Raw genomic sequence first — 230686 nt, forward strand, 5'->3', positions numbered from 1 at the left:
GGGTTCGTGCAGGTCAACCCGCTGCACGCGGCGGTCCTCGGGGCGCCGACGGACCCTTCCCCGTACCGGCCGTCCTCACGTCGCTTCCCCGATCCCGTCCACCTGCGGATCGAGGACGTCCCGGAGTACGCCCACCTCGCGCCCGAGGCCGCCGACCGGGTCCGTGAGCTCGTCGGGCAGGCCGCGCAGCTGCGGGAGTCCGTGCTGCGCAAGGGCGCGTTGATCGACCGCGACGCCGTGTGGGAGTTGAAGCGGCAGGCGCTTGAACTGGTGCGCGAGGTGCCGCTCGGGCCCGGGCGGAGGGCGGCCTACTGCGACTTCCTGGCCCGCGAGGGCGAGGCTCTCGAGGACCACGCCACATGGTGCGCGCTCGCGGAGAAATACGGGCCGGACTGGAGACGGTGGCCGCAGGGTCTGCGGGATCCCCGCTCGTCGGAAACCGCCCGTGCCCGGGGCGAGCTGATGGACCGCGTCGACTTCCACAGCCGGCTCGCCTGGCTCACGGACGCTCAGCTCGCCACCGCCCAGCGGACCGCGCGCGACGCCGGGATGCCGATCGGGCTCGTCCACGACCTCGCGGTGGGCGTGCATCCCGAGGGCGCGGACGCCTGGGCGCAGCAGGAGTACTTCGCGGCGGGCATGTCCGTGGGCGCGCCCCCGGACGCCTTCAACTCCCTGGGCCAGGACTGGGGGCTGCCCCCGTGGCGCCCCGACCGCCTCGCCGCCTCGGGCTACGCCCCCTACCGCCGTCTCCTGCGCGCCCTGTTCCGGTACGCGGGCGCCCTGCGGATCGACCATGTGATGGGCCTGTTCCGGCTGTGGTGGGTGCCGCAGGGGCAGCCTCCGACGGAGGGCACGTACGTCCGCTACGACGCCGAGGCCATGCTCGCGGTGCTCCTGCTGGAGGCCCACCGGGCCGGCGCCCTCGTCATCGGAGAGGACCTCGGCACGGTCGAGCCCGGCGTCCGCGAGACGCTGCACGAGCGCGGGGTACTGGGCACCTCCGTGCTGTGGTTCGAGCGGGACTGGGAGGGCGGCGGGCGTCCGCTGCCGCCGGGGAGCTGGCGCGCCGACTGCGTGGCCACCGCGACCACCCACGACCTGCCCTCCACCGCGGCCCGGCTCACCGGTGAGCACGTGGAACTCCGCCACCGGTTGGGCCTGCTCAGCCGTCCCCTGGCCCAGGAGCGGGCCGAGGCCGCGGCCGAGGTGGGGGAGTGGCTGACGCTGCTGAGCCGGATGGGGCTGGTGGACGGGGTGGGCGGAGGGGTCTCCGAGGAGGCCGAGATCCAGGCCGTGCACCGCTTCCTGCTGCGCACCCCGGCCCGCATGATCGGCGTCTGGCTCCCCGACACGGTCGGCGACCGCCGCCCGCAGAACCTCCCCGGCACCTGGGACCAGTACCCCAACTGGCGGCTGCCGATCGCGGACGCCGAGTCCCGCCCGGTGACCCTGGAGGAGCTGGCCGCCTCGCCGCGGCTGCACGCTCTGATGGACGTGTTGCGCGAGGGCACGCCCGGCGCGGCGGCCCCCGGGGCGTCATCGCATCCGGGGAACTGATCACCCCTACGCGGCGGCATCGCGCGGGTGGGCCGGCCCCTACGGGGCACCCCGCCCGCGCGGCCGCCACACGCATTCGCTACGTTTGCACCGTGGACAAGAAGAACGCCCTGCGCGCCGGTGCCCTGGCTGCTGGTACGTCGCTGATGATGCTGCTCATGTCGTCTCCCGCGTTCGCCGTGATGCGTGACGACGGTGACGACCCGGGCCCCGGTCTGAGCGTGGTCGAGACGCTCGGCCTGTTCGTCGTGGCGCCGATCGTGCTGTTCCTCGTGATCGCCGGACTGGTGATCGTCGGCGAGAAGTCCATGAAGCAGAAGCAGAGCTGACCGGCCGGCGGCGCCCCACCGCGTCGCCCGTCGCTTCGAGGGAGGCCGCGCACAACGCGTGCGCGGCCTCCCTCGACGTGTGTCCGGCCGCCCCGGGTCCGACGTCCGGTCTCGGCGTCAGGGCCGTTCGGTCCTCGACAGCAACTGACGCAGCAGGCCGGCCAGCTGCTCGGCCTGCCGGTCGTCGAGGACAACAGTGTGAGGGCGCCCGGCGCACCGCCGGACGCCCTCACGTCAGTCCGGACAGGACCTCAGTCGGGCAGGACCGCCTCAGTCCGGGCAGGCCTGCGTCAGTCCGGGCAGGCCTGCGTCAGTCCGGGCAGGACCGCGTCAGTCCCGGGCAGGACCGCGTCAGGCGGACGCCGCGGCCGCGTCCGCGGCCTGGGCCCGCAGCGCCCGCTCCACACCCGCCCGGGCCTCCGACACCAGCCGGCGCAGCGCCGGGCTGGGTTCCGCGGAGGCCAGCCACTCGTCGGTCTTGCGGAGCGTCTCCTCGGAGACCTGGACCGACGGGTAAAGGCCCACCACGATCTGCTGCGCCATCTCGTGCGACCGGGACTCCCAGACGTTCTTGATCGCCGCGAAGTACTTGTCCGTGTACGGCGCCAGCAGCTCGCGCTGGTCGGTCTGGACGAATCCGGCGATCACCGCCTCCTGCACCGCGTTCGGCAGCTTGTCGGACTCCACGACCGACGCCCAGGCCTCCGCCTTCGCCTCCTCGGTCGGCCGAGCCGCACGCGCGGTCGCCGCGTGCCGCTCACCGGCGGCGGTCTTGTCCCGCCCGTACTCGCCGGAGATCTCCGTCTCGTCGAACCGCCCGACCGCGGCGAGCCGCTCGACGAACGCCCAGCGCAGCTCGGTGTCGACGGCCAGCCCCTCGACGGTCTGGGAACCCTCCAGCAGCGCGTCCAGCAGATCCAGCTGCTCCGGCGTGCGAGCGGTCGCCGCGAAGGCGCGCGCCCACGCCAGCTGGTGGTCGGAGCCGGGGGCGGCGGCCCGGAGGTGGGCCAGAGTCGCGTCCGTCCAGCGGGTCAGCAGTGCCTCGCGCGCCGCGGGGTCCGCGTACAGCTCGACGGCCAGCTTCACCTGGCGCTGCAGCGACTGCACCACGCCGATGTCGGACTCCTTGGCGATGCCCGACAGCACCAGCGAGAGGTAGTCGCGGGTCGCCAGCTCCGCGTCCCGCGTCATGTCCCACGCCGAGGCCCAGCACAGGGCACGCGGCAGCGAGGCCTCGAAGTCGCCGAGGTGCTCGGTCACGAAGGCCAGCGACTTCTCGTCGAGACGGACCTTCGCGTACGACAGGTCGTCGTCGTTGAGCAGGATCACGGCCGGGCGGCGCTTGCCGGCCAACTGCGGCACGGCCGTCAGCTCGCCGTCGACGTCCAGCTCGACCCGGTCGTCGCGCACCAGCCTGCCGCTGTCCTCGTCGAGTTCGTACAGGCCGATCGCGATGCGGTGCGGGCGCAGCGTCGGCTCGCCCTTCGCACCGGACGGCAGCGCGGGGGCCTCCTGGCGGACGGCGAAGGAGGTGATGACGCCGTGCTCGTCCGTCTCGATCTCGGGGCGGAGGACGTTGATGCCCGCGGTTTCCAGCCACTGCTTCGACCAGGTCTTCAGATCACGCCCGGAGGTCTCCTCCAGCGCGCCCAGCAGATCGCTCAGCCGGGTGTTGCCGTACGCGTGGTCCTTGAAGTACTGCTGCACGCCCCGGAAGAACTCGTCCCTGCCGACGTACGCGACCAACTGCTTCAGCACGCTGGCGCCCTTGGCGTACGTGATGCCGTCGAAGTTGACCAGGACGTCGTCGAGGTCGCGGATCTCGGCCATGATCGGGTGGGTAGAGGGCAGCTGGTCCTGCCGGTACGCCCATGTCTTCATGGAGTTGGCGAACGTGGTCCACGAGTGCGGCCAGCGGGATCCGGGTGCGTCGGCCTGGCAGGCGATGGACGTGTAGGTGGCGAACGACTCGTTCAGCCACAGGTCGTTCCACCACTCCATGGTCACGAGGTCGCCGAACCACATGTGGGCCAGCTCGTGCAGGATGGTCTCGGCGCGCATCTCGTACGCCGCGTCCGTCACCTTGGACCGGAAGACGTACTGGTCGCGGATGGTGACCGCACCCGCGTTCTCCATCGCGCCCGCGTTGAACTCCGGCACGAAGAGCTGGTCGTACTTCTTGAACGGGTACGCGTAGTCGAACTTCTCCTGGAACCAGTCGAAGCCCTGCCGGGTCACCTCGAAGATCGCGTCCGAGTCGAGGAACTCGGCGAGCGACGGCCGGCAGTAGATGCCGAGCGGGACGCTCTGCCCGTTCTTCTCGTACACGCTGTGGACCGAGTGGTACGGGCCCACGATGAGCGCGGTGATGTACGTGGAGATCCGGGGCGTCGGCTCGAAGACCCAGGTGTCGTCCTTGGGCTCGGGCGTCGGCGAGTTCGAGATGACGGTCCAGCCGGTGGGCGCCTTCACCGTGAACTGGAAGGTGGCCTTGAGGTCGGGCTGTTCGAAGGACGCGAACACCCGCCGCGCGTCCGGAACCTCGAACTGGGTGTAGAGATAAGCCTGTTGGTCCACGGGATCGACGAACCGGTGCAGACCCTCACCGGTGTTGGTGTACGCGCAGTCGGCGACCACCCGCAGCACGTTGGGTCCCTCCAGGATGCCCGGGAGGGCGATCCGGGAGTCCTTGAAGACCTCGTCGGGGTCCAGCGGGTCGCCGTTGAGGATCACCTCGTGGACCGTCGGGGCCACCAGGTCGATGAAGGACTCCACGCCGTTCTTCGCGGAGTCGAACCGCACCGTGGTGACGGACCGGAACGTCCCTCCGCCACTCTCGGCTTCTCCCCCACCCTGCGCGCCGGAGAGGTCGAGATCGATCTCGTACGAGTCAACGGTGAGCAGCTTCGCCCGCTGCTGCGCCTCTTCACGGGTCAGGTTTGTGCCAGGCACGAGGTCACCTCTTCGTTATGTGTGGTCTGCGCCATCCTTCCACGGGAGCCGTCCGCAATGCGATGTCCGTTTCCCGCCGGTGAGCGGCCCGTACGGGCGGGAGCCTGGTGCGCATGACGATGTACACCGCACGGCCCATCGGACCGGCCGCCCTGAAGGAACTCCGCGCCACCGACGATGCGGGCCGCACCCGCGGGCCCTTCCTGGACGAGGAGGGCGGCGCCCCGCTCCGCTGCTGTCTGCGCCGCAGCGAGCCGGGCGAGCACATCGCACTCGTCTCGTACGCGCCGCTGCGCCGCCGAGACGGGCGCCGATCCGGGGGCGTACGACGAGCAGGGCCCGGTCTTCATCCACGCGGACGACTGCGCCGGGCCGGACCTGGACGGGCACCCCTTCCCGGGCGCCCACCGCACGGTGCGCCGCTACTCGGCTCAGGGCCACATCCTGGGCGGCCGCCTGGTGGAGCCTCCGGCCTCCTTCGACGAGGCGTTACCTGGTCGACTACGAACCGGCGCGCGGCAGTGAGGCCAACAAGGTTCGTCCGGCGGTGATCGTCTCCAACGACGGAGCCAACGCAGCCGTGGGGCGAACCGGACGGGGCGTGGTCATGCTGGTGCCGCTGACCACGAACACCTCCCGCGTCCACCCGTTCCAGGTCCTGCTGCCTGCAGGGGAGTGCGGCCTGCCCAAGGACTCCAAGGCGCAGTGCGAGCAAGTGCGCGCACTCGCACCGGACAGACTGCTGCGGCCGATCGGTGCGGTGCCGGGGGCACGCATGTCCGAGATCGACGTGGCGCTGCGGCGACACCTGGCTCTCTGAACGGAGAAGGGCGCGCTCACCGGTCACCGGTGGGCGCGCCCTTCTCCGTGCGTACGGTCAGCCCTTCAGCTCCGCCGCCACCAGCTCGGCGAGCTGCACAGCGTTGAGCGCCGCGCCCTTGCGCAGGTTGTCGCCTGAGACGAAGAGCGCGAGACCGTTCTCCACCGTCTCGTCCGTGCGGATGCGGCCCACGAACGAGGGGTCCTTGCCCGCCGCCTGCAGCGGGGTCGGGATGTCGGAGAGGGCCACACCGGGCGCCCCGGCGAGCAGCTCCGTGGCGCGCTCGACGCTCAGCGGACGTGCGAAGCGGGCGTTGACCTGGAGGGAGTGGCCGGAGAAGACCGGCACGCGGACACAGGTGCCGGAGACCTTCAGCTCGGGGATCTCCAGGATCTTGCGCGACTCGTTGCGGAGCTTCTGCTCCTCGTCGGTCTCGTTCAGCCCGTCGTCCACGATGGAGCCGGCGAGCGGGAGCACGTTGAAGGCGATGGGGCGCTTGTAGACGGCCGGCTCGGGGAAGTCGACGGCCTCGCCGTCGTGCGTGAGCTTGTCCGCGTCCCCGATCACCTTCTGCGCCTGGCCGTGCAGCTCGGCCACGCCCGCGAGACCGGAGCCGGACACCGCCTGGTACGTGGCGACGACCAGCGCCTCCAGGCCGGCTTCCTCGTGCAGCGGCTTCAGCACCGGCATCGCGGCCATCGTCGTGCAGTTCGGGTTGGCGATGATGCCCTTGGGGCGGTTCACGATCGCGTGCGGGTTGACCTCGGACACCACCAGGGGCACCTCCGGGTCCCGCCGCCACGCGGAGGAGTTGTCGATCACGACCGCGCCCTGCGAGGCCACCTTCTCGGCCAGCGCCTTCGAGGTCGCGCCGCCCGCGGAGAAGAGCACGATGTCCAGCCCGGAGTAGTCGGCGGCGGCCGCGTCCTCCACCGTCACCGCGGTGCCCTTGAAGTCGATCGTCGAACCGGCGGAGCGGGCCGAGGCGAACAGACGCAGCGTCTCCACCGGGAAGTCGCGTTCCGCCAGGATCCTGAGCATGACCGTGCCGACCTGACCGGTGGCTCCGACGATTCCTACGTTCACGACGACTCCTCGTTGCGTGGGTTCACGGTTCACGTGTGTTCACAGAACGTGACCAGGGTTCACAGGGCTTCACAGGGCTCAGCCCGTCCATCATGCGTCTGACCGGTGGCTGCCTGTCCAATCCTTTGCGCCCGGTGACCGAGGAGTAAGACGCCGGGACCACGCGCAGCGCCCCGTGGGGGACCGGCGGAGCAGCACCGTGGGAGACTCGCCAAAATTCGTGGGCCCCGGACCGAACGTTTCGCGCGCCCCCGGCGTCGTAGGGGAAACGCGGTGAGGGTGGGGGTTCCCCCTGCCCGAGCGGAGTCGAGAGTTTGGGGGAGGGTTCGGTGCTGCGCAGAAGAACCCGCGTCAAGGAGGCGGAGACGCCCCCGCACGAGGACCTTCTGGACGCGGCCCAGGAACGCCGGGTGCGGGCTGTGCTCGCGCTCGGCGGGGTGCCGCAGTCGGACCTGCCGGACGGGGTGCAGCAGGTCCGACTGCGGCTCCTCGAACGGAGTGCGAACGGGCAGGAGGCCCCCCGGGACGTCTCCGCGTGGGCGGCCGTGGTCGCCTCCAATCTGGCGATGGACTGGCACCGTGCCCGCCGCCGTCAGGAACGCATCGGCGAGCGCCTCGCCTCCCTCAGGCAGCCGGAGCACGCATCGGGCGAGGACCGCGTCCTCTCGCTCGCCGTCGCACAGGGCCTGGACGAGCTCCCGGACGCCCAGCGGCAGCTCCTCGTCCTCCGCTTCTACGCCGACCTCCCGGTCCGCGACATCGCCGGCGAGCTGGGCATCCCGGAGGGCACGGTCAAGAGCAGGCTGCACACGGCGGTACGGGCACTGCGCGCCCGGCTGCGCGAGGACGAGGTGGTGTGAGGTGGCTGAACACGAGGGGCAGCAGGAGTTCGACGCCCTGATGGCCGCGATCACGGACACCCTGCCGGAAGACGCCCGAAAGGACCCCGAGTTCCTGGCGGAGCACCGCGCCGCGACGGCCGACGTGGCACTGCTGCGCGAGCAGCTGAGCCTGATCGGTGACGCACTGGCCGAGCCGCCCGACCGGGCGCCCGCACCCGCTCCCGCACCCCGCCGCTCGGGACTGCGCCGTTCCGGACCGCGTGCGCTGAAGCTCGTCCTCGCGGCGGCCGTGGCAAGCGGCATGATCGGGGGTCTCGGCTGGCTGATCACCCAGGGCGGGGGACCGATGGCCAGCAGCAGCGGCGCGGACAGCGCCGCCGCGAAGAACGAAGGGACCTCGGGGAACGAGGACCACGGCGCGGGGGACGAGAAGCAGAGTTCCGGAGGGGTCGGCCCCGAGCGCTATCTGGCGTGCGCCCGGCTGATCGTCGAGGGCAGGGTCACCGCCGTCGACCCGGTGCCGGGCACCGGCGAGGACAGGATCACCCTGAAGGTGACGCGCTACTACAAGCCCGACAAGGGCAAGGCCGAGATCACCTTCGTGATGGGCCAGGACAGCGATCCCCGGCTGCGCACGGGCGGCCTTGCCCTCGTCGGCTTCTCGGGCCGGGCGGCCTCGCCCGACATCTGGAGCACGAACAAGGGGGACATCGCGAAAGACCGCGCCTGGATCACCGAAGCCCTGCCCGGGTCCCGTTCGCTGACATGTGGCTGACGCTCCCGGCGCGGAGCGAAGAGCGAAGAACCCGGCGCGGAGCGAAGAACGAAGAACCCGGCGCGGAGCGAAGAACGAAGAACCCGGCGCGGAGCGAAGAACGAAGAACAAGGGGCGGGTGCCGCACCGGCACCCGCCCCTCACACCTCAACATCACAGCTCACCGGAACGCTACGGCGTGACCTTCTCGATCAGCACGCTGCCGGTTCCCGCGGCCGTGCCGCGGGCATTGACCAGCTGGACCCGGCCGAAGAACTCCCGGCCCGCGGGGGCCTCGGCCGCCGCGACCACCGAACCGGAGAAGTTCGCCGAGTCGCCCGTGCCGAGCTTCACCGACGTGCCGTCCACCTTGATCTCGCCCAGCGAGGGGGCGAAGTAGACGTCGCGGTAGTCGTACGCGGTCGAGCCGGACGGGACCGCGTAGCCCACGACGACGACGGTGTACGTACCGGCGGCGGGCTTGGCGACGGACACCGACTCCTCCGAGTCGCCGTCGGCGGAGCTGCCCGCCTCGGCGCCCTTCGGGTCGAGGACCACCAGGTCGAGGTCGGCGGCCTGGTCCGAGACGTTGCCGATGGTGACGTCCAGCGACTCGGCGCCCTCGGGCACCTCGACCTCGGTGATCTGCTGGTCACCCGTGGCGATGGTCGGGCGCGCGGTCTTGGAGGTGCCGAGCGCACCGCCGACCAGCTTGCCCTCGACCGGGGCGAGGTTGTTCGTCACCTTCCAGGAGGCAGCGGTCGGGGTGCCGACCTTGGCCTCGGGGATCGTCACGAGCTCCGGGTCGAAGGTCGCGCCGAGGACGGAGGCCGCCAGCTTGTACGGGTTGTCGAGCAGCGGCGACGTACGGCGCGACTCGACCTCGATCTCCCAGACGCCCGGCTGCGGGTTCGCGTACGAACGGACGTCGGGGCGGCAGCCGTTGCCGTCGAGGTAGTTGTTGTAGCAGAACGGGGTGCCGGTGTTCTCGACCGGAACGCCGTACGGGTGGATGGCGATGAAGCGGGTCTGGCTCTTGCCCTTCAGCCCGCCGATCGCGACCTCCAGCGACTTCGCGCCCTCGGGGACGGTCACGAAGTACGACTTGTGGGAGTTGCGCTGCACCTTGCCCGACGCCGAGAAGGTGTGCTTCAGCGGCGCGGCGACCACCACGGTGTTCAGGACCTGCTTGTCGATGCCCTCGGTCCTCGGGTCGTCGACCTCCAGGATCGCGCTGCTGAGACCGGAGTTCTCCGGCTTCGCCGCGATCTTCACCGTCACCGGCTTGTTCAGCGGCAGGGAGACCTCGTCACTGCCGACGATCCGGAACGTGTTGTCCCGGTTGTTCTCCAGGTGCAGCTCGTGGCGGATCGCGCCCTCGCCGCCCGTCGTACGCGTGATGGTGACGTCGTAGGTCTTCTTCTGGCCGGCCTTCAGACCGCCCTCGCGGTCGTAGATGCCGGTGCCGAAGCCCGGCGTCTTCAGCGCGAAGTCGATGGCGGTGTCGACCGGGGCCTTCACCGTGTAGTCGTGGGCCGTGGCGCCCTTCTGGATCGACTTCCACGCGTCGACGATGTTGATGACACCGGCACCCTCCTCGTACGCCTGGACACCACTGATGTGGTCGGCGGTCGAGTTCAGCGCGGTGCGCAGCTTCGCCGGGGTGAGGTCGATCTTCTTCTGCTTGGCGGCGGACAGCAGCAGCGCGGACGCGCCCGCGGCCTGCGGCGACGCCATCGAGGTGCCCTGCAGCATCGAGTAGCCGGCCGGGAGCTGGTAGCCCGCCTCGGCGACCGGGCCGCCGGGCAGCCAGGTCTGCGTGGTGTTGATGGACGCGCCGGGCGCGGTCAGCGTCGGGGTGAAGCCGCCGTCCTCACGCGGGCCGCGCGAGGAGAAGGGCAGCATCGCGTACTTCTTCTCCACCGCCGAGCCGTAGTTGGCCGCCCAGGTCTCCTTGGAGATGGACGCGCCGACGGAGATGACCTTGTCCGCGAGGCCCGGGTCGCCGATGGTGTTGGCGCCGGGGCCGGAGTTGCCGGCCGAGATCACCAACTGGACGCCGTAGGTGTCGATCAGGCGTGTGTAGAGCTCGGCGCGCGCGTTGTTGCCGTCGTTGAGCGCGGGCAGACCGCCGATGGACATGTTGACGATGTCGACGCCGCGGTTGGCGACGAGGTCGATCATGCCCTCGGTGAGCGCCACGTTGGTGCAGCCGGCGCCGAAGATGCAGGCGCGGGAGGAGACGAGCTTGGCGCCCGGGGCGGCGCCGTTCATCTTGCCGCCGAACAGGGAGTTGGCGGCGGTGATGCCCGCCACGTGCGTACCGTGCTCGGACTCGATGATGCCGATGTTGACGAAGTCGGCCTTCTTGCCGACCCAGTCGCCGCCCTTCGGGTCGGTCGGCACGTCCTTGCGGATCTCGATGACGAAGGGCTGCCGCTCGGCGACGTCGGTCGCCGGCTTGTCGGTGCCGAACCAGCCGATCTGGTAGCCGTCCTTGTAGGGCTTCATCGCCGTGTCGTCGGTGAAGTCCTTGTTGTCGTTGAGGTCGACGCGGACGGTGCCGGCCGCGGCGTCGTACAGGACACCCCAGCTGTCGGTCGTGTCGCCGTCACGGTTGACGTCGCCGTTCGCGTCACCGCCGGCGGTCGCGGACTCCTGGAAGACCTGGACCTTGTAGTCGCCCGCGGGGGCCTGCCAGGTGCTGCCCTCCCAGGTGAACACCGGGCCCTTGACGGAGTCCTGCATCAGCCGCCAGGTGTCGTCGCCGTCCACGATCGGGTCGGTGGCGGTCACCCAGTCGACGATCTTGCGCTCACCGGTGGTGGTCTTCTGCAGCGCGGGGTGCCCGAGGTCGACGCCCGAGTCGAGGATGCCGATCGTGATGCCCCGGCCGTCCGCCTTGGGGTTCTTCTTCACGAAGTCGACGGCGCCGGTCTCGAAGGACGGGTTGTATGGGTTCTCGGCGGGCGTGTTCTTGCCGGGCGCCGGGTAATTCCCCGCCGTGGGTTGCTGCTTGGCGCCCTGGGCGGTGTCCGCGGCGGGCGTCGGGTCGTCCAGCTTGATCTCCTGCCGCAGGTCGATGCCGTGCACGGAGGAGAGCTTGGCGGCGGCCGCGATGGCCGAGTCGGCCTTCTTCGTGGGGACCGTGGCGCGGACGTACCCGAGCTTGTCGTAGGTACGGCCCACGGAACCGCCCGTGACCGAGTCCAGTTGCTCGGCGACCTTCTCGGTCTGGCCCGGAGCGGTGGCGATCATCATCGTGACGTTCTTGTCGCCGTCGGCCTTGGCCTCGGCGAGCAGATCGGCGTCGGCCGAACCGAGCTTGTCGGGGGCGGACTTGACCGCGGGGTCCGCGTCCGATGCGGCGGGGCTCGCGGCGAAGGCCATGGGCACGGGCCCGGCCGCGGAGAGCGCGGCCACCAGGCCCGCGGCCGCGACTATTCGTGCCACGCGTCTCGCGCCTGACTGCGGAGCGCGCTGGGGGGTGAGGGTCATCGGCATCCCTTGTGCGTAAAGGAACGAGCGTTGAGCGGCCGGGCCGATCGGCCCTGGCGCGGCGGTCCGGAATGCGTTCCCGGACGATCGCTCAGCTTTACGCAAGGGGCTGATGTTTGGGGAGAGTTGACCGGGGCGGGATGGAGTCATTGGCGTACTTCCGCCATACGCCATCGTGGACTTAAGAGAGCAAGCTCTGACAATTCCGTGAGACCAGCAGGGCTTCCTACGCGCGTAGTACGCCCACGGGTACGAGGACGCGGCAGGCCTGCACGCGACCCGTTTGTCGGCTGCCCGGCGCGCCCCGGGCGCGATAACGTCGCAGCGTGCACAAGGAGTTGAGGGTCGCGGCCTACGCCATCTGTGTCCGGGACGGACAACTGCTTCTCGCTCGCGGCCGGGAGGACGACGGCACCCCCGTCTGGATGCTGCCCGGCGGCGGTATGGACCACGGGGAGGACCCGTACGACACGGTGATCCGCGAGGTCGAGGAGGAGACCGGGTACCTCCTCGAGGTCACCGGGCTGCTCGGCGTGGACTCCGTCCGCCACGAACGCCCGCGCCGCTTCGGCGCGGCCGACCATCACGCCCTGCGGCTCCTCTATGAGGGCCGGATCGCCGGGGGCGAACTCCGCTTCGAGGTCAACGGCTCGACGGACGAGGCGGCGTGGCACCCCCTGGACGCCGTGCCGGCCCTGATCCGGGTACCGCTCGTCGACACGGCGCTGGCGCTGTGGCGGGACCGTCCGGTGGGCGGCCGGTTGGCGGATCCGGCGCCTTGAAGCTCTCTCCCGGATGAATCCGGGAGATTCCTGCCCTTCTTCCACGCCTGGAAGTAGGTTTTCAGCACCGCTTGGGCGGCCTGTGCGGGCAGCACGCCGAGCCAGTCCAGCTCGCTGCGGCCCTGGCGGATGACCGCGTCGGCCGCCGCCAGAGTCCGCTTCGCCTTCGGGAGCATCGTCCACCAGTCGTGCAGCAGGTTCCAGGTGGTGCGCGCCGCATGCCCTTGTGCGTCCAGGACCGCCACCTGGGCAGGGTCGAGCGCCAGCCGGGCACGATGCCCGATCTGCCGCTTCACCAGCCCTTGACGGCTGTCCTGTTGCCCCATGGGCGTCGACGCCGGCATTGGTTTGTGTCACCTCGCTGGGAGCCGAACAGAGATGTCAGAACCGGTCGTCATGTGGTCTGCAACCTCCATGTGTGAACTCCCTCAAGGCGTCTCCTCCCGCCGCCTGCGCCAGGAGTTCGAACCCCACGTGCGCCGCTATCTGTGGGGCGGTCGCTTCTGGTCCGGCTCCTACTTCGCCGCCTCCTGCGGCGGGGCACCCCTCACCGTCGTCAAGCAGTACATCCGGCAGCAGCAACGCCCGACCTGACCATGCTCACCCCGGCTCCGCCGGAATGCCGCCCCGACGTTCCGCGCCGGTTCGTGACAGCACCAGACGCTGCGGCGCTACGCGCTGCTACGACCGGATCGGCTTCACCTCCGGCGTGAACGGCGGAGCGCTGCCGATGAACCTGGTAGATAGCTGCAGTACCCCGCAAAGTGAACATGGAGTGACCGCTTCCCGGCCCCCGGAAGAGGGCTCGTGGACGCGCAGGGTAGCCCAAGATCCACGTACCGTGATCGGCGCTCGCCGTTGCCACCTCGTTAACGCACAGGCCACTCCCACTGCCAAGCATCCAGTACGAGCGGTAAGCGCGGGACCAGCGCGCTCCGCGACCATTCGTACTCGGGGAGAACGCGCCATGCCGCGCCTACGCTCTGTCGCCGCCGCAACGACCGCACTCGACCGCCGTACGCTCCTCGCCGCCACCGGAGCGGTCTCCCTCAGCGCGGGCATCGGCTACGCGCTGGGCACCGGAGGAAGCGGTGAGGACGGCACCACTACGACGGCTTCCACGGCGGCGAGGGAGCAGCCCGTAGCCGTCTCCCGCAAGGCGCCCGCCGCGCCCCTCGCGCCGTACACCCGGGGCACGACGCTCGCCACGGTCGCCGCGCCCCGCTCCGGCAGCGGCTACCGCCGCCTCGGGGACGGCCCCGCCTGGAAGCGCGTCGTACGCTCCGACCTGGCCGCCCCCAAGGCGGGCCGCGCCGAACGCCGCACCGCGCTCGCCGCGTTCGTGCAGTTCACCGACCTCCACGTGGTCGACGTCCAGCACCCGCTGCGCTACGAGTACTTCCGCGCCCAGACCGCCAGCGCCTGGCGTCCGCAGGAGGCGCTCTCCGTGCAGGGTGCCATCTCTCTCGTCGAGAGGGTCAACGCGCTGCGCGGCGCCCCCGCCACCGGCGCGCCCCTGCACTTCGTGATGACCACCGGAGACAACACCGACAACAACGCCAAGACGGAACTGGACTGGTTCCTGAAGGTGATGAGCGGCGGCCGGATCACTCCCAACTCCGGTGACCCACACCGCTACGAGGGCGTCCAGAACAGCGGGCTCAAGCTGTACTGGCAGCCGGACGCCGCCCTGCGCGACAGCGACAAGCTGCACGGCTTCCCGCGCCTCGACGGGTTCCTGCGGGCCGCCATCCGCCAGGTCCGCAGCCCCGGCCTCAACCTGCCGTGGTACTCCACGGTCGGCAACCACGACTTCCTGCCCGGCGGCTGCTACGCCCCCGCCGACCCGTTCTGGGCCGACTTCGCCGTCGGCGGCAAGAAGCTGATGGCGCTCGACGAGGCGGTCGGCAAGAAGATGTGGGACAACGTCAAGAAGGGCGGCGACCCCAAGGGTGCCGACTTCAAGGCGATGCTCAAGTCCCAGGCTCGCAAGATGCGTTCGGTCACCCCGGACGAGGGCCGCGCCCCCTTCACGCCCGCCGAGTACCTCGCCGCGCACCTCGACCCGGCGCACACCGGCCCGGGCCCCATCGGCCACGGCTACTCACAGGCCAACCTCGCCGCGAAGACCCAGTACTACAGCTTCCGCATCGCCGACGACATCATCGGCGTCAGCGTCGACTCCACCGATCCGGGCGGCCACTACGAGGGATCGATCGGCACCGCCCAGCTGAAGTGGCTGGACCGCACGCTGCGCGAGGCCGCACAGGACGGTGCGTACGTCATCGTCTTCAGCCACCACACCAGCAGGAGCATGCGCAACCTGCGCCGGGACCCCTCGCGGCCCGCCGAGAAGCGGCACGGCGGCGACGAGGTGCTGGCCCTGCTGGCGAGCCACCGCAACGTGCTGGCCTGGGTGAACGGCCACAGCCACCGCAACCGGATCACTCCGCACTCGGCGCCGGACGGCCGGTCCTTCTGGGAGATCTCCACCGCCTCCCACGTCGACTTCCCCCAACTGGCCCGTGTCATCGAGGTGGCCGACAACCACGACGGCACGATCTCCGTCTTCACCACCCTCATCGAGTCCGCCGCCCCGCACCGCACGGACTTCGCCGACCTCTCCCAGACCGGCCTGGCCGCGCTCTACCGAGAGATCTCCTTCAACGCCCCCGGCGCCCGCAGCGATCTCTCCGGTACCGCGGGAGACCGCAACACCGAACTCGTCCTCAAGAAGGGCTGAACCAACACTCGTCCCGCAGAAGGGCTGAACCAACCCAACCGGAACGTAGTGACGTTCGACACACGGGACGTTTCGACGGATGGGGGCGACATGTGTCGGATCACTCACCACCCGCGCACGGTTCCCGCAGCGGGTCACGTGTCACCAACTGTCTGACGCACCGTCAGTTGCGTAGTGTGAGACGAACAGAAATCGAAACGCTTACATACCGCTAATTGAAAACAGCTGTCAGGAAATGACCCCCTGAGCCACTCCAGCCTCTAATCTGAGGGCTGACCCTGTCCGGGCGATCCGACCCCCACACCGCGCTCTACCCGGAACCGGGGCAGCACTCCGGACGCCGGCCCGGGCGTCCCGGAGCGCGGTCCGTGTGTTCGGAGACGGGCCGGCATGGGGGAAAGCCGCAGACGGTCGCCCGGACGGACCCCGTCACACTTCGCCCCCCAGGCGGGCCGACTCCCGCCGGCGTACCGAGAACAGGCGGCCGAGGCCATGGAACCACTGCGCCCCGACGATCCCGAGCAACTGGGCCCCTACCGTCTTGTGGCACGGCTCGGCGCAGGCGGCATGGGCCGGGTCTATCTCGCCAGGTCCTCGCACGGGGAGACCGTCGCGGTCAAGGCCATCCGCCCCGAGATGATGGAGGACAAGAACTTCCGCATCCGTTTCCGACGCGAGGCGGAGGCCGCACGGGCGGTCGGCGGGATCTACACGGCGCCCGTGGTGGACGCCGAACCGGACGCCGAGACCCCCTGGCTGGCCACCGCCTACATACCCGGCCCCACGCTGGCCGAGGCGGTGAGCGAACACGGGCCGCTGCCGGTGGAGACGGTGCTCGGGCTGGGTGCCGGCATCGCCGAGGCGCTGATCGCCGTGCACGCCGCCGGGATGGTGCACCGCGACCTCAAACCGACCAACGTACTGCTGGCCTCGGACGGCCCGCGCGTCATCGACTTCGGCATCGTCCGGGCGCTGGACGGCTACGAACTCACCGGTTCCGGAACCCTCTTCGGGTCCCTGGAGTACATGTGCCCCGAGCAGGCCACCGGTGATCCGATGGGTCCGGCGGGGGACATCTTCTGCCTCGGATCGGTGCTCGCGTTCGCCGCGTCCGGACACGCGCCGTTCAGCGGGGCCGCGGCGGCCGCACTGCTCTACCAGGTGGTGCACGGCTCACCCGATCTGACCCGGGTGCCCGAGCCATTGGACAAGATCATCAGCCTCTGTCTAGCCAAGGACCCGAGCCTGCGGATCACTCCCGACCGGCTCTCCGCGGCCTGCGCGCCCGGCGGCGCCGAGCAGATGTTCAAGGACGGCTGGCTGCCCGCGCCGGTGGCCGCCACGATCGCCGGTTACACGGCGGCCGTGATGGACCTCGACATCGCGGCGCGGGAGTGGGACCGGCTCACCTCCTACACCGCCGACCCGCACGATTCGGTGCCGCCCGCCAACTGCCCGCAAGCGGCGGGCTCCGCGACCGGGACGCGGCGGGCGTACGACTCCGCCGCCGCCGGCGTCGGGGTCCTCACCGAAGTGCGGGCACCGGAACCCTGCCAGTTCTCCGAGGCGGCGGAACCGGAACGCCCCACCCCGCCCGCACACCACCGGGCCCGCACGTGGTCCCGTGTCTCCCGGCGCACCGTCCTCGCCGCCTCGGTGGGCACGGCCCTCGTCGGTGGTGCCGGGTTGCTGATCGCCAAGAAGCGGACGGTCGCACACGCCGTGCAGCCGCTCGGCCCCGCTCCGGAGCCGACCTGGATCTATCGCGGAGGTCCGCTGCTGCAGGCCCCGGCCGTCTTCACCAACGGCACGGCCCTGCTCAAGGCCCGCCCGGGGAACATCCTCTGCCTCGACGTGCAGAACGGCTCCCAGCCCAGGTGGGTCTACCAGGGCATCAGCCAATCGCCCACCCCGGCCCTCCTGGTCGATGGCGTCGTGGTCGCGCTCGGCACAGGAGCCACGGTGATCGGGGTCGACGCGGCCACCGGCACGGAGAAGTTCACCCTCGACTTCGGCGCCGACTACCGGTTCGACCAGCTCTTCGGCTCCTACGGCGGCTCCGTCGTCTCCGCCATCGGCGTCCGGCTCCAGCGCCAGTCGGCGGAGCAGGGCGTCGCGACGTCCACGAACACGGTCTTCGGCATCGACATCCAGGCCCGTCGCGCGCTGGTCATACCGATCAGCCCCGAAGACATCGGCATCCCGCTGGAACCGGTCGTCCTCCCGGGCTACTTCGTCTACGCGGACGGGCTGCGCAACGTCACGGTCCGCAGGACCGGGGACAGCGGCAGCGTGCTGTGGCGGCACCCCGTCGGCTACGACCTCCGGCCGGGCCTCGCCGTCCTCGGCCGCACCGTCTTCGCCATCGGATCCGAACTCATCGCGCTGGACCTCGTCACCGGCAAGCTCCGCTGGCGGGTGAAGGCCGATCGCGGCCAGTTCGCCTCGCTGGGCGTCGCCGGGAACACCGTGTACGCCACCGGTACGGACCCCAGTGGCGTGTACGCCTTCAGCGCGGCCAACGGCTCCCGGCGCTGGTTCTGCGAAACCCCCCGCCTCAACGTCGACAACCACATCGCCGTGGGCCGCCGCAAGCTCTACGTTCCGGCCTTTCAGAACAGCAACGGCTTCTACGCGATCGACACCGCCTCGGGGCGGCTCCTGTGGAACTTCACCGACGGCAGGGAGACCGGTATCAACGACTGGCAGCTGTCCTGTGACGGCGAAGGGCACCTGGTGGCCCAGCACTTCGACCGTGCGTACGGTCTGCCGGTCTGAAGAATCGCTTCTCCATCGCCGGATCGGAGCCGGACACGACGGAGTCGCATACGGTCTGCGGTCGGGCATGGGGAGGGGCCAGGGGTCGTGCATGACGAGGTGCCGGGCGTGACGAGGTGCCGGGCGTGACGAGGTGCCGGGCGTGAGGACGGGCTGGGCATGAGGAGGGGCTGGGCAGGCATGAGGAGGGGCCGCCGTGGTCCGGCGGCCCCTCGTCTCCCCTCCTGATGCCCAGTGGTCCCTCGGCGGCCCCTCCTCTTCCCGCTGAGGTCCCCGGCCGACCGACCGGTCAGCGGGGCAGTACCACCACCCGCGCCGCCGGCTCACGGTCGGCGGCGGCCATCAGCGCCGTCCGCACGACGGTCGCCTGCTGCTCCAGCGCATCCCGCAGCTTCTTCGGCGTGACGTGCACGACCGTGATGCCGAGCCGCTCCAGACACTCGCGCTTGCGGGCGTATTCCGACATCTGCGCGTCGTCGTCCGGGCCGTGCGCCTGCTGTGGGCTCCGCGTGTCCAGCTCCAGCGCGACCGCGTGATCGGGCCAGTAGGCGTCCACACCGCCGAGGTGCGGGCCGCCCGGGAGGCGCAGATCCACGTTCCACAGCGGGTCGGGCAGTCCGTGCTCGCGCACCATCCGGTAGAGCCGGTCCTCGGCGATGGCCCGCCCCTCGGCAAGCAGTGAGTCCACGGCGTCCACCACATGCGGTCGGCCCAGCAGCCGGGCCTGGCTCAACTCCCGTACCACCGCGGACGGTTCGCAGTGCCGGCCGCGTACCGCCTCGGTGAGCAGCCGACGCACCACCGTCGCGTCCGCGAGCTCCCGCACGGCGTCCGCGAGCGCCCGCGCCGCGGGCGCCACCGGCAGGCCGATGACCGTCGCGGGCTCCGGCAGCGCGGGGGCGCGCACGATCCGGGCGAAACCGGCCGAGCGCAGCCGCCGGAGCCTGGGGACCAGGACGTCGATGCGGTCGAGCGTCAGCAGCGACGGCGCGGACGGGAAGCGGTACAGGGCGAGCGCGGCCAGGCCGGTGATCATCGCGTCCGGGTATGGCTGCGTGGTGTGCGCCTCACCCGCGGCGGGCTGGGCCGGGACGGAGGCGTCACGAAGCGGGCGCGCCGCGTAGCGCAGGGCCGCGTGCAGCCGCTCCTCGCCGGTGGCTGGGCCCGGGTGCAGCACGAAGACGCCCGGCAGCAGTTGCTGCCAGCCGCCACCCGGCCGGCAGTGTTCGTTGATCTCGGCGGTGGTGACGCCGTGCGCCCGCAACTGGGCCGTGCTCAGCACCCGCTGCCGTACGTCGGACAGCCGGCTGAGGGGGCGGGGGGAGAGCGGGGTGTTGTGGTTCATGACCGGAAATCTCCCGCCCTCCGTGCGCCCTTGAACCGCTGTTACAGTTCCGTCGACAAATGCGGACAAGATCGCCCTAAAGTGCAAGTGTTCGACCGTCGAAAGGGGCTGGTCCGTACGGGGGTTACGGGGTCGATTTTCTGTATTCCGTAACGGTCGTGCGAGGCAAGCCAGGTTGACGCCCGGTTGCCCCCGCCCGGGGGCCGGCCGGGCGTCCCTGTAAGTGACCTACGCCTAGGCCTACGCCTGCTCCGTCGCCGCCGCGTCGCGCTCCTGGGCCCGCAGGGCGCGGGCGAGGTCGTCCCGGGACTCGAGGACCAGCCGGCGCAGCGCCGGAGGCGCGGCCTCGTGCGAGGCGAGCCAGGCGTCCGTCGCCTCCAGCGTCGCTGGGGAGTCCTGGAGGGACGGGAACAGGCCCCGCACCACGTGGATCCCGATCTGGATCGACCGCTCGGCCCACACCCGCTCGATCGCCTCGAAGTACTTGGCGACGTAGGGCGCCCCGAGCTCCCGCTGCGAGGGCTGGGCGAACCCGGCGATCGTGGCCTCCACCAGCGCGTTCGACAGCGTGTCCGACTCGACCACCTGCGCCCACGCCTGCGCCTTGACCGCCGCCGAGGGCCGTGCGGCGAGGCAGCGGACCTGGTGCCGCTTGCCGGAGGCCGTGTCGTCGCGGGCGAGTTCCGCCGCCAGCGCCGCCTCGTCCGCCACGCCGTGCGTGGCCAGCGGCTCCAGGAACGCCCAGCGCAGCTCCTGGTCCACCTCGAGCCCGTCGACCTCCGCGGTGCCGTCCAGCAGTCCCCGCAGCAGCTGGAGATCGGCCGCGGTCGACGCCACCGACGCGAAGAACCGCGCCCAGGTGAGCTGGTGCTGGCTACCGGGCTCCGCCAGCCGCAGCTCCTTCAGCGCGCCCTCGGCGAGCAGCCGGCCGCCCGCCTCCCGCCACTCGGGGGCCGCGTAGAAGGTGAGGGCCGAGTCCGCCCAGGCGTGCAGCATCTGCAGCACCCCCATGTCGGACTCGCGGCCCGCGAACCGCAGCACCAGGTCGACGAAGTCCCGGGCCGGCAGCAGCGCGTCCCGTGTCATGTTCCACAGCGCGGACCAGCACAGCGCCCGCGCCAGCGGGTCGGTGAGGTCACCGAGGTGGGCGTGGAGCGTGGCGAGCGACTCCTCGTCGAAACGGATCTTGCAGTACGTGAGGTCGTCGTCGTTGACCAGGACCAGCTCCGGCGCCTCCTGCCCGGCCAGTTCCCGCACCAGCGTCCGCGGCCCGTCGACGTCGGTCTCGGCGCGCGCGTAGCGTTCCAGGGCCCCGCCCTCGCCCCGCCGGTACAGGCCCACGGCGACGCGGTGCGGCCGCAGCGTGGGGTGCGACTCGCGCGCCTCCTGGAGCACCGCGAGCTCGTCGACGCGTCCTTCGGCGTCCAGCAGTACCTGTGGCGTGAGGGAGTTGACCCCCGCCGTCTGCAGCCAGGCCCGCGACCAGGCGGCCAGATCCCGCCCGCTGGTCTCCTCCAGCACCGACAACAGGTCGCCCAGCTCGGTGTTGCCGTAGGCGTGCCGTTTGAAGTAGCGCCGCGCGCCCTCCAGGAAGGCGTCCCGTCCGACGTACGCCACCAGCTGCTTCAGCACGGAGGCGCCCTTGGCGTAGGTGATCCCGTCGAAGTTGAGCTTCGCGTCCTGCAAGTCGCGGATGTCGGCCGTGATCGGGTGGGTGGACGGCAGCTGGTCGGCGCGGTACGCCCACGCCTTGCGGTTGTTGGCGAAGGTGACCCATCCGCTGGTGAACCGGGTCGCCTCCACCATGGAGAAGGTCCCCATGAAGTCCGCGAACGACTCCTTCAACCACAGGTCGTCCCACCAGCGCATGGTGACCAGGTCGCCGAACCACATGTGCGCCATCTCGTGCAGGATCACATTGGTCCGGCGCTCGTACGACGCCTGCGTCACCCGCCCGCGGAAGATGAACTCCTCGCGGAACGTGACCAGGCCCGGGTTCTCCATCGCACCCAGGTTGTACTCCGGCACGAACGCCTGGTCGTACTTCCCGAACGGGTACGGGTAGTCGAAGTGGTCGTGGAAGAAGTCCAGGCCCTGCTTGGTCACCAGGAATACGTCGTCGGCGTCGAAGTGCTTGGCGAGGCCCTTGCGGCACAGCGCGCCGAGCGGGATCTCCAGCGTGCTGCCGTCCGGCAGGGTGCGGCTGTAGTGGTCCTCGACGTAGTGGTACGGCCCGGCGAGGATCGCGGTGATGTACGTGGAGATGGGCCGGGTGGGGGCGAAGCAGAAGACGGCGTTGCCCTCGCCGGCGCCCCACGGCTCGATCCGGCTCACCGCCTCGTTGCCGAGCACCTTCCAGTGGTCCGGCGCGATGACGGAGAACGTGAAGGGCGCCTTCAGGTCGGGCTGCTCGAAGTTCGCGAAGACCCGGCGCGAGTCGGCGGGCTCGTACTGCGTGTAGAGGTAGACCTCGCCGTCCTCCGGGTCGACGAAGCGGTGCAGCCCCTCACCGGTGCGGGAGTAGGCGCACTGGGCGTCCACCACGAGTTCGTTGTCGGCGGCGAGGTCCTCCAGCACGATCCGCGAACCGTCGAAGACCTCGCCCGGGTCGAGGTCGCGGCCGTTCAGGGAGACCGCGGTGACGCTCGGCGCGATCAGGTCCGCGAAGCTGCTCGCGCCCGGCTCGGCGCAGCGGAACCGGATCGTCGTCACCGACCGGAAGGTGCGCGGCCCGGTGCCCGCGTCGCCCACGGCGGAGCGCACGTCGAGGGACACCTCGTACCCGTCGACGGACAGCAGGGCCGCCCGCTCCTGGGCCTCGTCACGGGACAGATTCTCACCGGGCACGGACGGCACTCCCTCGGGCTCGCTTGTTACCTTCGAACACCGCTGATCCTGCCATGCGGCAGTGGCCCCCGGCACTCGGGAATGGCAGGCATGACCAGTGATGTTGGGCCTGCAGAGACTGACCGTCGTACGAGGAGAACAATGTCCGAGAACATCTCCGGGAACACCTCCGGCAAGACCCCCGTCGACTTCTGGTTCGATCCGCTGTGCCCCTGGGCCTGGATGACCTCCCGCTGGGTGCTGGAGGTGGAGAAGGTCCGGGACATCGAGGTGCGCTGGCACATCATGAGCCTCGCCGTGCTGAACGAGCCGAAGCTGGACGAGCTGCCCGAGGAATACCGCGAGATGCTCGCCGCGCACGCCTGGAAGCCGATCCGGGTGGTGACCGCGGCCTGGCAGAAGCACGGCGACGACATACTGGGCCCGCTCTACACCGCGCTCGGCAACCGCTTCCACAACGAGGGCCAGGGCCCGACCCTGGAGGCGATAGCCGCGGCCCTCGACGAGGTCGGCCTCCCCGCGGACCTCATCGACTATGCCGAGCAGGAGGACTTCGAGTTCGACGCCGAGCTGCGCGCCTCCCACAAGGAGGGCATCGACAAGGTCGGCCAGGACGTCGGCACGCCCGTGATCGCCGTCCCCGGCGCGGACGGCGAGCAGATCGCCTTCTTCGGCCCGGTCGTCACCCCCGCCCCCAAGGGCGAGGAGGCGGCGAAGCTCTGGGACGGAACCCTGCTCGTCGCCTCCGTCCCCGGCTTCTACGAGATCAAGCGCACCCGGACGGCGGGGCCGGACTTCAGCAACCTGTGATCCCCCGCGTGGCGACCGGACCGGGGACGGCCACCGGGCCGCCCCCGCGCCGGCGGGGTCGCTCCGCGGCCGCCGCGCGATTGCCGGCGTTGACCGGGGTGCTCCGGGCCGACCTGGGCCGACCGGGGTGGCCCAGGGCCGACCGGGGTGGCCCAGGGTCGGCCGCGCTGCCCCGCGTCGGCCGCGCCGCCCCCACCGACGGGATCGCCCCCGTCGGCGGGATCGCCCGCGTCGGCCACGCCGTGCCGCCCGCGGCGCCCCCTCACCGTGCGAACAGTGCCGACAGACGTGGCAGTTGGCGTGCCGTCTCCTCTGGGTCGTCCAAGTCCCAGGCCGGGCCGGGGTGGGCGTACTCGACGCGGAAGCCGCCGGAAGGCAGGTGTTCGCCCGTCGCCTTGAGGTGCGCGTCCCAGGCGATGGACAGCGCCACCTCGCCGTCCACCGCCAGCCCGTCGTACACCGAGTCACGGATCACCGTGAGGTCGGCGAGCGCGTCGGGGTCCGCCACGACCCGTTCGAAGGTCTCCCGGCCCTGGGTGATCAGCCAGCCGCGGAAGTACTCGAAGGCGTCGTCCGAGCAGCCGCCGTTGACGATGTGCGCCGCACCCCACAGGGCACTGCGGTAGGACAGGGCCATCAGCTCCCAGAAAGCCTGCTGGGCGGCGACGATCTCCTCGACCGGGCGGACCGCGAGCAGTGCGACCGCCTCCTCGGCGACCGTCTCACTGTCCGACGGGTCGGCGACCCGGCGGCGCGCCCGCTCGATCAGCGCCCAGAAGTCGGTGGTGTCCATGGGAGAAGAGTGTCAGGAGGGACTGGCAACGTCCCTCGATCCAGACAGGTCGACCGGCCGGGTTTCTCAGCCGTTCCAGCCACCACCGGCATGGGCAGACCCCCGCGAGTCACGTCCTCGCGGGGGCCGGCCCTTCTTCCGCCTGCGCCGTGAAGGGTGAGAAGGCGATCACGAGCAGGACGCCTCGGCGACGGCGTGTGCCGAACAGGTGCCGAAAGGAGGGCGCCGTCAGGGTGCGAGCAGCAGCACGTCCGTACGGGACTTCGCGGCCTCGTAACGCCGTGCGACGTCCTGCCAGTTCACGACCTGCCACATCGCGTCGATGAAGTCGACCTTCTGGTTCCGGTACTGGAGGTAGAAGGCGTGCTCCCAGGCGTCGAAGACCAGGATCGGAGTCGCGCCCTGGCCCACGTTGCCCTGGTGGTCGTAGACCTGCTCGACGATCAGCCGGCCGCTCAGCGGCTCGTACGCGAGGACGCCCCAGCCGGAGCCCTGGGTCGTGGCGGCGGCCTTGGACAACTGGGCCTTGAAACCGGCGAAGGACCCGAAGGACTCGGTGATCGCGTCCGCGAGCTCGCCCACCCCGTCCACCGCCAGCGGCTCGCCGCCGCCGTCGCCGGCCATGTTCTGCCAGTAGACCGAGTGCAGGATGTGGCCGGAGAGATGGAAGGCCAGGTTCTTCTCCAGGCCGTTGATCGCGCCCCACGTCTCCTTGTCCCGCGCCTCTGCGAGCTGCTCCAGCGTGTCGTTGGCGCCCTTCACATAGGCCGCGTGGTGCTTGTCGTGGTGCAGCTCGATGATCTCGGGGCTGATGACGGGAGCGAGCGCGGAGTAGTCGTACGGCAGTTCAGGCAACGTGTAGACGGGCATGGCGGTCCCTCCGACCCATTATTGCAAGTGACTTGCAACAACAAGCTAACAGCAACAGACTGGGAATGTGTGCTCAGGCATGCGAAAGGGCCCTCGCACGAAACCGTCCTCCGCGCGAGGGCCCTGCTCCGCCCCGGATCAGGCGACCTCTGCGTACACCTCCGTGTAGTGCGAGGCGTCACCCTCGATCGAGTAGCTCTCCTTGCCCTCGATGCCGACCGGTACGTCACCGGCGACGGTCACCCGGTGCAGCCGGCGCGGCAGGCCGTCGTAGTTGTCGATGGCGTAGTGCTGGGTGATGCGGTTGTCGAAGACGACCAGCTGGTTGGGGGACCAGCGCCGGCGCAGCACGTTCTCCGGCCGGGTCACGTACGCCTGGAGCAGGTCCAGGACCTTGCGCGACTCGCCCACCGAAAGACCCACGATCCGCTGCGCGAACCCGCCGATGAACAGACCGCGTTCGCCGGTCAGCGGGTGGACCCGGACCACCGGGTGGACGGTGCGGTACTTGACGGCAGTGAACTGGGCGCGCTGCGCGGCCTTCTCCTCGTCGACGTCCTCGTCCGGCACCGCGTAGTCGTAGTCGTTGGTGTGCTCGGCCCACAGCGTGTCGGCGAGGGCGCGCAGCGGCTCCGGCAGATTCCGGTACGCGGCGGCCGAATTGGCGATCAGGGTCTCGCCCCCGTACGGCGGGACGGTGATGCTGCGCAGGGTCGTGACCTGCGGCGGGTTGAGGACGAACGTGACGTCGGTGTGCCAGTGGTTGGCCCGGCCGCGCTCGCTGTCGACGGGCAGCACGTTCGGGGTGCCGTCGACGGCGGGCACGGTGGGATGGGCGGTGGTGAGGCCGCCGAAGCGGGCGGCGAAGGCCTGGTGGGTCTCGTCGTCCAGGTTCACGTCGTCGAAGACCAGGGCCTTGTGGACGTTGAGGGCCTCGCGCAGCACGGCGACGGTCTCCTCGTCCAGCGGCCCCGAGACGTCGACGCCCAGCACCTGGGCGCCGATGTTCGCGGTGACCTTGCGGATCTCGATCTCGGGCATGTGCGGCGGTCCTCTCAGTGGGTGGCGAGTGCGGGGGCGGGGGCGAGGTACTGGTTCTCCGGGCGGGGGAGGCCGTAGCGCTCGCGGAGGGTCTGGCGCGGCCCGTACTCCGTGCGGAGCAGACCGCGGGTGCGCAGGATCGGCACCACGTGCTCGACGAACAGCTCAAGCCCGGACGGCAGCACGGCGGGCATGATGTTGAAGCCGTCGGCGGCGCCGAGCGTGAACCACCGCTCGATCTCGTCCGCGACCTGCTCCGGCGTACCGGCGAACGTCAGATGTCCGCGTCCGCCGCCGAGCCTGCCGATGAGCTGCCGGACGGTGAGCCTCTCCTGCCGGGCCAGCTCCACGACCAGCGTGTAGCGGCTCCTGGCGCCCTCGATGGCGCTCTCCGGCGGCAGGTCGGCGGGCAGTCGCCCGTCCAGCTCCAGGGTCCCGGGCCGCAGTTGCAGCAGGCCCTCCAGACGCTCCAGGCCGTGCCCGTACACGATGTGGTTCTCCAGGACCTGCTCGTGGGCGCGCGCCTCGGCCTCGGTGGAACCGATCACCGGGACGATTCCCGGCAGCACCTTGATGAGCCCGGGATCCCGGCCGGCCGCCTTCGTACGGGCCTTGAGGTCGGCGTAGAAGTCCTGCGCGGCCTTCAGCGTCTGCTGCGCGGTGAACACCGCCTCCGCGTACCGGGCGGCGAAGTGCTTGCCGTCCTGGGAGGAGCCCGCCTGCACGAGCAGCGGGTAACCCTGCGGCGCGCGCGGCACGTTGAGCGCGCCCTCGATGCTGAAGTAGGTGCCCTTGTGCCGGGCCGGGTGGAGCTTGGCGTCGTCGCCCCAGACGCCCGCCGCCTTGTCGGCGACGATCAGGTCGTCCTCCCAGCTGTCCCAGAGCTTCTGCGCCACGTCCAGGAACTCCGCGGCGCGCTCGTAGCGGGTGGCGTGCGCAGGCTCCTCGTCGACTCCGAAGTTGCGGGCGGCCTCGGCGCCGGCGGTGGTGACGATGTTCCAGCCCGCCCGGCCACCGCTGATGATGTCCAGCGAGGCGAACCTGCGGGCCAGGTTGTAGGGCGAGTTGTACGACGTCGACGCCGTGGCGATCAGACCGATGTGCTCGGTGAGGGTCGCCAGCGCCGTCAGCAGGGTGAGGGGCTCCAGCGCGCCGGCCGGGCGCTGACCGACGCTGCCCCACAGCTGCGGGCTGTCGGCCAGGAACAGCGAGTCGAAGGTACCGCGCTCGGCGATCCGGGCCAGGTTGACGTAGTGGTCCAGTGCGACGTCCGCGTACGGATCGCTCTCCGGCAGCCGCCACGACGCCTCGTGGTGGCCGGTGTTCATCAGGAACGCGTTGAGGTGCAGTCTGCGGTCGTGCTGGGTCACTTGGAGTCCTTCGTCACGAGGCCGTCCTCCGACGGCACGTCCTCCCGCACACCGAGGGCGGCGAGCAGCCGCTCCCGGTACTCGCCGAGCAGCGGGTCCCGGTAGGAGCGGGGATGGGCACGGCCGATGGTCAGGTCGAGGACGATCCGGCCCTCGTCGAGCACGAGGATCCGGTCGGCGAGCACGATCGCCTCGTCGACGTCGTGCGTGACGAGCAGTACGGACGGCCTGTGGCGCTCCCACAGCCGGCGCAGCAGGGCGTGCATCCTGATCCGGGTGAGTGCGTCCAGGGCGCCGAACGGCTCGTCGGCGAGGAGCAGTTCGGGCTCCCGGACCAGGGAGCGGGCCAGGGCGGCACGCTGCTGCTCGCCGCCGGACAGTTCGCTGGGCCAGGCGCGTTCGCGGCCGGCGAGTCCCACCTCGGCGAGGGCGACCCGGCCGCGCTCGGCGGCCTCCTTGTTGCCCTCCGTGCCGAGCAGCACGTTGTCGAGGACCCGGCGCCAGGGCAGCAGCCGGGAGTCCTGGAAGACCACCGACACCCGCTCCGGAGCGGTCAGTTCACCGCTGCCGACGACCTGGTGGTCCAGGCCCGCGACGGCCCTGAGCAGGGTGGACTTGCCGGAGCCGCTGTGGCCGAGCAGGGCCGTGAACTGTCCGGCGGGGATGTCGAGATCGACCGAGTCGAGGACCGTACGGCCGTCGAAGGAGCGTGTGAGGCTCCGCAGAGAGACGGCGGGACGGGTCAGTTGCTGAGCGAGCGGCGCCATGACAGCACCCTCCGTTCGATGAGACGGACCGCGCTGTCGGAGGCCAGGCCGAAGACGCCGTAGATCAGCAGGCCGACCAGGATGATGTCGGTACGGCCGTAGTTCTGCGCCTGGAACATCATGTAGCCGAGGCCGCTGGTGGCGTTGATCTGCTCGAGGACCACCAGGGAGAGCCAGGAGCCGGTCAGGCCGAGCCGCAGCCCGACGAAGAAGCCGGGCAGCGCGCCGGGGATCACGATCCGCCGGATGAACGTGAGCCGGTTCAGCCCCTGCACCTCGGCGAGTTCGACGAACCGGCTGTCGATGCCGGACAGCGCGGCGTGCGTGTTGAGGTAGATGGGGATGTAGACGACGATGGCGATGATCGCGATCTTGAAGGTCTCGCCGATGCCCAGCCAGAGGATGAACAACGGGATGAGACCCAGGGTCGGGATGGCCCGGTTGAGGTTGACCGTCCCGTCGATCAGCGCCTCTCCGATCCGGCTCAGACCGGAGGTGAGGGCCAGGGCGACACCGGCGGTCAGGCCGATGGCGAAGCCGTAGGCGGCGCGCTCCAGCGAGGTGAGGACGTCGGTGGTGAGCGTCCCGTCCGTCCACAGCTGACCGGCGGTCTCGAGGACCGTCCAGGGCGCGGCGATGGCTCCGGGGTCCAGGAGGTGGGCCGCGGAGGCGGCGGCCCACAGGGCGAGGAAGACTGCGGGCCCGATGAGCCGGGTGGCGGGCAGCCGCTTACCGGGGGCGAGACTCCGGCGGTGCCCGGTCCGCCCGGTCCGCCCGGTCCGCCCGGTCCGCCAGGTCCGCCCGGTCTCCGGGACTTGCTTCGTCTTCGCGTTGCTGACGGCGGGAGCCGCGGTCGAGGTCGTCATGACGTCAGCTCCAGTACGTGGTCTCGGTCGGCGCGGTCAACGCGGTCAACGCGATCAACGTGCTCACTTACGGCGGTCATGGCGATCACGGCGGTCACCGCTTCCTTCGCGGGGTTCACGGCGGTCACTTGCGGTACTCCGCCGGGACGGACTGCGCGGCGATTCCCTCGAAGCGGTGGTCGAAGAGGTCGTCGACCTTGAAGGCCTTCACGAACCCGCCCTCGGCGAGCAGATCCGCGGTCTCCTGCTCCCACTTGATCGCCTCGTCCCAGCTCGGCGGGAACAGCGGCTTGTTGGCGAGCTTTGTGATCGACTCGGCCTGCGCGAGGGTCAGGTTCTGCGTCTTGACGTAGAACTCCTCGTTCCAGACGTCGGGGTTCTCGAACTGCCAGACCAGGCCCCTGGCCCAGAAGGGGATGTACGCGGCGACGGCGGCGGCCTTCGCCTTGTCGTTCAGTACCGAGGTCGGCGCCCACAGCAGGCTGAGCAGGTCGACGACGTCCGTGGTGATGACGCGCGCCCCCTTGGCCCCGTACTGCTGGAGGTAGGCGGGGGACTGGGTGTTGCCGAGCGGGGCGATGTCCACCTGGCCTGCCTGCAGCGCGGTGAGGAACTGGTTGCTGGTCAGCGGGACCAGGTTCACGTCCTCGTACTCGACCCCCGCCTGCTTCAGCGCCCGCAGCAGCACCACGCCCTGCGCCTGGCCCTGCGAGAAGGCCAGCTTCCGGCCCTTGAAGTCCTCGACGGTCCTGATGTCGCTGCCGGGCTTGGTGGCGAAGACGTAGTTGGGCTTGCGGGTGATGTTGATCGCGACGATCTTCGCGTCGAAGCCTTGGAAGTGCGCCTGGATCGGAGGGATGCCGGCGTTGTTGGCGAGGTCCAGGGACTTGGCGCGGAAGGCGTTGATGACGTCCGGGCCGGCGCCGATGTTCGGCCAGTCGGCCACGGTGAAGGGCGGCTCACCCAGCTCGGCGAGCTTGAACTGGAGCTGCTGTGTGCCCTGGAACGAGGCGATCTTCAGGCTCGTGCCGGCCGGGACCTCGGTGGCGAGCGGTTCGGCCGCCGCCGAACCCTTGGAGGCGGCGGAGCTGCTGCCCGCGCAACCGGTCAGCCCCACCGCGGCGGCGGCACCGAGCAGGGAGGACAGGAACAGCCGTCGGTCCACACCGGACGTGGACGTGGCCGGAGACATGGGTGGCATGGCGGACTCCGTGAATTCTTGATGCGGGAATCGGTGCGGGAATACCGGGGTACGCCGGGCACGCGAACGCTTTTCCGGGCAGGGCCGGGCCCGGAAAAGGGCAGGGCGAAGCCAGGAAAGGGCAATGCGCTCGCATGCGGCGGAACGTGCCGGGACGGCACCGAAGGAAAGAGTTTGGAACGATCGTCGACGCGGCGCGAAGTCGGGCCGGAGGCGGCTGCCGAGGCGTGCGGCCGGGCTGCGCGAGGTACGTCTGGGCGCACCTGCGTACCGCCTATGTGACCTGCGTCAACGCGTCAGCGCGTCAGTGACAGAGGGTGCGTCCGACCCGCATCAGGTCGATGACACGGCGCTTGGTCAGCGAAACCTGGCGCGGCCGGATCTTCGAAGAAAGAACCCGCGCGCTACTCATGAAAGAAATACTCTCCATCGCACACAACGTCTGTCAACATTCGGAGTTTCTGAATTAAGTCGACTCCGGTGACACGCTCAGGGGATCCCGGTACAGCACATCGAGGGCCACCGCCCCGCCCGCCACGGCCGGCACCGAATCCGGGAAAGCGGTCGCCACGACCGTCGACGCCCGGTGGGGTCCGGCAGCCTCTTGCACCGCGGCGAGGCAGTCCGCCCGGTGGATGACACCGAGCTCGGTGACCACGACGGTGTCCGGGTTGAGCACGTCGAGCAGCACTCCCGCCGCCAGTCCGACCATCCGGGCCCGCTCCACCAGCAGCCGTACGGCCACCGCGTCGCCGTCTGCCGCGGCAGCGACCACGTCCATAGCGTTCACCGCGTCGACGACACCGGCCTCGCCCGCCCGCCGGCACAGCGTCCGCTCACTCAACTCGGCCTGCAGGCACCCCGTCCGGCCGCAGTCGCACCGCTCCGTGCCGTCCGGCAGGAGCAGATGGGCGATCGTCCCGGCCTGCGAGCGCGGACCGTGGTGCACCTCGTCGTTGGTGGCGAACGCCGCGTCCACCACATGGCCCACGAAGAGGTGCAGCACGCTCCGGCTGTCCCGGGCCCCTCCGAACAGCCGCTCCGCGTTGACCAACGCTCGCGCGTGCCCGTCCACATGGACCGGCAGTCCCGTGCCCGCCTCGACCAGGTCCCGCACGGGTACGTCGCGCCAGCCCAGCGGCGAGTGCTCCACGACCGTCCCGGAATCCCGGTCCACCCAGCCGCCGGTCGCAACGCCGACGCCCAGCGGTGTCCGTCCCGTGGCGCCCAGCAGCGCGAGCAGCCTGTCGGCGGCGCGCGCCAGCACCCGGTCGGCGTCCGCGCCGCCGTACTGCCGATCGTCTTCCCGGTCGGTTTGCCGGTCGTTCTGCCGACCGGTCTGCCGATCGTCACGGTGGTGGTCGAGCCGGTGCTCCGCCACCACCCGCCCGCGCAGGTCGAGCAGCGCGACCGTGGTGTGGGTCACCGCCACGTGCACCCCGCCGACCACGAAGCGCGAGTCGTCCAGGTCGACCGGTACGTGCGGGCGCCCGACCCCGCCCGGCCGACGGGGCACGGAAGCCTCGTGGATCAGGCCGAGTTCGGCGAGCCGGGCGCAGTGGTCGGTCACCGAGGCGGGGGAGAGGCCGGTCAGCCGGGCGACGGTGCTACGGGCGACCGGTCCGTGCTCCAGCACGGACCGCAGTACGGCGCTGGCGCTGGTCCGGCGCCGGTCGCTGTCGACGGCACGCCGGAGACCGGTCGGAGCAGGGGGTGCGGGGGAGGTCCGCCGGAAGAGGGCGGCCGTGGAACGGGACATGTGGCTGGATCTTCCTCGGGAACGGGTCCGACACTGCGCCGTAGGGTGCGGCGAGCCGGATCCGTTCCGCCCCGCGTCACCTCGCGCGGCAGCGACAGATGGCCGTGCCCTGGCGTCGCAGGTCGACGTAGCGACGCGACGCGAAGTTCTCAGCCTGGGCAACCACGGGCCGAAGCTAGCAAACCGGGTGGGCCCTGCCTAGACAGCCCCCGTCCGCGCGAGGGGATGGCTGGTTTTGAGTGACCGGTATCACTCCGAGTCAAGGTGGTTTAAATAGCCCTTTGTTCGGAGTTGACCATGGCTTGACGTATCCCTTTGTCGAGCACAGGTGGTGATCATTCGTATGACTTCGGTTAGCGTCACGGTATCCCGAACCACCGCTCACACCCGCGGAGTCCCCCATGAGCACCGCCGCCGTCACCTCCCGCCCGGGCGAGGTCCTCGCCGATCTGCTGCCCGCTTCCCGTGTCCGCGACATAGCCCTCGTACTGGGCGGAGCCGTGCTCACGGGTGTAGCCGCCCAGATCGCCGTGCCCGTGCCGGGCTCCCCGGTCCCGGTCACCGGTCAGACCTTCGCGGCCCTGCTCGTGGGCACGGCCCTCGGCGCGGGCCGCGGCTTCTTGTCCCTCGCCTTGTACGCCGTCGTCGGCATGCTGGGGGTGCCATGGTTCGCGGAGGGCACCTCCGGTGTCCTCGCGCCCTCCTTCGGCTATGTCATCGGCATGGTGTTCGCCGCCGCCGCGGTGGGCGCCCTGGCCCGCCGCGGCGGCGACCGCACACCGCTGCGCATGGTCGGCACCATGCTGGTCGGCGAGGCGGTCATCTACCTGGTCGGCCTGCCCTACCTGGCCGCCGCCATGGGTTACTTCTCCTTCTCCGAGGTGTTCGCCGCGGGTCTCACCCCCTTCCTGATCGGGGACGCACTCAAGGCCGTCCTGGCGATGGGCCTGCTGCCCGCCGCCTGGAAGCTGGTCGGCCGGGAGTGATTCCTCGACTCTGACCGTTCCGCTCAGCTCTGCCGTTCGGGCCGGCGGCGGGTCCATCGCAGACCCGCCGCACCCGCGGCGATCAGCGCGGCCCCGAGGGCTGCGAGCGGCAGCGCCTCCTCACGGGGGCCGGTCACGGGCAGCTGCTCCTTGCCCGGTGTGCCTCCGCCGGGTGTGCCCCCGCCCGGTGCGTCCCCGCCGGTTCCGTCGTCGCCGGGCGCCTGTGAGGCGGTGTCGCCCTCCGGCGCGACCGGCTTGTTGTCGGTGCCGAGCAGCAGGGGAGTGGCCGGGGCGTTCGGCGACGGATTGGTCGAACCGAACGGAACCGGTCCCTGCTGCCAGAAAGTTTTCTTTCCGGCATCGCTCATGACCGGAAGGCAGATCTTTCCGGTCTTTTTGATATCGAAGGTTGCGGCTACTTCATACGACGTAGACTTCCCCGGCCCGAGATCCCCGACGGAGCAACTGAAACCGCTGTTCGAACCTTCGGGAAGGTTTTCCTTCGCGATCGCCGAGCAGCCCTTGACGTCCATCACTCGCAGCCCGTCGAAGCCGACCACCAAAAGCTTGACGGCGCCGCTGTTCTTCGTCCCTCCGTTCTTCACCGTCGCGGTGAGCGTGGTCTCCCGGGTGCTGTTGTCGACGGTGATGCGCTCGGGCAGCGTGGTCGTCAGCCGAACCCCTGAAGGTGCCTGGTCGACGGCCTTTCCCCCCTTGCTGCTGCCCGGCCCCTGGTCGTCCGCCACGGCTGTGGAAGACAGGATCGAAGACAGGACCAGCGCCGCGGAAAAAGATGCAGCGAGCAGCGATCCCGTGCTGGTCCTGACGTGACAAGAACCCATGTTCGTCCCCCTTGGTTGTTGCCTGAATTCGCAGTACCCGAAGAGGTACCACAAGATTTCCCCGCACTATGCTGGTGCGGGCGCGGAGTGCATCCGTGCGTTATGGATGGGGCGGGCGTTCAGGGGGCGAGGGGATTGCCGGAAAACGCGAACGGTGGTGTTCCGGGAATACGGGTGGCGGGCCGCTATCGACTGGTCGCGATTATCGGGCAGGGGGGAATGGGGCGGGTGTGGCGGGCCGTCGACGAAATGCTCGACCGGCAGGTCGCCGTCAAGGAAATGCGAATCGGCGGACTCGATCCGGAGGACACCCGAACCCGCAGGGAGCGGACACTGCGTGAGGCGCGGGCCACGGCTCGGTTCGAGCACCCCGGTGTCGTACGGGTCTACGACGTGGTGGACGAGGGCGAGCGCCTGTGGATCGTCATGGAACTGGTCGACGGCCGCTCACTCGAACAGATCCTGGCCGAGGACGGACCGCTCGACGTTCCCGAGGCGGCCCGGATCGGGCTGGGGCTGGCCGCGGCGCTGCGCGAGGTGCACGCCCGGAGCGTACTGCACCGTGACATCAAACCGGGCAACGTCCTGGTCCGGCGGAGCGGGGCGAGGGTGGTGCTCACCGACTTCGGAATCGCCGCGATCCAGGACACGAAGGGGCTCACGGCCGCCGGGATGCTGGTCGGTTCGCCCGACTACATGGCTCCCGAGCGCATCACCGGCCGCGCCCAGGGCCCACCGTCCGACGTGTGGTCCCTCGGCGCCACCCTCTGCGCGGCGCTCGGCGGCCACTCCCCCTTCTCCCGTACGACGACCTGGGCGACCCTGCACGCAGTCCTGAACGAGGAACCCCGGCTCCCGCCCGCCGCGGGCGAGTTGCACGGGATCCTGGCGGCCCTGCTGCACAAGGACCCGTCGGCCCGACCGGGGTTGGAGGAGGTGGCGGCGGCACTCGGACCGCTGGCGGCGCCGCCGACGGCAAGCGGCGACCCATTGGGCGACCCGTCGGACGGGGCTGGGGAGGACGAGCACTCGCCGAAGCGGGCTCTGGAGGACGAGCGAGGAGGCTCGGAACCGTCGGGTGCGGGTCCGGAGACGGCGGGTGCGGGTTCGCTTGCGGATGCGGGTTCGGCGGTGGGCGCGGGTTTCCTTGCGGATGCGGGTTCGTCGGAGGGCACGCGTTCGTCGGAGGGCGCGGGGCCGCCGAGTGGGGCGCTCGACGGACCGCGGGTTCAGCCGGCGCATCCGGACACCGGTCCGGTGACCGGTCCGGACACCGGTCCGGACACCGGTCCGGACACCGGTCCGGACACCGGTCCGGACACCGGTCCGGACACCGGCCCGGGCGCCGAGATGGGCGCCGAGATGGGCGCCGAGATGGGCTCCGAGATGGGCTCCGAGACGGAGGGCGAGCACGGTCCGGCACGGGGGCCGGAAACCGGCGGCGACGCGCCCACCACCGTGCTCCGCACGGCGCGGGATCCCGTACCGGCCGACGCCGAGCAGCCGACCAAAGATGAGCAATCGGCCAAACCTGAGCAACCAGCCAAACCAGGACAATCAGTAGCGAAAGCTGAACGGCCGGCGAAAGCTGAACAACCGGCCCACGCCGAAAGCCCGGCGCCACCAACGCGACCGGCACCACCGCCGGAACCGCCACCACCGGCGCGAAGGACCACGGCACCCGGGCTGCACCCGGCCCAGAACCCGCCGGGCGTGCCCGGGTCGCCGCACGCGGAGACCGTGACACAGGGCCGACCCCCCACGACAGGCCCGAACCCACCGGGCGAACCGCCGGAACCCGGCCACCACTCCGGCTCGGGCCTCGGCTCAGGCCACCACCCCGGCTCGGGCCACCGTCCTGACCATGGCCCCACCCCCGATCGCGGCCGCACCCCCGACGCCGACCCCGGCCTCATCCCCGGCCCCCAGCCCACCGCCGACCCCGGCTCCTCGGAGTCGACCGAGCGTCCACCGAACCGGCGCCGCACTTTGCTCGCCGCCGCGGCGGCCCTCGCCGTCGCCGGCCTCGCGGTCACCACCGGCCTCGTCCTCAACGCGACCGGCGAAACCCCGGGCAACAAGGGGGAGGCGTCCCGCAGCGCGAGCCCTTCGTCCACCGTCCGGGGCACCTCACGACCGCCCAGCCTCCCTCCCGGAGCACGCGACGAGGGCAACTTCGCGTGGGCGCCGCCCGCCGACTGGAGGCGCAGCGTGAAGACGGCGGCCGAAGTGCACTACACATCCCCGGACAGCAAGCAGGAGATCGTGGGCAAGGCGTCCATCGCCGAGGGCGACTTACTGAGGACGTGGCAGAAAGTGGAGCGCGACGCCCGCAAGGGTCAGGCCTACCGCAAGATCCGCCTGGAGGAGACCACGTTCCGGGGCTGGCCCGCGGTCGTCTGGGAGTACACGTTCACGCTCCGCGGAGTGTCCTGGCACGCACGGCTCCTCGGCTTCGACGCGGACGGCATGTCCTACCAGATCAACACCTGGTACCAGCCGGACGTCGAGGCGGAGGCCCTGCAGGTCTACGGCGGCGTCAAGTCCGGCTTCACCGTGCTGTAGTTCCCGTGGGCGCGCTCGGATTCTGAACCGGGGCCGGATTCGGATTCGGGGCCGGATTCGGAGTCGGCGCCGTCGGTCGCCAACTCTCCGGAGAAAGCCGGAAGCCCACGAAACACGTCGACATCCTCGCGGTGAGATCACCGCGAGGATGTCGACGGCGCCGAGTGCGTCGTACGCCGGCCTCGGCGTCAGCGCTGCGCAGAGCTCACGCTTTGACGGACTCACCCTCCGGGCCTCCACCGGTCTCCGGGCCTCCACCGGTCTCCGGGCCTCCGCCGGTCTCGGGTCCTACGCCGCTCTCCGGGCCTCCGCCCTCCGCGGCCCGGCCCGTCCTCGCGGTCCCACTGGCCTTGGCGGTCCCACTGGGCTTGGCGGTCGCACCAGCCTCAACCGTCCGGTTCGCCCCGGTCGTTCCGCCCGCCCTCGCTCCAGCCGTCGAGGCCGGAACAGCCGCCGGACCCACCTTCTCCCGTACCACCGCGATCGCCAGCACCACAGCGGCCACCAGCAGCGACAGCAGCACCGTCTTCCGCCCGTCGTGCTCGGTGTCGGTCAGCATGTAGCCGAGCACGAACATGATCAACGCGGCCGTCGCCCAGGTCAGATACGGGTACAGCCACATCCGCACGACCAGCCTCTCGGGCGCCTCACGCTCGATGATCTTCCGCATCCGCAACTGCGAGAAGCAGATCACCAGCCAGACGAACAGGGCCACCGCACCGGAGGAGTTGACCAGGAAGAGGAAGACCGAGTCCGGGAACCGGTAGTTGAAGAAGACGGCCACGAACCCGAAGACGACCGACGCGACGATCGCGGCCAGCGGCACGCCGCGGCGTGTGGTCCGCGCGAAGGACTTGGGCGCGTCGCCCCGCTCACCGAGCGAGAAGGCCATCCGGGAGGCCGTGTAGAGGCCGGAGTTGAGACAGGACAGCACCGACGTCAGCACGATGAAGTTCATGATCTGGCCGGCGTGCGCGATACCGAGGGAGTCGAGCGCGGCGACGTACGACCCCTCGTCGGCGATCGACTTGGAGTTCCACGGCAGCAGCGACACGACCACGAAGATGGAGCCGAGGTAGAAGACGGCGACCCGCCAGATGATGCTGTTGGTCGACTTGGTCACGGCCCGCTGCGGGTCCTCGGACTCGCCGGCCGCGAGTGTGGCGATCTCGCTGCCCATGAAGGAGAAGACGACCAGCAGCACTCCGGTGAGGATCGCGCCGGCCCCGTTCGGCAGGAACCCGCCGTGGTCGGTGAGGTTGCCGAGCCCCGCCGTGTCGCTGTCGACGCCCGGGAGCAGCCCGAAGACGGCGAGCCCGCCGATGACGATGAAGGCGCCGATCGCCACGACCTTGATCCCCGCGAACCAGAACTCGAACTCGCCGTAGGAGCCGACGGAGACGAGGTTCGTGGCCGTCAGCACGACCATCACGATGAGCGCCCAGCCCCACTGGGGGACGGCCGGGACCCAGCCTTCGAGGATCACGGCACCGGCCGTGGCCTCCACGGCAAGTACCACCACCCAGAAGAACCAGTACAGCCAGCCGATGGAGAACCCGGCCCAGCGGCCGAGCGCACGGTCGGCGTGGGCCGAGAACGAGCCGGAGGTCGGGTTGGCGGCGGACATCTCGCCGAGCATCCGCATCACGAGCACGACGAGCGTGCCGACGAGCGCATACGACAGCAGGATGCCCGGGCCCGCGGTGGCGATGCCGGAACTGGACCCGACGAACAGCCCGGCGCCGATGACACCGCCAATGGCGATCATCGACAGGTGACGGTTCTTGAGCCCTGCCTGTAGCCCTTCGCCGTGCTTTGGTTCGCTGGCGATTGGGGGCTTCTTATCTTCCTTCGCAAGGGAATGCTGCGAGGTCATGCACTATTCCTTAGGTCTCGGATCACGAGCCTTCCCATGCAACCCCAGGCTCGTCACGGTCGGAAGGCCCCATTCCGTGAAGGTCTGTTTCGGTCTTTGTGTTCACGGATGTCTCACGGGGCGTGCGGGGCGGGACCCTGACGCGCCTGCCCGCTGAAGGCGTGCCACACTCGGACGCATGCGCGTGTACCTCGGCTCGGACCATGCCGGCTACGAACTCAAGAACCATCTCGTCGAGTGGCTCAAGGCGGCGGGGCACGAGCCCGTCGACTGCGGGCCGCACATCTACGACGCCCAGGACGACTACCCGCCGTTCTGCCTCCGCGCAGCGGAGCGCACGGCCGCGGACGCCGGCTCCCTCGGCATCGTGATCGGCGGCTCGGGCAATGGCGAGCAGATCGCGGCGAACAAGGTGACGGGGGTTCGCGCGGCGCTGGCCTGGAGCGTGGAGACCGCGTCGCTGGGCCGCGAGCACAACAACGCGAACGTCGTCGCCGTCGGTGCGCGCATGCACACTCAGGAGGAGGCGACGAAGTTCGTGGAGACCTTCCTGAACACCCCCTTCTCGGGCGACGCCCGCCACGTCCGCCGCATCGACATGCTGTCGGCCTACGAGACGACGGGCGACCTCCCCCCGATCCCGCCGCACCACCCCCAGGACTGAGCCCTGACCGGCTGAGAGGGCTCCGCGAGGAGGCTTCCGCAAGGGGCTTGCTCAGAGGCCTGCTCAGGGGCTTGCTCAGTGGCCGCTTATGGGCTCTCAGGGGCTGCTCAGAGGCTGCTCAAGGGGCTGCGCGAGGGGGCCTCGCCCGAGGTTGATCGCGCAGTCCCCCGCGCCCCTGTGACGAAGCGGGGTCGACGGGGCAGCCGCCCTTGCACGAAAGAGAGGATCCGTGCCGGAAGGGCACACCATTCACCGTCTGGCGCAGGACTACACGTCCCACTTCGCCGGTGGAACAACACGCGTCACCAGCCCCCAGGGCAAGTTCACCGACGCCGCCGCCCTCCTCGACGGCACCCCCCTCGCCGAGGCGGACGCCCACGGCAAACACCTCTTCCTCGGCTTCCGCGACACCGACTGGATCCACATCCACCTCGGCCTCTTCGGCAAGGTGAACTTCGGCGCCGCCCCACCACCCCCGCCCACCGAAACCGTCCGCCTCCGCCTCGCGAACGACACCGCGTACGTGGACCTCCGCGGACCCACCACCTGCGCCCTGATCACCCCCGCCGAGAAGCAGGCGATCCACGACCGGCTCGGCCCCGACCCGCTGCGCGCCGACGCCGACCCCGCGGCCGCGTACCGGCGCGTCTCCCGCAGCCGCACCACGATCGCCGCACTACTCATGGACCAGAAGATCATCGCGGGCGTCGGCAACGTCTACCGTGCCGAGGTCCTCTTCCGGCACCGCATCGACCCCTACCGCGCCGGCAAGGACATCACCGCGGCCGAGTGGGACGCCGTCTGGACCGACCTCGTCGAGCTGATGCGCGAGGGCGTCCGCAACAACCGCATCGACACCGTCCGCCCCGAACACACCCCGGAGGCGATGGGCCGCCCGCCCCGCAAGGACGACCACGGCGGCGAGGTCTACGTCTACCGCCGCGCCGCGATGCCGTGCCACCTCTGCGGCGGCGAGATCCGCACGGCCGACCTCGCCGCCCGCAACCTCTTCTGGTGCCCCGCCTGCCAGCAGAACTGACCTACCGGGCCGCCCGGTTCCCCACCCGGGCCGACCCGCGCCCAGCACACGCCGAACAACTCACGTGCAGCACACGCGAGCCGACCCCGATCCGCACACTGATCGCGGGTCGGCTCGAACGCCGGGCAATCCGCGCTCAGAACCCGTGCGGCAGCCACGGCGCCACGTCCGAGGCGAACGCCACCGACGCCTCGGCCAGCGCTCCCGGCCGCACCTCCCGCACCCGGCCGGCCCCGGCCAGCGCGGACAGCGAGACGCCGCCGAGATAGGCAACGCCCAACTCCCTCACGGACAGCGCGAGATCGGCCGGGTCCGTGGTCGGGCGGCAGGACGCCCCCTTCGCGTCCCCGGTGAGCCGCCAACGGCCGGTGTTCCAGGGGCAGAAGGCGTCCTCGACCTCGAACACCACGTCCAGCGGCGTCTGGTACGTCCGCGCCTCCAGCGCCGCCCCGACGTCCACCAGCCGCAGGTACAGGGAGTCGCGCAGCCACGGCTCGCACCGCCGGATGTCGGAGACCAGGTGCTGCACGGCGTCGTCCACCGGCCGGTTGCGCGCCTCGACGGTGCTGGTCAGGTCGACGTCGAAGAGGAACCGCCACAAAGCCGCGTACGCCGCCGGATCGAGCGCCTCCAGATCGCGCAGCTCGATGATCCCCTTGGGCCCGGCATCGTTCCACTGCGGCTTGATGAAGTAGCGCGCGTACCCGACCACTTCACCGTCCCGCTCCGCCAGCACGCACTGCATCGGTGAACTGCCCTTGCGGTCGCTCTCCGGGTCCAGCAGCGGCAGCCGTTCCCAACCGGGCTGCCGCACCAGCATCCCGGGCCGGACCGCGGCCACCCGCCCGTACACCGCTTCGCACGCCTCGACCACCGCCTTGTCGGCGGGCCCGGCGAACCGCAGTCGTACGTCGTCGGTGCCGTCCGGCGCCGCGAGCCGCACCCGGGACGTGTCGATCCGCAGCCCCAGTTGTGCGGTGCTGATGCCGTATCCGAACCGGCCGTAGATCCCGGGCTCCGACGCCGTCAGCACGGCCACCGGTTCGCCCCACCGCCGTACGTCGTCCAACTGCCGTCGCATCATCGACGTCAGCACACCGCGCCGACGGTGGGTCGCGGCGACGCTGACCATCGTCACGCCCGCGGTCTGCACCGGGGCACCGCCGGGTACAGTGAGCCGGAAGCTGAACGCTCCCGCGGTGCCCACACAGGTGTCGCCGTCCCAGGCGCCGATCGACCGGTCGAACTCGGTGAGTTCGCGATAGAGCTCCATCTCCTCGGGGGCCTCCGGGACACCGCCGAACGCGAGGATCAGCTTGCCGTACCAGTAGTCCCACTGCTCCGGCCGCAGCACCCGCAAGTCAGTCGTCATACGCCCATGCGTACCAGGGCATAGCGGTATGAGCGAGGGAATTTCCCGGCCGCGGCGGGGCGCCGCAGCCCCGCCGGGTCTGTGAAATGCGTCCTCGGACGGGGGACAAGTGGGACCTCCCGTGCGAAGCACCTGGCCTGATGGATAGGGTCCCGAACTAATGACAGCAGGACGAGAGCGGCGCGCGGAAGCCGAGACGTTCACGGCCCGGTTGAAGAAGCTGGCGCACCGGGCTCGCACCGGCATGCGCAGATCCGCCGTCGACTACTTCCGCGGCGACGGCTCCGACTGGGTCGCGCTCGCCGGTCTGCTGCTGACCATCCCCGTGATCGCCGCGACGACACTGATGAACTCGGTGTGGTGCTCGCCCGCCGCGCTGGTGCTGCCGATCGTCGCGGGCGGACTGTTGCTGCGGCCGTCGAGCCTGCTCGCCCTGTACGCCGCCGCGGCGACCGCGCTGATCGTGGAGTCCGTTCAACTCGGCCCCTACACCGAGGGTCCCTCGCGGGTCACCCCGGGCGTGGTGCTGGTGGTCGCCGCCTGTGGCTTCTTCGGACTGCTGATCGCCCAGTTCCGCAGCCGGGTCGGCGTGCCCTGGCGGCGCGGCGGCACCATGCTCTTCGACCTGCGCGAACGGATCCGTGTGCAGAGCAAGTTGCCGAAGCTGCCGGTGGGCTGGCACCGGGAGATGGCGCTGAGGCCGGCCGGCGGCCAGTCCTTCTCCGGCGACTTCGTCGTCGCGGCCCGGACGAACGGGGGACGAACCCTGGAGGTCGTCCTCACGGACGTGTCCGGCAAGGGCATGGACGCGGGCTCGCGCGCCCTGCTGCTCTCCGGCGCCTTCGGCGGCCTGCTGGGCTCGCTCCCACCGCACGCGTTCCTGCCCGCCGCCAACGGCTACCTCCTGCGCCAGGACTGGGACGAGGGCTTCGCGACCTCCATCCACCTCGTCCTCGACCTGGAATCCGGCGACTACGAACTCTTCTCCGCCGGCCATCCGCCGGGCCTCCAGCTCAGCGCGGGCAGCGGTCGCTGGGAGGAGAAGGGCGCGGAGGGTCCGCTCCTCGGCGTCTACGACGGCGCCCAGTTCGACCCCGTCAAGGGCTCCCTGCGCCCCGGCGACGTCCTGATGCTGTTCACGGACGGTCTGGTGGAGACCAGCGAACGGGACATCGCGGAGGGCATCGACCGCCTCACCGGCGAGGCCGACCGCTATGTGGCGGGCGGCTTCCACGGAGCGGCCTGGCACCTGATCGAGGCGGTGGCCAAGGACGTGAACGACGACCGGGCGCTGCTGCTGATCTGCCGGGAACGCGCCCTGTAGCCGTACCGCCGACGACTGCCGCCCTGCAGCCGACGACTGCCGCCCTGCAGCCGACCGCTCTGCCGCCTGCCGCCTGCCGCCGACCGCTCTGTCCCCTGCCGCCGACCGCTCTGCCGCCCTGCCGAGCGGCCGGTCCCCGGCGCCCGGCCTCGACGGCGAACACCCTGCCCGTCCGGGCGGTGCTGCGCGGGACACTGGGGAGGTGACGACGACACCGCTGCTGACCCTGCCCGAAGTGGAAGCCCTCGCCCGCGAGGCGCACGCAGCCCAGACCGACAAGGCCGGACGGCCCTACACCGAGCACCTCCAGGCCGTCGCGAACGGCGTGCGTGCCAAAGGAGGGGACGACGAGCAGATCGCCGCCGCCTGGCTGCACGACGCCGTGGAGGACGACGCCCTCACCGAGGAATGGCTGCGCTCGGCCGCGCTCACCCGGCGCACGAAGGACATCGTCCTGGCGCTCACCAAGCGAAAGGGTGAGCCTCAGGAGGCCTACGCCCGGCGCATCCTCGACACCCCGGGCGCGCTCCTGGTCAAGGAGTCGGACCTCGCCCACAACGCGAACCCGGCACGGCTCGCGGTCCTGGACGAGCCGACCCGCACACGTCTGACCGAGAAGTACGCCACCATGCGCGCACTTCTCGGTCTCGCCGCACCGTGAACTCGTGGCACCTCGAACCGGAGGATCAGGCCTTGGCCCGCGCCCGGGCGATCTCCGTGGCGTCTCGCTTGAACGCCCACTCCAGCTTCGGCTCCATCGCGAAGCGGAAGGCCCGCCGCACCGGCGGGGTGCACAGCAGGGTGACGACGGCCGCCGCGACCAGTGAGACGAACACCTCACCAAGCGGCGCGCGCAGCCAGTCGTAGTTGTCGTACCAGCCCCAGGAACGGGACGCGCGGACCAGGAAGCCGTGCAGCAGGTAGCCGTACAGCGTGCCCGCTCCCAGCACCGTGAACCACCTGTGACGGCGCGGCACCCAGGACAGGAAGGCGGCCGTCAGCAGCGCCGAGCAGCCGAACAGCGCGAGCGTCATCACGGCGCCGACCCACCACGGCGCGCCCAGCTCCTGAGCGCTGTCACGGTGGTAGAACCACGCCGAACTCATCCGCGGCGCCGCCCAGTACGCCACCACCAGCGCCGCCAGGAAGACCGGCACCGAGAGGACGCGCACCTCGCGGCGGCGCAACATCTGGAAGTGCTCCGGCTTCATGAACAGGCCCAGCACGAAGAACGGCAGGAACTGCAGGACGCGTTGCAGATCGAGGTCGTCGCCGATGTCGGGGGAGACGGAGGCGAGCACGGCGATGGTGAGCGCCAGCGGGACGGGCCAGCGGACCACCTTCCACAGCGGGGTGGTCAGCCGCCACACGAACAGCGCGATCAGGAACCAGGTCAGGTACCAGGGGTCGAGCAGGCTGAGCGGATGGCCCGGGTCGTCGTCGGCCCAGCGCTTGAACAGGCTGTAGGCGGCCTCGAAGACGACGTACGGGACGGCGATCCCGGTGACCAGTCGCCGAAGCCGGTCCGGACGCATGTCGAAACTGCGGGAGAAGTAGCCGGAGATGAGGACGAAGGCCGGCATGTGGAAGCTGTAGACGACCATGTAGAGCGCTTCCGCGGTCCGGCTGTGGTCGGTCAGTGGTTCCCACGCGTGGCCGAGGGCCACCAGCACGATCGTCAGGTACTTGGCGTTGTCGAAGAACGCGTCGCGCTCTCTGGTCGGCCGGGCGTCCGGGACGGGGGAGTCGGCGGGCGTCCGGTGGAGCCGGGGGCTCGGGATGCCCGGTGCCGGCTCGGTGGACGGCGGCGCGGCGGACGGCGTCGCGGACCTGCCAGAGGCAAGGTCGGTGCTCTGACGGCCGTGCGGACTGAGCGAGTTCGTCACAGACCCTCCCACCAGGAACTCGGCGGAACGGCGCGGGACCTCACTGCGCATACGGGGGACGTGGCAGCGTGGAACATCTGAGGCACCCTAGCGGTGTGTGCGGGAATTCGTAAAACCCTCTCGGTGATTTCTTCACCGCTTCCTCGGGTACCCCGCATTTCATGGGAGTTGGCCGAGCAGTTCACGTGTCATCGCTCACTCCCGTATGCCCCTTGTGTCCACACTCATCCCGCTTAAATGGTGCATAACGTCTGCGGGCGACTCTGGTGAAATGTCCGGTTGATTGATGTTTAGTCAGCTGTTCTCGACCCCCCACTATGCCCGTCGCCACAATTCGAATTAACTGCGAACAGGATGTGCAGACGGGGTCGGTGGGCACGGAAACCATCGCCCCGAATTCGCTGTGCGTGGCGACGCTCGAATTCCCTTGCGCAGTCCGGCAGTTCACGTCACCGGAACACCCCGGGCGGAGGGGCCGGCGGGGCGGACCGCCGGTGAATGCTCACGCACCGCATACCAGGGGTCGGTTGGTGGCACGATTGTTCTGGCGGGGGTGTGCGGCATCGCACCTCCGCGCCGGGAGAGCGGACGACCTAGGGTGTGATCAGTTGTGGCCATTTCGCTGTCAGTGGTGCTGCTGTTGGCGATCGTCTTGGTGGTCTTGATCCGAGGGGGGTCGATCAAGGCGGGCCCCGCGATCGTCGCTGTCCTGTTCGGCTTCTTCCTCGCCTCGACCGGCATGGCCGACGACATCCAGCGGTTCCTGAACTCCATCGCGGAGACGATCAACTCGATCCAGTTCTGAGGAAGACCTTCACCGGCCCCGCCAAGGCCTCCTCCTCCGGGCGAACCCGCCCTCGTGCACGGAGCGTAGGTGGTCCTGTACGCCTTGCTCACCGCGTGGTGGGCGGAAGGGGTGGACAGCGGCTGATCGTGCGGGGAGGGGCAGGACGGGGTCCCGGGGCCCGTGGCCGCCGCGAGTGGCTGATGGCGGGGTGATCTCGGACACCGTGCGCCCTCACGAAGCGCGCGCCGCTCCGGCTCAGCCGATGTAGGGCTCCGGCCGCTCCGCCAAGCCGTGATCGATCCGCATCCGCATGGACGGATGGATGCTCAGCCAGTCGAGCCTGCTCGGCGCCGCGAACGCGACTTCCGTGCTCTCGCCGCTCGTCCTCGGTCCGCCCCCGGTGACGCGCGCCCGGAAGCAGATCGAGAACTGCTGACGTACCTCGCCGTCGTCGTACGCCATGACATGCGCGGGGTTCGTGTAGATACCGACCAGGCCCGTCACCTCGACGTCGAACCCGGTCTCCTCCTTCGTCTCCCGGACGGCCGCCTCGGGAGCCGACTCGCCGACATCGACCCCGCCGCCGGGCAGAGCCCACAGGCCGTTGTCCGTCCTGTGGATCAACAGGACTTCCCCGGCCTCGTTCAGCGCCACGGCGGTGACCGACGGCACGATGCTGTTCGCCTTGGGTGCGTTCGGATCGTTGAAGTAGTCGACACGGGCCACGCGTCCAGCGTCGCACGGCGGGCTGGCGCTCGACGGGGCTGTTGCGCCGGCCCACCCCATGGAGCCCCGGAAAACGATCAGGGCCAGGCGGAGGAGTGATCCTCTGACCTGGCCCTGAGCCGTATGGAGCGGGCGACGGGAATCGAACCCGCGTAGCTAGTTTGGAAGACTAGGGCTCTACCATTGAGCTACGCCCGCACAGCTAGCGCCGCGTGGCACTGATGGTCGGTGACCGCGGCACAGGAGGCATCGTAGCGGGTCGCGGGCTCTCCACGCACACCACCGGCCCGCCCGCCGTGCCGCTCATGAAATGCGGCAACCGTACTGCCTGTGGGCATGTACCCTACGTGTCGCACCGAAACGGGGTGTGGCGCAGCTTGGTAGCGCGTCCGCTTTGGGAGCGGAAGGCCGTGGGTTCAAATCCCGCCACCCCGACCACCGCCGGCCGTGTCGCCGGTTCGTAGATCACCTTGGGAGCGCGTACCGCCGCCGGTTACTATGCAAGCTGCGCGCCCGTGTGTCTGCACTGTTACGTCTCTCAAGGGCGTCTCAAGGGCGCGAATCCGCTGCAGCGCTGCGTGAACCGGTCCCGGTCCCGTAGAAGGTGTCAGCAGAACCCCCAAGAAGTCAGCCACAAGGAGACCGAACCGTGAAGAGCGCCGTGGAGACCCTGAACCCGACTCGGGTTCGGCTCACTGTCGAGGTGCCCTTCGAGGAGCTCAAGGCCAGCCTCGACGCGGCGTACAAGAAGATCAACCAGCAGGTCACGGTGAAGGGCTTCCGCAAGGGCAAGATCCCGGCCCGCATCATCGACCAGCGGTTCGGCCGCGGTGCGGTCCTCGAGGAGGCCGTCAACGACGCGCTGCCGAAGTTCTACACCGACGCCGTGAACGAGGCCGAGCTGAACGTTCTCGGCCAGCCCGACGTCGACATCACCGAGCTGAAGGACAACGAGCTGCTGTCCTTCACCGCCGAGGTCGACGTCCGCCCGACCATCGAGATTCCGGACTACTCCGGCATCGAGGTCGAGGTCGACGCGGTCGAGGTCGCCGACGAGGACGTCGAGAAGGCCGTTTCCGACCTGCGTGAGCGCTTCGCCTCCACCTCTCCGGTGGAGCGCGCCGCCGAGGACGGCGACGTCGTGACGATCGACCTGGAGGCCAAGGTCGACGGCGAGGTCCTGGAGGACGGGGTCGCGAACGGCGTCTCCTACACCATCGGCTCCGGTGAGCTGCTGGACGGCATCGACGACGCCGTGAAGGGCCTGGAGGCCGGTGGCGAGGCCACCTTCACCTCCGAGCTGAAGGGCGGCTCGGCGGCCGGCAAGGAGGCCGAGGTCACCGTCAAGGTCACCCAGGTGGCCGCACGCGAGCTGCCCGAGCTCGACGACGACTTCGCCCAGCTCGCCTCCGAGTTCGACACCCTCGAGGAGCTGAAGGCGGACAGCCGCAAGCGCCTGGAGAACATGAAGCAGTACGACCAGGCCACGCAGGCTCAGGAGCGCGTCCTGGAGAAGCTGCTGGAGCTGGTCGAGGTGCCCGTTCCCGAGAAGCTGCTCGAGGACGAGATCAACACCCGCAAGCACAACCTCGAGCACCACCAGCTCGGCCAGATGGGTCTGACCCTCGACAAGTACCTGGAGCTCCAGGGCAAGACCGCCGAGGAGTTCGAGACCGAGACGCGCGAAGCCGCGATCAAGGGCATCAAGACGCAGTTCGTCCTGGACGAGCTCGTCAACAAGGAGAAGCTGAACGTCAACCAGGAGGAGCTCACCGAGCACCTCATGCGGCGCGCGGCCGGCTCCGGCATGTCCCCCGACCAGTTCGCCCAGGCGGTCGTCGAGGGCGGCCAGGTTCCGATGCTGGTCGGCGAGGTGGCCCGCGGCAAGGCCCTCGCGGTCGTCGTCGAGGCCGCGACGATCAAGGACACGAACGGCGAGGTCGTCGACCTCGACGACGAGGAGGACGAGGAGGAGGCCACGGAGGCCGCCACCGAGGCCCCCGAGGCTGAGGCCGAGTCCGAGACCACGGAGGAGAAGCCGGAGGCGTAACACCCTCCGCCACGATCCACCGCGGGCCCCGGGACGCACTGCGCCCCGGGGCCCGCCCCGTTTCCCCAGGCTCGGCCGCCCGCTCGTTCGCTGGTCGCCCTCTCGTGCCTGATCTGCGGCCCCGCGTTCCCTGGGGCTGCTGCCCCCTTGGCTCCCAGGGGCTGTCGCCCGCTCGTGCCTGATCTGCGGCCCCGCGTTCCGTGGGGCTGCTGCCCCCTTGGCTCCCAGGGGCTGTCGCCCGCTCGTTGCCTGGGTCTGCGGCTCCCTGCGTTCCCTGGGTCTGCGGCTCCCTGCGTTCCCTGGGGCTGCTGCCCCCTTGGCTCCCAGGGGCTGTCGCCCGCTCGTTGCCTGGGTCTGCCGCCCCCGCGTTCCCTGGGCCTGCCGCCCTCTGGGTTCCCTGGTTCTACGGCCCCTCCGTTCCCAGGGTCGGCCGGGCCCTCTCGTTCCCTGGGACTGCGGCCCCTGGCCCCCGCCCGAGGGGCCCCACGCCCCGTGGACCCCGCGCTGCCTCCAGGGCCGCCCGGCCTGTGCCGGGTCCTGTGCGGGTGGCCGGTGGCTGACCGCGCCCGCGGTGGAGCCGCACCCGACCTATGCAGCTCGCGCCCCGGATTCCGGCGGGGCCCCGCGCTCCTGCGCGTACCGTCCGGCGCCCCGCGCCCCACTCCAGGCCGGCCATGTCCAGCTCGGCCGGTGCCTGAGGGCTGGGCCGCAAGGCCGATCAGCCCACCACGCACGGAAACCCACACACCGGATCGGCCCCTCACCCCCCGAATCGGCCCCTCTCCCGGATCGGCCCCTCCCAGCCCGGATCGGCCCCTCCGCCGGTGTTCGAGGCCGAGGCCGTTTCACGCCGACGAACCCCGCGACGAAACGCACCAGACCCGGCGCAGGCAGCGCCGTCACGCGCCATACGGACGGCCAAGCCCAGCGGAGTGACATGCGCTCACAGCGAACAGTCCCGGAACCGGGATGGCACTGTCGGGCCTGCGCGTTAGGGTCCATGAATACGAGGGCAGGGGAGTCCCCGGACGCGAACGCCGCCGGGAGGCGGTACGGCACCCGGGGGATCCTAGGCCTGAAGCAGAACACGTGAGACGGCCCGGCGCCGTCGTAAGACGAGCAGGTGGATACGTGACGAATCTGATGCCCTCCGCCGCCGGCGAGCCTTCCATCGGTGGCGGCCTCGGCGACCAGGTCTACAACCGGCTGCTCAACGAGCGGATCATCTTCCTCGGCCAGCCGGTCGACGACGACATCGCCAACAAGATCACCGCACAGCTGCTGCTCCTTGCCTCCGACCCGGACAAGGACATCTACCTGTACATCAACAGCCCCGGCGGTTCGATCACGGCAGGCATGGCGATCTACGACACCATGCAGTACATCAAGAACGACGTGGTGACCATCGCCATGGGCATGGCGGCCTCCATGGGCCAGTTCCTGCTCAGCGCCGGCACCCCCGGCAAGCGCTTCGCGCTGCCCAACGCCGAGATCCTGATCCACCAGCCCTCCGCGGGCCTCGCGGGCTCCGCCTCGGACATCAAGATCCACGCCGAGCGGCTGCTGCACACCAAGAAGCGCATGGCCGAGCTCACCGCCTTCCACACAGGCCAGTCGGTCGAGCAGATCACCCGCGACTCGGACCGCGACCGCTGGTTCGACCCGATCGAGGCCAAGGAGTACGGCCTGATCGACGACATCATGCCCACCGCTGCCGGCATGCCGGGCGGCGGCGGCACCGGGGCGGCGTAACCGGCGCACGCACGCCGGTGCGCGTCCCCCGCGGGTCCGCGGGCCGGCACGGCCCGGACCGGCCCGCAGGCCCGCGTACGCCGCCGTGAGCCGCGTACGCGACGCGCAGCCCCACCACCCCCCAGCCGACCGCCAAAGCCCTTCCCAGGCTCTCAGGAGACACCAGTGAACGACTTCCCCGGCAGTGGCCTCTACGGCCGCGTGCAGGCCGCTCGAGCGACGGCCGACCGTATGCAGGCCGAGTACACCGGCGCCCGCGCCGAGTCCCGCTACGTCATCCCGCGCTTCGTCGAGCGCACCTCCCAGGGCGTGCGCGAATACGACCCGTACGCGAAGCTGTTCGAGGAGCGCGTCATCTTCCTCGGCGTCCAGATCGACGACGCCTCCGCCAACGACGTCATGGCGCAGCTGCTGTGCCTGGAGTCGATGGACCCCGACCGGGACATCTCGGTCTACATCAACAGCCCCGGCGGCTCCTTCACGGCGCTGACGGCCATCTACGACACGATGCAGTTCGTGAAGCCCGACATCCAGACGGTCTGCATGGGCCAGGCGGCGTCCGCCGCCGCCGTCCTGCTGGCCGCCGGCACGCCCGGCAAGCGCATGGCGCTGCCGAACGCCCGTGTGCTGATCCACCAGCCGTACAGCGAGACCGGTCGCGGCCAGGTCTCCGACCTGGAGATCGCCGCCAACGAAATCCTCCGGATGCGCTCGCAGCTGGAGGAGATGCTGGCCAAGCACTCCACCACGCCGATCGAGAAGATCCGCGAGGACATCGAGCGCGACAAGATCCTCACGGCCGAGGACGCGCTCTCGTACGGCCTGATCGACCAGATCATTTCCACCCGCAAGATGAACAACTCGGCTGTCCGCTGACGCGAGCCTGTTATCGTTCGCCGCCCTTGGTGCGGGTCACGTCAAAGTGAACCGCGCCAAGGGGGGCCCGAACAGGGGCCCCGGCAAGGTACCGTCGGACATAAGGCACCAGGAGCCGCTGGATCTACGGCGTCTCCCAGGCGAAGGGGAAGCACACCGTGGCACGCATCGGTGACGGCGGCGATCTGCTCAAGTGCTCGTTCTGTGGCAAGAGCCAGAAGCAGGTCAAGAAGCTCATCGCAGGCCCCGGTGTGTACATCTGCGACGAGTGCATCGATCTCTGCAACGAGATCATCGAGGAGGAACTCGCCGAGACGAGCGAGGTGCGCTGGGAGGAACTGCCCAAGCCCCGCGAGATCTACGAGTTCCTCGAGGGCTACGTGGTGGGCCAGGAGGCCGCCAAGAAGGCTCTCTCGGTCGCGGTGTACAACCACTACAAACGGGTCCAGGCCGGTGAGAACGGCGGGGCCCAAGGCCGCGACGACGCCATCGAGTTGTCGAAATCGAACATCCTGCTGCTGGGCCCCACCGGTTCCGGCAAGACGCTGCTCGCGCAGACCCTCGCCCGCATGCTCAACGTCCCGTTCGCCATCGCCGACGCGACGGCGCTGACGGAGGCGGGCTACGTGGGCGAGGACGTGGAGAACATCCTCCTCAAGCTCATCCAGGCCGCGGACTACGACGTCAAGAAGGCCGAAACCGGGATCATCTACATCGATGAGATCGACAAGGTCGCGCGGAAGAGTGAAAACCCCTCCATCACACGCGATGTGAGCGGCGAGGGCGTCCAGCAGGCCCTGCTGAAGATCCTGGAGGGCACCACCGCCTCCGTTCCTCCGCAGGGCGGGCGAAAGCACCCGCACCAGGAGTTCATCCAGATCGACACGACGAACGTCCTGTTCATCGTGGGCGGCGCGTTCGCCGGTCTGGAGAAGATCATCGAGGCGCGGGCCGGCGCGAAGGGTATCGGCTTCGGCGCCACGATCCGCTCCAAGCGCGAAATCGAGTCGAAGGACCAGTTCGAGGACGTCATGCCGGAGGACCTGGTGAAGTTCGGGATGATCCCCGAGTTCATCGGCCGCCTCCCGGTCATCACCTCCGTCCACAACCTCGACCGCGAGGCGCTCCTGCAGATCCTGATGGAGCCGCGCAACGCGCTGGTGAAGCAGTACCAGCGCCTGTTCGAACTCGACGGCGTGGAGCTGGACTTCGAGCGTGAGGCCCTGGAAGCCATCGCCGACCAGGCGATCCTCCGCCAGACCGGCGCGCGCGGCCTGCGCGCCATCATGGAAGAGGTCCTCATGTCCGTGATGTACGAGGTCCCGTCCCGCAAGGACGTGGCCCGTGTCGTCATCACGGCCGACGTCGTCCACTCGAACGTGAACCCGACGCTGATCCCGCGGGACGCGCGGGGACGCGGCTCGGGCGAGCAGAAGACCGCGTAAGCGGAGCGACGCACGGAAGGGGCCCCGGTCGACGGACCGGGGCCCCTTCCGTGCGTCCGACGGCCTGGGGTCAGGCCTTGACGCGCACTTCCTTGCGGAGCTTGGCCGCGGTTTCGGCCGCCTCCTCCAGGGAGCCGGACTTGCCGCTCATGATGTCCGCGAAGTCCAGCGGCATCACCATGGCGACGGTGCTGTGGTCACCCCAGACGCAGAACGGGATCGACATCTCCTTGGGGCCGGCACCCGACTCGCCCATGTCGCCCTTGAGCTCCTGGCACTTGAGGACCGCACCGTCGAGGCCGCTCGGGCTGAAGGCCTTCGGGCTGCCGACGAGCTTTCCTTCGTCCTTGCTGCCCTCCTCCTCGCTCTTCTTCTTCATGTAGGCGAACATGCTGTCGACGACCGCCTCCGGGTCGTCGATCGTGCCGTAGACGCCCCCGAACGTCAGCTGCTTCATCGCGAGCGGGTTGCTCTCGTCGCCCGACTCGTAGGTGGCGTCGACGTCCTTGGGGTTCTTCACGCCCCAGGACTCGGCGTCCTTCAGATCCGACTTGGTCATGCCGCCGCTGCCGGACTCCTTGCCCTTCTTGTACTCACCGCCGAGCACCGACGCGGGAGCCGTCAGCTTGTGCGGCCCGTCGTCGGGGATGTCGGAACCGCTGCCGCCCCCGCCGCCTATGACGAAGTACGCCCCCACGGCAATCGCCGCCACGACCGCCACCGCACCGATGATCAGGCCCGTCTTCTTGCCGCCGCCCCCCGGGGCCGGCGGCTGCGGGACGGTGCCGTACGGGGGCTGCTGGCCGTACGGGGGCTGCTGACCGTAGGGCGGCTGCTGGCCGTACGGGTTGTCCTGGGCCGGAACGCCCTGGGGAGCCTGCTGGGGGTACCCGTAGCCGGGCTGCGGCGGAGCCTGCTGCGGATAGCCGTAGCCGGGCTGGGGGGCCTGGGGGGCGTTCTGCGGCGGCTGGCCGTAGGGGCCAGGCTGGCCGTAAGGCCCGGGCTGCTGGGGCTGCCCGCCATAGGGGCCTGGCTGGTTGTAGCTCATCTCTGGGTCTCCCCCCGGTGCTTATGTGTTCCGAACATCCTGACGGAACGGATCGCACCCTGTGACACGGGAAGCCCGACCGTTACCGAAGAATCGGGTTTCGGGACGACCCCGTGACACCCCTAAACTGAGCGGGTGACCGAGAACGCTCAGCAGCAGCCAACAGCGCCCATCACCGAACTGCCGACCCAGTACGCGCCGGCCGAGGTAGAGGGGAAGCTGTACGAGCGCTGGGTAGAACGGGGCTACTTCGAGGCGGACGCGAAGAGCGACAAGCCCGCGTACACCATCGTCATCCCGCCGCCCAACGTCACCGGAAGCCTGCACCTCGGGCATGCCTTCGAGCACACCCTCATCGACGCCCTGACCCGCCGCAAGCGCATGCAGGGCCACGAGACGCTGTGGCAGCCCGGCATGGACCACGCCGGCATCGCCACGCAGAACGTCGTCGAGCGGGAGCTCGCGAAGGAGGGCAAGTCCCGCCACGACCTCGGCCGTGAGGCGTTCGTCGAGCGCGTCTGGCAGTGGAAGGCCGAGTCCGGCGGACAGATCTCCGGCCAGATGCGCCGCCTGGGAGACGGCGTCGCCTGGTCGCGCGAGCGCTTCACCATGGACGAGGGCCTCTCGAAGGCCGTCCAGACCATCTTCAAGCGCCTCTACGACGACGAACTGATCTACCGTGCCGAGCGCATCATCAACTGGTGCCCGCGCTGTCTGACCGCGATCTCCGACATCGAGGTCGAGTACCAGGACGACGACGGCGAGCTCGTCTCCATGAAGTACGGCGACGGAGACGACACCATCGTCGTCGCCACGACCCGTGCCGAGACGATGCTCGGTGACACCGCGGTCGCCGTCCACCCGGACGACGAGCGCTACCGGCACCTGATCGGCAAGCTGATCAACCTCCCGCTCACCGACCGCTCCATCCCCGTCGTCGCCGACACCCACGTCGATCCCGAGTTCGGCACGGGTGCCGTCAAGGTCACCCCCGCCCACGACCCGAACGACTTCGAGATCGGCCAGCGCCACAACCTGCCGTCCCTCACCGTCATGGACGAGCACGCCGTCATCACCGCCCACGGCCCCTTCCAGGGCCTGGACCGCCTCGAGGCACGCTCCGCCATCGTCGCCGCGCTGCGCGCCGAGGGCCGGATCGTCGCGGAGAAGCGGCCCTACGTCCACTCCGTCGGCCACTGCTCGCGCTGCAAGACCACCATCGAGCCGCGCCTGTCCATGCAGTGGTGGGTCAAGGTCGGCCCGCTGGCCAAGGCCGCCGGCGACGCGGTCCGCGACGGCCGCGTCACCATCCACCCGCAGGAGATGGAGAAGCGGTACTTCGACTGGGTCGACAACCTCCACGACTGGTGCATCTCACGGCAGTTGTGGTGGGGCCACCGCATCCCCGTCTGGTACGGCCCGAACGGCGAGACCGTCTGCGTCGGTCCCGACGAGGAACCGCCCACCGGCGAGGGCTGGCGTCAGGACACCGACGTCCTCGACACCTGGTTCTCCTCCGGCCTGTGGCCCTTCTCCACCCTGGGCTGGCCCGAACAGACCGAGAGCCTCGCGAAGTTCTACCCGAACTCCGTCCTGGTCACCGGCTACGACATCCTCTTCTTCTGGGTCGCCCGGATGATGATGTTCGGCCTGTACGCGATGGACGGCACCCCGCCGTTCCACACCATCGCCCTGCACGGCATGGTCCGCGACCAGTTCGGCAAGAAGATGTCGAAGTCCTTCGGCAACGCGGTCAACCCGCTGGACTGGATGGACAAGTACGGCTCCGACGCGCTCAGGTTCACCCTGGCCCGCGGCGCCAACCCGGGCGTCGACGTCCCGATCGGCGAGGACTGGGTCCAGGGCTCCCGGAACTTCGCCAACAAGATCTGGAACGCGACGCGCTTCGCCCTCATGAACGGCGCGACGGTCGAGGGACCGCTCCCGGACGCCTCCCGGATGTCCGCCACCGACCGCTGGATCCTCTCCCGTCTGAACTCGGTCGTCGCCGAAGTCGACGCGTTCTACGACGACTACCAGTTCGCGAAGCTGTCCGACGCCCTCTTCCACTTCGCGTGGGACGAGGTCTTCGACTGGTACGTCGAGCTGTCCAAGACGACGTTCCAGGCGGGTGGCGAGGCCGCCGAGGTCAGCAAGCGGGTCCTGGGCGAGGTCCTGGACGTCACGCTGAAGCTGCTGCACCCGGTGGTCCCGTTCGTCACGGAGACGCTGTGGACCACCCTGACCGGCGGCGAGTCGGTCGTGATCGCCGACTGGCCGCAGGACAGCGGCTTCCGTGACTCCGACGCCGAACGGGAGATCGAGACCCTGCAGCAGGTCATCACGGAGGTCCGGCGCTTCCGCTCCGACCAGGGGCTCCAGCCCGGCCAGCGGGTCCCGGCCCGGCTGAACCTGGACGGCACGGCGCTCGCCACCCACGAGCCGGCCATCCGCCAGCTCCTGCGCCTGCAGCCGGAGGGCGACGCCTTCACGGCGACGGCGACCCTCCCGGTCGCGGGCGCCGAGGTCGCGCTCGACCTGTCCGGCGCGATCGACGTCGAGGCGGAGCGCAAGCGGCTCGCCAAGGACCTCGCGAGCGCGGAGAAGGAGAAGGCACAGGCCACGGCCAAGCTCGGCAACGAGGCGTTCCTCGCCAAGGCGCCGGACCAGGTCGTGGAGAAGATCCGCACCCGCCTCGCCAAGGCGGAGGAGGACATCACCCGCATCCAGTCCCAACTGGCCCGCCTGCCGGAGGCGTAGCCGCCTCTCGTGCTTGCGTCACGACGTCGGGGCGGGGGGGGGGGGGGGGGGGGGCCCCCCCCCCAAACCCCCCCCCCCCCCCCCCCCCGCCCCACTTCGTAGACTGTCCCCGTGAGTGAGCTCCCCCCGGACGACAGCGACCGCTTCGACGAGATCGTCGACGCCGAGACGGACCGCGACCCCGATCTCGCCGTGATCGAGGCAGGCAGCCGTACCCTGCGCACCCAGGGCGGACCGCCCCAGACGGACGTCCCCGCGCGCCCCACCGACCCCGAGGTCGACAAGGCCCTACGGGAGGTCGAGGCGGAGCTCGCCACCCGCTGGGGCGAGACCAAACTCGAGCCCTCCGTGACCCGGATCGCCGCGCTCATGGACGTGCTCGGCGAACCGCAGCGCGCATACCCCTCGATCCACATCACGGGCACCAACGGCAAGACCTCCACCGCCCGCATGATCGAGGCCCTCCTCGGAGCCTTCGAACTGCGCACCGGCCGCTACACCAGCCCCCACGTCCAGTCGATCACCGAGCGGATCAGCCTGGACGGCGCCTCGATCTCCGCCGAGCGTTTCGTCGAGACGTACAACGACATCAAGCCCTACATCGAACTCGTCGACTCCCAGCAGGAGTTCCGGCTCTCCTTCTTCGAGGTCCTCACCGCGATGGCGTACGCGGCGTTCGCGGACGCGCCGGTCGACGTGGCCGTCGTCGAGGTGGGCATGGGCGGCAGCTGGGACGCCACCAACGTGATCGACGGCGACGTCGCCGTCGTCACCCCCATAGACCTCGACCACACCGACCGCCTCGGTACCACCCCCGGCGAGATCGCGGTGGAGAAGGCCGGCATCGTCAAGCAGGACGCCACCGTGATCATGGCCCAGCAGCCGGTCGACGCGGCCCAGGTACTGCTGAAGAAGGCCGTCGAGGTGGACGCGACCGTGGCCCGCGAGGGCCTGGAGTTCGGCGTCGTCTCCCGCCAGGTCGCCGTGGGCGGGCAGCTGCTCACGCTGCGCGGGCTCGGCGGCGAGTACGCGGAGGTCTTCCTGCCGCTGCACGGCGCCTACCAGGCGCACAACGCCGCCGTGGCACTCGCCGCGGTCGAGGCGTTCTTCGGTGTCGGCTCCCAGCGCCCCCAGCCGCTCGACTTCGACACCGTCCGCAAGGCCTTCGCCTCCGTGGCCTCCCCGGGCCGCCTGGAGGTGGTGCGCCGCTCGCCGACCGTGGTGCTGGACGCCGCCCACAACCCGGCCGGCGCCCGCGCCACGGCGGAAGCCGTCAGCGAGGCGTTCGACTTCAGCCGGCTCATCGGTGTGGTCGGCGCGAGCGGTGACAAGAACGCGCGCGGGCTGCTGGAGGCGTTCGAGCCGATCTTCGCCGAGGTCGTGATCACCCAGAACTCCTCGCACCGCGCGATGGACGCGGACGAACTGGCCGGGATCGCGGTGGAGGTGTTCGGCGAGGATCGCGTCCAGGTCGAACCGCGCCTCGACGACGCGCTGGAGGCCGCCATCACGCTCGCCGAGGAAGAGGGCGAGTACGCGGGTGGCGGCGTGCTGGTCACCGGTTCCGTCATCACCGTCGGCGAGGCCCGACTGCTCTTGGGGAGGGGCTGAGTTCCGTTGCGTACCCTCTGTGCTTCGACCCTGATCGGCGAGTTCTTCGTGATCGGCTTCGCGGGGCTCGTCGCGATGAAGGACTCCGACCTCTCCATGACCACGGTCTGGACGGTCTGCGGTGTCGCGATGGGGCTGAGCGTCCTGCTCTGCGGGATGATCACCCGCCCCGGCGGGGTCCATCTCGGATGGGCCCTGCAGATCGCGTTGATCGGATCCGGGTTCGTCGTTCCGGCGATGTTCTTCCTGGGGCTGGTCTTCGCCGCCCTGTGGTGGGCGTCGGTGCACTACGGGCGGAAGATCGACGAGGCCAAGGCGCGGTTCGCCGGAGAGGCGGAGAAGGCCAGTCCCTCCGGCGCCTGAGCCGGCCCCTGAGCCGGCCCGGCGGGGCCCGGGCTGGAAGTACCGCTTCCCTGACATTGAGTGACGCGCACCAGGCCACGCCCTGTAGCCTCGGTGCTCTCCGCACACCTGAATCACATGTAATCCGTAAGGAGCCACGCTCGTGACCCAGCGCACCCTCGTCCTTCTCAAGCCCGACGCCGTCCGTCGCGGCCTGACCGGCGAGATCATCAGCCGCATCGAGCGCAAGGCCGGCTGGCAGATCACCGCGCTGGAGCTGCGCACGCTGGACCAGGACACCCTGGAGCAGCACTACGGCGAGCACAAGGGCAAGCCGTTCTACGAGCCGCTGGTCGCGTTCATGGCCTCCGGCCCGGTCGTCGCCCTGATTGTCGAGGGCGAGCGGGTCATCGAGGGCGTGCGCGCGCTCGCCGGCCCGACCGACCCGATCGCCGCCGCGCCCGGCTCCATCCGTGGCGACTACGGCGTGATCGTCCGCGAGAACCTGATCCACGCCTCGGACTCCGAGGAGTCCGCCGAACGCGAGGTCAAGATCTTCTTCCCGGCTCGCGCCTGAGCGGTGAGCCGGCGGCGGGCGGGCGTTGCGCCCGCCGCCGGCTCCCGTGCCGCACGCAGGTCTTGCGTGCCCGAGCGGGGTGTGGGGGTGGAAGCCATCGGTGGCCAGGTGGCCCCCACCCGAACGGCCCACCACAGCCCCACGGAAAATCCAGCAAAAATTCACCCTGACCGGATGTCAGGAGAGTGGCGGCCGACCAGCGGCAGCCGTAGATTTCCGGCCGTCCGCTGGCATATGCGTGCCGATCGGGGGAACGGATGCCCCCGTTGGCCCGTCTCCAGAAGCGAGACCGCGCATCATCTGCTGACAATGGCGAAGACCCTCGCGCGGTGTTCCGCGGTGGCGAGACTACGATGGACGCCATCACGTCACCGCGCCCACCTCGCCGTCCTGAAAAGCCGTCAACGCTCCACTTTGGGAAGGCCAGACGAATCCTGATGGGGAACTCAATGTCGTTCATCGGCCGTGACATGGCTGTCGACCTCGGGACCGCCAACACGCTGGTGTACGTCAGGGGTCGCGGGATCGTACTCAACGAACCGTCCGTGGTCGCGATCAACACCAACACCGGTGGCATCCTCGCGGTCGGCGCCGAAGCGAAGAAGATGATCGGGCGCACGCCCGGCAACATCGTGGCCGTACGTCCGCTCAAGGACGGCGTCATCGCCGACTTCGAGATCACCGAGCGGATGCTCCGCTACTTCATCCTGAAGATCCACAAGCGGAGGTATCTCGCCCGTCCTCGCGTGGTCGTCTGCGTTCCCTCCGGGATCACCGGTGTTGAGCGGCGCGCCGTCATCGAAGCGTCCTCCCAGGCCGGCGCACGTCAGGTGCACATCATCGAGGAGCCGATGGCGGCGGCCATCGGCTCCGGACTGCCGGTGCACGAGGCCACCGGCAACATGGTGGTGGACATCGGCGGCGGCACCACGGAGGTCGCGGTCATCTCGCTCGGCGGCATCGTCACCGCCCAGTCCATCCGGGTGGCGGGCGACGAGCTGGACAACGCGATCATCCAGCACATCAAGAAGGAGTACAGCCTCCTCCTCGGTGAACGGACGGCCGAGCAGATCAAGATCACGATCGGTTCGGCGTACGACCTCGACACTGACGAGCACACCGAAATCCGTGGCCGTGACCTCGTTTCCGGGCTGCCGAAGACCGTTGTCGTCTCGGCGTCCGAAGTCCGCAAGGCCATCGAGGAACCGGTCAACGCCATCGTCGACGCCGTGAAGACCACGCTCGACAAGTGCCCGCCGGAGCTGTCCGGCGACATCATGGACCGCGGCATCGTCCTCACCGGCGGCGGCGCTCTGTTGAGGGGACTCGACGAGCGGCTGCGCCGGGAGACCGGGATGCCGATCCATATCGCCGAGGACCCGCTGGACAGCGTGGCGCTCGGATCCGGCAAGTGCGTCGAGGAGTTCGAGGCGCTCCAGCAGGTGCTGGACGCCCAGCCACGCAGATGACGTACGGCCGCGAGCGCGCGTACGCCGGCCGGAGGTGCCCCGCGGGTTCCGGTGCGTACCCGTGAAGTCGGCGCGTCGGCTCGAGCGGTGCGACGGACCGGGCCCCACGCATCGGGCCGGCCCGTCCGGCCCGCGCACCCGGGTCGACACGCGCGCTGCATCCGCCGTACGGGGTAGCCGCAGCTGCCATCCCGTGCGGCGGATCGTTGAAACACAGGCATAAGCTCCCGAAGGGGCGCGGGGCTCCCCAGGCTTCCAGGGCTCCCCCAAGGGCTATAGGAATTCCGACGAGGAAGGCACGGCCGCCGCACGTGAGGGACACACGAGAGAGTCGGCTGCTCCTGGTGCTGCTGATCGCCATCGCGTTCGCATTGATCACGGTGGACATCCGCGGCGGGGAGGACTCACCCGTCGACGGTGCCCGGCATGCCGCCGCCGCCGTCTTCGGCCCGGTCGAGAACGGTGTCGCGGCCGCGGTCGACCCGATCGGCAACGCCGTCGCCGCCATCCGCGACTCCGACGAGCGCCACGACCGCGTCGCCCGGCTGGAGCGCGAGAACGCGGCGCTGAAGGCGAAGCTGGGCAGCGACGACCGCAACCGCAGCCGGGCCACGCAGCTCGACAAGATCCTCAAGGTGGCGGGCGAGGGCCAGTACGGCATCAAGGGAGCCGAGGTCATCGCGATAGGAGCGGCGCAGGGCTTCTCCTGGACCATCACCATCGACGTCGGCGCCAACGACGGCATCAAGCGCGACATGACCGTCCTCAACGGAGACGGTCTGGTCGGACGGGTCACCACCGTCGGACCGAACACGGCCACCGTGCTCCTCGCCAACGACCCCGACTTCACCGTGGGCACCCGCATGGAGTCCACCGACGAACTCGGCTTCGCCTCCGGGCAGGGCGACCGACCGCTCCGCGTCGAACTCCTCAACGGAAAGGCCAAGGTGAAGAAGGGCGACCGCCTGGTCACCTTCGGCTCGCAGGCCGACAAGCCGTTCGTCCCGGGCGTACCGGTCGGCGATGTGGTGCGGGTCGACCCCTCGGGTGGCGACCTGACCCGCACGCTCTATGTGAAGCCGTATGTGAGCTTCACCAGGCTGGACATCGTCGGCGTGGTCGTCGAGGCCCCGGCCAGGGACCCGCGCGACACGGTCCTCCCAGACAAGCCCAAGCCGACCCCCACGCCCACCGTGACGGTGACGGTGACGCCGTCGGCCGGTGGGGTCGCCGACGGCTCGCAGCAGGAGCAGCAGGGACAGCAGGACCAGCAAGGGAACGGGCAGCAGGAGCAACTGGCGGACCAGCAACTGGAACAGCGGCAGCAGCAACAACAAGATCAGCAGCAGGACCTGCAGCAATACCAGCAGCAAGAACAGTAGGAGCTGAACTTTCATGCGCTTCAACCGGTTGCTGCTCTCCACCACCCTCGTGGTCGTCGCCCTGGTGATCCAGGTGAGCATCCTCGCCCGGCTCCAACTCCCGGGCGCCGTACCCGACCTGCTGCTCCTCACGGTGCTCGGCCTGGCCCTGGTCTACGGACACGTCGGCGGCGCCCTCATCGGCTTCGGCGCCGGACTCCTCGCCGACCTGGCCCCACCCGCCGACCACGCCGCCGGCCGCTACGCCCTCGTGCTGTGCGTCATCGGCTATCTCGCCGGCCTCGTCAAGCCCGACAACGGCCAACTCAGGTCCGCGACCGGCCCGATGGCCGTCGTGGTGGCCGCCGCAGTCGGCACCACCCTCCTGTACGCGGGCGTCGGGGCGCTCGTCGGTGACACCGCCGCACGTCATGTGGGCCTCGGCAGCCTGCTGTTCACGGCCGCGCTCTACGATCTGCTGCTCGCGCCCTTCGTGGTCCCCGGGATCATGGCGCTGGCCCGGCGCGCCGAGAACGATCCGCTCGCCGAGACCAACTCCGCCACCAAGGTCACCGATGTCTCCTCGGGCTGGCTGTCCTCCGGCACCGGTCTGAGCATCGGCCGCCAGCGCGGCGGAGGCCTGCGGATGAAGGCGGCGAGAGCGCGCGTGGCCCGCGCCGGGCGCATCAAGGGGGTCAAGCGGCTGTGAGACAGCGGGCGACACACACGACCCGGCACACCATCCGATACACCACCCGATCGAGGGACATCGGGCGGGAACGGCGGAGACGGGGCCGGACGTACACAAGTCGTACACACAGAAGGATCGGTGGCGAGCCGTGCACCCGCAGGGAACGAGCGACGAAGGACTGACAGGGGGGCCATGACCAACATCCCGGAGACCGGCCGGACCCCCCGGGTCCAGATCCGGCTCGTCATCATCCAGATCCTCGTCCTCTCCCTCTTCGGCACCCTCGGCGGCCGGCTCTGGTACCTCCAGATCCGCAACGGCGAGGAGTACGCCAAGGAGGCCTCCGGCAACCACGTCCAGCAGGTCGTCCAGCCCGCCGTCCGAGGCTCCATCCTCGACGCGCGCGGAGTGCCGCTCGCCGACAACGAGACCCGGCTGGTGGTCTCCGCCTCGCGCACCGAGCTGATGAAGATGAAGGACGACGGCAAGGCGGTCCTCACCAAACTCGCCGGTGTACTCGGCATGAAGCCCAGGGACGTGATGGAGAAGGTCCGGCTGTGCGACGCCGAGACGCCCCAGCCGTGCTGGAACGGCTCCCCGTACCAGCCCATCCCCATCACCGACGAGGCAACCGCCAAGCAGGCCCTGCAGATCCGCGAGCGCTCCGAGGACTTCCCCGGCATCACCGCCGAACCCCAGGCCGTCCGCCGCTACGCGAGCCCCGGCGATGCCAACACCGCGCAGGTCCTCGGCTATCTCTCCCCGGTCACCGACGATGAGATCAACAAGGCCAAGGACACCGACTCGCCCTACCTGCGCTCCGACCAGGTCGGCCGCTCCGGCCTTGAACGCGAGTACGACAAGCAACTGCGCGGCAAGGCGGGCGTCACCCGTTACGAGGTCGACAACCTCGGCCGCGTCATCGGCCAGGCCAAGAGCGACGAGGCCCAGCCCGGCGCCAACGTCGTCACCAGCATCGACGCCCGCGTCCAGCGGGTCGCCGAGTACGAGCTCAACGACGCCATGAAGAAGGCCCGTGATGTGTTCGACAAGAACACCGGCCGCAACTACAAGGCGGACTCCGGCGCCGTCATCGTGATGGAGGCCAAGACCGGCCGGGTCGTCGCCATGGCGTCCAACCCGACGTACGACCCGAACGCCTGGGTCGGCGGCATCTCCGCCAAGGATTACAAGAAGCTCACCGGCAAGAACTCCAACTACCCGCTGCTCAACCGCGCCATCCAGGGTCAGGCAGCTCCCGGCTCGATCTTCAAGGTGGTCCCGACGGCGGCCGCGGTCAACGCCGGCTACGCCTTCGACGGGCGCTACGACTGCTCCAGCTCGTACGCGATCGGCGGCCAGGTCTTCAAGAACTTCGAATCCAAGGGCTACGGCCCCATCAGCCTCGGCCAGGCTCTCGAGGTCTCCTGCGACACCGTCTTCTACCGCCTCGCCCACGAGGAATGGCTGAAGGACGGCGGCAACAAACCCAGGAAGAAACCCAAGGACTGGTTCTACAAGACCGCCCACCAGTTCGGTCTCGGCGCGCTGACCGGCATCGACCTGCCGAACGAGGTCAGCGGCCGCGTCCCCGACCGCCAGTGGAAGCAGGCGTACTGGAAGGCCAACAAGGACGCCTGGTGCAAGTACGGCGACAAGGACGGCTCGTACGCCGAGCGGATCGCCTACGAGAACTGCCTCGAAGGCAACCGGATGCGCGCCGGTGACTCCGTCAACTACTCCATCGGACAGGGCGACACCCTCGTCACCCCGATCCAGATGGCGACGATCTACGCGGCCATCTCCAACGGCGGCACCCTCTACGACCCTACGGTCGGCAAGGCGATCATCAGCGCCGACGGCAGGAGCGTCAGCGAGATCAAGCCGAAGGCACACGGCAAGCTGCCGATGACGAAGAAGACGCGCGACGAGATAGACCAAGCCCTCGCGGGTGTCGTGACCGGCGGCGGTACGGCTGCCTGGCGGTTCGGCGGCTGGCCGCAGGACAAGATCCCGATGCACGCCAAGACGGGTACGGCGGAGGTCTACGGCAAGCAGACCACCTCCTGGTTCGCCACATACACCAAGGAGTACTCGGTCGTCATGACGATCTCCCAGGGTGGTACGGGTTCCGGCGCCTCGGGACCGGCTGTGCGCAACATCTACGAGGCGCTGTACGGCCTGAACGACCAGGGCGAACAGGACCTCAAGAAGGCACTGCTGCCCACCCCGCAGAAGTCCCTGCCGAAGATCCAGCCCGACGGCTCGATCGACGCCCCGAAGACCGAGAAGTACGACCCGAAGGCACAGCAGGCCACCGAGGAGGACCAGACGGCGCCCGCCGGACAACTGCCCACCGGCACAGCGCCCTCGCGGTCACCGGAGAACCGCAACACCCGCAGGCGCTCGCCCGGCGGCCGCGCCACCCGGAAGCGATCACCCGGCGGCCGCGTCCACAGGAGGACCACCAGGCAGCGGAGGATGCCGACATGACCGGCGCCAACAGCTTCTCCGTCTCCGGCTATGGCCCCGAACGCGCCGGCTGGTCGCGGGTGTTCGCCCGCGACTCGCTGGCCCGCCGGCTCGACTGGCCGATACTGCTGTCCGCGCTCGCCCTGTCCTTCATCGGCGCCGCCCTCGTCTACTCGGCGACCCGCAACCGCACCGAACTCAACCAGGGCGACCCGTACTACTTCCTGCTCCGGCACCTCCTGAACACCGGCATCGGGTTCGCCCTCATGGTCGGCACGGTCTGGCTCGGCCACCGCACCCTGCGCACGGCCGTGCCGATCCTGTACGGGATCTCCGTCTTCCTGATCCTCCTGGTGCTCACCCCGCTGGGCGCCACCATCAACGGCGCGCACGCCTGGATCGTGCTCGGCGGCGGCTTCTCCCTCCAGCCCTCCGAGTTCGTCAAAGTCACGATCATCCTGGGCATGGCCATGCTGCTCGCCGCCCGGGTCGACGCGGGCGACAAGCCCTACCCCGACCACCGCACGGTCCTGCAGTCCCTCGGCCTGGCCGCCGTCCCGATAGTGATCGTGCTGCTCATGCCCGACCTCGGCTCGGTCATGGTCATGGTCGTCATCGTGCTCGGCGTACTGCTCGCCTCCGGCGCGTCGAACCGCTGGGTCTTCGGACTGATCGGCACGGGCGCGATGGGCGCGATCGCGGTCTGGCAGCTGGGACTCCTCGACGAGTACCAGATCAACCGCTTCGCCGCCTTCGCCAACCCCGACCTCGACCCGGCCGGCGTCGGCTACAACACCAACCAGGCCCGGATCGCCATCGGCTCCGGCGGCCTGACCGGCACCGGACTGTTCAAGGGCTCGCAGACCACCGGACAGTTCGTGCCGGAACAGCAGACGGACTTCGTCTTCACCGTCGCGGGGGAGGAACTGGGGTTCGTCGGCGCCGGACTGATCCTGGTCCTCCTTGGGATCGTGCTCTGGCGGGCCTGCCGGATAGCGCGTGAGACCACCGAGCTGTACGGGACGATCGTCGCGGCCGGGATCATCGCCTGGTTCGCGTTCCAGTCCTTCGAGAACATCGGGATGACCCTGGGGATCATGCCGGTGGCGGGCCTGCCACTGCCCTTCGTCAGCTACGGAGGCTCGTCGATGTTCGCGGTCTGGGTCGCCGTGGGCCTGCTGCAGTCGATCAGGGTGCAGCGGCCGATGTCGGCATAGGCGGCGGATGCGCGTACTCGATCCACCGCCCACCCACGCCGGCACAGGCGAAGTCCCATGTCGGCGTGGGTGCCTTCGTCGGCGCGGAGTCTTCGGGGACTGCCCACGGCCGGGATTCCCGACTAGATTCAGTCCATGGCGGACACCAAGCGTGAAATCGAGCGGAAGTACGAAGGTCCCGTGGCCGGTGACGCAGCGGTGCTGCCGGACCTGACCCGCGTACCCGGCGTCGCAGAAGTCGTCGACAAAGGCGTCGCGGATCTCGACGCCGTCTACTACGACACGGTCGACGAACGCCTGGCGGCAGCGAAACTCACCCTGCGCCGGCGCACCGGTGGCGACGACGCGGGCTGGCACCTCAAGCTCCCGGTCTCCGACGGCGTACGCGACGAGATCCACGCCCCGCTCTCCGGCACCGTCCCGCGCACCCTGTCCGGCCTCGTCCGCTCCCGGATCAGGGACGCCGAACTCGTCCCCGTCGTAAGGCTGTTGTCGGCACGCGACGTCCGCCATCTCGTCGACGCCGACGGCGCGCTGCTCGCCGAGGTGAGCATAGACACCGTGCGCGCCGAGCGGCTCAGCGGCGGCAAGGGCACAGCCGAGTGGACCGAGATCGAGGTCGAACTGGCCGACGACGGCGACCCCGAGTTCCTCGACAAGGTCGACAAGAAACTCCGCAAAGCGGGCGTCCGCCGCTCGTCGTCACCGTCCAAACTGGCCCGCGCGCTGAGCGAGACGGCGCCCGGGAAGCCGCGCAAACGTAAGGACGTGCCGTCCGCCCCGCAGCCGGTGCCCGGCAGCGCCGGTGATTACGTCCTCTCCTATGTCCGCGCCCAGTACGACGCGATCATCGAGCTCGACCCCGCCGTCCGCCGCGACGTCTTCGACTCCGTGCACAGCATGCGCGTCGCCACCCGGCGCATGCGCAGCGTCTTCCGTACGTACCGCAAGGTCCTCGACCCCGCCGTCACCCGGCCGCTCGGCGACGAGCTGAAATGGCTGGCCGGGGAACTGGGAGTCGACCGCGACCAGGAGGTGCTCACCGACCACCTCACCGCCGCGCTCGCCGAACTGCCCCGCACCCTCATCGCCGGACCGGTCCGCGGACGGCTGCGGACCTGGACACAGGCCCGGCGCGGCGGCTCCCGGCGCCGGCTGATCTCGGTCCTCGACGGCAAGCGCTATCTGGCGTTGCTCGGCTCGCTCGACGCGCTGCTCGCCGAGCCACCGCTGCTGCCCGGCGCGGCGGGAAAGCCGGAGAAGGTGATCGGCAAGGCCGTGCGCGAGGACTTCGGTGCGCTGTCCGCCCTGGTCGAGCAAGCCCTTCAGGCGCCGCCCGGCACCGACCGCGACACAGCGCTGCACGAGGCCCGCAAGAAGGCCAAGCGCGCCCGGTACGCGGGCGAGTCCGCCACCCCCGCGCTCGGCGAGCGCGCGGAGACGCTGGCCAAGGCGATGAAGTCCCTGCAGAACCTGCTCGGCGGGCACCAGGACAGCGTGATGATCCGCGAGGCCCTGCACGACCTCGCCGAGCAGGCCCACGCGGCGGGCGAGAACGGGTTCACCTACGGGCTGCTGTACGGGCGCGAGGAACAGCGGGCGGCGGCGGTGGAGGCCGCGCTGCCGGAGGCGTGGGAGGGGATCCGCGCGCGGGTGGCCGTCTGAGTGGGGGTGGCGGTCTGAGTGGGGGTGGCGGGCTTAGTGGGGTGGCCGTCTGGGCGGAGCGGTCTTAGTGGGGGCGTCTGGGCGGGGCGGCGGTCTTGGTCGGGTGGCCGTCCGAGCGGAGCGGTCTGAGCGGGATGGTCTGAGAGGGGTCGTCTGGGCGCGGTGGCCGTCCGACGGGGCCGTCTGGGCGGGGGGTGGCCGTCGGAGGGTGATGGCTCACTGGGCGGGGCCGTCCGAGCGGGCCGTCTGCGCGGGGGTGGCCGTTCGAGGGGGCCGTGTGGGCGGGGGCGGCGCGCGTCGGAGGGGGATGGCTCACTGAGGGGGCGGCCGTCCGAGTGGGGATGGACGTGAGAGGCGGCGTGGGCCGGCCGTGCCAGGGGGGTCTCCGGCCGCGTTAGGCTAGATGGTCACCCCTGTCAGGCTCACGAAGGTTCGCGAGATGTCTGCCGAAGCCGCTGCGGCCGCTGTGTCAGTGTTCCCGCAGCTCGAAGCTCTGCTCCCGCATGTGCAGAAGCCGATCCAGTACGTCGGCGGAGAGCTCAACTCCACGGTCAAGCCCTGGGAGTCCTGCGACGTCCGCTGGGCGCTCATGTACCCCGACGCGTACGAGGTCGGGCTGCCCAACCAGGGTGTCATGATCCTCTACGAGGTCCTCAACGAGCAGGAGGGCGTCCTCGCCGAGCGCACCTACAGTGTGTGGCCGGACCTGGAGGAGCTGATGCGGGAGCACGGCGTCCCGCAGTTCACGGTGGACAGCCACAGGCCGGTTCGCGCTTTCGACGTCCTGGGCCTGAGCTTCTCCACGGAACTGGGCTACACCAACATGCTCACGGCCCTGGACCTGGCCGGGATCCCCCTGGAGTCCAAGGACCGGACGGAGGACGACCCGATCGTCCTGGCCGGCGGCCACGCGGCCTTCAATCCCGAGCCGATCGCGGACTTCATCGACGCGGCGGTGATCGGGGACGGCGAGCAGGCCGTGCTCGACATGACGAAGATCATCCGTGCCTGGAAGGCGGAGGGCCGCCCCGGCGGCCGTGAGGAGGTCCTCCTCCGCCTGGCGAAGACCGGCGGGGTGTACATTCCGGCGTTCTACGACGTCGAGTACCTCCCCGACGGTCGCATCGGCCGCGTCGTCCCCAACCGCTCCGGCGTCCCGTGGCGCGTGTCGAAGCACACGGTGATGGACCTGGACGAGTGGCCGTACCCCAAGCAGCCCCTCGTCCCGCTCGCCGAGACCGTCCACGAGCGCATGTCGGTCGAGATCTTCCGCGGCTGCACGCGCGGCTGCCGCTTCTGCCAGGCCGGCATGATCACCCGCCCGGTCCGGGAGCGCTCGATCACGGGCATCGGCGACATGGTCGACAAGGGCCTGAAAGCGACGGGCTTCGAGGAGGTGGGCCTGCTCTCCCTGTCCTCCGCGGACCACTCGGAGATCGGCGACATCGCCAAGGGCCTGGCGGACCGCTACGAGGAAGACAAGATCGGTCTCTCCCTCCCCTCCACCCGGGTCGACGCCTTCAACATCGACCTGGCGAACGAGCTGACGCGCAACGGCCGCCGCTCGGGCCTGACGTTCGCTCCGGAGGGCGGCTCGGAACGCATCCGCAAGGTCATCAACAAGATGGTCTCGGAGGAGGACCTGATCCGGACCGTCGCCACGGCCTACGGCAACGGCTGGCGCCAGGTGAAGCTGTACTTCATGTGTGGCCTGCCGACGGAGACGGACGACGACGTCCTGCAGATCGCCGACATGGCGACCCGAGTGATCCAGAAGGGCCGCGAGGTCTCCGGCTCCAACGACATCCGCTGCACGGTCTCGATCGGCGGCTTCGTCCCCAAGCCCCACACTCCCTTCCAGTGGGCCCCGCAGCTCTCCGCCGAGGAGACGGACGCCCGCCTCGAGAAACTCCGTGACAAGATCCGCGGCGACAAGAAGTACGGCCGCTCGATCGGCTTCCGCTACCACGACGGCAAGCCCGGCATCGTCGAGGGCCTCCTCTCCCGCGGCGACCGCCGCATCGGCGCCGTGATCCGCGCGGTCTACGAGGACGGCGGCCGCTTCGACGGCTGGCGCGAGCACTTCTCGTACGACCGCTGGATGAGTTGCGCGGACAAGGCACTGGCGGTCTTCGGCGTGGACGTCGACTGGTACACGACCCGCGAGCGGTCGTACGAGGAGGTCCTCCCCTGGGACCACCTCGACTCCGGCCTCGACAAGGACTGGCTCTGGGAGGACTGGCAGGACGCCCTCGACGAGACGGAGGTCGAGGACTGCCGGTGGACACCGTGCTTCGACTGCGGGGTGTGTCCGCAGTTCGATACATGGCCACAAGTGAGCAACAGCGGGAAGAAGCTGCTGCCGCTGACGGTCAAGAAGTCGGCTCCGACGAGCTGAAACGGGCGCGGGGGTGAGCGGTGAGGCGTTGCGGCGCATTTCCGAGGCGCTGACGGAAGCGAGCGAGGAGGAGGCTGCCGCCGTGCTCCGTGAGCTTGGTGCTCGGGCTGGGCGGCAGCGGTCCTTGCGGGATACGCCGAGAACGCCCTTGCCGCCGCCTGGGGACTCGTCGCAAGAAGCTGTTGCCGCTCACGGTGAAGAAGGCCGAGACCAGGGGACACGCACACTGACGTCAGTGAGGCGTTGCGGCGCGTGTAGAGGCCCCTGGGAGCGCGTGTGGAGGCCGCCGGGAGACGGTAGCCGGGAAGAGAAAGAGCTGCGTTCTCCGCCGCCGCTCCTGCGGCGGCGGTCTCCTTCTCGCGGTGTTCAGGTCACCAGCCGGCGGGGCGCAGGTGTGGCAGTGAGGTCGGGTGGCGGAGGTCCAGTTGGGTGGACAGCTCTGCTGCGCTCTCTTCGTGGTGCCGGGCTGTCGGCGGGTCGGCCTCAGCCAGCAACCGTACGAGTACCTGGTGCGCCTGGGCTTCTTCGTGGAGGTGGTGATCTTGTCGGGCAAGAGTGAGGGCGAGCGTGCACTGCTGGACTGCCTCGGTCTCCTGCCCCAACGCGTCGAGGGTCCGGCCGAGTTCGGTTCTGGCATGCGCCTCGAGTCGGCTGTCGTTGTCCAGCATCGTCACTGCGGAGCGTTGCGCCGCCAGCGCCTCGTCCAAGTGACCTGAGTCACGCCGAGCCGCGCCGATGAGCACGAGCGTCTCGGCTTCGCCTTCCTTGTCACCGATCCGCTTCCGAAGGTCGCGGGCTTGCTCGAGGTGGCCGAGGGCCTCTTGGTGGGCGCCGAGGGCGATCAGGCATCGGCCCAGGGCCGTCAGTACATGGTCGTCGGGGCTGAGTTGACCGAGTTCCTCGCAGCAGGTGTAGGCCGCCCGGAGATAGGACAGCGCTGTCTCGTGCTCGCCCTGCAGTCCTCGGACGGTGCCGCGGGTCCAGTAGGTGATGATCTTCGCGTCGATTCCCAGCGGGGACAGGCCGGCGATCTCCGAAAGTACGGCGAATGCCTGCTCCGCGTGGTCGTGCGCTGCCGAGTGGTCGCCTCGCTGCACGTACATCAGGCCCAGCAGGGCGAGCGTGTGCGCACGGAACTCCTTGTTCTCGTGGTTCTCGTGCAGTTTCGCCGAGGCGGTCAGCAGGTCGTAGGCGAGGGTGGTGTGGCCGGCCGACCAGTGGGCCAGTGCCAGCAGCGTGTTGAGCATCGCCTCCCCGCCCTCGGCTGCGTCCTGTGCCGCGGACAGGCCCTGCTCGAGCAGTTCGATCGGATCGCCGACGACGTGTCGGGCCAGAAACTGCCAGAGGGAGATGGCCAACTGCCAGGAGTAGTCGCTGTATCCCTCCGCGGCGGCGCACCGGGTCGCGGCCAGGAGATTGCTTCGTTCGGCCATCAGCCAGGCCTGCGCCGCTTCAGCCTGTGTGCCCCCTTCCGCGAGGCGTGCTGCCGCATCCGCCACGGCCCCCAGGTAGTGGACGAGCATCCGCTCGGTCACCTGCGGGTCGTCGGCCAGGCCGCGGGCGTACTGCCGCAGCAGGTCGTGCTGGCGGTAGCGGCCGACCGCGGGCTCTTCGGCCAGATGAACGTCGATCAGCCTCTGCAGTGCGTCGTCGGCCGCCTGTACCGGGAGGCCCGTCATCGCGGCGATGACGGCGGCGTCCGCGTCCGTGCCGGGATGCCGCCCCATGGCGCAGAACACCTGCTGGTCGGTGGTCGAGAGCTGTTGGTGGGACATGCTGAAGGCCAGGGCCACCTCTTGGCCGGCGAACAGCTTCGGCAGTCGCCGCCGGACACTGGCGAGTTGTGCCGACAGATGCGCGATGGGCCAGGCGGTACGGTGCGCGAGCCGAGCCCCGGCCAGTCGCAGCGCCAGTGGGAGTCCCGCACACAGGCGGACGATGCCGGCCACCGCATCCGGTTCGGCGGCAGCCCGGTCGGCCCCCACGATCCGGGCGAAGAACGCCGTGGCCTCCGCTTCCGGCAGTACGGACAAGGGCAGCGGGCGTGCCCCGGCCAGACCGGACAGCCTGGCCCTGCTGGTCACGATCACGAGGCCGGGGCCGGCGGGCAGCAGTGAGGCCACCTGTGCTTCGTCCACGGCGTTGTCGAGGACGACCAGGAGCGGCATCGCCGCCGTCTTCGCCCGCCACCGCGCCTGTGCGGAGCCGGGCGCAGTGACCCCGAGCTGGCCCAGCAGCATCTCCACGGCTTCGTCGACCGTCAGCGGTGTCTTTCCCGGACTGTGGCCCTGGAGATCGACGAAGAGGGCACCGTCCGGAAACCGATCGGCGAGCAGGTGCCCGGCCTGAACGGCGAGCGACGTCTTACCGACCCCGGCCATCCCGTCGACGGTGTAGAGGGCCGCACCGTCATCTACGGCCGCCACCAGGCGGGCGAGTTCGTCCTCCCGTCCGGTGAAGTCGGGCAGAGCGCGAGGAAGGCAGTTACGCCCTGCCACGGCGGCCGTGCTCGGTTCCGGGGAGCCAGGATCGTCGTCACGAGCCGGACGAGCCGGACGAGCCGGACGAGCCGGACGAGCGGATCGAGTGGCTCCAGCGGATGACAGAGTCCGGTCGGGATGCCGGTCATCCGACGTCCTGGGGCTCGGCGGCGTGGGCGGCCGTGACAGCAGGGAACTCTGTGTCGGTCCGGAGCCGGATGGATCGGCGGTGGCGGTTGAACCGATCGGACTGACAGCTGCGTCCGTGGTGAGGATCTGCTGGTGCAGTTGCCGCAGAGCCGGTCCCGGATCACAGCCGAGCTCATCGCCCAGTCTTCGTCGGATGACGTCGTAACTCCTCAGCGCATCGGCTTGCCGCCCGCACCGGTACAGGGCGAGCATCAAGTGTCCGGCCACCCGTTCGTCCAGCGGATGCGCCTCTGCCCGCGCTGAGCATTCGGCCAGGATCCGGGTGTGCTGTCCCAGCCGCAGCCGCACCTCCACCAGCTCCAGTTGTGCGGCGAGTCGCTCCGCGTCCAGCCGGGAACGCTGGGCGTTGAACCATGGGGTGTCCAGCCCGGCGAAGGCGTCACCGCGCCACAGCCCCAGGGACTCGTGCCACAACGCCTGCGCACGCTCATCCACATCGGCCGCGCGGGCCTGAGCCGTCAGGTGACGGAACCGGTGCAGATCCACCGCCTCCGCATCGACCCTGAGCCGGTAGCCGCCCTGCTCCCGCACGATGTCCGCCCCCGGCTCCGCCAGCGCCTGGCGCAGCCGGGACACATACCCGTACAAGGTTTCCCGGCCGCGCCGCGGAGTCCGCTCGCCCCACACCCGCTCGACCAGCGCATCTGCCGGCACCGCCTGGTCGGCATCCACGAGCAGCGCACCCAGGACCTGCCGCTGCCGCGCATGTCCCACATCCACCAGCGTCGTGCCCTGCCATGCCTTGATGGCGCCGAGAACACCGAACCGCACAGCCTTCTCCAAGTCTTGATCACGCCAACCCTGGGTCTACCCGCCGTTGATGAGCGCCCCCAAGCCCCATTCAAGACTTCTTGAAGGTTTTCCGAAGGCAGCCTCTGCACAGTGGGTCACGTAACAGCCGAGCACGGCAGGTACGGGCTGGTGCCGCGGTCGATTGTTGGGCCGCCGGAGCAGCCCTGGCAACAATGCGCCGGCCGCCGAACTGCTGTTGCGAGCCCGGAGAAGCCCGTCTGCCGACGGGCGGCCGGAGGGCGCCGGGCCGGTTCAGGGGGAGCCGGGACCGGCGTCCGCGAGGGGGACGCCTGTGTGCCGATCCCGAGGAGGAACCACGACGTCTGCGTTGAGAGAGGGGGTTGACGCGAATGGCCATGCCTTGGCGACCGCTGCCGTTGGACGAGCCGGACGGAGCAGCCGGGGCGTGACCGGTCTCTCCCGTCGGCGGAAGCAGTGCTGCACGCGTGCGCAAGGAGCGCAGCCGAGTACGGGTCCAGCAGTGCCCCGAGGGGGGGAGCACTGCTGGCCCGGCCGGCGGACTCCCGGACGGCAGGGGGAAACGCTTCGGGGGAGCCGGGCCGGCATCCGCCGCGGAGTCCAGGAACTCTGCCCGCACACTGCCGGACGGTGGCGGATGCTGCAGCCTGTCGGCAGCGGGCACGAGTTCGGTTCCGGTTTCGTGTCACCTTCTCGGCCGTGAACGGCCGAGTTTGTTGGCTCGGTCGTTCACACCTCGTCGCGCTCCCGACTGCCCCCTACGACAGGACGGTCACGGGTCGCATCTCCCACTCCGGTCAGACCGGGTGTGGGACGGGCATGGTGACGAATGCCCACGCCGAGCGTGCGCGGTCGCGCACGTTGACCCCGGCGACGACGTCGGCCGGACCAGCGAGCCCGCACCGACGACAGCGGAAATGATCCCGGGCGGGCCGGTTGTTCTTCACCGCCCGCACCGCCGGTTGCGCGGACAGCCCGAAGGTGGCTTTCAGATCCGTGTACACCTCCTTCTGCAGGCCGTTGCGGTCCTTGAGACCTTTGGCGAAGGCAACCTGCGAAGCGTAGGTGGCGGCCCGGTTGCAGGTACGCAGGGTCGCCTCGAGTGCCGACGCCTGCTCAGGCGTCGGCAGCAACTTCACCTGCACGACCAGCTTCACGACACCGGACCGTAGTACGACTCCCGCACACACGACTGCCGTTCACCCGACGCTCACCGCAACCGGTGACTCACGGACCGATCGTTCGCATTCCCCGGCTCCGCCGGGCAGCCGTGCGGACGCTCCGCGCCGGACGAAGAGCTGACGCGGCGACGCTCCGCGCCGCGGCCGACAGCAGGCGATTTCTCCCCGGCGTGAACGCCGGGGCATCCTCACCAGAAGCAGGTGAAGCGATCCGGCAGGGCCCGTCACGAGCGGGGGCGACGCTTGCCCTGGAGTGGACTCCAAGTCGTATGGTCGCGGCATTTCCAGCAGGACGACGTCCAAGGAGAGATGCATGCGCCACCGCGTTCTGGGCGGGACAGGCATCGAGGTCAGCCCCTACTGCCTCGGCACCATGATGTTCGGCTCCATCGGCAATGCCGACCACGACGAGTGCGTCCGCATCATCCACGCCGCGCTCGACGAGGGGATCAACTTCATCGACACCGCCGACATGTACTCGGCCGGAGAGTCGGAGACTGTCGTCGGCAAGGCGCTGAAGGATCGCCGCGACGACGTGGTCCTTGCGACGAAGGTCCACTTCCCCATGGGTGAGGGCCCCAACCGGAGCGGGAACTCGCGGCGTTGGGTCGTCCGGGCGGTGGAGGACAGTCTGCGGCGGCTGGGAACGGACTGGATCGACCTGTACCAGGTGCACCGGCCGGACCACACGACCGACATCGAGGAGACGCTGTCCGCGCTGACCGACCTTGTGCGACAGGGCAAGATCAGGGCGTTCGGCTGCTCGACGTTCCCCGCCCACGAGATCGTCGAGGCGCACCACGTGGCCGACCGCCGCGGGCTTCAGCGGTTTCGCACCGAGCAGCCGCCCTACTCGCTGCTGGCCCGAGGTGTGGAGAAGGATGTGCTGCCGGTGACGCAGCGCCTGGGGATGGGGGTTCTGACCTGGAGCCCGCTGGGCTCGGGTTTCCTGACCGGCCGTTACCGGAAGGGCCGGGCTCTCGATCTGAGCAGCGGACGTCCCACCCTGCACCCGCACCGCTTCGACCCGTCGGCGCCGCGCACCGCCGCGAAGCTGGAGGCGGTGGAGCAGCTCGTCGCCGTGGCCGAGGAAGTGGGCTGCTCGTTGCCGGAGTTGGCCATCGCCTTTCCGCTCGCGCATCCAGCCGTCACTTCGGTGATCATCGGCCCGCGCACGATGGAGCAACTGCGGAGCACGCTCAAAGGCACGTCCGTGCTGCTGGACGACGCCGTCCTCGACCGGATCGACGAGATCGTGCCGCCCGGTACCGACGTCTATCCCCCGGACGGCGTGTGGGCTCCGCCCTCGCTCACCACACCGGCGCTCCGGCGACGCACGGCGGAGTCCAGGCCCGCCGCCTGAGATAGGCCCGGTGGCCACGGGTCAGGCCCGGTGGCCACGGGCCACGTCCGGTGGCCACCGGCGATCGGGTACGGGAACCGCGCCCGTCCCGGGCTCCCCGCAACCGCTCCTCACAGGGAAGAGCGGTCCGTCTGCTCGGCGGGTGGCCTGGCTTGTCCTCCGACCGGGCCCGCACCTGCTGGCCGCATGATCACTCGCGTCACCGACTTCGCCCACGGTCCCAGGCACTGTCGCCGTGGACGCGCCGTCTAGGGTGCGGGCATGAGCTCGCGCGATTACCTCTCCGAACTGTTCTCGCTGGACGACCGGGTCGCCGTGGTGACGGGCGGGAGTTCCGGCATCGGCCGAGCCGTCGCCGGGGCTCTGGCGCGAGCGGGGGCGAGCGTGGTGATCGTGGCCCGCAAGGAGGCGGAGCTGGCCGCGACCGTCGACGAGTTCGCGGCGGACGGCTGCCGGGCCGGCTGGGTGAGCGCCGATCTGAGCACCCGCGCCGGGGTGCGCGCGGCGGCGGAGCGGGCGGCCGCGGTGTTCGGCGAGCCCGACATCCTCGTCAACAGCGCCGGGATCAACCTGCGGCCGCCGATGAGCGAGCTGGGAGAGGACGTGTGGGACGCCACCATGGCGGTGAACCTGGAGGCGCCCTACCTGCTGGGCCAGCGGTTCGGCCCCGGCATGGCCGAGCGGGGCTTCGGACGGATCATCCACATCACCTCCCAGCAAGCGCACCGGGCGTTCGTCCACAGCGGCGCCTACGGCGTATCGAAGGGGGCGCTGGAGTCGCTGGCCCGCTCACAGGCCGAGGCGTGGTCGGCGCACGGCGTCACCTGCAACACGCTGGTGCCCGGCTTCGTCATGACCCCGCTGAACGCGCGGTTGTCGTCCGACCCGGAGAAGGTGGCGGCGCTGGCCGCACGCACGATGGTCGGGCGCAACGGCCTGGCCGAGGACTTCGCCGGAGCGGCGGTGTTCCTGGCCGGCCGCGCCTCCGGCTATGTCACCGGACAGGCGATCCACGTCGACGGCGGGTTCTCCGTCCACTGAGCCGACGCCCCAGACGAACGAGGATCAGCACCCGGGATCCCGGGCCATCGCCGATCACCCGTGTTCTCGACGGCGAGCCGGTGCCTGCGCGTGATGGTTCAAACACGTGACGTCCGAGTCGGGCGGCGGGGAGTTCGAGGACGAACCGGGCGGGAACTGCGGTATTGGGTGCCTACGGGCGCATCCGTTGAAGTCGCCCCTGCGTCTACGTCGGTATGGACCTCGAAAAGCGCCCCGTCGACGCGCCGGTGCACCGAGCACCCGCGCAGCCCTCGGGTGAGGGCTGTCTGGTGGTGGCGATCCGGATTCCGGTACGGATCGTCGTCCTGGTGCTCGTCGTTCCCCTGCGGATGGTGTGGGACGCGCTCGTGGTCGGCGGACGGTTTCTGAACGACACCGTGCTGCGGCCCGTCGGGCGCGGCCTGATGTGGGTACTGGCGCCGGTCGGGCGGGCGCTCGTGTGGCTCGCCGAAGGGACCGCGACGGCCGTCGGCCTGGCGCTGCGGGGCGTAGGGGTCGCGCTGCTCTGGCTGGGTCGGCTGCTCTTCGTGTGGCCGTGGGTCGCGCTGTGGCGGTACGTGGTGGTGCCGGCCGGCACGGCTCTCGGGTGGCTGGGGCGGATGCTGGTCGTGGTGCCCGCCGTGTGGCTGTACCGGCGGGTGCTGACACCGGTCGGACACGGGGTCGCGGCCGGTCTCCGTTGGCTGTGCGCGTGGCTCCTCACACCGGCCGGGCACGGGATCACCTGGCTCGTGAGGGGCATCGGGACCGTCGTCACGGCCGTCGGTACGGGGGTGTACCGGGGTCTCGCGTGGCTGGTGCGGTACCTCCTCGTCGTACCGGCGGTGTGGCTGTACACGTGGGTGCTCACACCGGTCGGGCGTGGGATCGCATGGGCCGTGCGGGCCCTCGTGACCGGTCTGCGGGCCGTCGTGACCGGTATCGGCGTGGCGCTGTACTGGATCGCGCGGGTGCTGTTCGTGCTGCCCGCGGTCGCCCTGTGGCGCTGGGTGCTGGTGCCGGTCGGGCGTGTGCTGGTGGTCGTCGGGCGGGAGACCGGCGAAGCGCTCGGGCACGCATGGCGGGTCGCCGGGCACATCTCGCTCGTCGTGGGACGGTTCCTCGGGCGGCTGCTGCGGTGGATCTTCGTGGAGCCGGTGGTCTGGGCGTATCGGACCGTGCTGACGCCGTTGGGGCACGTCGTGCGCGACGCGCTGTGGCGCCCCGCGGCCGGGGCGGCGAGGAGCGTCGGCCGCGTCGTCCGGCAGGCGGTAACGGCGGCCCGGGACGGTGCGCGTCAGGCCCTCACGGCGGCCCGGGACGGGGCCCGGCAGGCCCGCGCCGACTTCCGTCGGATGCTGTTCGGGGCGCCGAAGCGGCCCGAGCCGGTGGCCCTCACCAAGCCCCCGGTCAAGCAGAAGGCATAGGCCCCATCGATGGATCACCGGCCGGTCGCCGCGGCGTCGCGGCGCCCATGGAGATCCATCAGAAGGGCAGGCCCGACGGGAACCGATACGCGGTGCGGCGCGTACTCTAGGTAGCAGTACGACCGCACTCACGAAGGAACAGGACACTGGGCAAGCGACAGCCCGAAGGCCCGCCGCCCGCACCCGCGGTGCAGCGCATCCGACTGCGTTACACCAAGCGCGGCCGCCTCCGGTTCACCAGCCACCGTGACTTCCAGCGCGCCTTCGAGCGTGCGTTGCGCCGTGCCGAGGTACCGATGGCGTACTCGGCGGGGTTCACACCGCACCCGAAGGTGTCGTACGCCAATGCCGCACCCACCGGCACGGGCAGTGAGGCGGAATACCTGGAGATCGCGCTCACCGAGGCGCGCGACCCGGAGAAACTGCGAGCGCTGCTGGACGAGTCGCTGCCCGGCGGGCTCGACATCGTCGACGCGGTCGAGGCCCGGACCTCCGGGCTCGCCGACCGGCTGACGGCGTCGGTGTGGGAACTGCGCCTCGACGGCGTGGACCCCGCGGACGCCCAGCATGCGGTGGACGCCTTCAAGGCGGCGGACACCGTCGAGGTCCAGCGCCGCACGAAGAACGGGATGCGCACCTTCGACGCCCGTACCGCAGTCGTCAGCCTCGACGTGAGCGACGGCGGGGGCGACGGAACGCACAGTCCACAGCCTGATAGGCCGACCGACCAGCCCTGTGCGATACTGCGGCTGGTTGTTCGGCACGTGACGCCTGCCGTACGACCCGACGACGTCCTGTCCGGTCTCCGAGCTGTGGCCGACCTGGCGCCGCCGGTCCCCGCAGCGGTGACCAGGCTGGCGCAGGGGCTCTTCGACGAGGAGTCCGGCACGGTGACCGACCCGCTCGCGCCCGACCGCGAGGCAGTCATGGCCGCCCCGGCCGCTCTTCAAGGGGCCGCTCCGGCTGCCGCCGCGACAGCGCCGGCGTAAGGAAGGTTCCGCGTAGGAAGGTCGCCGTAGCGCCGCCCTTGGACTCGGGAGCCACCTGGGTCGGGCAGCGCACCGACACAGAAGACTTTCGCCAGGCCGTACGTATACCGCGTACGGAACCGGCGAGAACATGACACAGAGAGCTCCCGTGCGGCGCCCGCGCCCCGGACGGCGGCACCGCGCAACGCGCGAGCCGCGGACGTCACCGGCACCGCCGGACCAGGCGCGGCGCCCGGGAGCCTGACGGGAGACCCACCCGCATGCTCGAACCGATCGAACCTGCCGAGTCCGCACCGGGCTCCGAGAACAGCACCCCCAGCGACACCCTGCCGCCGCGCCGCCGCCGTCGCGCCGCGTCGCGGCCCGCGGGGCCGCCCACGTCCGCCACCGACACCGCGGTGGAGACCACCACACCCGCCATAGCGGCCGCGACGACGGAGGACCTCGTGGCGGACCGGCCGACGCCGCCCGCCGAGGCGGAGGTGCCGGAAGGCGCCACCGCGGCCGCCGTCGAGCCCACGCAGCTCGTGCCCGCGGAGCTGGAAGAGGCCGAGACCGAGACAGAGGCCGAAACCGAGACAGAGGCCGAAACCGAGACTGAGGCCGAAACCGAGACTGAGGCCGAAACCGAGACTGAGGCCGAAACCGAGACCGAGGCCGCCGAGGCGGCGCCCGTCGGCGCTTCCGCCGCTCCCCGCCGTGCGCGCCGGCGCGCCTCCGCTCCCGCCGGTGCGCCCAAGGGCGCGGAGGCGGTGGAGACGGTGGTGCCGGTGGAGTCCGCCGGGACGACCGCGTCCGCCGACGAGCCCAACGTCCCGGCGACCGTCTCCGCCGAGCCGGCGGCCGGTAGCACCGAGCCACCCGCTCGTACGCGCCGCCGGGCCACCCGTCGGGTCTCCGCGCCGACGGGTACGCCGAAGAGCGCCGACGAGGCCGCCGAGACGGCGGCGACGGTCGTGACCGCCGAACCTGCCGGGACCGGGGCCGGGACCGGCGAGGCCGTCGAGCCCCAGGCCGCCGCGCCGGTCGCAAGCTCCGGTACCGACGCGTCCGCTGAGACCGCCGCGCCTACTGAGACCGAGGCGCCCACAGAGACCCCCGCGGCAGCTGAGACGCCCGCGACCGCAGAGGCGTCGGCCGACTCCGAGACCGCCGCCCCGCGCCGTACCCGCCGTCGCGCCACCCGCCGGGCCTCCGCGCCCGCCGGTGCACCCGCGACGAGCGAGGACGCGGCAACCGACGGCACGACGAGCGAGGGCGCTGTGACCACCGAGACCACCCCCGCCGACGAGTCCGTGACGGCCGCCGCCGAGGCCCCGGCCGCCGTCGTGCCCGAGCAGCCCGCCGCCGAGGCCGACGACACCACGCCGCGCCGTACGCGTCGCCGTGCCGGCCGCCAGGCCGCCGCGCCCGCCGCCGCACCGGAGACCGCTGCCGAGGCCGGCACCGAGCCCACCGAGGTCGCCGAGCCCGCCGAGGCCCAGGCCGAGGACGCCGAGGACGGCTCGCACCGCCGTACCCGTCGTCGTGCCGCACGTCAGGCCGCCGTCGGGTTCTCCGAGCCCGCCGTGCACAAGACCGTCGTCGAGGAGGCGCCGGCGCGTCCCGCGCGCCCGGCGGTGGCCGTGTTCCAGGCGCCCGTCTTCACCGAGCCGATGTTCCAGACGCCGGAGCGGGCCGCCGCCGCGGCCGCGGCCGAGGCGGCCGAGGAGACCGTCGAGGCGAGCGAGGAGGAGAGCGGCGCACGGCGCCGGCGCCGCAGGCGCGGCGGGGCCGACGAGGACGTGCCGACGACCGAGACTGTCGAGACCACCGAGCAGGCGGCCGAGACCCACGAGGCCCACGAGGCCCACGAGGCCGATGAGGCGGAAGAGCCGGAGGACTCCGCGGAGGAGGCCGGTGAAGCGGGCGACGACAGCGAGGAGACGGGTTCCCGCCGTCGCCGCCGTCGCGGTGGCCGGCGTCGGCGCCGTGGCGAGGCCGCCGACGGTGAGGCGCAGGAGAGCGACGAACTCGCCGCCGAACAGGCCGCCCAGGACGCCGAGGACACCGCCGAGCAGGCGGAGGAGGACGCCGAGGACGAGCACGAGGAGTCGTCCGGCGGAGGCACCAGCAGCAGCCGGCGCCGTCGTCGTCGTCGGCGTCGCGCCGGTGACACGTCCGTCGACACCGAGCCCGGCGAGGGCGACCCGGAGCGCACGATCGTCAAGGTCCGCGAGCCGCGCAAGCCCGCCGAACCGTCCGACGAGGTGCAGTCCATCAAGGGCTCCACGCGTCTGGAGGCCAAGAAGCAGCGCCGCCGCGAGGGCCGTGAGCAGGGCCGCAGGCGCGTCCCGATCATCACCGAGGCCGAGTTCCTGGCCCGCCGCGAGGCCGTCGAGCGCGTGATGGTCGTGCGCCAGAGCGGCGAGCGCACGCAGATCGGCGTCCTCGAGGACAACGTGCTCGTCGAGCACTACGTCAACAAGGAACAGTCGACCTCGTACGTCGGCAACGTCTACCTCGGCAAGGTGCAGAACGTGCTGCCGTCGATGGAGGCCGCCTTCATCGACATCGGCAAGGGCCGCAACGCCGTCCTGTACGCAGGTGAGGTCAACTTCGAGGCGCTCGGCATGGCCAACGGGCCGCGGCGCATCGAGTCCGCCCTCAAGTCCGGCCAGTCGGTCCTCGTGCAGGTCACCAAGGACCCGATCGGCCACAAGGGTGCCCGGCTGACGAGCCAGGTCTCCCTGCCCGGCCGCTACCTCGTCTACGTCCCCGAGGGGTCGATGACGGGCATCAGCCGCAAGCTTCCCGACACCGAGCGGGCGCGTCTGAAGACCATCCTCAAGAAGATCGTTCCCGAGGACGCGGGCGTCATCGTGCGCACCGCCGCCGAGGGCGCGAGCGAGGAGGAGCTGCGTCGCGATGTCGAGCGGCTGCAGGCGCAGTGGGAGGACATCCGGAAGAAGGCGAAGAACGGCAACGCCCCGACGCTGCTGTACGGCGAGCCGGACATGACGGTCCGCGTCGTCCGCGACATCTTCAACGAGGACTTCTCCAAGGTCATCGTGAGCGGCGACGAGGCGTGGGAGACCATCCACGGATACGTCGCCCATGTCGCGCCCGACCTGGCCGAGCGGCTGCAGCGGTGGACCTCCGAGGTCGATGTCTTCGCGACGTACCGCATCGACGAGCAGCTCGCCAAGGCGCTGGACCGCAAGGTGTGGCTGCCGTCCGGTGGCTCGCTGGTGATCGACAAGACCGAGGCCATGGTCGTGATCGATGTCAACACCGGCAAGTTCACCGGGCAGGGCGGCAACCTCGAGGAAACCGTCACCAGGAACAACCTGGAGGCGGCCGAGGAGATCGTCCGCCAGCTGCGGCTGCGCGACCTCGGCGGCATCGTCGTCATCGACTTCATCGACATGGTGCTGGAGTCCAACCGCGACCTCGTGCTGCGCCGGCTGCTGGAGTGCCTGGGCCGCGACCGTACGAAGCACCAGGTGGCGGAGGTGACCTCGCTGGGCCTGGTCCAGATGACCCGCAAGCGGGTCGGCCAGGGCCTGCTGGAGTCCTTCTCCGAGACCTGCGTCCACTGCAACGGCCGTGGCGTCATCGTGCACATGGAGCAGCCGTCCGCCCCCGGTGGCGGCGGCAAGCGCCGCAAGCGCGGCCGGGGCGGCGCCGAGCACGAACACGAGGTCGTCGTGGAGGTCGTGGACACCGAGGAGGTGCCGCAGACCGCCGACGAGACGGAGGCCGAGACCGTGGCCGAGGTGGCCGCCGAGGTCGCCGCGCCGGCGGCGCTCGCCGCGCCGGACTTCGCGCCCGACGAGGAGCTGTACAGCAGCGTCGCCGAGGCGGAGGCCGCCGCGTCCCGCGGTGGGCGTTCGCGTCGCCGGGCGACCCGGCGCGTGTCCGCTCCGGCGGGTGCGCCCCGACCGGAGTCCGCTCCGGCGCAGGCCCGTCCGGAGCCGGTCAGGCCGCGCGAGGAGGCGCACGCCGAGCCGGTCGCCGTCGAGGACCCGGTCGTCGAGCCTCCCGCCACCCCCGTGGCGGAGGACGCTGCGCCCAAGGGCCGTACGCGCCGTCGCGCCACCCGCAAGGTGACGTCCCCGGCCGGTTCGCCGAAGATGGCGGACGAGGACGCGGCGACGATCACCGAGTCGGCCGCACCGGCCGCACCGGCTGCACCGGCCGCGCAGGAGCCGGCCGCCGAGGCCCCGGCAGAGGACGAGGCCCCCGCCGCGTCGGCCGCGCCCGTTCCGGCGGCGGACGAGGCCGTCGAGGCCGCGCCCGCCCGCCCGCGTCGCCGTGCCGTGCGCAAGGCCACCGCGCCCACCTCCTCCGAGGAGACGGCCGTCGTGGTGGTCCCCGCGACGACGGACAATCCGGCGGAACCGGAAGCCGCGGAAGAGCAGGCCGCGGAATCGGCTGGTTCCGAGGCGGCGGTCTCGTCGGCGGAGTCCGCCTCCGCGGAGGAAGCGGGCGAGGAGGCCGCGCCGGCCAAGAAGACGGCCCGCAAGCCGGCGAAGAAGGCGACGGCCAAGAAGGCCGCCACCAAGAAGACGGCGGCGAAGAAGACGGCCGCCAAGAAGACCGCCGCGAAGAAGACGACCGCCAAGAAGACGGCGGCGAAGAAGACGGTGGCGGCCGAGCAGCCGGCGCAGCCGACGGTGTCGGCGTCCGCCGACGAAGGCTGAGCCGCGAGAGGCGATCGCCTCCCCGGTGAACCGGTGCCCCGGTCCGGCGGTTAGTCCGCCGGCCGGGGCACCGGTGTGTCACGGCCATGTGCGCGGATCGGGCGGATGGTGGTCCGCTACCGCGTTGCGCGCGAACGCCCGCATATCGGGAGTATCACAAGAATCGCTCGCCTCTTGGAGCACGAACGCTTGCTTGTGAAACTCAGGCGTCACAGGTTTTCGAGTACCGGGCGGCGTTGGGGAGAGCGCTTGCTGGCGGCAGGGGAGGGGATCGTATGGTGCGCGTGTGCCGAAAAGGCACTGGGCGGCACCGTGCTGTGAAGCCGGTCACGGGCGCGCGCCAGGCAGTCGCGCTGGCGACGGTGCTTTCCGCGGCAGGGGTGCAGCTGGCCGCCTCGGGCGGGGCCGCGGAGGCGGCCGACGCGACCACCTGGACCGAGGGGCCGATCTTCAACGACCCGTTGGGCACCACCGACGCACAACTCGCGATCCGCACGCGGCTGCTCGAACTGACCAACGCCGCACTGCCCGGGTCGACGATCAAGATCGCCGTGTACCACCTGTGGGAGACGACCGTCGTCAACGCCCTCAAGGCCGCCAAGGGCCGCGGCGTCGACGTGCAGGTGCTGCTGGACGAGTCGAGCATCAGCGACCGGCCCGCCAACACCGCCTACGGCAGCCTCGCCGCCGCGCTCGGCACCGACCGTACGCAGCGGTCGTACGTGGTGACCTGCCCGGTGGACAAGTCCTGCCTCGGCGACCCGAAGTACGGGCAGTCGATCATGCACAACAAGTTCTGGCTGTTCTCGGCGGTCCAGGGCGCCACGAACGTGGTGGTGGAGACGACGTCCAACTCGACGCCGTCCGCGCACACCAAGTTCTTCAACGACGCCCTGCTGCTGCCGGACAACCCGACGATGTACCAGGCGTACTCGGCGTACTTCGACAAGCTGGTCGCACAGGACTGGTCGACCTGGAAGTACCGCACGGTCAGCAACGGCCTGTACAAGGCGTACTTCTTCCCGCGGGCCGGCAACACCCGGGACACCGACACCGTCTACTCGGTGCTCAACAACGTCCAGTGCACCTACAAGGACAGCGCGGGAGTCGCCCGCAGGACGTGGGTGCGGGTCGCCGTCTTCAAGATCACTCGCCAGGCCATCGCCGACAAGCTGCTCTCACTGAAGAGGCTCGGCTGCAACGTCAGCATCGTGTACGCGGAGTCGGACAGCGCCAGGAGCACCGGCGGAACCCCGGGAACCTGGGAGAAGCTGCACACCTCCGGCGGCCCGACCGTGCGCTGCTACAACGACGACCGGGACCCGCTCAACCCCGGACAGAAGCTGATCGCGCCCTACATCATCCACTCCAAGTACATCCTCATCGACGGCATGTACGCCGGTGTGCGGAACAAGGTCAGCTTCACCGGCTCCGGCAACTACACGGGGCCCGCGCTGCGCGAGAACGACGAGTCGATCATCAAGATCGACGACGACACGGTCCACAACATGTACAAGGCGCACTTCGACAAGGTGATCGCGGTCGCCTATCCCGGCAGGGCGGACACCACCGACCTGTGCATGGGCGTGAAGCCGCTGCCCGCGGACGGTGAGAAGCCCGCGCCCTGAGCCGGGCGGGACGACGATCTGGCCGGGCCGGCCAGGCTCGGGCCGCGAGCCGACGGTCCGAGCCGGCAGTTCCCGCGGCCGTGCCCGCCCGCGCCGTGACTGTCCCGAGCCCGGCGGGGGCTCGGTTTGACCCCCCACGCCGGGCCCCGTAACCTTGAGCGTCGGCGTGTCCTCAGGCGCGCCACATCCCCGTAAACCTCATCCTCCCGGGCACCTGGTGCACCTGGCCGCCCCGGAGAGGCCGTTCGCGCTGCTGAGCGGCTGGACTGCGGGGGTGCCGGTCCCGAGTGAGAGAGTGAGATCCGCGTGTACGCCATCGTGCGCAGCGGTGGTCGCCAGCACAAGGTTGCTGTCGGCGACATCGTTGAGGTTGACAAGATTTCCACTGCCAAGGTTGGCGACACGGTCGAGCTCTCGACCCTGCTCGTTGTCGACGGCGACGCTGTGACCAGCGACCCGTGGGTGCTGGCCGGCATCAAGGTCCAGGCCGAGGTCGTGGACCACCACAAGGGCCAGAAGATCGACATTCTGCGCTACAAGAACAAGACGGGCTACCGCCGTCGTCAGGGCCACCGCCAGCAGTACACGGCGATCAAGGTCACTGAGATCCCCGCGGCTGCGAAGTAAGGGACTGAGGAGAGATGGCACACAAGAAGGGCGCATCGTCCACCCGTAACGGTCGTGACTCCAACGCTCAGCGCCTCGGCGTGAAGCGCTTCGGCGGTCAGGTCGTGAACGCCGGTGAGATCCTGGTCCGCCAGCGCGGCACCCACTTCCACCCGGGTGCGGGCGTCGGCCGCGGTGGCGACGACACCCTGTTCGCGCTGCAGGCCGGTGCGGTGGAGTTCGGTACCCACCGTGGCCGTAAGGTCGTGAACATCGTCCCGGTCGCCTGACCGGACCCTTTCGCGAGGCGGACCTCACTTTCCCGGACGGGAAGGCGGGTCCGCCTTTCGTTTGTTAGGCAAGAGACACAACCCTCGTACGAAAGTCGTACGCACCGAACGTGCTGGAGGCACCCCACCATGACCACCTTCGTGGACCGCGTCGAGCTCCATGTCGCCGCGGGTAACGGAGGCCACGGCTGTGCCTCCGTCCACCGGGAGAAATTCAAGCCGCTGGGCGGACCCGACGGCGGGAACGGCGGACGCGGTGGCGACGTCACCCTCGTCGTCGACCAGTCGGTGACCACTCTGCTCGACTACCACCACTCCCCCCACCGCAAGGCCACCAACGGAAAGCCCGGCGAAGGCGGCAACCGCTCCGGCAAGGACGGGCAGGACCTCGTGCTGCCGGTTCCGGACGGCACGGTGGTGCTGGACAAGGCGGGCAACGTCCTCGCCGACCTGGTGGGGCACGGTACGACGTACGTGGCCGCGCAGGGCGGTCGCGGCGGGCTCGGCAACGCCGCCCTCGCCTCGGCCCGCCGCAAGGCGCCCGGGTTCGCGCTGCTCGGTGAGCCGGGCGATGTGCAGGACGTCGTACTGGAGCTCAAGACCGTCGCGGACGTGGCGCTCGTCGGTTACCCCAGTGCCGGCAAGTCGTCCCTGATCTCGGTGCTGTCCGCGGCGAAGCCGAAGATCGCCGACTACCCCTTCACCACGCTCGTACCGAACCTGGGCGTGGTGACGGCGGGCGAGACGGTCTACACGATCGCGGACGTCCCCGGGCTGATCCCCGGAGCCAGCCAGGGCAAGGGGCTGGGCCTCGAGTTCCTGCGCCATGTGGAGCGGTGCAGTGTGCTGGTGCACGTCCTGGACACCGCGACGCTGGAGTCCGACCGTGACCCGGTCTCCGACCTCGACGTCATCGAGGAGGAGCTGAAGCAGTACGGCGGCCTGGGGAACCGGCCGCGCGTCGTCGTGCTCAACAAGATCGACGTACCGGACGGGCGGGACCTCGCCGAGATGGTGCGGCCCGACCTCGAGGAGCGCGGGTACCGGGTCTTCGAGGTGTCGGCGGTGGCGCACACCGGGCTGAAGGAACTGTCGTACGCGCTCGCGGAGATGGTGGCGGCCGCGCGGGCCGCGAAGCCCAAGGAGGAGGCGACCCGGATCGTCATCCGTCCGAAGGCGGTCGACGACGCCGGGTTCACCGTGTCGCGCGAGGACGACGGGCTCTTCCGGGTACGTGGTGAGAAGCCGGAGCGCTGGGTCCGGCAGACCGACTTCAACAACGACGAGGCCGTCGGTTATCTCGCCGATCGCCTGGGCCGCCTCGGGGTCGAGGAGGAGTTGATGAAGGCCGGGGCGCGGGCCGGTGACGGCGTGGCCATCGGGCCCGAGGACAACGCGGTCGTCTTCGACTGGGAGCCGTCGGTGATGGCCGGGGCGGAGATGCTGGGGCGGCGCGGTGAGGACCACCGTTTCGAGGCGCCCCGGCCCGCTGCGCAGCGGCGGCGCGACCGGCAGGCGGAACGGGACGAGGCGGAGCGCGAGTTCGACGGCTTCGAGCCGTTCTAGTGCCGCAACAGGCAACGTTAGCCCCGTCGCGACGCCCGGCACTCCCCCAAGCTCTTCGAGCAGGGGGTACCCCCAGAGCACGCACCGGACGCCGCTCCTTACCGGGCAAACGTTGCCTGCCGCGGCACTAGGACCTGCCGTCGGACTCGCATCCGACGCGCATCTGACGAGCGTCTGGACGGCCCAGACCGCACACTCCCGAGCAAGGCCGGCCCACACCCGGCCAAAGCCGAACCGAGGGGCCCGGAAGCGTGTTGCTTCCGGGCCCCTCGGCGTGTCGAATCCGGCTAGGCGTTGACCGAGTCCTCAGGTGCCTCGGACTCCAGCGCCTCCACCGCCCCCCGCGGTGAAGGGATTTCGTCTGCCAGGCGATCCTCCATGCGCACCCGGCGCTCGTCGGCCTTCCTGCACAGCGCGTCGATGGCCGCGTTGAAGCGGGCCAGCGACGGCGGGTCGGAGGGACCCAGCAGATGCTCCTTGAGTTCGGCGCGGGCCGCGGTGAAGGTGTCCTTCTCCGGGTGGCGGACCGACTCCAGCAGGGCCGGAACGCCCTTCGCCTCAGGGGTGAGGATGACTCCGGCCGACACGGTCGGGAAGCCCGCACGGAACGCCTCCTCCGACATGCCGGAGGTGTTGGCGACGGCGTAGGGCTTCTCGCTGGACAGCCAGTCCGACACCACCGAGGAGACGTCACTGACCAGCAGGTCCGCCTCGTTGAAGCAGGCGAAGATGCCCGGCCGCGCGTCGGTGATGATCTGGTGCTCCCACTCCGGGAAGGCGGCCCAGTAAGCCTTTTCCCAGGCGAGCGTGGCCTCGGCGATGGCGGCCTCGCGGTTGCCCTGCGGCTTGCCCTGGAGCAGCATCCGCTCCAGTTCGTCCGCGCTCTCCCGGAAGTGCGTCGAGGTGAGCTTGTCGAGCTCGACGGTGCGGCGGGCGAGCTCGGCGGCGGCCTCGGCGCCCGGCCGGGAGCCCGACCGCTTGGTGTTCGCCTCCCGGATCATCGCCTGGATGCGCTCGTTCGCGGCGCCCGCGCGCGGGTCGACGGACCCGGTCATCGGGTGCGGCTTGTAGAGGAGGCGTACGCCGTCGTCGGCGAGGAGCTCGCGGACGATGTTCTCGCCGGCCAGAACCACGGACGTGTTGCCGGGGTTGCCGTCCCAGCCCTCCCAGGTGGGGGCGTACAGAACCGTGGTGTACGGGCCCGTCGGCGCGCCCGAGTAGGGGCGGATCGGCGCCAGCTGCGGGCGGCCGACCTCCACGATGTCCTTGTCCTCGACGCCGACCTCCGCGAGGGCGTACCGCTCGCGGGCCGCGGGACCGGCCACCCACACCTCGTCGTAGGCCTTGGCGTAGGGGTTGCACGAGGAGAGCTTGTCGCTCTCGCCGTGGTTGATGAAGGCGTGCTTGATGGTGGGGATGCGCAGCACCTGCGAGGTCTTCGCGGCGTTGGCCGGGTGCAGCATCATCTTCAGGGTCGAGTTCTCCAGCGAGAACATCGTGGTGACCTTCGGGAAGCAGATGATCGGCACGTCGGTCGCCTCTATCTTCTGCACCATGAACCGCTCGCGCAGCACGATCAGCGGCTTCGCGTCGATCGCCGACAGTGTGGAGAGCCACATGTTCGCCTGATAGGCGGAGGTCGTGCCGCCGGAGAAGTACATGGCGACCGTCGGCTTGTACGCCGCCAGCCACTTGTCCAGCCACTCCATGACCTTCGCCTCGCTCTTGGCCCGCTTCTTCGGCAGCAGCCAGGTGGCGAGGTAGGCGGTACCGCCGAAGATCATCACGAGGGTGATGCCCAGGCCGATGGCGCCCCAGAGGCCGTCGCCGGTCGCGGCGGTGCCCAGCAGGCCGATCGTGGCGGGGATGGAGAAGGTGAGCAGGCGGTGGCCCTGACGGCGGGCCAGGATGCGCGGCGGGGCGGTGGTCAGCTTGAGCGCGGAGGCGTCGATGTTGCGGGTGACGATCGGCAGCGTGCGCGTGCGGCGGACCAGGACCGCGGCGGCCTGGCAGGCGAAGTGGGCGGCGTAGAAGACGCACAGCGCCACCAGCAGCGGGGCCGTCTCGCTCAGCTCGCCGACGTCGTCGATGCGCAGCAGGCCGACCACGATCAGCATGTCGCGCAGCAACTGCCGGACGGTGACGTCGAAGCGGACCTTGCCCAGCAGGGACAGCAGCCCGGGATCGCGGTACTGGAGGTACACATCGAGGGCGAGACCCCCCGCGCTCGCGACGACGAGGACCGGGGCGTTCGGCAGTAGCGCGGAGACGATCTGGGCTGTGAAGAACGCGAACATCGCGAGCAGCGCGGACAGCTGCACGATGCGGCGAGGGGGAGGGCCGGAGGGCACGGGCTGGGCTCCTGCGAGGGATGCGACGGACAGGGGTGCACAGGCGTACACGAGGTGCACGGAGTCTCTCCGAGAGGTGTCCCGTAGATGTATCGAAGGTGTATCGCGGGCGTTTTCTCAAGGGAAGACCGACCACTGACCGTATGACCTCCGCGCCCCACGGAGCAATCCGCCACAAGAGCAACCGGAGCAAAGGGTGCAAAGTGGTGTGAGGTGCGGGTGACCACCGCCGTCCGCCCCTCGAAACGCGGCGGCGTCCCGCATCCGCCCTCCCGTAGATTGCGTACTCCGGGCCGATCGGAACATTGGGGATACAGGTTGTCCAGGCAAGGCGTGGCTCAGGCTCACCGGATTGTCGTGAAGGTGGGGTCGTCGTCGCTGACCACAGCGTCGGGCGGTCTTGACGCGGACCGGGTGGACGCCCTCGTCGACGTCCTGGCCAAGGGCCGCAGCGGGGGGGAGAAGGAGATCGTCCTCGTCTCCTCCGGCGCCATCGCCGCCGGCCTCGCCCCGCTCGGGCTGCGCCGCCGTCCCAAGGACCTCGCCCGCCAGCAGGCCGCCGCCTCCGTCGGCCAGGGCCTGCTGGTCGCCCGCTACACCGCCTCGTTCGCCCGCTACGGCATCCGTGTCGGCCAGGTCCTGCTGACCGGGGACGACACCAGCCGCCGCGCCCACCACCGCAACGCCTCCCGCACCCTCGACAAGCTCCTCGCGATGGGCGCGCTCCCGGTGGTCAACGAGAACGACACCGTGGCCACGGACGAGATCCGCTTCGGGGACAACGACCGCCTGGCAGCGCTCGTCGCCCACCTCGTACGGGCCGACCTGCTGGTGCTGCTGTCGGACGTGGACGGTGTGTACGACGGTGACCCCAGCAAGCCCGGCACCTCACGGATCGCCGAGGTACGTGACCCGCGGGACCTGGCGCAGGTGGAGATCGGCAGCGCGGGCAAGGCCGGGGTGGGCACCGGCGGCATGGTCACCAAGGTCGAGGCCGCCCGGATCGCCGCCGCGGCCGGTATCCCCGTGGTGCTGACCAGCGCCGTGCACGCCGCGGACGCCCTCGCGGGACGGGACACGGGCACCTACTTCCACCCCACGGGCAAGCGCTCCGCGGACCGGCTGCTGTGGCTCCAGCACGCCTCCGCCCCGCAGGGCTCCATCACCCTCGACGACGGCGCCGTCCGCGCGGTCGTCGAACGGCGCAAGTCGCTGCTGCCGGCGGGCATCGCCGCGGTGGAGGGCGAGTTCACCGCGGGTGACCCGGTCGAACTGCGGGACGGGACGGGCCGGGCGGTCGCGCGCGGGCTGGTGAACTTCGACGCCAAGGAGATCCCGCAGCTGATCGGCCGCTCCACCCGGGAACTGGCACGCGAGCTCGGACCCGCGTACGAACGCGAGGTCGTACACCGGGACGACCTCGTCCTGCTCCAGCACTGACGAGAACCGCGCAAAGAACCACAACCCGGGCCTCCGGTGGGGGACGTTCCGTAAAACCGCCACACGGAGACGCACCACCTGCTCAACTTTGTTGCAGGCAGATTCCGCACCCGCATCGCGTAAGGAGGCCGTCGTGAGACGAGTGCGCCCTGGGGCGGCGTCCCGCGCTGGGACCTCCCCCGGTCCCGGCTCCGCCCGAGCGGGGGGAGCCCCACGACCGACGGGAACCCCGGCCCGTGCGCCGGGCGGGGAACGGGCCCTGACCAGTGTGGCGGCCGGTGACGCGTACGAGGAGCCGGAAGACCTGCCCCGGCTGTGGCACGTCACCCTGAGCGTCTCCGGCGGCGAGGCTCCGCTGAAGGAGGTGCGGCGCGGACTGGAACAGCTGGCCCATGACCACCCCTTTCTGCTGACCAGCCGCTACGCCAACGACCACGCGGAGATCCGCTACTGGGAAGAGGCCCGCGACCTGCACGACGCCGCCGCCGTGGCCCTGCGCCTGTGGGGCGAGCACCGCAGGACCGCGAATCTCCCGCCCTGGGAGATCGTCGGCCTGGAGGTCATCGACCGGGAGACCTACCACCAGCGGGTCGCGGAGGGCTACGGGCCGCTGCCCGCGACCCCCGTGGGCGTCCACCCCTTTTGACCTCGCGCTCAACCTCGTCCCGCCCCTTTTGATCCCGTCTCGTCGTGTCTCGGGTGATGGGACGAGAACTGGACGGTTCCGGTGGGCGCACTACCCTTCCCAGCATGACCACGCTTTCGCCGTACGACTCCATGTCCCCGGTCGCCCAGGCCGCCTACCGCGCGAAGGGTGCCGCCGCAGAGCTCGCCCCGCTGCCGCGGGCGGAGAAGGACGACGCGCTGCGCGCCATCGCCGACGCGTTGGAGGTCCGCACCAGCGAAATCGTCGCGGCCAACGCGAAGGACATCGAGCGCGCCCGGGCGGCCGGCACCAGCGAGGCCATCATCGACCGGCTGACGCTGACCCCGGAACGCGTGCGCGCCATCGCCTCGGACGTGCGGGACGTCGTGGGGCTGCCCGACCCGGTCGGTGAGGTCGTCCGCGGCTCCACCCTCCCCAACGGCCTCGACCTGCGCCAGGTCCGGGTGCCCCTCGGTGTCGTCGGGATCATCTACGAGGCGCGTCCGAACGTCACGGTCGACGCCGCGGCGCTCTGCCTGAAGTCCGGAAACGCCGTGCTGCTGCGCGGCTCGTCCTCCGCCTACGAGTCCAACACCGCCCTCGTTCGCGTGCTGCGCGACGCCGTGGGCGGCTCCGGACTCCCGGCCGACGCCGTCCAACTCGTGCCCGGAGAGGGCAGGGACGCGGTCCGGGAGCTGATGCGCGCCCGCGGCCTGGTCGACGTGCTCATCCCGCGCGGCGGGGCCTCCCTGATCCGCACGGTCGTGGAGGAGTCCACCGTCCCGGTGATCGAGACCGGTACCGGCAACTGCCACGTCTACGTCGACGCGGAAGCCGACCTCGACATGGCCGTCGAGATCCTGATCAACTCCAAGGCCCAGCGGCCCAGCGTGTGCAACGCCGCGGAGACGCTGCTGGTCCACAAGGACATCGCCGACGCTTTCGTCCCGCGCGCCCTGGACGCGCTCGCGGAGGCCGGGGTCACCGTCCACGGTGACGAGCGGATCCTCGCCTACGCGGCGGACTCCAAGGCCACCGTCGTCGAGGCCACCACCGAGGACTGGGACACCGAGTACCTCTCGTACGACATCGCCGCCGCCGTCGTCGACTCGCTCGACCGCGCGGTCTCCCACATCCGCCTGTGGACCTCCGGGCACACCGAGGCCATCGTCACCACCTCGCAGCAGGCCGCCCGCCGCTTCACCCAACTGGTGGACTCCACCACGGTCGCCGTGAACGCCTCCACCCGGTTCACCGACGGCGGCCAGTTCGGCTTCGGCGCCGAGATCGGCATCTCCACCCAGAAACTGCACGCGCGGGGCCCGATGGGACTTCCGGAGTTGACCAGCACCAAGTACATCGTCACGGGGGACGGCCACATCCGCGGCTGAAACCCCGGGCAATACCGGGCAAGGCGGTGCCAAGTCGAGCAAGACCCGACAGTACCTGGCAAGAGGATGCAGGACAGGCGTTCCGGCCCGGGAGACCGCCCGGTTTCCCGGGCCGCTGCTGTGAGCCCGTCTCGTCAATCGGATGAATTTCCTTGCCGTCTGCCCAAAATGACCCCCCAGGTCTACTCTGGATGCGTGCCGGAGGACGTGGGGGGCACGCCGTTCCCTGACGGCTGGGAGCCCGACGACGACCGCGACCGCGGGGGTATGGACGAAGAGTTCGCCTCCGTGGTCTTCGACGAGGCCTTCGTACGGGCCGCCGTGGTGCACGAGCCCACAGCGGTCGAGCGTCTCCTCGCCGCCGCCCAGGCGCGCGCGGAGGCCTCCGAGGCCGAGGCCCGAAGGAGCCACTCCAGAGGCGCGCGTGGCGACGACGACCGCTATGACGACGGCTTCGGCCGGGACCGCCGCACGGGCTTCGATCATGATCCGGACTTCGACGACTTCGACGACCGCGACCTCCTGGAGGACGGCTACAGCGGCTCCTACGGGAAGCAGGCACGCTGGCACCGTACGGTCGCCTGGCTGCTCGCCATCCTGATGGGCGTCGGGATGGTCGCGCTGGCCTTCACCGCCGTCTACAAGGGCGCCTCGTCGGGCCGCCAGGAGCGGGTGCCGCCGCCCGCGTCCACGGAACTGGACCCGGGGGAGGACAAGGCCACCGACACGACCGGGACCGGTACCGGCTCCACCGTCGGCGCGACACCGTCCGCTTCGGCGGACTACTCCCATCCGCCGGTGTCCGCGGTGCCGCGCACACCCTGACGGCCGGGCCGCGCCGGCCTTGATCGTCATGTGCGTCACGGGGCGCGGCCCTTGATCGCGGGGCTGCCTGACGGCGGCGTGTTCCTGGTGCGAACCTGACAGAACTTGTCGAGTTCGTCAGCGTTTACCTGAGGCCGCTGAGACCTACTCTGAAAGTATGGGCGGGCCAGGAGACCCACCTGAGGGGACACCCGAGGGCGCTCCCGGTGGTGGCGAGGACGAGTACCGATCCGTCGTGTTCGACGAGTCGTTCGTCAGGGCTGCCCGGCTCCAGGAATCCTCCGCACGGGAGCGGATGAGCGACCACGCGCCGGCCGTGCGCCGCCGCCCGCCATTGCGCCGGGGGCTCTCCCGGCAGGCCATCATCCTGGTACTGCTGATCGCCGTCGCCTTCGGGACGGCGATCTATATGGGAGTGCGCCACCCGTACCAGAAGCCCGTGGCGCAGCCCACCGAGCCGCTGCGGATGACGGTGATCCCGTTGTCGCCGCAGAGCGACGTGCCGGGCGCCGTCGATCCGGAAAAACTCTTCGAAAGCAGTCCGGCCGCGCAGTTCCGGGTCGGTGCGGACGGCGTCACGCTGCCCGCCTTCCGGCGGACCGCCCACTTCTCCGACAGCCAGGTCGGGACCGCGCTGACCACGGCGAAGGACTACCTGGTCAAGTCGGCACTCGACCCGGACGTGCTCACCGGCGGCGCCGTGCGGTCCGTCCGGGTCCTGCTCAACCCCCGGCAGCTCGACCAGTTCGACCAGAGCTTCGACCATCCGGCCCCGGACGGGCGGCACGCGCCCACCGGGTGGCTGATCCGCTTCGATCCGACCCGGGCCGAGCTCGCCGACCACAAGATCCGGGTGCAGGGCACGCTCGAGGCCACCGAGACCGACTCGGACACCCTCGAGGTCACCGCCGACCACACCCTGGTGTACGCGCTGAAGCCGACCGGCTCGGACGACAGGGCGAAGGCGTCCCTGTTCACCGTCCGGCGCGAGCTGCAATTCCGCTTCGACCGCGACGACCTGCGCATGCACCAGACGCAGCTGATGGCCGCGTCCGTCCAGGCCGGACCGCTCTCCTGCTCGGAGGACGCGGCGAACCATCTGCGTCCGCTGCTGGCGGGGCAGACGGCGAAGTCGGGCGGACCGGCCGGCACCGACCCCTATGCGACGGACGGTGCCACGGCGCTGTGCGGATCGCTGGCGCAGAGCGCGCAGCCGAAGGTGTAGGAAGGTGTAGTGCGCGGCGGCTGACGGGTGTCCGTCCGCCATGCCGGACGGGCTGAAGCCACCCACAGCCCCTCCGGCGATGGAACATCGGGCCGGCCCCGCGTGGGATCAGTCGGCGTCCCGGCCGTCCCGGCCGTCCCGGTTCTCCGGGGGCGTGTCCTGCGGCGGTGCCGTCTTCGTGGAACCCCCGCCGGCGGCGAACCCGCCGAAGCCGCGCCGGACCCGGCTCCCGATGTCCCCCGCGCCGCCGGCGATGTCGCTGACCAGCTTCATCAGCGGATCCTTCGAGTTCTTCACATGGGACGCGTAGTGCGCCGCCGACTCCCGGAAGGAGTCGGTGACCGACGTGTCCGTGTCTTCGTCGCGCCGCGGATAGTGCCCGTCCATGATCCGCTGGAAGTCACGGGACTCCGCCCACTTCTTCAGCTCGGCCGCGCGCACGGTGGTGAACGGGTGCGAGCGGGGGAGGACGTTCAGGATCTTCAGGACGGAGTCACGCAGATCGCCCCCCGCCTCGTACTCCTCGGCCTGCGCCAGGAACGCGTCCACATTCATCTCGTGCAGGTGGTTGCCACCCGCGATCTTCATCAGTCCGCGCATCGAGGCCTTCAGGTCCTGCCCGACCAGCAGCCCCGCACGGTCGGCCGACAGCTCCGACTTGCGGAACCACTCCCGGAGCGCCGTCACGATAGCCATGATCGCGATGGTGCCCAGCGGGATCCAGGCCACCCGCACGGCCAGGCTGGTCAGGAAGAGCAGGATGGTCCGGTAGACGGAGTGGCCGGACAGCGCATGCCCCACCTCATGGCCGATGACCGCGCGCATCTCCTCCTCGTCGAGCAGCTCCACGAGCCCCGTGGTGACGACGATGATCGGCTCGTCCAGGCCGATGCACATGGCGTTGGGCTGTGGGTCCTGGTTGACGTACATCGGCGGGACCTTCTCCAGGTCCAGGATGTAGCAGGCGTCCCGCAGCATGTCGTTCAGGTGGGCGAATTGTTCGTCCGAGACCCGTACGGAGTCGGACAGGAAGAGCAGCCTCAGACTGCGCTCGGGCAGGAGTCCACTCAGTGCCTTGAAGACGGTGTCGAACCCGCTGAGCTTGCGCAGCGCCACCAGCGCCGAGCGGTCCGCCGGGTGCTCGTACGCCCGCGAGGAGATTCCCTCGAAGCGCCTGCGCTGCCTGCTCGGCACGTTCTCGTGCCCGTTGTGGCTGTTGTCGGTCATGTGTCCCCCATGGTCCGAATCTGCCTCTGCGTGCCCCCAAGGCTTGACTCAGCCTAGGCGGAGTTACCGTTTTCGGGGCAGCACTGACAAGGAGTCGTTCGCCATGGAGCAGGTTCCCGACTGGATCACCGAGGCCGCGTCGGCCGCCGAACGCCAGGGGCCGGGCAACCTGCTCCGCGTGGTGCTGATCGTGATGGTGGTGGGGTGCGTGCTGACGGCCTGGTTCCTGTTGCGCGGATACAAACGGGACGACTGACCGGAGCGGCGTGCGGGGAGTCCGCGGAGGCGGCGGGCGCGGAGTTCGCGGAGGTGCGTACGGGGAGTCACCGGAGGTGGCGAGCACGAAGTCCGCGGAGGCGGCGTGCGGGGAGTGCGCGGAGGCGGCGGCCGCGGAGTCCGCGGAGGCGCGTACGGGGAGTCACCGGAGGTGGCGAGCACGAAGTCCGCGGAGGCGGCGTGCGGGGAGTCCGCTGAGGCGGCGGGCGCGGAGTTCGCGGAGGCGCGTACGGGGAGTCACCGGAGGTGGCGAGCACGAAGTCCGCGGAGGCGGCGGGCGCGGAGTTCGCGGTGACCGCGTGCGGGGAGTCCGCGGGACGGCGGTCATGCGGTCCGCGGGCGGTGATGCCGGAGTCGGCGTGATCGCCCCCCGGCCCCCCGCTTACCATGGGGCCGCGTAAATCTTTGTCCCGCCCACACCGGATAGGTCCCGCAGAAGATGAGCCTTCACAGCACCGCTGCGCAATTGGTCACACTCGCCGCCGAGGGCCAGGAACACGGCGGCAACCACGAGAGCCTCAACCCGGCCCTGACGGGCGGGGGTGCGCTGTTCGCTCTTCTGCTGCTCCTGTGGATCACCACACGCTTCAACCGCGACCGGTAAGTCCTTTCTGGGCCCCCTCCCCGGGGTCCGGGCGGCCGGGACGCGTGGACCGGGCCGGTAGGGTCTGCACGCATGGGAGAGCAGGAAATGCCTACCGGTCCGGTGAAAGACCCGAAGAACTCGGGAAAACGTCGGCTCGGCGTCATGGGCGGAACGTTTGACCCGATCCACCACGGTCACCTCGTGGCGGCTCAGGAGGTCGCCGCACAGTTCCACCTCGACGAGGTGGTCTTCGTACCGACCGGACAGCCCTGGCAGAAGAGCGACCGCAAGGTCTCGCTCGCCGAGGACCGCTACCTGATGACGGTCATCGCGACCGCCGAGAACCCGCAGTTCTCGGTGAGCCGTATCGACATCGACCGCGGCGGACCGACGTACACCACGGACACCCTGCGCGAACTGCGCGAACTCAACCCCGACACCGATCTGTTCTTCATCACCGGAGCCGACGCCCTCGCCCAGATCCTGACCTGGCGGGACACCGAGGAGCTGTTCTCCCTCGCGCACTTCATCGGCGTCACCCGGCCCGGACACCCGCTGACCGACCCCGGACTCCCCGAAGGCGGAGTGACACTCGTCCACGTTCCCGCGCTGGCCATCTCGTCCACAGACTGCCGTGCGAGAGTCGCGGCAGGCGACCCCGTCTGGTATTTGGTGCCGGACGGCGTCGTGCGCTACATCGACAAGCGCGAGCTGTACCGCGGCGAGTGAGCCGAGAGGGGCACCGGTGAACGACCGATACGAGGGGTACGGGTCCGGTCACTACGGATCCGGCCAGTACGGGTCCGACCAGTACGGCTCCGACCAGTACGAACTCGTCGGCTACGACGAGTTCGGGCAGCCCGTCTACCGGCAGGCGGCGCCCCGGCAGCCGTCCGGACAACAGGAGTACGGGGCGCACGCCCAGTACGGCCCCCATGAGCCCGGGCGACAGCCCAGCGGACACCAGGGGCCCGCTGGACCCCAGGGGCCCGGCGGACACCAGGGGCCCGCTGGACCCCAGGGGCCCGGCGGACACCAGGGCTACGGATACGGCCACGACCCCTACGGGAACGACGGCCGACCCCCCTACGCCCCCGACCCCCGAGGCGGCCCGCACACCGGTCACCAGGCGCCCGTGCCGCCGTACGACACCGGCCGGCACCAGCACGCGTCGTCGTACGACACGCGTAACCAGCACTCCGCCGCCTCGTACGACACCTACGCGCAGACCGCGTACATCCCGCAGCAGGCGCCACCGGGCGGGCGACCCACGGAGCACCCGGCGGAGCACTCGGCGGCCGGGGTTCCCGGACAGCGGTCCGGCGCCGGACCGCGCGCGGCGGCGACAACGCCGGGATCCCGAGCCACGACGACCGGACCGGGCAGGGAGACGACCGGAGCGGGGGCGGAGCCCGAGGCCCGTGACTACCGCACCGAGCAGTTCGCCTTCGTCGAGGAGCCGGACGGCGACTCCGAGGACGTCATCGACTGGCTGAAGTTCACCGAGAACCGCACCGAACGCCGCGAGGAGGCCAAACGGCGGGCCCGCGGCCGGGTCACGGCGCTGGTCGTGGTGTTCGCGCTGGTCGCCGTGACCGGTGTCGGCTACCTCTGGTACGCGGGCAAGCTGCCCGGCCTGTCCGCCGAGTCCCGGACGACCGCGGGGACCCCGGCCTCGGGCGCCCAGAAGCGTGACGTGATCGTCGTCCATCTGCACAACACCAAGAAGGGCGGCACCTCCACGGTGCTGCTCGTCGACAACTCCACCACCAAGCGGGGCGCCACCGTCCTGCTGCCCAACGCGCTCGCCCTCACCGGTGACGACGGCATCCGGACCACCCTCGCCAAGTCGGTCGACGACGACGGTTCCTCCGGCACCCGCGAGGCACTCGACACCGTCCTCGGCACCGACATCCAGGGCACCTGGCGGCTCGACACCCCCTACCTCAACAACCTCGTGGAACTCGTCGGCAACATCGAGGTCGACACGGACACGAACGTGCCGGACCCGGACGCCAAGAAGAAGGGCGCGGCGCCGCTGGTCAGCAAGGGCGAGAACCAGACGCTCAGCGGCAAGACGGCCGTCGCCTACGCCACCTACCGGGCCCCCGGCGAGTCCGAGAACGCCCAGCTGGAGCGATTCGGGCAGGTCATGCAGGGCGTGCTGCGCAAGATGTCCTCGGACGCGTCCTCGGCGACCGTCACCGTGCAGTCCCTGGCACAGATCATCGAACCGCCGCTGACCGACAAGGACCTCGGCGGCTTCCTCGCCAAGCTGGCGGACCTCGCCAAGGGCGGCTCCTACGAATCCGTGCTCCTGCCCGTCCAGTCCGACGGCACCCTGAGCGGGAAGACCTCCGACGGCGTGGTCAGGAAGATCCTCGGCGGCACCGCGAAGAGCCCCGAGCAGGGCGCGGCCGTACGGGTCGGGGTGCGCAACTCCACGGGCGACAAGAACGCCACGGAGCAGGCCCGGGTCGTGCTGGTCAACGGCGGCTACACCTTCCTCGACGCCGGTACGGGCTCCACGGCCCAGGCCAAGTCGGCGATCACCTACACGGACGACTCCGACAAGCAGAACGCCGTCGAGGTCGCCAAGACCCTGGGCCTGCCCACCAGCGCGGTCGAGAAGTCCGCGCGGGCCTCCAACGCGGACGTGGCCGTGGTCCTCGGCCAGGACTACAAGGCCGAGGGTTCCGGGGGTTCCGGGGGTTCCGGAACCTCCGGGGGGTGACCTGCCGGGCGACCTCGTCCGGTGGCCCGCGCCGCGCCCGGTACCTCCCGGGCGCGGCCGCCGGATCGCCTGGGAGGACGCCGCGGTCCGAAGAGCTCGGCCCGGCCGCGAAAACGCCTCGGGGGCCGTCGGCGGTCCGTGAGACCCTTGATGTGTACTGACCGCCGACCGAAAGCCGCGTAGTGACCGCCACTGACCGCTCTCTCGAGCTCATCAACACCGCTGCCCAGGCGGCAGCCGACAAGCTCGCGCACGACGTCATCGCATACGACGTCAGCGACGTACTGTCGATCACGGACGCCTTCCTGCTGGCCTCCGCACCCAACGACCGCCAGGTCAAGTCGATCGTCGACGAGATCGAGGAGCGGCTGAACAAGGATCTCGGCGCCAAACCGGTGCGGCGCGAGGGCGACCGGGAGGCCCGCTGGGTCCTCCTCGACTACGTCGACATCGTGGTGCACGTCCAGCACAGCGAGGAGCGTGTCTTCTACGCCCTGGAGCGGCTCTGGAAGGACTGCCCCGAACTGGAGCTGCCCGCCGACGCGCAGGCCACCCGTGGCAAGGGCGAGGAGCACGCCAAGCTGCAGGCCGCCGAGGACGCCGCCGAGTTCGGCGGAGAGCTGCGGTGAGCGGCGTCACGGAGGGCGGCGGGCCCGGGCCCTCGGCCGCGACGGGGCCCGGAGCCGGACCCGCGGCCGGCGTCGAGCGCAAGCCCGGCCGGGGACGCCGCCTCATCCTCTGGCGGCACGGCCAGACCGCTTGGAACGTGGAGCGCCGCTTCCAGGGCACCACGGACGTCGAACTCACCGAGACCGGTCGCGGCCAGGCCCGCCGCGCCGCCCGGCTGCTCGCCTCCCTGAAGCCGGACGCGATCCTCGCCTCCGACCTGAGGCGGGCCGCCGACACCGCCGACGAGCTGGCCGCGCTCACCGGTCTCGACGTCACCCACGACGAGGCCCTCCGCGAGACGTACGCGGGCGTCTGGCAGGGGCTGACGCACGAGGAGATCATGGAGCGCCACGGCGCTGAGTACGCCGCGTGGAAGCGCGGCGAACCGGTGCGCCGCGGCGGCGGCGAACTGGAGACCGAGGTCGCCGACCGTGCCGCCCCCGTCGTGCTCCGGCACGCCGAGAAGCTGCCCGTCGACGGCACGCTGGTGGTGGTCAGCCACGGCGGCACCATCCGCACCACCATCGGCCGGCTGCTCGGCCTGGAGGCCCGCAACTGGGAGAGCCTCGGCGGTCTCTCCAACTGCTGCTGGTCGGTCCTGGGCGAGGGCGTACGCGGCTGGCGGCTGCTGGAGCACAACGCCGGCACGCTGCCGGAACCCGTGCTCGGCGACGACGACTGAGCGCCTCCGGGGCCCCGCACCCCGGATTTCACTTTCCGGTGGGGCGCAGGCTAAGGTTCTTCTTGTTCGCCCCGCCGAGCGGGGCGAAACACCATGCGGCTCCGTCGCATGGCACAAGGGGCTATAGCTCAGTTGGTAGAGCGCCTGCATGGCATGCAGGAGGTCAGGAGTTCAATTCTCCTTAGCTCCACTCGGACGAGGGCGGTCGTCCGCGGACAACGCGGAACGGCCGCCCTCGTAGTTTTCTCCGCGGGGATGCGCCTCGTAGTTCTCCGCGGGCATGCACAGTGCGTTGCGGGGAAGGTGTGGGGTTCCACACCACCCACGCCAGTTGCACAAGTCACTTTGTTGTCGCGTGAGTCGGCGGGAAGTGTGTTCGACCGGTCGTACCTGGTCGGGCGGCCGGAGCGCGGGTCAGTGCTGGTCGCGCCCGCAACTCGCCTAGTTTCAGGCCCAGTTCGTGACGACCGCGCTGTGACCCGGCTCATCCTGCTGACAGGTGCCACAAGGTTCGGCACACTTTTCCTCAATAGGGTTGAGGCACTTGGGGTCCCGGCGGCGTATACCTGTGCGGACACGCTTCTCGCCTGCATGGACGCATTCGCTGCCGAGGCGGCGCCGAAGGCCGTGTCCGTACTGGTACGAATGCGTCGCTGACCGTGGTGCACCGGCCGTGGCAGAATCGGACGGCCGGGAAAGGGGTCGCGTCCATTCACGGTGGCCCGACGGGAGGAGAGGCGATGCCGGCGAGCATCCGCGTGGAGGTCGACCACCTCCTCGACGTGGCGGTGATACGTAAGAGGCGCACCCTCCTCGACTGCCCGACCTGCGGCTCGTCCCACGTCGCCCAAGTACTGGGTGACAACGGCGGGATCTCCTACGTGTGCACGGCCTGCGGCCACAGCTGGAGCTGACCCATGGGTGCACACAGGAGGAAGTGCGACTGGTGCGGCAGTGGTACGCCGATCGTCCGCGACATGGAGCCGGTGAACCACGACTACCAGTACTGGTGCGAGGAATGCGCGCGGGCGCTGATCATAAAGGGCGACCCGATCGAGACGTACCGCGAGTTGGAGGGCGAGCCGATCTACGGCCGCCTCCTCGAAGAACACTGCACGCTCAAGCGCTTCTACTCGTTCGTCACAGCCTGATCCCGAGGGCTTCGAGGGCCCTGGAAGCCCGCCACAGCCACGCGAGCGGCCGCCCGGCTCCCCAGGGCGGCGCGCACCCTGGGCGGGCGCCAGGGGGCCGCTGAAAACGATTTGGTGAACCACCCGGTGGACCGTGTAATGTTGGCGTCGCCGCCAGGGAAACCGGCGGAAACGTCAAGCAAGGGGCTATAGCTCAGTTGGTAGAGCGCCTGCATGGCATGCAGGAGGTCAGGAGTTCAATTCTCCTTAGCTCCACTGAAGCGAGGGCGATCGTGTCCGCGGACAGCGCGGAACGGTCGCCCTCGTGGTTTTCTCCGCGGGCCCGCGTCGTGCGTGGCGGGGGCGCGGCATGGTCGCGCAATGAGGAGGGGCCGTCCCCGCTGGGACGGCCCCTCCTCATGTGACGTTCACTGCGCCCTCTGCGCTGTACCTGATGTGTGCAGCCCCGTGGTCCCGCGCTTAGCGTCCCCGTCCGCTGCCCAGGGCGCGGCGGCCACGCCCCTGCGGCAGGACCGGGAGGTTGTTGCTGCGCGACTGGCCGCGCTCCTGCACCTCCTCGATGCGCAGTGCCAGCGCCGGGCAACGGCGCACCGCGCGCAGCGCCTTGGCCTCCGCGAACCGCGGCACCTCGGCCTGGGCGACCGTCGGGAAGCCGTCCGCGCCCAGCTCGAAGACCTCGGGGAGGAGGTCCGCGCAGAGCCCGTGGCCCCGGCACAGCGTCCAGTCCACGAAGATCTTCTGACGGCTGGGGCCCGACTCCTGCTGCGGCTGACCGCCCGGGAGGGCGTTGGGGGCCTCACCCGGCTCGAAGAGCGGCAGCACGCCCTCCACGGGCCGGCCGCAGCCGTTGCCGAGGACGTGCGCGGCCACGTCGTCCGTGAAGGCGGAGATCGTCGACTCGAGGAACATCGCGGAGCCGTCGGGGTGCGAGCACGCACCGCGCCGCTTCACGGCCTTGGAGACCTGCTTGAGTGCCTCCAGGGCGGCCGGGCCGCCGCCGTTGAGGATGTCCTCCATACCGCGCGCCGCGGCCGGCAGGCCGAGGTAGCAGGGCCCGCACTGGCCCGCGCTCTCCGCCGCCAGCCACTGCGCCACCCGCAGCGACTCGCCCAGCGGGCAGGTCTCCTGGCTGATCGGCAGGATCGCGCCGGCGCCGAGCGCGGCGCCGACCGCGGCCATCGAGTCACGGGACACGATCGTCTCGTTGACCGTCGCCGCGTCGATCCACTTTCCGTGGTAGCCGCCGGTGAGCACGCCCCCGGGCATCGGCGGGGCGCCGGCCAGCTGCAGGACGTAGCGCAGGGGCACACCGGTCGGGACCTCGATCACCATGGGGCGCGCGACGGCGCCGGAGACGGTGAGCATCACGGTGCCGGGCTCGTCGTAGAGGCCGGTGTTGCGGTAGCGCTCGGCGCCGATGCGGGCGGCGATCGCCAGCTGGGCGTAGGTCTCGGCGTTCGACAGCAGCGTCGGCGCACCGCCGACACCGCTCTGCGAGGCGCTGGTCTTGCGGCCGGGCGGGATCGGGGGCCCGCCGTCGATGGACCGGATCAGCGACGCCGCCGCCCCGGTCACCATCCGGATCGGGTTGCGCTGCACACGCGCGCGGAGGGTCGAGCCACGGCGGTTGTCCAGGCCGCGCTCCGCGAGGGCGGCCTCCATCGACTTCTGGGTGGACTCACGTGTCACCCCGATCACCAGGGTGCGCGCACCCATCGCCTCCGCGGCGAGCAGGGCGCCGTCCAGGATCAGGTGCGGAGCGCGGTTGATCAGCACCGTGTCCTTGCGGCAGGCCGGTTCGTCCTCGCTTCCGTTGACGACGACGACAGGGCGGATGCCCTGCCGGATGGCCGACTCCGCGACCGAACGGAGCTTCTTGGCGAAGGGGAAGCCCGCACCGCCGCGGCCCTTGAGGGAAATGGCTTCGGCGAGGCCGGCGAGCTGTTCGCCGCCCATGGGTTCGAGCGGCCCGTGCACCTTGAGGTGCATGGGCAGGTCCAGCCGGTCGACCAGGTCGAAGCCCGACGTGAGCTGAGGAAGTCCGACGACGCGGACCTCAGGGACGTCGGGCAGGGCCTCGTTCACTTAAAGCCTCCGGAAGGCGCGTTCCAGGGTTCACCTGTGTTGGGCGCGTCGAAGGCACCCGGCCGTACTTCAGTCGTGGGACCGCTGTCGTACGTGTCGTTCGAGTTGTACGTACCGAAGGCAGCATTCGACTCACCGGTGTCGCGCACATCACTCAGATACGCCGCGGAGCCCTGGGAACCGTAGGCCGGGATGTTGTATCCGGTGTCGTTCATCGGGTCGTAGCTGCTGGGCGGCGCCTCGCCGACCGGGGGCGGGGAGGGGATGGGCCAGTTGCCCGACGTGCTGCCGGGGCCGTCGACGCGTGGCATCGACTGGGTGGGCTGCATGTCGGGCATCTGGAAACCGCCCGTGTCCTGGACGTTCGGCATCTGGAAGCTGCCGGTGTTCGAGCCGGCCGGCATCTGGAAGCCGCCGGTGTCCTGGGGGTTCGGCATCCGGAAACCGCCGGTGTCGGGGCCGCCCTGGTTGCTGTTGGTGGCGCGGTAGGCCGCCGCGAAACCGCCGGTGTCGGTCATCGCCGCACGCTGGGAGTCGAGCAGCGGCGACGAGCCCGACCGCCGGCCGGCGCCGGCCGGCTCCCCGAACGAGTCCCCGCCCCGGGGGCGAGAGCCGAAGCCCGGCAGCGAACCGGTGCCGCCGCCCGCCGCCGCGGCCGCGCGGGCCTCGATCGGCTTCTCGTAGACGGGCCCACGGCCTTCGCTGCCCAGAACCATCTGGATCCGCTGGGCGGCCCGGCGCTTGAACGGGGCGGGGGCGGCGCGCAGCAGCAGCGCCGCGATCACGCCGGCCAGGCAGAGGCCGTACAGGATCGTGAAGATCGGCTTGGCCTCGCGGCCCGCGTACAGGCCGTGGATCAGGGCCGCGCACCAGGCCGGGTAGGCCAGCATGTGCATGGAGCGCCAGCGGTGGGCGACCGTCGCGTCGACGGCGAGGGCACTGCGCAGGGCGCCCGTGATCGCCGTGAAGATCATGAGCAAGCCGGCCACGGTGCCGAAGCCGATGAGCGCGCCCGCGCCCGTGACGCCGAGCCCGAACGGGATGAACACCGCGATCCACCCGACGTGGTCCAGCGCCAGCTTCGTGCTGACGTGCAGCAGCAGGAACGCCACCGAGGAGACCGCGGTCGTCCGGTGGACCGCCTGTGCCACGATCCGCTGACGGGGGTTGAGGAACAGCCGGTCCGTCGCGACCAGGCCCCAGATGACGGAGCAGCTGAGGGACACCAGCGACAGCACTCCGGCGCCGAAGTTCAGAAACTCACGAACCGTGTCGCCTCCGAGGAGCACGATCGCGGGTATGAGCAGCAGGACAGCAGCGGTCGCCAGGCCGTAGGCCGAGCGGCCCGGCTTGGGGAGCGAGCTGTTACTAAGACTTGTCATGGGGGGCGACTCCGAACAGTTCGGGAAAGCGGTCCCGTGCCGCACTCTAGGTCGAGTCCATACCAAGAGGTATGGGGTTTGAGTTATTGCGTCGTTATCAAGGGGCTAAGTGATCCTTATGGTGTCCCTTAGGGGGTGTTACGCGAAGTAACCTTTGGCCTCTGGTCAGCCTCGTGGGGGGTCTGTGAAGCTCCGGAGGGCGTCATGTGAGTGTGGCACGCCGTGCCGGGTGCCTCGGAAAGCCCGTCGCAGGGCGCTCGACGGCTGCGGTACCCTGACGCCATGCGTGCCGTACGCCTTCTGCTTAGCGAGCCGCGCTGATCAGTCCCGGCCACACGATCCGTGGCCGGAATCGGCGCGGCGTCCCCTCCTGTGTGAGGGGATTTTTCATTTCCGAAGCCGCTGGCAGAGACGATCACTGGAGCTTTGAGGATCATGAGCGAGACGAACCCCGCTGCCGCCGCCGCTGTCGCGGCGGAGGCCGCGCCGCACCGCTACACGGCCGCCATGGCGGCCGAGATCGAGGCACGCTGGCAGGACTTCTGGGACGCCGAGGGCACCTACGCTGCGCCCAACCCGACCGGCGACCTGGCCGGTGACCCGGAGGTCGCCGCCCGTCCCAAGAAGTTCATCATGGACATGTTCCCGTACCCCTCGGGTGCGGGCCTGCACGTCGGTCACCCCCTGGGCTACATCGCGACGGACGTGTTCGCCCGGTTCCAGCGCATGACCGGCCACAACGTCCTGCACACCCTGGGCTTCGACGCCTTCGGCCTGCCCGCCGAGCAGTACGCCGTGCAGACCGGCACGCACCCGCGCGTGTCCACCGAGGCCAACATCGTGAACATGACCGCCCAGCTGCGCCGGCTGGGCCTGGGCCACGACAAGCGCCGGTCGTTCGCCACGATCGACCCGGACTACTACAAGTGGACCCAGTGGATCTTCCTGCAAATCTTCAACTCCTGGTACGACGAGGAGGCGGACCGGGCCCGCCCGATCGCCGACCTGGTCGCCAAGTTCGAGGCCGGTGAGCGCGCCGTACCGGGCACGACGCGCGCGTGGCACGAGCTGAGCCCCGCCGAACGTGCCGACGTGCTGGGCGAGTTCCGGCTGGCCTACGCCTCCGACGCGCCGGTCAACTGGTGCCCCGGCCTGGGCACCGTGCTGGCCAACGAGGAGGTCACGGCGGACGGCCGCTCCGAGCGCGGCAACTACCCCGTCTTCAAGGCCAAGCTGCGCCAGTGGAACATGCGCATCACCGCCTACGCGGACCGGCTGCTGCGCGACCTGGAGGAGCTGGACTGGCCCGAGGCGATCAAGCTGCAGCAGCGCAACTGGATCGGCCGCTCCGAGGGCGCCCGCGTCGACTTCCCCATCGACGGCGAGCGCATCACGGTCTTCACCACGCGCCCGGACACTCTGTTCGGCGCGACCTACATGGTGCTGGCGCCCGAGCACCCGCTGGTCGAGAAGTTCACCCCGGCCGCCTGGCCGGAGGGCACCCACGAGGTGTGGACCGGCGGCCACGTCACCCCCGCCGAGGCCGTCTCCGCCTATCGCGCCCAGGCCGCCTCGAAGTCCGACGTCGAGCGGCAGGCCGAGGCCAAGGACAAGACCGGCGTCTTCATCGGCGCGTACGCCACCAACCCGGTCAACGGCGACCAGATCCCGGTCTTCATCGCCGACTACGTACTGATGGGCTACGGCACCGGCGCGATCATGGCCGTCCCGGCGGGCGACCAGCGCGACTTCGAGTTCGCGCGCGCCTTCGAGCTGCCGATCCACTGCATCGTCGAACCGACCGACGGCCGGGGCACCGACACGTCGACGTGGGAGGAAGCCTTCGCGTCGTACGACGCCAAGATCATCAACTCCTCCAACGACGACATCTCGCTGGACGGACTGCCTGTCGCCGAGGCCAAGGCCCGCATCACCGAGTGGCTGGAACGCAAGGGCATCGGTGAGGGCACCGTCAACTTCCGGCTGCGTGACTGGCTGTTCAGCCGTCAGCGCTACTGGGGCGAGCCGTTCCCGATCGTCTACGACGAGGACGGCGTCGCCCACGCGCTGCCCGAGTCGATGCTGCCCCTGGAACTGCCCGAGGTCGAGGACTACTCGCCGCGCACCTTCGACCCGGACGACGCCGACACCGAGCCCGAGACCCCGCTGTCGCGCAACGAGGAGTGGGTCAACGTCACGCTGGACCTGGGTGACGGCCGTGGACCGCGCCCGTACCGGCGCGAGACCAACACCATGCCCAACTGGGCCGGTTCCTGCTGGTACGAGCTGCGCTACCTGGACCCGCACAACGAGCACAAGCTGGTCGACCCGGAGATCGAGCAGTACTGGATGGGCCCGCGCGAGGGGCAGCCGCACGGCGGCGTCGACCTGTACGTGGGCGGCGCCGAGCACGCCGTGCTGCACCTGCTGTACGCGCGCTTCTGGTCCAAGGTCCTGTACGACCTGGGACACGTCTCGTCCACCGAGCCGTTCCACAAGCTGTTCAACCAGGGCATGATCCAGGCCTACGTCTACCGGGACAGCCGGGGCATCGCGGTGCCCGCCGCCGAGGTGGAGGAGCGTGACGGCGCGTACTACTACCAGGGCGAGAAGGTCTCCCGGCTGCTGGGCAAGATGGGCAAGTCCCTGAAGAACGCGGTCACTCCGGACGAGATCTGCGCCGAGTACGGGGCCGACACGCTGCGCCTGTACGAGATGGCGATGGGGCCGCTGGACGTCTCCCGGCCGTGGGACACGCGCGCGGTGGTGGGCCAGTTCCGGCTGCTGCAGCGGCTGTGGCGCAATGTGGTCGACGAGGCGACGGGCGAGGTCACGGTCGTCGACGCGGAGCCGGACGAGGCGACGCTGCGTGCCCTGCACAAGGCCGTCGACGGCGTCCGCCAGGACCTGGAGGGGCTGCGCTTCAACACCGCCATCGCCAAGGTCACCGAACTGAACAACCACCTGACCAAGGCGGGCAACCCCGTGCCGCGGTCGGTCGCGGAGCCGCTGGTGCTGCTGGTCGCGCCGCTGGCACCGCACATCGCCGAGGAACTGTGGCGCAGGCTGGGCCACACCGACTCGGTCGTCCACCAGGACTTCCCGGTCGCCGACCCCGCGTACGTCGTGGACGAGGCCGTGACCTGCGTCGTCCAGATCAAGGGCAAGGTCAAGGCGCGGCTGGAGGTGCCGCCGTCCATCTCGGAGGAGGAGCTGGAGAAGGTGGCACTGGGCGACGAGAAGGTCGTCGCGGCGCTGGACGGCGCGGCGATCCGGAAGGTGATCGTGCGGGCGCCGAAGCTGGTGAACATCGTCACGGCGTAGCCCCGGCGGGTGCGTACGGATGTGCGCACCCCCAGGTTCACGCAGGCTGCCGCGGGAACCCCTACGGGGCGCCTCAGGGTTCGGTACGGGCAGGTTCCGGGTTCCTCTGGAACCCGGAACCTGCCCGCTGCGTTTACCGTGGAAGAGCGGCTGAGGAGCCGTGGTCGGCCCGAGGAGGAGCGTGTGGAAGCCGTAGCCGTAGTCTTCGTCCTGCTCTTCTTGCTCTTCGTGGTCATCGGCGCGTACGCGACGGTCAAGGCGGTGGGCGCGGCCAAGCGCGGCGTCGACCGCACGATCAACCAGGCGCGTCGCACGGTCGAGGACACCACGTTGCGTGCCAAGACCCTCGCCCAGCCCGGCCCCCTGGGCGAGCTCGCCCAGCTCCGGCTGAAGTTGCGCACCTCCATGCGTGCCACCCAGGAAGCCCTGGCCGCGGGTGCCGGCGATGACGAGTCCCTGAAGGAGTCGATCGGCCTCTTCGAGCGTCTCAGCGCGCACGGTCACGAGCTGGACGCGGAGCTGAAGCGCCTGGAGAGCGAACCGAACCGGGCCAGGCTCGCCGAGCGCCTCCCCGGGTTGCGCGAGCGCACCGAGCGGATCACCTCGTCCGCGGACTCGTTGCGCTGGGCCGCCCGCGACCGCGCCCGTCACTTCGCCGACGACGAACTGGACGCCCTGAGCGCACAGATCGACGTGGAGGCCGGGGCGCTGCGTCACTGGACCACCGAACCGATGGCACCGCGTGCCGCGGCCGGAGGGACCCCACCGCACCCGTGGCCCGAGGCGCCCGCCGCCGAAGCGGCGGCCTCCGGGCAGACCTGGCCGGAGACCCCCGAGTCCCGCACGGCCGAGGAGCCCACCCGACCCGCCATCACCCCGCCCGGCCCGCGGCCCACTTACCCCTGGCAGAAGAAGACCCGCCCCGAGAGCACGACTTGATCGCGACCTGAAGCCGACGATCCACCCGCAGGTGGCAGGGGCTGGGCTGCCGTCAGGCCGTTCCGGGCGGTAACCTCCAGCTCATGTCCCGCCATGTCGCGATCGTCACCGATTCAACGGCCTACCTGCCGCCCCGGACGATGGAGCGCCACGGCATCACCTCGGTGCCCCTGACCGTGGTCCTCGGCGACCGGGCGCTCGAAGAGGGCACCGAGATCTCCGCCCGTTCCCTGGCCCAGGCCCTGCAGAAACGGCGACCCGTCACAACTTCCCGGCCCAGCCCGGAACTCTTCGCGGAGACCTACCGCAGGGTCGCCGAGTCGGGCGTCGACAGCATCGTCTCGCTGCATCTGTCGGCCGAGTTCTCCGGGACGTACGACGCGGCGGTGCTGGCGGCGCGTGAAGCATCCGTCCCCGTACGCGTGGTGGACACCGGGATGGTCGCGATGGCGCTCGGGTTCTGTGCGCTCGCCGCGGCCGAGACGGCGGACGCGGGCGGCACGGTGGATGAGGCGGTGACCGCCGCCGAGAAGCGGGCCGCCTGCACCTCCACGTACTTCTACGTCGACACGCTCGACTATCTGCGCCGCGGTGGCCGGATCGGCGCCGCGCAGGCCCTGCTGGGCTCGGCGCTCGCCGTGAAGCCGCTGCTGCAGCTGGACGGCGGCCGTATCGAACTGCTGGAGAAGGTGCGCACGGCGTCCAAGGCCATCGCCCGCCTGGAGGAGATCGTGGCGGAGCGGGCCGGCACGGCGCAGGTCGACATCGCGGTGCACCATCTGGCGGCGCCTGAGCGGGCGGACGCGCTGGCGGAGCGGTTGCGCGAGCGGGTGCCGGGGCTTGCGGAGCTGCATGTGAGCGAGGTCGGAGCCGTGATCGGGGCGCACACCGGTCCGGGACTGCTGGGGGCCGTTGTCTCTCCGCGGTGAACGCCGGTCGCCGGGGCGCAGGCCCGCTTCGGTGAACGCCGGTCGCCGGGGCGCAGGCCCACTTCGGTGAACGCCGGTCGCCGGGGCGCAGGCCCACTTCGGTGAACGCCGGTCGCCGGGGCGCAGGCCCGCTTCGGTGAACGCCGGTCGCCGGGGCGCAGGCCCGCTTCGGTGAACGCCGGTCGCCGGGGCGCAGGCCCGCTTCGGTGAACGCCGGTCGCCGGGGCGCAGGCCCGCCCCGGAGTGAGGTATCTCTCGGTGATCTTTCTCTCACTGCCGGGTTGTGACGGCGACATGGTGGCGGCCGGCTGAGCGCTCACTCGTACGGGTGGCGGAGTTATTCACAACTGGGCGGTTATCCCCGGGAATCAATCAAGATCATCGCGAGATGGCGGTTCTGCCCCATCCTCGGCGCATGGCACTTCGATCACGTTCACGGACAGCGGCGGTGACCAGCGGCCCCGGCCGCGGACCCGCCTCGGACGGCCGCGCCCGCCACCGCCGTCGCCCGGACGCCCGGGCCCGCCGCCAGGCGTCGGCGCAGACACTGCGATCACGGGCGGAGGCGCTCTTTGCGGAACGGGCGGGGGCCCGGGAGGAGTTGGGGCACGGGCCACCGAAAACGCAGGTTGGTGGGGGAGTTGCGGCCCTGCCGGCTTCCGGCGCGTCCTCCTCTCCCTCCGGTGCTCGCCTGGCCGCCCAGGGGACCAGGGCCGGGGCCGCCCCCGCAGAGCCGGCTACGACGACTGCCGCTCCCGGGTTGGGAGTTGACGTGGCACCCGGGGTGGGAGTGAGGGCCGGGGCCGATGCCGGGGACTTGTCATCGTTCGGGGCGGGGGTCGGTGCGGGGACTGGGGCAGGGATCGGTGCCCGTGTGGGGACTGGGGCAGGGTCCCTTGTGGGGAGCGGTGCGGGGATGGGGGCCGGGGCCGGTGCGGCGACCGGTGTGGGGAGCGGTGCGGCCACCGGTGCAGGGGCCGGCGTGGGGAGCATGGCGGGTGGCGGGTCCGAGCTTGGCGTTGGAGGGCCGTTGCGTGGTGCCGGGTCCGAGCTTGCGGGCGCGGGGCCTCTGCGCAGTGCCCAGTCCGAGCTTGGGGGCGGGGGGACTTTACACGGTGCCGGGCTCGGACCCGGGATCCGGATCGGGACCGAGGCCGGTGGGGCGTGGCGTGAGCGGGTCGGGGCGGCTGTTCGGGAGCGGTTGCCCCTGTGGCTGCAGACGCGCTGCGGTCTGGAGCGCAGGAGCGTCGTCGCGCTCGCCGTGGTGCTGGCGGTCGCGGCCGTCATCGCCGTGCAGCACTTCTGGGCCGGGCGGGCGCAGACCGTGCGAGCGCCCGCGGTGGTGCGCGCGGCGGCTCCATACGACCAGACCGGCGCACCGCCCGCCGTCTCGGCGGCGCCGCAGGCCTCCCCGAGCGGCGGACCGCCGATCGTCGTGGACGTCAGCGGCAAGGTGCGCAGCCCCGGCATCCAGCGCCTCCCGGCGGGATCCCGGGTGGCCGACGCGCTGCGGGCGGCCGGCGGGGTGCGCCCGGGTACGGATCTGAAAGGGCTCAACCGCGCCCGCTTCCTGGTGGACGGCGAACAGGTGGTCGTGGGCGCCTCCCAGGTTCCTGCCGGCCCGGCGCTCGCGGGAGCGCCCGCTGTGAACGGGGGCGGCGCGGGCGGGCCCGGTGCGAGCGGACCAGGAGCGGCCACCGGCCCGATCAGCCTCAACACCGCCACCACGGAACAGCTCGACACGCTCCCGGGCGTCGGCCCGGTGCTCGCCCAGCACATCGTCGACTACCGCACCCGGCACGGAGGCTTCCGCACGCTGGCGGAACTCCGCGATGTGAACGGCATCGGCGACCGTCGTTTCGCCGAACTGCGGGAGCTCGTACGGCCATGAGCAGCGGGGGAGTTCGGGGCGCGGGCACCTCGCCGGTGTCCCCGGCGCGGGAGTCCGTAGCGGGGGCCGACTACCGTCGTGCACACCGTCGCGGCGTCGCCGAGGGACCGCGCGGTCGGGACGTGCACGCGGCCTCCGGGAAGCGTCTGGGCGACGCTCACCCCCGGCAGGAGGGGCCGACGGATCTGCGGCTGGTTCCACCGGCCCTGGCGGCCTGGGCGACGGCGGCCCTGTGCCTGGATGCGCCGCCCGGCTGGGTCACCGCGGTGGTGGTGGCCTGCCTGGTGGTGGTCTGCCTGGTGGTGGCGGGCGCCCTGCCCGTAGTGCGGCGGCGCGGCCCCGCGGCGGCCGACCGTGCGGGCCCACGACGCGGCACCACGGCCGGCCGGGCGGACGCCCGGTGCCGGCCCGGGATGTCCCTGGCCGTGCTGTTGTGTGTCGCCGCCGCCGGTGCGTCCGCAGGGCTGCACGGGGCCGATCTGCGGCGCGGCCCGGTTCCGGATCTCGCCCGGGAACACGCCCGGGTGACGGTCGACATGGAGGTCGCCTCCGACCCGCGGCTGACCAGGCGGCATCTGCGGGGGGACACTGCCGCCCCGACCGCCGTCCTGCTCCACACCGAGGTGCGGCGGGTCGCCCGGGCCAACGGGGCGGTGGCGAGGACACGTACGCCGGTGCTGGTGATCGTCGACGCGCGGAAGGGCTCGCCCTGGCTGTCGCTGCTGCCGTCCACGCGGGTGAGGGTGGCCGGTCGGCTGGCGCCCGCGCTGACGGGGGGCGACCGGATCGCCGCGGTGCTGCGGGTCAGGGGTGACGCGGCGGTGGCGCCGCGGGTGGTGGGCGAACCGTCCGGGCCGCAGCGGTTCGCGGGGCGGCTGCGAGCCGGGCTGCGCGAGGCGACCGACGGGTTGCCGGCGGATGCCCGGGCGCTGCTGCCTGGCCTGGTCGTCGGGGACACCTCGCGCATGACGCCGGAGTTGGAAGAGGCGTTCAAGGAGACGGACCTCGCTCACCTCATGGCCGTCAGCGGAAGCAACTTCACGATCCTGCTGGCCCTGCTCATCGGCCCGCCCGCCCTGGCGCAGCGCGTCGAGCGCCGTGGGCTCGCGCCCCGGCTGGGCATCCCGCTCAGGACGACCGCCCTGCTCGGCGGCGCGCTCACGCTCGGCTTCGTGATCGTCTGCCGTCCGGAACCGAGCGTGCTGCGGGCGGCCGCATGCGGAGCCGTCGTACTGCTCGCCATCGCCACCGGCCGCCGTAGATCGCTGATCCCCGCGCTGGCCACGGCCGTCCTGCTGCTCGTGTTGTTCGACCCGTGGCTGGCCCGCAGTTACGGGTTCCTGCTGTCCGTGCTGGCCACGGGCGCGCTGCTCGTCATCGCTCCGCGTTGGAGCGCCGCGCTGCGCAGGCGCCGGGTGCCGCCGCGTCTCGCCGAGGCGCTGGCGGTGTCGGGAGCGGCGCAGGCGGTGTGCGCGCCGGTGGTCGCGGTGCTGTCGGCGCGGGTGAGCCTGGTGGCGGTGCCGTGCAATCTGCTGGCGGAGTTCGCGGTGGCGCCCGCCACGGTGCTGGGTTTCGGCGCGCTGGCGACGGCGCCGCTCGCGCTGCCGGTGGCCGAGGGGCTGGCCTGGTGCGCGGGCTGGCCTGCCGGGTGGATCGCGGACATCGCGCGGACCGGGGCGGCCCTGCCCGGCGGGGGAGTGGACTGGCCCGGCACCTGGGCGGGCGCGCTGCTGCTGGCCCTCGTCACGTCGGTGGTCGTACTGGCCGGCCGGCGGCTGCTCGGGCGCCCTTGGCCGACCGCGGCGTGTGCGCTGCTGTTCGTGCTGGTGGTGGTGCAGCCCCCGCCGCTGGTCCGGGTTATCTCGGGCTGGCCGCCGGCGGGGTGGCGGTTCGCGATGTGCGATGTGGGGCAGGGGGACGCGACGGTGCTCGCCGCGGGCGACGGCAGTGGTGTCGTCGTGGACGCGGGACCGGATCCCGAACTGGTGGACCGCTGCCTGCGTGCGCTGGGCATCACCACCATCCCGCTGGTCCTGCTGACGCACTTCCACGCCGATCATGTGGCGGGTCTGCCGGGTGTGCTGCGGGGGCGTTCGGTGGGGGCGATCGAGACGACGGCCTTCGCGCAGCCCCTGGAGCAGGCGGCGTTCGTGTACAGGGAGGCGGCTATGCGGCGGATTCCGGTGGCGCGGGCCGAGGCGGGACAGCTCCGCCGCACCGGACGGCTGGACTGGCGGGTCCTCTGGCCTCCCTCGGGCTCTCGGCCGCGCTGGAGCGGGGAAGGACCCCCGTCGGGTGCCGCGCCCGTCCCGGAGGGGCCGAACGACGCCAGCGTCACGCTGCTGGTGCGGTCGGCGGGGGTGAGCCTTCTGCTGCTGGGCGACCTCGAACCACCCGCGCAGCAGGCGCTGTTGAGGTCGGCGGAGGGGGCGATGCTGGGGTCGGTGGACGTACTCAAGGTCGCCCATCATGGTTCGGCGTACCAGGATCCGGGGCTGCTGCGGAGGGTTTCACCGAGGGTCGCGCTGATCTCCTGCGGCCGGGACAACCCGTACGGGCATCCAGCGCCCAGCACGGTGGCGGCGCTGCGCGCGGGCGGTGCGACGGTGCTGCGGACGGACCGGGACGGAGCGCTGGCGGTCGCCGGGGAGGGCGAGGGACTACGGGTCGCGGGAGACTGATCGTATGGACTCGGAGCGCAGGGAATCGGATCGCGTGGGATCGGATGGCGTGGGATCGGGTGGCGTGGACTCCGCGCAGGTCGGCGCCTACCTTCGGCGGATCGGGGCCGCGGCGCCCGCCCGGGCTTCCAGCGACGCACTGCGCGCGCTGCACCTGGCCCATCTGCGGTCCGTGCCCTTCGAGAACCTCTCGATCCACCTCGGCGAGGAGATCGTGCTGGCGGAGCAGCGGTTGGTGGACAAGGTGGTGGAAGCCCGCCGGGGCGGCTTCTGCTACGAGCTCAACGGGGCCTTCGGCGCGCTGCTGGCGGCGCTCGGATTCGAGGTGACGCTGCTGCAGGCGCGGGTGTTCGGGGCGGAGGGGCGGTTCGGGATCCCCTACGACCATATGGCGCTGCGGGTGCGGACGGCGGACGGTGCGGACTGGCTGGCGGACGTCGGGTTCGGGGCGCACAGCCACTTCCCCCTGCGCTTCGGCGAGCGGGGCGAACAGGCGGATCCCGGCGGGACCTTCCGGATCATGGAGGCGGCCTCCGGTCACGGCGACCTCGATGTGCTGCGCGACGGGCGGCCGCAGTACCGGCTGGAGGTGCGGCCCCGGGTGCTCGGCGACTTCGCGACCGGCGCCTGGTGGCACAGTACGTCGCCCGCTTCGCACTTCGGGAAGTCGCTGGTGTGCTCGCGGATCACCGAGGACGGGGGGCGGATCACACTGAGCGGGCGGACGTTCACAGTGACGGATTCCGATGGCGTGAAAAAGTCCTCGGAGCTGGGCGAGGACGAGGAGGTGCTGGCGGTGTACCGGGAGCGGTTCGGTATCGTGCTGGACCGAGTCCCCGCTGTACGAAAGGGGCATGACCGACCAGAACGGTGATTCCCGAGGTCGGTGGGGGCTGCTCATGCGTAAAACCAGCACACGTGCTGGATTCCCGCGATGTGGTTGTGTGTTGCCCCGAAAGCCGCAGGAGTGGTCGAATGCATCCTTGTCGCGGATGAATTCAAGTCGTACAGGGGTGTGGCGCACATGTTCGGCCGCTGGCTCGGAAATCGCACGAACCAGGCACAGCGGGCATCCTTGCTCGGAGCGCTGCCGATGCCGGCCAGCGCCGGGGTACTCAGCTGCAGGGTGCTCGACCCGGTCAACGAGCCGGTGAGAGGTGCGGAGTTCGCGATCAGCGACGTCATGGGGCGGACGATCGTCAGTGGGGGCACGGACCCCTACGGTTCCTTCGTCACCACCGTTCCCGCGGGCGAGTACCGGCTCGCGGTGTCGGCCGAGGGGTACGCGCCCTACCGGGCGAACGCCACCGTCGGCGAGAACATGATGGCGTCGCTCGGCGACGTGACCCTCCAGGTCGCCCAGTTGCCGGAGCTGCCGCAGCCGGGCGACTGGGAGATCGAGCCCACGCATTCCTCGATAGCGTTCACCGCGCGGCACATCGGGCTGGCGCGGATCCACGGCCGGTTCAACACCTTCGCGGGGGCGATACGCATAGCCGATCGCATCGAGCACTCCGCGATGCACGTGGTGATCGACGCCTCGTCCATCGACACGAACGTGAAGATGCGCGACGACCATCTGCGGTCCGCCGACTTCCTCGACGTCGACCGCTTTCCCACTCTCGAGTTCTACAGCGACCGGTGCGCGCACAAGGGCGGCAACCGGTGGGCGGTCACCGGGGCACTGTCGCTGCACGGGGTGACGCGGACCGTGACGCTCGACACGACCTACCTCGGTATGGGATTCGGTATGGAGGGCGAGACCCGGGCTGCCTGCCGGGCCACCGCCGAACTGCACCGCGACGACTTCACGGTCAGCTGGCAGACGATGCTGGCCCGCGGTATCGCGGTGGTCGGCCCCACCATCAAGATCGAGCTGGATGTGCAGTTCGTGCCCAAGAACTGAGCGCCCCGGAGCCCGGCCGGGAACCCGTCAGGGTTTCTCCAGCCAGCCCTCGTACTCGGCAGCGAACTCGTCCAGGGCGGAGGGGTCCAGGCGTCGGCCGGGATCTTCGACGATCACCAGCCACTGGGCGTCCTCGGCGTCGTCTTCACCCGCGAGAGCGTCGCGGACGAGCTGAGGTTCCTCGGCGACCTGGAACCGGTCGGAGAGCTGTTCGGAGACCTCTTCCGCGGCGTCGCGGTCCGGGAGTACGAGTATGTGTCGTGCGTCGGTCACCTCGTCATTCTCCGGTACGGCGGGGTGGCCGGACGGCCGGGTCCCCGTTGTCAGTGGTGCGTGGGATGCTTGTCGCGATGGCAAGAAAAGCTGCGAACGACGACCTGCTCGCCCCCGTCACGCTTGCCGTGGGCCAGGAGGACCTCCTGCTCGACCGTGCCGTGCAGGAGGTGGTGGCCGCCGCCCGGGCCGCCGACGCCGATACGGACGTGCGGGACCTCACACCGGATCAGCTGCAGCCCGGCACACTCGCCGAGCTGACGAGCCCGTCGCTGTTCGCCGAGCGCAAGGTCGTCGTGGTGCGCAACGCCCAGGACCTGTCGGCGGACACGATCAAGGATGTGAAGGCGTACTTCAGCGCGCCCGTCGAGGAGATCACGCTCGTACTGCTGCACGCCGGCGGGGCCAAGGGCAAGGGGCTGCTGGACGCGGCGCGCAAGGCCGGGGCGCGGGAGGTCGCGTGCCCCAAGATGACCAAACCCGCGGACCGGCTGGCCTTCGTGCGGGGCGAGTTCCGGGGGCTCGGCAGATCGGCCACGCCCGAGGCCTGCCAGGCGCTGGTGGACGCGATCGGCAGCGAGCTGCGGGAGCTGGCGTCAGCGGTGGCGCAGTTGGTGGCGGACGTCGAGGGGACGATCGACGAGGCGGTCGTCGGGCGCTACTACCGGGGGCGGGCCGAGGCCTCCAGCTTCACGGTCGCGGACCGGGCTGTCGAGGGGCGTGCGGCGGAGGCGCTGGAGGCACTGCGGTGGTCGCTCGCGACGGGAGTCGCGCCGGTGATGATCACCAGTGCGCTGGCGCAGGGGGTGCGGGCGATCGGGAAGCTCTCGTCGGCCCGCGGAGGGCGTCCGGCGGATCTCGCACGGGAGCTGGGGATGCCGCCGTGGAAGATCGACCGGGTGCGGCAGCAGATGCGGGGATGGACGCCGGACGGGGTGGCGCTCGCCCTGCGGGCGGTGGCGGAGGCCGACGCCGGGGTCAAGGGCGGCGGGGACGATCCCGAGTACGCCCTGGAGAAGGCCGTGGTGATCATTGCCCGGGCGGCCCGGTCCCGTCGGGGCTGAACGGGAGCTCGCTCGCGGCCGGTGAATGGGAGCTCGCTCGCGGCCGGGTGACCTGGGGCGGGTCCGGCATGGGGTGCGCTTGCCGTCGCGGAAGGTGCCGCTGCGGTGTTGCCGTCGCGGGAAGGTGCCCGCTGCGGTGCCCACCCGTGCCGCAGTAGCGGCACTTGCCCGCGGCTCGGCGGACAGCAGTGGTCCAAGCCGAAGGCCCCGTCGGCCGCCCTGGGGAAGGGCGGGCGACGAGGCCCACGGTTCAAAGAGGTTGAGCCCGTACCCGCGTGGCGAACGCAGGCCGCGTACGGGCTCGGGGTGCCGGTGGGGAGCGGAGAGAGAGGGCCCGCCCGGGTCCCTCCGGCGGTCAGATCGAGGTGGTGCTTCAGCCCTGGATGGACGCGACCTTGGCAGCCAGCGCCGACTTCTTGTTGGCGGCCTGGTTCTTGTGGATGACGCCCTTCGAGACGGCCTTGTCCAGCTTGCGCGCGGCGTCGCGCGCGGCGGCGGTGGCCTTCTCGACGTCACCCGCGGCAGCGGCCTCACGGGCCTTGCGGATCGCGGTCTTCAGGGAAGACTTGACGGCCTTGTTGCGCAGCCGGGCCTTCTCGTTGGTCTTGATCCGCTTGATCTGGGACTTGATGTTCGCCACGAATGAGCCTTTTCAGGTTCAGGCACGTGAGAACCCGCCTCACGCACCGGTGATTGATCTACAGAGGTGGCCCACCGGTTGACGCCGGCGGAACCGAACGTGCCTCGCGCTGAGAGGGCATGAGACACAGCTGTTCAGGCTACCAGTCAAGCCCCGACCGGCCCAAACCGGTCGCAGCCCGCCGCCCGTGGGACGATGGAGTCTGCGTAACGATCCGACCCGAGACCGCAGACACTGCGGACGCCTCAAGAATCAGGACCCTGCGTGCCCGCGATCCCTAGCCATGTGCCCGAGCCGAGCCGTACCGACCCGGCTCTGATCCGCAACTTCTGCATCATCGCGCACATCGACCACGGCAAGTCCACGCTCGCCGACCGGATGCTCCAGCTGACCGGTGTGGTCGAGCAGCGGCAGATGCGCGCCCAGTACCTCGACCGCATGGACATCGAGCGCGAGCGCGGCATCACGATCAAGTCCCAGGCGGTGCGGCTGCCCTGGGCCCCGACGACCGGGGACAGCCAGGGGCAGACCCATATCCTCAACATGATCGACACCCCCGGGCACGTCGACTTCACCTACGAGGTCTCGCGGTCGCTCGCAGCCTGCGAGGGGACCATCCTCCTCGTCGACGCCGCCCAGGGCATCGAGGCGCAGACCCTCGCCAACCTCTATCTGGCGATGGAGAACGACCTCACGATCATCCCGGTGCTCAACAAGATCGACCTGCCGGCCGCCCAGCCCGAGAAGTTCTCCGAGGAGCTCGCCAATCTGGTGGGCTGCGACCCGGACGACGTGCTGAAGGTCTCCGCGAAGACCGGTCTCGGTGTCGAGGCGCTGCTCGACCGGGTCGTGGCCGAGATCCCGCACCCCGTCGGGGTCCAGGACGCTCCCGCGCGCGCCATGATCTTCGACTCGGTCTATGACTCCTACCGGGGCGTCGTCACCTACGTCCGAGTCATCGACGGACAGCTCAACAAGCGCGAGCGGATCCGGATGATGTCCACCGGCGCCACCCACGAGCTGCTGGAGATCGGCACCAACTCGCCGGAGATGCTCCCGGCCGACGGTCTCGGCGTCGGCGAGGTCGGCTATCTGATCACCGGGGTGAAGGACGTCCGGCAGTCCAAGGTCGGTGACACCATCACCACCCTGAACAAGGGTGCGACCGAGCCGCTCGGAGGCTACAAGGACCCCAAGCCCATGGTCTTCTCCGGTCTGTATCCGCTGGACGGCTCCGACTATCCGGAGCTGCGCGACGCCCTCGACAAGCTCCAGCTCAACGACGCCGCGCTGGTCTACGAGCCGGAGACCTCCGCCGCGCTCGGCTTCGGCTTCCGCGTCGGTTTCCTCGGGCTGCTGCACCTGGACGTCATCCGGGAGCGGCTGGAGCGCGAGTTCGGGCTCGACCTGATCGCCACCGCGCCCAACGTGGTCTACCGCGTGGTCATGGAGGACGGCAGCGAGCACACCGTCACCAACCCGAGCGAGTTCCCGGAGGGGAAGATCGGGGAGGTGTACGAGCCGGTCGTACGCGCCACCATCCTCGCGCCGTCGGAGTTCATCGGCTCGATCATGGAGCTGTGCCAGAACCGGCGCGGTGTGCTGCTCGGCATGGACTACCTCTCCGAGGACCGTGTGGAGATCCGCTACACGCTGCCGCTCGCCGAGATCGTCTTCGACTTCTTCGACCAGCTGAAGTCCAAGACCCGCGGTTACGCCTCCCTCGACTACGAGCCCACCGGGGAGCAGACCTCCAGCCTCGTCAAGGTGGACATCCTGCTGCACGGAGACAAGGTCGACGCCTTCTCCGCGATCACGCACAAGGACCAGGCGTACGCGTACGGGGTGCGGCTCGTCGCCAAGCTGAAGGAGCTGATCCCGCGGCAGGCCTTCGAGGTGCCGGTCCAGGCGGCCATCGGCTCCCGGGTGATCGCCCGCGAGACCATTCGCGCCATCCGCAAGGACGTCCTTGCCAAGTGCTACGGCGGTGACATCTCCCGTAAGCGGAAGCTGCTGGAGAAGCAGAAGGAAGGCAAGAAGCGGATGAAGATGGTGGGCTCTGTGGAGGTTCCGCAGGAAGCCTTCATCGCCGTGCTGTCCAGCGACGACTCGGGCGGGTCGGCGAAGGGGAAGAAGTAGCCGCCGAAGCCTGACGGAAGCGCGCTGCGTCGGACACCGGTCGGGTCCGGCACACCAGGGGCTCGTCGCACACATGTGCGGCGAGCCCCTGCGTGTTGCGTTCTCGCGGTTGCTCTCTTCGGGGTTCTCTCCAGGATGAATCCGGGAGGTCCTATGCCGGAACGCTCCGGGAGTTTGACAGGTCATATGCGCCCGGCGACAACTCTTGCGGCCGCCGGGACAAGTGCGAGACGCGCTCAAGGCGTTGGGGGCCCGGCAAGGCGTCGGGAGCCTGACTGTCACCCTCGAAGGTGCACTGAGCGTACCAATTGTGTTACGGAGTGATACCGCGGTGTCCCGCGCTGCGAGGTTGTTGATGTGATTCACCTCCCCCGTAAACGGGGAGCACTGTGCAAGATCAGAGGTAGAAAGTGAGGGCACGCTTCCCCTTACGCACCGGCCGGTGGCCCTCTACCCTGATCACCACTCGAGGGTTACTCACGAGTTAAACAGTCGCGTCGGAAACAGTCGCAAAGAGCCAGCCGCACACCTGTCGCGGGCCCCGGAGGATGTCGTGAGCGACACACAGACCTTGATCGAGAACCGTCCGCCCTCCGTGGCGGCCCTGTTCCTGGAGCGTGTGGCGGCCACGCCGGATGCGGAGGCCTACCGCTACCCAGTACCTTCCGCCTCGGGCCAGGGGCCGGACGACTGGAAGTCGCTGAGCTGGGCCGAAGCCGCCGACCGGGTCTACACGATCGCGGCCGGGCTCATCGAGCTGGGTGTGGAGCCGGAGCAGCGGGTGGCGCTCGCCTCGTCCACCCGGGTCGAGTGGGTCCTCGCCGACCTGGGCATCCTGTGCGCGGGCGCGGCCACCACCACCGTCTATCCGTCGACCAACGCCGAGGAGTCGGCGTACATCCTCAGCGACTCCGGCAGCAAGGTGCTGATCGCGGAGGACGCGGTCCAGGTCGCGAAGGCGGTCGAGAAGCGGGCCGAGCTGCCGGAGCTCACGCACGTCGTGGTGATCGACCCGGCGGGCGTGGAGACGAACGACTGGGTACTCACCCTCGCCGATCTGGAGCAACGGGGCGCCGCGTACCTGGAGAAGAACCCCGACCTGATCAAGAAGAAGGTCGGTGCGATCACCTCCGACCAGCTCGCCACCCTCATCTACACCTCCGGCACCACCGGCCGCCCCAAAGGTGTGCGTCTGCCGCACGACAACTGGTCGTACATGGCGAAGGCCATCGCCGCGACAGGTCTGATCAGTGCCGAGGACGTGCAGTACCTGTGGCTGCCGCTCGCGCACGTCTTCGGCAAGGTGCTCACCTCCGGCCAGATCGAGGTCGGACACGTCACGGCGGTCGACGGCCGGGTCGACAAGATCATCGAGAATCTGCCCGTGGTGCAGCCGACCTACATGGCGGCCGTCCCGCGCATCTTCGAGAAGGTCTACAACGGTGTCGCGGCCAAGGCGCGGGCCGGGGGCCCGGCCAAGTACAAGATCTTCCAGTGGGCGGCCGCAGTCGCCCGCGAGTACGCCAAGGTCACCCAGGACAACTTCCGCCGCACCGGCACCGCCTCGGCGCCGTTCGGTCTGTCCGCCAAGCACAAGGTCGCCGACGCGCTCGTCTACTCCAAGCTCCGCGAGGCCTTCGGCGGCCGGCTGCGCGCCTGTATCTCCGGGTCGGTCGCGCTGGCCCCCGAGATCGGCTTCTTCTTCTCCGGCGCCGGTATCCACATCCTGGAGGGCTACGGCCTCACGGAGTCCTCGGCCGCCTCCTTCGTGAACCCCGGAGAGGCCTACCGCACGGGCACCGTCGGCAAGCCGCTGCCCGGCTGCGAGGTGCGCATCGCGGACGACGGCGAGATCCTGCTGCGCGGCCCCGGAATCATGGAGGGCTACCACGGGCTGCCGGAGAAGACCGCCGAAGTCCTGGAGCCCGACGGCTGGTTCCACACCGGGGACATCGGCGAGCTGTCCCCCGACGGCTATCTGCGCATCACCGACCGCAAGAAGGACCTGTTCAAGACCTCGGGCGGCAAGTACATCGCACCGACCGAGATCGAGGGCCAGTTCAAGGCCCTGTGCCCGTTCACGTCCAACATCATGGTGATCGGCGCCGACCGGAACTTCTGCAGCGCCCTCATCGCCCTCGACGAGCCGTCCATCATGGGCTGGGCCAAGGACAACGGCCTGGAGGGCAAGTCCTACGCCGAGGTCGTCGCGGCCCCGGCCACGGTCGAACTCATCGACGGCTACGTCAAGCGGCTCAACGAGGGCCTCCAGCGCTGGCAGACCGTCAAGAAGTTCAAGCTCCTGCCCCGCGACCTCGACGTGGAGCACGGCGAACTGACCCCCAGCCTGAAGCTGAAGCGCCCGGTGGTCGCGAAGGAGTACCAGCACCTGATCGACGAGATGTACGACGGGGCGCGGGAGAAGTAGCGCGTACTTGCTGCGCGGCCCCGGAGGGCAGTTGGCACTCCGGGGCCGCCGCATGTCGGAGCTGTCTGCCTGAGTGGCGAAATGGGTCGAAGGGTCGCGAGTGTCAGAGGCGCACCATAGGATGCGCACACTCTTCTTCGTGTATCGGCCCCGCCAGCTCAGCGAGGTGCTCGTGCCTGTCCCTGCCGCGACGCCCGACGATGTCGTTCGCCATGTCTTCCGCTATCTCGCGGAAGTGGGCGAGAGCCGCACCAAACCAGTCAGGACGCACGACGACGCCAGGCACCAGGTGTGGTTCGCCGATCTGCCGGAACGGTTCAGCTGCTTCCTCACCGAAATCGTCCCGGGTGACGTTCCTTTGTGGCTGCACGCCGACCGGCCACTCAGGCACGATCCGCCCGTGCCGCCTTTTCCGCTCGCCCACTGGCTGAGCAGCGCGGAGATCCACGACTCGACGAGCGAGACCGCACCCGGACTTCGGCCCCAGGCGGACCTCCCTGTTGACGAGGTTTCCCCCGACGGCAGTTCGCGCACTTCCAGCGTCACAGTCACTCTCGCCGAATCACCCCAGCACGACCACGTGCGCGACCAGTACCGTCACTGGGCCCGCCAGTGGGAGACATGGGCTACCCGCGACCGGGCCATGAAGCCCGTCGTGCGTGCCTATGACCGGCTCTACCGCATGTGTCTGGACGCCTCAGAACTCGGCGAAAGCTTCGAACTTGTAGTGGGCTTCGGCTACTTGAGCTGGTCGGCGCAGGACGAGGTGGTCCGTCGCCACCTTGTCACCTGCCGCGCAGTCATGGCCATCGACCCCGATACGGGTGCGATCACCGTGGGGCCCGATCCGGAGCACGGCAGCCCAGTCCTGGAGGAGTCCATGCTCGACGCCGGGCAAAAGGCGCGTGCCGACATCCGCGCCCGGGTCCGCGAAGAGCTGGAAGCCGCCGGAGACACCACGAACCCGGCGGACGCCGACCAACTGCACCGGGCCTTGACGACGTGGACTTTCGCGGCCCACCAAGCCGGCCGCTACGACCCGTCGCCGACACGGCAGCGCCCGACGGGGGACCCCGCCGTGCCTGTAGTCGGTTTCGCGCCGGTGCTTCTCCTCAGACAACGCACCCGGCGCAGCATGCTCGAGGCACTGCGCAGCATCGCCCTGAGTATCGAGCAGGGGGCCGAGCCCACCTCCCTGCTGCGGGCCATCGCCGGCGCGGGCGGCGACCGTCCGTTGGGCGAACCGGACAGCTCCGAAGCCTCCGGCCAGTCACCGGAGTTGTACTTCGCCCTGCCTTCCAACGACGAACAGCGCACTATTGCCGAACGGCTGCGCGACCGCGACCTCGTGGTGGTCCAGGGGCCGCCCGGCACCGGCAAGACTCACACCATCGCCAACTTGGTCACCGACCTCCTCGCTCATGGCAACCGCGTCCTGATCACCAGCCACACAGCCCGCGCTCTCAAAGTCCTGAGGGACAAACTCCCGGACACTGTCCGTGAGTTGTGCGTCAGCCGCACCGACGACGGAGCCGGACAGCAGGAACTGGAGCAGTCGGTCAAGGCCATCCTCGACCGCCAAGGCGACTTCTCACCACGTGCCTACCGCAGGCGGATCAAGGAGCACGAAGAACGGCTCAGGTCCGCGCGATCCGCCCAGGCGCTCGCCCTGAAAGACCTGCGCGCGCTGCGCGAACAGGAGAGCTACCACCACCCGGCCGAGATCGGGGACTACGAGGGCACCCTGGTCCGGATCGCCGGTCGTCTCGCCGACGAACGGCCGCGGTTCGACTGGATCGGCGTCGTCCCCGCGAGTGCCCCCACCCTCGATGCCGACGTCCTGCTCCGCCTGCACCGCGCCGCACTGGCCTTCACCGACCGCCACCGAAGCCTTGCCGCCACCGTGAGCGCCGCCCTGCCTGAGCCGGGACAACTGCCGTCCGGTGCCGAATTCGCCGAGGCTGTCGAGACGATCCGTGCCGCGGAGGCCGACCTCGCGGCGCTGAGGGAGGACGGATCCGTCTCACGCATCGACGACGCGGTCTCCGCCCTGACCGTCGCGCAACAGGACAGACTGGCCGCAGCACTCGACCACTTCATGGCCGCCGCGTCGGCCGCCGCCGCACCGGCCGGTTGGGCCGCCGGTCTGCGCCATGACGTGCTCCTCGGTCAGGACCTCGGGGTGCGGAGCCGTCACGAGCGCACCACTGCTGCTCTTGCCGCCATCCAGGAAGCGGTGAGCGCGCTCGGCCTCACGCTCGTCACCGGTGTGGAGTCGTATGACGTGCCCACAGCGCTCGGCCTCGCCACCACGTTGCGTGACGGGCTCGCGGCCGGTGAGAAACTGCGCGGGGCGCTGGGTCTGAAGACCAAGCTGCGCAAGGCCGTCGGAGACTTTCCGGAGACGGTGCGAGTCGACGGGCGCAGTGTGGAGACGGAGACGGCCGCGACCGCAGTTGTTCACCGGGTCACCCTGGAGCGCCACCTCCAGGACGTCGAACGCGCGTGGGGCGACGGCGCCGAGGCATGGCAGGCAACGGACCCCCGCATCGCCCGGCTGCGCCAGGATCTCGCCCTGCTCACCACCCTGATCACCCTCGCCGATCTGCGCCAGGAGGTTGTCCTGGCGGCCGCGGCGGCCCCCGGACTGGCGGGTGTCGACTGGGGGGAGCGCGAAGAGGCGAGCACCGTCCGCCGCGTGCTGCGGGCCCGGACGGCACGCCGAGCCGCCGACCGCCCCCGCGCCTTGATCGACGAAGCCCTCGGCGTGCTACGCGCAGCGGCGCACCGAAGAGGCGCATCGGTGTCCGTGGAGCGGGCCCGCGCCGCGGCCGAGGCACGCGATGCGGATGCGTACGGCGTCGCGGTGGGCGAGGTGGACGACCTGCGTGAGGCGCTGGTGCGCAAGAAGGCGTGCGACGATGCCTACCGCCTGGTTGCGGCCGTACTCCCTGACGTGGCCGACGAGCTGGAGTCCGCACCGCAGGATCCCGTGTGGAAGACGCGCCTGCCGGAGTTCGAGGCCGCCTGGTCGTGGTCCGCATGGAATGCCCGTATGAAGGAGCTGACGGACTCGGAAGCCGAGGCCGGACAGTTGCGACGGCTCGCCGAAGCCGATGCCACGATGCGCATCAGCCTGGAGCGGCTGGCCGCCGACAAGGCATGGTTCAGCTGCCTGTCCCGGCTCACGGACGACCAGGCTGTGGCTCTCACCTCGTACCAGCAGAACGTGCGCAAGCTCGGCAAAGGCACGGGCAAATACGCGGCCACCTATCGAAGACAGGCCCGGGAGAGCCTCCTGGCCAGCCAGGAGGCTGTGCCCGCCTGGATCATGCCACTGCACCAGGTGACCGAGACGGTACCGATGGACCGGGCCGGGCGCTTCGATGTCGTGATCATCGACGAGGCGAGCCAGTCCGGCCCCGAAGCATTGCTGATCGCCTGGCTGGGCGCGAAAGTGATCGTCGTCGGCGACGACCAGCAGGTCAGCCCAGCCCAGGTGGGGGTGGACCACGACGAACAGTTCGCGCTGCAACGGCGACTGCTCGGCGAGTTGCCCGCCGCCCGCCGTAACCTGTTCACGCCGACTGCCAGCCTCTTCGACATCGCGTCCGGTCTCGCGGGTGGTCGTGGCCGGCTGATGCTCCAGGAGCACTTCCGCTGCATGCCGGAGATCATCGGCTTCTCCAACGAGTTGTGCTACGGCGGCCGGCTCCAGCCGCTGCGGCAGTACGGTGCCGACCGGCTGCCGCCGTTGCGATCCGTCCATGTGGCCGACGGCTACGTCGACGGAAGCGGTCAGAAACAGGTCAACCGGCCCGAAGCGGAACGGCTGGTGGATGAGGTCGCCCGATGTATCGCGGACCCCGCTTACGCCGGACGCACCATGGGCGTGATCACGCTGCTCGGCGCGGGCCAGAAGTTGCTGATAGAGGATCTGCTGGCCGACAGGATCCGGCTTGACGAGCGACAGCGGCGACGCCTGCGCGTCGGCAACGCGGAGGAGTTCCAGGGCGACGAACGTGATGTCATCTTCGTCAGCCTCGTCGTATCGCTCACGGGCCCGGACGGGCCGCGCCGCATCGGTCCCTACAGCAGTTCCCTGTACAGACAGCACATCAACGTGGCCGCTTCTCGGGCCCGCGACCAGGTGTGGCTCTTCCACAGCGTGACCCTCACTGAGCTGGGCGAGACCGATCTACGGCGAGCTTATTTGGACTGGTTCTCGCGTCCGGCCGAAGAACGCGTCGGTGGCGAACTGGGCGAAGTCCGGCCCGACGTTCCGCACAAGGACTTCGACAGTCTCTTCGAGCAGCGCGTGTACCTGGCGCTGAGGGCCAGAGGTTACCGGGTGCGACCGCAGTACCGGGCCGGCCGTTACCGCATCGACCTCGTCGTCGAGGGCGGCACGAAGCGTCTGGCCGTGGAGTGCGACGGCGACGCCTTCCACACCGAAGAGAACGCCGACGCCGATGCCGCTCGTCAGCGTGAACTGGAACGAGTCGGGTGGACGTTCGTGAGGATCCGGGGCAGCCGCTTCTTCTTCGACCCGGAGCAGGCGCTTGAGCCGTTGTGGGCGGAGATTGACCGGCTCGGTATCGAAGCGGCGGGGCAGCGGTCGACGGGCTCAGCTACCCAGTGCGGTGATCGACCCACCGCCGATGAGGGTGAGCCGGATGCATCTGCCGCATCCGCAGAAGACGACGCTTCCCATCGAGACTTCGCCGTTGCTGACTCGGACCTCGCCGCGCCGGGCGTCGGACCGCGCAACATGTCGCAGGAGCGAGTGGCGCGGGCCTCCGGGAGCGACAGCGTCTCGGCAGTTGGGCACACCACGGCGCAGACGACTGTGCGAGGCGGGGCGCGGGCCGGACGAGGCAGGCGGTTCGCGTCCGACGCAGGGGCGAACGAGGCGCAGTCGGGGTTCGTGTCCGTGACGTATCTGCACCGTGACGAAGTCAACGCTGCTCAACACGCTTTCAGCATGCGGGGGAGTGTGCCGGGCGCCGCACGATTCCTCAGCGGAGCTGGAGCTCCGGGCTTCCCGGGTGCCGACGTAGTGGACGTATTGCGCGCGGGACAGGCCGTTGTGCGGGTCGCCCACGCGGAGGTGCAGGCCATGATCCGGGCCGCGATCGGGCGTGTGGATGTCCCTGTGCTGGGAGACGGGGGCCAGGTTGGGCTGGCTCGTTATCACGCCTCGGGTTCGTCCGACGCTCCGGACGGCCGTACGACCGAACTGCTGCGTGCGCAGAAGGTGACCGACCAGACGCTGGAGAAAGTTCCTTCTCCCCGGCAAGGTGAGCCGGTTCGGGGCGCCCGAGCGGTCGCTCCTTCCACATCGTCGGCTTCCGCTGGATCCGTACGACTCGGCGGTGTCTCGTCGCCCGTTCGGGTTCGCGTCGACCGGCTCACCGTCGCTGCCCACCGCCGTGTGCAGCGTGAGCTCCAACGCGTGCAGGACGCGTTGGACCAGCCGGTTCCCGAGGTGGTGGCCGTCGATTCGTCCTCCAGACAGGCGCAACTCGCCGACCATGAAAGGCGCCGTGAAGCCCTGCACGACCGGCGGCGTTTTCTGCGTGCGGTGCTCGATCAGGTGATCCCTGATTCGTCCCTGTCAGGTGGAGCGGTGGTGGTGCCAGGCTGTCTCGTCGGCGTCGAGGACCCGGACGAGCCGGGCATCACGACGTACGAGATCGCGATGATCGCTGGTGGCGAGGCGGAACGCTTGAGTCCCAACTCCGCGTTGGGTAAGGCGCTTATGTGGCGTGAGGTCGGGGACGAGGTGAGTTGGCGGACCGAACGCGGCACCGAACTGTGCGTCGTCGTCCGGTACATCGAGGACTGAGCACGGTACACGCAAGAGTTGGGCGGGACAGGGCGGTGTCCCACACCCCGTAGTGAGCCGGGGCGGGGCCTTCAGCGGCTTCGCCCCTGGCGCATCTCCTGCAGTAGGTCCTCCATGTGCCGTACGTGGTGGCGCAGTTCGAGGATGTCGCTGTGGCTGCCGGCGGCCATGTGGGCCTCGATCGCGGTCAGGCGGTCGGCGAGTTCGTCGAACTGTTTCAGTTCGCGGGCCAGCAGGCGCTGAAGTTGCTGGTTCTTGCGGTGCAGGTCGAGGAAGACACTGACCTTGGCGCGCAATATCCACGGGTCGAAGGGCTTGGTCAGATAGTCGGCGGCGCCGGTGGCGTAGCCGCGGAAGGCGTAGCCCGCGTCGGCGTCCGTGCCCGTCAGGAAGATGATGGGGACGTCCCTGGTCTGGTCGAGCCGTTTGATGTTGGCGGCGGTCTCGAAGCCGTCCATGCCCGGCATGCGGATGTCCAGCAGGACGACGGCGAACTTCCGGCGCAGCAGCGCCTTCATCGCCTCCTCGCCCGAACGCGCGCGGACCAGCGGCTCGTTCAGTGACGCGAGGACGGCCTCCAGCGCGGTCAGGTTGTCCTCCATGTCGTCCACCAGGAGGATGCCGGCGTGGTCGTCGGTGAACTCACTGCTCATGGTGACGCCTCATTCGGTCGTGCCTCACTCGGGTCCTTGGCCCCCTCGGGGTCCAGCAGGGCACAGACGACGGTGAGCAACTGGTCGACGTCCACCGGCTTCGGCACGTAGTCGTTGGCGCCCCGCGCTATGGACTTCTCACGGTCGCCGGGCATCGCCTTCGCGGTCAGCGCGACTATGGGCAGCCCCGCCCAACGCGGGGTCCGGCGGATCGCGGCGATGGTCTCGTAACCGTCCATTTCCGGCATCATGATGTCCATCAGGACGAGTTCCACGTCGGGGTTGCACTCCAGGGTCTCGATGCCCTCCCGCCCGTTCTCCGCGTACAGGACGGGCATGCCGACCCGGCCCAGGACATGGGTGAGGGCGAAGACGTTGCGGATGTCGTCGTCGACGATCAGCACCCGGCGGCCGGGCAGGACCTGACCCGCCCGGCCGGACTGCCACGCCTCCAGTTTGGTGGGTGCGGGCCAGCTGTCGTCCGTGTCGTGCGCGGTGACCGGGTCGGCGGCGGACGGCTGCTGCGATATCAGCGCCGGGCGGTCCTCCGCCGCCGGGCCGGCCGCCGTGTGGCCGGGGCTGACGACCGGTACGTACAGGGTGAAGGTGGACCCCTTGCCGGGCACGCTCTCGGCGATGATCCTGCCGCCGAGCAGCCCCGCGATCTCCCGGCTGATGGACAGGCCGAGTCCCGTACCGCCGTACTTGCGGTTGGTGGTGCCGTCGGCCTGCTGGAACGCCTCGAAGATCACCGGGAGTTTCTCCGGCGCTATACCGATACCGGTGTCGGAGACCGCGAACGCGATCACGTCCTCGCCGTCCTCGCGGCCGTAGCCGTGTTCGGGGTCCTGCACCAGGTCCACGGTCAGCTCGACCCGGCCCGTGGCGGTGAACTTGATCGCGTTGGAGAGCAGGTTGCGCAGGATCTGCTGGAGTCGCTGCTCGTCCGAGTACATCTCGCGCGGTACGCCGTCGCCGACCGTCACCTCGAAGGCGAGCCCCCGGTCCAGGGTGATGGGGCGGAAAGTGGCGTGGACGTAGTCGAGCAGCTTGATCAGGGGGAGCCTCTTCGGGCGGACGTCCATCCGGCCTGCCTCGATCTTCGACAGGTCGAGGATGTCGTTGATCAGCTGGAGCAGGTCCGAGCCCGAGCGGTGGATCGTCGTGGCGAACTGGACCTCCTGGTCGGTGAGATGGCCGTCCGGGTTGTCGGAGAGCAGCCGGGCCAGGATGAGGAGGGAGTTCAGCGGGGTGCGCAGTTCGTGCGACATGTTCGCGAGGAACTCCGACTTGTACTGGGAGGAGGTGGCGAGCAGCGCGGCCTTCTCCTCCAGTTCGGCGTTGGAGCGCTGCAACTCCGCCTGCTGGCGCTGGAGTTCGTCCGAGCGTTCCTGGAGCTGGGTGGCCAGGCGCTGGGACTCGCCGAGCAGGGACTCGGTGCGGGAGTTGGCGATGATGGTGTTGATCGCGACGCCGATGGTGTTCACGAACTGGTCGAAGAACGCCAGGTGGACATCGGAGAAGCGGGAGAACGAGGCCAGCTCCACCACACCGAGCAGCTTGTCCTCGAAGAGGATCGGGATGATGACGACACTGGCCGGCGCGGCCTCACCCAGACCCGAGTTGATCTTTATGTAGTCCGGTGGGGCCTCGTCGACGAGGATCCGCTTCTTCTCGCGGGCCGCCTGCGCGACCAGTCCGTGCACCGGAAGCCCGCCGGTCTCCACCGTCGCGCCCTGCGCCGCGCCGTAACCGGCGATGAACGCGAGACCCTTTGTGGGCACGGGTGCCCCGAGTGCCGCGCTGTCCTCGTCCGGGTCGGCCAGGTAGAACGCGCCGTACTGCGCGTTCACCAGCGGCGTCAGCTCCCGCAGGATCAGGTCGGCGACCTCCATCAGATCGCGGTGCCCCTGCATCAGCGCGGCGAGCCGCGCCAGGTTCGACTCCAGCCAGTCCTTCGCCCGGGTGGTCTCCCGGAGGTTGGCCACCATCAGGTTGATGTTGTCCTTCAGCTCCGCGACCTCGCCACGCGCCTCCACCGTGATCGAGCGGGACATGTCGCCCTGTGCCACCGCGGAGGCCACCTCGGCGATCGCGCGGACCTGCGTGGTCAGGTTGAGCGCCAGCTCGTTCACGTTCGTCGTCAGGCGCTTCCAGGTGCCGTAGACGCCCTCCACCCGTGCCTGGCCGCCGAGTTGGCCCTCGGAGCCCACCTCGCGGGCGACCCGGGTGACCTCGGAGGAGAAGGACGAGAGCGTGTCGACCATCGTGTTGATCGTCGTCTTCAGTTCGAGGATCTCGCCGCGGGCGTCCACGTCGATCTTCTTGGACAGGTCGCCCTGCGCGACGGCGGTGGCCACCTGGGCGATGTTCCGCACCTGCGAAGTGAGGTTGTCCGCCATGTAGTTGACGTTGTCGGTGAGGTCCCGCCAGACGCCGGACACGCCGAGCACCTGGGCCCGGCCGCCCAGCCGGCCGTCGGTGCCGACCTCGCGGGCCACCCTCGTGACCTCGTCGGCGAAGGCGCGCAGCTGCTCCACCATCGTGTTGACGGTGTCCTTGAGTTCGAGGATCTCGCCCCGGGCGTCGACCGTGATCTTCTTGGAGAGGTCGCCGTTGGCGACGGCCGTGGTGACCTGCGCGATGTTCCGCACCTGAGACGTCAGGTTCAGCGCCATGAAGTTGACGTTGTCCGTCAGCTCCTTCCAGACGCCCGACACCCCGCGGACCTGCGCCTGACCGCCCAGGTTCCCCTCGGTGCCGACCTCGCGGGCCACCCTGGTCACCTCGTCGGCGAAGGCGGAGAGCTGGTCGACCATCGTGTTGATCGTCGACTTCAGTTCCAGGATCTCTCCCTTCGCCTCGACCGTGATCTTCTTGCCGAGGTCGCCCTGTGCCACCGCCGTCGACACCAGCGCGATGTTGCGGACCTGCGAAGTGAGGTTGTCCGCCATGAAGTTGACGTTGTCGGTGAGGTCCTTCCACACCCCGGACACCCCGCGGACCTGGGCCCGGCCGCCGAGGTTGCCTTCGGTGCCGACCTCGCGGGCCACGCGGGTGACCTCGTCGGCGAAGGCGGAGAGCTGGTCGACCATCGTGTTGATCGTCGACTTCAGCTGGAGGATCTCGCCCTGGGCGTCCACCGTGATCTTCTGGCTCAGATCACCGTTGGCGACCGCCGTGGTGACCTGGGCGATGTTGCGGACCTGCGACGTCAGGTTCGACGCCATGAAATTGACGTTGTCCGTGAGGCCCTTCCACACACCGGAGACCCCGCGGACCTGCGCCCGGCCGCCCAACTGCCCCTCGGTGCCGACCTCGCGGGCCACCCTCGTCACCTCGTCGGCGAAGGCGGAGAGCTGGTCGACCATCGTGTTCACGGTCAGCTTCAGTTCGAGCAGCTCACCGGTCGCCTCGACCGTCACCGTGCGGGTCAGATCGCCGCGCGCCACCGCCGTGGTGACCACTGCGATGTCCCGAACCTGCGCGGTCAGCCGGGACGCCATCGTGTTGACCGCCTCGGTGACGTCCCGCCAACTCCCCGACAAACCCTGCACCTTGGCCCGGCCGCCGAGCCGTCCCTCGGTGCCGACCTCGCGGGCCACCCGGGTCACCTCGCCGGTGAACAGCGACAGCTGGTCGACCATCTTGTTCACGGCCCGGCCCAGCCGGCGCAGATCACCGCGCAACTGCCGGTTGCCGTCGTGGAGATCGACCCGCTGGGTGAGGTCGCCGCCCGCGACGGCGTCCAGCACCCGGGTGGCGTTGGCGGCGGGAGCCACCAGCGCGTCCAGGATCTGGTTCACCTCGTGGACCCGGGAGGCCCAGGCGCCCTGTCCGGGGCTGGCCGAGACCCGTTCGTCCAGCCGCCCGTGGCGCACCAACTCCCGCCGTACGCGCTGCACTTCCGTGTTGAAATGGGTGCTGCGGTCCACGATCTGGTTGAAGACCGCGTTCAGCTCGGCCACCAGGCCGTGACCCGCCTCCGGCACCTTGGCGAAATCGCCGTCCCTGGCGGCTGTCATGGCGGCGAGCAGAGGACGCAGATCTGATGCCCGAATCTGTCCGTCTTCGAGCACTTGCGTAGCACTGTTCTCACTCATGAGGGCCCACTTCGGTAACTCGGCGCTTATGGGCGCGGCCAGTCTGTCACCCTGGCCGTGTCGCCTGAGGCGTCTTTGTCCGAACTGCTCAGGGAGCCGCACAGTGGGGGCCATTCCTATGCAACGGGTCTCCGCGCGGGCGGGCCTGCCCACCACGGTCCGCACCTCGCTGCCGGGCACACCGCTCGCCCCGTCCGCGGCCCGCCGTTTCCTGCGGGCCGCGCTGGCCGACTGGACCGAACTCGGCATCGAGGGCCTCGGTGGCCTCCTCGCCGCCGACGCCGTCGTCGTGGTCAGCGAACTGGTGACCAACGCCGTCGTCCACGCCGGCACGGACATCGAGTTGCAGTGCCGGCTCGACGAGGACGAACTACTGGTCATCGAGGTCTGCGACCACCACCCCTCACGCACCGTGCGGGACGAGGCCGGCCCTTACGACAGCGCCGAGTACGGCCGCGGACTGCGGCTCGTCGCCGCGCTCGCCGACTCATGGGGGATCACCTACCGGCCCGGCAGCAAGACGGTGTGGGCCAGGCTGCCCGTCGGCGGGGCCATCGCCCTCATGGACGACGTCGTGGACAACGTCATGAGCAACGTCATGGACGACGTCGTGGACGAACGGACGGCCTACGCGGCGGTACCGCCGACAGCGGACGCCGATCCGCGGCCAGGCCTGCCCGTCGACCCGCGGACCGGGCCGCCGCCCGCCGATCCGCGGACCGGGTCGCCGCCCGCCGACCTGCGGACCGGGCTGCCGTCCGCCGACCTGCGGACCGGGCTGCCGTCCGCCGACCTGCGGACCGGGCTGCCGCCCACAGACCTGGCGACCGGCCCGTACGCCGGTCCGCATGCTTCCCCGTACGCCGACCCGCATACCGCCCCCTGCGCCGACCCGAATACCGTCCCGCACGCCGGCGCGGGCACCGGCACCGCGCTCGCGGCGGACGGGTCCCTCGCGCCGGCGCCCAGGCGCAGCACGCAGGACCAGGACTGGCACAACCGCGGTGCCCTGTCCTTCCTGGCCGAGGCTTCCGACCTGCTCGCCGGACAGCTCGACGAGGACCTGGTCGCCGCCCTCGCCGGACAGCTGCTGGTGCCCCGGCTCGCCGACTGGTGCGCGGTCTGGCTGGAGGACGAGGTCAGCGGGCGCGCGGGCTGGGGTGCCGCCGACCGGGGCATCGCCGTCGGGCCGCGCCTGGCCCGGGTCTGGCACGGCAGCGAGAACCGCATCGAAGAACTGCGGCGGGCGCTGGAGAAGGACCCGCCCCGGCTGCCCGAGACCGCCCGCTCCGGCGCCGTGCCCGTGCCGTGGCCGGGTACGGCGCCGGGGGCCCGGGACGTGCAGGGTACGGCGCTGGCGTACCGGCTGATCGCCGGCGGCCGGCCGCTGGGCACCCTCGTCATCGGGCGGGCCGGACTGCCGCGCTTCCCGGACGAGGTCACCGGGCTCGTGGAGGACTTCAGCCGCCGGGTGGCGCTGGCCATCGGCGCGGCCCGGCAGTACGCGCGCCAGGCCACCATCAGCCGGGTGCTGCAGCGCGGACTGCTGCCCGGGGCGGTCGCCGAGATACCGGGAGTGCGCAGTGCGCTGGTGTACGAGCCGTGCGACAAGGGCGGACCGAGCGGTGACTTCTACGACCTGTTCCCGGCCGGGCACGGGCGCTGGTGCTTCGCGGTCGGGGACGTCCAGGGCAAGGGGCCCGAGGCGGCGGTCGTGATCGGTCTGGCCCGGCCCTGGCTGCGGCTGCTCGCCCGCGAGGGCTACCACGTGGCCGACGTACTGGACCGGCTGAACCAGCTCCTCCTCGACGATGCCACGGAGGCCTCGGACGCCGCCGCGCGGGCACTGGTCAGGGCGGGGGCGGGCGAGCTGGCCGTGCCCGTGGACGGGCCGCAGACCCGTTTCCTGTCCCTCCTCTACGGCGAGCTCGAACCCTTCGACGGCGGAGTGCGCTGCACCCTCGCCTCGGCCGGTCATCCGCTGCCCCTGCTGATGAGCCCCGACGGCGGCGTACGGGCGGTGGCCCAGCCACAGGTGCTGCTCGGGGTCATGGAGGACCCCGGATACACCTGCGAGACGTTCGAGCTGCGGACCGGCGACAGCCTGCTCTGCGTCACCGACGGGGTGACCGAACGACGCTGCGAGAACCGGCAGTTCGACGACGGGGACGGACTGGCCGCGGCGCTCGCCGGCTGCGCCGGGCTCGACGCGGAACTGATCGCGGAGCGCATCCGGAGACTGGTGCACGAGTTCGGGGAGCAGCCCCCGGAGGACGATCTGGCGCTGCTGGTGCTGCAGGCCGAGTAGGGCCGGGCAGGGCGGAACGAGAGGACCGAGGAGGGCAGAGCCAGGCCGCCGAGCAGGACCCAGTAGGGCTGACCAGGGAGGACAGGACCGACCTGAGGAAGGCCGGGGGCAGGGCCGAGCGGGACCTCTCGTGGGTGCTGGACAATGGAAGGCATGCCTTCCGCACTTCCCGATGGTGAGCCCGTACCCGAGGACGGGGCGCTGCCCGCCCACGCCCTGGCCGATGGGGGTACCTCCCAGGCCCTTAAGGCACTGGGGATGGCCGAGCGACCCCTCGGGTTCTATCTGCACGTCCCGTACTGCGCCACCCGCTGCGGCTACTGCGACTTCAACACCTACACCGCGACCGAGCTGCGCGGCACCGGCGGGGTGCTGGCCTCCCGGGACAACTACGCCGAGACGCTGATCGACGAGATCCGGCTGGCCCGCAAGGTCCTCGGGGACGACCCGCGGCAGGTGCGGACCGTGTTCGTCGGGGGCGGTACGCCGACGCTGCTCGCCGCCGGTGATCTCGTGCGGATGCTGGGCGCGATCCGCGACGAGTTCGGCCTCGCGGACGACGCGGAGGTGACGACGGAGGCGAACCCCGAGTCCGTCGACCCCGCGTATCTGGCGGCGCTGCGGGAGGGCGGCTTCAACCGGGTCTCCTTCGGGATGCAGAGCGCGCGGCAGCACGTGCTGAAGGTCCTCGACCGCACGCACACACCCGGAAGGCCCGAGGCGTGCGTGGCTGAGGCACGGTCGGCGGGGTTCGAGCACGTCAACCTCGATCTGATCTACGGAACGCCGGGGGAGAGCGACGACGACTGGCGGGCCTCCCTGGACGCGGCGCTCGGGGCCGGGCCGGACCACGTGTCGGCCTACGCCCTGATCGTCGAGGAGGGGACGCAGCTCGCGCGGCGGATCCGGCGCGGTGAGGTCCCGATGACGGACGACGACGTACACGCGGACCGCTATCTGATCGCCGACGAGGTGCTGTCGGGGGCCGGGTTCGAGTGGTACGAGGTGTCCAACTGGGCCACCTCGGACGCCGGGCGGTGTCTGCACAACGAGCTGTACTGGCGGGGCGCCGACTGGTGGGGGGCCGGGCCGGGGGCCCACAGCCACGTGGGCGGAGTGCGGTGGTGGAACGTCAAGCACCCGGGCGCCTACGCGGGGGCGCTCGCGGCGGGGCGTACGCCTGCGGCGGGGCGTGAGCTTCTGTCGGAGGAGGACCGGCGGGTGGAACGGGTGTTGCTGGAGCTGCGGCTTCGGGAGGGGGTGCCGCTGGATCTGTTGCGGATGGAGGGGCTTGCGGCTGCGCGGCGGGCGCTGGGGGAGGGGCTGCTGGAGCGAGGGCCGTACGAGGAGGGGCGGGCCGTGCTGACGCTGCGGGGGAGGCTGCTGGCGGATGCGGTCGTGCGGGACTTGGTGGACTGATCGCTCGGGCGAGTGAATCGGTGCGGAACGCCGGTTCGGTCCCTAACCTGGTTCGTAGGCTGCCGCTTACAGCACGCGGCGAATGTGGAGGCCACGGAGATGACCGCTGTGGACGAACGTGGAGTCGCAGAGTTCTTCGAGGGTTTTGAGCCGCCCGACGGACTCAAAGTGGAGCTTCTGCGGGGGGAAATCGTGATGATGGCCAGCCCTGATCTGGTGCACAACCTGATCGTGCTGCTCACAGAGCGGCAGATCCCGCTGGATCGCTGGTATCCCCTCCAGACCCAGGATGTCGACCTCGTTGATGAGGCAAGCGAGCCGGTTCCGGACCTCGTGGTCGTGGCACGTGGCGTCCTGCCCGGTTCGGGGCGTTTGCTGCCGTGCCAATTGATCACAATGGTCGTCGAGGTCGTCTCCAAGACCAGCGTCCACCGGGACTACGGCGTCAAGCGTTCGATCTACGCCGCAGGCAACGTGCCTGCCTATCTCATCGTCGATCCGATCATGGCGCAGTGCGTTCTGTTGACCAAGCCAGAGGGGAAGGGCGAAGACGCCGACTACCGGACGCAGCACATCGCAAAGTTCGGCGAGCCGCTACCGCTGGACATGCTGGGCGTTGAGCTGGACACCGGCGAGTTCGGAACCTTCCCCGGCGTCAGGCCCCACCGCTACCCGTAACGAAATCGATCAACTCCTCCACCCTCCCCAACAACTCCGGCTCCAGGTCCTTCCAAGAGCGCACCGAGCCCAGGATCCGCTGCCAGGCCTCGCCCGTGTTGGCCACCCGCCAGCCCAGCTCCCGGCACACCCCCGTCTTCCAGTCCTGTCCGTGCGGGATGCGTGGCCACTCCGCGATGCCCACGGCCGCCGGCTTCACCGCCTCCCAGATGTCGATGTACGGGTGGCCCACCACCAGCGCGTGTTCGCTGGTCACCGACTGCGCGATCCGCCACTCCTTCGAACCCGGCACCAAGTGGTCCACCAGGACGCCCAGACGTGCGTCCGGGCCGGGCGCGAAGGACTCGACGATCGACGGAAGGTCGTCCACGCCCTCCAGGTACTCCACGACCACGCCCTCGATGCGCAGGTCGTCGCCCCAGACCTTCTCGACCAGCTCCGCGTCGTGGCGGCCCTCGACGTAGATGCGTCCGGCGCGCGCCACCCGGGCCCGGGCGCCCGGTACCGCCACCGACCCCGATGCCGTACGGGTCGGGCGTGCGGGGCCCGAGGCGGGACGGACCAGCGTCACCACGCGTCCCTCCAGCAGGAAGCCGCGCGGCTCCAGCGGGAAGACGCGGTGCTTGCCGAAGCGGTCCTCCAGCGTGACCGTCCCGGCCTCGCAGCGGATCACCGCGCCGCAGAAACCGGTGCCCGGCTCCTCGACCACGAGACCGGGCTCGGCCGGGACCTCCGGCACGGGCTTCTGCTTCTTCCACGGAGGGGTCAGATCCGGCGAGTACTGGCGCATTCGGATGACGATAGGAGAACCGGTGCGCGGGCGCCCGCGACACACCGAAACGAGCCGGCGAGACACCGAGATGTGCCCGCGAACACCCGTCGTGCCCGCGAACGCGGAGATGTCCCCAAGAACACCGAGTCGTGCCGACGCACCGCCCAGACTGCCCCACCGGACTGCGCCCCACCGGACTGCGCCGCACCGGACTGCGCCCCACCGGCCTGCCTCAGGGCGGCTGCGCGACCCCGGACACCGGCTGCACCACACCGGACCCCGGTCGCACCATCCCCGGACACCGGCTGCACCACACCGGACCCCGGTCGCACCATCCCCGGACACCGGCTGCACCGCACCTGACACCGGTCGCACCGCCCCGGACACCGGCTGTGCCCCACCGGACTACGACACGCCGAACCGCTCCGCGAGCGCGTCCCGCTGCGCCCGCACATACGCCGCGTCCACCGCCGCCCCGTGCCCCGGCACGTACACCGCGTCCTCGCCGCCGAACCCCAGCAGCCGGTCCAGGGCCGCCGGCCAGTGGGAGGTGACCGCGTCGGGGCCCGCCTGGGGCTCCCCGGACTCCTCCACCAGATCGCCGCAGAAAACGATCTCCGGGGAGGTGGGCACCAGGACCGCCAGGTCGTGCAGGGTGTGGCCCGGGCCGACGTTCGCGAGCAGGACCGTCAGGCCGCCGAGGTCCAGGGTGCGTTCCCCGGTCACCTCATGGCGCGGGCGGACGAGGAGCTCCGCCGCCTCGGCGGCCTCCGTCGGGTCGAGGCCCTCGCGCACGGCGTCCGCGCGCAACTCCTCCGCCCTCAGGGCCGTCCCCACGCCCACCGCGCCGAACACCTCCACCCCGGCGAACGCCGCCGCGCCGAAGACATGGTCGAAGTGCGGATGGGTCAGCGCGAGATGCGTCACACGGCGGCCACGGCCCAGCAGCCGTTCCGCCTCGCCGCGCAGCCGCGCGCCCTCGCCCACGCTCGACCCGGCGTCCACCATGAGCACCGCGTCGTCGCCGACGACGAGCCCGGCGGTGCAGTCCCAGACCGGCAGCCGGCACCGCAGCACCCGGTTCGACAGCTCTTCCCACGTCACATTCGTCACGCCGATCTTCCCAACTCGCCCTCGTACGATTCCGTCGGCTTGCGCAGACCGACCAGTACAGACCGGTCCCGACCCGTATACCTCGGGACGACACCGGGCAGTACATCGGCGTGACCGCCCTTGCCGGGGCCATACCTCCCGGCCGTACACTGAACGATGCTGGCACTCGCACGCACTGAGTGCCAAGCGAAGCACCGGGCACAGGGACGGGGCGCCGGGACGATCAGCTGGAGGTGTGCGCGGATGCTCAGTGAACGCAGGCTGGAAGTGCTGCGCGCCATCGTCCAGGACTACGTCGGCACCGAGGAGCCGGTCGGTTCCAAGGCGCTCACCGAGCGGCACCGGCTCGGTGTCTCCCCGGCGACCGTGCGCAACGACATGGCGGCGCTGGAGGACGAGGGCTACATCGCGCAGCCGCACACCAGCGCCGGCCGCATCCCCACCGACAAGGGCTACCGCCTCTTCGTGGACCGGCTCGCGGGAGTCAAGCCGCTCACGGCGCCCGAGCGGCGGGCGATCCAGAACTTCCTCGACGGCGCCGTCGACCTGGACGACGTGGTCGGCCGGACCGTACGGCTCCTCGCGCAGCTCACCCGGCAGGTCGCCGTCGTGCAGTACCCGTCGCTCACGCGCTCGACCGTGCGGCACGTGGAACTGCTGGCGATGGCGCCCGCGCGGGTGATGCTCGTGCTGATCACGGACACCGGGCGGGTGGAGCAGCGGATGATCGACTGCCCGGCGCCGTTCGGGGAGACGTCTCTCGCCGATCTGCGCGCTCGGCTCAACAGCCGGGTCGCGGGCCGCCGCTTCACGGATGTGCCGCAGCTCGTGCAGGACCTGCCGGAGGCCTTCGAGACGGAGGACCGCGGTACGGTCGCGACGGTGCTCTCCACACTGCTGGAGACGCTCGTCGAGGAGACCGAGGAGCGGCTGATGATCGGCGGTACCGCCAATCTCACCCGCTTCGCGCATGACTTTCCCCTCACCATCCGGCCGGTGCTCGAGGCACTGGAGGAGCAGGTCGTGCTTCTCAAGTTGCTGGGCGAGGCGAAGGATTCGGGCATGACCGTACGCATCGGTCATGAGAACGCCCATGAGGGGCTCAACTCCACGTCCGTCGTCTCGGTCGGCTACGGTTCGGGCGGGGAGGCAGTCGCCAAGCTCGGTGTGGTCGGGCCGACCCGCATGGACTATCCGGGAACGATGGGAGCAGTACGCGCAGTGGCACGTTACGTCGGACAGATCCTGGCGGAGTCGTAAGTGGCCACGGACTACTACGCCGTACTCGGCGTGCGCCGCGACGCGTCACAGGACGAGATCAAGAAGGCGTTCCGGCGGCTCGCGCGCGAGCTGCACCCGGACGTCAACCCCGATCCGAAGACGCAGGAGCGGTTCAAGGAGATCAACGCCGCCTACGAGGTGTTGTCGGACCCGCAGAAGAAGCAGGTCTACGACCTCGGCGGCGACCCGCTGTCCCAGGCGGGCGGCGCGGGCGCGGGCGGCTTCGGCGCCGGCGGGTTCGGGAACTTCTCGGACATCATGGACGCGTTCTTCGGTACGGCCTCGCAGCGGGGCCCGCGCTCGCGCACGCGGCGCGGACAGGACGCCATGATCCGGCTCGAGATCGAGCTGGACGAGGCGGCCTTCGGCACCACGAAGGACATCCAGGTCGACACGGCCGTCGTCTGCGCCACCTGCAACGGTGAGGGCGCGGCGCCGGGGACCACGGCCCAGACGTGTGACATGTGCCGGGGCCGCGGTGAGGTCTCGCAGGTCACTCGGTCCTTCCTGGGTCAGGTCATGACCTCGCGACCGTGTCCGCAGTGCCAGGGCTTCGGCACGGTCGTGCCGACGCCGTGCCCGGAGTGCGCCGGTGACGGGCGGGTGCGGTCGCGTCGGACGCTGACCGTGAAGATCCCGGCCGGTGTGGACAACGGCACTCGGATCCAGCTCGCGGGTGAGGGCGAGGTCGGGCCCGGTGGCGGTCCCGCCGGTGACCTCTACGTCGAGATCCACGAGATCGCGCACCCCATGTTCCAGCGGCGCGGGGACGACCTGCACTGCACGGTGACGATTCCCATGACGGCGGCCGCTCTCGGCACCAAGGTTCCACTGGAGACGCTCGACGGCCTGGAGGAGGTCGACATCCGTCCGGGTACGCAGTCCGGGCAGTCGATCCCGCTGCACGGGCGCGGGGTGACGCATCTGCGTGGCGGCGGGCGCGGCGATCTCATCGTGCACGTCGAGGTGCAGACGCCCACGAAGCTGGACCCGGAGCAGGAGCGGCTGCTCCGCGAGCTGGCCGCGCTGCGCGGTGAGGAGCGGCCCACCGGGCAGTTCCAGCCCGGGCAGCAGGGGTTGTTCTCGCGGCTGAAGGACGCTTTCAACGGTCGGTGACGCGTGGCCGTCCCGGCCGGGGGTGCAGTACGGGCGGGGTCGGGTTTTTCACCCGCTCCGCCCGCTCCGCCCCTCCGCCTCCTGCCCGTCCCTCCCCGGGCTCTCGGCTTCGCTCGAGCGGGGGGACCGCCTCTGCGGGGGTGGGGGGACCGCGTCTGCGGGGGCTGCCGCCCCGGAGATCGGGTCCCCGCTGACCGGTCCGAACGGCCTCGTCCAACGCCGGACGGGCTGAACGGAGAGGGCCTGATCTGGCTTGTTCCTTACCCTGTGTGACCCCGTGTGGCACATGCCAAGGGGGTCCACGCCCGCCCATTCCAGCGGATTATGCCGTCGGTAAGGCTGGATTCCAACTTGTTCGACGGACGTGACAACATGCGGGCATGTCCTCCGCGCTGACCGATCTCCTCCCGCACCCGATCGTGCAGGCCCCCATGGCGGGCGGTGTCTCGATCCCGCAGCTCGCCGCCGCCGTGGCCGAGGCAGGCGGGCTGGGGTTCCTCGCCGCCGGATACAAGACCGCCGACGGCATGTACCAGGAGATCAAGACGCTTCGCGGGCTCACGTCCCGGCCCTTCGGCGTCAACCTCTTCATGCCGCAGTCCGACCACGCCGACCCGGCCGCCGTCGAGGTCTACGCCCATCAACTGGCGGGCGAGGCCTCCTGGTACGAGACCGAGCTCGGTGACCCGGACAGCGGACTCGACGACAACTACGAAGCCAAGCTGAACGTCCTGCGCGACGACCCGGTGCCGGTGGTTTCGTTCCACTTCGGCTGTCCGTCCGCGGAGGTCGTCGAGTCGCTGGCGAGGAAGGGCACCCGGACCCTCGTCACCGCCACCACCGTCGAGGAGGCGCAGGCCGTGGAGCGGGCGGGCGCCGACGGGGTGATCGCCCAGGGCGTGGAGGCCGGCGGTCACCAGGGCACCCACCGCGACGACCGCGAGGCCGACGGCTCCGGAATCGGTCTGCTGTCGCTGGTCGCACAGGTCCGCGAGAGCGTGCGCATCCCGATCGTCGCGGCCGGCGGGATCATGCGCGGCAGCCAGATCGCCGCCGTGCTGGCGGCGGGCGCCAGTGCCGCACAGCTCGGCACGGCGTTCCTCGCCACGCCCGAGTCCGGCGCCAACCCCCTGCACAAGGCGGCGCTGGTCAACCCCCTGTTCGTCCGGACGGAGCTGACCCGGGCGTTCTCCGGTCGGCCGGCGCGCGGGCTGGTCAACCGGTTCATGCGCGAGCACGGGCCGTACGCGCCCGCCGCGTACCCGCAGATCCACCACCTCACCGCCGGGCTGCGCAAGGCGGCGGCCAAGGCCGGGGACCCGCAGGGCATGGCACTGTGGGCCGGGCAAGGGCACCGGATGGCGCGCGAGCTGCCCGCCGGGCAGCTGGTGGAGGTGTTGGTCGCCGAGTTGGAGGCGGCCAGGACAGCGTTGTCGTCCGGGGGGAACGTATGACCGCGCCCGTGTTCGTCGTCGAGGAGATGCCCACTGCCGCGGAGTACGTGCTCGACGGGCCCGAGGGCCGGCACGCCGTCTCGGTGAAGCGGCTGCGGCCCGGTGAGGACCTCTTCCTCACGGACGGCGCCGGGCGGTGGGCCGAGGGCGTGGTGGCCGGCACCGAGGGCAAGGACCGGCTGATCGTCCGCGTGGGCCCGGTCTCCGAAGAGCCCGCGCAGTCGCCGCGCATCACCGTCGTCCAGGCTCTCCCCAAGGGCGACCGGGGCGAGCTGGCCGTGGAGACCATGACGGAGACCGGCGTGGACGCGATCGTCCCGTGGGCCGCCGCCCGCTGTGTCACCCAGTGGAGGGGCGAACGGGGCGCCAAGGCGCTCGGCAAGTGGCGCACCACCGCCCGCGAGGCGGGCAAGCAGTCCCGGCGCGTGCGCTTCCCGGACGTCGCGGACGCGATGACGAGCAAGCAGGTTGCCGCACTTCTCGCCAACGCCGATCTCGGAGTCGTCCTCCACGAGAGCGGGGCGGAGCCACTGGCCACCGCCGTACTCCCCGACCGCGGCGAGATCGTGCTGGTGATCGGACCGGAGGGCGGGGTGTCCCCGGAGGAGCTGGACCTGTTCGCGGAGGCGGGTGCGAAGGCGTACCGGCTGGGGCGAACCGTGCTGCGCACCTCGACGGCCGGGACCGCGGCGACCGCGCTGCTGCTCGGGCGCACGGGCCGCTGGTCCTGAACCGGGCCGGCGCGGGCATCCACGGGACAACACCGGGCGATGCATGGGAGAACACCATGGCAGCCGCCCAAGTACGGCTGCCCGGCCCGCACTTCGCCCGGTCGTTGCCGCCCGGCTGACGGGACCGCGACTGTCCGCATGAGGTCTACCGCGCCGCGGCGGGCGGTGGCAGTCTGCCGCGCATGGGGGCAATGAGGCGCATCCGGCACCGGCGGCTTGCTTCCGCGGTGGGGCTCGTGGGAGCCGCCGCCGTGGGGGTCGTCGCCTGCCAGCCGACGGACGGACTGAGCACGGTGGCCGTCTCCTACACGACCGACCAGGCCGGTACCAGGGAACTCCAGCGGCGGGGAATCGACGTCTCCTGGCTGACCTGCACCGCCTCCTACGCCGACGGCGACAAGGCGTACACACCCGGGAAGCCGCCGTCGCCCGGCGCGTCGCACACCCTGGTGGACGTGAGCTGCTCCGGCGAGACCAGGGACAGGCGGGACATCACCATCAAGGGGAAGGTGACCCGGGAGGTGAGCGGCAGGTGCGTGCGCGGCGACCTGACCGCGAAGGTCGGCGGCGAACAGGTCTTCCGGCTGGACGTGCTCGGCAACTGCGGCGCCGCGAGCCAGGAGCCCGGGAGGACACCGCCCGTCACCCAGCGGCCCGAACCCGGCCCGGAAGTCACCGTCACGGTCACCAAGACCATCTGGTGTCAGGGAGACCCCGTCTGCTGGCCCACGCAGGGCAAGTGACCGGGACCGGTCAGCACAAGTCACTTGCGTAAGAAGTGATCCAAACCACTGTCGGGCGGACACGGTCGCTGCGTAGGGTAACGGGGTGACTCAGTCTGCATCGGTCGGGTATCTCCGGTTTCCTCATCTCCACGGCGATTTGGTCGCCTTCACCGCCGAGGACGACGTCTGGGTGGCGCCCCTCGACGGGGGCAGGGCCTGGCGGGTCAGCGCCGACGACGTTCCGGTGCAACACCCCCGCTTCTCCCCGGACGGTACGCACATCGCCTGGACCTCCACCCGTGACGGAGCGCCGGAGGTACACCTCGCGCCCGTGGAGGGCGGTCCTTCCCGCCGCCTGACGTACTGGGGCAGTTCGCGGACGCAGGTACGCGGCTGGACCCCGGACGGTCAGGTGCTCGCCGTCAGCGCCGTCGGCCAGGCCTCGCTGCGCCGCAGCTGGGCGCAGTCCGTTCCGCTGGACGGCGGGCCGGCGAAGCTACTGCCGTACGGGCCCGTCGGCGATGTGGCGTTCGGGCCCGCCACCGTGCTGCTGTCCGCGCCCATGGGCCGCGAGGCAGCGTGGTGGAAGCGGTACCGGGGCGGAACCGCGGGCAAGCTGTGGATCGACCGCGCCGAACAGGGCGCGGAAGCGGGGGAGTTCGAACGGCTGCACCAGGACCTCGACGGGAACCTGGAGTACCCGTCGTGGGCGGGGGACAGGATCGTATTCCTCTCCGACCACGAGGGTGTGGGTGCCGTCTACTCGTCCCTCGCGGACGGCTCGGAGCTGCGGCGGCACACGGGCCTCGAAGGGTTCTACGCCCGGCACGCCGCCACCGACGGCACACGGGTGGTGTACTCGTCCGCCGGTGAGCTGTGGCTGCTGGAGGACCTCGAGGAGGGGACGGAGCCCCGGCGGCTCGACATCCGGCTCGGCGGGCAGCGCGTCGACCTGCAACCCCATCCGATCAGCGCCTCCCGCTGGTTCGGGGCGGCCTCGCCCGACCACACCGCGCGGGGCAGCGCCGTCTCCGTCCGCGGCGCCGTGCACTGGATCACCCACCGCTCCGGGCCCGCCCGCGCGCTCGCCGCCGAACCCGGTGTACGGGCCCGGCTGCCGCGCACCTTCCGCGCCGACGGCGAGGAGTACGTGGTGTGGGTGACGGACGCGGAGGGCGACGACGCCCTCGAGTTCGCGCCCGCCACCGGCGTCGCCCCCGGAGCCACCCCGCGCCGGCTGGCCGCCGGACAGCTGGGGCGTGTCCTCGGTCTCGCCATGGCACCCGACGGCAGCAGGGCCGCTGTCGCCTCGCACGACGGACGTGTGCTGCTGGTCGAACGGGAGACCGGTGAGGTCCGCGAGGTGGACCGCAGCGAGGACGGCGACTGCAGCGGGCTGGTCTTCTCGCCCGACTCGGCCTGGCTCGCCTGGTCCCACCCCGGGCCCAGCCCGCTGCGCCAGCTCAAGCTCGCCAACACCGCCGACCTGTCCGTCACCGAGGCGACCCCGCTCCGCTTCCGGGACTACTCACCGGCGTTCACCCTCGACGGCAAACACCTGGCCTTCCTGTCCGCGCGCTCCTTCGACCCGGTCTACGACGAGCACGTCTTCGACCTCGCGTTCGTCGGCGGATCCCGGCCGCACCTCATCACGCTGGCGGCGACCACGCCGTCGCCGTTCGGTCCGCAGCGCCACGGCCGCCCCTTCGACGCCCCGGACAAGGAGGAGACCCCCGACAGCGAGGGCACCCCCGCGACCCGGATCGACCTCGACGGGCTCGCCGACCGCATCGTGCCGTTCCCGGTCGAGGCCGCCCGCTACACCACCCTGCGGGCCGCCAAGGACGGGGTGCTGTGGCTGCGGCACCCACTGCGGGGCGTGCTCGGCGCCTCGCGGGCCACCCCCGACGACCCCGAGCCGAAGACCGAGCTGGAGCGCTACGACCTCGTTCAGCAGCGCATCGAGCACCTCAACGGCGACTCCGACCACTTCACGGTCAGCGGCGACGGCAAGCGGGTGCTGCTGTGGACCGACGGCAAGCTCAAGGTCGTCCCCAGCGACCGGCGGGCCTCCGGCGACGAGGACAGCGACAGCAACATCACCGTCGACCTGTCCCGGATCCGGCAGACCGTCGACCCGGCCGCCGAATGGCGGCAGATGTTCGACGAGACGGGCCGGCTGATGCGGGACAACTTCTGGCGGCCCGACCTCGGCGGGGTCGACTGGGACGCCGTCCAGAGCCGCTACCGTCCGGTGCTGGACCGGGTCGCCACCCATGACGACCTCGTCGACCTGCTGTGGGAGGTCCACGGCGAACTGGGGACCTCGCACGCGTACGTCACACCCGCGGGTGGCTGGGGCGGCGGCGACCGCCGGCAGGGGTTGCTGGGCGCGGACATCTCCCGCCACGAGGACGGCCCCCTGGGGACCCCGCTGTGGCGCATCGACCGCATCCTGCCGTCCGAGACCTCCGACCCCGAGGCCCAGGCGCCGCTGGCCGCGCCCGGGGTGGCGGTCCGGGCCGGGGACGCGATCGTCGCGGTCGGCGGCCGGCCCGTCGACCCGCTGACCGGGCCCGGGCCGCTGCTCGTCGGGACGGCCGGAAAGCCGGTCGAACTCACCGTCTCGCCCTCCGGCGGCGGCGACCCGCGGCACACGGTCGTCGTGCCCATCGGCGACGAGGAGCCGCTGCGCTACCACGCGTGGGTCGCGGACCGGCGGGCCTACGTCCACGAGAAGTCCGGCGGTCGGCTCGGCTATCTGCACGTGCCGGACATGGTGGGCTCCGGCTGGGCACAGCTCCACCGCGACCTGCGGATGGAGGTCGCCCGCGAGGGACTTGTGGTGGACGTCCGGGAGAACCGGGGCGGGCACACCTCGCAGCTCGTGATCGAGAAGCTGGCGCGCCGGATCGTGGGCTGGGACGTGCCGCGCGGGATGCGGCCGTACAGCTATCCGATGGACGCGCCGCGCGGGCCCGTGGTGGCCGTCGCCAACGAGTTCTCCGGCTCGGACGGGGACATCGTCAACGCGGCGATCAAGGCCCTCGGTATCGGGCCGGTGGTCGGCACCCGCACCTGGGGCGGTGTCATCGGCATCGACAGCCGCTACCGGCTGGTGGACGGCACCCTGGTGACCCAGCCCAAGTACGCCTTCTGGCTGGAGGGTTACGGGTGGGACGTGGAGAACCACGGCGTGGACCCGGACGTGGAGGTCGTCCAGGCACCGCAGGACTACGCGGCCGGGCGGGACGTCCAGTTGGACGAGGCGGTACGGATCGCGCTGGCCGCGCTGGAGGAACGCCCGGCCAAACAGCCGCCGGGGCTGCCTGAGTTGGGGTAGCGGGGCCTGGGCCTGCTCAGAGCTGGGGTCCGGGGCGGTGGCCGGGGGCTGGTGCCGGGGCAGGGGCCGGGCGGGGTTCGCGGTGAGTTCTTCGCCTCCTCCGCCCCCACCCGTCCCTCTGGGCTCCGCTCCGGAGGCCCCGCAGGGTTGCGCGCTCCGGTCCCTGCCGGGCTCCCCCAGGGGCTCCGAGCTCCGGTCCCTGCCCTTCCGCCATCGGCTTCGCGGCCTCGTCCGCGATCGCCGGACAGGGTGAACCTCGCGATACCACTGGCCTTGACGTCCTCACTTGCGTAAACGCAGGCGATTCCGGTCTGCACCGCTCCGCGGTGCTCCCTCGGGTTCCTGCTTCATCGACCCCTGCCGCCCATAAGGGTGTTCTGACAAGGTCTCCACAGGCTTCACATCCCGCCCGTCCGGCGGTAGCGGTGTGACGCAATAAGTGCAACTCCTGGGAGTTGTGGGGAACATGGCTCGTAAAGTTGCTTCATGTCCGACGAAACACCCCTCATACGCAGCCTCCGCGCCGCGGTTGCGGCCGCCCCCGACGATGTGCCCCTGCGGCTGCACCTCGCCGAGTTGTTGCTGGACGCCGGGGACACCGACGGTGCGGTCGGAGAGGCTGCCGTCGCGTTGCAGCAGGCGCCGGGGGACCAGTCGGCCCGGGCGCTGATGGTGCGTGCGATGGGGGTGACGGCGGAGCCCACGGCCCCCGTCGCCCCCGAGACGCCGGTGCCGTCCGAGGCACCGGTGCCGTCACAGGGTTCCGCGCCGCACGGGCCGACACCCCAACTGCCGGCGGAACCCGACGGGTTCGACTGGCGCGCCGCCGAGGAGGAGGTCGGCGGCATCGTCCCGCCGCGCTTCGTAGGCGAGTTGGGGGAACCGCTCAGCGTCGACGGGCACGGCGACCCCGGATCCGCCGACGCCTGGGACGCCGAATTCCCGCAAGGTGTAAGGCTGTCGGACGTCGGCGGCATGCAGGACGTCAAGGACCGCCTGGAGGCCGCCTTCCTGGCACCGCTGCGCAATCCCGGACTGCGCAAGCTGTACGGCAAGAGCCTGCGCGGCGGTCTGCTGCTGTACGGGCCGCCGGGCTGCGGCAAGACCTTCATCGCGCGGGCGGTCGCGGGCGAACTCGGCGCATCCTTCCTGCCGATCGCCCTCAGCGACGTCCTCGACATGTGGATCGGCAGGTCCGAGCAGAACATCCACGACATCTTCGTCAACGCCCGGCGCAACGCCCCGTGCGTCGTCTTCCTCGACGAACTGGACGCGCTCGGCGCCAAGCGCAGCCGTATGCAGCACAGCGGTCTGCGCAACGTCGTCAACCAGCTCCTCACCGAACTCGACGGGGTGGACGGCGGCAACGAGGGCGTCTTCGTCCTGGCCGCCACCAACGTCCCCTGGGACGTGGACATCGCGCTGCGCCGCCCCGGCCGCCTCGACCGCACCCTCCTCGTGCTGCCCCCGGACGGCCCGGCACGGGAGGCGATCCTCATCTACCACCTGCGGGAACGCCCCATCGAATCGGTCGATCTGGGCAAACTCGTGAAGGCCACCGACGGCTTCTCCGGCGCCGACCTCGCCCACCTGTGCGAGACGGCCGCCGAGTCCGCGCTGCTGGACTCCGCCCGCACCGGCGAGGTCCGCATGATCGGCATGCGTGACCTGCTGGGCGCGGCCAAGCAGATCCGGCCGTCGACCGAACCGTGGTTCGCGGCGGCGCGGAACGTGGCGATGTTCGCCAACGACGGCGGCACCTACGACGACCTGGTCGCCCATCTGAAGCGGAAGCGCAAGCTGTGACCGTCGCCGAGGCGACCGAGCGGGCACGGTTGCTGATGGAACTGGGCCGGCACGCCGACGCCCGCGCGCTCCTGGTCCGCCGGATCGCGGAGGACCCCGAGGACGTACGGGCGTGGATCCGGCTCTCCCGCTGCCACGCGGCGCTCGGCGAACCCGAGGAGGCCCTCGCCGCGATCGAGGAGGCCGTACGCCGCGCACCCGAGGACTACGACGCCGTCAACGTGCGCGCCCACGCCCTGCGCCGTGTCGGCCGCCTCGAGGAGGCCGCGGACACCGCGATGCGGGCGATCGGCATCGGGCCCGACTGGTGGGGCGCGTACGCCCTCCTCGCCGAGGTGCAGCTCTTCCTGCCCGAGCGCTACACCCGCTACGAGGCCTACCAGACCGCGCTGGACGCGGTGCGGTACGGCCCCGACGAGGTCGGCGCGCACCTGACGCTGTGGAAGCTGGCCACCGTGATCGGCAACCACGAGATGGCGGACCGCGCCGAGCGCGCCATCCTGCAGTTGGACCCCACCCACCAGTTCGCGCTGTCCCAGCAGACCGCCAAGGCCGCGCGGGACGCCAGGGCCCCGGCCGCCGCCGAGCTGTACGCCGACGCGCTGGCCGTCGCCCCCGACTCGCCCGGGCTGCGCGGCGGCCTCGACGGCGCCGTGTACCGGATGCTGCGCGGCACCCGCTGGCCGGCGCTGCTGTGTCTGCTGATCGCGGCCGGAACGGTCGATGTGCTCCCGGTCCACGCGGTGGACGACCGCGCGGGGCTTCCGCTGCCGCAGGCCGCCCGGCTGGGGGTCCTGGCGGTGCTCGCCGCCGTCTGGGGCCTCGGTGCCTGGTACCCCTACCGCCGGCTGCGCACCGGCGTCCGCCTCGGCATGGCGTCGCTGGTGCGCCGCCGGGTGTGGGCCCGGATCGTGTTGGGCCAGGCGGCGTGGTGCACGGCGTGCGCCGTGCTGGTCGCGGTGGTTCCGTGGGAGGCACGCGGGGTGCCCCGGCTGCTGGCCGCGGCCGCCGTCGTACCGGTCCTGCTGACCGTCTGGTTCGACCGCCGGAGGATCGGGTGATGCGGCGGCCTGCGCCGTCGGCGTCAGGGTGGCCGCTCATGGATAGCATGCGTGCGGACGTCAGTTGACGGACATCAGCGAAATGACGTGAGCGGACGGACGTCAGTGACCAGTGTCTAGGAGGCGTGAACGTGGCCGGAGAGCCGCAGGACGACTGCCTGTTCTGCAAGATCGTGGCGGGCCGGATCCCGGCGACCGTGGTGAAGGAGACCGAGACGACCGTCGCCTTCCGTGACATCAACCCGCAGGCGCCCACCCACGTCCTGGTGATCCCGAAGGTGCACTACGCGGACGCCGCGGAACTCGCCGCCGCCGAGCCCTCCGTCACCGCGGACCTCCTGCGCCACGCGGGGGAGGTCGCCACCGAGGAGAAGCTGGAGAGCTACCGGCTCGTCTTCAACACCGGCAGCGGCGCCGGACAGACCGTCTTCCACGCCCATCTGCACCTCCTCGGCGGGCGCGGTATGCACTGGCCGCCCGGGTGAGGCGCCGTGTCCATACGTGAACTGGTGGTCCTCGGCACCGCCAGCCAGGTTCCCACCCGGCACCGCAACCACAACGGCTACTTCCTGCGCTGGGACGGCGACGGCCTGCTCTTCGACCCCGGAGAGGGCACCCAGCGGCAGATGCTGCGCGCCGGGGTGGCCGCGCACGACCTGCACCGGATCTGCGTCACGCACTTCCACGGCGACCACTCGCTCGGCCTCGCCGGGGTGATCCAGCGCATCAACCTCGACCGGGTGCCGCACGAGATCACCGCGCACTATCCGCGATCCGGGCAGGAGTACTACGACCGGCTGCGGCGCGCCACGGCCTTCCGCGAGACGGTGGCCCTCACCGAGGCGCCGGTCGACGGCGACGGGGTGCTCGCGACCGGACCGTCGTACGTGCTCGAGACGCGTCGGCTGTCCCACCCCGTCGAGTCGTACGGGTACCGGCTGGTCGAGCCGGACGGACGGCGCATGCTGCCCGAGCGGCTGGCCGCGTACGGGATCACCGGGCCGGACGTCGGGCGCATCCAGCGGGAGGGCGTCCTGGGGGACGTGCCCCTCGACGCGGTGAGCGAGGTGCGGCGCGGGCAGCGGTTCGCGTTCATCATGGACACCCGGATGTGCGACGGCGTGCACGCCCTCGCCGAGGGCTGCGACATGCTCGTCATCGAGTCCACCTTCCTCGATGCGGACGAGCAACTCGCCGTCGAGCACGGCCATCTGACGGCGGGTCAGGCCGCTCGGGCGGCCCGGGACGCGGGCGTACGGCATCTCGTGCTCACCCACTTCAGCCAGCGGTACGGCGAACCCGACGAGTTCGAGCGTCAGGCGCGGCGGGCCGGCTTCGACGGGGAACTGACCGTCGCACACGACCTGCTGAGGGTTCCGGTGCCCAAGCGGCTGTGACGGGGTGAGGGAGCACGTGGCGGTTCCGGAACGGCTGTCCCGCGGCCGTACGATGCTTCGATGTCCCTCCCGAAAGCCGAACTGCACCTCCATATCGAAGGCACCCTGGAACCCGAGCTGGCGTTCGGGCTGGCCGCGCGCAACGGCGTGTCGCTGCCCTACGCGGACACCGAGGAGCTGCGGACGGCGTACCGGTTCTCCGACCTGCAGTCGTTCCTGAACCTCTACTACGAGCTGATGGCGGTCCTGCGTACCGAGCAGGACTTCGCCGATCTCGCGGACGCGTATCTCGCCCGCGCCGCCGCACAGGGCGTGCGGCACGCCGAGATCTTCTTCGACCCGCAGGCCCACATCGCCCGGGGTGTGGGGATGGGGACCGTCGTCGAAGGGCTGGGGCGGGCGCTCGGCGCCGCCGAGGAACGGCACGGCGTCTCCACCCAGCTGATCATGTGCTTCCTGCGCGACGAGTCCGCCGAGTCGGCGATGGAGACCCTCGACGCAGCGAAGCCCTACCTCCACCGGATCGCGGGGGTGGGCCTCGACTCCGCCGAAGTCGGCCATCCACCGGTGAAGTTCGCGGCGGTCTACGAGGCCGCCGCCGCGCTCGGGCTGCGCCGGGTCGCCCATGCCGGGGAGGAGGGGCCGCCCTCCTACGTCGTCCAGGCCCTCGACGTGCTCGGCGTCGAGCGGATCGACCACGGGCTGCGCTCCATGGAGGACCCGGCGCTGGTCGAACGCCTGGTCAGGGAGCGGGTGCCGCTGACACTGTGTCCGCTGTCGAACGTACGGCTGCGCACCGTGGACACCCTCGCGGAGCACCCGCTGCCCGCGATGCTGGACGCCGGGCTGATGTGCACCGTCAACTCCGACGACCCCGCCTACTTCGGCGGCTACGTCGACGACAACTTCCGTGCGGTGCGCGAGGCGCTGGGGCTTTCGCCGGAGCGGCTGAGGGAGCTGGCGCGCAACTCCTTCGAGGCGTCGTTCCTGGACCACGACGAGGAGCGGCGGGCCCGCTACCTCGCGGAGGTCGAGGCCTACGAGTTCGGCTGAGCCCCCGAGACTGAGCCCCCGAGACCGAGCCCCCGCCGCCGAGGCCGTGGCGGGCCGGCCGGGGTCCGCCACGGCGGAGCACTGCGGCCGGGCCGCGGTGCGCAGGGCGGCCTCGGTCATCGGCCTCGCGGTCATCGGCGTCCCGTCGGGCGTCCCGGTCATCGGCACCTCGATCAGCGGCACCTCGGTCAGCGGCACCTCGGTCAGCGGCACCTCGGTCAGCGGCACCTCGGTCATCGGCCTCCTGGTCATCGGCACCTCGTCCAGCAGCAGGCCGGTCGCCTGGGCCGCGCCCATCGCCGGGATTGCGGGGATCGCCGGGAATCCGCCCGTGCCGGGGGAAAGGCTGCCGACGAACAGCAGCAGGCCGGTCGCCTGGGCCGCGCCCATCGCCGGGATTGCGGGGATCGCCGGGAATCCGCCCGTGCCGATGAAAGGCTGCCGACGAACAGCAGCAGGCCGGTCGCCTGGGCCGCGCCCATCGCCGGGATTGCGGGGATCGCCGGGTCGCCGGGATCGCCGGGGGTATCCGCCCGCGCCGACAGAAGACTGCTGGCGAGCGGCTCGAGTGACCCGCACGCCGTGCCACCCGGGCGTCAACGCAGTGGGCAGTTCCCCCTCCGGAGGGGGAGCGCGAGCCCGTCCGGTGGTGTCCTTGGTGCACACTGGCGTCCATCAGCACCACGCCAGGGAGCACACCGTGACCGCGTCCAAGGGAGAGCACCGCAGCCAGTCCCAGGTCGACCCGCTGGCCGGCCTGCGCGCCCCGGACGACCCCCCGTGGGACGTCTACCTCACCGGCACGGTCTTCCTGGACATCATCTTCACGGGTCTCGACTCCGCCCCGGTGCGCGGGACGGAGACGTGGGCCCGCGGCATGGGATCGAGCCCCGGCGGCATCGCCAACATGGCGACCGCGCTCGCCCGCCTCGGCCTGCGGACCTCGCTCGCCGCCGCCTTCGGGGACGACCACTACGGCGAGTACTGCTGGGACACCCTCGAGCAGGGCGAGGGGATCGACCTCTCCCCGTCGCGGACCGTACCCGGCTGGCACTCCCCGGTGACGGTCTCCATGGCGTACGAGGGGGAGCGCACGATGGTCTCCCACGGTCACGAGCCGCCGCCGGAGGAGCCCGCGCCGGACTGCCCGCCGCGCGCCCGAGCCGCGGTCGCCGCGCTGGCGCCGGGGCAGCACGCGCCGTGGATCGCACAGGCCGCGAGAAACCGGACCCGGATCTTCGCCGATGTCGGCTGGGACGACACCGGCCGCTGGGACCTCGCGGGCCTCGCCGACCTGAGCCACTGCGAGGCGTTCCTGCCGAACGCCGAGGAGGCCATGCGCTACACGGGCGCCGCCTGCCCCCGGGCCGCGGCGCACGCGCTCACCGAACACGTGCCGGTGGCCGTCGTCACCCTCGGCGCGGAGGGCGCCTACGCCGTCGACGGGCGCACCGGCGAGACCGCCGAGGTCCCGGCGATCGCGGTCGAGGCCATGGACCCGACGGGCGCCGGGGACGTCTTCGTCGCGGGCTTCGTCGCCGGCACGCTCGCCGACTGGCCGCTCGCCGACCGGCTCGCCTTCGCCGGTCTGACCGCCGCGCTCTCCGTGCAGGAGTTCGGCGGCTCGCTGTCGGCCCCCGGCTGGACGGAGATCGCCGCCTGGTGGCGCCGCGTCCAGTCCTACGACGACCAGGACCCGGCGGCACTGCGGAGGTACGCCTTCCTGGAGCGGATGATCCCCGAGGCGGCGCGGCCCTGGCCGTTGCGCAGGGCGGTGCCCACGATCGGGTTCGGCCGGTCGGCGTGATCGATCGGAAGGGCCCCGGCGGTACGGAAAAGCCCTACGGCACTGTCAGTCCCCCGTCGTACTCTGGAAGGGCAATGCCGCCCCTGTGGCGCGCGAGCCGATAGAGGAGGACGAGCAAGGCCTACAGAGCCGGCCCATGACTCAGACACCCACAGCGCACACCCCTTCAGAGGGACAGGCACGAGCGCAGTTCACCGTTCCCGCTCAGCACCCCATGGTGACCGTGCTGGGCTCCGGAGACTCCCTCCTGCGCGTGATCGAGAAGGCCTTCCCGGCGGCCGACATCCATGTCCGGGGCAATGAGATCAGTGCGGTCGGCGATGCCGGTGAGGTGGCTCTCGTCCAGCGCCTGTTCGACGAGATGATGCTGGTGCTCCGCACCGGACAGCCGATGACGGAGGACGCAGTGGAACGCTCGATCGCCATGCTGCGGGCGAGTGAGAACGGGGAAGGTTCGCCGGAGACACCCGCCGAGGTGCTCACCCAGAACATCCTGTCCTCGCGTGGCCGCACGATCCGCCCCAAGACGCTCAACCAGAAGCGCTACGTGGACGCGATCGACAAGCACACGATCGTCTTCGGCATCGGCCCCGCCGGTACGGGCAAGACCTACCTCGCCATGGCCAAGGCGGTGCAGGCCCTGCAGTCCAAGCAGGTCAACCGCATCATCCTGACCCGCCCGGCGGTGGAGGCGGGGGAGCGTCTGGGCTTCCTCCCCGGCACCCTCTACGAGAAGATCGACCCGTATCTGCGCCCGCTGTACGACGCGCTGCACGACATGCTCGACCCGGACTCGATCCCGCGGCTGATGGCGGCGGGGACGATCGAGGTTGCGCCGCTGGCATACATGCGTGGACGCACTCTCAACGACGCCTTCATCATCCTGGACGAGGCACAGAACACCAGCCCCGAACAGATGAAGATGTTCCTCACCCGCCTCGGCTTCGACTCGAAGATCGTGATCACGGGTGATGTGACGCAGGTGGACCTCCCGAACGGGACCAAGTCGGGTCTGCGGCAGGTCCAGGAGATCCTGGAGGGTCTCGACGACGTGCACTTCTCCCGGCTCACGTCCCACGACGTCGTACGGCACAAGCTGGTCGGCCGTATCGTCGACGCGTACGAGAAGTACGACAACGAGCACGGCACCGAGAACGGCTCCCACAAGGGCGGCCGGGGCAGGTCGTCCGGGCACAAGGGGAAGTAGACCAGCACGACCATGTCGATCGACGTCAACAACGAGTCCGGAACCGAGGTCGACGAGCAGGCGATCCTCGACATCGCCCGCTACGCGCTCGCTCGGATGCGTATCCACCCGCTCTCCGAGCTCTCGGTGATCGTCGTGGACGCCGACGCCATGGAGCAGCTGCACATCCAGTGGATGGACCTGCCGGGCCCCACGGATGTCATGTCCTTTCCGATGGACGAGCTGCGCCCGCCGTCGAAGGACGACGACGAGCCGCCCCAGGGGCTGCTCGGCGACATCGTCCTGTGCCCGGAGGTCGCGGCCAAGCAGGGCGCCGAGGCGGAGACGCAGCACTCCATGGACGAGGAGCTCCAGCTCCTGACCGTCCACGGGGTGCTGCACCTGCTCGGCTACGACCACGAGGAGCCCGACGAGAAGGCCGAGATGTTCGGCCTGCAGGCGGCGATCGTCGACGGCTGGCGGGCGGAGAAGGGCATCGACGGTCCGTCCCCGGCACCGACCGTCTCATGAGCCCGCAACTCGTCCTCGGCGCCATCGCCCTGGTGGTCGTGGCCTGGCTCGCCGCCTGTGCGGAGGCCGGTATCGCACGGGTCTCCAGCTTCCGGGCGGAGGAGGCCGTACGTTCCGGCCGGCGCGGCAGCGCCAAGCTCGCCCAGGTCGCGGCCGACCCCACCCGCTACCTCAATGTGGCGCTGCTGGTGCGCGTCGTGTGCGAGATGGCGGCGGCCGCCCTCGTCACCTACGCCTGCCTCCAGGAATTCGACCGGACCTGGGAGGCGCTCGCGGTCGCCATCGGGGTGATGGTCCTCGTCTCCTACGTCGCGGTCGGCGTCTCCCCGCGGACCATCGGCCGCCAGCACCCGCTGAACACGGCGACGGCGGCGGCGTACGTCCTACTGCCGCTGGCCCGCATCATGGGCCCGATCCCGCCGCTGCTGATCCTCATCGGCAACGCGCTGACCCCCGGCAAGGGCTTCAGACGCGGCCCGTTCGCCTCCGAGGCCGAACTGCGCGCGCTGGTGGACCTCGCCGAGAAGGAGTCGCTGATCGAGGCGGAGGAGCGCCGCATGGTGCACTCGGTCTTCGAACTCGGCGACACCCTCGTCCGCGAGGTCATGGTCCCGCGCACGGACCTGGTCGTCATCGAGCGCTACAAGACGATCCGCCAAGCGCTGAGCCTCGCGCTGCGCTCGGGCTTCTCGCGCATCCCGGTGACCGGGGAGAGCGAGGACGACATCGTCGGGATCGTGTATCTGAAGGACCTGGCCCGCAAGACGCACATCAGCCGGGACGCCGAGTCGGAGCTGGTCTCCACGGCCATGCGTCCGGCCGCCTTCGTCCCCGACACCAAGAACGCCGGCGACCTGCTGCGCGAGATGCAGCAGGACCGCAACCACGTCGCCGTCGTCATCGACGAGTACGGCGGCACGGCCGGGATCGTCACCATCGAGGACATCCTGGAGGAGATCGTCGGTGAGATCACCGACGAGTACGACCGCGAACTCCCGCCCGTGGAACCGCTCGGCGAGGACCGCTACCGGGTCACCGCCCGCCTCGACATCGGCGACCTCGGCGAGCTCTACGGCATCGAGGCGTTCGACGACGAGGACGTGGAGACCGTTGGCGGTCTGCTGGCGAAGGCACTCGGCCGCGTCCCCATCGCGGGCGCCTCGTCGGTGGTGCCCCTGCCCGACGAGCGCCTGCTGCGCCTGACGGCGGAGACCGCCGCGGGCCGCCGCAACAAGATCACCACGGTCCTGGTGGAGCCGCTGGGGTCCCCGGACGGGGACGACGACGAGAAGCCGGAGTGATCGGCGTGGATCCGGAGCAGCTGCGCTCCTTCTGCCTCTCCTTCAACGCGGCGGAGGAGGACTTCCCCTTCCGCCCTGAGATCTCGGTGTTCAAGGTGGGAGGCAGGATGTTCGCCCTGAGCTGGATGGACGGGCGCCCGCTGAAGGTCAATCTGAAGTGCGACCCGGAGGACGCGATCCGGCTCCGCGGCGAGTTCCCGGGACTGATCGCCCCCGGCTACCACATGAACAAGCGCCACTGGAACACCGTCACGGTGGACGCCGAGCTCCCGGGCCGGCTCGTCCGGGAGCTCATCGAGGACTCCTACGACCTGGTGGTGGCGGGTCTGCCGAGAGCCGAGCGGCTACGGCTCGACCGCTCCTGACCGGCTCTCGTAGCCAGTACGTATGCTCAGATCATGACCGAGAGCGCGCTTGATCCCGAGGACCGCAAGATCGTGACCCTGGCCCGTTCGGCGCGGGCCCGCAACGGTGTGCCCGAGGGCGCCGCCGTACGCGACGAGACCGGCCGCACCTACGTGGCCGGCACCGTGGCGCTGCCGTCCCTGCGGCTGAGCGCGCTGCAGACGGCGGTGGCGATGGCCGTGGCGTCCGGTGCGAAGTCGCTGGAGGCGGCGGCGGTGGTGACCGAGGCGGAGTCCGCGAACGCGGAGGACCGCGCGGCGGTACGGGACCTGGGTGGCGCCAATACGCCGGTGCTGGTGGCGGGGCCGGACGGCACCGTGCGCACCACTGTGACAGCGGGCTGACCCCGCTCCGCGCACCGCCGTGACAGTCGGCCGGGGTCACGGCCGACCGCCACCGCCTGTCTTCGGCCACATTCACCGACCCTGGAAACAACCCCCGAGCGTCTCTTGCATTCCAAGGCGCCGCGCGCCTAAATGAACCCGGTTCTTCCGACGGGCCGTCAATTCAGTTCGGATCCAACCGCTCGCGCTGCGTGCCGCACAACGCTCGCGGACGGTCCGCGCGGACACATCTCCCTCATCGCCGCCGGGCGCCCGGTGACGAGTCCGTGCGCCGCTGACGGCGGCGCCGTCGGCCATCCCCACATGGCAATTCCCCGACAAGGGAAGGGAATCCGATGAGATCCCAGCGAATCGGTACAGGGGCGGCACTCGCGGCCGGCACCCTGGCCGCGACGGCCCTGGCGTTCGCGCCGAGTGCCGTGGCGGTCGCCCCCACCACGGCCACCATCACCGCCAACTGCGGCGTCTTCGGTGGCGGTGCGGCCACCCTCACAGCCACGCAGAGCGGCAAGGCCGCCACCATCACCCTCAAATCCACCGCCGTCACCGCCCCCATCGCCGTCGGCAAGGACTCGATCAGGTCCACGCTGACGTTGGTGAAGGCGAGCGGCGGTACCACCGTCTTCTCCGGTACCAAGAACCCGGCGATCCCGGCCGGCGGCGGGGTCACGGTGGGTCCGCTCGACGGCACTGTGGCCTCCGGCGACAGACTGGAGGCGTTCGGCGGCTCCCTGCGGATGGTGGTCTTCGGCATCACGATCACCTGCACCGCGACCGGTCCCCAGTCGCCGGGACCGTTCGTCTTCGACTGATCCACCGGGCCCGCTCGGGACACCGCACCGGTGCCGTCGCCCGCGCGCACGGCGGCACCGGTGCAGCACCGCTCCGCCGATCGGGGACAATGGGCGCCATGAGCGTTCGTACCCAGTCATCCGAGCCGTCCGCGGCCGAGCACCGCGCCGGCTTCGCCTGTTTCGTCGGGCGGCCCAACGCGGGCAAGTCCACTCTCACGAATGCTCTGGTCGGCCAGAAGGTGGCGATCACCTCCAACCGGCCACAGACCACCCGGCACACGGTGCGCGGCATCGTCCACCGCCCCGACGCCCAGCTGATCCTCGTCGACACCCCCGGCCTGCACAAACCGCGCACGCTCCTCGGCGAGCGGCTCAACGACGTGGTACGCACCACCTGGGCCGAGGTCGACGTCATCGGTTTCTGTCTGCCGGCCAACGAGAAGATCGGCCCCGGGGACCGCTACATCGCCAAGGAACTGGCCGGGATCAGGAAGACGCCGAAGGTCGCGGTGGTCACCAAGACCGACCTGGTCGACCCCAAGACGCTTGCCGAGCAGCTCATCGCCGTCGACCAGCTGGGCAAGGAACTGGGCATCGAGTGGGCTGAGATCGTGCCGGTCTCCGCGGTCGGCGACAAGCAGGTGGAGCTCCTGGCCGAGCTGCTGGTCCCGCTGCTGCCGGAGGGGCCCGCGCTCTACCCCGAGGGGGACCTCACCGACGAGCCCGAGCAGGTCATGGTCGCGGAGCTGATCCGCGAGGCCGCGCTGGAGGGCGTACGGGACGAGCTGCCGCACTCCATCGCGGTTGTCGTGGAGGAGATGCTCCCGCGAGAGGACCGCCCGGCGGACAAGCCGCTGCTCGACATCCACGCCAACCTCTACATCGAGCGCCCCAGCCAGAAGGGCATCATCATCGGCCCCAAGGGCAAGCGCCTGAAGGAGGTCGGCATCAAGTCCCGCAAACACATCGAGGCACTCCTCGGCACACCCGTGTTCCTGGACCTGCACGTGAAGGTGGCGAAGGACTGGCAGCGGGATCCGAAGCAATTGCGGCGGCTGGGTTTTTGAGCTGTGGGTGGGGTGCGGTAGGCGCCTGAAGGGGGTCCGCGTCGGGTCCTGTGAGGGGACGGCGTCGGGTCCCGTGAGCGGGTGGGAGCTTTTGCTGGGTGTGCCCGCCGCGCGGCGGTAGCCGCATGTTGTTGCAGCCTGGATCTGCACGTGCAGGTGGCGAAGGACTGGCAGCGGGATCCGAAGCAGTTGCTGCGGCTGGGCTTTTGAGCTGGGTGGGTGGGGTTTCGGTCGGCGGCTGATCCGAAGCGGTTGGGGACGGCCGGGCTCTGACGATCTGTCATTCCACGCCGCGGATCCGGCCCACCAGCACCGCCCCCGCCAGACCGATCAGCGCCGACACCAGGTACAGCACCCGGTAGCCGCCGAGGTAGGTCACGATCGGGGCCGCCAGGGCGGGGGCCGCGACCTGGGGGAGTGCGTTGGCCACGTTGATCACGCCGAGGTCCTTGCCGCGGTCCAGGGCCCGGGGCAGGACGTCCGTCATCAGGGCGAAGTCGACGGAGGCGAAGACGCCGAAGCCCAGGCCGAGGAGGGCCGCGGCGATGATCGTGCCGGTCCAGGTCGGCCAGGCCGCGATCAGCCCCGCCGCGACCGCCATCACCAGGCCCGACCACACCACGAACGGCTTCCGGCGCCCCACCCGGTCCGACCACACCCCGGCGATCACCACCGTCGCCAGCAGCATCACCGCGTTGACGGCAGTGAGGATCAGCACACCTTGCTCGGGGTCGGGATGGTGGACCCGGTCCCGCAGGTAGTACAGCAGGTACAGGACCCCGATGCTGTTGCTCAGATTGACCAGGAACCGGGTCAGCCAGGCCCAGCCGAAGTCGGGGTAGCGGCGCGGGCTCAGCCAGAAACCCGCCGCGAAGGTACGCCAGGACCAGGGCGGGCGGGCTTCGCGGGGAAGCCGGATGTCCCGGTGCCCCAGGGCGTACGGCAGGACGCCCGCCAGCGAGAACGCCGCGCACGCCGCGTATCCCGCCACCGTGCCCCCGGCCAGCGTCGCCAGACCCGTGCCGCCGACCACGCCCAGGATCTGCGCCGCGCCCAACCAGCCGCCCACCGCGCCGCGTTGGAGCCGTGGCACCCGGTCCGGCACGGCCGCCGTGACCGTCGCCCAGACCGCGTTCAGCGTCAGCTGCACCGCGCACCAGCCCACCGCCATCGTGAGCGGCCCGCCCGCGGCGCCGAGGAGCATCAGCGACACCGCACCGCCCGCCCCGCCCGCCACGATCCACGGCGTACGGCGGCCCCAGCGGGCCGTGGTGCGGTCGGACAGCGCGCCGAACAGCGGGGTCGCCACCAGGGACACCACGGCGCCCACCCCCGTCACCCACGCCAGCAGTGTCTCCTTCGACATGCCGGTGCCGGGCGCGAAGTCCTCCGCCTGCGAGGGCAGCAGGATCTGCAGCGGGCCGTACCAGCCCACCCACACGGCCCAGTTGGCGAGCGAGAGCGCCGCGGTCCAGCTCCGCCGGACCGGGACGACGGGCTCCGCGAGCGGGTCGGGAGCGCCGAGCGGGCCGGGTCGATCGGGCGGGTCCGGCAAAGGCCCGGCCGTCCTGTCGTCGCCCGCCGCCCCCACCGACCCCGTCGTCGTCATCTCTGGGCCCGCAGCAGCTCACCCAGCCACCGGAACGAGGCCTTCGGCGTGCGCTCCTGGGTCTCGAAGTCCACATGGACCAGCCCGAATCGCCGCGCATACCCTTCCGCCCACTCGAAGTTGTCCAGCAGCGACCACACGAAGTAGCCGCGCACGTCCACACCCGCCTCGACCGCCTGGTGCAGCGCCCGGATGTGGCTGTCCAGGTAGGCGATCCGCGCCTGGTCGTCGATGCCCTCGTAGGAGCAGCCGTTCTCGGTGATGACGACCGGCGGGAGACGGTCGCCGTAGCGGTCCCGGAAGCCGGTGAGCAGTTCCGTCAGGCCCTCGGGGACCACCGGCCAGCCGAAGTCCGTCGTCGGGACGCCCTCGATCTCCCGTACCGAGAAGGGGAGTTCGGCGGGCATCGAGAGGCCGCCGAACTCGATTTCGGTGCCCTGCGGCGCGCCCACCCGCGTCGGGGCGTAGTAGTTGATGCCGTAGAAGTCCAGCGGCTCCGCGATGACCTTCAGGTCGGACTCGACCTCGCCGGAGCTCCCGGGCATCAACTCATTGAGCCCGTCCGGATATTCGCCCAGCAGCAGCGGATCGGCGAACAGCCGGTTGAGGAGCAGGTCGTAGAACCCGGCCGCCTCCAGGTCCGCCTGCTCCTCGGAGGCGGGCCACGTCGGGCCGTGCGAGTTGGCTATGCCGATGTCCGTGGCCCCCGCCGCGCGCAGGGCGCGCACCGCCAGACCGTGGGCGAGCAGCTGGTGGTGCGCGGACGGCAACGCGTCGAAGAGCAGTTGCTTGCCGGGGGCGTGCGCGCCGAGGGCATGGCCCAGGAGGGTGTGCTCGGCGGGCTCGTTGATGGTGATCCACTTCTTCACCCGGTCACCGAGCCGTTCCGCGACGGACGACACGTACTCCGCGAACCGGGACGCCGTGTCGCGCTCCAGCCAGCCGCCCGCCTCCTGGAGCGCGAGCGGCAGGTCCCAGTGGAAGAGCGTGGGGACGGGCCGTACGCCCGCCGCGAGCAGCTCGTCCACCAGCCGGTCGTAGAAGCCGAGGTCCCCCGACCGGACCCGCGGCCAGGAGATGGAGAAGCGGTACGCGTCCACGCCCAGGTCGGACAGGAGCGCGATGTCCTGCGGATACCGGTGGTAGTGGTCGCAGGCCACCACCGCCGTCGAGCCGTCCTTCACCCGCCCCGGTTCGGCCGTGAAGGCGTCCCATACGGAGGGCTCGCGCTCGTCCGCCGCGCCCTCGATCTGATGGGCCGAGGTCGAGACGCCCCACAGGAAGCCGTCGGGGAACTGAGGTATCGGGTTCGTCGCCATGCGCGCGATCATCCGTACCAGCGGTAACGTAAGTCAACGCCCCGGCATGAACGACCTGTTACGCGGTACGGGTTACGCGCCTTGTGCACGGTACGGAGCTACGCGCCTTCCTTCAGCACCTGTGAGATCAACTTCCGCTGTTCCTCCGTGAGCCGGGGATCCGAGCAGTACACCGTCTTCCCGTCCACCGTGATCTGGTAGCTGAAACCGTCCGGAACGCCGATCGGCGGTGTCCCGCGGCTGTCGGCGACGGCCCGCTCGGCCAGGGCGTGCCACTCCTGGGCGTCGGCGCGCCCCGACGTCTCCACCGCGGCGGCACGCTCGACACCCGCGAAGCCGCCCGTGCGCTTCACCTGGATACGCATGAATCCTGTCTAGTACGAAAGCGTGTGACGGGCCACTCGGCTCGGTCCGACCGGTTACGGCCACTCACTACAGCGTGCGCACCCCCACCTGCTCCCAGGCCTTCTGCACCGCCTCCAGTTCGTCGCCCTCGCCGAAGCGGGCGCGCGCGGCGGCGACGGTCAGGGTGGCGAAGTCGGGGAAGAGCGCGTCCGGCTGCAGCTCACCGCCGGTCAGCACGTCGTACCAGATCTGCCCGGCCCGTTCCCAGGCGTACCCGCCGAGTGCGGTGGCGACCAGGTAGAACGCGTGGTTGGGGATGCCGGAGTTGATGTGCACCCCGCCGTTGTCCCGCCCCGTGCGCACATAGTCGTCCATCGTGGCGGGCTGCGGGTCCTTGCCGAGGACGTCGTCGTCGTACGCCGTCCCGGGCGCCTTCATCGAGCGCAGCGCCTCCCCGGTGACGCGCTCCGCGAGCAGCCCCGCACCGATCAGCCAGTCGGCCTCGGCCGCGGTCTGGCCGAGCGTGTACTGCTTGATCAGCGAACCGAACACGTCCGAGACCGATTCGTTGAGCGCCCCCGACTGGCCGAAGTAGGCCAGGTTCGCGGTGTACTGCGTGACGCCGTGGGCGAGTTCGTGACCGATAACGTCGACCGGGATGGTGAAGTCGAGGAAGATCTCCCCGTCCCCGTCGCCGAACACCATCTGTTCGCCGTTCCAGAAGGCGTTGTTGTAGTCCTCGCCGTAGTGCACGGTCGCGTTCAGCGGCAGCCCCTCGGCGTTGATCGAGTTGCGTGCGTACGCCTTCAGGAACAGGTCGAAGGTGGCGCCGAGACCGGCGTAGGCGCGGTTGACGGTCGCGTCCTTGCCTGGCTTGTCACCCTCGCCGCGCACTCTCCTGCCGGGCAGGTCCGTCCGGTGCCTGGCGTCGTAGATGGTGCGCGGCGGTTCGTCCGCCGGGGCGCCCTCGGGCGGGGCGGGGGAGGGGGCGCCGATGACCGTGGTCAGCCGGCGGTGGGTGCGTTCGAAGGCGTCGCGTTCCAGGGTGCGCCGGGCGGGTCCGGCGAGCGCGGGGTCCTCGTGCCGGGCGAGCGTGTCCAGCACGTGGGGCGGCACGATGGTGCAGAAGACGGGCGCTACGGGCCCGGGGTGGGGGTCTGGGTTCGCGGTCATGTCCGGAACGTTTGCACTGAGTGAGGCGCTTGTCACTAGCTGCCACCGTGATTGGTGAAATGGACGGATACGGTGGGTTGCGTTCCGTGTCGCTGTGCTACGGGTTGCCGTGCTGTCGATGGTTCCGGGCGCGCGGAACGTGACCTCGCACACCTTTCAGTCGCCTTTGTCCTCTATGTAGGCCGGGTCCCGCATACTGAAACGGGCCCGCGTATTCGGCGTGCCTCGGCTAGCATGCGGAGCATCATGCGTTTCGGGCTGCTCCTCCTTAGCTGCCGCGGCGAGGGCCTGTAGTCGAGGCCGACCCCCTCCCCGCGGAGTTTGGCGTTGCGCCGTCGGCCGTCCTTCCGGACACGCGGACGACCGCGGACATCTCGAGGAGCCCACGCATCATGGCGAACCGCCAGCAGCCCACGTCCATGCCGATCCACAAGTACCGCCCGTACGACCAGGTCGACATCCCCGACCGCAGCTGGCCGAACCAGCGGATCACCAAGGCCCCGCGCTGGCTGTCCACGGACCTGCGGGACGGCAACCAGGCCCTGATCGACCCCATGTCGCCCGCGCGCAAGCGCGCGATGTTCGACCTGCTGGTGAAGATGGGCTACAAGGAGATCGAGATCGGCTTCCCGGCCTCCGGCCAGACCGACTTCGACTTCGTACGCTCGATCATCGAGGAAGAGGGCGCGATCCCCGACGACGTCACGGTCTCGGTGCTGACCCAGGCCCGTGAGGACCTGATCGAGCGGACCGTGGAGTCGCTGAAGGGTGCCAAGCGCGCCAACGTCCATCTGTACAACGCCACCGCGCCGGTCTTCCGACGGGTCGTCTTCCGCGGTTCCAAGGACGAGATCAAGCAGATCGCCGTCGACGGCACCCGGCTGGTGATGGAGTACGCGGAGAAACTGCTGGGCCCCGAGACGGAGTTCGGCTACCAGTACTCGCCCGAGATCTTCACCGACACCGAGCTGGACTTCGCGCTGGAGGTCTGCGAGGCGGTCATGGACGTCTGGCAGCCCGGTCCGGGCCGCGAGATCATCCTCAACCTGCCTGCCACCGTGGAGCGTTCGACCCCCTCCACGCACGCCGACCGCTTCGAGTGGATGGGCCGCAACCTGTCCCGCCGTGAGCACGTCTGCCTGTCGATCCACCCGCACAACGACCGCGGCACCGCCGTCGCCGCCGCCGAGCTGGCGCTGATGGCCGGCGCCGACCGCGTCGAGGGCTGTCTGTTCGGGCAGGGCGAGCGCACCGGCAACGTCGACCTGGTCACCCTGGGCATGAACCTGTTCTCGCAGGGCGTCGACCCGCAGATCGACTTCTCCGACATCGACGAGATCCGTCGTACGTGGGAGTACTGCAACCAGATGGAGGTCCATCCCCGCCACCCGTACATCGGCGACCTCGTCTACACCTCCTTCTCCGGCTCCCACCAGGACGCCATCAAGAAGGGCTTCGACGCCATGGAGGCCGACGCGGCCGCCCAGGGCAAGACCGTCGACGACATCGAGTGGGCGGTGCCGTACCTGCCCATCGACCCCAAGGACGTCGGCCGGTCCTACGAGGCCGTCATCCGCGTCAACTCGCAGTCCGGCAAGGGCGGTATCGCCTACGTCCTGAAGAACGACCACAAGCTGGACCTGCCGCGGCGGATGCAGATCGAGTTCTCGAAGATCATCCAGGCGAAGACGGACGCCGAGGGCGGCGAGGTCACGCCGAAGGACATCTGGGCGGTCTTCCAGGACGAGTACCTGCCCAACCCGGACAACCCCTGGGGCCGGATCCAGGTCAAGAACGGCCAGTCGAGCACCGACAAGGACGGCGTGGACACCCTCACCGTCGAGGCCGAGGTGGACGGCACGGAGACCACCCTGGTCGGCACCGGCAACGGCCCGATCTCCGCGTTCTTCCACGCGCTGCAGGGCATCGGCGTCGACGCCCGGCTGCTGGACTACAGCGAGCACACGCTGAGCCAGGACGCCTCCGCGCAGGCCGCCTCCTACATCGAGGTCGCGATCGAGGACAAAGTCCTGTGGGGCATCGGCATCGACGCGAATACGACACGTGCCTCGCTGAAGGCCGTCGTGTCCGCCGTCAACCGCGCCGCACGCCAGTAGCCTGACCGGCTTCTTCCCCGGTCCCGTCCGCCCCGGAGGCGGGCGGGACCGGGTCGTTTACCGGCCATGTCACACACAGGGTCCGTCCGGGGTACTGACTCCGGATCGGCAATGTGGCTAACATCACGCCAGCGCGGCGATGTTGCCGCGGGGTTACGGAGGTGCGGCGTGACGACAGGACGACGGGAGCACAACGGCCTGGTTGCACATATCTCGGGCATTCCGGTTCAAGCCGCCCGTTCGATGCGCCGTGTCTCCCGCGTCCTCGGTGCGCGCACGGCGTGGACCGTCGTCGGCGACGGCGAGTTCTTCTGCCCGGGCTGCGGGGGCGACCGCAACTACCAGCGGCTGACCGGCCGCCGTCGCATCACCTTCCTCGGACTGCCCGTCCTGCCGCGCGGCGAGAGCGGGCCGGTCGTCGAATGCGCGGCCTGCCGCCACCACTACGGCACCGACGCCCTTGACCACCCCACCACCGTCCGCTTCTCGGCGATGCTCCGCGACGCCGTGCACACCGTCGCCCTCGCGATCCTCGCCGCGGGCGGCACCTGCTCGCGTCCCGCGCTGGAGACCGCGGCGTACACGGTCCGGCTCGCCGGCTTCGACGACTGCACCGAGGAACAGCTCAGCGCGCTGGTGGCGGCGCTGGAGGCGGACACCGGGCGGGTCCTGGGCGAGCCGTGCGCGGCGGGCCTCGCCATAGAGCTCCACGAGGCGCTGGACCCGCTGGCCCCGCACCTCGCTCCCACCGGCCGCGAGGCGATCCTGCTCCAGGGCGCCCGGATCGCCCTGGCCGACGGCCCCTACACGCCCGCCGAACGCGACGTCCTCGCCACGGTCGGTGCCGCGCTGACGATCTGCTCGGAGGACGTCACCAGACTCCTCCTGGCGGCGGCGCGCACCCCGTCGTAGACGACCGCCCCCGCGGGCACCGCCGTGGCGCCCCCGCTGTGGTTCCGAGGCCCCGTGCGTCACGTGGCCGTGGTGCCGTGGCCCCGTCGCCTTGCCGTGGCCCCGCCGCTCCGTGTGGCCCCGTCGCCTTGCCGTGGCCCCGTGGTCGCTGCCGTGGTCCCGTCGCCCCGGTTCCGCCGCCCTGCTGTGGCCCCGGGCGCCCAGTGCTGTGGTCCCGTCCCGCTCCCCTGTTGTGGCCCCTGGCGCGCCGTGCCGCGGCCCCGTCGCCCTGCCGTCGCTCCGCCGCCCCCTGCCGTGGTCCCGTCGCCCCCGTGCCGCCGCCCTGCCGTGGCCCCTGGCGTCCGCTGCCATGGTCCCGTCGCCGCCGGCCGCCGCCCCTGCCGTAGTCGCCTTACTCCCGGGGGAGTAGAGCCCCCGGTCGGCCGCCCCTCGTAGTACGTCTCACCTCGCCCTCGAGCCCGACGCGTCGGCCACCGTGCGGCGGAAGTCTGGACGGTGTCCCAGGACCGTCCAGGATGGGAGGACCCCGGCATGGGGGCCGGAAACATGAGCGCCGGAAACATGAGCGCCGGGAAGACGAAGACGCGGGTACGGGGGCGTGGGGTGCCCTGGCTGGTGCTCGGGCTGTGGGTGGCCGTGCTCGCGGTGGTCGGGCCGTTCGCCGCGAAGCTTTCGGAGGTGCAGCAAGACGGGGCCGTGGACTACCTCCCGGCGAGCGCCGACTCCACCCAGGTGGCCGAGATTCAGGACCGGTTGCCCGGCGGTGAGACCACCGAACTGGTCCTCGTCTACCACCGCGACGGCGGACTGACCACCACCGACAAGGACACCGCCGCCCGCCAGGTCGCCGAGATCGCCCGCGACAACCCGCTCACCGCGACCCCGCAGGGCGTGCCGTCGAAGGACGGGACCACCCTGATGTACCCGGTCGCCAGCAACGAACCCGGCACCGACGAGAAACTCCGCGACGAGTTCGTGAACGCGGTACGGGACGTCGCCCGCGGCCAGGACGGCCTCAGCGTCGACGTCGGCGGACCCGGGGCGCTCGCCACCGACGCCAGTGAGGTCTACAACGCCCTCGGCGGCCCGCTGCTCTACACCACCGTCGCCGTGGTCGCCGTCCTGCTGATCATCATCTACCGCAGCCCGCTGCTGTGGCTCGTCCCGCTCGTCGTCGCCGGCATCGCCGACTACCTCTCGATGGGCGTCGCCTACGGGCTCAACCAGGCCTTCGGCACCACCGTCTCCGGCCAGAGCTCGGGCGTGATGACGATCCTCGTCTTCGGCGCCGGCACCGACTACGCGCTGCTGCTCGTCTCCCGCTACCGGGAGGAACTCCGGCGCATCGAGCGGCCCCTCGACGCCATGCTGGCCGCCCTGCGCGGCTGCGGGCCCGCCGTGCTCGCCTCCTGCGGGACCGTCGCCGCGGGCCTGATGTGCCTGCTCGCCGCCGACCTCAACAGCAGTCGGGGCATGGGCCCGCTGGGCACGGTCGGGGTGCTGTGCGCGCTCGTCGCGATGCTGACACTGCTGCCCGCGCTCCTGGTGCTGTTCGGCCGCCGTGTGTTCTGGCCGCTCGTACCGGTGTACGGGAGCACGCCCAAGGAGCGGCGGAGCCTGTTCGCGGCGATGGGCTCCTCCGCCGGACGCAGGCCCCGCACCGTGCTCGCCGGCGGTGCCCTGCTGCTCGGCGTGCTCGCCCTCGGAACCCTCAACCTGCCGGGGACCCTCAAACAGGAGGACTCCTTCGTCGACAGGCCCGACTCGGTCGCCGCGATGGAGACGCTCGCCACGGCCTATCCCGGGCAGAGCACCCAGCCGATCACCGTGATCACCCCGACCGGGAAGGCGGACGACACCCTGGCCGCCGTCCGGTCACAGGCGGGAGTCGCCGACGCCGAGCGCGGACGCAGCGGCGGAGGCTGGACGGAGATCTCCGTCGTCGCCGAGGCCGCGCCCCAGTCGGCGGCGGAGACCGCCACGATCAAGGCGCTGCGGGCCGGTCTCGACGGCTCCTACGTCGGCGGGCCGAGCGCCGAGCAGCTCGACCTCGAGGAAACCAACGACCGCGACACCGCCATCGTCGTGCCGATCGTCCTCGTCTCCGTGCTGCTGATCCTGGTGGCCCTGCTGCGGAGCCTGGTCGCGCCGCTGCTGCTGGTGGCCGCCGTGGTCGCCGTGTGGGGGGCCTCCCTGGGGATCGCCGGGCTGGTGTTCGGGCCGGTCCTCGGCTTCGAGGGGACCGATCCGGGGCTCGGACTGCTGTCCTTCGTCTTCCTGGTCGCGCTCGGGGTGGACTACGGGATCTTCCTCATGCACCGGATGCGCGAGGAGTCCCTCACCGGGGCCGCGCCCACGGCCGCCGCACTGACCGCGCTGCGCACCACCGGCGGGGTCATCGCCTCCGCGGGACTCGTCCTCGCCGCCACCTTCGCGGTGCTGACCAACATGGGGCTGGTGCAACTCGTCGAACTCGGCTTCGTGATCGCCGCGGGCGTCCTGCTCGACACGTTCCTCGTCCGGACGTACCTGGTGACCAGCGCGAGTGTGGCGCTGGGGCGGAAGGTGTGGTGGCCGGGACCGCTGTCACGGGCGCCGGAGCCGGAACCGCTGCGGCCGGAGCGCCAGCCCGAGCCCGTGTGAACCGTCGTGCGCCCCTCCCCTCCCGGAGGGGCGCGTTCCTCGCAGAGGATGAGCCCGTGCAGGACACAACGAAAACGGCGTGGCACCGCCGGGGCGAACGCATCATGGCGGCGATCAACCGCGACCCCAGGACCACTCCGTACGCCATCCGCAACGACGCCCTGCTCGCCGCCGCTCTGGCCGTGGCGGCCGTGTGCCTGGCCCTGGTCACCGACAAGGGCCGCCAACCGGATGTGCTCGGCTGGGCGCTGCTGTCAGCGGTGCACGTGCCGATCGTCGGGCGGCGGCGCCACCCGATGCTCGTCCTGGTGGCGATGGTGGCGCTGGTCGCGCCGTACCACGCGCTCGACAACAACCACGCCGCGCCCATCCCCGCGACAATGACGGTGCTCTACACGGTCGCGGCGACCGGCACGGCACGCCGTACGCTGCTCACCGGCGCCACCGTCCTCGGCGTGACACTGATCATCAACGCCCGCACCAACCCCGACGGCGTGCTGGAGGTCCTGCGGATCTCCGGCTGGGTCATCGCCGTCCTCTTCTGCGGCATGAGCGTCCGCTTCTACCGCGAGTATGTCGCCGCCATCGTCGAACGCGCCGAACGCGCCGAACGCACCCGCGAGGAGGAGGCACGCAGGAGGGTCGCCGAGGAACGCCTCCGGATCGCCCGGGACCTGCACGACCTGCTCGCCCACTCCATCACCCTCATCGGCGTGCAGACCTCCGTCGCCGCGCACGTCCTGGCCGCCGACCCGGAGCGGCTGGACCGGGTGGCGGTGGCGCGGGCGCTGGACGACATCGCGGACACCTGCCGTACCGCGCGCGGTGAACTCCGCGCCACGCTGGAGGTGTTGCGGGAAGCCTCCGGCGACCACGACCCGGGTCGCGAGCCGTTGCCCGGTCTCGACGGCATCGCGGACCTGGTGGCGGCGGCCCGCACCGGGGGTGCGAAGGTGGAGGTGTCGACCGACGTGGCCAAGGCACCGCCCGCGGTGGGCGCCGCGGCCTACCGGATCGTGCAGGAGGCCCTGACCAACGCCGTACGGCACGGCGGCCCGGAGGTACCGGTACGGGTGGAACTCCGGTCGGAGGCGGGGGCGTTGAGGGTGCGGGTCACGGACGACGGCACCGGCACCGGCTCCGGTTCCGGCCGCGGCTCCGGTTCCGGCCGCGGCTCTGGTCCTGGCCGCGGCTCTGGTCCTGGCCCCGGCTCTGGTTCTGGCCCCGGCACCGGTACCGGCTCCGGCCCGGGTCCCGGCACCGCGGGGACCGCGCCCGGCCGCGGGTTCGGTCTGACGGGCATGCGGGAACGGGCGCGCAGCGTGAACGGCACGCTGGAGGCGGGCCCGCGGGCGGAGGGGGGATTCGAGGTGGTGGCTTTACTGCCGGTCGCGCACGCCGGGGGAGAGGCCCGCTGATGCCGATCAGAGTGCTCCTCGCCGACGACCAGACCCTCGTGCGCGCCGCCTTCGCCATGCTCGTCGAGTCCGCCCCGGACATGGAGGTCGTCGCGCAGGCGGCCACCGGCCGTGAGGCGCTCGAGCTGGCGCGCAGCGCACGGGCCGATCTCGTGGTCATGGACATCCGCATGCCCGACCTCGACGGAATCGAGGCGACCCGGCTGATCGCGGCCGACGAGGACCTCGCCGGGGTCAGGGTCCTGGTGCTCACCACGTACGACACCGACGAGCACATCGTGGAGGCACTGCGCGCCGGTGCCTCCGGTTTCCTGGTCAAGGACACCAGACCGGCCGAACTCCTCGATGCCATCCGTACGGTGGCGGCGGGCGACTCCCTGCTCTCGCCGGGCCCCACGGCCCGCCTCATCGCCCGCCTGCTGCGCAGCCCCTCGGCCCCTCGGCCCGACGCCGGCCCCGACGGCCTCACCGCACGGGAACGGGAGGTACTGACGCTGGTCGCACGCGGCCTCAACAACACGGAGATCGCCGACAGCCTGGGCCTCAGTCCGCTCACCGCGAAGACCCATGTGAGCCGCGTCATGGGCAAACTCGGCGTCCGCGACCGGGCCCAACTCGTCATCGTGGCGTACGAGTCGGGGCTGGTCACGCCGGGCGCGACCTGAGGGCCCACGTCCGAACCCGTACACGGGCCCCACCTGTAAACAGGCTCACCTGTACACGGGCCCACCCGGGGCACAGACTCCGAGGGAACCAACTACAACAGCCCTGCCCCCGCCAGGTACTTCGCCACCCGCTCCACCTCGTCCGGCGACAACTGCACCTGCGGCTCCGCCGTCGCCGGGCAGGCGATGACGCCCCGCAGGTGCAGTGCCGCCTTGAAGGCTCCGAGCGCCGAGGAACTGCCGCCCATACGGGCCGGGTCGCCCACGCCGACCATGCCGAACAGGGCGCACAGGCGCTCCTGTTCGGCCCGCGCCTGCGCCCAGTCGCCCGCGCGGGCGTACTCGTGGAGGCGTACGAAGCCGTGCGGGTCGACGTTGCCGAGGCCGGGGACCACCCCGTCGGCGCCCATCGCGAGAGCCGCGTCGACGACCACCTCCGAGCCCGTGAGCACGCTGAAGCCCTCGATCGCGCGGGCGCCGAGGACCACCCGGCGGAAGCCGCCCTCGTCGCCGCTGGAGTCCTTCAGCCCGGCCAGGACACCGTCGGCGGCCAACTGAAGGACCAGGTCGGCGGGGAGCTTGGTGTGCACCGAGACGGGGATGTCGTAGGCGAACACCGGTACCGGGGACGTCCCGGCGACCAGCCGGTAGTGGCGGGCGATCTCCGCCGGGTGGGTGCGCGTGTAGAAGGGCGCCGTCACGACGACCGCGTCGGCGCCCGCCGCCGTCACCGAGCGGACGTGGTCCAGCACCCGGGGCGTGGTCATGTCGATCGCCCCGGCCAGCACGGGGAGCCGGCCGGCCACGTGCGCGGTCACCGCCTCCACCACCGTCCTGCGGTGCAGGTCCGTGAGGTACGCCGCCTCCGATGACGAACCGAGCACGAACAGCCCGTGCACCCCCGCGTCCATCAGATGGTCGACCAGCCTGATGAGCGACGGGACGTCCACCTCGCGATCCGGTGTCAGCGGGGTGCAGACGGGCGGGACGACACCGGTCAGCGGGGTGGGCAGAGTCATGCGCGCTCCCTGGTCTTTCCTGGTCTGGGCTCCGGGTCCGGGTCCGGGTCCGGGTCCGGGGCCGTCCGGGCCCGGGGGCTTCCCGCTCAGTCCGGGCGAGGAGTTCCCGTGTCGGCGGACGTTCCCCCAGGATGGTGGCACCCGTACCGGCGCCCGAGCCCGACCGACGCGGCCGGGAAGTCCGGCGTGACCAGTTGCGACGCGGAGCACCGCCGCTTCCGGTCCGGCAGGGCCGGGCAGGCGCGTGCACCCGCTCGCGGCGCGGAGCACCGGATCGCCTGGTCCCGGCGCGCGGCCGAGAAGCTGTCGCGCGGGTCCGCACCACGGAGTGCCGGGCCTCGGCAGGAAGCTAATGCAGCATCTTCTCGTAGGACCCGTCCTGGTCGGAGTCGTACACCAGCTTGCCGCCGGCGTCGTAGCCCTTGATGCGCGGCGCCTTCGTGACCGCCTGCTGGGTCAGCACACCGGAGGCGACGAACCAGCCGTGGTCGAGGACGGCTTCGCTGCTCCCGGTGCCGTAGGAGACCGTCACCCGGGCCACGACGGACTCGACCCTGCCGATGACGCCCCACCGGAAGGGCACTTTCCAGTTGCCGCGGTCGATGACGGACTGCCGGTAGAGCTTGCCGCCGTTGCTGTCGGGCAGCACCGGACCGGCGTCGGGGGGAGCGTCGTCGCCGACGCCGGAGTTGAGGCCGGACGCCTCACCGTCGACGATGTGGCAGATCAACCGGGTCCGCTCGGGCTGCTCCTTGACCGCGACCACGAAGAAGCCGTCGCCGGGTGCGTTGGAGTCCCCGGTGCTCTTCATCGCGAGGAGGATCCGGTACCCGTCGGCCGACCCCAGGTCAGGCGCGCCGAGGGAAGGCGCACCCGACTGCCGCTGCCTGCTCTCCTGGTTGGACCGGTCGTACTCGAGGCATTTCTCCAGCCCGTCCGTGGCCTGCTCAAAGGTGATCCCGTCGAGCAGTTGGCCGGGCGTTGCCGGCCGGGCGGGCCCCGATGGCGCCGGCGCCGTGGAAGGCGCCGTGGACGGCGTCCGCGAAGCGGTGGCCGACGGCGAGCCGCCGGCGGACCGCGTCGGAGCCGCCACCTGCCCGCCCCCGCCTCCACCGGTCAGCACGTAGGCACCCGCGGGCACCGCCGCCAGCGTCACCAGGGCCGCCCCGGCGGCCACCACGCGCCGCCGCCGCTCGGTGAGGCCGCGGCGCCGGATCGTGGGATACGGGGCCGGTGAGGGCCGGATCGTGTACGCGTCGTCGGCCAGCAGTTCGCGCAGCCGCTCCTCGAAGTCCTCCTCGGACCCGGCCCGCTCACCGGCCGTCTCCGGCTCGTACTCGGTCACCTGCCGCCTCCCTGCCCCGACGTCATCCTGGGGCGGCCGGGCCCGCCCATGGCCTGTGCGAGTCCCGGTACCGCGCGCAGCTTCGCCAGACCCTTGGACGCCTGGCTCTTCACCGTGCCGAGGGAGCAGCCGAGCACCTCTGCCACCTCCGCCTCGGAGAGGTCCTCCCAGTAGCGCATGACGACCACCGCCCGCTGTTTGGGCGGCAGTTCGGCCAGCGCGGCCATCAGCACACCGCGCGTGTCCACCCGCGACGAGGGCTCGTCGGGACCGGGCACGTCCGGTGGCGAGGGGGTCAGCGCCTCCTTGACCCGCCGCTTGCGGAACCGGTCGCTGTTGCAGCTGACCAGCATGCGCCGGACGTAGGCCTCCGGGCTGGCACTGCGCGAGACGCGCCGCCAGGAGCGGTACGCCTTCGCCAGCGCCGTCTGCGTCAGGTCCTCGGCGAGCTGCGCGTCGCCCGTCAGCAGATAGGCGGTCCGCACCAGACGGGTCCACCGCGCTTTGACGAACTCCTGGAACTGCGCCTCGTGTTCCGCCTGCATAAGAACCCCCTCGCCCTCCAGACCACCGGCGGCGCGAAATTGGTTGCCTGCCGCCCGGAACCCGGTTCGAATGAGCTGACGGAACGAGACCACGGGAGAGGACGGCGGATGGGCGAGCAGTGGGACGCGCAGGGTGCCGGGGTGCTGCGGCTGCCCTCCGGGCGGCTGGTCCGGGGCAGGGGCCTGCGTCACCCCCTGCCGGACGGCCCGGCCCCGTCGTACGGCGTCTACCTCCTCGGCAAGGAGCCGCCCCCCGTCCCGTGGGAGTCCCGTTGGCTGCGCTGGCCGGACTTCAGGCTGCCCGTCGACCGGGCCGAGGCGCGGGAGGCGTTCGTCGAGGCCTGGGAGCGGTCGGCCGACGAGCGGGTCGAGATCGCCTGCGGCGGCGGCCGCGGCCGCACCGGCACGGCCCTGGCCTGCCTCGCCGTCCTGGACGGGGTCCCGCCGAAGGAGGCGGTCGCCTATGTGCGCCGGCACTACGACCGGCACGCCGTGGAGACACCGTGGCAGCGGCGGTACGTACGAGGCTTCACCGGGAGCCGCAGCAGCACCGGCCGGGCATAGCGGTGCCCGCCCGCGCCGGGTTCCCCGGCGATGCTGTCCGGCCGTCACCTGCCAGATGGGACGGGGCTACGGGTACCTAGTAGGACTCCGTGAGGTCGCACTGACCTGCGACGATAGTGATCTCGCGGCAGGTGGCCCAGTGCCCCGCCGGACCAGTTCCCGCAGCTCGGTGCCGCGGGCCGGGCTGCCGGTCGGCAAGGCCGACGGCAACAGCCCCGAACCTCACGGAGTCCTACTAGTGCCCCGGCAGGCACCGTTCGCCCCGTCGCGACGCCCGGCATGCTCCCCCAAGCTCTTCGAGCAGGGGGCACCCCCATTCGCCGCACCGGCCGAAAGCTCAAGGACGTCCAGTACGAGGACTTCCGGCCGGCACTCCCCAAGCTGCTTCGAGCAGGGGGTACCCCCAGAGCGCGCTCCCCCAAGCTCTCGACTTCTCCCCCACTCTCGGCTGCGCTCGAGCGGGGGGACCCCCACGAGCAGGGGGACCCCCATGACGCCGCTCCTTGACGGGCGAACGTTGCCTGCCGCGGCACTAGCCCGCGTAGGCGAGAATGGGCCCATGAGTCTGTTCCGCGACGACGGCATCGTGCTGCGCACCCAGAAGCTGGGTGAGGCGGACCGGATCATCACCCTGCTCACCCGCGGGCACGGACGGGTGCGGGCCGTGGCCCGCGGGGTGCGCCGGACCAAGTCGAAGTTCGGGGCCCGGCTCGAACCCTTCTCCCACGTCGACGTGCAGTTCTTCGCCCGTGGGAGCGATCTGATCGGGCGCGGGCTGCCGCTGTGCACGCAGAGCGAGACGATCGCCCCGTACGGCGGCGGCATCGTCAGCGACTACGCCCGCTACACCGCCGGGACCGCCATGCTCGAGACCGCCGAGCGGTTCACCGACCACGAGGGCGAGCCGGCCGTGCAGCAGTATCTGCTGCTGGTGGGCGGGCTGCGGACGCTCGCCAACGGCGAGCACGCGCCCCATCTCGTCCTCGACGCGTTCCTGCTGCGCTCCCTCGCCGTCAACGGCTACGCGCCCAGCTTCAGCGACTGCGCGAAGTGCGGCCTGCCGGGGCCGAACCGGTTCTTCTCGGTGGCCGCGGGAGGCTCGGTCTGCGTGGACTGCCGGGTGCCCGGCAGCGTCGTACCCTCGGCGGGGGCCCTGGCACTGCTCGGGGCGCTGCTGACGGGGGACTGGGAGACCGCGGACGCGAGCGAACCGCGGTACGTCCGGGAGGGCAGCGGGCTGGTGTCCGCCTATCTGCACTGGCACCTGGAGCGCGGACTGCGCTCGCTTCGTTACGTGGAAAAGTAGAACCGAGGGAGACGAGAAGCACATGGCCGTACGCGGGATCCTGGGAAACCGGCGCCGCGAGTACAAGACGCCGGAGCCCCATCCGTCCGGCGCTCGCCCGCCCAAGCTCCCCGGTGAACTTGTCCCGGGCCATGTGGCGATCGTCATGGACGGCAACGGCCGGTGGGCCAAGGAACGCGGACTGCCGCGCACCGAGGGTCACCGGGTCGGCGAGGGCGTGGTGCTGGACGTCCTCAAGGGGTGCCTCGAGTTGGGCGTGAAGAACCTCTCGCTGTACGCCTTCTCCACCGAGAACTGGAAGCGGTCGCCCGAGGAGGTCCGCTTCCTGATGAACTTCAACAAGGACGTCATCCGCCGCCGCCGCGACGAGATGGACGCACTCGGGATCCGGATCCGGTGGGTCGGCCGGATGCCCAAACTGTGGAAGTCCGTCGTCCAGGAACTCCAGGTCGCCCAGGAGCAGACGAAGAACAACGACGCCATGACGCTGTACTTCTGCGTCAACTACGGGGGGCGCGCGGAGCTGGCCGACGCGGCCAAGGCGCTCGCACAGGACGTCGCCGCCGGCCGGCTGGACCCCGCCAAGGTCACCGAGAGGACCCTGCAGAAGTACCTGTACTACCCGGACATGCCGGACGTGGATCTCTTCCTGCGGCCGAGTGGCGAGCAGCGCACCTCCAACTACCTGATCTGGCAGTCGAGTTACGCGGAGATGGTGTTCCAGGACGTGCTCTGGCCCGACTTCGACCGGCGCGATCTGTGGCGGGCGTGCGTGGAGTACGCCTCCCGCGACCGCCGCTTCGGAGGGGCGATCCCGAACGAGGAACTGCTGGCCATGGAGGGGCGCCCGGACCCGGCGGACCAGGGCTGAGAATCAGGGCCTTTGTCCGGTACGGCGAGTGTGCGTGCCGGGCGTCGCGACGCCGCGGAGATCCGTCGGAAGGGCCCTGCGGGACGCGCCGTACCCAACGGTCATGGCGCGTTCACGACGGCCTCGTCGTCCCGGACGGTGCTCCTGGATGTTCCTAGATGGCGTCCTTCTGGCCCGAGGCGCACTCCACGCACGTGCCGAAGATCTCCACCGTGTGGGCCACGTTGACGTAGCCGTGCTCCGCCGCGATGGCCTCCGCCCACTTCTCCACGGCCGGACCCTCCACCTCCACGGCCTTGCCGCAGACGCGGCAGACGAGGTGGTGGTGGTGCTCGCCGGAGGAGCAACGGCGGTAGACGGACTCGCCGTCGGAGGTGCGCAGGACGTCGACCTCGCCGGCTTCGGCGAGGGACTGAAGTGTGCGGTACACCGTGGTGAGACCGACCGAGTCGCCCTTGTGCTTGAGCATGTCGTGGAGTTCCTGCGCGCTGCGGAACTCGTCCACCTCGTCGAGGGCCGCCGCCACTGCGGCACGCTGCCGGGTGGAACGGCCTCGTACGGGCGGTCCAGCGGTCGTCACCGTTGCCTCCTTGCGTCGTGCTCCTGCCGGGCCATTGTGCCAGCCCGCCAGGGGGGCGGTCAGACGCCGGATCCGCCCGCGGGGCGACGCGTGGCCGGAATTGACTCCTCCGCTTCGGCTCCGCCGGTGGCCGCGACCGAGTCCGGAACCACGCATTCCGCCGGGTCGCCGGGTGTCTGCCGCCGTACCCGCCGCCGGGCGAGCGGCGCCGCCAGCGCCGTCAGCAGCAGGAAGGCGGCGATGGTCAGCAGCACGATCGTCGCGCCGGGCGGAACGTCCTGGTAGTACGAGGTCACGGTGCCGCCCAGGGTGACGCTCACCCCGATGGCCACCGCGATCACGAAGGTCGTCGCGAAGCCCTTGGCGATCTGCTGCGCGGCCGCGACGGGCACCACCATCAGCGCCGAGACCAGCAGCAGTCCGACGACCCGCATCGCCACGGTGACCGTGACGGCGGCGGTGACGGCGGTCAGCAGGTTCAGCGCCCGCACGGGAAGCCCGGTCACCCGCGCGAACTCCTCGTCCAGGCTGACCGCGAACAGCTGGCGCCGGAGGCCCAGCGTGACCAGCACCACGAACGCGGCGAGCAGACAGATTGCCGTCACGTCGGACTCGCTGACCGTCGACAGGGAGCCGAACAGATACGAGGTGAGGTTGGCGTTGGAGCCGCCCGGTGCGAGGTTGATGAACATCACACCGCCGGCCATGCCGCCGTAGAAGAGCATCGCGAGCGCGATGTCACCGCGCGTCTTCCCGTACCAGCGGATCAGCTCCATCAGCACCGAACCGAGGACCGCGACGGCGGTCGCCATCCACACCGGCGAGGCGCTCAGCAGGAAGCCGAGACCGACGCCGGTCATCGCCACATGTCCGATGCCGTCGCCCATCAGGGCCTGGCGGCGCTGCACGAGGTAGATGCCGACAGCGGGCGCGGTGATGCCGACGAGCAGCGCGGCGATCAGCGCGCGCTGCATGAAGGCGTAGTCGAGGATGTCCATCGGTCGGTCTCCCTCAGCCTCAGCCCAGCAGGCCGGTGCGGATCGGTGCGGCGTCGTGATCCGCGTGCGGGTGTACGTGGTCGTGGCCCGGAAGGGCATGCTGGCCGACGGCCTTCGGGGGCGGCCCGTCGTGCAGCACGCAGCCGTCGCGCAGGACCACCGCGCGGTCGATCAGCGGTTCCAGGGGCCCGAGTTCGTGCAGGACGAGCAGCACGGAGGCGCCCTCGGAGACCTGCTTCTCCAGGGTGTCGGCCAGCACCTGCTGGCTCGCCAGGTCGACGCCCGCCATCGGCTCGTCCATGATCAGCAACTCGGGTTCGGCGGCGAGCGCGCGGGCGATCAGGACGCGCTGGTGCTGGCCGCCGGAGAGGGCGTTCACGGAGTCCTTGGCGCGCTCCGCCATGCCCACGAGCTCCAGCGCGGCCCGTACGGCGTCGTGGTCGGCCTTGCGCAGCATGCCGAAGCGGGTGCGGGAGAGCCGGCCCGAGGAGACGACTTCGGTCACCGTCGCGGGCACGCCTCCCGCGGCGGTGGTGCGCTGCGGGACGTAGCCCACGCGCCGCCAGTCGCGGAACCGGCGGCGCGGGGTGCCGAAGAGCTCGATCTCGCCGGCGGTGACCGGGACCTGGCCGATGACCGTGCGCACGGCGGTGGACTTGCCGGAGCCGTTGGCGCCGAGCAGCGCGACGACCTCACCGTGGTGCACGGTGAGGTCGATGCCGCGCAGGACGGGGCGCGAGCCCAGCTCGGCCCGTACGCCCCGCAGGGATATGACGGGCTCGCTCACGGTGTCCTCCGTAGGAAACTGGGGATCACTTGGCTCCCAGGGCTGTCTCAAGGGCCTTGAGGTTGGACTCCATGACCGCGATGTAGTCGTCGCCTCGGGACTTTTCCGTGATGCCCTCGACCGGGTCGAGCACGTCCGTCTTCAGGTTCGCGTCCTCGGCGATGGTCTTCGCGGTCTTGTCGCTGACGAGCGTCTCGTAGAACACCGTGGTGACGCCGTCCGCCTTCGCCATCTTCTCAAGGTCCCGCACCCGGTTCGCGCTGGGCTCCGACTCCGGGTCGAGGCCGTTGATGGCCTCCTCGGTCAGGCCGTAGCGCTCGGCGAGGTAGCCGAAGGCGGCGTGGGTGGTGATGAAGACCTTGGTCTTGGTGTTCTTCAGGCCGTTCTCGAACCGGGAGTTGAGTGCGTCGAGCTTCTTCACCAGGGCGCTGGTGTTCGCCTGGTAGGTGGCGGCGTTGTCCGGGTCGGCCTTCTCGAAGGCCCTGCCGACGCCCTCGGCGATCTCGGCGTAGCGGACGGGGTCGAGCCACACGTGGGGGTCCTTGCCGCCCTCTTCCTCGCCGTGCTCGTCATCGTGCTCGGCCGCGTGGCCGCCGACCTCGTTGCCGTGCTCCTCGAGGGTGGTCAGCGAAGCGGCGTCGACCTTGGTCTTGATCTCGGACTGCTTGACGGCCTCGTCGACGGAGGGCTGCAGGCCCTGGAGGTAGAGCGCCACGTCCGACTCCTGGAGCTGCGCGGTCTGCTTGGCGCTGATCTCCAGGTCGTGCGGCTCCTGGCCGGGTTCGGTGAGCGTGGTGACGGCGACCTTGTCCCCGCCTATCTCCTCGGCGAGGAACTGCAGTGGGTAGAACGAGGCGACGACGTCGAGCTTGCCGCTCTCGTCGGCGGCGGAGCTGGTGGAGGAGCAGGCGGAGGTGGCGCCCAGGGTCAGGGCGGTGACCGCGGCCAGGGCCGCGCCCGGTATGAGTCGTCGTACGTTCATGACAGTCATTTTCAACATTTCTGGAAATGATTGTCAACAAGCGCCCGGGAACTCGTGGAGGGAGCGAAAAGATCCGCTTGCCCGCCGGCCGACGACCGGAGGACGCTGGTCCAAGGGGGATCGATTTGATCCGGGGGGTGCGCCCGCCGGTAATCTGAAGCATTCGCTCCGAAGCTTCCGCCCACCCGTCTCCCGACCACCACCCCTCATCGAGGCGCTTCGCGCCGCCCCAGTAATAAAATTCGTCGTCGTCGTAATGAAGAGAGCACCGTGGCCGCCGACAAGATCGACACCATCGTCAGCCTGAGCAAGCGCCGTGGCTTCGTCTACCCGTGCAGCGAGATCTACGGCGGCCAGCGCGCCGCCTGGGACTACGGGCCGCTGGGTGTCGAACTCAAGGAGAACATCAAGCGCCAGTGGTGGCGCTACATGGTGACGTCACGCGAGGACGTCGTCGGTATCGACTCGTCCGTGATCCTGGCGACCGAGGTCTGGGTCGCCTCCGGCCACGTGGCGACCTTCACCGACCCGCTCACCGAGTGCACCTCCTGCCACAAGCGCTACCGCGCGGACCACCTGGAAGAGGCGTACGAGGCCAAGCACGGCCGCCTCCCCGCGAACGGCCTCGCCGACATCAACTGCCCCAACTGCGGCAACAAGGGCCAGTTCACCGAGCCCAAGCAGTTCTCGGGTCTGCTCTCCACCCACCTCGGCCCCACCCAGGACTCCGGCTCCATCGCGTACCTGCGCCCCGAGACCGCCCAGGGCATCTTCACCAACTTCGCCCAGGTCCAGCAGACCTCGCGCCGCAAGCCCCCGTTCGGCATCGCGCAGATGGGCAAGTCGTTCCGCAACGAGATCACGCCGGGCAACTTCATCTTCCGCACCCGCGAGTTCGAGCAGATGGAGATGGAGTTCTTCGTCAAGCCGGGCGAGGACGAGAAGTGGCACGAGTACTGGATGCAGGAGCGCTGGAACTGGTACACCGGCCTCGGCCTGCGCGAGGAGAACATGCGCTGGTACGAGCACCCGCAGGAGAAGCTCTCCCACTACTCCAAGCGCACCGCCGACATCGAGTACCGCTTCCAGTTCGGCGGCAGCGAGTGGGGTGAGCTCGAGGGCGTCGCCAACCGCACCGACTACGACCTGGGTGCCCACTCGAAGGCCTCCGGCCAGGACCTGTCGTACTTCGACCAGGAGGCCGGCGAGCGCTACACCCCGTACGTCATCGAGCCCGCGGCCGGTGTCGGCCGCACCATGCTCGCCTTCCTCCTCGACGCCTACACCGAGGACGAGGCGCCCAACGCCAAGGGCAAGATGGAGAAGCGCACCGTGCTGCGCCTCGACCCGCGGATCGCCCCGGTCAAGGTCGCGGTGCTGCCGCTGTCCCGGAACCCGGAGCTGTCCCCGAAGGCCAAGGGCCTCGCGCAGACGCTGCGCCAGCACTGGAACATCGAGTTCGACGACGCCGGCGCCATCGGCCGCCGCTACCGCCGCCAGGACGAGATCGGCACCCCGTTCTGCGTGACGGTCGACTTCGACACGCTGGACGACAACGCGGTCACCGTGCGCGAGCGCGACTCGATGAAGCAGGAGCGCGTGTCCCTGGACCAGATCGAGGGCTACCTGGCGGGCCGCCTGATCGGCTGCTGACCGGCGCACTTGGCGCGCCCAGCTGCTCCTAGTGCACCCAGCTGCACCCGGCGCACCCGGCGGTGCGGCGGCGACCGGAACTTCCGGTTCGCCGCGCTGATCGCCGATCTCCGGATCGCAACGAAAACCCCGGTTCCGTAACGGATGTAACGGACCCGGGGTTTTCGCAATCCGGGGGCCGGAGCCCTCCGAAGGAACGGTCGAGCGGCCCGCAGGGGGCGGGTCGCCGGACCTTCACGGGGGCAACATGCGTAAGCAGGCAGTCATCGGCGCCGCGACCATGGCACTGGCGATCGGCACGGTGGCGTTCGTGGCGACGGACAACACGGACAGCACGGACAACTCCCGGCAGTCTTCCGCCAGCCGCTCCGAGGTGCAGACGCAGACCGTCACGGGGGCCCGCCTGCCCTCCGCCCGGTCCATCGCGACCGGTCTCACCGCCGACCAGCGGATCGTCCGCTTCCGCGTCGACCGGCCGGGTGGCGCCGTCTCGTTCGGCAAGGTCCGCGGTCTCAAGGGCGACCGGAAGCTGATCGGCATCGACTACCGGGTGCAGAACGGCAAGCTGTACGGGGTCGGCGAGCGCGGCGGCATCTACACGCTCTCCGGCGCCAAGGCCACCAAGGTCTCCCAGCTCAGCGTCGCTCTCCAAGGCACGTCGTTCGGTGTCGACTTCAACCCGGCGGCCAACCGGCTGCGCGTCATCAGCGACACCGGCCAGAACCTCCGCCACAACATCGACGACCCGGCCGGCGCCCCGGCCGCGGGCACCACCGCGGTGGACGGCACGCTCACCAACCCGCCCGTGCCGCCCGCCACCACCGGCGCCACCGCGACCGGTGTGACGGGGGCGGCGTACACCAACAACGACCTGAACGCGACGACAGCCACCACGCTCTTCGACCTCGACACCGCCCTCGACCAGGTGTCGATCCAGTCCCCGGCCAACGCGGGCAACCTCGCGCCCACCGGGAAGCTGGGCGTGGACGCCGGCTCCGCCGCCGGCTTCGACATCGTCACCTCCGGTTCGAGCAACACCGGCTACGCCGCCCTGCGCGTCGGGGGCGCCCAGCGGCTGTACAAGGTCAACCTGCTGAACGGGTCGGTCGCGAAGATCGGCACCTTCAACAAGTCCGTGGTCGACCTGGCGTTCCCGGTGCGCTGATCCGACGCCCTTCCGGGACGGGCCGTGCATCCGGTTACAGCCGGGTGTACGGCCCGTCAAAGTCCCTGTGAAGGGGCTCCTGTGGACCGTGTGCTTCGTGCACACTGGGCGCGACTCGCCACCACCAGTCAGGAGGCGTCATGCCGTCGATGACCACGAGCAAGGTCAGCAGGTGGGACCAGCACGGGCGCGAGCACATAGTGCGCGTCCGACGGGCGGGCCTGCAGCGCTCGTTGACCTGTGAGACCTGCGGCTGGCGCCAGGGCGCGCAGTTCCTGCCCTGGCTCAAGGCCGAGGAACACCTCGCGGACGCGCACCAGGCGACGGTGGATCCGACGGAGCCGAGGACGACGGACTCGTAGGGCCGCCGGCCGCGCACTCCGCGCGGGGCCGGCCGTCACTGCTCGCCCGGCGCCATCCACATCCGCGGGTCCGTGAGCGGCGCGAAGCTACGGCCGCCGTCCAGCTGCAGCAGCGGCTTCACGGCGAGCGCCGAGCCCAGCAGGGCCGGCAGGTGGCTGACGGTCTGCTGTCGACAGCCCTGCCGTCGACATCGTGTCGCCGACAGCCCTGTCGTCGGCGAGACCTACCCCACCGTCCGCGGCAGCCGCAGGCTCAGGGCGATCGTCAGGGCCACCCCCGCCAGCTGGACCAGCAGGGTTGTCACCAGGGCGTCGCGCATGCCCGACGACGGGATCAGGGACAGGAAGAGTGTGCCCAGGGTGGCCACGCCCAGGGCGAGGGCCGACTGCTGGATGGTGATCATGACGCCGCTGCCCACGCCCGCCCGCGGCCCCGGCACCTCCGAGAGGATCACCCGGAAGACCACCGGAAGCTGAAGGGCCTGGCCCACACCCGCGATCGCAGCGCCCGGGAGGAGTTCGACGAACCCCAGGTCCGGCCAGGAGCGGTATGCCGCGAGCGCGATCAGGGCCACGCCGACCGCCTGGACCACGCCGCCGGCCGTCACCACCCGCGTACCGAACCGTGCCACCAGCCGGGGCCCCGCCAGCGACACGGCGAAGAAGGACACGGCCATCGGCAGCAGCGCGATTCCCGCTGCGACCGGTCCGCTCCCCGCGCCCTGCTGCAGCGCCACCGCGATGACGAACATGAAACCGCTGAAGCCGATCGAGAACGGGACGATCATGACGAGCCCGCGGCGCAGCGACACCAGCTCGAACAGGCTCGGCGGCACGAGCGGGGTGCGGCCCAGCCGGTCGGCCCGGCGTTCCACCAGGTAGAAGGCGCCCGCCGCGAAGGGGAACGCCGCCAGCGCCAGCCAGGTCCACAGCGGCCACCCCGCCGCCCGGCCCTCGGTCAGCGGGGCGAGGAGCGTCAGCAGGGAGAGGGCGAGCAGCAACGTGCCGGGGACGTCCACCGGTTCCGGGTGCTGCGAGCGGGTCTCCGGTACCGAACGGGAGGCCAGCACGAGTCCCGCGAGCACGACCGGCACGTTCACCAGGAAGACCGCGCGCCAGCCGCTGCCCGCGATGTCCGCGGCGACCAGGACGCCGCCGAGGATCTGCCCGGCGACCATGGCGAGGCCGGCCGTCGCGCCGTACAGGCTCATCGCCCGGGCGCGCCGGCTGCCGGCCGTCGTCGACTGGATCGTGGCGAGCACCTGCGGCAGCATCGCGGCCGCCGCGGCACCCTGGGCGACCCGGGCGGCCACCAAGGTCCAGGCGTCGGGTGCCAGCCCGCAGGCCAGCGAGGTCAGTCCGAAGGCCGCCATCCCGCCGAGGAAGAGCCGCCGGCGGCCGAACATGTCGCCGAGGCGTCCGCCGAGAACGAGCAGGACCGCGTACGAGACCCCGTACCCGGCGACCACCAGCTCCAGTACGGCCTCGCTCGCGGCCAGATCGTGGCCGATGGTGGGCAGGGCGACGTTGACGATGAAGAAGTCGATCAGAGGAAGGGCCGCACCGAGCAGCACGGTGAACAGTCCGAGCCCGCCGAGGACCGGTGCCGTGACGGGGGAGCGGACGGGGCTGAGAACGGTTCGCGTTTCGGTCACGTCCCTCAGCGTCAGCCCTCGCTGAGACTGGTACCAGAGTCTCCTTATCCTGGTACAAGCACTACCTGGCAACGGGTACCTCATGGCGGCAGGCTGGGGGAGTGACGACCATGGCCCAGACGATGACACGGCTGACAGCGCCCGGCGGAGTACCGAGGGAAGAACTGCGGGAAGAACCACCGGAGGAACCGCGGGCCGTACCGGGGGAAGACGACGTGGCGCGTGAGTCGGAGATGCGGCGCCATGAGCTGGCCGCCTTCCTGCGCAGCCGCCGGGAGCGCATCACGCCCGAGCAGGTCGGGCTGCCGCGCGGCCGGCGGCGGCGTACGCCCGGGCTGCGCCGCGAGGAGGTCGCACAGCTCTCCGCGGTCGGGGTCACCTGGTACACGTGGCTGGAGCAGGCGCGCGACATCCAGGTCTCCGTACAGGTCCTGGACGCGCTGGCCCGCACGCTCCAGCTCGACGTGGGGGAACGCGCGCACCTGTTCCGGCTGGCCATGGCCACGGACCCGACACCGGACGCACGCTGTGCGTCGATCACCCCGGCGTTGCTGGAGATGCTCCGGCAGCTGGAGCCGCTGCCCGCCGCGATCCAGAACAGCCGCTACGACATCCTCGCCTACAACCGCACCTACGGGCGGCTGCTGTGCGACCTCGACGCGGTGCCGCCCGAGGACCGCAACTGCATGCTGCTCATCACCACCAACGACCAGTGGCGCTCCTCGATCGTGCAGCTCGACGAGACGATGCGGCTGATGGCCGGCAAGTTCCGCGCCGCCATGGCCAACCATCTGGCCGAGCCCGCCTGGAAGGCGCTGCTGAAGCGGCTGCGCACGGAGTCGGCCGAGTTCTGCGAGGCCTGGGAACGGCACGAGGTGGTGGGCGCGGTCAGCAAGACCAAGGAGTTCGACAACGCGTACGTCGGCCGGCTCCGGCTGATCCACACCAATCTCTGGCTGGGCCCGGCCAGCGGACCGTACATGGTGACGTACACCCCGGCCGACGACGAGTCCCGGATCCGCGTCCAGCGCCTGCACGAGAGCACGGTGGCCCTGGAAGGCACCCCCTAGGCGTCTTCCAAGCCTCCCCGCGCCTCCCCGGGCGTCCTCTGGGCCACGGCCTCCGCCGGGTCCCGTGCCTTGGCCGACTCCAGTCGCCGCGCCGCGCGTTCCGCCGAGCGGCGCGCCCACGCTCCGCTGGTCAGCAGGCCGACGAGCAGGACCAGCAGACCGCAGCCGGCGATGATCCACCAGGCGGGGCGGGCCGCGGAGACGAACGATGTCTCGTACGAGGAGCCGTGGACGCCCGCGGCCAGCACGGCGCCGATGATCGCGACGCCGAGCGTGCCGCCGATCTGCCGGCTGGTCGAGGCGACCGCCGCCGCCACCCCGGCCTGGGACCGGGGCATCCCGGACACCGCCGTGTTGGTGATCGGCGCGTTCACGAAGCCGAAGCCGAGCCCGAAGAGGACATACCCGACGACCAGTGTCACGTTCGACGTCTCGCCCTCGAACGCGGCGAACAGCACCCCGCTCGCCGTCATCGTCACACCCGCCGTCAGCAGGGAGGGCCGCGGCCCGTGACTGCCGACCAGCCGCCCCGACAGCGGTGCGCACACGAACGTCATCGCCGCCATCGGCAGCATCCACAGACCCGCGGGCAGCGCGCCCAGGCCCCGTACGTTCTGCAGGTACAGCGTCGACAGGAACAGGAACCCGCTGAGCGCCGCGAACGCGCTGATCGCTATCACCGTCGCCCCGCTGAACGGCGCCGACCTGAAGAAGCGCAGGTCGATGAGGGGTTCGGCGCGCCGGGGCTCGTACCACAGGATGCCCACCAGCGCGGCGAGCGCGATGCCGAAGCAGGTGAGAACGGTCGGCGACGCGAGCCCCTTCTCGGGCGCGCCGATGATCCCGTACGTCAGCGAGCCCAGCAGCGCGATCACCAGCAGCTGCCCGACGGGGTCGGGGCGGCGGGCCTTCGGCGCACGGGACTCGGGCACGTGGCGCCAGGTGAGCAGGAGGGCGACGACGCCGACCGGAACGTTTATCCAGAAGATCGAGCGCCAGCCGACCGAGTCCACGAGCAGTCCACCGACGATCGGCCCGGCCGCCATCGAGATCCCGACGACCCCGCCCCAGACGCCGATGGCACGGGCCCGCTCGCGCGGCTGGGTGAAGGTGTTGGTGATGATGGACATCGCCACCGGGTTGAGCATCGAACCGCCGACCGCCTGGACCATGCGGAAGACGACCAGCGCGTCGAGGCTGGGGGCGAGGGAGCAGAGCGCCGAGCCGGCGGTGAAGACGACCAGACCCGCCATGAAGACCTTGCGGCGTCCGATCCGGTCGGCGGTGGAGCCCGCCAGCATCAGCAGCGAGGCGAGAACCAGCGTGTACGCGTCGATCGTCCACTGCAGGCCCGAGACGCTCGCGTCCAGGTCTTTCTGGAGCGCGGGCAGGGCGACGTTCAGCACCGTGTTGTCGAGGCTCACGATCAGCAGGCTCATGCAGCAGATCGCGAGCACCAGCATGCGTCGGCGAGAGCTGAGCTCGGGCATGCGGCCATGGTACGCCGGTATCGATAGTGCGCCTAACTAATGAGTGTGGCGAGTTATTCGCGTCGGGCACCTCCCGGCGTACGTGACAATGGAGGAATGTCCACGCCCACCTCGTCCGCCCCATACTCGCTGAATCCGACGCTGCAGGTCGGCCCGCACACCGTGGCGCCGCCCGTCGTTCTCGCCCCCATGGCGGGGATCACCAACGCGCCGTTCCGCTCGCTGTGCCGGGAGTTCTCCGGCGGCAAGGGGCTGTTCGTCAGCGAGATGATCACCACCCGGGCACTGGTGGAGCGCAACGAGAAGACGATGCAGCTGGTCCACTTCGACGCGAGCGAGACCCCGCGGTCGATCCAGCTGTACGGCGTCGACCCGGCGACGGTCGGCAAGGCGGTGCGCATGATCGCCGAGGAGGACCTCGCCGACCACATCGACCTCAACTTCGGCTGCCCCGTGCCGAAGGTCACCCGCAAGGGCGGCGGCTCGGCGCTCCCGTACAAGCGGAACCTGCTGCGGGCGATCCTGCGGGAGGCCGTGAGCGGGGCCGGGGACCTGCCCGTGACGATGAAGATGCGCAAGGGCATCGACGACGACCACATCACCTACCTCGACGCCGGCCGGATCGCCGTCGAGGAGGGAGTCACGTCCATCGCGCTGCACGGGCGGACGGCCGCACAGCACTACGGCGGCACCGCGGACTGGGACGCCATCGCCCGGCTGAAGGAGCACGTGCCGGAGATCCCCGTGCTCGGCAACGGCGACATCTGGTCCGCCGAGGACGCGGTGCGGATGGTGCGCGAGACCGGGTGCGACGGAGTGGTCGTGGGCCGCGGCTGCCTGGGCCGGCCCTGGCTGTTCGCGGATCTGGTGGCCGCGTTCGAGGGGCGGCCCGACGGCGTCATGCGCCCGAGTCTGCGCGAGGTCGCCGACGTCATGGTCCGGCACGCCACCCTGCTCGGCGAGTGGATCGGTGACGAGTCCCGCGGGGTCATCGACTTCCGCAAGCACGTCGCCTGGTACCTGAAGGGCTTCGCGGTCGGCTCCGAGATGCGCAAGCGCCTCGCGATCACCTCCTCGCTGGCCGAACTGCGGGCGGGACTGGACGAGTTGAACCTCGACCAGCCCTGGCCCACCGGCGCCGACGGGCCCCGTGGCCGGACCTCCGGCAACAACCGGGTGGTACTGCCGGACGGCTGGCTGAAGGACCCGTACGACTGCGCCGGCATCGGCGAGGACGCGGAGCTGGACACCTCCGGCGGCTGATCGACCCCGGGGCTCGGGCTGATCCGTGCCAGGCTCGGCTGTTCCCTACCGGGCTCGTCAGCCCTTCGACGGGCTCGACGGGCTCGACGGGCTCGACGGGCTCGATGGGCTTGACGGGGTGGAGCCGTACGCCGTCAGGAAGCGGTCGCGGAAGTCACTCATCTTCCACACGGGCGCGTCCTTCGCGGGCTTCAGACCGTCGGACCAGTTCCAGTCGGCGATCTTGTCGAACACCTCGGGGTCCTTCGCGACGATCGAGACCGGGACGTCACGGCTGGCCCGGCTGCCGCTGACCGAGGCCATCGGCTGGTGGTCGCCGAGGACGATGAGCACGGTGTCGTCATTGCCGTACCGGACCAGGTAATCCATGAGGCTGGTCATCGAGTACTGGATGGACTTGCCGTACTCCTCCTTCACCTTCGTGGAGTCGTAGAAGACGTCCTCCGGGTCCTTGCCCGCCTCCGCGATGCTCTCGTAGATCGATCCGTCGCCGACCTGGTCCTGCGGGACCGTCTTGGGGAGCGGTGCCCACGGCTGGTGGCTGGAGGTCAGGATGATCGTCGACATCAGCGGCTTGTCCTGCTTCCTGCCGTGCTCCAGCCGCTCGAACGCGGTCAGCGCGTACTGGTCGGGCATGGTCGACCAGCTGAACTTCGGCCCCTTGTACCCGAGGTCGCGGGAGTCGTAGACCTTGTCGATGCCGTAGAACTTGCCCTCCGGCCACTCCTTCTGGACGCCCGGCATGACGCCGACCGTGCGCCAGGCGCCCGTCTTCTTGAAGGCGCTGGGCAGGGTGAGGTGGTCCCCGGCGGTGACCGTGCGGTAGCGGTTCTGGTTGTCGATCCACAGGCCCGACAGGAACGTGGAGTGGCCCAGCCAGCTGTTGCCGCCGTAAGTCGCCGAGGTCAGCCAGCCGCTCTTCGCGGCGAACCCGGCCGCGCGCAGTTCCTCCGTCTTGTCGTCGAGGGTGGCGTCAACGCCCGGCGACATGATCGGGTCCTCCACCGCGCTGCGGCCGTAGCTCTCGATGAAGGTGATCATCATGTCCTTGCCGCGCAGATCGGTCAGCAGCTGATCGGGCGGGGTGTTGGCGAACTTGTCCTTCTTCGCCTCCCTCGCGAACTCCGCCTCGTCCTTCAGCGTCGCCTTCACGCGCTCCCAGCGGTTGTCGACGGCCCCGGCCGCGGTCCGGGCGGCGACCGGCATGCCGGGCAGGAGCTGGATGCCGAGCGTGGAGCAGACGAACCACACCGTGCCGGCGATCAGCGTCGTGCGGGTCACCGTGACGGGGTGCCGGGCCAGGATGTTGCTGAGCCGGACGACGGACAGTGTCGTCAGGGTGAGCACCAGGACGATGAGCGCGATGACCGCGATCACGACGCCGACCGTGGCCGCCTCGCTCAATGAGTCCTCGAGGTAGGACTTGGCGTCGTCGAACAGGACCCAGTCCAGGACGATGTTGAAGCCGCGGCCGAGGAACTGGTTGAAGCCGATGTCGAGCAGGTTCAGTATCACGAGCACGCCCAGGCCGAGGCCCGCGATCGCCGCGACGATCAGCCGGGGCTTCCGGGGCATCACCATCACCACGGCCGCACCGAAGATCGCCTCGCCCGGGATCCGCAGGAACGTCTCGGGCTGGAAGCCGGCCTCGTTGTTCGGCATGAGCAGCGCGAACAGCACCAGCGTGGCGGCGAGGGCGTTGACGGCCCAGGAGATGTTGCGCGCCGCGACGGGGTGCTTCACACGCCAGGCCCGCACGCCTTTCTGTCGCTTCTCCTGCGGCTGCTCGGCCTGCTGTTCCGCCTTCTGGTCCGCCTGCTGCTCGGCCTTCTGGGCCTCCGGCTGCTTGGCCTTCTGCGGCTCGGCCGCCTCCTGCGGTTCTTCCTGCTGCTCCTCGGCCTGAGGCGGGCCGGCGGTGTCGCCTGCGGGAGCGGTGCGGTCGGCGGACGAGGCGTCGTCGGCGTGCGTCCTGTCGGCGGGGGAGGGTGCCTCGGCGGGGGCGGGCTCCTTGACCTCGGCAGCCTCGGCAGCCTCGGTGACTTCGGCGGCTTCGGCGACGTCGGGAACCTCCGCGGTGTCGTCCGCCGTGGAGGCGTTCTCCCGGGCTGCCGCGGTGGCCGCCTCATCCGTGTTCGGCTGTTGGCGCGAGCGCGTGTATTGCGGCACCCCGATGGTCCTTCCGTACGACGCCGGTGACGGTGGGCGGGCCCGGCTGGGGTGGCCACGGCCGCCGTCAACCCGTACGGCGGCCCCACGGCCTGCGTTCAAAGCTGGAGTGATGCATACGCACCTGATGCGAAGTGTTTACCTTTACGCGCCGCCCACCGCCGTGAGCAGCGCCAACGGAGTGGCCGCCGCACGTGATCCGCGGACGCACGCGTGCGGGTACGGCACCGGTTCGCGACGCGTGTCGCGACCGTACCCGGCGAGCACCTCCGGCAGCCGGTGACCGGACGCCGTCGCCGCGTCCACCAGCGCGTGCGCCACCGTCCGCGCCTCGTCGTGCAGCCCGTAGCGGGCGAGGCCCAGCGCGATCAGCGCGTTGTCGTGCGGCCAGACCGAGCCGCGGTGGTACGACAGCGGGTGGTACGCCGACTGCCCGGAGGCCAGCGTGCGCACGCCCCAGCCGGAGAAGAAGTCGGGCTCGAGGAGCCGTCGGCCGACCGCCTCCCCGTACTCCTTGTCCAGCAGCCCCGACCACAGCAGATGACCGGCGTCCGAGGCGAGCGCGTCCAGACGGTTGCCCTCGCCGTCCAGTGCGAGCGCCGGGAACTCCCGGTCCGCCATCCAGAAGTCGCGCTGGAAACGGTCCCGCAGATCGGCCGCCGCCTGCTCCAGCAGTTGGGCGTAGACGTCGTCGCCCCAGACCGTGCGGGCCACCGTGGCGGTCCGGCGCAGCGCGTCGTAGGCGTACCCCTGTGCGCCCGCCGCGAGTACCGCCCCGCCGGCCCGTGTGCCGTCGGAGGCGCAGATGGCGCCGGGGGAGTCCTTCCAGTTCTGGTTGGCGAGCCCGCCCTCGTCGGCGCGGTAGACGAGATAGCCGCGCGAGGTCAGGCCGCCGTGGTCCAGCATCCACTCGACCGCGGCCCGTGCGTGTGACTCCAAACGGCGGGCGAGGCCGGTGTCCCCGGTCTGTTCGGTGTACGCGCCGAGGAGCACCAGGAACAGCGGGGTCGAGTCGACCGAGCCGTAGTAACGCCCGTACGGCACCTGTCCGAAGTGCGCCAGTTCGCCGTGCCGGACCTCGTGCACGATCTTGCCCGGCTGGGCCACCATGCCCCTGCCGGTCGCTCCGGGCGCTCCGGCCTGCGTGGCGGCGAGCGCGAGGATCGTGGCCGCGGCCGACCGCGGCCGGTACGGCAGCATGAACAGCGAGGCCAGCAGGGCGTCCCGGCCGAGCAGCGCGAGGAACCACGGGACCCCGGCCGCGGGTACGCGCAGGTCCTCGCCGTCCGGCCCGGTCGCGGGCACCTGCAGCACCGCCAGGTCCGCGAGCCCCCGCGCGCACACGGCGGCGAGCTCCCGCCAGCCCGTCGGGAAGGCGACACCCTCCGCGAACTCGCCCTCACGGGCCTGGATGCGCTCCATGACGTCGGCGGGGGAGCGGGGCATCCGGGGTTGCGGCGTGCCGTGCGGGCGGGCCGCCACCCGCAGCGTCACCTCGGCCGAACCGTGCGGCTGGAGCTCCAGCGTCCACACCAGCCGGCGGGCACCGGTGCCGGTCTCCTCGACGTTGTCCGGGGCGGGCTCGGCGGTGACCGTGGTGGATGAGGTCCACTCGCCTCGTCGGTACCGGAACTCCACGCCGTCGTCGAGTACTTGGCGGGTGCGCACGGTGCCGGACTTGACGTACGTACGGTGGTCCGAACGCAGCTCGAACTGGTCGGTGAAGTCCACGTCGACGGTGAGGGCGATCCGTACCGTCGTCGGCGTCGGACGGTTGCCGGTCACCCGCAGGGTCTCCACCAACCCGCCTTCCGCGACGGCCTGTTCGCGGAACAGGGTGTACGCGGGCGGTTCCTGCCGGCCGCCGCGCGGCACCAGCACACACCGCGCGGTGTCCCCGTCCGAGACCGGCGCCAGGGTCTCCGGCACGGCCCCGTCGACCGTCAGCTGCCAGCGGCTGAGGTGGCGGGCGTCCCGTACGAAGAGACCGTCCGGTGCGCCGGAGCCGCGCACCCCGCTGATGTCGCCGCTGTCGCCGACGCTGGCGAACGTTCCGCCGTGCACAAGCAGATGGTGTCGGTCCGTCATCGCCGTTCCCCTCCCCTGTCACTCGGGTCGAAAGTGCCGAAACGCGCGGGGGACAGCCCGCCCCCGAAGGGTTCGCTGAGCAGGTCGAGGGTGAGCGCGGCGGTCCAGCTGAAGCCGCGCGCACCACAGGCCTCACCGGTGTACGGGTCCACGTACTCCGCGAACCCGGACTCCTCGGCGGTCCTGACCATCGAACCGCGCAGCGTGTCCGCCTGCGCGTGCTCGCCGTGCAGCCTGAGGCCGCGTTCCAGCAGCCAGTTGACGTTGAACCAGGCGGGCCCGCGCCAGTACCGGTGCCGGTCGAAGGCGTGCCCGGTGAGGTCGTAGCTCGGCACCAGCCGGGCGACGCCGCCGAGCCCGAAGCGGGGCCCGCGCAGGGTCCGGACGAGGGCGGCGGCGATGTCGGGCGGCAGCGCGGGCAGCACCAGCGGGACCAGCCCGGCGACACCGCGCTCGGGAATCAGACCGCCGTCGAGCACGTCCCGGCAGAGGAACATCCCCTCCGCCGGGTCCCACAGCCGCTCCACCAGCGCGGCCGTGAGGCGTTCCGCACGGGCGTGCCGGGCCGTGCCGGGGGCGCCCAGCTCCGCGGCGATCCGGGCCAGCGCGTGCTCGGAGGCGATGAGCAGGGCGTTGAACGCGGGGTCCTCGACCGCGAACTCCCCTGCGCCGTCCGCGTAGCCCCGGTCCCGGTAGTCCGTCGCCAGCCGGACGTAACGGCCGTAGTCGAGGTCGGTGGGCCGGTCCTCGGCGTCGCCGTGGTCGAGGTCCGCGCGCTGGAAGGAGTGCCGGGCGGCCGGGGTGACCCGGGACAGCGGCGCGTCCCAGGACGGGGCGTTGTCCATGCCCTGCTCCCAGGGGTGCACCACCGAGACGAGCCCGCCGCCGCCGAGGTCACGGCGGTGCAGCAGATAGCGGTGCCAGGCCGCGAGCTTCGGATAGACGCGGGGCAGGAAGGAACGCGCCCGGGACAGCCCCGGGTCGGCCAGGTGGACCAGCCAGGCGGCCAGCGCGTGCACCGGCGGCTGGACGATCCCGGAGGTCTGCGTGGTGCGGGGCGCCCCGGCCGCCCGGCCCGCCTTGGCCGAACGCCAGAAGTCGGGGCTGGGAAAATAGGCGTCGAGCGGGACGGAGGGGTTGAACACGATGTGCGGGATCCGGCCGTCGCCCCACTGGGCGGCGAGCAGTGTCTCCAGTTCCACCTGCGCCCGCAGTGGCGACAGGTGCCGCAGCCCTATCGCGATGAACGCCGAGTCCCAGGACCACTGGTGTGGGTACAGGCTCCGTGACGGCACGGTGGACGAGCCCGTCCAGTTGCCGTTCAGCACGCGGGCTGCCTTGCCCATGAGGCGCGGCGGCGCGGTGAGGACCGTACGGTCCAGGGTCGGCCGGGCGGTGCGGTACACGCGGGTTCTCCCCTTGCCGCGGCGGGCCGTGTCCGGCCCGCGGGTCTGGTGTGTGCCGGTCGGGTATGCGCCGGTTCCGGATCCGCCAGTTCCACACCTGGCCAGTTCCGTAATCGGCATCCGGCAGTTACGTCTATTTAACATGCAAAACCCAGGATGTAACGCACGTTTGATGAACACAAGGGGGTGCTCATGACGGCGAGGGCTTCCGGCCAGGCGAGTGCGGGAGAGCTGTTGCAGCTGGTGCGCAGCGGGCGGGCCACGACCCGTGGGGCGCTCCAGCGGGCGACCGGACTCTCCCGGGCCACGGTCGGCCAGCGACTGGACCGGCTCTTCCGCGCGGGCTGGCTGCGCGAGGGCGCCGGGGGCCCGGTGGACTCCCCGCTCGGCGGGCGCCCGGCGATGACGCTGGAGTTCGACGACGCGCATGCCGTCGTCCTCGCCGCGGACCTGGACACCCGGCACGCCCGCGCCGCGGTCCTCACCCTGACCGGCGAGATCCTGGCCGAACAGCACGATGCCCTGCTCATCGACGACGGCCCCGAGGCGGTCCTCGGCGAGCTGGGCCGCTGGTTCGCGGAGCTCCTGCGGAAGTCGGCGGCCGCGCCCGGCAGTGTGTGCGGCATCGGCCTCGCCGTGCCCGGTCCGGTGGACAGCGAGACCGGCCGGGTGGTGCAGCCGCCGATCATGCCCGGCTGGGACGGCTACGACATACGCTCTCGCCTCGCCCGCGCCTTCACCGAGCACACCGGCGGGCCGGCGGTCCCCGTTCTGGTCGACAACGACGCCAACCTCATGGCCTACGGGGAGCAGCGTGTCTTGTACCCCGACTGCTCGGCGCTCGTGCTGGTGAAGGTCTCCACCGGCATCGGCGCGGGGGTGATCGTCGACGGGACCGTATACCGGGGCATCGACGGCGGGGCGGGCGACATCGGGCACATCCGGGTGGGTGCCGAGGCGCTGTGCCGGTGCGGTTCGTACGGCTGTCTGGCCGCTGTCGCCAGTGGCGGCGCGGTCGCCCGCCGGCTCGCCGCGCAGGGCGTGCCCGCCGCGTCCGGCTCGGACGTGCGGGACCTGCTGGCGGCCGGCCATCCCGAGGCCGCGGCCCTGGCCCGGGAGGCCGGACGGCAGGTCGGTGACGTCCTGGCGACCGTGGTGACCCTGCTCAACCCCGGAGTCCTGGTGATCGCGGGGGACCTGGCCGGAACCCCGTTCCTCACGGGTGTCCGGGAGCTGCTGTACCAGCGGGCGCTCCCGCGCTCCACCGCGAGACTGGACGTGGTCACGTCCCGTCTCGGGGAACAGGCGGGGTTGGTAGGGGCCGGTGCGCTGGTGGTGGAGCACCTCTACGCACCGGAACGGGTGGAGGAGCGCCTGGCGGCGCTCGGGGTCTGAGGCGTGGTGTGAGGGTGTGTCCCTCCGAGCTCTTCGGCCCGGTATGTGTCCTGCGTGTGACGAGGTCGCGTCCTCGTCCGCATGGTGAAACCCGCCCAGTCGAAGTAGCGTGATTCTCGCCACCCCTGATTGGGGTTGCGCTCATATGAGCGCTCAGACGCAAGGTGTACTTCTCCAATGAGTGGCACTGAGTGCCACCGTTTGATCGTTCATCGATTGAAATCGAATGCGCCGCTTGGCGCTCGTATGAGCACCTAAACCCGCAATCGGGTATGGGTCGCTTCAAGAAGTAAACACAAGCCGTTCGCTTAGTTGAATCGGGCTACCTTTCGATCTACTGGCGGACGAGTGGTTACGTCCGTATGACGCGCAAGTGGACGTACCCAGATGCCTTCGATCTGGGTATGTTCCTCGCCGTCAGGGCAGCCACCGCGACGTCGAGGAGTCGAGACTCGTGTCGGAAAACAAAGAACCCCGCACAGTGAAGTTCGTCTACGACTTCACCGAGGGAAACAAGGACCTCAAGGACCTCCTGGGTGGCAAAGGTGCCAACCTCGCCGAAATGACCAACCTGGGGCTTCCTGTTCCCCCCGGCTTCACCATCACCACGGAAGCCTGCAAGGTCTACCTCGACAGCGGCGAAGAGCCGGTGGCACTCCGTGACGAGGTGACTGCCCACCTCGACGCCCTCGAGCAGAAGATGGGCAAGAAGCTCGGCCAGCCCGACAACCCGCTGCTCGTATCCGTACGCTCCGGCGCGAAGTTCTCCATGCCCGGCATGATGGACACCGTCCTCAACATCGGCCTCGGCGACAAGTCCGTCCAGGGCCTCGCCAAGCAGGCCGGCGACGAACGCTTCGCCTGGGACTCCTACCGCCGGCTCATCCAGATGTTCGGCAAGACCGTCCTCGGCATCGACGGCGAACTCTTCGAGGACGCGCTGGAGGCGGCCAAGTCGGCCAAAAAGGTCCAGGTCGACACCGACCTCGAGGCGACCGACCTCAAGAAGCTCGTCACCAAGTTCAAGAAGATCGTCAAGACCGAGGCGGGCCGGGACTTCCCGCAGGACCCGCGCGAGCAGATGGACCTCGCCATCAAGGCCGTCTTCGACTCCTGGAACGGCGACCGCGCCAAGCTCTACCGCCGCCAGGAGCGCATTCCGCACGACCTCGGCACCGCCGTCAACGTGTGCTCCATGGTCTTCGGCAACCTCGGGCCCGACTCCGGCACGGGCGTCGCCTTCACCCGCGACCCCGCCTCCGGCCACCAGGGCGTCTACGGCGACTACCTGCAGAACGCACAGGGCGAGGACGTCGTCGCGGGCATCCGCAACACCGTCCCGCTCGCCGAGCTGGAGCAGATCGACAAGAAGTCCTACGACCAGCTGATGCAGATCATGGAGACGCTGGAGAACCACTACAAGGACCTCTGCGACATCGAGTTCACCATCGAGCGCGGCCAGCTCTGGATGCTGCAGACCCGCGTCGGCAAGCGCACCGCCGGTGCCGCCTTCCGTATCGCGACCCAGCTGGTGGACCAGGGCCTGATCGACGAGGCCGAGGCGCTCCAGCGCGTCAACGGCGCCCAGCTCGCGCAGCTGATGTTCCCGCGCTTCGACGAGGACGCGAAGGTGCAGATGATCGGCCGGGGCATCGCCGCCTCGCCGGGCGCCGCCGTGGGCAAGGCGGTCTTCGACTCCTACACCGCCATCAAGTGGTCGCGCTCCGGCGAGAAGGTCATCCTGATCCGCCGCGAGACCAACCCCGACGACCTCGACGGCATGATCGCTGCCGAGGGCATCCTCACCTCCCGCGGCGGCAAGACCTCCCACGCGGCCGTCGTCGCCCGCGGCATGGGCAAGACCTGTGTCTGCGGCGCCGAGGAGCTCGAAGTCGACACCAAGCGGCGGCGGTTGACCGTGAACGGCACGGTGGTCGAGGAGGGCGACGTCATCTCCATCGACGGCTCCAGCGGCAAGGTGTACCTGGGCGAGGTCCCGGTCGTGCCCTCCCCGGTCGTCGAGTACTTCGAGGGCCGGATGCACGCCGGCGCCGACGACGCCGACGAACTCGTCGAGGCGGTGCACCGCATCATGGCCTTCGCGGACCGCAAGCGCCGGCTGCGCGTACGGGCCAACGCGGACAATGCCGAGGACGCGCTGCGCGCCCGCCGGTTCGGCGCCCAGGGCATCGGTCTGTGCCGCACCGAGCACATGTTCCTCGGCGACCGCCGCGAGCTGGTGGAACGCCTCATCCTCGCCGACTCGGAGGCAGAGCGCGAGGAGTCCCTGAAGGAGCTTCTCCCGCTTCAGAAGCAGGACTTCGTCCAGCTCTTCGAGGCGACGGACGGACTCCCGGTCACGATCCGTCTCCTCGACCCGCCGCTGCACGAATTCCTCCCCGACATCACGGAGTTGTCGGTCCGCGTCGCGCTCGCCGAGTCCCGCAAGGACGCCAACGAGAACGATCTGCGCCTCCTGCAGGCCGTCCACCGCCTGCACGAGCAGAACCCGATGCTGGGCCTGCGCGGTGTCCGCCTCGGTCTGGTCATCCCCGGTCTGTTCACCATGCAGGTACGGGCGATCGCGGAGGCGGCGGCGGAACGCAAGGCGGCGAAGGGCGACCCGCGCGCCGAGATCATGATCCCGCTCGTCGGCACGGTCCAGGAGCTGGAGATCGTGCGCGAGGAGGCGGACGAGGTCATCGCCGAGGTCGAGGCGGCCACGGGGACGAAGCTGAAGCTGGCGATCGGCACGATGATCGAGCTGCCGCGCGCCGCGCTGACGGCGGGTCAGATCGCCGAGGCCGCCCAGTTCTTCTCCTTCGGCACCAACGACCTCACGCAGACGGTCTGGGGCTTCAGCCGGGACGACGTGGAGGCATCGTTCTTCACCGCGTACCTGGAAAAGGGCATCTTCGGTGTCTCCCCCTTCGAGACGATCGACAAGGACGGCGTGGGCTCCCTGGTCAAGGCCGCCGCCGAGGCCGGCCGCGCCACCCGCCCGGACCTCAAGCTCGGCGTCTGCGGCGAGCACGGCGGCGACCCGGAGTCGGTCCACTTCTTCCACGAGGTGGGTCTGGACTACGTCTCCTGCTCCCCGTTCCGCATCCCGGTCGCACGCCTCGAGGCGGGCCGCGCGGCCTCGACCTCGACGGGCAGCGACCACCGCTAGGCCCTCACCGCCAGGCCCTCACGGGCCTGACAGACCCCGGAGCCGTCGTCGGTAACCTCGACCCTCACCGACGATCACGAACGGCTCCGGACCTCGAAGAGAGGGCGGCATCCTGTGCGGGGATGCCGCCCTCTCGCCGTGCGCGAGCCTCTCCGGCTCAGCCGGCCGCCCGGCGCTGCCGGAATTCGTGGACGTCGGCGGTGAGCGTGCCGTCGTGTTGTTCGTAGTGGGAAAGGGCGAGTCCGAGGCCGAAGAAGGTGGGGGCCCATTCTCCGACGAAGATGCCCCATCGGTCGGCGCGGGCGAGGCCGGTGCCGGGCTCTGCTGTGAGGCTGGTCATCCATGCGGCGACGGTGAGGCCGATGGAGGTGAAAGCGGCCATGTAGGCGTGCTCGCTGCGGACGCCCATTTCGTGCATTCTCTTGATGATCATGGTGTGCTCCCGGTCGGGTGCCGGTCGTGCGGTTGGTTTCCTGAGGTCCTGGCGGCCCGGAAAACTGCACGTCACGGACCTTTGATCCCAGCAGTGGCCAGGCCCTCGGCAGGTGCTGCCTACAGCTGGAGTGCCCCCTTTTTCCTGGACGGCACCCATTCCCGGACAAATCGCCCATCGCTTTTCGTGTCACCACTGCTTCACCTGCCGGACCGCGCGGGACGCCCAGCCGGGTGGACGCCCCGCGCGGATACGCGTCAGGCCCGGAACGGCCCCGTCACCTCATACGTGATCCCGCCCGACGAGCTCCCGCTCGTGCCCCGCTGGCTGGAGAAGTAAAGGCGCCTGCCGTCCGGGGAGAACGCTGGGCCCGTGATCTCCGACGACGACTGGCCGTCGACGCGGAGGAACGGGGCGATCACGTCGTCCGGGGTGATGACGCAGATCTCCATGTTGCCGCCGTCCTCCGCCACGAACAGGTCGCCGGAGGTGGTGCCCGTGACGTTGTCCACCCCCGTCAGCGGGGCCGGGCCGGACGTCACCAAGGAGTCGTCGTAGGCGAGTTCGATGGTCTGCGCCGCCGCGTTGTACTGCCAGACGCGGTTGTCGCCCTTCGTCGTGAACCAGCACGTGTCGTTCGCGTAGTAGCAGCCCTCGCCGCCGTTGAAGCGCTTGGCGCCGGACACCTGGTTGCGGGTGGCGGTGGCGCCCGTCGGGTCCGGGACCCGGGCCCAGGTCACCGGGCCGCTGGTGCCCGTGCCGGCGACCAGGACCTCCAGGGTCCCGGACGACAGGTCGCCCCACGTCGTCGGCCGGAAACGGTAGAAGCAGCCGTCCGACACGTCCTCCGTCATGTAGACGACCCTGCGGACCGGGTCGGCCGCCGCCGCTTCGTGCTTGAAGCGCCCCATCGCCGCGCGGCGGGTGGCCGCGCCGGCGCCCCACGGATCCGTCTCGTACACGTACCCGCGGTCCACCTCCTCGCAGGACAGCCAGGTGTTCCACGGGGTCTTCCCGCCCGCGCAGTTCTGCCGGGTGCCGGAGAGGATGCGGTACGCCGCCGTGATCGCGCCCGTCGACGAGAACTTCACCGCGCTCGCGCCGCCCGACGGGTTGATCTCCGAGTTGGAGACGTAGATCCAGCCGGTGCCGTCCGCGTAACAGGCCCCGCCGTCAGGGGCGTTGTGCCAGGTGTACGACGTACCGCTGACGGTCTGGCCGGAGCGGGCGATCACCCTGCTGGTGAACCCGCTGGGGAGTCTGATGCCGCGCGCGTCCGGTGCGCCGAGCGCTCCGTACGGGCCCGTGCCGGGCTGGGCGGGCGCGGCGTACGCGGCGCCGCGCCACAGGGTTCCGCCGAGTACCGCGGAGGAGCCGCCGATGACGGCCGCACGCAGGAGGTTACGACGTTCCACTTTCGCTCCAAGGGGTGTCGCGACCGGCCCGCCGCCGGTCGGCGGCGGGGCCATGCGCTGACGGACCCTAGGGGCGCCCGATGGATAAGTCATGGCCGCGCGATGGCGAGCCGGTGCGTTCAAGGCGTCTCATCTCTTGAGGTCCTCGTACACCGTCCCCGTCAGCCGCTCCGACTCCTCCCACAGCATTTCCCCCGCCCGGTCGTCCAGGGTCCAGGGGGCCCGCCACGACTTCGCGGGCGAGCCGCGCCAGCCCAGGAACGCCGGGCCGGTGAAGGAGTCGGGGCGGACGTCGGGGGCCGTGGCCGCGTACAGCGTGGGCAGCGCGCCCGCCTCGGCGGACTGGGCGAAGTAGCGGTTGCCGATCCGCATGAAGCGTTCGACCGCCGTGCGGCCCTCCTTGTGGGCGCTCGCGGTCTGCAGGTTGGTGGCGGCGTAACCCGGGTGCGCGGCCGCCGCGACGACCTCCGAGTCGATCGCGGCCAAGCGGCGCGCCAACTCGTGCACGAACAGCAGGTTCGCCGTCTTCGAGCGCCCGTACGCGGTCCAACGGCCGTACTTCCGCTCGTTGTTGAGGTCCGTGATGTCGATGTTGGCCGCCGCGTGCATCGTGCTCGACACACTCACCACCCGCGCCCCGGGGGTGCCGAGCAGTAGCGGCAACAGCAGCCCGGTCAGCGCGAAGTGGCCGAGGTGGTTGACGCCGAACTGGGTCTCGAAGCCATCCGTGGTCCGCCCGCGCGGCACCGCCATCACGCCCGCGTTGTTGATGAGCAGGGCCAGGTCGTCGTGCTCGCGGCGGTAGGCCGCCGCGAAGTCACCTACGGAACCCAGGTCGCCGAGGTCCAGTCGGATGAACTCGGCCCGGGCGTCAGGTACTTCCGCCCGCAGCCGGTCGAGGGCCCGTACCGCGCGGGACTCGTCGCGACAGGCGAGCACGACATGTGCCCCGCGCTCGGCCAGGGCGCGTGCCGTGGGGTAACCGATTCCGCTGTTCGCCCCGGTCACCACGGCGGTGCGGCCGCTCTGGTCGGGGATGTCGCTCGTGTTCCAGCCGGCCATGGCTGATCTCCCTGTTCCGACGGCGATGGGGACGGGCCCTTTGGATGGGGCCTCAGCCTAGAAGCGGTCGCCCGGATGTGGTGCGGTCCGGGTCTCGCAGATTTTGTATGACCCTTGCCTGACTTCGGGTTCACCCTGGGCCCGGCCGTGGTCGGTGCGATCGCCCTCAGCCGGGCGGCACAGGAGATCAGCGACAAGGTGACGTCCACCCCGGCACTGAGTCGGGCACTGGAGGCCTTCAAAGCCTCGGCGGCCTCGGCCCCGGCCGGACAGCGGGAGGCGGTGGAGGGCGCCGTCGCGGCGGTCAACTCCGGCCCGCTCGGCGCCAACGCCGTACCCGCGACCGTCCCCCTGCCCGACGGATCGACGGTTCCGTTCAATCCGCTGAAGGAGACCGCCTTCCACGCACTGGGGCAACGCCTACTCGCTCGGCTATCTGATCGTCGGGCTGTGCGCGGTCGCGGTCGCGGTCGTGGCCATGGTCCTCATCGGCGGACGGCGAACGGACACGTTGATCACGGAGGAGTCGCTGAACGACTGACCCACCGCCCGCAGCCGCTGACGGCCCGGGGCTCGGTGGCCGGGGGCTCGGTGGCCGGGGGCCTGCGACGGCGGAAGCCCGGCGGCACGGATCCCCGAAGTGGGGCGTGCCGCCGGGCTCGAGCCCGGGCCATAGGGGAGACCCGGGCGGTCAGCGTGACGCGTACTGGTCCGCGTAGTCGTCCGGCATCGGACGGGTGTCCAGGTAGAACCACTCGGCCGTCGGGCCCGGCATCGGACGGTCCATGCCGTGACCCGTCGCCCGACCCGTCCCCTGGTTCGCCCACGGGTCGGCGAACGGATCCTGTCCGGGATAGCCGTTGTGATCCTGGAACGGGTCCCCGCCGGAGTAGGAGTTCCCGGCTGCGTACGGGTCCTTGCCCGCGTACACGTCCTTGCCCGCGTACACGTCCCTGTCCGGGTTCTCCCGATCCTCGGCACCCTTCGAGGACAGGCTCTTCGCCGGGCCCGGCATCAGCAGTTCCACGCGCAGACCGAGGCCCCGCTGCTGGGCGGTGAACTCCTCGACCTGGTTGCGGCAGGCGTGGTCGAGGTGGGTGACACCGGTCAGGTCGAGCCGGATGCGCGGCTTGCCCGCCTCGGCGGCCGCCTCCAGGGCCTCGATGACCTGCGGCAGCCGCAGGAACGTCGCGTTGCCGGCCATCACGACCTTCGCCGTGTCCTCCTCGATGTGCTGCTTGATGACCGTCTGCGACATCCGCACGGCCGCGAGGACGATTCCGGCGGCGAGACCGAAGAGGACGCCCTCGAGCAGCGCGGTCGCGAAGATGACCACTGTGGTGAGCGTCATGACGCCGAACTCGCCCCGGTCCTGGCGCCACATCTTCGGGAACTCCTCGGGCGCGAACAGCTTCCAGCCACTGTGCACGAGGACACCGGCGAGCACCGAGATCGGGATCAGGGCCAGCACCTGGGGCAGCAGCAGCGCGAAGGCCAGCAGCCACACACCGTGCAGCACACGCGAGAGCTTCGTCTTGGCGCCGGCCTGGACGTTGGCCGAACTACGGGCCACGACCGCCGTGATGGGCAGCGCGCCGAGGAAGCCGGCCACCGTGTTGCCGGCGCCCTGGGCGATGAGTTCGGGGTTGTAGCGGGTGCGCGGGCCGCTGTGCATACGGTCCACGGCGGCGGCGGTGAACAGCGACTCCGCCGAGGCGATCACCGTGAAGGTGAGGATGGCGGTGATGATGCCGGGGTCCGCCAGGCCCGCGAACTGCTCGGCGCCGGGCACGTCGACGGAGGCCAGCAGATTGCCCACCTGCAGCGTCTTGATGTTCACGCCGGGCAGGGAGGCGACCGCGATGCCGATGCCGACGGCGACCAGTGCGGCCGGGACCTTCTTGACCGGTCCGGGCACCTTCTTCCACAGGAAGCTGAGCACGATCGTGACGATGCCGAGCCCGGCGGCGATCAACGCCTGCGGGTTGGTCGCGGTGTCCGCGATCAGCCCGGGCAGGCCGGCCACGTTCTCGATCGGGGTGCCGGGAGCCTTTGCGTCGGACATCGGGTAGACCTGGCTGAACATCAGCGGCAGCCCGATGCCGGCGAGCATGCCCTGGACGACGGCGAGGGAGATCGCCTGGAAGAACCGGCCCATACGGAGCAGGCCGAGGGCGATCTGCAGGATGCCGGAGAACAGGACGATCACGCCGAGCATCGCCACGCCGAACTCAAGCACGGTCTCCGCGACGAGCGCGGCGAGACCGGCGGCCGGGCCGCTGACCTGGAGGGTGCTGCCGCGTGCCGCGCCGACCACCAGACCACCGATGACACCGGAGATGATGCCGAGTTCGGCGGAGACCCCGGAGGCGACGGCGACACCGATGCACAGGGGCAGGGCGACGAGGAAGACGACGAGGGAGGCGGTGATCTCGGTGGCGAGGTCGGACTTCGGCGCCGACTTCGACGACTTCCCGGCCTTCGACGACCTGGCGGATCCCCCCTTCAGGAACCCCGACATCAAGGGACCGGTATTCGGAGGTGGTTCGGAGGCCCCGGGCTCGGGCCCGTGAGCGGGGTGACCGGGTCCCTGCGTGAATCCCTGCGGGAACCCCTGTGCCCCTTGTCCCTGCGTCCCTTGCCCCTGAACCCCTTGCCCCTGAACCCCTTGGCCCTGTGCCGCTTGTGTCCCCTGCGTCCCGTACAGGAACTGCTCCGCCTGGACGGCCTGCGCGGCCTGCGCCGCCCGCTCGGCCCGTTCGGCGCGGGAGGACGGCTTGCCGTGCGCGGGGTAACGCCCGCGTGCGTGCGTCCCGCTCATGCGGCGTGCACCCGGAAGCTGCCGTCCTCGTCCAGCTCCTGCACCCGGCCGGTGTCGATCTCGTAGTACCAGCCGTGCAGCCGCAGGGTGTCCGCCTCGAGCCGCTGCTTGACGGAGGGGTAACTCCGCAGGGTCACAAGCTGGTTGACGACGTTGTGCTGGACGACGTCCGCGAGCGAGGCCCGGGCCGCGGAGGAGTCGATCACCGGGGCCAGTTCCGGACGGGCCAGCTCCAGCCAGGCGTCAACTCCGGGCAGCGCCGACAGGTCGTCACCGGACCTGATGGCACCCATCGCGCCGCAGTGGGAATGGCCACAGACGATGACGTCCTGAACGCCGAGCACCTCCAGTGCGTACTCGATGGTGGCGGCCTCGCCGGAGGCGCCCTGCTGTCCGAATGGCGGAACGATATTGCCGGCGTTCCGCAGCTCGAATATTTCCCCGGGCCGTGCGCCCGTGATCAGGGCGGGTATGACCCGGGAGTCCGAGCAGGTAATGAACAATGCCTCCGGATATTGACCTTCGGCCAGTTTCCGGTATTCGCCGCTCTCGAAATCAACCCGTCGCTTGAACGAGCGCGCGCGGTCCAGCAATGCCTTCATCTGTTCCTCCCGGCATGTGGTGCAACCTGCAACGATGTGAGGTTCGCGCAGGTCAGTGGGGGTGAAACTGGTCGAGCGTGGGGTTCGATCAGGTCTGCCAACACCGTAGAGGGACGTCTGGTAGACGAAGGTTAAGGGAACACTAAAGCGCGGCCAGTAATGGCCCATACTTTGTCCGGTCGCGATAACGCGAGACCAACACCGCACGTCGGCCAACGGATTCTGAGCGACTGCTCACATTGAGCCGGATTCAGGCGACGCGTCATTGACGACTCTTGTAGCGTGTCAACTACACGGCACGGAGTGTGCAGCTCCGCGACACGTAATTCGTGCTGTCCGGATTCATGGAGAGACAGGACGTATGGGCGTACGAGTGCTGCTCATCGAGGACGACGCGACGATCGCCGAGCCGCTCGTCGAGGGACTGGCGCACTTCGGGCTGACGGTGCATCACGTCAGCAACGGAACCGACGGGTTGAGAGGACCGTACGGCGATGTCGTCCTGCTCGACCTCGGGTTGCCCGACATGGACGGCATCGACGTGTGCCGTGGCATCCGGCAGGTCTCGGACGTCCCGGTCATCATCCTCAGCGCGCGTGGCGAGGAGGCCGACCGGGTCCTGGGTCTGGAACTCGGCGCGGACGACTACCTGGCGAAACCTTTCAGTATCCGTGAGCTGGTGGCACGTGTCCGCGCGGTGACCCGGCGGACCCAACGCGCCCAGGTCGGTACGGACTTCACGGGCGGCCCGTCCGCCGGTCCGTCAACCGGACAGTTCCCCGCGGTCCGGGTCCCGGGCGGCAGCGCCACCGACCCGATGCCCGCGCCTGGGGACTCCACGGGTGCCGGCGGGACGCTCGGAGGCGGGGCGTTCGGCGCCGAGGCCCTGGTCGCTCAGGCGTTCGGGCCGGGGCCGTACGGGGCCGACCGGCCCACCGACGGCACCGACGGGGCCGGGCGTTCGTACGGGACCGACGGAGCAGGTCGCTCGTACGGGACCGACGGGGCCGGGCGCGCATACGGTTCGGAGCCGTCGTACGGGTCCCCGGAGGCCTTCGGGTCCTCGGCTCCAGCCGGGACGTCCGGGTCGTCGTCAGGCTCGTCGTACGGGCCCGAGACGTCGTACGGATCCGGGACCTCGAACGGGTCCGGGGCCTCTTACGGGTCCGGCACGTCGTTCGGTTCCGGGTCGTCGTACGGCGACGGATCGGACACGAAGTACGGCTCGGACGCGACGTACGGCTCGGGTACGTCCTTCGGCTCGGGCGAGTCCTTCGGGGCGGAGCGGACCTACGGATCCGGGAGTACGGACGCGGGGTACGCGTTCGGCGACTCGTCCTCCTTCGGCGATTCACGCTCCTTCGACGGCACCCACCGCACCGATCGCACCAAAGGCACCAACGGCACCAACGCCACCAACGGCACCGACGACACCCATGAGACCCGCTCCCTCGGCGGCGGCCGACGGGGCCGCGGCTCGCGCCGCCGCGGTGCCGACAAAGCACGGTCCCAGGACTCCCCGCTCTCGTACGACTCAACCTCCGCGACCTCCGCGACCTCCGCGACCTCCGGCCCCTTCGAGGCGAGCCCCGTCGGCTCCGCGAGCCCCTCCGGCCAGGGGGCGACCGGCGTGGGCGGTTCGCCGTCGGGGACGCAGCCGGGGCCGCAACCGGGAACGCAGTCGGATTCGCCGTCCGGCCCGCAGTCCGGCCCGCTGGTCGTGGACCGCCGCACCCGTCAGGTCTGGGTGGGCGACTCCCCGGTCTCCCTGACGCCGAAGGAGTTCGAGCTGATCGCGCTCCTCACCGAGGACCCCGGTGCCGTCTACTCGCGGCAGCAGATCCTGGACCGGGTGTGGGACCCGAACTACGAGGGACCGACGAAGACGCTCGACGTCCATGTCGCCACGCTGCGAAGGAAGTTGGGCAACCCGGCCTGGATCCAGACGCTGCGCGGAGTGGGCTTCCGGCTGGCCGTGCAGAACCGCCCGCCGTCCGCAGGCGGCTCGTACACCGGCAACTACGGTGAGTCGTACGGCGATGCGTACGGTGCACAGCCCGGTCCCGGCTCCGGCGCTGCCCCCGGCAGAGGCTACGACGACCCGGGCGGCGGCCCTTACGCGGCGCCCGGCCGCCCGGCGGCCTACCGATGACCCGCCGCCTCCTGCTGAGTTACCTCAGCCTCGCCGCCCTGCTGCTGCTCTGCCTGGAGATCCCGCTGGGCTTCGTCTACTCGCGCAGCGAGCGGGAACGGGTCACCACCCTGGCGATGGACGAGGCCGAGCAGATCGCCGCGTACGCCTCCCTCTCCATCGACATGGGCCGTGCGCGGCAGGAGCTTCCCGAGCGGGTGGCGCGCTGCGCCGAACGTATCGGCGGCGGCAAGGTGGTGATCGTCGACCAGGCCGCACGGCTGATCGCCAGCTCGCACGAGTTGTCCCGGGAGGAGAGCCAAGGGCTGGCCGCCCGTCCCGGGATCGCCGCAGCGTTGCGGGGGACGGCCACCCAGGACGTCCGTACGTCCACCATCGGCGGCGTCCAGTACCTGTCCGTGGCGGCTCCGGTGTCCCACGGCACCAACAAGCAGGGCGCGGTGTGGATCACGCTGCCCACCGAGATGGTGCACGCCCGGGTCCACCACATCTGGCTCCTGCTGGCCGTCGGTGGTCTCACGGCGCTCGTAGCGGTGGCCGGCGTCGGGTTCGGGATCGCCCGCTGGACGGGTCGGCCCATCCGCGAACTGGAGCGCGCGACGCACGAGTTGGCCGAGGGCGGCGCCGCCACACCGGTGGCCATCACCAAGGGGCCGCCGGAGGTCCGCTCCCTGGCCGCGACCTTCAACCGCACCGCGGCCCGGCTGGAACACCTGCTGGCCTCCCAGCGCGCCTTCGCCGGGGAGGCCTCGCACCAGCTCAAGACCCCGCTCGCGGCGCTCCGGCTGCGCCTGGAGAACCTGGAGTCGGACATCGCCCTGCACGCCCGGGGCAGTCTGACCGCCGCGATGACGGAGACCGATCGGCTGGCCCGGATGGTCGAGGGGTTGCTGGCGATGGCCCGGCTGGACGAGAGTGCCGCCGAGCGGGAGCCGGTGCACCTGGACCGGGTCTGCGTGGAGCGGCACCGGGCCTGGGAGCCGCTGTTCGAACAGCATGGTGTCCGGCTGGTCCTGATGGGCGACTACGCCGGACAGGTGCTGGCGGTGCCCGGCGCGGTGGAGCAGATCCTGGACAACCTGCTCTCCAACTCCCTGCGTGTGGCGCCCTTCGGCTCCACCGTCACCATCGACCTCCGCCGCCCGCAGGCTTCCGAACGCCGCTTCCACCACCGTCCCGCCCCCGTCGAACTCCATGTCACGGACGAGGGCCCCGGTATGACGGAGGAACAGCGCCGCCGCGCCTTCGACCGTTTCTGGCGCGCCCCCGACGCCCCCAAGGGCGGCACGGGTCTCGGTCTGGCCCTGGTCCAGCGCCTCGCCCACGCGAGCGGCGGCGAGGTCCTGCTGCGCCAGGCGCCCTACGGAGGGCTGGACGCGGTGGTCCAGCTCCCGTCCGCGGGCGCCCCGGTGCGCAAGGCGGCCGGTCCGCCTCCGGCGCACGACCGGCCGGCGCGACGGCTGGAGACCACCGTGAAGCTCTAGCACGCTCTCGCGACGGCGCGATGATCGGCGACGGCCTGGAATGGGGCGACGGGCCGGTGATCGGCGACGGCCCGGTGACCTGCGACGGCCGGTGATCGACGACGGCCCGGTGACCCCTCCGAGGGGTCACCGGGCCCGCGCCTGCCTGTGGAACGTCGACAGCCTGACGTCCGAGCGGGACGGTCAGACCGCCCGCACCTCGAGCGGGACGGTCAGACTGCCCGCACCTCGTACACCGCCACCGACACCGCCGGATCATCCAGGCACTGCCCCGACTCCAGGTCGAAGCGCTGCTTGAGCAGGGGGGAGGCGACGAACGGGCGGCCCTGGTGGTTGCCCGTCAGGCCGCGGGAGAGGACCGCCGCGCCGCAGAACGGGTCGCGGTTGTCGATGCCGTACGTCCGGCCGGCGCGGTCGCGGAACAGCGCGATCTGGCGGCCGTCGGGCAGCAGGGCCGCCACTCCGCGGCCGGCGGGCAGCCGGTCGAGGTCACAGACCGTCACCCAGTCGTGGCCCACGTTGACTTGGACCTTCAGCGTCGTGGTCTCGGGAGCGAGAGTCATCGCGTGGCGCTTCCTTCCAGGGCTTCCATGGGCCGCATGCCGATGGTCAGCAGCGGCAGGTCCGGCTTGATCTGCTCGCGTTCGGGGACGAAGCCGACGACCGGGTCGGGGGTGTCCGGCGCGTTGATGAAGGAGACGAACCGGGCCAGCTTCTCCGGGTCGTTGATGGTCTCCGCCCACTCGTCGCGGTAGTGCGAGACGTGCGCCGCCATCAGCGACTCCAGCTCCTCGCAGATGCCGAGGGAGTCGTTGACGACCACGTCACGGATGTGGTCCAGGCCGCCCGGGATCCGCTCCAGCCACACCGAGGTGCGCTCCAGACGGTCCGCCGTACGGATGTAGAACATCAGGAAGCGGTCGATCAGCCGGATCAGTTCGGCGTCCGAGAGGTCCTGGGCGAGCAGGTCGGCGTGGCGCGGGGTCGCGCCGCCGTTGCCGCCGACGTAGAGGTTCCAGCCGTTCGACGTGGCGATCACGCCAAAGTCCTTCGACTGGGCCTCGGCGCACTCACGGGCGCAGCCCGACACCGCCGACTTCAGCTTGTGCGGGGACCTGAGCCCCCGGTAGCGCAGCTCCAGGTCGATCGCCATCCGGACGGAGTCCTGGACGCCGTAACGGCACCAGGTCTGCCCCACGCAGGACTTCACCGTGCGCAGCGACTTCCCGTACGCGTGGCCCGACTCGAAGCCGGCGTCCACCAGCCGAGCCCAGATGAGGGGGAGTTGCTCGACCCGCGCGCCGAACATGTCGATGCGCTGGCCGCCCGTGATCTTGGTGTAGAGGCCGAAGTCGCGGGCGATCTCGCCGATCACGATCAGCCCCTCCGGGGTGATCTCACCGCCGGGGATGCGCGGGACGACCGAGTAGGAGCCGTTCTTCTGGAGGTTGGCGAGGAAGTGGTCGTTGGTGTCCTGCAGGGACGCCTGCTCACCGTCCAGGACGTAGCCGCTGGCGCCGATCGTCGGGGCCAGCGAGGCGATGATCGAGGCCACCGCCGGCTTGCAGGTCTCGCAGCCGTCGCCGCCGCGGGCACCCTCGCGTCCGTAGCGGTCCAGCAGGTCCTGGTAGGAGTTGATGCGCAGGGCGAGGACGATCTCGTAGAGCTCCTCGCGGGTCTGCGAGAAGCAGCCGCACAGGCCCTTGTCGACCTCGACGCCGCTGGCCTCCAGCTCCGCGTTGATGAGCTGGCCGAGGACCTTGACGCAACTGCCGCACGTGGTGCCGGCCTTGGTGCACTTCTTCACCTCGGGCACGGTGGTGCACTTGTGCTCGGTGACCGCGCCGCGGATCGTGCCCTTGGTGACGTTGTTGCAGGAGCAGATGATCGCCTCGTCCGGCAGCGCGGTCGGGCCGAGCTGGGCGGACTCCCCGGCGCCGGCGGGCAGCACCAGCGACTCGGGGGAGACCGGCGGGACCGAACCGGTGAAGGCCTTCAGCGTGCCGTACGCCTCCGCGTCGCCGACCAGGATGCCGCCGAGAAGCGTGCCGTCCCGGCCGATGACCAGCTTCTTGTACAGGCCCGAACGGGAGTCCGAGTAGACGACGTCGAGGCAGTCGTCGGCCGTGCCGTGCGCGTCACCGAAAGACGCCACGTCCACGCCGAGCAGCTTCAACTTGGTGGACAGGTCGGCGCCGGTGAACTCCAGTTGCTCGGCATCGTCCGCGGCGATCGTCGCCGCCGCGGTCTCGGCCATCTCGTAACCGGGCGCGACCAGCCCGTACACCCGGCCGTCCGATGCCAGCGCGCACTCGCCGATGGCGAACACGTGCGGGTCGGAGACCGTACGGCACTGCTCGTCGACGGTGATGCCGCCGCGCTCGCCGACCGTCAGACCGCAGTCGCGGGCGAGCTGGTCGCGGGGGCGGACACCGGCCGAGAAGACGACCATGTCGGTGGCGAGTTCGGAGCCGTCGGACAGCTTCATGCCGGTGACCGAGCCGTTCTCGCCGACCAGGATCTCCTGCGTGCCCACGCCGGTGTGGACGCTCAGTCCCATCTCCTCGATGGTGCGCAGCAGGGCCGCACCGCCGCCCTCGTCGACCTGGACGGGCATCAGGCGCGGCGCGAACTCCACGATGTGGCTGGTGAGTCCGAGGCCCTTCAGGGCACCCGCGGCCTCCAGGCCGAGCAGACCGCCGCCGACCACCGCACCGGTCGTCGCCTTCGACTTCGCGTACTCCTCGATCGCGAGGAGGTCCTCGATCGTGCGGTAGACGAAGCAGCCCTCGGCGTCCTTGTTGGGGACCGGCGGCACGAACGGGTAGGAGCCGGTGGCCAGCACGAGGACGTCGTAGTCGACGACCAGCCCGGACCGGGCGGTCACCTTGCGGGACTCGCGGTCGATGCTCTCCGCCGGGTCACCGACGTACAGCTCGATGCCGTGGTCCCGGATGAAGTCCAGGTCGGTCATGGAGAGATCCTCGGGCGTCTTCCCCGAGAAGTACGAGGTGAGCTGGACCCGGTCGTACGCCGGACGCGGCTCCTCGCACAGCACCACCACGCGGTGCGTGGCGGTCAGGCCGCGCTCGGCGAGCGCTTCGAGGAAGCGCTGGCCGACCATGCCGTGGCCGACGAGCACGATCGTGGGGGTGGCCCCCAGGGTGGCGGACATCAGGAGCCTCCATCGTTGGTGAGCAGGTGGAGCAGGGGGGCGCCGTTCGCGGGGAGCGGCTCTGCTCCCTCCCAGGCGCGGGCGAGCGCGCCGACGGTGCCGAGTTCGCCGACCAGCACTCCGCCGACCAGCCGGTCGTCGCGGACGACGACCTTGCGGTAGGTGCCCCGGGTGGCGTCGGCGAGCTGGATGACGTCGTCGCCGGGAAGGGGTTCCGGTTCACCGAAGGCGGCCAGGTCGAGGAAGTCCTGCCCACCCAGGGTGAGCCGGGTCAGGGCACGGGTGCCGGTGTAGCGGGCGGCGGCGTTGCCGGCGATCAACTCGGCCAGGGTGTCGGCCTGTTCCAGTGCGGGGGTGGCGAGCCCGTAGACCTGGCCCGCGTGCTGGGCGCAGTCGCCGATGGCGTGGATGTGCGGGTCGGAGGTGCGCAGTTCGTCGTCGACGAGCACTCCCTTGTGCACGGCGAGCCCCGCCTCCCGGGCGAGCCCCACGCGCGGGTGCACCCCGCAGGCGAGGACGACCAGGTCGGCGTCGAGCGCGTACCCGTCGGCCATCTCGACCGACCGCACGGCCCCCTCGACACAGCGCACACCGCGGACCCGGGTCTCGGTGTGCACCTCGACGCCGAGGTCGGTGAGGTGCCGCCGTACCAACCGCGAAGCGCTCGGGTCGAGCTGGCGCTCCATCAGGCGCTCGCCCTGCTGGGCGAGCATCACCTGGGCGCCGCGCTGGGCGAGCGCACGGGCCGCGGAGACCCCGAGGAGCCCGCCGCCGATGACGACGGCACGGGAGTCCGGACGAACGGCCTTCGACAGACCGAGGCAGTCGTCCATCGTGCGGAACGCGTGCACGCCCTCCGGGAGTTCCTGACGGTCCTGCGCGAACAGACCACGCAGCGGCGGCAGTACAGGGTTGGAACCGGTGGCGAGGACGAGCGTGTCGTATGCGATCACGGAGCCGTCGGCGCACCGCAGCTCGCGGCGTGCGCGGTCGATACCGGTGACCCGGGCGCGCGTCACGCGCGCGGGCGCGGAGAGAGCGGGCAGCGCGATCACGTCCGGGGCGTAGCGACCCGCGAGGACATCGGCGAGCAGGACCCGGTTGTACGGGGCGTGCTCCTCGTCACCGACGAGCAGCGCGTCCACGCCGAGCTCGCCGAGCCGCCGGGCGATCCGTACGCCCGCGAGCCCGGCGCCGATCACCACCACACGCGTATTCGAGGCCATGACAGGAGCGTGCGGTGCCGGTGTTACCCGACCGCATCACGACTGTTTCCCGGGAGGAACGCTGCGCTCAGCGCGGGCCGGGAGCGGCTGTGAGGGTTTCGGGGGCCCGGGAGACAGGGCCGTGAGGCGGTGTCCGGCCGCCCTCCGGCGCTGGTGGGGGACGTGACGTACGGGCAGTGGATCGCGTGGGCCGTCAGGCGTGGCTGCCGGTCAGGTGCGCGAACACCACCACGTTCCCCTGGTAACCGGTCTTCTCCGAGTAGCCGCCCCCGCAGGTGATCACCCGCAGTTCGGGCCCGGCAGCGGTACCGTACACCAGCTCGTCCGGGAAGTTCCGGGCATCGTAGACCTCCACCGCGTCCACTGTGAACACCGCGGTGGACCCGTCGCGCCGCTCGACCTCGATCGTGCTGCCCCTCTTCAGCGCCCCCAGGGCGTAGAAGACGGCGGGCCCGTCGGCGTTGTCCACGTGACCGGCGACGATCGCCGTGCCCCGCTCGCCGGGCGTGGTGCCGGCCTCGTACCACCCCGCGAGATTCCTCTGCTCGGGGGGCGGGACGTCGAGGCTGCCCCGAGCGGTGAGGCCGAGGCCCGTGAGGGGCGCGTCGACGCGTATCGAGGGTATGCGGATGCGGTCGGGCGGCGAGGGAGGGAGCGCGGCGGCGGCGTGCGGAGCGGGCGCCCGGTCGGAGGAGCCCCGCACGGACTGGGCGGCCGAGGGCTGCGGCGGGGCGTGCGTACCGCCGGCGTCGCGCAGCAGCCAGGCGCCGGAACACAGGGCGACCACGGTGACCCCCGCTATGGCCGTGTTGAGCGTGCCGACCGAGTTTCCGAACCTCCTCACGGGAACCCTCCTGAACTCGTGACCTGACTTGATTGACCTGGGGTCGCCTGACCTGGCCTGGCCTGAATCTGGCCTGACTTGAACTGACGCGAGCTGAACCGGCGAGAAGCGGCGGTGGCGCTCCCCTCCGGGCCGCGAGGGGCGTCGGACCCGGAGGGGAGGGGGAAGGCGGTACCGGCGGACGGACCGCGGAGGGTGTCCGTCAGATCCCGTCGCCTCTCGCCCGGCGATGCAGGAGCCAGGTACCGCCCGCGGCGGCGACGGCCAGGGCCGCCACACCCGCCGCGGTCTGCACGGGGTCACGGTCACGGCCGAAGGCGCCGCCGACCCCGGTGTTCACATGCCCGTGCGGGTGCACCCGCTCCTCGCCGGTGAGCGCCGGCCCCTCCTCGCCGGCGAGGGCGACCCGCAGATCACCGGTCACCTGTGGACCGCCCTCGCAGCTGGCGACGATCTGGTAGGTCTCGGGCTGAGCGCTCGGCGGCACCCGGAACCGCCCCGTGGCGATCTTCGCGTCGGGACCGCCGGTACCACCGGGGCCCCGCGCGAGCGCGAAGGTGCCGGCGCCGACCGCGCTGGCGTCACCGGCCGCGGTACCGGTCTCACCGCAGGCGGTGGTGCGGACGGTGACCTCGGAACCGGGAGCCACCGTCGAAGGGCGGATCTCCAGCTCCATGACCCCGACGTCGTCGGCGTACGCGACGGGCACGCCGAGCGCGCCGACCAGGCCCGCGGCGAGGGCGGCGAGGGCGGAACCCCTCAAGCGACGAGCTGTGCGCATCGGGCGTGCACCTCCGCAGGGCACGGCCAGCGACACCCCCATGTGCCGCTGCCTCGGTCGCGCCCGTGCCCTTCCGAGGTAAGGGGCAATTGCCGCGGACCGCCTCTTGATGTCCTGTCAGAAACCCCGTTCACAGGTAGCCCGTGATGAGTTTCCGCAGGTCAGTCGAGGTGGTCGGGGACCTGGGTGCGGTACCTCCGGCCGGGTGGTGCGGGTGGCTGAACCGGGTGCCGCGGGTGGCGGGCCGGTCCGCCACCCGCGGGGCGGGCGCCGACTTGACCTCAAGCTCACTTGAGGAATGAGGCTGGATCGCATGACTTCGACTTCGAGCACCGCGACCGCGAGTACGGCGACCACGAGCGCATCGACGACGAGCGCATCGACCACCAGCACTCCGGCGGAGAACTCTTCGGCCGAGAAGCCTTCGGCCGAGAAGCCTTCGGTCCAGAAGCCTTCGGCCGAGAACCCTTCCGTCCTGCGTCTGGCCGTGATCATCGGCAGCAACCGTGAGGGCCGCTTCGGCCCGGTGATCGCCGCCTGGCTGCTGGACCGGATCCGCGAGCGAGCGGACCTCATGGCCGAGATCGTCGATGTGGCGGACGCCCAGCTGCCCACGACGTTCGCACGCCCACCGCAGGCCGGCCCGCACGAGGTGGCGCGCACACTGGAGGCGGCCGACGCGTTCGTCGTCCTGACCCCCGAGTACAACCACTCCTTCCCGGCCGCCCTGAAGAACCTCATCGACTGGCACTACACGGAGTGGCGCGCCAAACCCGTCGCCTTCGTCTCCTACGGCGGTGTCTCCGGCGGCCTCCGCGCGACCGAACACCTCCGCCAGGTCTTCGCCGAACTCCACGCGACGACGATCCGCGACACCGTCTCCTTCCACAACGCGGGAGCGTCCTTCGACGACGAGGGCCGCCACCGCGAACCGGCCGGGGTCAACGCGGCGGCGAAGGTGATGCTGGACCAGCTGGTGTGGTGGGGCGAGGCCCTGCGGGAGGCGAGGGCGGCTCGGCCGTACGCCGGATGACGGGCGCCGGTGCCGCACTACAGCCCGCGCACCGCCTCGTCGACTGAGCCCGTCGCCCCCCGTCTCCCGCATCACGCCGAGGCCGCCCCGTCTCCCCATAGTGACGACACGGCCGCCCCGTCTCCCCGCTACGACGACACGGCCGCTCCGTCCCTTGGACCGGGCGGCCGCGCTGCGGCGGAGGCGCGGGTCAGCCCACCGACACCGCGTCCCAGGCCGCCCCGACGGTCCGGTACTCCGTGCTCCCCGCCCCGTACAGGTCCCGTGCCGCGTTCAGCGTCGCCGTGCGCGCGCCCGCGTAGTTCGTCGAGGACGTCATGTAGACCGTCAGGGCGCGGTACCAGATCTTGCCGAGCTTGGCGCGCCCGATGCCCGTGACCGTGGAGCCGTCGCAGGTGGGGGAGTCGTAGGAGACGCCGTTGATCGTCTTGCTGCCGCTGCCCTCCGCCAGCAGATACGCGAAGTGGTTCGCCACCCCGGACGAGTAGTGCACGTCGAGGTTCTTCACCGAACTGCTCCAGCAGTCCGCGGAGTTGCCGTCCTTCGACGGACGGTCCATGTGGCGCAGGGCCGACTTGCCGAAGCCGGGGCGGACGATCTTCTCGCCGATCAGATAGTCACCGGCGTCCAAGGCGTTGTTCGTGTGGAACTCCACCAGCGTGCCGAATACGTCGGACGTCGCCTCGTTCAGGCCTCCCGACTCGCCCGAGTATGTCAGTGCCGCCGTCTTCGACGTCACACCGTGCGACATCTCGTGACCCGCCACGTCCAGCGACACCAGCGGGCCGAACGTCTTGCCGTCGCCGTCCCCGTACGTCATGCAGAAGCAACTGTCGTCCCAGAAGGCGTTGTTGTAGTTGTTGCCGTAGTGCACGCGGTTGTACGAGCCCTTGCCGTCGTCCCCGATGCCGTCGCGGCCGTGGACTTCCTTGTAGTAGTCCCAGGTCCTGTCGGTGCCGTACTGCGCGTCCACCGCGGCCGACGAGCGGTCCGTCGTCGTTCCCGTGCCCCAGTGGTTGTCGGCGTCCTCGAAGACGGTGGACGGGGCGCGGCTCACGCAGACCCCGAGGATGCAGGTGTCGGTCTTGTTCGCCGCGTCGCCCGTGTACGTGTTCCCGCGCGTGGGGTCCTTCAGCCGGTACGCGGAGCCCGACCGTGTCGTCTCCAGCGGAACCGTGCCGCCGTAGAGCGACCTGCCGTCCCCGCTCGCCGTCTCGATGCTGTCCCACGCGTCGATCTGCCGGCCGGTCCGGGCGTCCGTCAGCACCGTCCGGGCCACCGGGTTGCCGAGGGAGTCCTGACCGACGGCGTTGGTGCGCCAGGCCAGTTTCGGCGCGCCGTGCAGGGCGTCCACCACGAGTTCGGGCTTGGCAGTCACCCGCCGCAGCAACGAGCCGACGTTGACCGCGCGCAGGGCGGCAGCCGCCAGATCGGCGGCCTTGGGGGCGGTGATCGACGGTTTCACCGAGGCAACGGTGACGTCGCCGCGCACAGCCCGGTCCGTGCCGCGGTGCTCCCCGCCCGGCTTCAGATGGACCACGAAGTCGCCGCCCAGCACCGGGAGCTGACGGTACGTCCGGTCGTAGCGCACATGCCGGGCGCCGTCGCCGTCCACGATCACGTCGCGCACGACATCCACGGTGTCTGCGGTGTCTGTGGCGGCGGCGTCGGCGGTGTCTGCGGCGCCGGTGCCGTCCGCCGCGTTCACCTGCGGTGCGAGCGCAGTGGCCAGCAGTACGCCCGCGGCGGTAACGGCACCAGCGCGGGCGAGGTGTGGACGGGCATGCCGTATTCGGCTCATCGGTCTCCTCGGAACGGCACGCGAGTCGCGTGAAGGTGGGGGATGGGGGAGGGTGTGCGGCGGGGGAGGGGGGTGGCGGGCGTGGGGGGAATGCGGGGCGGCCGGAGGTGCGGCGCGCGGCCTCGCCCGATTCAAGGGACCCCGGGTCTGGCATGTCCATAGCGCATGACCGGTTTGCGGGGCGGGAGGGAGAATCGTTGCTGCACCTCCGCGACCTGCGTGCACGACCTGTGCGAAACCTCCTCGAAGGAGCCGGATCATGACCGAGGCCCCCTGGCTGACCGTCCTCACCACCACCGACGCCGAGGAGAAGGCCGCGCGGCTGGCGCGGGGAGCGATCGAGGCGCGGGTCGCGGCCTGTGCGCAGATCGCCGGACCGGTCACCTCGGTCTACCGGTGGCAGGGCACGGTGGAGACGGCCAAGGAGTGGCAGGTGCTCTTCAAGACCACCGGCGCGCGTTACGAGGCCCTCGAGGCGTATCTGCACGAGCAGCACGACTACGAGACCCCGGAGATCATCGCGACCCCGGTGGTGCGGGGGAGCGCGGACTACCTGCGGTGGATCGAGGCGGAGACGGCGGGAGGGGCCGGAACGGCGGAAGAGACCGGGACGGTGGGAGAGGGGATCTCCGGGTGACCAACAGCCTGCCGTTCTTCGTGTACGGGACCCTGCGGCCCGGAGAGCACAACCACGACCTGTTCCTGCTCGGCCGCACCGAGTCCGAGGTGGCCGCGCGGCTTCCCGGCGCGGTGCTCTACGACGGCCCCGGTTACCCGTACGCCGTGGACGAGCCCGGCGGACTGGTCCACGGTGAGGTGATCACCGCCCGTCCCCAGGAGTACGGGTGGCTGCTCGCCGCGCTGGACCGGCTGGAGGACTACGCGCCGGGCGACCCGGCCAACCTGTACGAACGAGTGGCCAGGAAGGTGACCTGTGCGGACGGGACGGTCGTACAGGCCTGGGTGTACATGGCCGCCCCCGTGGTGGCGGCCCGGTCCCGGGCCCGGGGGAAGCTGATCGAGGGCGGCGACTGGCGCGCCCGGCGATGACACCCGGGCCCCTCCGGACCGTGCGATGACACCCGGCCCCCTCTGGACCGTGCGATGACACCCGGCCCCCTCTGGACCGTGCGATGACACCCGGCCCCCTCTGGACCGTGCGATGACACCCGGCCCCCTCTGGACCGTGCGATGACACCCGGCCCCACCCCTCCGGACCGTGCGATGACACCCGGCCCCCTCCGGACGGGTCCGGAACGGCCCGGTGCGATCAACCGCGTGTCAGGGCTGGCTGACGGTTTCCAGCCGGACCGCGCACACCTTGAACTCCGGCATGCGGGAGGTCGGGTCGAGGGCCGGGTTGGTCAGCGTGTTGGCGCGGCCCTCGCCGGGCCAGTGGAACGGCATGAACACGGTGTCGGGCCGGATCCCGGTGCTGATCCGCGCGGGCGCCACGGCCCGCCCGCGCCGCGACACCACGGCGACGGCGTCCCCGTCGGCCGCCCCGAGCCGCTCGGCCAGCCGCGGGTGCATCTCGACGAAGGGCCCCGGCGCGGCGGCGTTCAGTTCGTCGACACGCCGGGTCTGCGCCCCGGACTGGTACTGCGCGACGACCCGTCCGGTGGTCAGCAGCACCGGGTACTCGGCGTCCGGCTCCTCGTCCGCGTCCCGGTACGACACTGCGACGAACCGGGCCCTCCCGTCATCGGTGGCGAACCGGTCGAGGAAGAGCCGGGGGGACCCGGGGTGGACGCCCTGCGGGGTCTGCGAGGCGTGCGGGACCCGGGCCTCCGGCTCATCCAGAGCCTTCGAGTCACCCATCGCCTCCGGGGCATCCATCGCCTCCGGGGCATCCGTCGCCTCCGCGGCATCCGGGCCCTTCGGGTCCGGTGAAGCGGCGACCAAGGGGAGCGGTACCGGATCCCCCGGACAGGGCCAGAACACCCCGTTCTCCTCCGCCAGCCTCCGGTAGGTGATGCCCGAGTAGTCCGCGGGACCGCCGGCGCTCGCGCGGCGGAGTTCCTCGAAGACCTCCTCAGGGTCCGTCGGGAAGCCCTTCTCCACGCCCAGCCGGTCGGCCAGCTCGTGCATGACGTGCAGATCACTGCGCACGCCCTCCGGCGGGGTGATCGCCTGCCGCCGCAGCAGGACCCGCCCCTCGAGGTTGGTCGTGGTGCCCGTCTCCTCGGCCCACTGGGTGACCGGCAGCACCACGTCCGCCAGGGCCGCCGTCTCCGACAGCACCACGTCGCACACCGCCAGGAAGTCCAGTGAGCGCAGCCGTTCCTCGACGTGCGCGGCGCGCGGCGCGGACACGACCGGATTGGAGCCCATCAGCAGCAATGTCCGGACATCGCGGCCGAGCGCGTCGAGGAGTTCGTACGCGCTGCGCCCCGGACCCGGCAGCGAGTCCGGGTCGACGCCCCACACCTCGGCCACGTGCCGCCGCGCCTCGGGGTCCGTGAGCTTGCGGTAGCCGGGCAACTGGTCGGCCTTCTGGCCGTGTTCGCGTCCGCCCTGCCCGTTGCCCTGCCCGGTGAGGCAGCCGTAGCCGGACAGCGGGCGCCCCGGGCGGCCGGTCGCCAGGCAGAGGTTGATCCAGGCGCTGACCGTGTCCGTCCCCTTGGCCTGCTGCTCCGGCCCGCGCGCGGTGAGCACCATCGCGTGCTCCGGCTCGCAGAACATCCGCACCGCTTCGCGGAGTTGTGGAACGGACACCCCCGTGATCCGTTCGACGTACTCCGGCCAGTGCGCCATCGCGGCCGCCCTGGCCTCCGCCCAGCCTTCGGTGCGCTCCTCGATGTACGCCTCGTCCGTGCGTCCCTCGGCCACCACCAGGTGCAACAGCCCGAGCGCCAGCGCCAGATCGGTGCCGGGGCGGGGCGCGAGATGCAGGTCCGCCTGCTCCGCGGTACGCGTACGGCGCGGGTCGACCACGATCAACCGGCCGCCGTTCTCGCGCAGTTCCGTGAAGTAGCGCAGCGCCGGCGGCATGGTCTCGGCGAGGTTGGACCCGACGAGGATCACACAGCCCGTCTTCGGGATGTCCTCCAGCGGGAACGGCAGCCCGCGGTCGAGGCCGAACGCCTTCATCCCGCCCGCCGCGGCGGACGACATGCAGAAGCGGCCGTTGTAGTCGATCTGGGAGGTGCCCAGCACGATCCGCGCGAACTTGCCGAGCGCGTACGCCTTCTCGTTGGTCAGACCGCCCCCGCCGAACACCCCGCACGCGTCCGGCCCGTGCTCCGCGCGCGCCGCCGACAGCGCTCCCGCGATCCGGTCGAGCGCCTCGTCCCAGCTCGCCGGGACCAGCTCACCGGCCGCGGAGCGGACCAGTGGGGAGGTCAGGCGGACGCTCGGCGAGAGGAGCGCGGGCGCCGTTCGGCCCTTGCCGCACAGCGCGCCCCGGTTCACGGGGAAGTCCGCGCGCTCCACGACGTCCACCCCGCCGCCGGGCGCGGGTGCGAGGTTCATCCCGCACTGCAGGGCGCAGTACGGGCAGTGCGTGGGCGTGGCGGTGGCATGCATGGATCCAGCGTGCGTCGAACGTGTTACGGGGTGCGACGCACCCGGTTACGTGGCGCGCACGGGGACCTCCCCGCGGGGCCGGGGGGGACGTGAGGTCGCCCGTCCGCACGCGGGGGCACCGCGGATGCCGCGGCCGGGGGCGGCCCCGGCCTGGTCGCGGCAGATCCTTCGACCTCGGGGTGATCGCGCACCAGGTGGCCTGGTACGCACCGCGAGGTGCACGGTGTCTTTCGGCCGGGACGCCAGGGGCTGAATAAGCAGGCACGCAAGGGCGTCCGTGACAGCCGCTTCCGCCCATCCGCGGCCAGTCCTCCGCCACCTGTGCGGCCGGAGCCAACCTCTGACCCTTTGCGATTCCTTTGCAACGTGGTTCGCCCCGCCCTCGTCTCTCCCTCCGGGCTCCCGAGCACCACCACCGCCCCCGTTCGTGATCTCCCGCGCCTGGGCACCCGGGCGCGCTCGCAATCACCTCACTACGGAGAAACCCGCACCGATGCACCCGTTCAGCACACCGGTTCGCCGTACGGCCGGCCCTCGTCGGCGCCGCACGACCGCCGCCCTCGGCTTATGCGCCGCTCTCGTGAGCGTCTGCGCAGGAGTCCCCGCCTCCGCGGCCGAAACCCGCGCGGACCTCATCCCACCCGTCACCGCGCCCGTCGTCACCGCGCCCGTCGTCACCGCGGACCAGGTCATGCCGCATCTCACCGCTCTGCAGCGGATCGCCGACCGCGCCGGGGGCAACCGCGCCCACGGCACCCGTGGCTACCGCGACTCGGTCGCCTATGTGAAGGCCGCGCTGGACAAGGCCGGTTTCCGCACCGCCCTGCACCGCTTCACCCACGACGGCACCACCGGCTACAACCTCATCGCGGACTGGCCCGGCGGCGACCCGGGGCACATCGTGTTCGCCGGGGCGCACCTCGACAGCGAGGAGACCGGACCCGGCATCAACGACAACGGCTCCGGCTCCGCCGCCCTCCTCGCCACCGCGCTCCAAGTGTCCAAGTCGGGCCTCAAGCCCAACCGCCATCTGCGGTTCGCCTGGTGGGGCGCCGAGGAGGCCGGGATGGTGGGATCCAGCGCCTATGTGCGGGACCTGTCCGCCACCGAACGCGACCGGATCAACGTCTACCTGAATGTGGACATGGCCGGAACGAAGGGCAACCGTCCCTGGCTCGTCGTCGACGACGACCCCGCGGCGGCCGAGGCGTTCAGGACCTGGTTCGCGGCCCGGAACCTGAGCACGGTCGGGATCGGCATCGGCGGCAGCGACCATGTGTCGTTCGGTGACGCGGGCATCCCGGTGGGCGGCTTCGCGACGGGGATCGACGACTGCACCCACCAGACGTGCGACCGCCTCGAGAACGTGGACCCGGTGACCGAGACCACCAGCACCAACGCGTTCATCAGCACGGTCTGGCAGCTCGTCGCGCGCCGCTGACCCCTGCCGGCCCTGTCCCGGCCCCTCCCCGAACACCCCCGTAAGGCCCCCGAAGGAGCAGACGCATGTCCACCCGCTGGAAACACCGTCGCCGCACCACCATCCTGGCCACGGCCGTGGCCGCCGGTGTCGTGCTCACCGCCCTGCCCGCCTCCGCCGCCCCGGGCGGCCCCGGCGCCGGTGACCCGTACTACCCCGAGGACGGCAACTCCGGCTACGGCGTCAGCGAGTACGACGTGCGCGTGAACTACGACCCGGCACGCCCCCGCCATCTGGAGGGCGACACGACGGTGCGGGCCGTCGCGACGCAGGACCTGGACCGCTTCCACCTCGACCTGGAGGGCTTCCAGGTAACCGCCGTCACCGTGGACGGCACGCCCGCCCGCGCCGTCTCCCGCGAGGGCGCGCACGAGCTCGTCGTCACCCCCGCCCGGCCGCTGCGGAAGAACGCGAGCTTCGCCGTACGCGTCCGCTACTCCGGCGAACCGGTCGGCGAGGGCTGGCACACCCTCGCCGACGGTGGCGCGAACGTGACGGGCGAGCCGCATGCCGCCACCGCTTGGTACCCCGCCAACGACCACCCCTCGGACAAGGCGACCTTCCGGCTCACGGCCACGGTCCCCAACGGCTGGACGGTGGTCGGCAACGGGCGGCCGGGCGCCACCACCAAGGACCGGGGCACGACCACGTTCCGCTGGTACGAGGACCGGCCGATGGCCACGTTCCTCAGCACCATCGCCATCGACAAGTTCACGGTGCGCGCCTCCAAGCTCTCCGACGGCACCCCCGTCATCAACGCCTACAGCCCCGGGTCCCGCATCGACCCCGAGGCGGAGGCCCAACTGCCGGAGGTCATCGACTTCCTGGCCTCGAAGTTCGGCCCGTACCCGTTCTCCTCGGCCGGGGCGATCGTCATCACCGGCGACGACGGCGAGGGGCCGCCCGCCCTGGAGACGCAGAGCCGCCCGACGTACCACGGCGGCTTCTTCGACATCTCCATGGTCCACGAGAACACCCACCAGTGGTTCGGCAACAGCGTCTCCGTCTCCGACTGGCGCAACGGCTGCCTGGCCGAGTGCTTCGCCCAGTACGCCGTTCAGCTGTGGGACGAGGAGAAGAACGGATCCGACCTGGACAACTTCTTCTACCGCGGCATGCTCGAGGAGAGCACGGCCGACCCCGAGTTCTGGACGACGAAGCTCTACGACCCCGGCAAGGGCCGCGAACTGGACGGCGGCCTGTACAGCAAGGGGTCCATGATGCTGCACGCGCTGCGCCGCACGGTCGGCGACGACGCGTTCTTCGGCACACTCAAGCGCTGGCAGCGCGAGCACCGCTATGGCAACGGGTCCTGGCCGCAGTTCGAGGCACTCACCGAGAAGGTCTCAGGCAAGGACCTCACCGGCTTCTTCGACGCCTGGGTGGACGGCACCACCGTTCCGCAGAAGAAGTACCTGTACCCGGGATCCCTCGGGTCACTGGACCCGGCCCCCGGCCAGGCCGGTGCAACGGCGGAAGCACCCACCACGTCTGACGGAGCGTGAGATCAAACATGCTTATGAGGACCTCTCTCCGTCAGGCGGCGACGCTGCTGCTCCTGTCCGCCCTGTTGGCGGTGGGGGCACAGGCGCCCGCCACGCCGCAGGACAGGGGCCGCTCGGTCGCGGTCGCCGAGTACGACCTGGGTGACACGGCGTTCACCGATTCCGAGACCGGAACGGTCAGCGAGGTGCGTGCGAGGGTGCACTATCCGCGGCGGCTGACCGGCCGGCTCCCGCTGATCGTCATGGCACACGGCTCGTGGTGGGCCTGCGACTCCAAGGACGCCGTCGACTGGCCCTGCACCGAGGGCTCACGTCCGTTCCCGAGTTACCGAGGCTACGACTACCTGGGCGCGGCGCTGGCCGCCCGCGGCTTCGTCGTGGTGTCGATCAGCGTGGACGGCATCAACCAAACGTCCTTCGACTACGGCGACCGCGCCCGGCTGGTCAACGAACACCTCCGGCTGTGGCAGCAATTGGCCGCGGGCAAGGGCGGCCCGCTCGCCAGTCACTTCGTCGATCCCTCCGGGCGGCCGGTCGCACCGGACTTCGCCGGCCATGTCGACATGAACCGCGTCGGAACGCTGGGGCACTCCCGTGGCGGCAAGGGCGTGATGTGGCAGGCATCGGACAAGCACCGCGGCGAATGGCCGGCCGGGGTGCGCGTCCGCGCGGTCCTGGGACTGGCTCCGGCCAAGTTCGACGACCCGGAGGGCGACAACAGCGACACACTCATCACCAGGCTGCCGTTCGCGGTGGTCACCAGTTCCTGTGACGGCGCGGTGGGTGAGCAGGGCCAGGAGTACCTGGACGACGTCGTCGGGCTCAACTCCGCGACGGACTATTCGGTTTCGCTGAAGGACGCGAATCACAACTACTACAACACGACCTGGACGCCGCCTTTCCAGTTCGGTGAGGACGACAGCACCTGCCCCGCCCAGGAACTGACCCCCGCCCGGCAGCAGGACGCGCTCACCGCCTACGCGACCGCTTTCTTCCGCTACGAACTCCAGGGAGCCCGGGACGAATTGCCGGTGCTGACCGGCGAACGGCCCCTGCCGGACGTGACCGCTACGACACGGGTGGTCCCGGCCGCCCGGTAGTGCCGTCCGAACCGTCCAGCGACGACCGCCGCCTCAGCCGGCGTCGGCGTTGGGTAGGCCACCGCGGCCCCGAGGACGATCTTTCCCTGTCGTGCTCCTCGGGCAGCCGCCTCCATATTTCCCGGTCAACACTGCCTCTTGGAGGCCCTATTGCCTCGTTCTCAACCTTCTGCGGGATGCGACTCGAACGTGAAATACACACTCAGGCAGTGATGCTCGTTCTCGCCATCAAGGAAGTCCCACGAGACATCCGCAACTCGAATATCGTGCTCGCTGACCCAGGCGTGGGCCTTTGCGAAGGCATGAGCGGCGCTCGCCCCGAGGAAGAGTTTTCTGGCTATCGGGTGCACCCCGGTCTCTTCCTCCGAGTCGTCGAAGCCTTCCGGAACGTCCAGAGAAAATGAGGGGTTCAGCATCGCAGTACCGTCCTTGACGATTGGGGTGGCCGCACGCCCAGGGCAAGCCTCTGAGCGCGGCACTGTGTAGGACGCCGTGCGCAGAGGAAGGTTGCCTCAGGTCAGCCATCGGGCGGCCATCACCCCTGCATGGCCAGGGTGTGCTCGGCTGCTGTGTGCCCAGATGGTGTCGGATGATCGGCAGTCGAAGCTCTCGGGTTACGAGGTCTACCGCTCGGCGGCCACGAGCCCGATCTGACGGGGCAGGCCGGATCTGGCGGGATGGGCCCGGTCGTCCGAGGCCGGCGCGGGCCGGCGCGGGCCGCGCCGGCCTCGGACGACCGGCGAGGGCCGGTCGCGGGCCGGCCCTACCGCCCCGCCGCTTCCAACGCCCGCGCCACCCCCGGCTCCTTGGGGCCCAGGAAGTGGGGGTCCGGCTGGAACAGGGCGTCCAGGGCGGCCTTTCCCGCGGCGAAGAGTTCCCGGGTGCTGCCGTAGTACCAGGTCACGTCGTGCCTGTCGTCGACCCCGAGGCCGTACGACGTCACTCCCGCGGTCTGACACAGGGCCACCGCGCGGCGGATGTGGAAGCCCTGGCTGATGAGAACCGCCCGGTCGACGCCGAAGATCTTGCGGGCGCGGACGCAGGAGTCCCAAGTGTCGAACCCCGCGTAGTCGCTGACGATCCGTTCGTCGGGGACGCCGCGCTCGGTCAGGTAACGGCGCATGGCGTCC

The 230686-nt window shown here is 70.7% G+C and carries 169 protein-coding genes, 4 tRNA genes and 5 pseudogenes (2 of these 178 only partly in view); 115 read left to right on the forward strand and 63 right to left on the reverse strand.

The window, feature by feature from the left end:
• Both malQ and EF387_RS12815 read left to right on the forward strand, forming a co-directional pair.
• Positions 1-1560: the 3' portion of a 4-alpha-glucanotransferase gene (malQ, locus tag EF387_RS12810; RefSeq protein ID WP_128376663.1), read on the forward strand. It extends 642 nt beyond the left edge of the window; the window shows 1560 of its 2202 coding nt (coding positions 643-2202); the start codon falls outside the window, past its left edge; the stop codon is at positions 1558-1560.
• Positions 1561-1652: 92 nt separating this feature from the next.
• The gene (locus EF387_RS12815; protein WP_128376664.1) at positions 1653-1889 is read left to right on the forward strand and encodes a hypothetical protein; all 237 of its coding nucleotides are present in this window, start codon (positions 1653-1655) and stop codon (positions 1887-1889) included.
• Positions 1890-2240: 351 nt separating this feature from the next.
• Here the strand turns inward: EF387_RS12815 and pepN (EF387_RS12820) are convergent, their stop codons facing one another.
• A complete protein-coding gene (gene pepN / locus EF387_RS12820; RefSeq protein ID WP_128376665.1) occupies positions 2241-4841 on the reverse strand; it encodes an aminopeptidase N in 2601 nt (866 codons plus the stop codon).
• A 113-nt stretch (positions 4842-4954) separates the two neighbouring features.
• Here pepN (EF387_RS12820) and EF387_RS12825 point away from each other — a divergent pair.
• Positions 4955-5330 (forward strand): annotated as a pseudogene (locus tag EF387_RS12825) (DUF1203 domain-containing protein); the annotation flags it as partial.
• A gap of 58 nt (positions 5331-5388) precedes the next feature.
• Positions 5389-5661, forward strand: coding sequence for a type II toxin-antitoxin system PemK/MazF family toxin (locus tag EF387_RS12830; protein ID WP_274388939.1), 273 nt, complete (start codon positions 5389-5391; stop codon positions 5659-5661).
• 57 nt (positions 5662-5718) lie between these two features.
• On the opposite strand, the gene EF387_RS12835 is transcribed toward EF387_RS12830, so the two are convergent.
• Positions 5719-6747, reverse strand: a complete 1029-nt coding sequence (locus EF387_RS12835) for an aspartate-semialdehyde dehydrogenase (protein ID WP_128376666.1) — start codon at positions 6745-6747, stop codon at positions 5719-5721.
• A 329-nt stretch (positions 6748-7076) separates the two neighbouring features.
• Here EF387_RS12835 and EF387_RS12840 point away from each other — a divergent pair, with 329 nt between their 5' ends.
• Complete coding sequence (locus EF387_RS12840) at positions 7077-7607, forward strand: RNA polymerase sigma factor (protein ID WP_128376667.1); 531 nt, start codon at positions 7077-7079, stop codon at positions 7605-7607.
• A gap of 1 nt (position 7608) precedes the next feature.
• Positions 7609-8364 carry a hypothetical protein gene (locus EF387_RS12845; protein WP_238431489.1) on the forward strand — a complete coding sequence of 252 codons (756 nt, stop codon included), beginning with the start codon at positions 7609-7611 and terminating at the stop codon, positions 8362-8364.
• A 171-nt stretch (positions 8365-8535) separates the two neighbouring features.
• On the opposite strand, the gene EF387_RS12850 is transcribed toward EF387_RS12845, so the two are convergent.
• A complete protein-coding gene (locus EF387_RS12850) occupies positions 8536-11841 on the reverse strand; it encodes a S8 family serine peptidase (protein ID WP_128376668.1) in 3306 nt (1101 codons plus the stop codon).
• Between the two features lie 326 nt (positions 11842-12167).
• Here EF387_RS12850 and EF387_RS12855 point away from each other — a divergent pair, with 326 nt between their 5' ends.
• Entirely contained in the window at positions 12168-12623 is a 456-nt protein-coding gene (locus EF387_RS12855) for an NUDIX hydrolase (protein ID WP_128376669.1), read from the forward strand.
• A 38-nt stretch (positions 12624-12661) separates the two neighbouring features.
• Here EF387_RS12855 and EF387_RS48285 read toward each other — a convergent pair.
• A pseudogene (locus EF387_RS48285) lies at positions 12662-12859 on the reverse strand (RNA-guided endonuclease InsQ/TnpB family protein); the annotation flags it as partial.
• Positions 12860-12973: 114 nt separating this feature from the next.
• Between EF387_RS48285 and EF387_RS49995 the strand changes: the two are divergent.
• The 3 genes and pseudogenes from EF387_RS49995 (at position 12974) to EF387_RS12875 (ending at position 18144) form a co-directional block, all read left to right on the forward strand.
• Positions 12974-13217, forward strand: a pseudogene (locus tag EF387_RS49995) (transposase).
• 373 nt (positions 13218-13590) lie between these two features.
• Entirely contained in the window at positions 13591-15366 is a 1776-nt protein-coding gene (locus tag EF387_RS12870; RefSeq protein ID WP_128376670.1) for a TIGR03767 family metallophosphoesterase, read from the forward strand.
• A gap of 492 nt (positions 15367-15858) precedes the next feature.
• Complete coding sequence (locus tag EF387_RS12875; protein ID WP_128376671.1) at positions 15859-18144, forward strand: protein kinase domain-containing protein; 2286 nt, start codon at positions 15859-15861, stop codon at positions 18142-18144.
• Positions 18145-18433: 289 nt separating this feature from the next.
• On the opposite strand, the gene EF387_RS12880 is transcribed toward EF387_RS12875, so the two are convergent.
• On the reverse strand, positions 18434-19489 hold the full coding sequence (locus tag EF387_RS12880) for a hypothetical protein (protein WP_128376672.1): 1056 nt from the start codon (positions 19487-19489) through the stop codon (positions 18434-18436).
• 240 nt (positions 19490-19729) lie between these two features.
• The gene (gene pepN, locus EF387_RS12885) at positions 19730-22336 is read right to left on the reverse strand and encodes an aminopeptidase N (RefSeq protein ID WP_128376673.1); all 2607 of its coding nucleotides are present in this window, start codon (positions 22334-22336) and stop codon (positions 19730-19732) included.
• 141 nt (positions 22337-22477) lie between these two features.
• On the opposite strand from pepN (EF387_RS12885), the gene EF387_RS12890 reads away from it, so the two are divergent.
• Positions 22478-23146, forward strand: coding sequence for a mycothiol-dependent nitroreductase Rv2466c family protein (locus EF387_RS12890; protein WP_128376674.1), 669 nt, complete (start codon positions 22478-22480; stop codon positions 23144-23146).
• A gap of 262 nt (positions 23147-23408) precedes the next feature.
• Here EF387_RS12890 and EF387_RS12895 read toward each other — a convergent pair whose 3' ends face one another.
• The 8 genes from EF387_RS12895 to EF387_RS12930 all read right to left on the reverse strand — a co-directional run bounded on the left by EF387_RS12895 (position 23409) and on the right by EF387_RS12930 (position 31813).
• Positions 23409-23939: a DUF4240 domain-containing protein gene (locus EF387_RS12895; RefSeq protein WP_128376675.1), complete on the reverse strand. Its 531-nt coding sequence runs from the start codon at positions 23937-23939 to the stop codon at positions 23409-23411.
• A gap of 228 nt (positions 23940-24167) precedes the next feature.
• Positions 24168-24809 (reverse strand): superoxide dismutase, encoded by a 642-nt coding sequence (locus tag EF387_RS12900; RefSeq protein WP_128376676.1) that lies wholly within the window; start codon positions 24807-24809, stop codon positions 24168-24170.
• A gap of 138 nt (positions 24810-24947) precedes the next feature.
• Positions 24948-25850 (reverse strand): TauD/TfdA dioxygenase family protein, encoded by a 903-nt coding sequence (locus tag EF387_RS12905; protein WP_128376677.1) that lies wholly within the window; start codon positions 25848-25850, stop codon positions 24948-24950.
• A gap of 14 nt (positions 25851-25864) precedes the next feature.
• Positions 25865-27220, reverse strand: coding sequence for an LLM class flavin-dependent oxidoreductase (locus EF387_RS12910; protein ID WP_274388940.1), 1356 nt, complete (start codon positions 27218-27220; stop codon positions 25865-25867).
• The gene (locus tag EF387_RS12915; RefSeq protein WP_128376678.1) at positions 27217-27987 is read right to left on the reverse strand and encodes an ABC transporter ATP-binding protein; all 771 of its coding nucleotides are present in this window, start codon (positions 27985-27987) and stop codon (positions 27217-27219) included. The genes EF387_RS12910 and EF387_RS12915 overlap by 4 nt, the downstream gene beginning before the upstream one ends.
• Complete coding sequence (locus EF387_RS12920) at positions 27963-28853, reverse strand: ABC transporter permease (protein ID WP_128376679.1); 891 nt, start codon at positions 28851-28853, stop codon at positions 27963-27965. The genes EF387_RS12915 and EF387_RS12920 overlap by 25 nt, the downstream gene beginning before the upstream one ends.
• Before the next feature lie 124 nt (positions 28854-28977).
• The gene (locus EF387_RS12925; RefSeq protein ID WP_128376680.1) at positions 28978-30054 is read right to left on the reverse strand and encodes an ABC transporter substrate-binding protein; all 1077 of its coding nucleotides are present in this window, start codon (positions 30052-30054) and stop codon (positions 28978-28980) included.
• A gap of 466 nt (positions 30055-30520) precedes the next feature.
• Complete coding sequence (locus EF387_RS12930; RefSeq protein WP_128376681.1) at positions 30521-31813, reverse strand: ROK family transcriptional regulator; 1293 nt, start codon at positions 31811-31813, stop codon at positions 30521-30523.
• 401 nt (positions 31814-32214) lie between these two features.
• Between EF387_RS12930 and EF387_RS12935 the strand changes: the two genes are divergently transcribed.
• Complete coding sequence (locus EF387_RS12935) at positions 32215-32799, forward strand: biotin transporter BioY (protein ID WP_128376682.1); 585 nt, start codon at positions 32215-32217, stop codon at positions 32797-32799.
• Positions 32800-32822: 23 nt separating this feature from the next.
• On the opposite strand, the gene EF387_RS12940 is transcribed toward EF387_RS12935, so the two are convergent.
• Positions 32823-33641 carry a hypothetical protein gene (locus EF387_RS12940; RefSeq protein ID WP_128376943.1) on the reverse strand — a complete coding sequence of 273 codons (819 nt, stop codon included), beginning with the start codon at positions 33639-33641 and terminating at the stop codon, positions 32823-32825.
• A gap of 219 nt (positions 33642-33860) precedes the next feature.
• Here EF387_RS12940 and EF387_RS12945 point away from each other — a divergent pair, with 219 nt between their 5' ends.
• Positions 33861-36206 (forward strand): serine/threonine protein kinase, encoded by a 2346-nt coding sequence (locus EF387_RS12945; protein WP_238431490.1) that lies wholly within the window; start codon positions 33861-33863, stop codon positions 36204-36206.
• A 205-nt stretch (positions 36207-36411) separates the two neighbouring features.
• Here EF387_RS12945 and EF387_RS12950 read toward each other — a convergent pair whose 3' ends face one another.
• A complete protein-coding gene (locus EF387_RS12950; protein ID WP_238431491.1) occupies positions 36412-37974 on the reverse strand; it encodes an amino acid permease in 1563 nt (520 codons plus the stop codon).
• A gap of 286 nt (positions 37975-38260) precedes the next feature.
• On the opposite strand from EF387_RS12950, the gene EF387_RS12955 reads away from it, so the two are divergent.
• Complete coding sequence (locus tag EF387_RS12955; RefSeq protein ID WP_128376684.1) at positions 38261-38746, forward strand: ribose-5-phosphate isomerase; 486 nt, start codon at positions 38261-38263, stop codon at positions 38744-38746.
• Positions 38747-38975: 229 nt separating this feature from the next.
• Positions 38976-39785 (forward strand): Fpg/Nei family DNA glycosylase, encoded by an 810-nt coding sequence (locus EF387_RS12960; protein ID WP_128376685.1) that lies wholly within the window; start codon positions 38976-38978, stop codon positions 39783-39785.
• A gap of 136 nt (positions 39786-39921) precedes the next feature.
• Here EF387_RS12960 and EF387_RS12965 read toward each other — a convergent pair whose 3' ends face one another.
• A complete protein-coding gene (locus EF387_RS12965) occupies positions 39922-41157 on the reverse strand; it encodes a GNAT family N-acetyltransferase (RefSeq protein ID WP_128376686.1) in 1236 nt (411 codons plus the stop codon).
• A gap of 160 nt (positions 41158-41317) precedes the next feature.
• Between EF387_RS12965 and EF387_RS12970 the strand changes: the two genes are divergently transcribed.
• Together EF387_RS12970 and EF387_RS12975 are read left to right on the forward strand one after the other, a co-directional pair.
• Complete coding sequence (locus tag EF387_RS12970; RefSeq protein ID WP_128376687.1) at positions 41318-42481, forward strand: PP2C family protein-serine/threonine phosphatase; 1164 nt, start codon at positions 41318-41320, stop codon at positions 42479-42481.
• Positions 42482-42683: 202 nt separating this feature from the next.
• Complete coding sequence (locus EF387_RS12975) at positions 42684-43142, forward strand: HD domain-containing protein (protein WP_128376688.1); 459 nt, start codon at positions 42684-42686, stop codon at positions 43140-43142.
• A 25-nt stretch (positions 43143-43167) separates the two neighbouring features.
• Here the strand turns inward: EF387_RS12975 and EF387_RS12980 are convergent, their stop codons facing one another.
• Positions 43168-44367 (reverse strand): acyltransferase family protein, encoded by a 1200-nt coding sequence (locus EF387_RS12980; RefSeq protein WP_420802563.1) that lies wholly within the window; start codon positions 44365-44367, stop codon positions 43168-43170.
• 610 nt (positions 44368-44977) lie between these two features.
• On the opposite strand from EF387_RS12980, the gene EF387_RS12985 reads away from it, so the two are divergent.
• Positions 44978-45172, forward strand: coding sequence for a hypothetical protein (locus tag EF387_RS12985; RefSeq protein WP_128376689.1), 195 nt, complete (start codon positions 44978-44980; stop codon positions 45170-45172).
• A 237-nt stretch (positions 45173-45409) separates the two neighbouring features.
• Here EF387_RS12985 and EF387_RS12990 read toward each other — a convergent pair whose 3' ends face one another.
• Positions 45410-45880: an NUDIX hydrolase gene (locus EF387_RS12990; protein WP_128376690.1), complete on the reverse strand. Its 471-nt coding sequence runs from the start codon at positions 45878-45880 to the stop codon at positions 45410-45412.
• A 124-nt stretch (positions 45881-46004) separates the two neighbouring features.
• Positions 46005-46078, reverse strand: a tRNA-Gly gene (locus EF387_RS12995).
• Between the two features lie 163 nt (positions 46079-46241).
• Here EF387_RS12995 and EF387_RS13000 point away from each other — a divergent pair.
• From EF387_RS13000 to clpX, 5 genes are all read left to right on the forward strand, one after another.
• Positions 46242-46318, forward strand: a tRNA-Pro gene (locus EF387_RS13000).
• A gap of 211 nt (positions 46319-46529) precedes the next feature.
• Positions 46530-47930: a trigger factor gene (tig, locus tag EF387_RS13005; RefSeq protein WP_128376691.1), complete on the forward strand. Its 1401-nt coding sequence runs from the start codon at positions 46530-46532 to the stop codon at positions 47928-47930.
• Between the two features lie 1143 nt (positions 47931-49073).
• Complete coding sequence (locus EF387_RS13010; RefSeq protein ID WP_162467140.1) at positions 49074-49682, forward strand: ATP-dependent Clp protease proteolytic subunit; 609 nt, start codon at positions 49074-49076, stop codon at positions 49680-49682.
• A gap of 165 nt (positions 49683-49847) precedes the next feature.
• The gene (locus tag EF387_RS13015; protein ID WP_128376693.1) at positions 49848-50558 is read left to right on the forward strand and encodes an ATP-dependent Clp protease proteolytic subunit; all 711 of its coding nucleotides are present in this window, start codon (positions 49848-49850) and stop codon (positions 50556-50558) included.
• Positions 50559-50716: 158 nt separating this feature from the next.
• Positions 50717-52003, forward strand: a complete 1287-nt coding sequence (clpX, locus tag EF387_RS13020) for an ATP-dependent Clp protease ATP-binding subunit ClpX (RefSeq protein WP_128376694.1) — start codon at positions 50717-50719, stop codon at positions 52001-52003.
• A 70-nt stretch (positions 52004-52073) separates the two neighbouring features.
• On the opposite strand, the gene EF387_RS13025 is transcribed toward clpX, so the two are convergent.
• A complete protein-coding gene (locus tag EF387_RS13025; protein WP_128376695.1) occupies positions 52074-53051 on the reverse strand; it encodes a hypothetical protein in 978 nt (325 codons plus the stop codon).
• A gap of 135 nt (positions 53052-53186) precedes the next feature.
• Between EF387_RS13025 and EF387_RS13030 the strand changes: the two genes are divergently transcribed.
• The 11 genes from EF387_RS13030 to EF387_RS13080 all read left to right on the forward strand — a co-directional run bounded on the left by EF387_RS13030 (position 53187) and on the right by EF387_RS13080 (position 69614).
• Positions 53187-55811 (forward strand): valine--tRNA ligase, encoded by a 2625-nt coding sequence (locus tag EF387_RS13030; RefSeq protein WP_128376696.1) that lies wholly within the window; start codon positions 53187-53189, stop codon positions 55809-55811.
• A gap of 111 nt (positions 55812-55922) precedes the next feature.
• Entirely contained in the window at positions 55923-57422 is a 1500-nt protein-coding gene (gene folC / locus EF387_RS13035) for a bifunctional tetrahydrofolate synthase/dihydrofolate synthase (protein ID WP_128376697.1), read from the forward strand.
• Between the two features lie 6 nt (positions 57423-57428).
• Complete coding sequence (locus EF387_RS13040) at positions 57429-57785, forward strand: DUF4233 domain-containing protein (protein WP_128376698.1); 357 nt, start codon at positions 57429-57431, stop codon at positions 57783-57785.
• A 142-nt stretch (positions 57786-57927) separates the two neighbouring features.
• The gene (gene ndk / locus EF387_RS13045; protein ID WP_128376699.1) at positions 57928-58341 is read left to right on the forward strand and encodes a nucleoside-diphosphate kinase; all 414 of its coding nucleotides are present in this window, start codon (positions 57928-57930) and stop codon (positions 58339-58341) included.
• A gap of 449 nt (positions 58342-58790) precedes the next feature.
• Positions 58791-59810 carry a rod shape-determining protein gene (locus tag EF387_RS13050; protein WP_128376945.1) on the forward strand — a complete coding sequence of 340 codons (1020 nt, stop codon included), beginning with the start codon at positions 58791-58793 and terminating at the stop codon, positions 59808-59810.
• Positions 59811-60121: 311 nt separating this feature from the next.
• Positions 60122-61192, forward strand: coding sequence for a rod shape-determining protein MreC (gene mreC, locus EF387_RS13055; protein ID WP_128376700.1), 1071 nt, complete (start codon positions 60122-60124; stop codon positions 61190-61192).
• A gap of 13 nt (positions 61193-61205) precedes the next feature.
• On the forward strand, positions 61206-61880 hold the full coding sequence (gene mreD / locus EF387_RS13060) for a rod shape-determining protein MreD (protein ID WP_128376701.1): 675 nt from the start codon (positions 61206-61208) through the stop codon (positions 61878-61880).
• A 174-nt stretch (positions 61881-62054) separates the two neighbouring features.
• The gene (gene mrdA / locus EF387_RS13065) at positions 62055-64355 is read left to right on the forward strand and encodes a penicillin-binding protein 2 (protein ID WP_128376702.1); all 2301 of its coding nucleotides are present in this window, start codon (positions 62055-62057) and stop codon (positions 64353-64355) included.
• A complete protein-coding gene (rodA, locus tag EF387_RS13070) occupies positions 64352-65551 on the forward strand; it encodes a rod shape-determining protein RodA (protein ID WP_128376703.1) in 1200 nt (399 codons plus the stop codon). The genes mrdA and rodA overlap by 4 nt, the downstream gene beginning before the upstream one ends.
• A gap of 135 nt (positions 65552-65686) precedes the next feature.
• Complete coding sequence (locus tag EF387_RS13075; protein ID WP_128376704.1) at positions 65687-67216, forward strand: CYTH and CHAD domain-containing protein; 1530 nt, start codon at positions 65687-65689, stop codon at positions 67214-67216.
• A gap of 439 nt (positions 67217-67655) precedes the next feature.
• Positions 67656-69614: a TIGR03960 family B12-binding radical SAM protein gene (locus EF387_RS13080; RefSeq protein ID WP_128376705.1), complete on the forward strand. Its 1959-nt coding sequence runs from the start codon at positions 67656-67658 to the stop codon at positions 69612-69614.
• A 371-nt stretch (positions 69615-69985) separates the two neighbouring features.
• Here EF387_RS13080 and EF387_RS13085 read toward each other — a convergent pair whose 3' ends face one another.
• A complete protein-coding gene (locus tag EF387_RS13085; RefSeq protein ID WP_128376706.1) occupies positions 69986-73087 on the reverse strand; it encodes an AfsR/SARP family transcriptional regulator in 3102 nt (1033 codons plus the stop codon).
• A 785-nt stretch (positions 73088-73872) separates the two neighbouring features.
• A complete protein-coding gene (locus tag EF387_RS13090; RefSeq protein WP_202918232.1) occupies positions 73873-74232 on the reverse strand; it encodes a hypothetical protein in 360 nt (119 codons plus the stop codon).
• 337 nt (positions 74233-74569) lie between these two features.
• On the opposite strand from EF387_RS13090, the gene EF387_RS13095 reads away from it, so the two are divergent.
• From EF387_RS13095 to obgE, 9 genes are all read left to right on the forward strand, one after another.
• Complete coding sequence (locus tag EF387_RS13095; RefSeq protein WP_128376708.1) at positions 74570-75619, forward strand: aldo/keto reductase; 1050 nt, start codon at positions 74570-74572, stop codon at positions 75617-75619.
• 261 nt (positions 75620-75880) lie between these two features.
• Positions 75881-76660, forward strand: a complete 780-nt coding sequence (locus tag EF387_RS13100) for an SDR family NAD(P)-dependent oxidoreductase (RefSeq protein WP_128376709.1) — start codon at positions 75881-75883, stop codon at positions 76658-76660.
• 215 nt (positions 76661-76875) lie between these two features.
• Complete coding sequence (locus EF387_RS13105) at positions 76876-78087, forward strand: hypothetical protein (RefSeq protein WP_238431492.1); 1212 nt, start codon at positions 76876-76878, stop codon at positions 78085-78087.
• Between the two features lie 188 nt (positions 78088-78275).
• Positions 78276-79076, forward strand: coding sequence for a TIGR03936 family radical SAM-associated protein (locus EF387_RS13110; protein ID WP_128376710.1), 801 nt, complete (start codon positions 78276-78278; stop codon positions 79074-79076).
• A 260-nt stretch (positions 79077-79336) separates the two neighbouring features.
• Complete coding sequence (locus EF387_RS13115) at positions 79337-83761, forward strand: Rne/Rng family ribonuclease (protein ID WP_128376711.1); 4425 nt, start codon at positions 79337-79339, stop codon at positions 83759-83761.
• Positions 83762-84036: 275 nt separating this feature from the next.
• The gene (locus tag EF387_RS13120) at positions 84037-85389 is read left to right on the forward strand and encodes a phospholipase D-like domain-containing protein (RefSeq protein ID WP_128376712.1); all 1353 of its coding nucleotides are present in this window, start codon (positions 84037-84039) and stop codon (positions 85387-85389) included.
• 306 nt (positions 85390-85695) lie between these two features.
• A complete protein-coding gene (gene rplU / locus EF387_RS13125; RefSeq protein WP_004931419.1) occupies positions 85696-86016 on the forward strand; it encodes a 50S ribosomal protein L21 in 321 nt (106 codons plus the stop codon).
• Between the two features lie 14 nt (positions 86017-86030).
• On the forward strand, positions 86031-86285 hold the full coding sequence (gene rpmA / locus EF387_RS13130) for a 50S ribosomal protein L27 (RefSeq protein ID WP_023550764.1): 255 nt from the start codon (positions 86031-86033) through the stop codon (positions 86283-86285).
• A gap of 129 nt (positions 86286-86414) precedes the next feature.
• Positions 86415-87851, forward strand: a complete 1437-nt coding sequence (gene obgE, locus EF387_RS13135) for a GTPase ObgE (RefSeq protein ID WP_128376713.1) — start codon at positions 86415-86417, stop codon at positions 87849-87851.
• Positions 87852-88138: 287 nt separating this feature from the next.
• Here the strand turns inward: obgE and EF387_RS13140 are convergent, their stop codons facing one another.
• Positions 88139-90202: a hypothetical protein gene (locus EF387_RS13140; protein WP_128376714.1), complete on the reverse strand. Its 2064-nt coding sequence runs from the start codon at positions 90200-90202 to the stop codon at positions 88139-88141.
• A 333-nt stretch (positions 90203-90535) separates the two neighbouring features.
• Between EF387_RS13140 and proB the strand changes: the two genes are divergently transcribed.
• The 5 genes from proB (at position 90536) to EF387_RS13165 (ending at position 95729) form a co-directional block, all read left to right on the forward strand.
• The gene (proB, locus tag EF387_RS13145) at positions 90536-91642 is read left to right on the forward strand and encodes a glutamate 5-kinase (RefSeq protein ID WP_128376715.1); all 1107 of its coding nucleotides are present in this window, start codon (positions 90536-90538) and stop codon (positions 91640-91642) included.
• A gap of 133 nt (positions 91643-91775) precedes the next feature.
• Complete coding sequence (locus tag EF387_RS13150) at positions 91776-92288, forward strand: hypothetical protein (RefSeq protein WP_128376716.1); 513 nt, start codon at positions 91776-91778, stop codon at positions 92286-92288.
• 104 nt (positions 92289-92392) lie between these two features.
• Positions 92393-93679 carry a glutamate-5-semialdehyde dehydrogenase gene (locus EF387_RS13155; RefSeq protein ID WP_128376717.1) on the forward strand — a complete coding sequence of 429 codons (1287 nt, stop codon included), beginning with the start codon at positions 92393-92395 and terminating at the stop codon, positions 93677-93679.
• Positions 93680-93874: 195 nt separating this feature from the next.
• Entirely contained in the window at positions 93875-94504 is a 630-nt protein-coding gene (locus EF387_RS13160) for an SCO2584 family spore wall biosynthesis protein (protein WP_128376718.1), read from the forward strand.
• A gap of 157 nt (positions 94505-94661) precedes the next feature.
• Positions 94662-95729, forward strand: coding sequence for an SCO2583 family membrane protein (locus EF387_RS13165; protein WP_128376719.1), 1068 nt, complete (start codon positions 94662-94664; stop codon positions 95727-95729).
• A gap of 108 nt (positions 95730-95837) precedes the next feature.
• On the opposite strand, the gene EF387_RS13170 is transcribed toward EF387_RS13165, so the two are convergent.
• Positions 95838-96956 (reverse strand): M48 family metallopeptidase, encoded by a 1119-nt coding sequence (locus tag EF387_RS13170; RefSeq protein ID WP_128376720.1) that lies wholly within the window; start codon positions 96954-96956, stop codon positions 95838-95840.
• Between the two features lie 103 nt (positions 96957-97059).
• Here EF387_RS13170 and EF387_RS47445 point away from each other — a divergent pair, with 103 nt between their 5' ends.
• The 10 genes from EF387_RS47445 (at position 97060) to EF387_RS13215 (ending at position 103309) form a co-directional block, all read left to right on the forward strand.
• Complete coding sequence (locus tag EF387_RS47445; RefSeq protein ID WP_128376721.1) at positions 97060-97212, forward strand: hypothetical protein; 153 nt, start codon at positions 97060-97062, stop codon at positions 97210-97212.
• Positions 97213-97671: 459 nt separating this feature from the next.
• Positions 97672-97836, forward strand: coding sequence for a hypothetical protein (locus EF387_RS47450; RefSeq protein ID WP_202918234.1), 165 nt, complete (start codon positions 97672-97674; stop codon positions 97834-97836).
• Between the two features lie 72 nt (positions 97837-97908).
• Positions 97909-98547: a nicotinate-nucleotide adenylyltransferase gene (gene nadD, locus EF387_RS13185; protein WP_128376722.1), complete on the forward strand. Its 639-nt coding sequence runs from the start codon at positions 97909-97911 to the stop codon at positions 98545-98547.
• A gap of 16 nt (positions 98548-98563) precedes the next feature.
• Positions 98564-100552, forward strand: coding sequence for an LCP family protein (locus tag EF387_RS13190; RefSeq protein WP_238431494.1), 1989 nt, complete (start codon positions 98564-98566; stop codon positions 100550-100552).
• A gap of 182 nt (positions 100553-100734) precedes the next feature.
• Entirely contained in the window at positions 100735-101181 is a 447-nt protein-coding gene (rsfS, locus tag EF387_RS13195; protein ID WP_128376724.1) for a ribosome silencing factor, read from the forward strand.
• 104 nt (positions 101182-101285) lie between these two features.
• Positions 101286-101903: a histidine phosphatase family protein gene (locus EF387_RS13200; RefSeq protein WP_128376947.1), complete on the forward strand. Its 618-nt coding sequence runs from the start codon at positions 101286-101288 to the stop codon at positions 101901-101903.
• A gap of 117 nt (positions 101904-102020) precedes the next feature.
• Positions 102021-102093 (forward strand) — tRNA-Ala (locus EF387_RS13205).
• A gap of 550 nt (positions 102094-102643) precedes the next feature.
• A complete protein-coding gene (locus tag EF387_RS47455) occupies positions 102644-102817 on the forward strand; it encodes a hypothetical protein (RefSeq protein ID WP_202918235.1) in 174 nt (57 codons plus the stop codon).
• A 3-nt stretch (positions 102818-102820) separates the two neighbouring features.
• Positions 102821-103054: a hypothetical protein gene (locus EF387_RS13210; protein WP_044472114.1), complete on the forward strand. Its 234-nt coding sequence runs from the start codon at positions 102821-102823 to the stop codon at positions 103052-103054.
• Between the two features lie 182 nt (positions 103055-103236).
• Positions 103237-103309, forward strand: a tRNA-Ala gene (locus EF387_RS13215).
• A gap of 204 nt (positions 103310-103513) precedes the next feature.
• Here EF387_RS13215 and EF387_RS13220 read toward each other — a convergent pair.
• Together EF387_RS13220 and EF387_RS13225 are read right to left on the reverse strand one after the other, a co-directional pair.
• Positions 103514-105139 carry an NADH-quinone oxidoreductase subunit NuoF family protein gene (locus EF387_RS13220; RefSeq protein WP_128376725.1) on the reverse strand — a complete coding sequence of 542 codons (1626 nt, stop codon included), beginning with the start codon at positions 105137-105139 and terminating at the stop codon, positions 103514-103516.
• Entirely contained in the window at positions 105136-106521 is a 1386-nt protein-coding gene (locus EF387_RS13225; RefSeq protein ID WP_202918236.1) for a ferric reductase-like transmembrane domain-containing protein, read from the reverse strand. The genes EF387_RS13220 and EF387_RS13225 overlap by 4 nt, the downstream gene beginning before the upstream one ends.
• Before the next feature lie 435 nt (positions 106522-106956).
• Here EF387_RS13225 and leuS point away from each other — a divergent pair, with 435 nt between their 5' ends.
• From leuS to EF387_RS13265, 7 genes are all read left to right on the forward strand, one after another.
• Positions 106957-109845 (forward strand): leucine--tRNA ligase, encoded by a 2889-nt coding sequence (gene leuS, locus EF387_RS13230; protein WP_128376726.1) that lies wholly within the window; start codon positions 106957-106959, stop codon positions 109843-109845.
• A 183-nt stretch (positions 109846-110028) separates the two neighbouring features.
• The gene (locus tag EF387_RS13235; RefSeq protein ID WP_128376727.1) at positions 110029-110784 is read left to right on the forward strand and encodes a hypothetical protein; all 756 of its coding nucleotides are present in this window, start codon (positions 110029-110031) and stop codon (positions 110782-110784) included.
• 83 nt (positions 110785-110867) lie between these two features.
• Positions 110868-111713 carry a DegV family protein gene (locus EF387_RS13240; protein ID WP_128376728.1) on the forward strand — a complete coding sequence of 282 codons (846 nt, stop codon included), beginning with the start codon at positions 110868-110870 and terminating at the stop codon, positions 111711-111713.
• 916 nt (positions 111714-112629) lie between these two features.
• Entirely contained in the window at positions 112630-113604 is a 975-nt protein-coding gene (locus tag EF387_RS13250; protein WP_128376949.1) for a ComEA family DNA-binding protein, read from the forward strand.
• Between the two features lie 122 nt (positions 113605-113726).
• A complete protein-coding gene (locus EF387_RS13255) occupies positions 113727-116285 on the forward strand; it encodes a ComEC/Rec2 family competence protein (RefSeq protein ID WP_128376950.1) in 2559 nt (852 codons plus the stop codon).
• A gap of 64 nt (positions 116286-116349) precedes the next feature.
• Positions 116350-117159 carry an arylamine N-acetyltransferase family protein gene (locus EF387_RS13260; RefSeq protein ID WP_128376729.1) on the forward strand — a complete coding sequence of 270 codons (810 nt, stop codon included), beginning with the start codon at positions 116350-116352 and terminating at the stop codon, positions 117157-117159.
• Between the two features lie 150 nt (positions 117160-117309).
• Positions 117310-118191 (forward strand): YceI family protein, encoded by an 882-nt coding sequence (locus tag EF387_RS13265; RefSeq protein ID WP_128376730.1) that lies wholly within the window; start codon positions 117310-117312, stop codon positions 118189-118191.
• Between the two features lie 27 nt (positions 118192-118218).
• On the opposite strand, the gene EF387_RS13270 is transcribed toward EF387_RS13265, so the two are convergent.
• Positions 118219-118464: a hypothetical protein gene (locus tag EF387_RS13270; protein ID WP_128376731.1), complete on the reverse strand. Its 246-nt coding sequence runs from the start codon at positions 118462-118464 to the stop codon at positions 118219-118221.
• A 77-nt stretch (positions 118465-118541) separates the two neighbouring features.
• On the opposite strand from EF387_RS13270, the gene holA reads away from it, so the two are divergent.
• Positions 118542-119528 (forward strand): DNA polymerase III subunit delta, encoded by a 987-nt coding sequence (gene holA / locus EF387_RS13275; protein WP_202918238.1) that lies wholly within the window; start codon positions 118542-118544, stop codon positions 119526-119528.
• A gap of 373 nt (positions 119529-119901) precedes the next feature.
• Here holA and rpsT read toward each other — a convergent pair whose 3' ends face one another.
• Positions 119902-120168 (reverse strand): 30S ribosomal protein S20, encoded by a 267-nt coding sequence (gene rpsT, locus EF387_RS13280; protein ID WP_128376733.1) that lies wholly within the window; start codon positions 120166-120168, stop codon positions 119902-119904.
• Positions 120169-120432: 264 nt separating this feature from the next.
• Between rpsT and lepA the strand changes: the two genes are divergently transcribed.
• From lepA to EF387_RS13300, 3 genes are all read left to right on the forward strand, one after another.
• Entirely contained in the window at positions 120433-122307 is a 1875-nt protein-coding gene (gene lepA / locus EF387_RS13290) for a translation elongation factor 4 (protein WP_128376734.1), read from the forward strand.
• Between the two features lie 553 nt (positions 122308-122860).
• On the forward strand, positions 122861-124735 hold the full coding sequence (locus EF387_RS13295) for an AMP-dependent synthetase/ligase (RefSeq protein ID WP_128376735.1): 1875 nt from the start codon (positions 122861-122863) through the stop codon (positions 124733-124735).
• Positions 124736-124907: 172 nt separating this feature from the next.
• Complete coding sequence (locus EF387_RS13300) at positions 124908-130583, forward strand: AAA domain-containing protein (protein WP_128376952.1); 5676 nt, start codon at positions 124908-124910, stop codon at positions 130581-130583.
• Positions 130584-130654: 71 nt separating this feature from the next.
• On the opposite strand, the gene EF387_RS13305 is transcribed toward EF387_RS13300, so the two are convergent.
• Together EF387_RS13305 and EF387_RS13310 are read right to left on the reverse strand one after the other, a co-directional pair.
• Positions 130655-131236 carry a response regulator gene (locus EF387_RS13305; RefSeq protein ID WP_128376736.1) on the reverse strand — a complete coding sequence of 194 codons (582 nt, stop codon included), beginning with the start codon at positions 131234-131236 and terminating at the stop codon, positions 130655-130657.
• Complete coding sequence (locus EF387_RS13310; RefSeq protein WP_128376737.1) at positions 131233-135261, reverse strand: HAMP domain-containing protein; 4029 nt, start codon at positions 135259-135261, stop codon at positions 131233-131235. Before EF387_RS13310 ends, EF387_RS13305 begins: the two co-directional genes overlap by 4 nt.
• Positions 135262-135457: 196 nt before the next feature.
• Here EF387_RS13310 and EF387_RS13315 point away from each other — a divergent pair, with 196 nt between their 5' ends.
• From EF387_RS13315 to EF387_RS13325, 3 genes are all read left to right on the forward strand, one after another.
• Positions 135458-137647 (forward strand): SpoIIE family protein phosphatase, encoded by a 2190-nt coding sequence (locus tag EF387_RS13315; protein ID WP_128376953.1) that lies wholly within the window; start codon positions 135458-135460, stop codon positions 137645-137647.
• A gap of 153 nt (positions 137648-137800) precedes the next feature.
• Entirely contained in the window at positions 137801-139066 is a 1266-nt protein-coding gene (gene hemW, locus EF387_RS13320; protein ID WP_128376738.1) for a radical SAM family heme chaperone HemW, read from the forward strand.
• 99 nt (positions 139067-139165) lie between these two features.
• Positions 139166-139744 carry a Uma2 family endonuclease gene (locus tag EF387_RS13325; protein ID WP_128376739.1) on the forward strand — a complete coding sequence of 193 codons (579 nt, stop codon included), beginning with the start codon at positions 139166-139168 and terminating at the stop codon, positions 139742-139744.
• Here EF387_RS13325 and EF387_RS13330 read toward each other — a convergent pair.
• Together EF387_RS13330 and EF387_RS13335 are read right to left on the reverse strand one after the other, a co-directional pair.
• Complete coding sequence (locus EF387_RS13330) at positions 139722-140534, reverse strand: DUF3097 domain-containing protein (RefSeq protein ID WP_128376740.1); 813 nt, start codon at positions 140532-140534, stop codon at positions 139722-139724. The genes EF387_RS13325 and EF387_RS13330 overlap by 23 nt on opposite strands.
• Positions 140535-140921: 387 nt before the next feature.
• Positions 140922-141629, reverse strand: a complete 708-nt coding sequence (locus EF387_RS13335; protein WP_202918240.1) for an MBL fold metallo-hydrolase — start codon at positions 141627-141629, stop codon at positions 140922-140924.
• Positions 141630-141872: 243 nt separating this feature from the next.
• Between EF387_RS13335 and hrcA the strand changes: the two genes are divergently transcribed.
• The 19 genes from hrcA to era all read left to right on the forward strand — a co-directional run bounded on the left by hrcA (position 141873) and on the right by era (position 163031).
• On the forward strand, positions 141873-142889 hold the full coding sequence (gene hrcA, locus EF387_RS13340) for a heat-inducible transcriptional repressor HrcA (RefSeq protein ID WP_128376741.1): 1017 nt from the start codon (positions 141873-141875) through the stop codon (positions 142887-142889).
• Entirely contained in the window at positions 142890-144026 is a 1137-nt protein-coding gene (gene dnaJ / locus EF387_RS13345; protein WP_128376742.1) for a molecular chaperone DnaJ, read from the forward strand.
• 380 nt (positions 144027-144406) lie between these two features.
• Positions 144407-145480, forward strand: coding sequence for a nitronate monooxygenase (locus tag EF387_RS13350; RefSeq protein ID WP_128376743.1), 1074 nt, complete (start codon positions 144407-144409; stop codon positions 145478-145480).
• Positions 145477-146211 (forward strand): 16S rRNA (uracil(1498)-N(3))-methyltransferase, encoded by a 735-nt coding sequence (locus tag EF387_RS13355; protein ID WP_128376744.1) that lies wholly within the window; start codon positions 145477-145479, stop codon positions 146209-146211. Before EF387_RS13350 ends, EF387_RS13355 begins: the two co-directional genes overlap by 4 nt.
• A gap of 182 nt (positions 146212-146393) precedes the next feature.
• On the forward strand, positions 146394-146954 hold the full coding sequence (locus EF387_RS13360; RefSeq protein ID WP_202918241.1) for a hypothetical protein: 561 nt from the start codon (positions 146394-146396) through the stop codon (positions 146952-146954).
• A gap of 85 nt (positions 146955-147039) precedes the next feature.
• Positions 147040-150279 (forward strand): S41 family peptidase, encoded by a 3240-nt coding sequence (locus EF387_RS13365; RefSeq protein ID WP_128376745.1) that lies wholly within the window; start codon positions 147040-147042, stop codon positions 150277-150279.
• Positions 150280-150765: 486 nt separating this feature from the next.
• On the forward strand, positions 150766-152085 hold the full coding sequence (locus EF387_RS13375; RefSeq protein ID WP_128376747.1) for an ATP-binding protein: 1320 nt from the start codon (positions 150766-150768) through the stop codon (positions 152083-152085).
• Positions 152082-153146, forward strand: a complete 1065-nt coding sequence (locus EF387_RS13380) for a tetratricopeptide repeat protein (RefSeq protein ID WP_238431496.1) — start codon at positions 152082-152084, stop codon at positions 153144-153146. Before EF387_RS13375 ends, EF387_RS13380 begins: the two co-directional genes overlap by 4 nt.
• A 131-nt stretch (positions 153147-153277) precedes the next feature.
• Positions 153278-153631, forward strand: a complete 354-nt coding sequence (locus tag EF387_RS13385) for a histidine triad nucleotide-binding protein (RefSeq protein WP_128376956.1) — start codon at positions 153278-153280, stop codon at positions 153629-153631.
• A 6-nt stretch (positions 153632-153637) separates the two neighbouring features.
• Complete coding sequence (locus tag EF387_RS13390; protein WP_128376749.1) at positions 153638-154543, forward strand: ribonuclease Z; 906 nt, start codon at positions 153638-153640, stop codon at positions 154541-154543.
• A 60-nt stretch (positions 154544-154603) separates the two neighbouring features.
• Positions 154604-155596 carry an adenosine deaminase gene (locus tag EF387_RS13395; protein WP_128376750.1) on the forward strand — a complete coding sequence of 331 codons (993 nt, stop codon included), beginning with the start codon at positions 154604-154606 and terminating at the stop codon, positions 155594-155596.
• Positions 155597-156296: 700 nt separating this feature from the next.
• Positions 156297-157403 carry a carbohydrate kinase family protein gene (locus EF387_RS13400; protein ID WP_128376751.1) on the forward strand — a complete coding sequence of 369 codons (1107 nt, stop codon included), beginning with the start codon at positions 156297-156299 and terminating at the stop codon, positions 157401-157403.
• Between the two features lie 136 nt (positions 157404-157539).
• Complete coding sequence (locus EF387_RS13405; protein ID WP_128376752.1) at positions 157540-158610, forward strand: PhoH family protein; 1071 nt, start codon at positions 157540-157542, stop codon at positions 158608-158610.
• 12 nt (positions 158611-158622) lie between these two features.
• Positions 158623-159120, forward strand: a complete 498-nt coding sequence (ybeY, locus tag EF387_RS13410; protein WP_128376753.1) for an rRNA maturation RNase YbeY — start codon at positions 158623-158625, stop codon at positions 159118-159120.
• A complete protein-coding gene (locus EF387_RS13415; RefSeq protein ID WP_128376754.1) occupies positions 159117-160421 on the forward strand; it encodes a hemolysin family protein in 1305 nt (434 codons plus the stop codon). Before ybeY ends, EF387_RS13415 begins: the two co-directional genes overlap by 4 nt.
• 5 nt (positions 160422-160426) lie before the next feature.
• A complete protein-coding gene (locus EF387_RS13420; protein WP_128376957.1) occupies positions 160427-160786 on the forward strand; it encodes an MmcQ/YjbR family DNA-binding protein in 360 nt (119 codons plus the stop codon).
• 33 nt (positions 160787-160819) lie between these two features.
• Positions 160820-161170: a cytidine/deoxycytidylate deaminase family protein gene (locus tag EF387_RS13425; RefSeq protein WP_128376755.1), complete on the forward strand. Its 351-nt coding sequence runs from the start codon at positions 160820-160822 to the stop codon at positions 161168-161170.
• Between the two features lie 335 nt (positions 161171-161505).
• Entirely contained in the window at positions 161506-161982 is a 477-nt protein-coding gene (locus EF387_RS13430; protein WP_128376756.1) for a hypothetical protein, read from the forward strand.
• A 98-nt stretch (positions 161983-162080) separates the two neighbouring features.
• On the forward strand, positions 162081-163031 hold the full coding sequence (era, locus tag EF387_RS13435; RefSeq protein ID WP_202918242.1) for a GTPase Era: 951 nt from the start codon (positions 162081-162083) through the stop codon (positions 163029-163031).
• A 280-nt stretch (positions 163032-163311) separates the two neighbouring features.
• On the opposite strand, the gene EF387_RS13440 is transcribed toward era, so the two are convergent.
• From EF387_RS13440 to EF387_RS13455, 4 genes are all read right to left on the reverse strand, one after another.
• Complete coding sequence (locus EF387_RS13440; protein ID WP_128376758.1) at positions 163312-164640, reverse strand: MFS transporter; 1329 nt, start codon at positions 164638-164640, stop codon at positions 163312-163314.
• Positions 164637-165971, reverse strand: a complete 1335-nt coding sequence (locus EF387_RS13445; RefSeq protein ID WP_202918243.1) for a GH1 family beta-glucosidase — start codon at positions 165969-165971, stop codon at positions 164637-164639. The genes EF387_RS13440 and EF387_RS13445 overlap by 4 nt, the downstream gene beginning before the upstream one ends.
• A gap of 86 nt (positions 165972-166057) precedes the next feature.
• On the reverse strand, positions 166058-166324 hold the full coding sequence (locus EF387_RS13450; RefSeq protein WP_128376760.1) for a protealysin inhibitor emfourin: 267 nt from the start codon (positions 166322-166324) through the stop codon (positions 166058-166060).
• Positions 166325-166391: 67 nt separating this feature from the next.
• On the reverse strand, positions 166392-167477 hold the full coding sequence (locus tag EF387_RS13455) for a M4 family metallopeptidase (protein WP_128376761.1): 1086 nt from the start codon (positions 167475-167477) through the stop codon (positions 166392-166394).
• 392 nt (positions 167478-167869) lie between these two features.
• Between EF387_RS13455 and leuA the strand changes: the two genes are divergently transcribed.
• From leuA to EF387_RS13485, 5 genes are all read left to right on the forward strand, one after another.
• Positions 167870-169594: a 2-isopropylmalate synthase gene (leuA, locus tag EF387_RS13465; protein ID WP_128376762.1), complete on the forward strand. Its 1725-nt coding sequence runs from the start codon at positions 167870-167872 to the stop codon at positions 169592-169594.
• 243 nt (positions 169595-169837) lie between these two features.
• Positions 169838-170506: a TerB family tellurite resistance protein gene (locus EF387_RS13470; RefSeq protein WP_128376958.1), complete on the forward strand. Its 669-nt coding sequence runs from the start codon at positions 169838-169840 to the stop codon at positions 170504-170506.
• 561 nt (positions 170507-171067) lie between these two features.
• On the forward strand, positions 171068-173149 hold the full coding sequence (locus tag EF387_RS13475) for an MMPL family transporter (RefSeq protein ID WP_128376960.1): 2082 nt from the start codon (positions 171068-171070) through the stop codon (positions 173147-173149).
• Positions 173150-173253: 104 nt separating this feature from the next.
• Positions 173254-174567 (forward strand): sensor histidine kinase, encoded by a 1314-nt coding sequence (locus EF387_RS13480; RefSeq protein ID WP_128376959.1) that lies wholly within the window; start codon positions 173254-173256, stop codon positions 174565-174567.
• Positions 174567-175232, forward strand: coding sequence for a response regulator (locus EF387_RS13485; RefSeq protein ID WP_128376763.1), 666 nt, complete (start codon positions 174567-174569; stop codon positions 175230-175232). Before EF387_RS13480 ends, EF387_RS13485 begins: the two co-directional genes overlap by 1 nt.
• A 92-nt stretch (positions 175233-175324) precedes the next feature.
• Here EF387_RS13485 and EF387_RS13490 read toward each other — a convergent pair whose 3' ends face one another.
• From EF387_RS13490 to EF387_RS13500, 3 genes are all read right to left on the reverse strand, one after another.
• The gene (locus EF387_RS13490; RefSeq protein ID WP_128376764.1) at positions 175325-176251 is read right to left on the reverse strand and encodes a dihydrodipicolinate synthase family protein; all 927 of its coding nucleotides are present in this window, start codon (positions 176249-176251) and stop codon (positions 175325-175327) included.
• Positions 176252-176600: 349 nt separating this feature from the next.
• Positions 176601-177596 carry a hypothetical protein gene (locus EF387_RS13495; RefSeq protein WP_128376765.1) on the reverse strand — a complete coding sequence of 332 codons (996 nt, stop codon included), beginning with the start codon at positions 177594-177596 and terminating at the stop codon, positions 176601-176603.
• Positions 177593-178141: a SigE family RNA polymerase sigma factor gene (locus EF387_RS13500; RefSeq protein WP_128376766.1), complete on the reverse strand. Its 549-nt coding sequence runs from the start codon at positions 178139-178141 to the stop codon at positions 177593-177595. Before EF387_RS13500 ends, EF387_RS13495 begins: the two co-directional genes overlap by 4 nt.
• Positions 178142-178249: 108 nt before the next feature.
• On the opposite strand from EF387_RS13500, the gene EF387_RS13505 reads away from it, so the two are divergent.
• The 3 genes from EF387_RS13505 (at position 178250) to EF387_RS13515 (ending at position 180882) form a co-directional block, all read left to right on the forward strand.
• On the forward strand, positions 178250-178705 hold the full coding sequence (locus EF387_RS13505; RefSeq protein WP_128376767.1) for a protein-tyrosine phosphatase family protein: 456 nt from the start codon (positions 178250-178252) through the stop codon (positions 178703-178705).
• 559 nt (positions 178706-179264) lie between these two features.
• Positions 179265-180011 (forward strand): DNA repair protein RecO, encoded by a 747-nt coding sequence (gene recO, locus EF387_RS13510; protein ID WP_128376768.1) that lies wholly within the window; start codon positions 179265-179267, stop codon positions 180009-180011.
• A gap of 22 nt (positions 180012-180033) precedes the next feature.
• The gene (locus EF387_RS13515) at positions 180034-180882 is read left to right on the forward strand and encodes an isoprenyl transferase (protein ID WP_128376769.1); all 849 of its coding nucleotides are present in this window, start codon (positions 180034-180036) and stop codon (positions 180880-180882) included.
• A 154-nt stretch (positions 180883-181036) separates the two neighbouring features.
• Here the strand turns inward: EF387_RS13515 and EF387_RS13520 are convergent, their stop codons facing one another.
• The 4 genes from EF387_RS13520 to EF387_RS13535 are packed head-to-tail and all read right to left on the reverse strand — an operon-like array spanning position 181037 to position 184229.
• A complete protein-coding gene (locus tag EF387_RS13520) occupies positions 181037-181462 on the reverse strand; it encodes a Fur family transcriptional regulator (protein ID WP_128376770.1) in 426 nt (141 codons plus the stop codon).
• A gap of 59 nt (positions 181463-181521) precedes the next feature.
• A complete protein-coding gene (locus EF387_RS13525; RefSeq protein ID WP_128376771.1) occupies positions 181522-182460 on the reverse strand; it encodes a metal ABC transporter permease in 939 nt (312 codons plus the stop codon).
• Between the two features lie 19 nt (positions 182461-182479).
• Positions 182480-183247, reverse strand: a complete 768-nt coding sequence (locus EF387_RS13530; RefSeq protein WP_128376772.1) for a metal ABC transporter ATP-binding protein — start codon at positions 183245-183247, stop codon at positions 182480-182482.
• 25 nt (positions 183248-183272) lie between these two features.
• Positions 183273-184229, reverse strand: coding sequence for a metal ABC transporter substrate-binding protein (locus tag EF387_RS13535; protein WP_128376773.1), 957 nt, complete (start codon positions 184227-184229; stop codon positions 183273-183275).
• Positions 184230-184499: 270 nt separating this feature from the next.
• On the opposite strand from EF387_RS13535, the gene EF387_RS13540 reads away from it, so the two are divergent.
• From EF387_RS13540 to EF387_RS13550, 3 genes are all read left to right on the forward strand, one after another.
• Positions 184500-185882: a glycine--tRNA ligase gene (locus EF387_RS13540; RefSeq protein ID WP_128376774.1), complete on the forward strand. Its 1383-nt coding sequence runs from the start codon at positions 184500-184502 to the stop codon at positions 185880-185882.
• Positions 185883-186129: 247 nt separating this feature from the next.
• On the forward strand, positions 186130-187047 hold the full coding sequence (locus EF387_RS13545; RefSeq protein ID WP_128376775.1) for a DUF4394 domain-containing protein: 918 nt from the start codon (positions 186130-186132) through the stop codon (positions 187045-187047).
• Positions 187048-187187: 140 nt separating this feature from the next.
• On the forward strand, positions 187188-187409 hold the full coding sequence (locus tag EF387_RS13550; protein ID WP_128376776.1) for a hypothetical protein: 222 nt from the start codon (positions 187188-187190) through the stop codon (positions 187407-187409).
• Between the two features lie 224 nt (positions 187410-187633).
• Here EF387_RS13550 and EF387_RS13555 read toward each other — a convergent pair whose 3' ends face one another.
• On the reverse strand, positions 187634-189064 hold the full coding sequence (locus EF387_RS13555) for an MFS transporter (RefSeq protein ID WP_128376777.1): 1431 nt from the start codon (positions 189062-189064) through the stop codon (positions 187634-187636).
• Between the two features lie 101 nt (positions 189065-189165).
• Here EF387_RS13555 and EF387_RS13560 point away from each other — a divergent pair, with 101 nt between their 5' ends.
• Positions 189166-190134, forward strand: coding sequence for a helix-turn-helix transcriptional regulator (locus EF387_RS13560; RefSeq protein WP_420802564.1), 969 nt, complete (start codon positions 189166-189168; stop codon positions 190132-190134).
• Here the strand turns inward: EF387_RS13560 and EF387_RS13565 are convergent.
• Positions 190131-191624, reverse strand: coding sequence for an MFS transporter (locus EF387_RS13565; protein ID WP_128376778.1), 1494 nt, complete (start codon positions 191622-191624; stop codon positions 190131-190133). The two genes, EF387_RS13560 and EF387_RS13565, sit on opposite strands and share 4 nt — an antisense overlap.
• Positions 191625-191720: 96 nt before the next feature.
• Between EF387_RS13565 and dusB the strand changes: the two genes are divergently transcribed.
• Positions 191721-192887, forward strand: coding sequence for a tRNA dihydrouridine synthase DusB (dusB, locus tag EF387_RS13570; RefSeq protein ID WP_128376779.1), 1167 nt, complete (start codon positions 191721-191723; stop codon positions 192885-192887).
• 57 nt (positions 192888-192944) lie between these two features.
• Here dusB and EF387_RS13575 read toward each other — a convergent pair whose 3' ends face one another.
• The 3 genes from EF387_RS13575 to EF387_RS13585 all read right to left on the reverse strand — a co-directional run bounded on the left by EF387_RS13575 (position 192945) and on the right by EF387_RS13585 (position 198487).
• Entirely contained in the window at positions 192945-195053 is a 2109-nt protein-coding gene (locus EF387_RS13575) for an LTA synthase family protein (protein WP_128376780.1), read from the reverse strand.
• A 144-nt stretch (positions 195054-195197) separates the two neighbouring features.
• Complete coding sequence (locus EF387_RS13580; protein ID WP_128376781.1) at positions 195198-197141, reverse strand: amylo-alpha-1,6-glucosidase; 1944 nt, start codon at positions 197139-197141, stop codon at positions 195198-195200.
• Positions 197138-198487 (reverse strand): amylo-alpha-1,6-glucosidase, encoded by a 1350-nt coding sequence (locus tag EF387_RS13585; protein WP_238431516.1) that lies wholly within the window; start codon positions 198485-198487, stop codon positions 197138-197140. The genes EF387_RS13580 and EF387_RS13585 overlap by 4 nt, the downstream gene beginning before the upstream one ends.
• A 252-nt stretch (positions 198488-198739) precedes the next feature.
• Between EF387_RS13585 and EF387_RS13590 the strand changes: the two genes are divergently transcribed.
• Complete coding sequence (locus tag EF387_RS13590) at positions 198740-199942, forward strand: ROK family protein (RefSeq protein WP_128376783.1); 1203 nt, start codon at positions 198740-198742, stop codon at positions 199940-199942.
• Positions 199943-200396: 454 nt separating this feature from the next.
• The gene (gene ppdK, locus EF387_RS13595) at positions 200397-203114 is read left to right on the forward strand and encodes a pyruvate, phosphate dikinase (RefSeq protein ID WP_128376784.1); all 2718 of its coding nucleotides are present in this window, start codon (positions 200397-200399) and stop codon (positions 203112-203114) included.
• Between the two features lie 157 nt (positions 203115-203271).
• Here the strand turns inward: ppdK and EF387_RS13600 are convergent, their stop codons facing one another.
• The 5 genes from EF387_RS13600 to EF387_RS13620 form a co-directional block, all read right to left on the reverse strand.
• On the reverse strand, positions 203272-203547 hold the full coding sequence (locus EF387_RS13600) for a hypothetical protein (protein ID WP_128376785.1): 276 nt from the start codon (positions 203545-203547) through the stop codon (positions 203272-203274).
• A gap of 257 nt (positions 203548-203804) precedes the next feature.
• Entirely contained in the window at positions 203805-204962 is a 1158-nt protein-coding gene (locus EF387_RS13605; protein ID WP_128376786.1) for an alkaline phosphatase PhoX, read from the reverse strand.
• 129 nt (positions 204963-205091) lie between these two features.
• The gene (locus tag EF387_RS13610) at positions 205092-206024 is read right to left on the reverse strand and encodes an oxidoreductase (RefSeq protein WP_128376787.1); all 933 of its coding nucleotides are present in this window, start codon (positions 206022-206024) and stop codon (positions 205092-205094) included.
• A 691-nt stretch (positions 206025-206715) separates the two neighbouring features.
• Positions 206716-208545 (reverse strand): SulP family inorganic anion transporter, encoded by a 1830-nt coding sequence (locus EF387_RS13615; protein ID WP_128376788.1) that lies wholly within the window; start codon positions 208543-208545, stop codon positions 206716-206718.
• Between the two features lie 296 nt (positions 208546-208841).
• A complete protein-coding gene (locus EF387_RS13620) occupies positions 208842-209447 on the reverse strand; it encodes a carbonic anhydrase (RefSeq protein ID WP_128376789.1) in 606 nt (201 codons plus the stop codon).
• 361 nt (positions 209448-209808) lie between these two features.
• On the opposite strand from EF387_RS13620, the pseudogene EF387_RS13625 reads away from it, so the two are divergent.
• From EF387_RS13625 to EF387_RS13635, 3 genes and pseudogenes are all read left to right on the forward strand, one after another.
• A pseudogene (locus EF387_RS13625) lies at positions 209809-210172 on the forward strand (response regulator transcription factor); the annotation flags it as partial.
• 983 nt (positions 210173-211155) lie between these two features.
• A pseudogene (locus tag EF387_RS49725) lies at positions 211156-211446 on the forward strand (winged helix-turn-helix domain-containing protein); the annotation flags it as partial.
• 149 nt (positions 211447-211595) lie between these two features.
• Positions 211596-213083: a sensor histidine kinase gene (locus tag EF387_RS13635; RefSeq protein WP_128376790.1), complete on the forward strand. Its 1488-nt coding sequence runs from the start codon at positions 211596-211598 to the stop codon at positions 213081-213083.
• Between the two features lie 212 nt (positions 213084-213295).
• Here EF387_RS13635 and nirD read toward each other — a convergent pair whose 3' ends face one another.
• The 5 genes from nirD to EF387_RS13660 form a co-directional block, all read right to left on the reverse strand.
• Positions 213296-213646 carry a nitrite reductase small subunit NirD gene (gene nirD, locus EF387_RS13640; protein ID WP_128376791.1) on the reverse strand — a complete coding sequence of 117 codons (351 nt, stop codon included), beginning with the start codon at positions 213644-213646 and terminating at the stop codon, positions 213296-213298.
• Positions 213643-216258: a nitrite reductase large subunit NirB gene (gene nirB / locus EF387_RS13645; protein ID WP_128376792.1), complete on the reverse strand. Its 2616-nt coding sequence runs from the start codon at positions 216256-216258 to the stop codon at positions 213643-213645. The genes nirD and nirB overlap by 4 nt, the downstream gene beginning before the upstream one ends.
• Positions 216258-217484, reverse strand: a complete 1227-nt coding sequence (locus tag EF387_RS13650) for an NAD(P)/FAD-dependent oxidoreductase (protein WP_128376793.1) — start codon at positions 217482-217484, stop codon at positions 216258-216260. The genes nirB and EF387_RS13650 overlap by 1 nt, the downstream gene beginning before the upstream one ends.
• A gap of 193 nt (positions 217485-217677) precedes the next feature.
• Positions 217678-218328, reverse strand: a complete 651-nt coding sequence (locus EF387_RS13655; protein ID WP_128376794.1) for a class F sortase — start codon at positions 218326-218328, stop codon at positions 217678-217680.
• 202 nt (positions 218329-218530) lie between these two features.
• Positions 218531-219109 carry a hypothetical protein gene (locus EF387_RS13660; RefSeq protein WP_128376795.1) on the reverse strand — a complete coding sequence of 193 codons (579 nt, stop codon included), beginning with the start codon at positions 219107-219109 and terminating at the stop codon, positions 218531-218533.
• A 313-nt stretch (positions 219110-219422) separates the two neighbouring features.
• Between EF387_RS13660 and EF387_RS13665 the strand changes: the two genes are divergently transcribed.
• Positions 219423-220142 carry an NADPH-dependent FMN reductase gene (locus EF387_RS13665; protein ID WP_128376796.1) on the forward strand — a complete coding sequence of 240 codons (720 nt, stop codon included), beginning with the start codon at positions 219423-219425 and terminating at the stop codon, positions 220140-220142.
• 190 nt (positions 220143-220332) lie between these two features.
• Here the strand turns inward: EF387_RS13665 and EF387_RS13670 are convergent, their stop codons facing one another.
• Complete coding sequence (locus EF387_RS13670; protein ID WP_128376797.1) at positions 220333-221943, reverse strand: M4 family metallopeptidase; 1611 nt, start codon at positions 221941-221943, stop codon at positions 220333-220335.
• A gap of 259 nt (positions 221944-222202) precedes the next feature.
• Between EF387_RS13670 and cutA the strand changes: the two genes are divergently transcribed.
• A complete protein-coding gene (cutA, locus tag EF387_RS13675) occupies positions 222203-222580 on the forward strand; it encodes a divalent-cation tolerance protein CutA (protein ID WP_128376798.1) in 378 nt (125 codons plus the stop codon).
• Positions 222577-222993 carry a gamma-glutamylcyclotransferase family protein gene (locus EF387_RS13680; RefSeq protein ID WP_128376799.1) on the forward strand — a complete coding sequence of 139 codons (417 nt, stop codon included), beginning with the start codon at positions 222577-222579 and terminating at the stop codon, positions 222991-222993. Before cutA ends, EF387_RS13680 begins: the two co-directional genes overlap by 4 nt.
• Before the next feature lie 231 nt (positions 222994-223224).
• Here the strand turns inward: EF387_RS13680 and EF387_RS13685 are convergent, their stop codons facing one another.
• Complete coding sequence (locus EF387_RS13685; RefSeq protein ID WP_128376800.1) at positions 223225-225471, reverse strand: molybdopterin oxidoreductase family protein; 2247 nt, start codon at positions 225469-225471, stop codon at positions 223225-223227.
• A 580-nt stretch (positions 225472-226051) separates the two neighbouring features.
• Between EF387_RS13685 and EF387_RS13690 the strand changes: the two genes are divergently transcribed.
• The 3 genes from EF387_RS13690 (at position 226052) to EF387_RS13700 (ending at position 229556) form a co-directional block, all read left to right on the forward strand.
• Positions 226052-226912 (forward strand): M20/M25/M40 family metallo-hydrolase, encoded by an 861-nt coding sequence (locus tag EF387_RS13690; protein WP_238431498.1) that lies wholly within the window; start codon positions 226052-226054, stop codon positions 226910-226912.
• A 65-nt stretch (positions 226913-226977) separates the two neighbouring features.
• The gene (locus EF387_RS13695) at positions 226978-228456 is read left to right on the forward strand and encodes a M1 family metallopeptidase (RefSeq protein ID WP_128376802.1); all 1479 of its coding nucleotides are present in this window, start codon (positions 226978-226980) and stop codon (positions 228454-228456) included.
• A gap of 14 nt (positions 228457-228470) precedes the next feature.
• On the forward strand, positions 228471-229556 hold the full coding sequence (locus tag EF387_RS13700) for an alpha/beta hydrolase (protein ID WP_128376803.1): 1086 nt from the start codon (positions 228471-228473) through the stop codon (positions 229554-229556).
• Positions 229557-229717: 161 nt separating this feature from the next.
• On the opposite strand, the gene EF387_RS13705 is transcribed toward EF387_RS13700, so the two are convergent.
• Together EF387_RS13705 and EF387_RS13710 are read right to left on the reverse strand one after the other, a co-directional pair.
• Positions 229718-229972, reverse strand: coding sequence for a hypothetical protein (locus EF387_RS13705; RefSeq protein ID WP_128376804.1), 255 nt, complete (start codon positions 229970-229972; stop codon positions 229718-229720).
• 347 nt (positions 229973-230319) lie between these two features.
• On the reverse strand, positions 230320-230686 hold the 3' portion of the coding sequence (locus EF387_RS13710; protein ID WP_128376962.1) for a SanA/YdcF family protein. Its footprint extends 323 nt past the window's final position; the window shows 367 of its 690 coding nt (coding positions 324-690); its start codon lies off the right edge, out of view — the gene reads right to left on this strand; its stop codon occupies positions 230320-230322.

Source organism: Streptomyces cavernae (genome assembly GCF_004023625.1).
Classification (GTDB): Bacteria; Actinomycetota; Actinomycetes; order Streptomycetales; family Streptomycetaceae; genus Streptomyces; species Streptomyces cavernae.

Bases quoted from the DNA above. Each gene is read 5' to 3' on its own strand.
- EF387_RS12850 (WP_128376668.1), bottom strand. From the start codon at position 11,841: ATGACCCTCACCCCCCAGCGCGCTCCGCAGTCAGGCGCGAGACGCGTG.
- EF387_RS12870 (WP_128376670.1), top strand. From the start codon at position 13,591: ATGCCGCGCCTACGCTCTGTCGCCGCCGCAACGACCGCACTCGACCGC.
- EF387_RS12875 (WP_128376671.1), top strand. From the start codon at position 15,859: ATGGAACCACTGCGCCCCGACGATCCCGAGCAACTGGGCCCCTACCGT.
- EF387_RS12880 (WP_128376672.1), bottom strand. From the start codon at position 19,489: ATGAACCACAACACCCCGCTCTCCCCCCGCCCCCTCAGCCGGCTGTCC.
- EF387_RS12890 (WP_128376674.1), top strand. From the start codon at position 22,478: ATGTCCGAGAACATCTCCGGGAACACCTCCGGCAAGACCCCCGTCGAC.
- EF387_RS12895 (WP_128376675.1), bottom strand. From the start codon at position 23,939: ATGGACACCACCGACTTCTGGGCGCTGATCGAGCGGGCGCGCCGCCGG.
- EF387_RS12900 (WP_128376676.1), bottom strand. From the start codon at position 24,809: ATGCCCGTCTACACGTTGCCTGAACTGCCGTACGACTACTCCGCGCTC.
- EF387_RS12905 (WP_128376677.1), bottom strand. From the start codon at position 25,850: ATGCCCGAGATCGAGATCCGCAAGGTCACCGCGAACATCGGCGCCCAG.
- EF387_RS12915 (WP_128376678.1), bottom strand. From the start codon at position 27,987: ATGGCGCCGCTCGCTCAGCAACTGACCCGTCCCGCCGTCTCTCTGCGG.
- EF387_RS12920 (WP_128376679.1), bottom strand. From the start codon at position 28,853: ATGACGACCTCGACCGCGGCTCCCGCCGTCAGCAACGCGAAGACGAAG.
- EF387_RS12925 (WP_128376680.1), bottom strand. From the start codon at position 30,054: ATGCCACCCATGTCTCCGGCCACGTCCACGTCCGGTGTGGACCGACGG.
- EF387_RS12930 (WP_128376681.1), bottom strand. From the start codon at position 31,813: ATGTCCCGTTCCACGGCCGCCCTCTTCCGGCGGACCTCCCCCGCACCC.
- EF387_RS12935 (WP_128376682.1), top strand. From the start codon at position 32,215: ATGAGCACCGCCGCCGTCACCTCCCGCCCGGGCGAGGTCCTCGCCGAT.
- EF387_RS12940 (WP_128376943.1), bottom strand. From the start codon at position 33,641: ATGGGTTCTTGTCACGTCAGGACCAGCACGGGATCGCTGCTCGCTGCA.
- EF387_RS12945 (WP_238431490.1), top strand. From the start codon at position 33,861: ATGGGGCGGGTGTGGCGGGCCGTCGACGAAATGCTCGACCGGCAGGTC.
- EF387_RS12950 (WP_238431491.1), bottom strand. From the start codon at position 37,974: ATGATCGCCATTGGCGGTGTCATCGGCGCCGGGCTGTTCGTCGGGTCC.
- EF387_RS12955 (WP_128376684.1), top strand. From the start codon at position 38,261: ATGCGCGTGTACCTCGGCTCGGACCATGCCGGCTACGAACTCAAGAAC.
- EF387_RS12965 (WP_128376686.1), bottom strand. From the start codon at position 41,157: ATGACGACTGACTTGCGGGTGCTGCGGCCGGAGCAGTGGGACTACTGG.
- EF387_RS12970 (WP_128376687.1), top strand. From the start codon at position 41,318: ATGACAGCAGGACGAGAGCGGCGCGCGGAAGCCGAGACGTTCACGGCC.
- EF387_RS13010 (WP_162467140.1), top strand. From the start codon at position 49,074: ATGCCCTCCGCCGCCGGCGAGCCTTCCATCGGTGGCGGCCTCGGCGAC.
- EF387_RS13025 (WP_128376695.1), bottom strand. From the start codon at position 53,051: ATGAGCTACAACCAGCCAGGCCCCTATGGCGGGCAGCCCCAGCAGCCC.
- EF387_RS13050 (WP_128376945.1), top strand. From the start codon at position 58,791: ATGTCGTTCATCGGCCGTGACATGGCTGTCGACCTCGGGACCGCCAAC.
- mreD (WP_128376701.1), top strand. From the start codon at position 61,206: ATGCGCTTCAACCGGTTGCTGCTCTCCACCACCCTCGTGGTCGTCGCC.
- mrdA (WP_128376702.1), top strand. From the start codon at position 62,055: ATGACCAACATCCCGGAGACCGGCCGGACCCCCCGGGTCCAGATCCGG.
- rodA (WP_128376703.1), top strand. From the start codon at position 64,352: ATGACCGGCGCCAACAGCTTCTCCGTCTCCGGCTATGGCCCCGAACGC.
- EF387_RS13075 (WP_128376704.1), top strand. From the start codon at position 65,687: ATGGCGGACACCAAGCGTGAAATCGAGCGGAAGTACGAAGGTCCCGTG.
- EF387_RS13080 (WP_128376705.1), top strand. From the start codon at position 67,656: ATGTCTGCCGAAGCCGCTGCGGCCGCTGTGTCAGTGTTCCCGCAGCTC.
- EF387_RS13095 (WP_128376708.1), top strand. From the start codon at position 74,570: ATGCGCCACCGCGTTCTGGGCGGGACAGGCATCGAGGTCAGCCCCTAC.
- EF387_RS13100 (WP_128376709.1), top strand. From the start codon at position 75,881: ATGAGCTCGCGCGATTACCTCTCCGAACTGTTCTCGCTGGACGACCGG.
- EF387_RS13105 (WP_238431492.1), top strand. From the start codon at position 76,876: ATGGACCTCGAAAAGCGCCCCGTCGACGCGCCGGTGCACCGAGCACCC.
- EF387_RS13115 (WP_128376711.1), top strand. From the start codon at position 79,337: ATGCTCGAACCGATCGAACCTGCCGAGTCCGCACCGGGCTCCGAGAAC.
- EF387_RS13120 (WP_128376712.1), top strand. From the start codon at position 84,037: ATGGTGCGCGTGTGCCGAAAAGGCACTGGGCGGCACCGTGCTGTGAAG.
- rpmA (WP_023550764.1), top strand. From the start codon at position 86,031: ATGGCACACAAGAAGGGCGCATCGTCCACCCGTAACGGTCGTGACTCC.
- obgE (WP_128376713.1), top strand. From the start codon at position 86,415: ATGACCACCTTCGTGGACCGCGTCGAGCTCCATGTCGCCGCGGGTAAC.
- EF387_RS13155 (WP_128376717.1), top strand. From the start codon at position 92,393: ATGACCACGCTTTCGCCGTACGACTCCATGTCCCCGGTCGCCCAGGCC.
- EF387_RS13165 (WP_128376719.1), top strand. From the start codon at position 94,662: ATGGGCGGGCCAGGAGACCCACCTGAGGGGACACCCGAGGGCGCTCCC.
- EF387_RS13170 (WP_128376720.1), bottom strand. From the start codon at position 96,956: ATGACCGACAACAGCCACAACGGGCACGAGAACGTGCCGAGCAGGCAG.
- EF387_RS47445 (WP_128376721.1), top strand. From the start codon at position 97,060: ATGGAGCAGGTTCCCGACTGGATCACCGAGGCCGCGTCGGCCGCCGAA.
- EF387_RS47450 (WP_202918234.1), top strand. From the start codon at position 97,672: ATGAGCCTTCACAGCACCGCTGCGCAATTGGTCACACTCGCCGCCGAG.
- nadD (WP_128376722.1), top strand. From the start codon at position 97,909: ATGGGAGAGCAGGAAATGCCTACCGGTCCGGTGAAAGACCCGAAGAAC.
- EF387_RS47455 (WP_202918235.1), top strand. From the start codon at position 102,644: ATGCCGGCGAGCATCCGCGTGGAGGTCGACCACCTCCTCGACGTGGCG.
- EF387_RS13210 (WP_044472114.1), top strand. From the start codon at position 102,821: ATGGGTGCACACAGGAGGAAGTGCGACTGGTGCGGCAGTGGTACGCCG.
- EF387_RS13225 (WP_202918236.1), bottom strand. From the start codon at position 106,521: ATGACAAGTCTTAGTAACAGCTCGCTCCCCAAGCCGGGCCGCTCGGCC.
- leuS (WP_128376726.1), top strand. From the start codon at position 106,957: ATGAGCGAGACGAACCCCGCTGCCGCCGCCGCTGTCGCGGCGGAGGCC.
- EF387_RS13240 (WP_128376728.1), top strand. From the start codon at position 110,868: ATGTCCCGCCATGTCGCGATCGTCACCGATTCAACGGCCTACCTGCCG.
- EF387_RS13250 (WP_128376949.1), top strand. From the start codon at position 112,630: ATGGGGGCCGGGGCCGGTGCGGCGACCGGTGTGGGGAGCGGTGCGGCC.
- EF387_RS13265 (WP_128376730.1), top strand. From the start codon at position 117,310: ATGTTCGGCCGCTGGCTCGGAAATCGCACGAACCAGGCACAGCGGGCA.
- holA (WP_202918238.1), top strand. From the start codon at position 118,542: ATGGCAAGAAAAGCTGCGAACGACGACCTGCTCGCCCCCGTCACGCTT.
- EF387_RS13305 (WP_128376736.1), bottom strand. From the start codon at position 131,236: ATGAGCAGTGAGTTCACCGACGACCACGCCGGCATCCTCCTGGTGGAC.
- EF387_RS13310 (WP_128376737.1), bottom strand. From the start codon at position 135,261: ATGACAGCCGCCAGGGACGGCGATTTCGCCAAGGTGCCGGAGGCGGGT.
- EF387_RS13315 (WP_128376953.1), top strand. From the start codon at position 135,458: ATGCAACGGGTCTCCGCGCGGGCGGGCCTGCCCACCACGGTCCGCACC.
- hemW (WP_128376738.1), top strand. From the start codon at position 137,801: ATGCCTTCCGCACTTCCCGATGGTGAGCCCGTACCCGAGGACGGGGCG.
- EF387_RS13325 (WP_128376739.1), top strand. From the start codon at position 139,166: ATGACCGCTGTGGACGAACGTGGAGTCGCAGAGTTCTTCGAGGGTTTT.
- EF387_RS13330 (WP_128376740.1), bottom strand. From the start codon at position 140,534: ATGCGCCAGTACTCGCCGGATCTGACCCCTCCGTGGAAGAAGCAGAAG.
- hrcA (WP_128376741.1), top strand. From the start codon at position 141,873: ATGCTCAGTGAACGCAGGCTGGAAGTGCTGCGCGCCATCGTCCAGGAC.
- EF387_RS13350 (WP_128376743.1), top strand. From the start codon at position 144,407: ATGTCCTCCGCGCTGACCGATCTCCTCCCGCACCCGATCGTGCAGGCC.
- EF387_RS13355 (WP_128376744.1), top strand. From the start codon at position 145,477: ATGACCGCGCCCGTGTTCGTCGTCGAGGAGATGCCCACTGCCGCGGAG.
- EF387_RS13360 (WP_202918241.1), top strand. From the start codon at position 146,394: ATGGGGGCAATGAGGCGCATCCGGCACCGGCGGCTTGCTTCCGCGGTG.
- EF387_RS13375 (WP_128376747.1), top strand. From the start codon at position 150,766: ATGTCCGACGAAACACCCCTCATACGCAGCCTCCGCGCCGCGGTTGCG.
- EF387_RS13395 (WP_128376750.1), top strand. From the start codon at position 154,604: ATGTCCCTCCCGAAAGCCGAACTGCACCTCCATATCGAAGGCACCCTG.
- EF387_RS13405 (WP_128376752.1), top strand. From the start codon at position 157,540: ATGACTCAGACACCCACAGCGCACACCCCTTCAGAGGGACAGGCACGA.
- ybeY (WP_128376753.1), top strand. From the start codon at position 158,623: ATGTCGATCGACGTCAACAACGAGTCCGGAACCGAGGTCGACGAGCAG.
- EF387_RS13415 (WP_128376754.1), top strand. From the start codon at position 159,117: ATGAGCCCGCAACTCGTCCTCGGCGCCATCGCCCTGGTGGTCGTGGCC.
- EF387_RS13425 (WP_128376755.1), top strand. From the start codon at position 160,820: ATGACCGAGAGCGCGCTTGATCCCGAGGACCGCAAGATCGTGACCCTG.
- EF387_RS13430 (WP_128376756.1), top strand. From the start codon at position 161,506: ATGAGATCCCAGCGAATCGGTACAGGGGCGGCACTCGCGGCCGGCACC.
- era (WP_202918242.1), top strand. From the start codon at position 162,081: ATGAGCGTTCGTACCCAGTCATCCGAGCCGTCCGCGGCCGAGCACCGC.
- EF387_RS13440 (WP_128376758.1), bottom strand. From the start codon at position 164,640: ATGACGACGACGGGGTCGGTGGGGGCGGCGGGCGACGACAGGACGGCC.
- EF387_RS13445 (WP_202918243.1), bottom strand. From the start codon at position 165,971: ATGATCGCGCGCATGGCGACGAACCCGATACCTCAGTTCCCCGACGGC.
- EF387_RS13450 (WP_128376760.1), bottom strand. From the start codon at position 166,324: ATGCGTATCCAGGTGAAGCGCACGGGCGGCTTCGCGGGTGTCGAGCGT.
- EF387_RS13455 (WP_128376761.1), bottom strand. From the start codon at position 167,477: ATGACCGCGAACCCAGACCCCCACCCCGGGCCCGTAGCGCCCGTCTTC.
- leuA (WP_128376762.1), top strand. From the start codon at position 167,870: ATGGCGAACCGCCAGCAGCCCACGTCCATGCCGATCCACAAGTACCGC.
- EF387_RS13470 (WP_128376958.1), top strand. From the start codon at position 169,838: ATGCGCCGTGTCTCCCGCGTCCTCGGTGCGCGCACGGCGTGGACCGTC.
- EF387_RS13475 (WP_128376960.1), top strand. From the start codon at position 171,068: ATGAGCGCCGGGAAGACGAAGACGCGGGTACGGGGGCGTGGGGTGCCC.
- EF387_RS13480 (WP_128376959.1), top strand. From the start codon at position 173,254: ATGGCGGCGATCAACCGCGACCCCAGGACCACTCCGTACGCCATCCGC.
- EF387_RS13485 (WP_128376763.1), top strand. From the start codon at position 174,567: ATGCCGATCAGAGTGCTCCTCGCCGACGACCAGACCCTCGTGCGCGCC.
- EF387_RS13490 (WP_128376764.1), bottom strand. From the start codon at position 176,251: ATGACTCTGCCCACCCCGCTGACCGGTGTCGTCCCGCCCGTCTGCACC.
- EF387_RS13500 (WP_128376766.1), bottom strand. From the start codon at position 178,141: ATGCAGGCGGAACACGAGGCGCAGTTCCAGGAGTTCGTCAAAGCGCGG.
- EF387_RS13505 (WP_128376767.1), top strand. From the start codon at position 178,250: ATGGGCGAGCAGTGGGACGCGCAGGGTGCCGGGGTGCTGCGGCTGCCC.
- recO (WP_128376768.1), top strand. From the start codon at position 179,265: ATGAGTCTGTTCCGCGACGACGGCATCGTGCTGCGCACCCAGAAGCTG.
- EF387_RS13515 (WP_128376769.1), top strand. From the start codon at position 180,034: ATGGCCGTACGCGGGATCCTGGGAAACCGGCGCCGCGAGTACAAGACG.
- EF387_RS13525 (WP_128376771.1), bottom strand. From the start codon at position 182,460: ATGGACATCCTCGACTACGCCTTCATGCAGCGCGCGCTGATCGCCGCG.
- EF387_RS13535 (WP_128376773.1), bottom strand. From the start codon at position 184,229: ATGAACGTACGACGACTCATACCGGGCGCGGCCCTGGCCGCGGTCACC.
- EF387_RS13545 (WP_128376775.1), top strand. From the start codon at position 186,130: ATGCGTAAGCAGGCAGTCATCGGCGCCGCGACCATGGCACTGGCGATC.
- EF387_RS13550 (WP_128376776.1), top strand. From the start codon at position 187,188: ATGCCGTCGATGACCACGAGCAAGGTCAGCAGGTGGGACCAGCACGGG.
- EF387_RS13565 (WP_128376778.1), bottom strand. From the start codon at position 191,624: ATGCCCGAGCTCAGCTCTCGCCGACGCATGCTGGTGCTCGCGATCTGC.
- dusB (WP_128376779.1), top strand. From the start codon at position 191,721: ATGTCCACGCCCACCTCGTCCGCCCCATACTCGCTGAATCCGACGCTG.
- EF387_RS13580 (WP_128376781.1), bottom strand. From the start codon at position 197,141: ATGACGGACCGACACCATCTGCTTGTGCACGGCGGAACGTTCGCCAGC.
- EF387_RS13585 (WP_238431516.1), bottom strand. From the start codon at position 198,487: ATGGGCAAGGCAGCCCGCGTGCTGAACGGCAACTGGACGGGCTCGTCC.
- EF387_RS13590 (WP_128376783.1), top strand. From the start codon at position 198,740: ATGACGGCGAGGGCTTCCGGCCAGGCGAGTGCGGGAGAGCTGTTGCAG.
- EF387_RS13600 (WP_128376785.1), bottom strand. From the start codon at position 203,547: ATGATCATCAAGAGAATGCACGAAATGGGCGTCCGCAGCGAGCACGCC.
- EF387_RS13610 (WP_128376787.1), bottom strand. From the start codon at position 206,024: ATGGCCGGCTGGAACACGAGCGACATCCCCGACCAGAGCGGCCGCACC.
- EF387_RS13615 (WP_128376788.1), bottom strand. From the start codon at position 208,545: ATGTCGGGGTTCCTGAAGGGGGGATCCGCCAGGTCGTCGAAGGCCGGG.
- EF387_RS13620 (WP_128376789.1), bottom strand. From the start codon at position 209,447: ATGAAGGCATTGCTGGACCGCGCGCGCTCGTTCAAGCGACGGGTTGAT.
- EF387_RS13635 (WP_128376790.1), top strand. From the start codon at position 211,596: ATGACCCGCCGCCTCCTGCTGAGTTACCTCAGCCTCGCCGCCCTGCTG.
- nirD (WP_128376791.1), bottom strand. From the start codon at position 213,646: ATGACTCTCGCTCCCGAGACCACGACGCTGAAGGTCCAAGTCAACGTG.
- nirB (WP_128376792.1), bottom strand. From the start codon at position 216,258: ATGTCCGCCACCCTGGGGGCCACCCCCACGATCGTGCTCGTCGGCCAC.
- EF387_RS13650 (WP_128376793.1), bottom strand. From the start codon at position 217,484: ATGGCCTCGAATACGCGTGTGGTGGTGATCGGCGCCGGGCTCGCGGGC.
- EF387_RS13660 (WP_128376795.1), bottom strand. From the start codon at position 219,109: ATGCGCACAGCTCGTCGCTTGAGGGGTTCCGCCCTCGCCGCCCTCGCC.
- EF387_RS13665 (WP_128376796.1), top strand. From the start codon at position 219,423: ATGACTTCGACTTCGAGCACCGCGACCGCGAGTACGGCGACCACGAGC.
- EF387_RS13670 (WP_128376797.1), bottom strand. From the start codon at position 221,943: ATGAGCCGAATACGGCATGCCCGTCCACACCTCGCCCGCGCTGGTGCC.
- cutA (WP_128376798.1), top strand. From the start codon at position 222,203: ATGACCGAGGCCCCCTGGCTGACCGTCCTCACCACCACCGACGCCGAG.
- EF387_RS13685 (WP_128376800.1), bottom strand. From the start codon at position 225,471: ATGCATGCCACCGCCACGCCCACGCACTGCCCGTACTGCGCCCTGCAG.
- EF387_RS13695 (WP_128376802.1), top strand. From the start codon at position 226,978: ATGTCCACCCGCTGGAAACACCGTCGCCGCACCACCATCCTGGCCACG.
- EF387_RS13700 (WP_128376803.1), top strand. From the start codon at position 228,471: ATGAGGACCTCTCTCCGTCAGGCGGCGACGCTGCTGCTCCTGTCCGCC.
- EF387_RS13705 (WP_128376804.1), bottom strand. From the start codon at position 229,972: ATGCTGAACCCCTCATTTTCTCTGGACGTTCCGGAAGGCTTCGACGAC.